This window comes from Pontibacter ummariensis (genome assembly GCF_900188175.1).
Lineage (GTDB): Bacteria > Bacteroidota > Bacteroidia > Cytophagales > Hymenobacteraceae > Pontibacter > Pontibacter ummariensis.
The window spans coordinates 1-202,045 of record NZ_FZOQ01000011.1 but is presented as its reverse complement, the minus strand read 5'-3'; the positions used below and the strand labels follow the sequence as shown (position 1 = coordinate 202,045).

Annotated in this window: 170 protein-coding genes, 1 tRNA gene and 1 pseudogene; 105 read left to right on the top strand and 67 right to left on the bottom strand. The window is 50.1% G+C overall.

The genetic code is table 11. From position 1 onward, the window contains the following. Nucleotides 1–413 precede the first annotated feature (413 nt). From CHB92_RS13370 to pgl, 5 genes are all read left to right on the top strand, one after another. A complete protein-coding gene (locus tag CHB92_RS13370) occupies nt 414–2,237 on the top strand; it encodes a glycoside hydrolase family 15 protein (protein ID WP_089319723.1) in 1,824 nt (607 codons plus the stop codon). After that, nucleotides 2,234–3,355 carry a glucose 1-dehydrogenase gene (locus CHB92_RS13365; protein ID WP_089319722.1) on the top strand — a complete coding sequence of 374 codons (1,122 nt, stop codon included), beginning with the start codon at nt 2,234–2,236 and terminating at the stop codon, nt 3,353–3,355. Before CHB92_RS13370 ends, CHB92_RS13365 begins: the two co-directional genes overlap by 4 nt. A gap of 275 nt (nt 3,356–3,630) precedes the next feature. After that, complete coding sequence (gene gndA / locus CHB92_RS13360) at nt 3,631–5,049, top strand: NADP-dependent phosphogluconate dehydrogenase (protein ID WP_089319721.1); 1,419 nt, start codon at nt 3,631–3,633, stop codon at nt 5,047–5,049. Between the two features lie 70 nt (nt 5,050–5,119). Beyond that, nucleotides 5,120–6,628, top strand: a complete 1,509-nt coding sequence (gene zwf / locus CHB92_RS13355) for a glucose-6-phosphate dehydrogenase (RefSeq protein WP_089319720.1) — start codon at nt 5,120–5,122, stop codon at nt 6,626–6,628. Nucleotides 6,629–6,638: 10 nt separating this feature from the next. After that, nucleotides 6,639–7,370, top strand: coding sequence for a 6-phosphogluconolactonase (gene pgl / locus CHB92_RS13350; protein ID WP_089319719.1), 732 nt, complete (start codon nt 6,639–6,641; stop codon nt 7,368–7,370). Between the two features lie 397 nt (nt 7,371–7,767). Here the strand turns inward: pgl and CHB92_RS13345 are convergent, their stop codons facing one another. Continuing rightward, nucleotides 7,768–8,091, bottom strand: a complete 324-nt coding sequence (locus tag CHB92_RS13345) for a hypothetical protein (RefSeq protein WP_089319718.1) — start codon at nt 8,089–8,091, stop codon at nt 7,768–7,770. Between the two features lie 302 nt (nt 8,092–8,393). Here CHB92_RS13345 and CHB92_RS13340 point away from each other — a divergent pair, with 302 nt between their 5' ends. Beyond that, nucleotides 8,394–9,317 carry a LysR family transcriptional regulator gene (locus CHB92_RS13340; RefSeq protein ID WP_089319717.1) on the top strand — a complete coding sequence of 308 codons (924 nt, stop codon included), beginning with the start codon at nt 8,394–8,396 and terminating at the stop codon, nt 9,315–9,317. Between the two features lie 139 nt (nt 9,318–9,456). Here the strand turns inward: CHB92_RS13340 and CHB92_RS13335 are convergent, their stop codons facing one another. The 6 genes from CHB92_RS13335 to CHB92_RS13315 form a co-directional block, all read right to left on the bottom strand. Next, nucleotides 9,457–10,866: a SulP family inorganic anion transporter gene (locus CHB92_RS13335; RefSeq protein ID WP_308701861.1), complete on the bottom strand. Its 1,410-nt coding sequence runs from the start codon at nt 10,864–10,866 to the stop codon at nt 9,457–9,459. After that, nucleotides 10,808–11,110, bottom strand: coding sequence for a SulP family inorganic anion transporter (locus tag CHB92_RS26385; protein WP_308701860.1), 303 nt, complete (start codon nt 11,108–11,110; stop codon nt 10,808–10,810). The genes CHB92_RS13335 and CHB92_RS26385 overlap by 59 nt, the downstream gene beginning before the upstream one ends. Before the next feature lie 54 nt (nt 11,111–11,164). Continuing rightward, nucleotides 11,165–12,169 carry an L-threonylcarbamoyladenylate synthase gene (locus tag CHB92_RS13330; protein ID WP_089319716.1) on the bottom strand — a complete coding sequence of 335 codons (1,005 nt, stop codon included), beginning with the start codon at nt 12,167–12,169 and terminating at the stop codon, nt 11,165–11,167. A gap of 294 nt (nt 12,170–12,463) precedes the next feature. After that, on the bottom strand, nt 12,464–13,549 hold the full coding sequence (locus tag CHB92_RS13325; RefSeq protein WP_089319715.1) for a porin: 1,086 nt from the start codon (nt 13,547–13,549) through the stop codon (nt 12,464–12,466). 156 nt (nt 13,550–13,705) lie between these two features. Continuing rightward, nucleotides 13,706–15,829, bottom strand: a complete 2,124-nt coding sequence (locus tag CHB92_RS13320; protein WP_089319714.1) for a copper-translocating P-type ATPase — start codon at nt 15,827–15,829, stop codon at nt 13,706–13,708. Nucleotides 15,830–16,003: 174 nt separating this feature from the next. After that, complete coding sequence (locus CHB92_RS13315; protein WP_089319732.1) at nt 16,004–16,483, bottom strand: YybH family protein; 480 nt, start codon at nt 16,481–16,483, stop codon at nt 16,004–16,006. 172 nt (nt 16,484–16,655) lie between these two features. Here CHB92_RS13315 and CHB92_RS13310 point away from each other — a divergent pair, with 172 nt between their 5' ends. The 10 genes from CHB92_RS13310 to CHB92_RS13265 all read left to right on the top strand — a co-directional run bounded on the left by CHB92_RS13310 (nt 16,656) and on the right by CHB92_RS13265 (nt 24,373). Continuing rightward, nucleotides 16,656–17,111 carry a YbhB/YbcL family Raf kinase inhibitor-like protein gene (locus tag CHB92_RS13310; RefSeq protein ID WP_089319713.1) on the top strand — a complete coding sequence of 152 codons (456 nt, stop codon included), beginning with the start codon at nt 16,656–16,658 and terminating at the stop codon, nt 17,109–17,111. A 356-nt stretch (nt 17,112–17,467) separates the two neighbouring features. Then, nucleotides 17,468–17,941, top strand: coding sequence for a hypothetical protein (locus tag CHB92_RS13305; RefSeq protein WP_089319712.1), 474 nt, complete (start codon nt 17,468–17,470; stop codon nt 17,939–17,941). 270 nt (nt 17,942–18,211) lie between these two features. Then, on the top strand, nt 18,212–18,694 hold the full coding sequence (locus CHB92_RS13300; RefSeq protein WP_089319711.1) for a hypothetical protein: 483 nt from the start codon (nt 18,212–18,214) through the stop codon (nt 18,692–18,694). Nucleotides 18,695–18,772: 78 nt separating this feature from the next. Continuing rightward, nucleotides 18,773–19,300 carry a GNAT family N-acetyltransferase gene (locus CHB92_RS13295; protein ID WP_089319710.1) on the top strand — a complete coding sequence of 176 codons (528 nt, stop codon included), beginning with the start codon at nt 18,773–18,775 and terminating at the stop codon, nt 19,298–19,300. 292 nt (nt 19,301–19,592) lie between these two features. Then, nucleotides 19,593–20,051, top strand: a complete 459-nt coding sequence (locus CHB92_RS13290; protein WP_089319709.1) for a GNAT family N-acetyltransferase — start codon at nt 19,593–19,595, stop codon at nt 20,049–20,051. Nucleotides 20,052–20,396: 345 nt separating this feature from the next. After that, nucleotides 20,397–20,861 (top strand): hypothetical protein, encoded by a 465-nt coding sequence (locus CHB92_RS13285; protein ID WP_089319708.1) that lies wholly within the window; start codon nt 20,397–20,399, stop codon nt 20,859–20,861. A gap of 97 nt (nt 20,862–20,958) precedes the next feature. Beyond that, nucleotides 20,959–21,507 carry a hypothetical protein gene (locus CHB92_RS13280; protein ID WP_089319707.1) on the top strand — a complete coding sequence of 183 codons (549 nt, stop codon included), beginning with the start codon at nt 20,959–20,961 and terminating at the stop codon, nt 21,505–21,507. Nucleotides 21,508–21,527: 20 nt separating this feature from the next. Beyond that, complete coding sequence (locus CHB92_RS13275) at nt 21,528–21,809, top strand: hypothetical protein (RefSeq protein WP_089319706.1); 282 nt, start codon at nt 21,528–21,530, stop codon at nt 21,807–21,809. Between the two features lie 222 nt (nt 21,810–22,031). Continuing rightward, nucleotides 22,032–23,342 carry an MFS transporter gene (locus CHB92_RS13270; RefSeq protein WP_089319705.1) on the top strand — a complete coding sequence of 437 codons (1,311 nt, stop codon included), beginning with the start codon at nt 22,032–22,034 and terminating at the stop codon, nt 23,340–23,342. Between the two features lie 197 nt (nt 23,343–23,539). Then, nucleotides 23,540–24,373, top strand: coding sequence for an alpha/beta fold hydrolase (locus tag CHB92_RS13265; RefSeq protein ID WP_089319704.1), 834 nt, complete (start codon nt 23,540–23,542; stop codon nt 24,371–24,373). Between the two features lie 52 nt (nt 24,374–24,425). Here the strand turns inward: CHB92_RS13265 and CHB92_RS13260 are convergent, their stop codons facing one another. Together CHB92_RS13260 and CHB92_RS13255 are read right to left on the bottom strand one after the other, a co-directional pair. Beyond that, a complete protein-coding gene (locus tag CHB92_RS13260; RefSeq protein WP_089319703.1) occupies nt 24,426–24,917 on the bottom strand; it encodes a hypothetical protein in 492 nt (163 codons plus the stop codon). A gap of 14 nt (nt 24,918–24,931) precedes the next feature. Continuing rightward, complete coding sequence (locus tag CHB92_RS13255; protein WP_089319702.1) at nt 24,932–25,720, bottom strand: alpha/beta fold hydrolase; 789 nt, start codon at nt 25,718–25,720, stop codon at nt 24,932–24,934. Nucleotides 25,721–26,280: 560 nt separating this feature from the next. Between CHB92_RS13255 and CHB92_RS13250 the strand changes: the two genes are divergently transcribed. The 4 genes from CHB92_RS13250 to CHB92_RS13235 all read left to right on the top strand — a co-directional run bounded on the left by CHB92_RS13250 (nt 26,281) and on the right by CHB92_RS13235 (nt 30,474). Further along, the gene (locus tag CHB92_RS13250; protein ID WP_089319701.1) at nt 26,281–27,366 is read left to right on the top strand and encodes a hypothetical protein; all 1,086 of its coding nucleotides are present in this window, start codon (nt 26,281–26,283) and stop codon (nt 27,364–27,366) included. Nucleotides 27,367–27,438: 72 nt separating this feature from the next. Beyond that, nucleotides 27,439–28,407, top strand: coding sequence for a hypothetical protein (locus CHB92_RS13245; protein WP_106219122.1), 969 nt, complete (start codon nt 27,439–27,441; stop codon nt 28,405–28,407). A gap of 23 nt (nt 28,408–28,430) precedes the next feature. Further along, nucleotides 28,431–29,123 carry a response regulator transcription factor gene (locus CHB92_RS13240; protein WP_089319699.1) on the top strand — a complete coding sequence of 231 codons (693 nt, stop codon included), beginning with the start codon at nt 28,431–28,433 and terminating at the stop codon, nt 29,121–29,123. Beyond that, nucleotides 29,107–30,474, top strand: coding sequence for a sensor histidine kinase (locus tag CHB92_RS13235; protein WP_089319698.1), 1,368 nt, complete (start codon nt 29,107–29,109; stop codon nt 30,472–30,474). Before CHB92_RS13240 ends, CHB92_RS13235 begins: the two co-directional genes overlap by 17 nt. A gap of 91 nt (nt 30,475–30,565) precedes the next feature. Here CHB92_RS13235 and CHB92_RS13230 read toward each other — a convergent pair whose 3' ends face one another. Next, nucleotides 30,566–30,952 (bottom strand): winged helix-turn-helix transcriptional regulator, encoded by a 387-nt coding sequence (locus CHB92_RS13230; protein ID WP_089319697.1) that lies wholly within the window; start codon nt 30,950–30,952, stop codon nt 30,566–30,568. A 148-nt stretch (nt 30,953–31,100) separates the two neighbouring features. On the opposite strand from CHB92_RS13230, the gene CHB92_RS13225 reads away from it, so the two are divergent. Next, entirely contained in the window at nt 31,101–31,730 is a 630-nt protein-coding gene (locus CHB92_RS13225; RefSeq protein ID WP_089319696.1) for a nitroreductase family protein, read from the top strand. Between the two features lie 72 nt (nt 31,731–31,802). After that, nucleotides 31,803–32,504 (top strand): DsbA family oxidoreductase, encoded by a 702-nt coding sequence (locus tag CHB92_RS13220; protein ID WP_089319695.1) that lies wholly within the window; start codon nt 31,803–31,805, stop codon nt 32,502–32,504. Nucleotides 32,505–32,589: 85 nt separating this feature from the next. Here the strand turns inward: CHB92_RS13220 and CHB92_RS13215 are convergent, their stop codons facing one another. Beyond that, a complete protein-coding gene (locus CHB92_RS13215; RefSeq protein WP_218824259.1) occupies nt 32,590–32,748 on the bottom strand; it encodes a nuclear transport factor 2 family protein in 159 nt (52 codons plus the stop codon). A gap of 532 nt (nt 32,749–33,280) precedes the next feature. On the opposite strand from CHB92_RS13215, the gene CHB92_RS13210 reads away from it, so the two are divergent. Continuing rightward, a complete protein-coding gene (locus tag CHB92_RS13210; protein ID WP_089319694.1) occupies nt 33,281–33,883 on the top strand; it encodes a hypothetical protein in 603 nt (200 codons plus the stop codon). Nucleotides 33,884–34,184: 301 nt separating this feature from the next. On the opposite strand, the gene CHB92_RS13205 is transcribed toward CHB92_RS13210, so the two are convergent. Further along, nucleotides 34,185–35,489 carry an erythromycin esterase family protein gene (locus CHB92_RS13205; protein WP_089319693.1) on the bottom strand — a complete coding sequence of 435 codons (1,305 nt, stop codon included), beginning with the start codon at nt 35,487–35,489 and terminating at the stop codon, nt 34,185–34,187. A 62-nt stretch (nt 35,490–35,551) separates the two neighbouring features. Then, entirely contained in the window at nt 35,552–36,007 is a 456-nt protein-coding gene (locus CHB92_RS13200) for a DUF2267 domain-containing protein (protein WP_089319692.1), read from the bottom strand. A gap of 578 nt (nt 36,008–36,585) precedes the next feature. Between CHB92_RS13200 and CHB92_RS13190 the strand changes: the two genes are divergently transcribed. Together CHB92_RS13190 and CHB92_RS13185 are read left to right on the top strand one after the other, a co-directional pair. Next, nucleotides 36,586–36,873, top strand: coding sequence for a hypothetical protein (locus CHB92_RS13190; protein ID WP_089319690.1), 288 nt, complete (start codon nt 36,586–36,588; stop codon nt 36,871–36,873). Nucleotides 36,874–37,092: 219 nt separating this feature from the next. Continuing rightward, nucleotides 37,093–39,084: a sensor histidine kinase gene (locus CHB92_RS13185; RefSeq protein ID WP_089319689.1), complete on the top strand. Its 1,992-nt coding sequence runs from the start codon at nt 37,093–37,095 to the stop codon at nt 39,082–39,084. A gap of 477 nt (nt 39,085–39,561) precedes the next feature. Here CHB92_RS13185 and CHB92_RS13180 read toward each other — a convergent pair whose 3' ends face one another. From CHB92_RS13180 to CHB92_RS13165, 5 genes are all read right to left on the bottom strand, one after another. Then, complete coding sequence (locus tag CHB92_RS13180; RefSeq protein WP_089319688.1) at nt 39,562–40,197, bottom strand: alpha/beta hydrolase; 636 nt, start codon at nt 40,195–40,197, stop codon at nt 39,562–39,564. Nucleotides 40,198–40,256: 59 nt separating this feature from the next. Continuing rightward, nucleotides 40,257–41,192, bottom strand: a complete 936-nt coding sequence (locus CHB92_RS13175) for a ring-cleaving dioxygenase (protein WP_089319687.1) — start codon at nt 41,190–41,192, stop codon at nt 40,257–40,259. A gap of 12 nt (nt 41,193–41,204) precedes the next feature. Next, a complete protein-coding gene (locus CHB92_RS13170; RefSeq protein ID WP_089319686.1) occupies nt 41,205–41,915 on the bottom strand; it encodes a pirin family protein in 711 nt (236 codons plus the stop codon). A gap of 453 nt (nt 41,916–42,368) precedes the next feature. Further along, nucleotides 42,369–42,545: a hypothetical protein gene (locus tag CHB92_RS25855; protein ID WP_179223040.1), complete on the bottom strand. Its 177-nt coding sequence runs from the start codon at nt 42,543–42,545 to the stop codon at nt 42,369–42,371. 117 nt (nt 42,546–42,662) lie between these two features. Further along, nucleotides 42,663–43,001: an EthD family reductase gene (locus CHB92_RS13165; RefSeq protein ID WP_089319685.1), complete on the bottom strand. Its 339-nt coding sequence runs from the start codon at nt 42,999–43,001 to the stop codon at nt 42,663–42,665. Between the two features lie 544 nt (nt 43,002–43,545). Between CHB92_RS13165 and CHB92_RS13160 the strand changes: the two genes are divergently transcribed. From CHB92_RS13160 to CHB92_RS13090, 15 genes are all read left to right on the top strand, one after another. Next, nucleotides 43,546–43,974, top strand: coding sequence for a CBS domain-containing protein (locus CHB92_RS13160; protein ID WP_089319684.1), 429 nt, complete (start codon nt 43,546–43,548; stop codon nt 43,972–43,974). 85 nt (nt 43,975–44,059) lie between these two features. Then, the gene (locus CHB92_RS13155; protein ID WP_089319683.1) at nt 44,060–44,494 is read left to right on the top strand and encodes an NADH-quinone oxidoreductase subunit A; all 435 of its coding nucleotides are present in this window, start codon (nt 44,060–44,062) and stop codon (nt 44,492–44,494) included. Between the two features lie 136 nt (nt 44,495–44,630). After that, the gene (locus CHB92_RS13150) at nt 44,631–45,269 is read left to right on the top strand and encodes an NADH-quinone oxidoreductase subunit B (protein WP_089319682.1); all 639 of its coding nucleotides are present in this window, start codon (nt 44,631–44,633) and stop codon (nt 45,267–45,269) included. A gap of 247 nt (nt 45,270–45,516) precedes the next feature. Then, the gene (gene nuoC, locus CHB92_RS13145; RefSeq protein WP_089319681.1) at nt 45,517–47,265 is read left to right on the top strand and encodes an NADH-quinone oxidoreductase subunit C/D; all 1,749 of its coding nucleotides are present in this window, start codon (nt 45,517–45,519) and stop codon (nt 47,263–47,265) included. Between the two features lie 223 nt (nt 47,266–47,488). Continuing rightward, nucleotides 47,489–47,953 (top strand): NADH-quinone oxidoreductase subunit NuoE, encoded by a 465-nt coding sequence (gene nuoE / locus CHB92_RS13140; RefSeq protein ID WP_089319680.1) that lies wholly within the window; start codon nt 47,489–47,491, stop codon nt 47,951–47,953. Between the two features lie 18 nt (nt 47,954–47,971). Next, nucleotides 47,972–49,267 carry an NADH-quinone oxidoreductase subunit NuoF gene (gene nuoF, locus CHB92_RS13135; protein WP_089319679.1) on the top strand — a complete coding sequence of 432 codons (1,296 nt, stop codon included), beginning with the start codon at nt 47,972–47,974 and terminating at the stop codon, nt 49,265–49,267. Then, complete coding sequence (nuoG, locus tag CHB92_RS13130) at nt 49,249–51,978, top strand: NADH-quinone oxidoreductase subunit NuoG (RefSeq protein ID WP_089319678.1); 2,730 nt, start codon at nt 49,249–49,251, stop codon at nt 51,976–51,978. Before nuoF ends, nuoG begins: the two co-directional genes overlap by 19 nt. Beyond that, entirely contained in the window at nt 51,948–52,913 is a 966-nt protein-coding gene (gene nuoH / locus CHB92_RS13125) for an NADH-quinone oxidoreductase subunit NuoH (RefSeq protein WP_089319677.1), read from the top strand. The genes nuoG and nuoH overlap by 31 nt, the downstream gene beginning before the upstream one ends. Nucleotides 52,914–53,043: 130 nt before the next feature. Continuing rightward, complete coding sequence (gene nuoI / locus CHB92_RS13120) at nt 53,044–53,559, top strand: NADH-quinone oxidoreductase subunit NuoI (protein WP_089319676.1); 516 nt, start codon at nt 53,044–53,046, stop codon at nt 53,557–53,559. A 4-nt stretch (nt 53,560–53,563) separates the two neighbouring features. After that, entirely contained in the window at nt 53,564–54,100 is a 537-nt protein-coding gene (gene nuoJ / locus CHB92_RS13115; RefSeq protein ID WP_089319675.1) for an NADH-quinone oxidoreductase subunit J, read from the top strand. Further along, the gene (nuoK, locus tag CHB92_RS13110) at nt 54,097–54,408 is read left to right on the top strand and encodes an NADH-quinone oxidoreductase subunit NuoK (RefSeq protein ID WP_179223039.1); all 312 of its coding nucleotides are present in this window, start codon (nt 54,097–54,099) and stop codon (nt 54,406–54,408) included. Before nuoJ ends, nuoK begins: the two co-directional genes overlap by 4 nt. A 5-nt stretch (nt 54,409–54,413) precedes the next feature. Continuing rightward, complete coding sequence (nuoL, locus tag CHB92_RS13105) at nt 54,414–56,300, top strand: NADH-quinone oxidoreductase subunit L (protein ID WP_089319674.1); 1,887 nt, start codon at nt 54,414–54,416, stop codon at nt 56,298–56,300. Then, nucleotides 56,297–57,889 (top strand): NADH-quinone oxidoreductase subunit M, encoded by a 1,593-nt coding sequence (gene nuoM / locus CHB92_RS13100; RefSeq protein WP_089319673.1) that lies wholly within the window; start codon nt 56,297–56,299, stop codon nt 57,887–57,889. Before nuoL ends, nuoM begins: the two co-directional genes overlap by 4 nt. Next, nucleotides 57,876–59,336, top strand: coding sequence for an NADH-quinone oxidoreductase subunit N (locus CHB92_RS13095; protein WP_089319672.1), 1,461 nt, complete (start codon nt 57,876–57,878; stop codon nt 59,334–59,336). The genes nuoM and CHB92_RS13095 overlap by 14 nt, the downstream gene beginning before the upstream one ends. A gap of 100 nt (nt 59,337–59,436) precedes the next feature. After that, nucleotides 59,437–60,096 (top strand): hypothetical protein, encoded by a 660-nt coding sequence (locus tag CHB92_RS13090; protein WP_089319671.1) that lies wholly within the window; start codon nt 59,437–59,439, stop codon nt 60,094–60,096. A 928-nt stretch (nt 60,097–61,024) separates the two neighbouring features. Here CHB92_RS13090 and CHB92_RS13085 read toward each other — a convergent pair. After that, nucleotides 61,025–62,428, bottom strand: coding sequence for a M16 family metallopeptidase (locus CHB92_RS13085; protein ID WP_089319670.1), 1,404 nt, complete (start codon nt 62,426–62,428; stop codon nt 61,025–61,027). 10 nt (nt 62,429–62,438) lie between these two features. After that, nucleotides 62,439–63,902, bottom strand: coding sequence for a M16 family metallopeptidase (locus CHB92_RS13080; protein ID WP_245842555.1), 1,464 nt, complete (start codon nt 63,900–63,902; stop codon nt 62,439–62,441). A gap of 412 nt (nt 63,903–64,314) precedes the next feature. On the opposite strand from CHB92_RS13080, the gene CHB92_RS13075 reads away from it, so the two are divergent. The 5 genes from CHB92_RS13075 (at nt 64,315) to CHB92_RS13055 (ending at nt 68,632) form a co-directional block, all read left to right on the top strand. Then, on the top strand, nt 64,315–65,670 hold the full coding sequence (locus tag CHB92_RS13075) for an MBL fold metallo-hydrolase (RefSeq protein WP_089319669.1): 1,356 nt from the start codon (nt 64,315–64,317) through the stop codon (nt 65,668–65,670). 342 nt (nt 65,671–66,012) lie between these two features. Further along, nucleotides 66,013–66,660 (top strand): Crp/Fnr family transcriptional regulator, encoded by a 648-nt coding sequence (locus CHB92_RS13070; RefSeq protein WP_089319668.1) that lies wholly within the window; start codon nt 66,013–66,015, stop codon nt 66,658–66,660. An 85-nt stretch (nt 66,661–66,745) separates the two neighbouring features. Continuing rightward, a complete protein-coding gene (locus tag CHB92_RS13065; RefSeq protein ID WP_089319667.1) occupies nt 66,746–67,543 on the top strand; it encodes a sulfite exporter TauE/SafE family protein in 798 nt (265 codons plus the stop codon). Between the two features lie 91 nt (nt 67,544–67,634). Then, a complete protein-coding gene (locus CHB92_RS13060; protein WP_308701855.1) occupies nt 67,635–68,201 on the top strand; it encodes a YeeE/YedE family protein in 567 nt (188 codons plus the stop codon). A 17-nt stretch (nt 68,202–68,218) separates the two neighbouring features. Further along, entirely contained in the window at nt 68,219–68,632 is a 414-nt protein-coding gene (locus tag CHB92_RS13055; RefSeq protein WP_089319665.1) for a DUF6691 family protein, read from the top strand. A gap of 100 nt (nt 68,633–68,732) precedes the next feature. Here the strand turns inward: CHB92_RS13055 and CHB92_RS13050 are convergent, their stop codons facing one another. Beyond that, nucleotides 68,733–70,748, bottom strand: coding sequence for an ATP-binding protein (locus CHB92_RS13050; protein WP_089319664.1), 2,016 nt, complete (start codon nt 70,746–70,748; stop codon nt 68,733–68,735). 402 nt (nt 70,749–71,150) lie between these two features. On the opposite strand from CHB92_RS13050, the gene CHB92_RS13045 reads away from it, so the two are divergent. Next, nucleotides 71,151–72,962, top strand: coding sequence for an AMP-dependent synthetase/ligase (locus CHB92_RS13045; RefSeq protein WP_089319663.1), 1,812 nt, complete (start codon nt 71,151–71,153; stop codon nt 72,960–72,962). 292 nt (nt 72,963–73,254) lie between these two features. Here the strand turns inward: CHB92_RS13045 and CHB92_RS13040 are convergent, their stop codons facing one another. After that, complete coding sequence (locus tag CHB92_RS13040; protein ID WP_089319662.1) at nt 73,255–73,698, bottom strand: hypothetical protein; 444 nt, start codon at nt 73,696–73,698, stop codon at nt 73,255–73,257. A 433-nt stretch (nt 73,699–74,131) separates the two neighbouring features. Between CHB92_RS13040 and CHB92_RS13035 the strand changes: the two genes are divergently transcribed. The 3 genes from CHB92_RS13035 (at nt 74,132) to CHB92_RS13025 (ending at nt 76,012) form a co-directional block, all read left to right on the top strand. Further along, the gene (locus tag CHB92_RS13035) at nt 74,132–74,578 is read left to right on the top strand and encodes a hypothetical protein (protein WP_089319661.1); all 447 of its coding nucleotides are present in this window, start codon (nt 74,132–74,134) and stop codon (nt 74,576–74,578) included. Nucleotides 74,579–75,006: 428 nt separating this feature from the next. Then, on the top strand, nt 75,007–75,486 hold the full coding sequence (locus CHB92_RS13030) for a redoxin domain-containing protein (protein ID WP_089319660.1): 480 nt from the start codon (nt 75,007–75,009) through the stop codon (nt 75,484–75,486). A 1-nt stretch (nt 75,487) separates the two neighbouring features. Next, complete coding sequence (locus CHB92_RS13025; protein WP_089319659.1) at nt 75,488–76,012, top strand: DsbA family protein; 525 nt, start codon at nt 75,488–75,490, stop codon at nt 76,010–76,012. 162 nt (nt 76,013–76,174) lie between these two features. Here CHB92_RS13025 and CHB92_RS13020 read toward each other — a convergent pair whose 3' ends face one another. The 6 genes from CHB92_RS13020 to CHB92_RS13000 all read right to left on the bottom strand — a co-directional run bounded on the left by CHB92_RS13020 (nt 76,175) and on the right by CHB92_RS13000 (nt 80,726). Continuing rightward, nucleotides 76,175–76,384: a zinc ribbon domain-containing protein YjdM gene (locus tag CHB92_RS13020; protein ID WP_089319658.1), complete on the bottom strand. Its 210-nt coding sequence runs from the start codon at nt 76,382–76,384 to the stop codon at nt 76,175–76,177. 47 nt (nt 76,385–76,431) lie between these two features. After that, a complete protein-coding gene (locus tag CHB92_RS13015) occupies nt 76,432–78,075 on the bottom strand; it encodes an ABC-F family ATP-binding cassette domain-containing protein (RefSeq protein WP_089319657.1) in 1,644 nt (547 codons plus the stop codon). Nucleotides 78,076–78,198: 123 nt separating this feature from the next. Beyond that, nucleotides 78,199–79,023, bottom strand: a complete 825-nt coding sequence (locus CHB92_RS13010; protein WP_089319656.1) for a hypothetical protein — start codon at nt 79,021–79,023, stop codon at nt 78,199–78,201. Continuing rightward, nucleotides 79,020–79,196: a hypothetical protein gene (locus CHB92_RS25850; RefSeq protein WP_179223038.1), complete on the bottom strand. Its 177-nt coding sequence runs from the start codon at nt 79,194–79,196 to the stop codon at nt 79,020–79,022. Before CHB92_RS25850 ends, CHB92_RS13010 begins: the two co-directional genes overlap by 4 nt. Next, nucleotides 79,196–80,281, bottom strand: coding sequence for a toxic anion resistance protein (locus CHB92_RS13005; protein ID WP_089319655.1), 1,086 nt, complete (start codon nt 80,279–80,281; stop codon nt 79,196–79,198). The genes CHB92_RS25850 and CHB92_RS13005 overlap by 1 nt, the downstream gene beginning before the upstream one ends. Before the next feature lie 10 nt (nt 80,282–80,291). After that, nucleotides 80,292–80,726 carry a hypothetical protein gene (locus CHB92_RS13000; protein ID WP_089319654.1) on the bottom strand — a complete coding sequence of 145 codons (435 nt, stop codon included), beginning with the start codon at nt 80,724–80,726 and terminating at the stop codon, nt 80,292–80,294. 325 nt (nt 80,727–81,051) lie between these two features. Here CHB92_RS13000 and CHB92_RS12995 point away from each other — a divergent pair, with 325 nt between their 5' ends. The 3 genes from CHB92_RS12995 to CHB92_RS12985 all read left to right on the top strand — a co-directional run bounded on the left by CHB92_RS12995 (nt 81,052) and on the right by CHB92_RS12985 (nt 82,762). Beyond that, complete coding sequence (locus tag CHB92_RS12995) at nt 81,052–81,375, top strand: hypothetical protein (protein ID WP_089319653.1); 324 nt, start codon at nt 81,052–81,054, stop codon at nt 81,373–81,375. A 269-nt stretch (nt 81,376–81,644) separates the two neighbouring features. Next, complete coding sequence (locus CHB92_RS12990; RefSeq protein ID WP_089319652.1) at nt 81,645–81,908, top strand: DUF4286 family protein; 264 nt, start codon at nt 81,645–81,647, stop codon at nt 81,906–81,908. Nucleotides 81,909–81,970: 62 nt separating this feature from the next. After that, complete coding sequence (locus tag CHB92_RS12985) at nt 81,971–82,762, top strand: PhzF family phenazine biosynthesis protein (RefSeq protein ID WP_089319651.1); 792 nt, start codon at nt 81,971–81,973, stop codon at nt 82,760–82,762. 79 nt (nt 82,763–82,841) lie between these two features. Here CHB92_RS12985 and CHB92_RS12980 read toward each other — a convergent pair whose 3' ends face one another. The 3 genes from CHB92_RS12980 to CHB92_RS12970 all read right to left on the bottom strand — a co-directional run bounded on the left by CHB92_RS12980 (nt 82,842) and on the right by CHB92_RS12970 (nt 85,755). Further along, entirely contained in the window at nt 82,842–83,345 is a 504-nt protein-coding gene (locus CHB92_RS12980; protein ID WP_089319650.1) for a cupin domain-containing protein, read from the bottom strand. 159 nt (nt 83,346–83,504) lie between these two features. Beyond that, on the bottom strand, nt 83,505–84,722 hold the full coding sequence (locus CHB92_RS12975) for an OprO/OprP family phosphate-selective porin (RefSeq protein WP_089319649.1): 1,218 nt from the start codon (nt 84,720–84,722) through the stop codon (nt 83,505–83,507). Between the two features lie 133 nt (nt 84,723–84,855). Next, nucleotides 84,856–85,755, bottom strand: a complete 900-nt coding sequence (locus CHB92_RS12970) for an ROK family protein (protein ID WP_089319648.1) — start codon at nt 85,753–85,755, stop codon at nt 84,856–84,858. Between the two features lie 212 nt (nt 85,756–85,967). Here CHB92_RS12970 and CHB92_RS12965 point away from each other — a divergent pair, with 212 nt between their 5' ends. Continuing rightward, the gene (locus tag CHB92_RS12965; protein WP_089319647.1) at nt 85,968–87,431 is read left to right on the top strand and encodes an aminoacyl-histidine dipeptidase; all 1,464 of its coding nucleotides are present in this window, start codon (nt 85,968–85,970) and stop codon (nt 87,429–87,431) included. Between the two features lie 73 nt (nt 87,432–87,504). Here CHB92_RS12965 and glgP read toward each other — a convergent pair whose 3' ends face one another. Continuing rightward, the gene (gene glgP / locus CHB92_RS12960; RefSeq protein WP_089319646.1) at nt 87,505–89,160 is read right to left on the bottom strand and encodes an alpha-glucan family phosphorylase; all 1,656 of its coding nucleotides are present in this window, start codon (nt 89,158–89,160) and stop codon (nt 87,505–87,507) included. Between the two features lie 289 nt (nt 89,161–89,449). On the opposite strand from glgP, the gene CHB92_RS12955 reads away from it, so the two are divergent. The 5 genes from CHB92_RS12955 (at nt 89,450) to CHB92_RS12935 (ending at nt 96,043) form a co-directional block, all read left to right on the top strand. Continuing rightward, nucleotides 89,450–89,920 (top strand): GbsR/MarR family transcriptional regulator, encoded by a 471-nt coding sequence (locus tag CHB92_RS12955; RefSeq protein ID WP_245842553.1) that lies wholly within the window; start codon nt 89,450–89,452, stop codon nt 89,918–89,920. Nucleotides 89,921–89,991: 71 nt separating this feature from the next. After that, the gene (locus CHB92_RS12950; protein WP_245842552.1) at nt 89,992–91,341 is read left to right on the top strand and encodes a TolC family protein; all 1,350 of its coding nucleotides are present in this window, start codon (nt 89,992–89,994) and stop codon (nt 91,339–91,341) included. Between the two features lie 21 nt (nt 91,342–91,362). After that, a complete protein-coding gene (locus CHB92_RS12945; protein ID WP_089319645.1) occupies nt 91,363–92,415 on the top strand; it encodes an efflux RND transporter periplasmic adaptor subunit in 1,053 nt (350 codons plus the stop codon). 42 nt (nt 92,416–92,457) lie between these two features. Further along, nucleotides 92,458–95,628 (top strand): efflux RND transporter permease subunit, encoded by a 3,171-nt coding sequence (locus CHB92_RS12940; RefSeq protein ID WP_089319644.1) that lies wholly within the window; start codon nt 92,458–92,460, stop codon nt 95,626–95,628. A gap of 145 nt (nt 95,629–95,773) precedes the next feature. Beyond that, nucleotides 95,774–96,043 (top strand): acyl carrier protein, encoded by a 270-nt coding sequence (locus CHB92_RS12935; RefSeq protein ID WP_089319643.1) that lies wholly within the window; start codon nt 95,774–95,776, stop codon nt 96,041–96,043. Between the two features lie 111 nt (nt 96,044–96,154). Here the strand turns inward: CHB92_RS12935 and CHB92_RS12930 are convergent, their stop codons facing one another. Both CHB92_RS12930 and CHB92_RS12925 read right to left on the bottom strand, forming a co-directional pair. Further along, the gene (locus tag CHB92_RS12930; RefSeq protein ID WP_089319642.1) at nt 96,155–96,898 is read right to left on the bottom strand and encodes a metallophosphoesterase family protein; all 744 of its coding nucleotides are present in this window, start codon (nt 96,896–96,898) and stop codon (nt 96,155–96,157) included. A 2-nt stretch (nt 96,899–96,900) separates the two neighbouring features. Continuing rightward, nucleotides 96,901–97,656 carry a nucleotidyltransferase gene (locus tag CHB92_RS12925; RefSeq protein ID WP_089319641.1) on the bottom strand — a complete coding sequence of 252 codons (756 nt, stop codon included), beginning with the start codon at nt 97,654–97,656 and terminating at the stop codon, nt 96,901–96,903. Between the two features lie 808 nt (nt 97,657–98,464). Between CHB92_RS12925 and CHB92_RS12920 the strand changes: the two genes are divergently transcribed. Beyond that, entirely contained in the window at nt 98,465–99,526 is a 1,062-nt protein-coding gene (locus CHB92_RS12920) for an NAD-dependent epimerase/dehydratase family protein (RefSeq protein WP_089319640.1), read from the top strand. 72 nt (nt 99,527–99,598) lie between these two features. Here CHB92_RS12920 and CHB92_RS12915 read toward each other — a convergent pair whose 3' ends face one another. Continuing rightward, nucleotides 99,599–101,278, bottom strand: coding sequence for a hypothetical protein (locus CHB92_RS12915; RefSeq protein WP_089319639.1), 1,680 nt, complete (start codon nt 101,276–101,278; stop codon nt 99,599–99,601). Nucleotides 101,279–101,337: 59 nt separating this feature from the next. Beyond that, nucleotides 101,338–102,864, bottom strand: coding sequence for a glycosyltransferase (locus CHB92_RS12910; RefSeq protein ID WP_089319638.1), 1,527 nt, complete (start codon nt 102,862–102,864; stop codon nt 101,338–101,340). A 368-nt stretch (nt 102,865–103,232) separates the two neighbouring features. On the opposite strand from CHB92_RS12910, the gene CHB92_RS12905 reads away from it, so the two are divergent. After that, complete coding sequence (locus CHB92_RS12905) at nt 103,233–104,162, top strand: hypothetical protein (RefSeq protein ID WP_089319637.1); 930 nt, start codon at nt 103,233–103,235, stop codon at nt 104,160–104,162. A 73-nt stretch (nt 104,163–104,235) separates the two neighbouring features. Here the strand turns inward: CHB92_RS12905 and CHB92_RS12900 are convergent, their stop codons facing one another. Further along, complete coding sequence (locus CHB92_RS12900; protein WP_106219118.1) at nt 104,236–105,006, bottom strand: glycoside hydrolase family 25 protein; 771 nt, start codon at nt 105,004–105,006, stop codon at nt 104,236–104,238. 50 nt (nt 105,007–105,056) lie between these two features. Beyond that, nucleotides 105,057–106,178: an alanine racemase gene (locus CHB92_RS12895; RefSeq protein ID WP_089319635.1), complete on the bottom strand. Its 1,122-nt coding sequence runs from the start codon at nt 106,176–106,178 to the stop codon at nt 105,057–105,059. A gap of 154 nt (nt 106,179–106,332) precedes the next feature. Here CHB92_RS12895 and hemN point away from each other — a divergent pair, with 154 nt between their 5' ends. The 3 genes from hemN (at nt 106,333) to CHB92_RS12880 (ending at nt 109,019) form a co-directional block, all read left to right on the top strand. Then, a complete protein-coding gene (gene hemN / locus CHB92_RS12890) occupies nt 106,333–107,715 on the top strand; it encodes an oxygen-independent coproporphyrinogen III oxidase (RefSeq protein WP_245842550.1) in 1,383 nt (460 codons plus the stop codon). A gap of 108 nt (nt 107,716–107,823) precedes the next feature. Then, a complete protein-coding gene (locus tag CHB92_RS12885) occupies nt 107,824–108,354 on the top strand; it encodes a CopD family protein (RefSeq protein ID WP_089319634.1) in 531 nt (176 codons plus the stop codon). A 20-nt stretch (nt 108,355–108,374) separates the two neighbouring features. Further along, nucleotides 108,375–109,019 carry a hypothetical protein gene (locus CHB92_RS12880; RefSeq protein ID WP_245842548.1) on the top strand — a complete coding sequence of 215 codons (645 nt, stop codon included), beginning with the start codon at nt 108,375–108,377 and terminating at the stop codon, nt 109,017–109,019. A 79-nt stretch (nt 109,020–109,098) separates the two neighbouring features. Here CHB92_RS12880 and CHB92_RS12875 read toward each other — a convergent pair whose 3' ends face one another. From CHB92_RS12875 to CHB92_RS12855, 5 genes are all read right to left on the bottom strand, one after another. Further along, a complete protein-coding gene (locus CHB92_RS12875; protein ID WP_089319632.1) occupies nt 109,099–110,010 on the bottom strand; it encodes an AEC family transporter in 912 nt (303 codons plus the stop codon). Between the two features lie 178 nt (nt 110,011–110,188). Continuing rightward, nucleotides 110,189–111,775 carry a T9SS type A sorting domain-containing protein gene (locus tag CHB92_RS12870; protein WP_089319631.1) on the bottom strand — a complete coding sequence of 529 codons (1,587 nt, stop codon included), beginning with the start codon at nt 111,773–111,775 and terminating at the stop codon, nt 110,189–110,191. 119 nt (nt 111,776–111,894) lie between these two features. Continuing rightward, nucleotides 111,895–112,578 carry a 2'-5' RNA ligase family protein gene (locus CHB92_RS12865; protein ID WP_089319630.1) on the bottom strand — a complete coding sequence of 228 codons (684 nt, stop codon included), beginning with the start codon at nt 112,576–112,578 and terminating at the stop codon, nt 111,895–111,897. Nucleotides 112,579–112,580: 2 nt separating this feature from the next. Beyond that, nucleotides 112,581–114,488, bottom strand: a complete 1,908-nt coding sequence (locus CHB92_RS12860; RefSeq protein ID WP_089319629.1) for a DUF294 nucleotidyltransferase-like domain-containing protein — start codon at nt 114,486–114,488, stop codon at nt 112,581–112,583. Further along, the gene (locus CHB92_RS12855; protein WP_218824258.1) at nt 114,485–115,183 is read right to left on the bottom strand and encodes a 3'-5' exonuclease; all 699 of its coding nucleotides are present in this window, start codon (nt 115,181–115,183) and stop codon (nt 114,485–114,487) included. The genes CHB92_RS12860 and CHB92_RS12855 overlap by 4 nt, the downstream gene beginning before the upstream one ends. Before the next feature lie 266 nt (nt 115,184–115,449). Between CHB92_RS12855 and CHB92_RS12850 the strand changes: the two genes are divergently transcribed. Further along, nucleotides 115,450–116,730 carry a DUF6600 domain-containing protein gene (locus tag CHB92_RS12850; RefSeq protein WP_089319627.1) on the top strand — a complete coding sequence of 427 codons (1,281 nt, stop codon included), beginning with the start codon at nt 115,450–115,452 and terminating at the stop codon, nt 116,728–116,730. Nucleotides 116,731–116,823: 93 nt separating this feature from the next. On the opposite strand, the gene CHB92_RS12845 is transcribed toward CHB92_RS12850, so the two are convergent. After that, on the bottom strand, nt 116,824–118,599 hold the full coding sequence (locus CHB92_RS12845) for an aminopeptidase P family protein (protein WP_089319626.1): 1,776 nt from the start codon (nt 118,597–118,599) through the stop codon (nt 116,824–116,826). A 308-nt stretch (nt 118,600–118,907) separates the two neighbouring features. Here CHB92_RS12845 and CHB92_RS12840 point away from each other — a divergent pair, with 308 nt between their 5' ends. From CHB92_RS12840 to CHB92_RS12810, 7 genes are all read left to right on the top strand, one after another. Then, entirely contained in the window at nt 118,908–119,303 is a 396-nt protein-coding gene (locus CHB92_RS12840; RefSeq protein WP_089319625.1) for an Hpt domain-containing protein, read from the top strand. A 41-nt stretch (nt 119,304–119,344) separates the two neighbouring features. Then, the gene (locus CHB92_RS12835; protein WP_089319624.1) at nt 119,345–119,716 is read left to right on the top strand and encodes a response regulator transcription factor; all 372 of its coding nucleotides are present in this window, start codon (nt 119,345–119,347) and stop codon (nt 119,714–119,716) included. Next, nucleotides 119,713–120,957: a YaiO family outer membrane beta-barrel protein gene (locus CHB92_RS12830; protein ID WP_089319623.1), complete on the top strand. Its 1,245-nt coding sequence runs from the start codon at nt 119,713–119,715 to the stop codon at nt 120,955–120,957. Before CHB92_RS12835 ends, CHB92_RS12830 begins: the two co-directional genes overlap by 4 nt. Further along, entirely contained in the window at nt 120,957–121,979 is a 1,023-nt protein-coding gene (locus CHB92_RS12825; protein WP_089319622.1) for a HEAT repeat domain-containing protein, read from the top strand. Before CHB92_RS12830 ends, CHB92_RS12825 begins: the two co-directional genes overlap by 1 nt. Nucleotides 121,980–122,043: 64 nt before the next feature. Further along, on the top strand, nt 122,044–123,483 hold the full coding sequence (locus tag CHB92_RS12820) for a glycosyltransferase family 2 protein (RefSeq protein ID WP_089319621.1): 1,440 nt from the start codon (nt 122,044–122,046) through the stop codon (nt 123,481–123,483). Between the two features lie 205 nt (nt 123,484–123,688). Continuing rightward, nucleotides 123,689–124,099, top strand: coding sequence for a hypothetical protein (locus CHB92_RS12815; protein ID WP_089319620.1), 411 nt, complete (start codon nt 123,689–123,691; stop codon nt 124,097–124,099). A 27-nt stretch (nt 124,100–124,126) separates the two neighbouring features. Further along, on the top strand, nt 124,127–125,365 hold the full coding sequence (locus tag CHB92_RS12810; protein ID WP_179223037.1) for a glycoside hydrolase family 88 protein: 1,239 nt from the start codon (nt 124,127–124,129) through the stop codon (nt 125,363–125,365). A gap of 72 nt (nt 125,366–125,437) precedes the next feature. Here the strand turns inward: CHB92_RS12810 and CHB92_RS12805 are convergent, their stop codons facing one another. The 3 genes from CHB92_RS12805 to CHB92_RS12795 form a co-directional block, all read right to left on the bottom strand. Then, nucleotides 125,438–126,040, bottom strand: coding sequence for a short chain dehydrogenase (locus tag CHB92_RS12805; RefSeq protein ID WP_089319619.1), 603 nt, complete (start codon nt 126,038–126,040; stop codon nt 125,438–125,440). 180 nt (nt 126,041–126,220) lie between these two features. Then, nucleotides 126,221–128,059: a glycoside hydrolase family 2 TIM barrel-domain containing protein gene (locus CHB92_RS12800; RefSeq protein ID WP_089319618.1), complete on the bottom strand. Its 1,839-nt coding sequence runs from the start codon at nt 128,057–128,059 to the stop codon at nt 126,221–126,223. Between the two features lie 161 nt (nt 128,060–128,220). Continuing rightward, nucleotides 128,221–129,549 (bottom strand): sugar porter family MFS transporter, encoded by a 1,329-nt coding sequence (locus CHB92_RS12795; protein WP_089319617.1) that lies wholly within the window; start codon nt 129,547–129,549, stop codon nt 128,221–128,223. Nucleotides 129,550–129,899: 350 nt separating this feature from the next. Here CHB92_RS12795 and CHB92_RS12790 point away from each other — a divergent pair, with 350 nt between their 5' ends. The 11 genes from CHB92_RS12790 (at nt 129,900) to CHB92_RS12740 (ending at nt 142,046) form a co-directional block, all read left to right on the top strand. Beyond that, on the top strand, nt 129,900–131,144 hold the full coding sequence (locus CHB92_RS12790) for an efflux RND transporter periplasmic adaptor subunit (protein ID WP_089319616.1): 1,245 nt from the start codon (nt 129,900–129,902) through the stop codon (nt 131,142–131,144). A gap of 63 nt (nt 131,145–131,207) precedes the next feature. Further along, entirely contained in the window at nt 131,208–132,680 is a 1,473-nt protein-coding gene (locus CHB92_RS12785; protein WP_089319615.1) for a TolC family protein, read from the top strand. A gap of 32 nt (nt 132,681–132,712) precedes the next feature. Next, on the top strand, nt 132,713–133,102 hold the full coding sequence (locus CHB92_RS12780) for a DUF3471 domain-containing protein (RefSeq protein ID WP_089319614.1): 390 nt from the start codon (nt 132,713–132,715) through the stop codon (nt 133,100–133,102). A 49-nt stretch (nt 133,103–133,151) separates the two neighbouring features. After that, nucleotides 133,152–133,853: an ABC transporter ATP-binding protein gene (locus CHB92_RS12775; protein WP_089319613.1), complete on the top strand. Its 702-nt coding sequence runs from the start codon at nt 133,152–133,154 to the stop codon at nt 133,851–133,853. Nucleotides 133,854–133,856: 3 nt separating this feature from the next. Then, a complete protein-coding gene (locus CHB92_RS12770) occupies nt 133,857–135,098 on the top strand; it encodes an ABC transporter permease (RefSeq protein WP_089319612.1) in 1,242 nt (413 codons plus the stop codon). Beyond that, nucleotides 135,095–136,276: an ABC transporter permease gene (locus CHB92_RS12765; protein ID WP_089319611.1), complete on the top strand. Its 1,182-nt coding sequence runs from the start codon at nt 135,095–135,097 to the stop codon at nt 136,274–136,276. Before CHB92_RS12770 ends, CHB92_RS12765 begins: the two co-directional genes overlap by 4 nt. A 90-nt stretch (nt 136,277–136,366) precedes the next feature. Then, nucleotides 136,367–137,746, top strand: a complete 1,380-nt coding sequence (locus CHB92_RS12760) for a sigma-54-dependent transcriptional regulator (protein WP_089319610.1) — start codon at nt 136,367–136,369, stop codon at nt 137,744–137,746. Next, nucleotides 137,730–139,037: a sensor histidine kinase gene (locus tag CHB92_RS12755; RefSeq protein WP_089319609.1), complete on the top strand. Its 1,308-nt coding sequence runs from the start codon at nt 137,730–137,732 to the stop codon at nt 139,035–139,037. The genes CHB92_RS12760 and CHB92_RS12755 overlap by 17 nt, the downstream gene beginning before the upstream one ends. A 268-nt stretch (nt 139,038–139,305) precedes the next feature. Beyond that, nucleotides 139,306–139,524, top strand: a complete 219-nt coding sequence (locus CHB92_RS12750; RefSeq protein ID WP_089319608.1) for a hypothetical protein — start codon at nt 139,306–139,308, stop codon at nt 139,522–139,524. Nucleotides 139,525–140,131: 607 nt separating this feature from the next. After that, the gene (locus CHB92_RS12745) at nt 140,132–141,196 is read left to right on the top strand and encodes an acyltransferase family protein (protein ID WP_089319607.1); all 1,065 of its coding nucleotides are present in this window, start codon (nt 140,132–140,134) and stop codon (nt 141,194–141,196) included. A 232-nt stretch (nt 141,197–141,428) separates the two neighbouring features. Then, complete coding sequence (locus CHB92_RS12740) at nt 141,429–142,046, top strand: class I SAM-dependent methyltransferase (protein ID WP_089319606.1); 618 nt, start codon at nt 141,429–141,431, stop codon at nt 142,044–142,046. Between the two features lie 5 nt (nt 142,047–142,051). Here CHB92_RS12740 and CHB92_RS12735 read toward each other — a convergent pair whose 3' ends face one another. Beyond that, nucleotides 142,052–143,071: a polysaccharide deacetylase family protein gene (locus tag CHB92_RS12735; protein ID WP_089319605.1), complete on the bottom strand. Its 1,020-nt coding sequence runs from the start codon at nt 143,069–143,071 to the stop codon at nt 142,052–142,054. Between the two features lie 300 nt (nt 143,072–143,371). Here CHB92_RS12735 and CHB92_RS12730 point away from each other — a divergent pair, with 300 nt between their 5' ends. The 11 genes from CHB92_RS12730 (at nt 143,372) to CHB92_RS12680 (ending at nt 160,305) form a co-directional block, all read left to right on the top strand. Next, nucleotides 143,372–144,550, top strand: coding sequence for a glycosyltransferase family 4 protein (locus tag CHB92_RS12730; protein ID WP_179223036.1), 1,179 nt, complete (start codon nt 143,372–143,374; stop codon nt 144,548–144,550). A 353-nt stretch (nt 144,551–144,903) separates the two neighbouring features. Next, complete coding sequence (locus tag CHB92_RS12725; RefSeq protein WP_089319603.1) at nt 144,904–145,668, top strand: polysaccharide biosynthesis/export family protein; 765 nt, start codon at nt 144,904–144,906, stop codon at nt 145,666–145,668. A gap of 3 nt (nt 145,669–145,671) precedes the next feature. Further along, nucleotides 145,672–148,044, top strand: coding sequence for a GumC family protein (locus CHB92_RS12720; RefSeq protein ID WP_089319602.1), 2,373 nt, complete (start codon nt 145,672–145,674; stop codon nt 148,042–148,044). Nucleotides 148,045–148,557: 513 nt separating this feature from the next. After that, nucleotides 148,558–149,748: a glycosyltransferase family 4 protein gene (locus tag CHB92_RS12715; protein WP_089319601.1), complete on the top strand. Its 1,191-nt coding sequence runs from the start codon at nt 148,558–148,560 to the stop codon at nt 149,746–149,748. Between the two features lie 217 nt (nt 149,749–149,965). After that, nucleotides 149,966–151,090, top strand: a complete 1,125-nt coding sequence (locus CHB92_RS12710; protein WP_245842545.1) for an O-antigen ligase family protein — start codon at nt 149,966–149,968, stop codon at nt 151,088–151,090. 174 nt (nt 151,091–151,264) lie between these two features. Then, entirely contained in the window at nt 151,265–152,077 is an 813-nt protein-coding gene (locus CHB92_RS12705; RefSeq protein ID WP_245842543.1) for a nucleotide-diphospho-sugar transferase, read from the top strand. 9 nt (nt 152,078–152,086) lie between these two features. Beyond that, nucleotides 152,087–153,334, top strand: a complete 1,248-nt coding sequence (locus CHB92_RS12700) for a glycosyltransferase family 4 protein (RefSeq protein ID WP_089319598.1) — start codon at nt 152,087–152,089, stop codon at nt 153,332–153,334. 16 nt (nt 153,335–153,350) lie between these two features. Continuing rightward, nucleotides 153,351–154,190, top strand: coding sequence for a glycosyltransferase family 2 protein (locus tag CHB92_RS12695; RefSeq protein WP_089319597.1), 840 nt, complete (start codon nt 153,351–153,353; stop codon nt 154,188–154,190). 471 nt (nt 154,191–154,661) lie between these two features. Further along, the gene (locus tag CHB92_RS12690; RefSeq protein WP_245842539.1) at nt 154,662–155,453 is read left to right on the top strand and encodes a hypothetical protein; all 792 of its coding nucleotides are present in this window, start codon (nt 154,662–154,664) and stop codon (nt 155,451–155,453) included. A 161-nt stretch (nt 155,454–155,614) separates the two neighbouring features. Continuing rightward, on the top strand, nt 155,615–156,499 hold the full coding sequence (locus CHB92_RS12685; protein WP_089319596.1) for an O-fucosyltransferase family protein: 885 nt from the start codon (nt 155,615–155,617) through the stop codon (nt 156,497–156,499). A 944-nt stretch (nt 156,500–157,443) separates the two neighbouring features. After that, nucleotides 157,444–160,305: a PA14 domain-containing protein gene (locus CHB92_RS12680; protein WP_089319595.1), complete on the top strand. Its 2,862-nt coding sequence runs from the start codon at nt 157,444–157,446 to the stop codon at nt 160,303–160,305. Between the two features lie 69 nt (nt 160,306–160,374). Here the strand turns inward: CHB92_RS12680 and CHB92_RS12675 are convergent, their stop codons facing one another. Next, on the bottom strand, nt 160,375–163,827 hold the full coding sequence (locus tag CHB92_RS12675) for a PQQ-dependent sugar dehydrogenase (protein WP_179223035.1): 3,453 nt from the start codon (nt 163,825–163,827) through the stop codon (nt 160,375–160,377). A 957-nt stretch (nt 163,828–164,784) separates the two neighbouring features. On the opposite strand from CHB92_RS12675, the gene CHB92_RS12670 reads away from it, so the two are divergent. Next, nucleotides 164,785–166,338: an MATE family efflux transporter gene (locus CHB92_RS12670; RefSeq protein WP_179223034.1), complete on the top strand. Its 1,554-nt coding sequence runs from the start codon at nt 164,785–164,787 to the stop codon at nt 166,336–166,338. Continuing rightward, nucleotides 166,319–167,164 (top strand): hypothetical protein, encoded by an 846-nt coding sequence (locus CHB92_RS12665; protein WP_089319593.1) that lies wholly within the window; start codon nt 166,319–166,321, stop codon nt 167,162–167,164. Before CHB92_RS12670 ends, CHB92_RS12665 begins: the two co-directional genes overlap by 20 nt. A 239-nt stretch (nt 167,165–167,403) precedes the next feature. Here the strand turns inward: CHB92_RS12665 and CHB92_RS12660 are convergent, their stop codons facing one another. The 3 genes from CHB92_RS12660 to CHB92_RS26145 form a co-directional block, all read right to left on the bottom strand. Further along, nucleotides 167,404–169,710: a LamG-like jellyroll fold domain-containing protein gene (locus CHB92_RS12660; RefSeq protein WP_144266308.1), complete on the bottom strand. Its 2,307-nt coding sequence runs from the start codon at nt 169,708–169,710 to the stop codon at nt 167,404–167,406. A gap of 395 nt (nt 169,711–170,105) precedes the next feature. Next, nucleotides 170,106–171,086, bottom strand: coding sequence for a PorP/SprF family type IX secretion system membrane protein (locus CHB92_RS12655; RefSeq protein ID WP_089319591.1), 981 nt, complete (start codon nt 171,084–171,086; stop codon nt 170,106–170,108). 6 nt (nt 171,087–171,092) lie between these two features. Continuing rightward, nucleotides 171,093–172,949, bottom strand: coding sequence for an Ig-like domain-containing protein (locus CHB92_RS26145; RefSeq protein ID WP_245842537.1), 1,857 nt, complete (start codon nt 172,947–172,949; stop codon nt 171,093–171,095). On the opposite strand from CHB92_RS26145, the gene CHB92_RS25840 reads away from it, so the two are divergent. Continuing rightward, nucleotides 172,923–173,014, top strand: a tRNA-OTHER gene (locus CHB92_RS25840). The genes CHB92_RS26145 and CHB92_RS25840 overlap by 27 nt on opposite strands. 100 nt (nt 173,015–173,114) lie before the next feature. On the opposite strand, the pseudogene CHB92_RS26460 reads toward CHB92_RS25840, so the two are convergent. Further along, nucleotides 173,115–176,462 (bottom strand): annotated as a pseudogene (locus CHB92_RS26460) (Ig-like domain-containing protein); the annotation flags it as partial. Nucleotides 176,463–176,867: 405 nt separating this feature from the next. Between CHB92_RS26460 and CHB92_RS12645 the strand changes: the two are divergent. From CHB92_RS12645 to CHB92_RS12635, 3 genes are all read left to right on the top strand, one after another. Continuing rightward, nucleotides 176,868–178,343: an MBOAT family O-acyltransferase gene (locus CHB92_RS12645; protein ID WP_089319589.1), complete on the top strand. Its 1,476-nt coding sequence runs from the start codon at nt 176,868–176,870 to the stop codon at nt 178,341–178,343. Between the two features lie 51 nt (nt 178,344–178,394). Next, on the top strand, nt 178,395–179,492 hold the full coding sequence (locus CHB92_RS12640; RefSeq protein WP_144266307.1) for an alginate O-acetyltransferase AlgX-related protein: 1,098 nt from the start codon (nt 178,395–178,397) through the stop codon (nt 179,490–179,492). Between the two features lie 67 nt (nt 179,493–179,559). Next, nucleotides 179,560–180,813, top strand: a complete 1,254-nt coding sequence (locus CHB92_RS12635; RefSeq protein WP_089319587.1) for a glycosyltransferase family 61 protein — start codon at nt 179,560–179,562, stop codon at nt 180,811–180,813. 17 nt (nt 180,814–180,830) lie between these two features. Here CHB92_RS12635 and CHB92_RS12630 read toward each other — a convergent pair whose 3' ends face one another. The 8 genes from CHB92_RS12630 to CHB92_RS12595 all read right to left on the bottom strand — a co-directional run bounded on the left by CHB92_RS12630 (nt 180,831) and on the right by CHB92_RS12595 (nt 189,255). Continuing rightward, on the bottom strand, nt 180,831–182,045 hold the full coding sequence (locus CHB92_RS12630; RefSeq protein ID WP_089319586.1) for a glycosyltransferase family 4 protein: 1,215 nt from the start codon (nt 182,043–182,045) through the stop codon (nt 180,831–180,833). A 13-nt stretch (nt 182,046–182,058) separates the two neighbouring features. After that, complete coding sequence (locus CHB92_RS12625) at nt 182,059–182,832, bottom strand: nucleotidyltransferase family protein (RefSeq protein WP_089319585.1); 774 nt, start codon at nt 182,830–182,832, stop codon at nt 182,059–182,061. Nucleotides 182,833–182,919: 87 nt separating this feature from the next. After that, nucleotides 182,920–184,281: an NAD(P)H-dependent oxidoreductase gene (locus tag CHB92_RS12620; RefSeq protein WP_089319584.1), complete on the bottom strand. Its 1,362-nt coding sequence runs from the start codon at nt 184,279–184,281 to the stop codon at nt 182,920–182,922. Between the two features lie 43 nt (nt 184,282–184,324). Beyond that, nucleotides 184,325–184,888 (bottom strand): dTDP-4-dehydrorhamnose 3,5-epimerase, encoded by a 564-nt coding sequence (gene rfbC / locus CHB92_RS12615; RefSeq protein WP_089319583.1) that lies wholly within the window; start codon nt 184,886–184,888, stop codon nt 184,325–184,327. Between the two features lie 9 nt (nt 184,889–184,897). Beyond that, nucleotides 184,898–185,983, bottom strand: a complete 1,086-nt coding sequence (locus CHB92_RS12610; protein ID WP_089319582.1) for an NAD-dependent epimerase/dehydratase family protein — start codon at nt 185,981–185,983, stop codon at nt 184,898–184,900. A 46-nt stretch (nt 185,984–186,029) separates the two neighbouring features. Further along, nucleotides 186,030–186,833, bottom strand: a complete 804-nt coding sequence (rfbF, locus tag CHB92_RS12605; RefSeq protein ID WP_089319581.1) for a glucose-1-phosphate cytidylyltransferase — start codon at nt 186,831–186,833, stop codon at nt 186,030–186,032. A gap of 213 nt (nt 186,834–187,046) precedes the next feature. Further along, nucleotides 187,047–187,871 carry a WecB/TagA/CpsF family glycosyltransferase gene (locus CHB92_RS12600; RefSeq protein ID WP_089319580.1) on the bottom strand — a complete coding sequence of 275 codons (825 nt, stop codon included), beginning with the start codon at nt 187,869–187,871 and terminating at the stop codon, nt 187,047–187,049. Beyond that, nucleotides 187,861–189,255: an undecaprenyl-phosphate glucose phosphotransferase gene (locus tag CHB92_RS12595; protein ID WP_089319579.1), complete on the bottom strand. Its 1,395-nt coding sequence runs from the start codon at nt 189,253–189,255 to the stop codon at nt 187,861–187,863. Before CHB92_RS12595 ends, CHB92_RS12600 begins: the two co-directional genes overlap by 11 nt. A 559-nt stretch (nt 189,256–189,814) precedes the next feature. Here CHB92_RS12595 and CHB92_RS12590 point away from each other — a divergent pair. Continuing rightward, nucleotides 189,815–190,207: a transmembrane 220 family protein gene (locus CHB92_RS12590; RefSeq protein WP_089319578.1), complete on the top strand. Its 393-nt coding sequence runs from the start codon at nt 189,815–189,817 to the stop codon at nt 190,205–190,207. 34 nt (nt 190,208–190,241) lie between these two features. Here CHB92_RS12590 and CHB92_RS12585 read toward each other — a convergent pair whose 3' ends face one another. Continuing rightward, nucleotides 190,242–190,451, bottom strand: coding sequence for a heavy-metal-associated domain-containing protein (locus tag CHB92_RS12585; protein WP_089319577.1), 210 nt, complete (start codon nt 190,449–190,451; stop codon nt 190,242–190,244). Between the two features lie 41 nt (nt 190,452–190,492). After that, a complete protein-coding gene (locus tag CHB92_RS12580; RefSeq protein ID WP_089319576.1) occupies nt 190,493–192,727 on the bottom strand; it encodes a heavy metal translocating P-type ATPase in 2,235 nt (744 codons plus the stop codon). Nucleotides 192,728–193,181: 454 nt separating this feature from the next. On the opposite strand from CHB92_RS12580, the gene CHB92_RS12575 reads away from it, so the two are divergent. Next, nucleotides 193,182–193,586 carry a response regulator gene (locus CHB92_RS12575; RefSeq protein WP_089319575.1) on the top strand — a complete coding sequence of 135 codons (405 nt, stop codon included), beginning with the start codon at nt 193,182–193,184 and terminating at the stop codon, nt 193,584–193,586. A gap of 623 nt (nt 193,587–194,209) precedes the next feature. Here CHB92_RS12575 and CHB92_RS12570 read toward each other — a convergent pair. Both CHB92_RS12570 and CHB92_RS12565 read right to left on the bottom strand, forming a co-directional pair. After that, a complete protein-coding gene (locus tag CHB92_RS12570) occupies nt 194,210–194,632 on the bottom strand; it encodes a hypothetical protein (protein ID WP_245842535.1) in 423 nt (140 codons plus the stop codon). Nucleotides 194,633–194,726: 94 nt separating this feature from the next. Further along, nucleotides 194,727–195,485: a DUF547 domain-containing protein gene (locus CHB92_RS12565; RefSeq protein ID WP_089319574.1), complete on the bottom strand. Its 759-nt coding sequence runs from the start codon at nt 195,483–195,485 to the stop codon at nt 194,727–194,729. Nucleotides 195,486–195,639: 154 nt separating this feature from the next. On the opposite strand from CHB92_RS12565, the gene CHB92_RS12560 reads away from it, so the two are divergent. Then, entirely contained in the window at nt 195,640–195,867 is a 228-nt protein-coding gene (locus tag CHB92_RS12560; RefSeq protein ID WP_089319573.1) for a hypothetical protein, read from the top strand. A 9-nt stretch (nt 195,868–195,876) separates the two neighbouring features. Here CHB92_RS12560 and CHB92_RS12555 read toward each other — a convergent pair whose 3' ends face one another. Together CHB92_RS12555 and CHB92_RS12550 are read right to left on the bottom strand one after the other, a co-directional pair. Further along, the gene (locus CHB92_RS12555) at nt 195,877–196,887 is read right to left on the bottom strand and encodes an alpha/beta fold hydrolase (protein ID WP_089319572.1); all 1,011 of its coding nucleotides are present in this window, start codon (nt 196,885–196,887) and stop codon (nt 195,877–195,879) included. Nucleotides 196,888–197,002: 115 nt separating this feature from the next. Then, a complete protein-coding gene (locus tag CHB92_RS12550) occupies nt 197,003–198,007 on the bottom strand; it encodes a T9SS type A sorting domain-containing protein (protein WP_089319571.1) in 1,005 nt (334 codons plus the stop codon). A gap of 133 nt (nt 198,008–198,140) precedes the next feature. On the opposite strand from CHB92_RS12550, the gene CHB92_RS12545 reads away from it, so the two are divergent. The 3 genes from CHB92_RS12545 to CHB92_RS12535 all read left to right on the top strand — a co-directional run bounded on the left by CHB92_RS12545 (nt 198,141) and on the right by CHB92_RS12535 (nt 201,879). After that, nucleotides 198,141–200,177 (top strand): sensor histidine kinase, encoded by a 2,037-nt coding sequence (locus tag CHB92_RS12545; RefSeq protein WP_089319570.1) that lies wholly within the window; start codon nt 198,141–198,143, stop codon nt 200,175–200,177. Between the two features lie 48 nt (nt 200,178–200,225). Beyond that, a complete protein-coding gene (locus tag CHB92_RS12540) occupies nt 200,226–200,933 on the top strand; it encodes a response regulator transcription factor (RefSeq protein WP_089319569.1) in 708 nt (235 codons plus the stop codon). A 307-nt stretch (nt 200,934–201,240) separates the two neighbouring features. Further along, on the top strand, nt 201,241–201,879 hold the full coding sequence (locus tag CHB92_RS12535) for a hypothetical protein (protein ID WP_089319568.1): 639 nt from the start codon (nt 201,241–201,243) through the stop codon (nt 201,877–201,879). Nucleotides 201,880–202,045 lie beyond the last annotated feature (166 nt).

The window sequence follows — 202,045 nt, the reverse complement described above, 5'->3', positions numbered from 1 at the left end:
CCCGCGCTGTCCTTCACTATCAGGAAACAAATCCGATATCTTCCCCCACTGTTCATCATTTAACTCGTATCGTCTCATGATTTACTAACAAGCCAAGATGAACTATCGTTTGATTCATCAGACAAAGCCTAGCCTTTATCCTCTTAATTTTTCATAGAAGGCCTATAAGAAGAGCAACAAGATGTGCCAGCTAGTATTCTCCGTTTGCAGGCCCCACAAGTGCATAAACATCCCCTATCTCAGGAGCCAGGAGTATAGGAAAACACTTCTATAGCATTATGAGTATTTAGTAGAGTGGAAAGTTAAAAAAGCAGCCGCAGGGGAAAGAACCAGCCTTCTTTAGCCGCTACACTAACACCACATTTAGGCAAACTTCAAACTCTCCCTGCTTAACGAGAGTACACGCAACGACTATGAAAGAATACCAACCAATTGAGGATTACGGAATTATAGGCGACCTGAATTCCGTGGCCCTGGTAAGCAAGCGAGGCTCTATCGACTTCATGTGCTTTCCTGATTTTGACTCCCCTACCGTGTTTGCCGCCATGCTGGACAAAGAAAAAGGGGGTTACTTTAACATACACCCCTTACTCGAAGACATCAACCACAAGCAACTCTACCTGCCAGAAACCAATGTGCTGCTGACCCGCTTCCTGTCAGAAGAAGGCGTAGCCGAAATCACGGACTTTATGCCGGAGGAAGAGATGTACGGTGGCAAAGAGATCATCCGCAGGGTGGCCTGCATTAAAGGGCAAATGCGTTTTAAGGTGGAGTGCTGTCCGCGCTTCAACTATGCCCGTTCTGCCCACTCCGTCGAACAGGTCAACGACCACCAGCTTATCTTCAGAAGCGAAGGCGACGATCAGTTAGTGCTTCGGCTAAAAAGCAGTGTTCCGCTACAGCACCGGAACGGCGACGGTTACGCAGAGTTTACCTTAGCAGCAGGCGGAATGGCTGATTTCCTGTTGGAGGAGGTAGACGTAAGTTCTCCCGGCATAGCAGACTTAAGGGCCTTTGTAGAAAAGAGCCTGTTTGACACCATCAATTACTGGAAGAACTGGTCAGCCAAGTGTAATTACCGGGGCCGCTGGATGGAGGTGGTGCACCGCTCTGCCTTAGTCCTTAAACTGATGACCTCTTACCGCTATGGCTCCATCGTGGCGGCCCCTACCTTCGGCCTGCCCGAAGAGTTGGGCGGGGTTCGGAACTGGGACTACCGCTATACCTGGATTCGGGATGCTTCCTTTACCATTTATGCCCTTATCAACCTCGGCTATAAGAAAGAGGCCACGGCCTTTATGAAGTGGGTGGAAAAGCAATGCGACGACATTGGGGAAGCAGGCTATTTGCGCCTGATGTATAACCTGGACGGCAGCTTAGACTTGCACGAAACAGAACTAAACTACCTGGAGGGCTACAAGCAATCCCGGCCCGTGCGGATCGGAAACGGCGCTTATGACCAGATACAGCTCGATATTTACGGGGAGCTGCTGGACTCTGTCTACCTCTACGACAAATATGTGCAACCCATCTCCTTTCGCTTCTGGCAAAACCTATCGAATCAGGTAGACTGGGTGTGCCAAAACTGGCAGAGGCCGGACGAAGGGATATGGGAGGTGCGTGGTGGCAAGCAGCAGTTTCTCTACTCCAAGCTTATGTGCTGGGTAGCCATCGACAGAGGCTTGCGCATTGCCCGGAACCACTCCTACCCCACGCCTCCACACTGGCAGGAAGTACGGGACAATATCTTTTATGCCATACACAACGACTACTGGGATGAGGAGCTACAAGCTTTTGTGCAGTACAAAGGCGCTAAGACGGTGGACGCTGCCACCCTGCTCATGCCCCTGATCCGCTTTATCAGCCCGACCGACCCGCAGTGGCTCTCTACGCTAGAGCGTATTGAAGAAGAGCTCGTCTCCGACTCCATGGTGTACCGCTACCGCCCGAACGAGGAGGTAGAAGGCCTGACAGGCGGCGAGGGGACGTTCTCGATGTGCACCTTCTGGTACGTGGAGTGCCTGGCGCGGGCCGGGCAGCTCGACAAGGCGACTCTCTTCTTTGAAAAAATGCTGGGCTATGCCAACCATGTGGGCTTGTATGCCGAACAACTGGGAGCAAAGGGCGAGCACCTGGGCAACTTCCCGCAGGCCTTTACACACCTGGGGCTCATCAGCGCTGCCCTCAGCTTAGACAAAGAGTTGAACAAACACAGCGATAAAGGAACAATGGTATGAAAGCAATATCCCTATTAGACGAAACGCGGCAAGTAGAACTAACCGACATGCCGGAACCAGCGATCAGCCAGCCAAACCAGCTCAAGATCAGGATTATTGAGATCGGCATCTGCGGAACCGACCGGGAACAGGTAGTGGCTGGCTACGGCGAGGTACCCCAAGGCACCAACAAGCTGGTGATCGGGCACGAAATGTTCGGCGAAGTAGTGGAGGTAGGCGCTGATGTGAAAGCTTTTGCCGTGGGGGATTATGCTGTGCTGACGGTACGCAGAGGCTGCGGACAATGCACACCCTGCCTGAGCAACCGCAGTGACCTTTGTTATACCGGTCTTTTCACCGAAAGAGGCATCAAAGGGAAACACGGCTTTGAGACGGAGTATGTGGTAGACGAGGAGCAGTATGCCGTAAAGGTACCCCAGGAGCTACGTTCTGTCGGAGTGCTTACCGAGCCCCTCTCAGTGGTAGAAAAGGCAGTCGAAGAAGCAGTGGCCATACAGACGGCACGCCTGCCACAAGAAAAAGAAGGCACCTGGCTTATCGGCAAAAGAGCCCTGGTAGCTGGCTTAGGTCCTATCGGTATACTGGCAGCCATTGCCCTGCGTTTACGTGGCGCCGAAGTAATAGGCCTCGACATTGTAGACGAAACGAACAAGCGTCCTGAAATACTCCGCAGAATTGGTGCCGGCTACATTGACGGCCGCAAGGTAGACACACACAAACTTGATGAGCAACTGGGGCAGATCGACTTTATATTGGAGGCCACCGGTGTGGCTCAACTGAGCTTTGAATTGATCGATGCCCTCGGCGTAAACGGTATTTACGTGATGACCGGTATTGCCCATGGCGACCGCCCTGTTTGTATTACCGGTGCTACCATGATGCAGCAAATGGTATTGATGAATCAGATCGTAATGGGCAGTGTAAACGCCAGCACCGTCCATTATGCTCAGGCCGTGAGTGACCTGGAGAAAGCAAAAGCAAAGTGGGGTAGCCTCGTTGACGAAATCATCACTGCCCGCATGCCTTACCAGCAGTACCGGGAAGCCCTGGACTTACGCTCCGAAGACCACATTAAAACAGTGCTGCAATGGGTGCAGCAGGACAACCCACTAGGTTAAGCGCTCCACAGCACGTTGATGTTTCTACCTCCTCTCTTGGCCTGGCTGCCTGCCAACCGGTAAGATATCTACAGGAAACATAAAAGCCTTTCGGTGTTCCGAAAGGCTTTTATGCTTTTTTACAGACCGGGCTGTGGATTTACAACAGAGGTAGTCATAAACCAGTAGAAGATTTGTAAATGCTCCCAAAATTAGAGTATCTTGAAACTTCTATATAGCTTACTTTGCTAAGCTTCTTACTAGTATAAGGACGTAAACGCTACATATATTTTAATATGAACGACATACAATATGAATTTGGAATGGTTGGCCTGGGCGTAATGGGCAGAAACCTGATGCTCAACATTGCTGACCATGACTTTTCAGTCATAGGCCTGGACCTGGACCCGGAGAAGGCAGCGGCAGTAGAAGCCGAAGCAGGCGCTGGAAGACCGGTGCGCGGTACGACCTCTACTGAAGAGTTTGTACAATCGCTCCGCACACCTCGGGCTATCATGCTGCTGGTACCGGCGGGCAAAGCCGTAGACGCTGTTATCGCCACTTTAGTACCCCTGCTCGAGCCCGGGGACATCGTGATAGACGGGGGTAACTCTTACTTTCCCGACACAGACCGCCGCGTCGTAGAGCTGGCCGAGCAGGGCATCCACTTTTTCGGGATGGGCATTTCCGGCGGAGAAAAAGGAGCCCGCTTTGGTCCCAGCATGATGCCGGGTGGTAACCGGGAAGCCTACGAAAGACTTCGCCCCGTGTTTGAGGCAGTGGCCGCCAAAGTAAACGGCGAGCCTTGTGTGACTTACCTGGGCAGCGGCTCTGCTGGCAACTATGTGAAGATGGTACACAATGGCATCGAGTACGGCATCATGCAGCTGATAGCCGAAACCTACGACCTGCTGCGCCGTGGTGCGGGGCTGAGCGATGACGAACTGCAGGACATCTTCCAGGGCTGGAACGAAACGGAGTTGCAGTCTTTCCTGATCGAAATCACCGGGGACATCCTGCAGAAAAAAGATGAGCTTACCGGCAAGCGCCTGGTCAGTGTTATCTCCGACAGGGCCCGCTCCAAGGGCACCGGCAAGTGGACTTCACAGAATGCTATGGACCTGCAGGTACCTGTGCCGACCATCGACACAGCCGTGCTGATGCGGGACATGTCGAAGTACAAAGAGGAACGCGTGGAGGCCGCGAAGCTATTACCGAACGAAGCGCTCCAGAGCAGCATCAACGCTGACCGCGAGAAGCTGGTAAGCCAGATGCGCAACACCTTTTACTTTGCCATGATCGCTACCTACGCACAGGGCCTTGCGCAACTGAAGGTGGCTTCCGAAGAATATAACTATGGGCTACAGCTGCAGGAAGTGGCCAAGATCTGGCGGGGCGGCTGTATCATACGTGCAGCTTGCCTGTCCGACATACGCACAGCCTATGAGCAGAACCCGTCACTCCCTAATCTGCTGCTGGATAAAAAAGTTGGGGGCGACATGATGGCGCGGCAGGAAGACGTGCGGGCCATCCTTAAAATAGCCATTGACAAGGGCATCCCGATGCCTGCGTTTATGTCGGCGCTGTCTTACTTTGATGCTTACCGCACCGAGACCTTGCCAACGAACCTTATTCAGGCTCAGCGCGATTATTTCGGGGCGCACACCTACGAGCGCATCGACCAGGAGGGTATCTTCCATACACAGTGGACTTAACACTATCTCACAGAAAGAAACGTCCTGCACAGGGAATGGCTTCCTTTCGTTTTATCTTATCCTTTTTATTATGAAACCAGCCAGCAAAGCGGCACCCACTATAGCTGTCATCTTCGGGGGCACCGGAGACTTAGCCAAGCGAAAACTAGTACCTGCTTTTTACAATTTATTTCTGGACGGATGGCTTCCCGAACCTTTTGCCCTCATCGGGATGGGACGCTCCGAGACGGATGACGTGATGTACCGGGAGCACCTGCGGGAGGGAGTAGGCGAATTCTCACGTACCGGAGCGCCAGAGGAGAAGTCCTGGGCTACCTTCCGCGACTCGATCACCTATCTGCAGTCCAACATCAACGACCCATCCTCTTACCAGGACCTGGCCGACCTGATTCACGCCCTGGAGGAAGCCTGGGGAACGCGGGCGAACCACTTATTCTACCTTTCGGTGGCTCCGCGCTTTATTGAGCCTGTTACGGTAAACTTGGGTAAGGTGGGCATTGCCAGTGACGTGGAGCGGGACCGGATTGTGGTGGAGAAGCCCTTTGGCCATGACCTGAAGTCGGCCAAAGAACTAAACCAACTGCTCACCCGCACTTTTCAGGAGTCGCAGATTTACCGCATCGACCATTACCTGGGCAAGGAGACCGTCCAGAACATCCTGGCCTTCCGCTTTGCCAACGCCCTCTTCGAGCCGCTCTGGAACCGCAACTACATCGAGTACGTGCAGATCACAGTGGCCGAGGAAGTAGGCGTAGAGGACCGGGGCGGGTACTACGAAAGCTCGGGCGCCCTGCGCGACATGATCCAGAACCACCTCCTGCAGCTGCTCTGCATGGTGGCCATGGAACCCCCGGTTACCTTTGAGGCCGAGGAGATCCGTAACCGCAAAGTAGACGTACTGCATGCCATCAAGAAATACAGCCGCGAGGACGTAGGCAAGTACGCCGTGCGCGGACAGTACGGTCCGGGTTGGCTGAAAGGCAAGCAGGTGCCCGGCTACCGCCAGGAGGCCGGGGTAGACCCAAAGTCGGGGACAGAGACCTATGCGGCCATCAAGTTCTACCTGGACAACTGGCGCTGGCAAGGCGTGCCTTTCTACCTGCGCACTGGTAAGCGCATGCAGGAGAAAAGCTCTTCTATCACCATTCAATTCCGGCCGGTACCACACCTGACTTTCCCTTCGGCCATGTCGGAGAACATCATGCCTAACCGCCTGATCATCAACATTCAGCCGGAAATGGACATCCGCCTGCGCTTTATGGCGAAAAAAACAGGCCTGGACATGGCCCTGACACCGGCAGAAATGGTTTTTGACTTTAACCGTTGCGCGGAGGGAACACAGTCGCCGGAGGCCTATGAAACCTTGCTGCTGGATGCCATGCAGGGCGATGCCACCCTGTTTATGCGCTCAGACCAGGTGGAGACAGCCTGGGACGTCATCACCCCTATCCTGGAAACCTGGGAGTCACGCCCATCCCTGGAGTTCCCGAACTATGCAGCGGGCATGTGGGGGCCGGAAAACGCCGAGGCCCTGATAGCCCGCGAAGGACATACCTGGACAGTTACATACCCTCATTAACAGTAGGCTTATGATCAAGATATTCGAAGATAAAGCGCAACTCAGCAAAGAAGCTGCTGCGCTTTTTGTAAAAACAGCACAGGAGGCCGTGGAAAAGAACGGCCGCTTTACAGTGGCCCTGACAGGAGGCTCCTCCCCTGTGCAGCTGTACTCCCTGCTGGCACAGCAGCCTTTTGTAGAACAGGTGCCCTGGAAGCAGACCTTCATTTTCTGGGGCGACGAACGCTGGGTGCCGCTGACGGACAATTTAAGCAATGCCAGAATGGCGACGGAAACGTTCCTGAGCAAGGTGCCTGTGCCCCCCGAGCAGGTGTACCCGATGTGGTCGGAAAATGTAGAACCAGAGGCTTTTGCCCAACAGTATGAGAAGTTGTTGCAGCAGCACTTTGACCAGGAAAACCCTCAGTTTGACCTCATCCTGTTAGGCATGGGCGATGACGGGCACACGGCCTCTCTGTTCCCTGGAACAGAAGTGTTGCACGAGGCATCGCGCTGGGTGCAGGCTTATTTCCTGGCCCCCCAGTCCATGTACCGTGTTACCCTCACAGCTCCCCTCATTAACCAGGCAAAAAAGATCGTCTTCCTGACTTTTGGCCAGAATAAAGCCGACGCCTTATACGAAGTGCTGGAAGGGGAAAGAAACCCGGAGAAGTACCCCTCCCAACTCATTCAACCAAAAAATGGCGAGGTACTCTGGTTTGTGGATGAAAGTGCAGCGTCCCGCTTAAAAAAAAGTAAATAACCTACCCCTCATAAAAGGCCTCTCACAAATACTGAGAGGCCTTTTGCTTTATCGCATGTCCTTTGCTCTCTACTCAAGAGATTACAGGCAGGAGCGAAATTAGGGTCGAGAGACGCTGCCTTGTGGTAGTATTAGATAGCTAAGTCTCGCTTATCGCTGTCATGGGAGAAATGCTCTCCAAGAAGCAGGTCAGCATGTTTGTCATTGGTATATAGTTGCACCAGCCTGTCAAGGGAACAGAACAAGCCTTGCTTCAGGCAAGCGCCTGTACCCGTTTGCCTAATTGTTGGAGCGGACGAGCAGCGATCTACCCTGATCAAAGAAATCAGCTTACTGAGACAGGAAGCTTCCTGTGAGGGACTGACTCACGGAAAAGGAGAGCTGTAGATACTTTTGCTTATGCAACGGCACAAGTGGCAATCCCTAACTTTTGAATGTGTTCTTCCGGTTGATCCTTCACATCAATGCTGAACCGGAAAGCAGCTTCTATTCGAAGGCTGCTGTTATCTTTCGCTTTCTGGATTAGTGCAAGGAGTTGCTCCCTGGATGCTTTAAGTTCTTGGACCCTCAACTCTGATTCCAGGTCTGGTTTACCGAACTGCACATAGGATCTTAAGCTTTCAAGACTGTGAAAGTTAATCTGGCTGTCCACCATGCTCATAACTAGCTCCCCGGCCTCCTGTGGGCTGTACTCGCCTTTGATTAAATCGATTGATGTCATAGAAATTGTGTTTAGAAATATGATTAAATGCTTTAAACCAGATTCAGACAAGGTAGCTTTTCACAGTAAGCCATAATCTTTTCATTTGCAGGTACGGGCGGCAGGTATACTCAGAGCATCCCTAGGGAGTAGGCGCTTCCTGTAGCAGTACAGGGCATCAAAAACGTACTTTCAGCAGCTGCACCTTTTTTCCCTTCCCTTCACCCCGTTTGGCGCTTCCTGTTCTTTTAGTATTACAAAAATCCGCAATTGCTTATATAAATAAAAATATATACTTTTAATGATTCCCATAAACAAAGCTTATAAACTACACCTTACATCAGTTGCAGGTGTTTCTCAAAATAACCCAGACGCAGAGCATCACAAAAGCGGCTGAGGAACTGCATTTAACACAGCCTGCCGTGTCTATTCAGCTCAAAAACCTTCAGGACCAGTTTGAGGTGCCCCTGACAGAAGTGGTTGGAAGGAGAATTTTTATAACGGACTTTGGCAAAGAGATCGCTGCCGGTGCCGAGAAGATCGTGAACGAGGTGCACGCCATCAACAACAGGACCCTGGCCTATAAAGGACAACTAACAGGTCGCCTAAAGATCACTGCTGTTTCCACGGGCAAGTATGTGATGCCTTATTTTCTGTCGGAGTTCTTAAAGCAGCACCGCGGGGTAGAGTTAGTGCTGGACGTAACAAACAAAGCACGGGTGATCGAAAGCCTGGAGAAGAACGAGGTTGACTTTTCCCTCGTTTCGGTCCTGCCCGAAAACCTGCAGGTGGAGAATATCGAGTTGATGGAAAACAAGCTTTACCTGGTGGGCAATAAAGCGCAGGAGTTTAACCGGAAACTCCACGACAACAGCATTCTGGAGGACCTCCCTTTAATTTACCGTGAGCCAGGCTCGGGCACACGCCATGTAATGGAGAAGTTTATCAAGCAGAACAACCTGCCCGTAGTAAAGAAGATGGAGCTGACTTCTAACGAAGCCGTAAAGCAGGCCGTGATTGCAGGGCTTGGCTACTCCATTATGCCCCTGATTGGGGTGAAAAATGAGTTGAACAATGGCGACCTGCAAATTATACCCGTCCAGGGGTTTCCGATAAAGTCGACCTGGAACCTGATCTGGCTAAAAGGCAAAAGCTTCTCGCCTGTTGCAAAGGCCTATTTAAATTACCTGCAAAAAGATAAAGACAAAACAATACAGGAGTGGTTTAGCTGGCTTAGCCAATTCTAAAAGAAGCCAAGTGCAGCCGGAACCATACCAGCTGCACTTGGCCTCTTTTCAGCTACCCCCTTACCCGGCTGTACTTATCCTGAAGAGGAGGTATTATAACAGTAGTAGAGGAACAGTTTTAATGGGGAGCAAACAAGCTTTAAGCGGCTACTTTCACATGCTTCGCAGGTCGGGCCCTTACCCTGGCAGCAAGGGGATGCCTAGAAACAGGCCTGTGCGCGTGTAGTCCGGTAATCTCCAGCCATCCACCCTGCGCCCTATAGTCGTCCTGGTACTGGTGCAGGTGCTTCATAACAGTATGGTCCACAACTACGGTCTCAGAGAAGTCGAGCACGAGGTGCTTCTGACGGGGCAGGCTATCGAGGTACTTTTTCAGGTTGATATAATTACTGAACACCGCTCCGTCCGATAAGGCTACATGGAGGTACTCATTGTCTTCGTGCTGTTGGAGTTTAATACCCTGCTTAAAAATACTCTTCGCCGGGAGCCCTTTCACCATCAGGATGAGCAACTCAAGGGTTATGCCCGCCGCTATGCCTACCAGCAGATCGATTGAAAGTGTGAAGACGATGGTTGTCAGGAAGATCACCAGTTGTTCCCAGCCCTTGTGAAAGGTCTGAATAAAGGTACCAGGTGATGCCAGCCGGACACCCGTAAAAATCAGCATGGCAGCCAGTGCAGCTAACGGAATCTGGTGAATCAGGCCGGGGGCAAAGGCAACGAACACCAGCAGGCAGAGCCCGTGCGAGAAGTTAGCCCAGCGGGTCTTTCCCCCATTGTTTATGTTGGCCGAAGAGCGCACGATCTCGGAGATCATCGGCAAACCACCTATCAGCCCTGCCAACACGTTACCCACCCCTACTCCCACCATGTCCCGGTTCAGGTCTGCTTTACGCTTGTAAGGGTCTAACATGTCCACCGCCTTCGTGCTCAGGATCGTTTCGAGTGAACCAACCACCGCAAACATGATGATGTATTTTAGGGAGGCAGGCGTAAACAGCTGCGAGAAGTCCGGGAACGTGATCGCGCTTAGCAGGCTCTTGGGGAGTGACACCAGAAACTCCGGCCCTATGCTGTAATGGTGCTTGTCCAGGAAGAGGTACGTATGGCTGTGGGCCAGGTCAAAGTAATACCCCAGCGGGATAGACACCAATATGACCAGGAGGGCTGCCGGCAGTCGCTTCAGGTACTTGTTCTTTAAGAGCGGAAAGGTGAACAGCAAAAGTAGGCTGATGAAGCCAATGAGGGCTATTTGCGGATTGAGGCGAGCGATACCCTGCGGTAGTTCTGCCAACAGCTCCAGCGGCTCTTTGCCTACTGGCTTTACGCCGATCAGGGTAAACACTTGTTTGGAAATGATGATGATGCCAATCGAGGTCATCATGCCGCTTACGGCAGCCGCCGGGAAGAAGTCGCCCAACACGCCGCTCCGCAGCAACCCGAACAGGACCTGAATTACCCCCGCCACTACAATGGTGGCCAGCGCCAGTTTATAGCCTAGCAGCGCGTCTCCCTGCCCCAGTTCCTCCACAGCGCCGAGCGCAATCACGATCAAACCAGCGGCCGGCCCTTTGATCGTCAGCTCCGCCCCCCCCCAGAAAGCTGACCACCATGCCCCCAATAATAGCAGTCAGTATACCGGCTACAGGGGGGAAGCCGGAGGCCATTGATATGCCAAGGCATAGTGGCAGGGCAATCAGAAACACCAGGAAACCGGAGAGGGCGTCGCTTTTGAAGTTGGCGCGCAGGCCAGCCAGGCCTCTGCCAGGAGAGGCTGATTTTAGTTCATTCATAATGTTATGCTGTGTTAGGTTTTGCGAATAGAGGGGAAAAACCAAGGAAGCCCTTTACCTGAGAACTGCCCTGGCACCGTAAAGGGATTGGCTTTCTGCTGTTTTACCGGCTGCTTTTCTCAGGCGCTCGTTAATCGTCTTTCCAAGGCCAACATCCGGTAACTTCTCAGCAATGATCCGTTTCAGGTTCAGGGCATCCAGCCGGTGCAGTGCGTGGTACAGGTTGCTGGCTGCTTCGCTTAAGTTGGCAGTAGGCGATAAAATTGCCTGGTGCTGCTCGGGCACACCATCCACCACCTTATAAAAGGAGATCATACCTGTTTCAGCAGGATCCGGGGCAGGCCCGAAGTCCTCTACCTTATCCACCAGGTATAGCGGTGTGCTGGGGGAGTAATGAAAAGGAAGCATCCCCGGGCTAACAGGCCGTGCATTTGCGTGCCGGTGTAACTTCACTTTGCCAACCACTTCTTCTATCTCCTCCTGGGCAATGGCCCCCAGGCGGTAAATTGTGGGCGTATTCTGCTCAAAGCCTACAATGGTAGACTCCAGGCCCTGCTGGCAGTTACCGCCATCCAATATGTATGGTATTTTGTCTCCTATCTGTTGCTGTACATGCGCCGTGCGGGTTGGGCTTATGTAGCAGTAAGGGTTTGCACTGGGCGCGGCTAACGGAAAGTCCAGCGAGCGTAGCAAGTCCAGTGTCAGGGGGTGGTCCGGCACCCGAACAGCCACATGCGGAAGTGAGGCTGTGATGATATCCGGTATGCTGTCCTTCTTGGGAAGCAGCAAGGTTAAAGGGCCTGGCCAGAACTTTTGGATCAGCTTTTCTGCAACCGAGGGCACTTCGGCAACATATTTTTCCAGTTCGCTCCCGCTGGCAAGATGCACAATAAGCGGGTTGTACAAAGGCCTGTTTTTTACCCTGAATATTTCGGCAACCGCAAACTCGTCCAATGCATTTGCGGCCAACCCATACACCGTTTCGGTAGGAATTGCCACTACCTTTCCGCCGTACAAAAGCCGACCTGCCCTTCCAATGTTTTTTCCGATCGCTGCCATCAATCTTAAGGATTTGTGTCTTTTTCCTGTTTTACTTTTGACAGCAGCAAATATAAACTACGGTTGATATAAGTTTTTATTTATAGTTTTAATGAAGTGCATAAGCAAAGTTTATACTTATCAAGAGCTCACCTGCTCCATCAGGCTGCTTAGGCTTCTGGTTTAACCTTCCTACCCTCTGCTAAGGCGCTTTTCCCTTACTTAACTTACGGGCATACAAGCCCTAGAACCATCACAACTCTCCTGGTGCACCTCCTACAGCCTGCCTTTACGCTGCCTTGGCATACAGCAGCACTAAAACTTCAGGGCAAAGGATGTTACCAACAGCAGGTTCTTATCGTCACGCCCCTCTTCTCCTGTAAATACCCTGTCCTGTGCGTCATAGCCGCGTGCCTCCATGCGCCACAGGAAATTAGGGGCCGGAATGTAATCGAGGTTCAGGGAGGCACTGGAGGTCTGGAAGCCAAGGGCCGTGCCGGTAGAAACGATCAGCTGGTCCTCGTCGTTGTAGTGCTCTACGCGCCCCGCCAGGGCAAAGCGCTCGCTCAGCCGGTAGCGCGCCAGCAACATAGCCGCATACCAAGTTCCCTGCTCCTCGCTGTCCCATAGCTCCTGCCGGCCATAGTCTACGCTACCGGCAAGGTTAAACCGTTCGGAGGCCGCATAGGAAGCATAAAAGTCGTGGAAGAAACGGCGCTTCGCCTCGGTGCCCTCCGGTGCTTCGTTGCCGTAGTAGTTGTTGTAGCTCAATGTAAGTGCCTCTGTCGGAGTATAGCTGATGCCAAAGCCCAGCGACTTCGCTTCGTTCGTCTCCTGTATAATTTGCCAACCGTTCAGCACCAGGAACTGTACTGTGACCACGTCTGATAACTCCGCTGTGAGTTGAGCGCCTGTCTCATAATAAGGGGAGTTCTCCGCCATCAGGGCCCGTGTGTATATCTCGTTGTTGAGGGAGAAAGTGTTTTCGTAGCCGATGTGCGAGGGCAGGATACCCATGTCCAGCCACACCCCCTCAGCCAAACGGACACCGGCATTGGCCTGCCCGATGAGCCGCGTCAGCTCATTTGGCTCGGCGGCATAGTTGGCCTGCACATAAGTTCCCGTCTGCAGCGCGAAGGTGGCCCGCACCTTGTCTGTGGCATAGGTAGCCTGCAGGAAGCCCCAGTTCAGGTTGAACCCGTTGTGGCGAAAGGCCTGCGTGGTAAATAAGCGTTCCTGCCCGATAGGCTCCGAAAAGTCATAGGCATAATAAACGTCTACACCTCCGCTCAGTTCAAACGGTTTCTCGTCTTCCTCTATACCAAGTGAGTCCAGGAACTGGGCCCTTCCTGTGTGTGGATATACAAATAGGGTTAGAAGTAGGGCGTACAGGTGCTTCATAAGTTGGTGCTTTCTGCTAATACGGCAGCTTTACAGCCGCAAGTCTTACTTATCGGTTAGCTTACGGCAGGAAGCCTGCTAGCGCTACACAACACATGCCCTACGCTCCCCAAAGCCCTGTTTTATCCGCCCAGCCTGCACCGGAAAGTCTTGCGCCTAGCGTAACTGCCTGCGCAGCAACTGCGCGTTGATAGCCACGATCACAGTACTCAAACTCATCAAAGCAGCCCCAATGGCCGGGGAAATCATGATCCCCTGCTGGTACAGTACGCCGGCCGCCAGCGGCAGGGCAATAATGTTATAGGCTGTGGCCCAAACCAGGTTCTGTATCATTTTACGGTAAGTGGCTTTGCCGAAAAGAATAAGCGAGGCAATGTCCTGGGGGTTGCTGTTAACCAGAATAATGTCGGCGGTCTCGGCGGCCACGTCTGTACCAGAGCCAACGGCAATGCCCACATGCGCCTGTGCCAGTGCCGGAGCGTCATTTACACCATCACCGGTCATGGCCACAAATTCACCCTGCGCCTGCAGCTCCTTTATCTTTTCCTGCTTCTGGTGCGGTAACACGTTGGCCAGGTAGCCGTCCATGCGCAGCTTATCGCTCACGCTCCTGGCTACGCGCTCGTTGTCGCCTGTCAGCAGCAGGTTCTTAATACCGTTCTCCTTCAGCACCTGGATGGCCCCTTCGGACTCGGACCGGATTTGGTCGCGCAGCGAAATGTAACCGGCCACCTCTCCGTTTACCAGCACATACACCACCGTCTCCACACCCTCCTCAGCTTTGCTCTCCGGCACCTGCACACGGTACTCTTGTATGTAGTTCGGGCCTACCACCTTTACGTCCTGCCCCTCTACTCTGCCCTCCAGGCCCTTGCCGGGCAGGTAATTGAAGTTGTCTGCTGCCGGTACGGTAAGCCCCTCCTCTTTTGCCCTGCGCAGGATTCCCTGTGAGATATAATGCTCCGAGTTCTGCTCCACGCCAGCGGCCAAACGGAGCAGCTCCCGCTGCCCGAGCGCCTGGTTAAAACTTGTTACCTGTGCCACCTCGTGGGAGCCTTGCGTTAAGGTGCCTGTCTTGTCAAAAATGATGGTGGTGATCTTTCGGGAGTTCTCGAAGGCGGTGCGGTTGCGGATCAGCAGGCCTTTTTTCGCTGACACGGCCGTGGAGATAGCCACAACCAGCGGGATGGCCAGGCCCAGGGCATGCGGGCAGGAAATTACCATTACCGTGACCATACGTTCCAGGGCGAAGTCTAGGGCAGCGCCTGCCAAAAGCCAGGCCAGCAGGGTCCCGAAGCCGGCCGTCAGGGCTACGTAGGTCAGCCATTTAGCCGCTCGATCGGCCAGCCGTTGTGTCTCTGATTTGGTTTTCTGTGCCTCCTGCACCAGGTTGATCACCTTGTTCAGGTAGCTGTCCTTCCCCGTGCTGACCACCTGTACCTGTAGGGCTCCGTTTCCGTTGATGGAACCTCCGATCACCCGGTCTCCCTGCTGCTTCTGTACCGGTTTGCTCTCCCCGGTCAGCATGCTCTCGTTCAGGTAGCTCTCGCCCTGCTTTACCACCCCGTCGGCAGGCACTTTCTCTCCTGGCTTTACCAGGATAAGGTCTTCCGGCTGCAGTTCCTCCACTTTCACCGTGACCGTCTGCCCGTTCCGGATTACCTGTGCCTCGGCTGGCATCATGCTCACCAGCAGTTCCAGAGCCTTGGAAGCACCTAAAACCGAGCGCATCTCTATCCAGTGCCCCAGCAGCATCACCACGATCAGGGTGGCCAACTCCCAGAAAAAGTCCATGCCCTCCAGGCCAAAAGCAACAGCAGTGCTATAGACATAAGCCACCGTAATGGCTACGCCAATGAGTGTCATCATACCCGGCGCGCCTTTCCTTACCTCATCGACTAATCCTTTCAGAAAAGGCCAGCCGCCGTAGAAGTAGATGATACTCGATAAAGCGAAGGCAATGTACATGCTGTAGGGAACCTGTAAGCTATAGCCCAGGATGTGCTGGATCATTGGGCTTAGTAGGATAACAGGTACCGATAGCACCAGCGACACCCAGAAGCGCTTCTTAAAGTCTTCAATCATCATCCGGTGGTGGTCGTGCCCATGGCCTCCGTGCCCACCGTGGCCTTGCCCCTGCTGGGGGGGATGCGGCTTGTGCTGCGGCATGGCCTGATTGTGCCCGTGCAGCGTTTTCTCCTCTAGGCTGTCCTCTACCCGGTCGGCCTTGTGTCCGGCCTTCTCCTGGGTGGAATGGTGATGATGGTGTTCGTGGTTCATGCTCAATGCCTTAAATCTGTATCCGAAGAAATTTGAAAGGGCAACTTAAAAAACAACGCACAACTTAAAAATGATGTTAGTCAGTGGCGTTTTGAACAGCAAGTCCGCAGCATCGCCAGCCAGGAAAATTCCTGCTGGAGTGGCTAAAAGAGAGCATCGGGCAAAGTATGAGACTTAGGCTGTGTCCTCCGGTTTCCTGTAGTCCGCTGGCCGCAGCTGGCCCTTCTCGTCGCGCACGTGGGTCTCCATATTCGGTACGATATCGGTGTTCTGGGCGGAGGCACAGCTCCACGTCTCCCCTGCTTTATGTACGACGAAGGTGAAGATATTCCTCCGCTGCCCCGGACTGCTAACATCTCCTACTGGTGTTTGCCCTGTCAGTTTCATCCGGGCCTGCACCACAGCTACTGTTTCTGAGAGGTACTTCACTTTGGTGCGTAACAAGCGCAGGGTGGAGTTACTGAAGATGGTGCGCAGGCCATAGGCATGCGCTTTCTGTATGGCATCGCGGTTATGCCACCAGAGGCCAGTGACATTAATAAACTCGGCATCCTCGTCAAAGAGCGAAGCCAGCTTCTCAGGGTCCCGGTTGTTCCAGGCTTCGATGAACACTTGCGGGATACGCTCCGGGCTGTCTGTACTGCTGTAACTCATAGCTAAGTTAGCATACGCAAGCCCGTTACCGCTAACCATAGCCCAAGGGGGAGCTGCGTTACAGGTGCCGCCTTTCGCACCGCCGCTTAAGGGGCACACCCTGCTCAAACCATTAGGTATCAACATTTTACTTCTTATGCCGTTTCAAAAATAAAAAGTAAAAAGACAAGCTATGGCACAAACAACAACACTAGAGGTATTAAGTTTTGCTTTCGTAAAAAACGCCCCCATTCCCAAACCCTATACCTGCGACGGCGACAACATTAATCCGCCACTGCGCATTGATAACATCCCGGAGCAGGGGGAAAGCATGGTGATCATTTTAGAGGACCCGGATGCTCCGAACGGTACCTTTACCCACTGGATGGTGTGGGACCTGGCCCCACACCCTAATATCGAAGAGAACACAAAGCCGGACGGGGTAACGGGACCAAACGACTTTGGCAAGAACAACTACATGGGCCCCTGCCCTCCTGCTGGCGAAAAGCACCGGTACTTTTTTAAAGTGTATGTACTGGACTCTAAGGTAAACCTGGCCCCCAACAGCACAAAAGAAGCCCTGGAGGTACTGCTGCAGGAAAAAACGATCGGCTACGGGGAACTGATGGGCACCTATCAAAAAGACTAAGATCAGCCGGCCCTACGTAAACAAGTAGTCTCTATTAAAAAGAGCCCGGAGGGCGCTACCAGAAATCAGCGCCCTCCGGGCTCTTGCTTTTCCACTGCGTCAGGCACTCAGCCTGCAGGCTTCTATCCTCTCCCAAATTATGGTCTGACGTGCCTGAAATAAAGTAAAAGAAGCTGGTATTTACAGAACATTTCTTATATTGAATAAGCAAGATATAATGAGGGGGGAATAAGCAAAGACAGCCGTTTAAGCCTCAAAACGGAGCAAGAGCAGAAGAGACCACTACCGTACATAGTGCAGATAGTAGGAGTAGGTACTCCTATTAGCCAGTAGTTATGCAGTATTAAAATTATAGAATGGTAAAAACAGGTATACCAGCTAATACATATTCTCTGATTCTCAAAGTAGTAGTTCTGTTTCTGCTGCTTGGGTATGTTATAGAAAATACTCTTTTGGCGGTTGGCTTAGGAATCCTGTCAGGGCTTATACTGCATGTTTGGGTTAGCTACTATGATTGCGTGGTACATTTGGAAAACGGTGTAGCTAAGTTCTACTTCCTAAGACCATTCTTCTTCAAAGAAGTGCATGACTTAAAGCGTTTGGACAAGGTGGAAATCATCAGAGAAGATAAGTATAAAACCCAAAGAGAAATCTGGTGGCAGGCTGATATGCTCTACCAGGTCAGCTATGACAGGATGATTCTCTACAAAGGCAAAACAGTTCACGAAATCAAGTTCAGAACAAACGAGAACGACTTGCCAAAACTGGAAGTAGCGGTAAAAGAAATGTTTGAAGGAAGAGCAGGTATAACTTTAGGTCACCATGCGTAACTTCTCATGAAGAAAGAAAAGTATAGTACTTGATTAAAAAAAGGAGCTTATGCCTTTGATGCCTTGGGATAAGATTAGTTGGAAACTAATGCTTAAAGTCTTTATTGCCGTTTTTCTTATTTTATGGTTAGCACATTTCATAATGAGCCAATAAGTAGCCGATTAAAGCCATTAAAATACAACATTGCATAACCACACCTATAGGTTAGCTACGCCAACCTATAGCCCAGTACCGTTGTGGTGCATTAAAAGAGATGAAGTAAAAGGATAATGAACAACAAAAAAGTAGATAGCTATATCTTTTATACTTCATTCGCACTGTTTATAATTTCTCTGACTCAGGAGTCATATTGTACCAATCAATGTGGTGACTCTTTAGCAGTTTTCCTTGTGGGCGGGCTTGGAGTGCTATTTGAAATTGGAGCCTTAACGGACAAGTATCTTAACATCAATACGATTGGTGAAGTTGACTATACAATTGGCGCAACCTTCAGTTGGTTGGCAAATCCAGCTTTGCTCATCGCCTGGCTGACTTATAAGGAAAGTAAAACTACTTCACTTGTATTCACTATGCTTTCTCTTGCATTGATGTTATCATTTTTAATGTTTGATAAAGTTATTGACAATGAAGCAGGTCATTACAATAAGATCGTAAACTATAAAGCAGGTTACTGGCTTTGGTTAAGTTCATCTGCGGTATTAGCAGCAGGCGCTTTAGTTAAAAGAAGAATAACACACCACAACAAAGTATAGCAGTACGGCTTGCTGACACTTCGCCATTCTGCTACACGAGTAACGTTGACTGCAAGCTAAAAACGACACGAACAATAAATGGAAATTAGAAAAGTAAATATTCAAGACATTGAAGAACTAAAAGAAATCGGAAAACTGACTTTTGCCGAAACATTCTCTTCTGAAAACAGCGAAGAAGATATGCGTGAATATTTGGAAGAAGGATTTTCGACCGAAAAACTAAAAACAGAACTTACGGACAAAAACTCTGAATTCTATTTCGCTGAACATGACGACAAAGTGATTGGATATTTAAAAGTGAATTTCGGGCAATCACAAACTGAAATAAAGGATGAAAACGCATGCGAAATCGAACGGATTTACGTGCTGAAAGAATTTCACGGAAAAAAAGTCGGACAAATTCTTTATGACAAAGCGATTGAATTGGCGAAAGAAAAAAACGTAGAATATGTTTGGTTGGGCGTTTGGGAGCAAAATCCAAGAGCAATCCGATTTTATGAAAAAAATGGATTTGTAGCATTCGACAAGCATATTTTCAAGTTGGGAAAAGACGAACAGACTGATATTATGATGAAATTAAAAATGAATAAAAAAGCCAGCAGGTAACATTGTATAAGAGCAATAGCGGGTAAAGTGGTATATAAAGTCTGTGCATTTAATAAACTTTTGTGGTGGCGGACAGGTAATCGCTTTGAAATCCGCTACTGCTCTTATACTTGACCGTTAGGCACAAGATAAAACTATAAATAAGAGCAGGATTTTCTTAGTAGTTGAAAAGCATGCGTGACCGACGGTAAAGACAACTTTACTGTAGTAGCGCCACCGCAAAGCGAATGGTTAGCAGCTGTTCCATGGCATTCCTATTCCCAAGTTAGATTTAGCAGACAGGCTTCATGAAATGAAAACACTAAAAGAAGAAAGTAACCTTGGGCGGGCTTCTGCCACCGATTTTGATGAAATAACAGCAGTTTGGGAAGCCTCTGTCCGGGCAACGCACCATATCCTAAAGGAAGAAGATATTCTGTTCTACAGGCCCTTGATCAGAAATGAGTACTTATATGCGGTGGAGTTATTCTGCTTTAGGGATGAACATAACAGAATAATAGGGTTTTTAGGCACCTCTGAAAACAAGATAGAAATGCTTTTCATACATCCTGATTGCAGGGGGAAAGGGGTTGGAAGAGCACTGTTACAATATGCAATAGACACCTTAGGAAGCTGCAAGGTAGATGTAAACGAGCAAAATGAACAAGCCATAGGCTTTTACAAGTATTTTGGCTTTAAGGTGGTTGGACGTACAGAACTAGACGGCTTGAGAAAACCATATCCTATTCTGAATCTTGAGTTGCACGTTTAAAACACGCTCACGCCGTCTGGCAAGAACTGTTACAAAGACGCGACAAGCTTTCTTGTGCACAAGAATACAGACAACTGCTCTTTTTGTCCGCTTGTTATAGCAGGTTCAGGGCCGCATCCTTCCTTGGAAGCAACCATCACCGAAAAGGAGTGTATCGGGCCCAGGGGCAATCTAGAGGCTAAGCATTTTCTGTTGTTGAGAAGTACCCAAAAAGCAACAGAAGTTTAAAGAAAGCGCTGAAACAGCGCTGGTATTTCCTATCTTACTCTTAGAACCTTTACCCAGGCAGCGCTTCCTCTAAGCCCAGCCCATTCGTACTTAACTAAGCAGTCACAGAAAAAAATCATGAAAAAGCATTCCCTACTTTCCTGCCTTATTTTGTTGTTCATCACTGCCTGCGAAAAGGAGACGGCAACCCCAGATACAGCAGATGAAGTTATCAAAGGCGAATGGACCAGCCTGAGCATCACTACAAACTACTATGATGCGAATGGAAAGGTAGTTCATCAGGAAGTGGAGGGTGAGGGTTGGGTTTTCAAGTTTGATGGACAAACCGCAAAGATGTTGGTCCCTAGTAGCTCAGGGCAGCTTTCAGAAATATTATCAGGCGACTACCAGGTGTTTGAGGAAAAAGAGAAAGGCTACATCCAATTCAGGTTTAATGGCAATACAAGCAATCCGCATGAGATCATGGCTATCTCTGCTTCTAAAATGACCTGGGTGCAAAACACGGTGCCTGTGTACCAGGATGAGTCTGGCGAGGTAGTGGCGAGTAAAGCTATCCAGACGAACGAGTTCATAAAGAAGTAGCTAAGCACTGGTGCTGCTCCTAGGGCAAGACCTTTTTGCTTGACTGCGTGAGCCTCTACTAACATGCGACTGAATCATACACACTAAATTATAAACTATGAAAACCAAGCTCTTTTTCTCTTTCCTGACCGCCTTGTTTGCTGTTGCTACAGGCTATTCTCAAACGATAAACGGAAGGCTTTTAGAAGTACCTACTTTAGACAGTAAAGGGCGGCCAGGTGAAGTGCTGAAAGTGGATATGTACGACAAGGACTGCATTCATGTGGTGGACGGCGTTATCTCATCCTATAAAGAGGTTGTGTCGAGCCAACAGCTGGCACATTTCGAGCGGGCAGCGAGCAAGGAGAAGTTAGCGGAGCTGGGGTTCAGCGATGGGCAGTGCGTGATGGTCAAGTCCACCACCGACCTTGAGGTAGAGAATTACATTTACAGGCAGGTACATGCGCAGGTACAGCAAATCGGGACTCAGTATAAACTACCCATTGCAGTAAATGAACAGCTCCTTCCCTCCTACTCGGCCAGGCAGCGCCAGCTAAGCAGCATCAAGGCTGCGCAAATAAAGAAAGTTAAGTTTTTGAACAAAGCAGAGGCCCAGGCCAAATATGGGGATCAGGTTGTATTCGGCCTGATCGAAATTACGGTGTAAGAATTCGCTCTTTTCTGCTGATGCTGTTTTACCGCTTAAACCTGAAGAAAGAAGTAAGCAGGGTTAGCGCTGCAGACCTTGGCCGCTACGTGTTTCAAGTCATTTGTATCGGCACTATGCAGTTTACGACCAACTATACCTTTGCGCATATGCCAGTTGGGTATGCCCGCTCGCTTTTTCAGCTTTCTACCATTGTAAGCGTCCTGCTTGGCCGGCGCTTCTTTGCAGAACAAGCTATCCGTAAAAAGCTGGTGGGTTCGGTTATTATGATTGCCGGTTGGGTACTTATTATCCTTTTCTAAAACAGGTAAAAGCAGGTAAAGCCCCTCTCGCTGAATGCACAGGAAGTAAAGGCAGATTGCTAACTTTAAAGCGCATTTTTTTGCCTCCTTGAGCACGAAGGTGAAGTTGGAGTGTCCGCTGGTCTTTGCACCGGGTCTCCCGCTAAGCGAAACAATGATACAAGATAGCTCTCTGTCAGGAATCTTTAAGGCCGCAAAAGCAGTTGTAGCTACAGAAGCACTATGAAAAAAACGAACAAGAACGCTGCCCGCCAAGCGGCAGAACCAAATCATACTCTATCCGCAGGGCAAGCGCCTTTTACAAAGTACCAAGTATTTATTGTGGCCATATTGGCTATTCTGCAATTCACCATCATCCTCGACTTCATGGTGCTGTCACCACTAGGGGCACAACTGATCCAGGAATTAGAGATCAGCACCCAACAGTTTGGGTGGGTGGTGTCGGCCTACGCCTTTAGTGCAGGCGCATCCGGTTTACTTGCCGCAGGATTTGCCGATAAGTTTGACCGTAAAAAGCTCCTGCTCTTTTTTTACGCGGGCTTCATTTTAGGCACCCTGTTCTGTGGCCTCGCCCCAGACTACCATTTCCTGCTAGCAGCCAGGGTGATCACCGGCTTGTTTGGCGGGGTGATCGGCTCCATCTCCTTCGCCATCATCACCGACCTCTTCCCCCTGCAAATGAGAGGGCGTGTGATGGGTTTTGTGCAAATGGCCTTCGCTACCAGCCAGGTATTGGGAATACCGATTAGCCTGTACCTGGCCAATACCTGGGGCTGGCACTCCCCTTTCCTGCTGATAGTTGGGGTAAGTGTTATCGTCGGGTTGGCCATCGCACGCTACATGAAGCCTATAAAAGCGCACTTACAGCTGCAGTCCGATAGAAATGCGTTCAGGCACCTAGCGGGCATTGTATCTAACCCCCATTACCTGAAAGGCTTCGCGGCTATTACCCTGCTGGCCACGGGTGGCTTTATGCTGATGCCCTTTGCGAGCGCCTTTACAGTGTACAACCTGGGCATAGACCTGGAAACCTTGCCCATGCTGTACATGGCCACGGGTATCAGTGCCATGGTCTTTGGCCCCTTGATAGGCAAGCTGAGTGACCGTTTAGGAAAGTATAAGGTTTTCTTTTGGGGCTCTATCCTAACGATGGTGGTGGTTGTGATCCACTGCAACATGGGCATCTCCCCCCTCTGGCTCGTGCTACTGGTAAACGTGATCATGTTTGTGGGCATCACCGCCCGGATGATCTCCGCTTCTGCCCTTATGACAGCCATTCCGGAGTCTTCCGATCGTGGTGCTTACATGAGTATACAATCGTCGGTGCAGCAGATATCCGGCGGGCTGGCCTCTGCTTTTGCAGGTCTTATTGTGGTGCAGACAAGCGAAGGCACCTTAGAGCACTATGACCTGTTAGGTTATCTCGTCGTGCTGTCTTCCATCGTAACCATCGTCATGATGCTTCTGATCGACCGCTCCGTAAAGCAAAAGGCAGACGACAAGGCCCTCGCAACGGAGAAGGTAGTCGCCTAGCACCAGACAACAGGGGCTTCGTCCCGGGTCCTGTCAACTATCAAGAGCGGTGCCCCTGCAAAACAGGTGGCTCCGCTCTTTTTTATCCCCGTCGTCAGGAAGTGCTTGCGCAGGTATTATAAGTGAGTCTAAAGGGGCCTACAGTTATAAAGCATTATACCCAACCCCAGCGAGGCCAGACTCCCGTAAAAGCTACCATGGCGATTTTAGTTAAAAACGAAGACACCCGTTTGTACACGACGGTATGTCCGAACAGCGGAAAAGAAAGCGTGATCCTGCTCCACGGCGGCCCCGGGGTACCGGAAAAGCTGGAACCGGTGGCCGAGTTCCTCTCACAAGAATTCCAGGTGGTCTATTTTCACCAGCGCGGCACTTTAAATTCTCCCTGCCCCTCCGGCAGTTTCTCCATGGAGCGTTATGTATCTGATGTAAACGCTGTTGCCACGCACTTCAACTTGCCTCGGTTTCATTTATTCGGACACTCCTGGGGTGGTCTCTACGCCCAGCTGTACGCCGCCTACCACCCGGAAAAACTGCTGAGCATGTTCCTCTCCAGCCCGGCCTCTGGTACAGGCTGGCAGTGGGCAGAGACGGTACTGGAAGTTGTCAAGTTCAACAAAAGAAAAAGCAGCCTGCAGGAGTGGCTGGCATTGGTCAAGAACGCTTCCTTAGGGCTGCTGGGGAGCTATGAGGGATACCAGGGGTTTTACAGGCAGTTCGCTTTAAACTGCAACAAGGGTTATGCCGTCACAGACCAGGTGCCCCTGCTGTTAGAGCACTTATATGCCAAACCGATTAACCGCACCAACCTGGCCCTGCTCCTACACCCTGTCCTCCAACAGCAAGCAGTCCCGAACTTTAAGATCACGGCTGTTTACGGCGACGATGATATTTATGGCGATAGCATGCAATACGTCCGGGAGAGGTATCCGACAGGTGCCTTTCATGTTATAGACAAAAGCAGCCACTTTTCCTGGCTACACAACGAACAGGCTTTCTTCCATCTCCTGGCTGCTCACTACAGCTTATAGTGTACAGCATCGTACAGTATGCAGAAGGATCGGACTCCTCTTGTAAGAAATACTAAACAAGTTTCATCTGAAGCCACTCTTCTGCCCTTTTCTCGTCGTTGAACGGCCTCATGCTAAAATGGCTTTTTAAGCTTTCCTGGAACATCGCGAAGGACCGTTGCCCATAAATACCCGGCGAGAGCACATGCGCATAGTAGCGAAGGCCCAGTTCTTTGGCCTGTGGTACCCATTTATAGCTTAACCAGCTAACGGCAGCATCCCAAGGCCCTATCAGTTCCCTGTTGCTGTTAAGAAGCCCCTGGCAAGGCTTCTCCCGCAGCATGGCAAGAATATGGTTGCCTCCCATCACAACTGTCTCCAATGATTGCGTGCCTATCCAGTTAACAGCTATGAACGAGTTATCGGGCCTTCTGCTCGCTTCAAAGAAGGGGTATCCGTCTGCCTTTTTAAGTTCTTTGTAATCAATCAAGTCTTCTCGTTCCTCTTTTTCATACATGATGGCTCCTTCCTTTTGGGAGCTATCAGGAGCACGTCCTCCACCCAATACCTACAGCGGCTTTATAAAAAGCTTTTCATGGCCGCAACGGTCTCTTCAGGGGCGCTCAGATTGGGGCAATGGCCTGTTGCCTCTAAAACCACTAGTCTGCTCCCGGCTATGTTCTGATGCGTAAATTCTCCTACGGATAAAGGCGCAATTGCATCATCCATACACTGCAAAATCAAGGTCTCGGTTTTCACCTGCGATAAATCCTTGCGGTTATCGGAAAGAAAGGTGACATGGGCAAAGTCCTTTGCGATTGCTTCATTGCTCCTGCAAAAGCTGCCAGCGAGTTCCTGGCTTAACTCAGGCCTCGCCGGGTTGCCCATGATCACCGGAGCTATGGTGTTGGACCAGCCCAGGTAATCACTGTCTAAGGAACCAAGCAAACCTTCTATGTCCTCTCTGGAAAAACCACCTATATAGTCACCATCGTTAATAAAGCTTGGGGAAGGACTGATCAGGATCAATTTTGAAAACCACTCCGGCTCCATGTTCGCTGCCAGTACGCCTATCATAGCACTTACCGAGTGCCCCACAAAAACAAGGTCCTGTAGCTCTAGTTCCCGGCATATGTCTAACACGTCTGCCGCATATGCTTGCAATGAGGTATAGTGCGCTTTGGTATAGGTCGTAGTGTCAGAGCCGCCAAATCCTATGTGATCAAAAAGAATGATCTTGTAGTCCGCTTCAAAGGCTGGGGTAATATAACGCCACATGTTCTGGTCGCAACCATAACCATGGGCGAATAGCATCGGCTTTTGTCCTTTTCCGACAACCTTTACGTTGTTCTTCTTGGCTGCATTCATACAGGTTTGCGTTATGTTTCAGCGTTGCGCTTTGCAACTGCCAGGGATCTGATGTGACAGTATTCTTCCGGACACTCCCTGCTGCTTTTAAGCACACCGGCGCTTTATATAAGAGGAAGCCTGCCTATACCAGGAACTTACGCAAGCAGGCAAAACTTAGCAGAAGTTCCCCTTCTCGTTTAGAAAAATATGCTTCGTGCCAAAGCTATGTATAAATACTTAGAATGAAAGACACAAGCTGCGTTTCATGAAGGGAGAGCGCAGCTCCCGCATTCCTGTACCAAGTTGCACCGGTGCAACAAGCGCAGGGCAACCAACTGTGCTACATCGGTAAAAGAAAAAGTAGTGCCTGTAAATGCCGGATACCTATCTTTACAGAACAGAGCAAGCAGAAGAAGAAGCGTATGACCGGAGCTTTGTTTGGCGTAGAGCCAATCCCCAGGGCAAAACAACACCGGGCATGTGCTGTAATTTTTTTTCAAGAAAAGCCTTTCTTCATTTTCTCTTCATCTTGACTATATAGTTTTGGGACATAAACTAATTCATAAGCCCAAAGAGACATGAAAAAACTAACCTTCTTAGCCGCCGCATTTTTAACAGTCACTACTGCGTTTGCGCAGTCAAACTCAGGTGCTGTAAATGGCAAAGCAAAGACATCTACGGAAGCTTCTGCAGAACACAACGATAAATCCTCTGTGAAAGCTTCTTCTTCAGCATCCACTGCTGCATCCTACAGGTCAGAAACAAACCCGACAGACCATACGACCGAAGCGCAAGGCCGTGCAAACGGAAAAGCGACAGTAAAGGCGGAGAAGTCAAAGGCCAAGGCACCGAAGCAGGAAGAGCGGGAAGAAACTGCCCCTGTGCAGGACAAAGAAGAAAGCACTGCACCTAAAGAAACACATGGCCAAACAGCGGCTGAAGTGGCACAGCAACTAAAGGCAACAGCCACAGTGGAAGGCAAAAAAGCTGAAAACCATGGCCAGGCAGTGGCCGCAGTAGCACAAACAACAGCAGTTGACCTGGCCACAAAAAGCGAACAGGCACTTGACAAGGGCAGCCAGGCAACGGTCGGGCTAGCACAAAAAGCAGAGGCCACTGTACAGGCAGCAGGCAAAAGCGCTGCAGAAAACGGACAGGCCGCTAGCCAGCGAGCAGCGGCATCGGTAGCGGCCAGCGCTAACACCACCGTAGAGCACGGCAACGAGCTTGCCCTACAGGCAAAACAGCGGACCGAGGCTGAGCTTAGCGGGCAGGCCCGCAGCGCGGAAACACAGGGGACTGCTGTAGCACAAGTGGCACAAGACACGCAAACGCAGGGCCAGGAGCAAGGAAAGAAAGTGAAAGAAGTGGCCACTACCAAGGGCCAGGAAAAACCGGCCTCAGTAGAAACAGGCGGAAGCGTGGAGGCTGCGACAAAAGTGAAGTCCATCGTGCGCAGAGGAGGTGCTTCGCGAGCAGCCGGCGCCGCCCGTGCCGCTGGCGCTGTGAACGCTGCGGGAGCCGGTGCTGCCACTTCTGTAAAGGGCGCTGTAAACAGTGCTGCCGGCAAGCCTGCCAAGATCATTCCCAATGGCGGCTCTAACCGCCCGGTGCAGGTTGGTGGTGCCGTAAAAATAAACACCAAGGTAAAAATCGGCAATTAATATCCTTTCTCACCTTAAACACCCTTGTGCAGCAGCCAGTGCTTTCGGGCCAGGCTGCTGCACCATTCCCATATGAAACACCTGACACGCTTTATACCCATGCTATTGCTGGGCTTCGCGCTGCTTAACTCCCACATCCCGGCTACGGCTACGGCACTGGCAGATACGGTAGCCCAGGAAGCACCCGCTAAAAAGGACTGGTGGACCATAGGGGCTGAGGTAGCCAATAACTCTTCATTTTTTGGCCGGAACACGGCCAGGCGCTACCCCTACGCCGCAGCCACGCTAACCTACCTGCACCGCTCTGGTTTGTGGGCATCCGCCACCTCCTACAAGCTGTTTGATACAGCAGGATATGTGGATGAGACAGACCTGTCCGTAGGATACAGCTTTAAGATCAGGGACTTGGTGGAGGCTAATATCAGTTACGCCCACTTTATCTTTGGGGAGAACACGCCGCTGGTAAAAGCCGTTACCTCTAACGCCCTGTCAGCCCGGGGAGCCCTGGACTGGGGTATCCTTTACACCGGCTTAACCACCAGTTATATTTTCGGTGAAAACCACGACGTGTTTGCCGTGCTGGAGAACTCCCGGTTTATTCCGCTTAACCCCCTCTGGGACGGAAAGCATGTGATCGGCATAGATCCGAAGGTATCTATAACAGCGGGTACACAGCACTTTTACGAAACCCACACCACTACCACCCAAAACAAAGACAGCGTGCTACCGGGCAGTGGGACCCCGGGCAGCGGCGGCCCTCTTAGCGGCACGCCGATCGGTGGCATTTTCGACCCCTCAGGATCGGGTAAGGACAACAGCAAGCCTGGATCCGGCAACGGGGGCACCACCACAACCACTACCACGGAGGAAGTTAGCAGGTTTAACATCCTGAATTATGAACTGAAGCTCCCGGTTGTGATTTATTTGGGTAATTTTGAGTTGGAGCCGGCATACCGGTATGCTATTCCGGTGAACCAAACAGAGGGCGATGCCTCCGAAGCACAGTCCTTCTATTCCTTTAACATAAGCTACACGTTTTAAATCTTTTACTAAAGCAAGCACCCATGCATGTACTGATCGTAGAGGATGAAAAAAGCCTGGCCTCAGAACTGGAGCTCTTTTTAACGAAAGAACACTTCCGTTGCGACATCGCCTACACAGGCGCCGAGGCATCCGAAAAAATAGCCGTTAACCTGTATGACTTTATTCTCCTGGACCTGGGCTTACCGGACTATCATGGCCTGGACCTGTTAAAAGAGGCCAAGGAACTGGAGCACCAGCCGGCCATTATCATTCTAACAGCCCGTGGAGCCGTGGAAGACCGCATCGAAGGCCTGAGCCTTGGGGCGGATGATTACCTTCCCAAACCCTTTTCTCTCCTGGAGCTGCAGGTGCGCATGCAGGCTATCATGCGGCGTAAGTTCAACGTCAAGTCCACTGTCTTGACGCTTTACGGCCTGGAGCTGGACAGCAGCACCCGGCGGGTATCTTTCAACGATACAGAAATAGCCCTGACAAAAAAGGAGTTCGACCTGCTCCACTATCTGCTGCTGCACAAGAACAGAATTCTGACCCGGCTACAGCTCACAGAGCACATCTGGGGCAATATACTGGAAGATGACTACGACTCTAACTACATCGACGTGCACGTGAAGAACCTGCGCAAAAAGTTAGGGGCCTATATTCCGAAAGACTGGCTGGAAACGATACGGGGGGTGGGTTACAGATTAACGGTAGCACATGAAGCTTCAGTCTAAGCTTACGCTTTTCAGCGCTGCCTCCAAGATCATTATCCTGTTGCTGCTGATTTTCTTGCTGCCGTTGCTCGTGCACCGCGTGGCCCTGCACAACACAGACACGCGCTTGCTGGAGAAAAAGGAGCAGGTCTTCGACATCATCGAGCAGCAGGGGATTGAGTCTTTTGTGAGTAACAGTACTGGCGCGATGTATGGCAGTTATAACCTGCTGAAAGAGGAGTTTATCTCCATAGAACCCATTGATACGTCTCAGATCGATAACCGCATCGAAAACAGCTACCGCAAGGTGGAAGGCGAAATTTTGGAGTACCGCGTGCTGAGCCTGGCCTTTGCCGTAGACGGCGGCACTTACCTGCTGGAGATCGGGCGCAGCCTGGATACCATCCGCGAGACCAGCGGCACGATGCAACAGTACGCCTCCTACTTTTTGGTGGCCGTTGTGCTCATCACCGTCTTTATCGACCTGGCCTTCGTGAAAGTGCTTCTACGCCCGCTCACCCTCATTATCCGGAGGCTGGAGCGGATCGGTCACCCGGAAACGTTTAAGCCCAACACGCTTGGCACCTCTACCAGTGATTTCGTGTACCTGAACGACACGATCAACAGCATGATGGTGCAGACGCAACAAGCCTTCCTAAAAGAGAAGGAATTTATCGGGAATGTATCGCACGAGCTCCTGACGCCTGTGTCTATTCTGCAGACCCGCCTGGAAAACCTGCTCTCGGACCCGCAAACGCCGGAGGACATGCTGGTAAAGCTGGTGGAGAGCCAGAGAACCCTACACCGCCTCAAGAGCATTATACAGGCACTGCTGCTGATCTCACGCATTGAGAACGAGCAGTACCTGCGCAACGAGGAGGTCAGCCTGGAAACCCTGGCACAGGAAATAGCGGAAGAGGTAGAAGAGCGCCTGGAGGTGAAGCGCCTTACGCTGGAGCTGCACCTAGCGCAGGACGCGGTTTTAAAGGGGAACCACTCCCTCCTCTTTACCATGCTGTTTAACGTGGTAAACAATGCCATTAAGTACAACAGGCCGGGAGGGGCCATCACCATAGAGGGCCGCCAGCTAGAGAAGGGCTACCAGTTAAGCGTTCAGGACACCGGGGTAGGCATAGCGAAAGAGCAGATCAGCCATATTTTTAACCGGTTTAAGCGCCTGCAAGCTCCCGATGGAGAAAGTCATGGCCTGGGCCTTTCCATTGTACAGACGGTGGCTAAGTTTCATGGCGTTAAACTCTCGATTGACTCGCAGCCGGGGAAAGGCACCTGCTTCTCCTTCCTGTTCCCAGTAAGCAGTACTGCAACCAGGCGCAGAGACCATAGGGCACCCGTTGCTGCACTAGCCGAATAAGCGACTGGGTCTGCGCCCGGAGACGGGCGTAACAACGTAACAAAAGCATAAAGCCAAAGCTTCCTCGCACAATGCGGGGCTTGCTCTGGCTTTATGCTTTTTTAGCGTAGCGCTGACGTGCTTCCAGCACCTGCTCAAGGTTCTGGCTGGCCCAATCGGATAGCTGTAGCAGCTGCTGCAACAGGCTTCTGCCTAAGGCGGTGAGCTCATACTCTACGCGTGGGGGTACCTCTGGGAACACAGCCCGGCTTACTAACCCGTCCTCCTCCAACGACCGGAGGGTAACGGTAAGCATGCGCTGCGAGATACCGCTGATCATGCTTTTTAGCTCATTAAAGCGGAGCTTCCCGTGCTGGCCCAGGTACAAGATCGTGTACACAGACCACTTATCCCCGAAGCGCGCCATGATGTCCCGCACCGGGCATAGCTCTTCGGGGGCGCAATCCGCTAATTTTTTATTTTCTTTTTCTGTACCCATAAGCTTCTGACGCTCAACAATAGTTACTACAAGGTTACTTAGGTACGGTGGAGCACCTACTTGTGTACCCTAAAGATACGCATTACCTTTAAGTTACTAAAAGTAACTTAGTATTGAATCTATACCAAGCAAAATTCGTTGTACGTACATGAATATACTAGAATCACTGGAATGGCGCTATGCGTCTAAGAGAATGAATGGCCTGAAAGTGTCAGCCGAAAAAATAGACAATATTCTGGAGGCGATACGCCTTGCGCCGTCTTCTATGGGTTTGCAGCCTTACACCGTGCTGGTGATCGAGGATGAAGAACTAAGAAAGCAGATCTTGCCGGTTGCCAGCAACCAACCGCAGATCGTGGAAAGCTCGCACCTGTTGGTGTTTGCCGCCTGGGACGATATCACACCAGCCCATATCGAGGAGTATATAAAGCACACGGCAGCGGTGCGCAACATGCCGGAAGAAAAGCTGGCTGACTTTAAGAACACCCTGCTGCAAATAGCTCAAAACAACACACAGGAGCAGAACTTTAACTGGGCTGCCCGCCAGGCTTACATCGCCTTTGGTACAGCCCTGGTAGCCGCAGCTTCTGAGCAAGTGGATGCGACGCCGATGGAAGGCTTTAACAGCGCAGCTTTAGACGAACTGCTTAACCTGAAAGAGAAAGGCCTGCGAAGCGTTACGCTACTGCCCCTGGGCTACCGGGATGCAGACAACGATTGGCTGGCTAAATTACCGAAAGTAAGAAGACAAAAAGAGAAGCTGTTCCTGTACCAGTAGACAAGGCTAAACCATCGGGCTTAACGCCCTGTTAAAGAAACAGGAACCGTATTTAAACGAATAGAACAGCATATGAACAAACAAAAGATAAAAATAGACATCGTTTCGGACGTTAACTGCCCTTGGTGCTATGTGGGCGAGCAGCGCCTGAAAAAGGCCATCGCGGCCACCCAGGACAAGTATGAAGTTGAAATAAACTTTAAGCCTTACGAGCTGAACGCGGGTATCCCGCAGGAGGGTGTTAACAGGGTGGAGTACTTTAAGAATGCGTACGGCCCGTCCATCGTTTCGCAACTGGATGCCATGAACCAGCGCATGACAGATGCCGGCAGCGAGGAAGGCATTACGTTTAATTTCGACAAGCAGAACTCCGTAAACAATACCTTTAATGCACATCGCCTGATCTGGCTGGCGGCGCAGCATGGAGTACAGCAACAGGTAGTAAACGCTCTATTCTACAGCAACTTTACCGAGGGTAACAACATGAACGACACGGCTGTGCTAAAGGCTGTCGGCCTTGCCAATGGGATTCCTGCCCAAGAGTTGGATGGCTTTTTTGAGAGCGAAGCTGGCAAAGCCGAGGTACGTGAACTGGAACAATGGGCGCATGCCTCAGGTATTACCGGCGTACCCGCTTTCATTATTAACGACCAGTACCTGGTAAGCGGTGCTCAGCCTGCTGAGACTTTCCAGAACGTTTTTGCACAGGTGGCTCCCAAGCTACAGGAGATAAAAACAGAAGGAGACAGCTGCAGCATTGATGGCAACTGCTAAGCTGCGTTAAATCTTCCTTTCAAATATTCATAAATGCCGGGTAGCACCCGGCATTTTGCTTTTAAGGCACCACTACCTCTCCGGGTTATGGCAGCGGCAAACCCACCTGCCGCGCCTGTGAAGCAAAGTCGTGGGCGCCCCAGCGTTTCTGCATCTTACCGTCGCGAACCACAATCCGCTCCATCGCCACCAACTCGTATGATTTGCCGGTTGGCCCGATTCCCCTAAGAGGACCTTTAAACACGCCACATTGCTGCTAGGCGGGGCATCTGTAATTTGTTGGTATTTGGCGGGTGTAAATACGGGTATTCGTAGCTAAAGCTTGTCTGTTGCTCCTATGCCCCGTACATGTAAACAAGCAATGCAGCAGCAGACAGGAGACGCCTGTCACCTGCTACAAAAATGCAAGGCAGAGGAGTGACTATACTAATTTGGGTGCTGAGTATAGTCCTCCTCTTATCTTTTGCAACCAGGGCACATTCGCTTCTACTATTAATTTATTCCTCCCATCCCGGGACCCATTTGGCTGCAATCAGCCTGTATAACTACCTGCCAGCCTCGCTATACGCCAAGGCTTTTCCCTCTGCAGCGTCTTGTGCGCGAAAACAGCTTAAACGGTATCTAACCTAACATCCTCCCGTACAAACTAGTAGAAACACATACAAGCTACCCTGCAGTCATCAGGATAGCCAGGTACGGTATTGTCCTTTACTATCTTGTATTGTGGGGGTATAAGAACAATAAGATTTACATTAAATTTAAAACTAAACCAAGCTATGAGAGACAGAAGTGATAATTTCAATTACAGAGACAACCGCTCAGAGGAGCAGTACCGTGATTTAGGCAACTACATCAATTACGGTGATGAGAACAGAAACAGGGGAAGTAACAACCAGTACCTGGGAGCCGGGCGCTTCGGAAGCGAGGGAAGCAGCTACAGAGACAGTAGCTACGAAATAGGGGGTTCTTACCGCGGCAGGTCTGCTTATGGGTCTAACCGCAGCTCCTGGTCTAACCCAAACCCTTACCGTAACGGGGACTTTAACCGTGACCACGGAAGAGACAGAGACGACTATAATTACGGTAACTTTGGCACGAACTATCGCGAAGAAAACATAGCGCGTGGTGACTACGGCAGAAGTAACCAGCCTTACGGCAATAGCTCTATGAACCGTGGCTCTGACCGCGACAGGTACAGCGGTGGAAGCGACTTCGGCGGCAGTCAGAACAGAACCGGTAACTTCGGCAACCGTTACAGGTACAGTGATAACGACAACGAGTACATGGGCTACAACCGTGATTTCGACAGAACCGATGACTATAACCGCAACCAAAGGGTAAGCCGATCCTTCTGGTTAAAAAGAGACCGGTTCCGGTAAGGTATTAGTCGCATTGGTACGGATAAGAACAGAAAAGGCAGCGTAAAGCTGCCTTTCTTTTTATGCCCTGCCGGTTTCTTCTAACTCAACAGAATGTCGAAGATTTTGCCTGTACCTGCTTCGCACCACAAGGAGACAATTGAGTGGCTAGATGTTTAAGCTCCTGCACCAACAAACGGAACCAGCGGCATATAATCACTTTTAAACAGAGCATAGAAAAGGCCTCTTCATCAAACTGTCTGATGAAGAGGCCTTTTCTTTACATGCTTGCCCTTACAACCGTGTAAGCTTCTGTTCCTGTTTAGATTCCAAACGGAAAGGTTTCCGGCGCTAAGTGGCCGTTTGGCTTTAAATGCAGCGGATGCAAGGCACGGGATTGATCAAAGTACAGGAAGGCATCGTAACGGGCGGAAAGTTTGGTAGGCACATAGTTGCCTCTTTCCCAGCCTGGGTCATACACTACCCCGATGGCTCTGTGCCCCATCCAGCGGTTGAAGAACTCCTTCAGGGCAGGGCTGTTATCGAAGACAAGCATTTTGTTTTCCGCTGAGGCAGCATGCAGTATTTCTTCCACGCTGTTTTCGACAGCCTGCGGCACTTTCATTTCCTGCATGCGAGCGCCCCAGGCACTGCCGGCAATCACGGAGCCTTCATAGGAGCCAAAGCCTACTACCACCACTTCCTCCGGCTTGTGCTGTTCGCGTACCAGCTGGCCCACGTTCAGCATGCCCCTGTCTGCCATACTCGTGGCCCTGGCATCCCCCACATGGGTGTTGTGCTCCCAAACGATAACCTTCGCCTCCGGTCCGTGGAAATTCATCAAGGAGTTTAGCGTCTCCACCATGTGCAGGTCCCGCACGTTCCAAGAGTTACCGCCAAAAGAGGCCATGGTTCTGTAGTACTTCTCGCCGTTTGCCGCCACCAGGGCGTTCATTTCCGCGTTTAGCCTCGCTTCCGGGTCGTGGTCGTAAAAAGGGGCCTTCTGCCGTACTTCGTGCAGCAGTTTTACCACTGCGTCCTTGCAGTCCTGCTTCATCATACTAAGTGCAGAGGCATAGGCCTCTTCCTCCCCGTAAGGCTCAAAACAGTCGATGGCCTTTCGGGCATACACGGCCGCTTTCGGGTCCTCCTTCTCCAGGTAATCTACGATGAGCTCCATCGACTCCCACAGGCTGTACACGTCCAGCCCGTAGAAACCCACTTTTCTGTTGCGGGCAAGGTTCTGGTTGTGCTCCCGCATCCACTCCGCCAGCGCCGCAACCTCCCAATTCGCCCACATCCAGGTAGGCCAGCGGTCAAACTGGTTGAGGACGTCGGTGATGGAACCCCTGGCCTCCGGGTATCCTTTTACCCAGCGGTTTATCTCAAAACAATCGGGCCAGTCGCCCTCTACTGCCACAAAGGAAAAGCCTTTCTCCTTTATTAGCCTTTTGGTGATATCGGTACGCCAGGTATAGTACTCGTGCGTGCCGTGGGAGGCCTCCCCGAGCAGCACGTACTTCGCATCGCCGATCCTGTCCATGAGCGGGTCCAGGTCTGTTGTGCTCTGCAGGGGGTAAGAATCTTTCTTTATGTCTGTTAATAAATCGGTCGCTGCTGTTGCCATCGTTTTGTGTCTCTTAGGTTGATGAAAAACTTGTACCTGCCATGCCTTTGGCTACAAAACGCTTAACGATTCTGTGCCTGCACCGGGAACAGGGGCTGCAAGTCCTTCGGCATTTGGGTGGCAATGTGCTGCAACTGCCCTTCGGTCAGGTAACGGGTACCCAGCGAGGTGAGGACCATGGAGATCAGGTCTTCGGTATGCTGGCCCCAGTCGAACTCCGTTTCGCCATACTTTGCCTGCTCCTGCTTTACGACTTCCTTGAAGGCCTCTAGGTTCTCTATTTTCAGGGGCTCCTCCCGGTACTGCCACTGGTCCACGTATATGCCTCGCAGAATCATCGGGAGCTGCGAAAGCACATGAAACGACTCGCTGATGGTGATGCGATCGCGCAGGGCATGCAGGACGGCACGGACCACAATCAGGGTCTTCTCCTCCTCCCCGGGGTGTCCCATATTTTCGGCCAGGTGCTTGATGTACTCGTTTGCTTCCTGTGAGAATTTGTCGAAATAAGTTGCCATAGCTTTAGGTTGTTTTTTTGGTTTACAATAGGTTTTACGCTGACCTAGTTGCTTGTATTAAAAGCAACGATGGTATAGCATGCAGGTTTAGCAGAGACCTTGAACAGGTCTAAGTAATCAGTACATACTGGTAACATATAAGGGAAACAGGCCTGGGAAATACCAGACGCCAGTTGGGCAGTGAACACGATAAGGGCTGCAAAGGCCTGCCCTACCCGGAACAGCTACTTTCTTTGATCTGCCAGCAGTATACTGCCCTCCCCTCTCAGCACATTACGGAGCAGCTCAAAAGCGCTGATTGGCAAACACTTTTACAGCATATACTAATGCGCGATAAGCAGGATAACGCCAAATAGGTAGTAATCGGAAAAGTTAAGGCTTGATACGGAGTGCGGGTTAATTCCTGCTTCAGGCGCTTTGGGACCTCTTACATCCAGGTCTCTTGGTGGTATTTGCTTTACTTAAACCCCTATAAATACGGACCTGTAATTCCGTATTTATAGGTGAATCCTTGGCGGATTGAAACGGTTAAAATAATAGCACCCGGATAGAAACAGAGCATTCGGAAATAGACTTAAATGAAAGATAACATTACACACACATTGGGGGAGTTTGAGGCGTTAGTAAAGGATGGGGCAATCGGTTCTTTCTGTATTTCTGTTCACAACCAGCAACTTAAGATAAAGGAAGACCAAGGTCCTCTGGAGCAAACTGTGCCTTTAGCAGGAGATTTGTTTGATTCTCTTTATACGTTCTTCTATGGGGTGGACAAAATAGCATACAAGTCCCACGACTACAGCAACCTGAAAAGCATTATTAATGCCCGTATGATGCTCGACAGGATGCTAAAGCAGGAAAACCTTTAAGCAAAAGAGCATTTTCTGCTTGCGTTTTGCCCCTTCAGCCCATTCTCCGTAGTTGCGCTTCGGCTAGCGCTTTACTTATCCCGTATAGGAACAAAAAGAGTCTTCTCTTACACGACAGGATGCCTCGCCCAATGGCTACCTGATTTTCTGTATAATTTCTTGGAAAATGAAGCTCTTATCAGTAGACTGCCCAGAGAGCAGCTAGAAGAGTAGACCGCTATGAAAGAAAATGCCCCTGACATGGCTACGGGTTCAGGTTTAGAGGAAGCCACGGCTAAAAGTCAATCGAACGCAAAGCTTGATAAAAAATCCCTGCGGCAGATCGCAACGGCTTTTCCAGGCGCTTACCTGGTCCTGTCGCCGGACCTGGAGATACAGCTGGTGTCTGATGCCTATTTAGCGGCCACTTTGAGCAAACGGGAAGACATACTAGGCAAGTACCTCTTTGACGCTTTTCCGGATAATCCCGCAACCCCAGAGGCAAACGCTGTAAAAAACCTCCATGCCTCTTTGATGTGCGTACTGGAGACAGGGAAACCGCATCAGTTACCTTTGCAGCACTACGATGTACCCCGGCAGGAGGGTGGCTTTGCAGTTAAGTACTGGAATGCCCTGAATACTCCCGTGCTAAACGAGACAGGGGAAGTTATTCATATCATCCACAAAGTGACCGATGTAACGGCACTCGCCCAAAGCAGGGCAAAAGTAAAGGACCTGGAAGCCGAACACCACGTACTGCAAACAACGCTGGAGCAGCTACGCAAAACGCAGCAGCAGTTGCACGACAGCGAGGCCTTGCTGCGGGAGGCAGAGCAGGCCGGACATATAGGCAGCTATGAGGCGGACATCCCGGACTTGAACTTCCGCTTCTCGGATGGCATGTATAAGCTGTTAGGCTACGAGCCGGGCGCTTTTGTTCCCACCCTGGATCTGATTGACGCCTCCTCCCACCCGGAAGATATACCGGTGGTCAGGCAGATATTGGAAGAGGCCGCCCTGTACCAGCAACCCTACGAGTACACACGCCGCGTGTACCGGCCAGACGGTCAGATGCGCTACATACACAGCATCGGGAAGGTAGCCCAAAACAGCCAGGGCAGGCCTACGTTCATCGCCATTGCCCAGGACGTTACGGAACGTAGACAAACAGAAGAAAAACTCAGACAGAGCGAGACACAGTTTCGGACGCTGATCAGCAACACGCCTGATATCATTACCCGGTGGGACAAAGACCTGAACCTGGTCTTCAACAACCAGGTATTCAAGCCTAAAGGCGGCCTGCCCGTTTATTTGCTATACCAGCAGGAAAATTCCGGGGCCGAACAACCGGCAAACCAGGGCCTAACCTGGCCAGAGAAAGTAAAGCGGGTACTGGCAACCGGGGAGACACTGGAGCACTATAGTTCCTATCCCATGCCAGATGGCACTGCCCGGTACCACTCCCGGCTGGTGCCGGAGTTTGCTGAAGATGGCACTGTGAAGAGGGTGCTGGCTATTGCACGCGACATTACTTCTTTAAAGCGGCTGGAGCAGGAGAACCTGGACCTCAGGCTTTCCCAGCAAAAGGAGCTCGTGATCGCTATCCTGGAGGCCCAGGAAACAGAGAGAAGACGCATTGCCGAAGGCTTGCACAACGGGATCGGCCAACTGCTCTACGCTGCCAAATTAAACCTGGACCAGCTTTGCCACCCGGAGCAGGGGCAGCCGGAACAAGGCGTAGACACTACCTTCACCAAGGTCGACCAGATACTGGAGCAGGCTATCCGCCAGACACGCGGCCTTTCGCACCAGCTCACCCCAGCCGTACTGGAGGATTTCGGGCTGCAGGTAGCCCTCGAGGAGATAGGCACTATGTTTAACGGCCCGAAACTGCAGTTCCACACCTATGTTCTGAAGCTACGCCCCCACCTGGACAAGCACGTGCAGGTGGCGGTTTACCGCATGGCACAGGAACTGGCCAACAACATCGTAAAGCACGCCAAGGCCACCGAGGCAAGCCTGTTGCTACGGGAGCAAAAAGGCTCGCTCATATTGTTGGCAGAGGACAACGGCATAGGCTTCCGTCCCGAACAGGTCCGCTCCCAAGGCATGGGGCTCAAGTTTATCAGGGATTGGGTGCAACTGCTGAGTGGCTCCCTAAGCATTGATGCCGCCCCGGGAAAGGGGGCACTCGTGCAGATCCACCTTCCCCTCCCTGACTCGCAAACGTAAAAAAAACAGTCCGCTTTGAAGGATACCTTTCAGACAGAACTAGCACAAATAGCCTGGGTACCTGGTCACACAACAGTAGCTGTTTATACGTAGCAGGTCCAATATAAAGCGGTAATTTGCCTGAACAAATACGCAAACGCACTGTTCCCGAGCACCCGAGCGCAGCCAGGTGCGTAAATTAGACTAAACGGACAAGGGGATGTACCAGGTAAGCATTAAGGGGTTAAGCAAGCCTGCACTCACCACTTGTTAGAGGAGAGAAGCCAGAAACGCCTCTGAGATAGCTGTGGTTATGACTAGGAGTAGATTGATTTTGGGTGCCTCAGGTAACGATCCTCAAGTTGTGATTCCTGCTAGAAAGGCCGACTGCTCTTCAACTTGGTTGGGGATTAGCCGGCCTTTCTTTTATAGCGAAGGAAACAAGAGTGCGACAGGAAAGCACCAGGAGCGCCCGGCTGTCCACCCTGCCGTACCTTTTCAGGCCCCTGTTGGTCGGGACAGTATCTGATTCGCAAGCGTTAGCTCCTCCTGCAGGATCGTGTGCGGCCTGCCCTTGTAGATCTTCTTTGTTACCACCGCGCCTTTCCCTTCCATAATCTTTACCGTTTCCTCTACCCGACTTACCGGCACGTGCGGATCGGGATCTCCTGTGGAAATGAACACGGGCGTACCCTCAAAGTTGCCCTGGTACTTGCTTGTATCCACCTCCTGCCCGACCAGGCCACCCGTAAAGAGCAGCAAGCCACCAAAGTGCTGGGCATTTCGGGTGGCATACTCAGAGGCAAGACAGGCTCCCTGCGAAAAGCCCAACAGGTAAATGTTTTGGCTCGCTACCCCCTGTCCTTGTATGTGTTTTATTGTCTCGTCAATCACTTCCAGGGCAGTGTCCAGAGCCGGCTGGTTTTTTTCTGCCGGTGCCATAAAACTGTAGGGGTACCAGCTGTTGTTGGTGGCCTGCGGGGCAAACAGGGTAAAATCCGCTGTCTGCAAGTGCTCTCCTAAAGACAGGATACTCTCGGCTGTGGCTCCTCTCCCGTGTAGCATCACAAGGGCCTTTTTAGTTTGCTCCAGCGGCTTTCCCCGTGTTATAATGTTCTTTTTATGTGTGTACATGAGCTCTTTTTCTTTAGCTAAGTGGTAATCTCCTCCTCTGCGAAGAACACGAAGTTTCCCTAGTCCAGCTTCGGCAGCACGGCCTCTATCTGGCCTCTATGCGATTCGTACTGGGGCGGCAACAACAGCTTCTGGCCTAGCTGATCAAACGGCTCATCAATGCCAAAGCCGGGATTATCGGTGGCAATTTCGAACAGCACCCCGCCCGGTTCACGGAAGTAGAGGGAATAAAAGTAATTACGGTCAATTTTCTCCGTAATCTGCAGCCCTCTGCGCGCTATCTTCTCCCGGTAAGCCATCAGCACCTGATCGTCCTTTACCCGGAAAGCGATGTGATGGTTGGTACCGGCACCACCATCCCCACGGCTGGCATTCGGGTCTTCGACCAGGTCTATAATGGCCGCATGCTCAACAGCATCTGTCACATAGCGGTAGTGGCTTTCCTTCTGCTCCAGAAGCCTGTAGTCAAAGAACTCTGTCAGAATCGCTGCCGTCGGCTTCGCCTGGCGCAAGGTTAAGGTTACACTGTGGAAGCCCCGCGTGGCCACGTTCGCAGCTACCTCGTTTGTTTCCCAGGGCTTGCGGGCATCGCCGTTTTTGGGGACCACCAGCTCCAACAGCAAGCCATCCGGGTCCTGGAACGGCAGGTACTGCTCACCAAACTTCTCGGCTGGCTGGCCAAAAGACACCTTATGCTCCTCAAAGCGCTTTATCCAGAAGTCGAAACTACCCTCCGGCACCGCGTACCCGATATGGGTGGCCATCCCGGCCCCGGCCCTGCCACGGCGCGCCCCCTCGTATGGGAAGAAGGTCAGAATCGTGCCCGGGCTGCCTTTTTCGTCCCCATAGTAAAAGTGGTAAGTACCGGGATCATCAAAGTTAACTGTCTTTTTAAGCAGGCGCAGGCCCAGTACCTTCGTATAAAAATCCAGATTCCGCTTCGCCTTGTCGGCAATGGCCGTAATATGATGCAGGCCTAATATGCTGTCTTCCATGTTTCTTTCTTCTTAATGATTAATTGGCACCTCAACGAGGACAAACTGGCTGTCGGTTAAACAATTGACATGCACGTGGTCTGTACCCCAAACGCCAATGCCATCCCGGTGCTCCAGGGGTTCCTCGTTTACCAGCAGGCTTCCCGTAATGTTAAAGACAAAGACACCTTTGTTTACAGGGCTAAGCTTGTACTTTACCTCCTGCCCTCTTTCGAAGTACCCCAGCGATAGCTTTGCGTTCTGGTTAATCCAGCAGTGCCCCTGCCCCTCTTCGTTGCTGACAATGGTAGCCAACTTGTTCAGGCGCTGCTCCTGTGGGAAATACCGGCGCTGGTAGCGGGGTGTGATGTTCTGCAACTTCGGCTCGATCCAGATCTGCAGGAAGTTCACCTCCTCGTCCCCCACGTTATGCTCCTCGTGCCGAAGGCCACCACCGGCGCTCATGATCTGCACCCAGTCCTTGTGCACCACTTCTTTATAGCCTAGCGAATCGATGTGGTTCATCGAGCCTGCCAGCATGATTGAGATAATCTCCATATTAGCATGGGCATGCAGGCCAAAACCGTTTTCTGGTGCCACATAGTCATCGTTAAACGCCTTTAGTAAGCCGAAGCTACTGCGGGTAGGGTCATAGTAGCTGGAAAAGCTAAAGGTCAGGTTACTTTTCAACCAGTTGGTTTCCTTCAGCCCCCGCTCACTGGATTTGTAGGTCTTATATTTCATGGCTTCTGTATCAAGTTTAAGTGGCCTAAGATGCACCGGGTCGTCACAAGTGTTATTTACCTGTTACGGGTTTTCGCCAGCCCAGTAAAGGCTAAATCCAAAAAGTCTATATGCATTTGTATCCTTTCCCCTTCTAAACATTCATCTGTCGCTCTCACCATACAAATGTATTTACATTTAATGTATATACATGTAATTTTGCATAAAAATTCCCTTTCCCCTTTCCTGCTTTTGTGCTTTCTGGTTTTGAGTTGTTTATTTAAAAGGGTCGGTATAAGTTGAGAGTACCTCCTAACACAATTCTGTAGGGCTGGTACTGGGGAGGTAGTTACAGGTTGGCACTAAGTTATTCCAGCGGCTCATCGGCTGTAAAGCCGGGGTGAAGGCTTCAAAACAAAAAGGCCTCCTGCTTAAAAAACAGGAGGCCTCATAGCAAACAGCTTTGGCGGCTGCTTACTTCTTTGCCTTCTGGATGGCTCCGTACAGAACCGGGCTAAAAAAACGCAGGTTTTCCAGGACACAGGTCATGCTAAAGAACTTGCCGGGCTCTATCTCCGGATTCTCAGCCATGGCTACTAATAGCGAGTCAAGAGCCTCCACCAGTTTATCATCAAACTCTTTTTCTGTCATTTCTATCTACTCCTAAACTAAAGTACGGTCGTCAATACTTAACTCTAAAGCTAAGGAGATAATTTCAAATCTTCCTCCAAAAGATAGCTGACAGCAGGAAACAGAACTCGGAGGACCCTATGCCGACGCTGCAGGCTCCTTTACTTCCAGCACTTTGCTGATCTGCATTTGGGGCTTGGAGTCCGTGTAGTTAGGGATGTCGGCCGCAATTTCCTCTCCGTGGGCCGCTAAGGCCTTCTGCAACTCCTCCAAAGAGTTAAAACTAAGGCTACCGATCAGGTGGTAAGCAGGCGCTGTGCCCGGTGCCGGGCCGGCAAGCCCCTCTTCCAAATCGCCCCGGACTAGTCCGAAAGGAGTTAACTTTTCCTTTACCAAAGGGATATGCTTTTGCAGATAATAGTCCATGTCGAAACGGGTATCTCCGCTTTTGGGATACAGTACAGTAAGTCTTACCATCTTTTTTTTAATTTTTAGTTGCACATTTTTACGAAACACTATAAGTAACTGGCAAGCACAGTACCAGAGGCACCTGTCTATGGCTTTCACACAAGTTAAGAGGGTTCCGCCTGACCTGTTTTAAAGGCTCGGGGAATCCTGCACCTGCTATACCCGAAACAGCAGGAGAAATAAAAGGCCGTCTTTGCTGTGAGGCGAAACGTTTCTTCCAGAACATGATTATACTACACCTTAGTAAAGTTATGTTTTATAAATGTTCGGTAAGTTGGAGAAAAGTACGTCAAAGTCTAATAAAAGGAGGTAAAAGGCAGAAAGTAAACACCTGGGGCAAGGCAGGGTATAAAACAGGTAAACAGGTGTTTAACCTTTTATGGATCACAGTTATAACAACCGACACAACTTTCCCACCGCCTTTATTGCCATGGATTTCTCCATTCAAATATTTCACAAATAATCTAAATATTTTACCCAGCGACACACCTTTTATTTTTTTACAATCGTATAGGCTTTTATAATTTATCCTCTAACCTTTAAGGAGTTAGCTATGGGGACAGTAAAGTATATTTTACAGCAGAAAGGCCATGCAGTTACTTCTGTAGACCCAGACACCACCGTTTACAATGCCCTGGAGCTTATGGTGGAGAAAAACATAGGCGCCCTTACCGTAGTGGATAAAGACAGATTCATTGGAACCTTCACAGAGCGAGATTACGCCCGAAAAGTCATCTTAAAGGGGAAAGCCTCCAAAGAAACGCTCGTGAGAGAGATCATGAGCGAGCATCCTGCCACGGTAACACCAGACGATACGCTGGAAGATTGCATGAAACTGATGACGCACAAGTACATCAGACACTTGCCTGTTCTGGAAGGCGGCCAGCTTGTAGGCCTCGTTTCCATTGGAGACATCGTGAAATACATCATCGAAGAACAAAAGTTCATCATCGATAACCTCGAACACTACATTAGCAGCTAACAACTGCCGCACATAAGTCACCCTTGGTGTAGGTTAGCCTACTTCTTTTTTTGGTATAACTCTTTCGCAAGGAGGCGAAACAGCTTTGAACACTACAAGCGACAATGCTACGCTTTTGTGGCCATTGGTCGTATACGGCGCTATTGTATTGAGCCTGGTCGGGATCATCCTAGGCCTCTCTTACATACTAGGGCAGCGCCACCACGACCGTGCCACAGGGGAGCCCTACGAAGGCGGCATCCTGAGTGCAGGTACTGCCCGCATGCGCTTTTCGTCCCAGTTCTACCTGGTCGCCATGCTCTTCGTTATTTTCGACGTGGAAACGATTTTTATCCTGTCCTGGGCTATTGCCTTCCGAGAGCTAGGCTGGTACGGCTACTTAGGCGTGTTGGTATTTATGGTGATGCTGGTCGTGGTACTGGTCTATGAGTGGCGCAATGGCGCGCTGGACTTCGGCCCGGATGGCAAAAAGATCCTGGCTGCTTACAAGCGCATGCTCCATAAGCCAGACACAGCCTGATTCGCTGGTATAAAGCAGGGGATCAGTAAGAGTAGAAGCAGTTTCAGACACCATTATAACACAGGACACCAACGGCGACAGCATGTAACACCCTGACGGCACGCAACACGATACCCGAAACCAAACACGATACCATATGAAGTGGTGGCTAAGTAAACCCGATGACCCTGCCAGCGCAGTAAAAGGCACCAGCTCTTACGAGGAAACAGTGCAGCAGAGCGTGATGCTGACCACGCTGCAGGACCTGATCGCCTGGGGCCGGAAGAATTCCATGTGGCCCTTTCACTTCGGCCTCTCCTGCTGCTTTGTGGAGATGGCCACTAGCATGACGCCTAAATACGACGTCGCCCGCTTCGGTGCGGAAGTTATTCGAGGTACTCCCCGCGAGGCGGACGTCATGATCATCGCCGGTACGGTTTTTATCAAAATGGCCCCCATCATCAAGCGCCTGCACGAGCAGATGATGGAACCACGCTGGGTGATTTCTATGGGCTCCTGCGCCAACTCCGGCGGCATGTTCGACATCTACAGCGTGGTACAGGGGGTAGATAAATTCTTGCCGGTGGATGTGTATGTGCCTGGCTGCCCGCCCCGACCCGATGCTTTTATGGAAGGGCTGACGCTATTGGCAGAATCAGTAGGCAAAGAAAGAAGACCCCTGAGTTGGACCATTGGTGAGCAAGGGGTGATCCGGCCCGAAAAGATAGACGTGAAAGAGAGACGTCAGGAAGTTCGGGCGAAAATGACCGAATTCCGCTCACCAGATGAGGTGTAGGGAATTTGAGAAGATATGATATAAACACAACGTCACTCTGAAAGAAACTTGGTTGAAGTAGAGGGCCCCTACCCCCAAAAGGTTAAGCTTCTGAAAAGGCAAACAAGGTCCTTTCAGGATAACAGAGAAACTATATGGATAACTTTTATCAACTATTACATACAAACGTCATATACTTATCATAAAACATCAACTACAGAAGAAGTAGCATGAGGTAGCGTTTTACGGGCATTTACAAATTCCTACTATGGAAAACGGAAGCGGCACATTGGAGCAGTTACAGGCGCGGTTTGGGGCGGACACCTTCACTCCACAAACGACAAAGGATGAGGTTCTCACCCTATGGATGCCGCATGACAAGATCAAAGAGGTACTGACTTACCTGAAGAAAGAGATCCCGCAGCCCTTCCGCATGCTCTATGACCTCACGGCTGTGGACGAGCGGACGCGCCGAAGAGACAATGGCCACATCCCCCATGCCTTCACCATCATCTACCACCTCCTCTCCTTCGAGCGCAACAGTTTTATCCGCTTAAAAGTAGGCTACCGGGATGAGTTTCCGGTAGTGCCGAGCATCAGCAACCTGTGGGCCAATGCCAACTGGTACGAGCGCGAAGTGTACGACATGTTCGGTATCCGCTTCGAAGGACATCCCCACCTGTATCGCATCCTGATGCCTCGTACCTGGGTAGGTCACCCGCTGCGGAAGGAGCATCCGGCCCGCGCTACCGAAATGGGACCTTTTGCGCTGTACGATGACAAGGTAGACCTGGAGCAGGCAGCCCTGCAGTTTAAACCCGAAGAATGGGGCCTGGAACGGCAAAGTGAAGACAGCGACTTTATGTTCCTGAACATCGGTCCACAGCACCCCGGCACACATGGCGTCCTACGCATTGTGCTGCAGCTGGACGGTGAGGATATTGTGGATGCCATCCCGGACATTGGTTTCCACCATCGTGGTCAGGAGAAAATGGCCGAGCGGCAGTCCTGGCACACCTACCTCCCTTACACCGACCGGGTGGACTACCTGGGCGGCACCATGAACAACCTGGCATATTTAATGGCCGTGGAAAAACTGGCGGGTATCGAAGTACCGGATCGTGTAAAGGTGATTCGGGTGATGTTATGCGAACTCTTCCGCATCGCCAGCCACCTGGTATGGTACGGCACCTTCGCCCAGGACGTGGGCCAGTTATCTCCGGTGTTCTACATGTTTACGGACCGGGAAAAGATCTTCGACATAGTGGAGGCTGTGACGGGCGGGCGTATGCACCCCAACTGGTTCCGCATCGGGGGCGTAGCACAGGACCTGCCCAAAGGCTGGGAGACACTGGTGCAAAATTTCCTCAACTACTTCCCAAAACGACTGAAAGAGTATGATGCCATGGTGATGAAGAACAGCCTGTTCAAGGCGCGCACCAAAGGCATCGGCATCTTTACTTTAGAGGAGGCGATCGAATGGGGTGTAACCGGCCCGAACCTTCGCGCCTGTGGTTTAGCTTGGGACTTCCGCAAAAAGCAGCCTTATTCTGGCTACGAAATGTTCGATTTCGAAGTACCTACCGCCGCCAACGGCGACTGCTACGACCGTGCCGTGGTACGCGTGGCGGAGATGCGCCAGAGCCTGCACATCATAGAGCAGTGCATGAAAAACATGCCGGAAGGGCCTTACAAAGCGGACCATCCGCTCACCACACCGCCAATCAAGAAGCACACCATGCACGACATAGAAACTTTGATCACCCACTTTTTGGGGGTGAGTTGGGGACCCGTGATGCCCGCCGGCGAGGCTATGAGTTGCATCGAAGCGACTAAAGGGGCCAACGGCTACTACGTTACCAGCGACGGCAACACCTCACCCTACCGTCTGCGCATCCGCACCCCCTCTTTCCCGCACATGCAGATGCTGCCCTACATCACCCGGGGCTATACCGTAGCAGATTTGCTGTCTATACTCGGGGCCATGGATTATGTGCTGGCGGATATAGACCGGTGATTAAAGTTATAGAGTGTAGAGTTAAAAGTTACGAGTTAATACAGATTAAACGCTGGTGCGAGCTTGTAGCTCGCACCAGCTCAGGAACCCGGGCAATTGGGAGCCTTGAAAAGGCGTAGATAAAAAAAGCATGAAGATGCTTGAGAGGTAATGTGCTACTGCATTTTATCACCGGTACAGAAACATAAAAAACTTATCGATCAGCTACAAAACAATTAAGCCCATGCTGACTGCACAGGAAAAACATCAGATTGACCACGAAATAAGCTTGGTGCCTACACCCCAGAATGCCTGCATCGAGGCCCTGAAAATCGTGCAGCAGCGCCAGGGTTGGATCTCGGACGAAAGCCTGAAAGACGTGGCCGAGTACGTGGGCATGTCACCGGCAGAACTGGACAGCGTAGCAACCTTTTACAACCTGATCTTCCGGAAACCAGTGGGCCGGCATGTGATCTTAGTCTGCGACAGCATTACCTGCTGGGTGATGGGCTACGAAGACATCCGCGACCATTTATACAACAAACTGAACATAACATATGGCCAGACGACGGAGGATGGCCGTTTTACCCTGCTGCCAAACTGCTGCCTTGGCACCTGCGATTGTGCCCCCACCCTTATGATTGACAACGACCTGTACCGTAACCTGACGGTGGAACAACTGGATGAGATCCTGATCAAGTATACCTAAAACCCAAAGTGGGCGCCTATGGAGAAGCCCCTTACCCAACACATTGTGCCTGGCCGCAAACCACTCGACTTGAAAGCGTACGAGAAAGTGGGCGGCTACCAGTCTGTGCGCAAGGTACTAAAGGAAATGACACCGACCGAGGTGCAGACGCTGGTAAAAAACTCGAACCTGCGCGGACGCGGCGGGGCCGGTTTCAGCACAGGGCTGAAGTGGAGCTTTGTGCCCATGGGGCCAGATGCAGCCACTCCGAAGTATCTGGTGGCCAATGCCGACGAGATGGAGCCTGGCACCTTCAAAGACCGCGTGCTGCTGGAAGGAAACCCACACCAGCTGATCGAAGGCATGATCGTGGCGGCCTATGCCATACAGGCCAGCATTTCCTACGTCTTTCTCCGCTGGGCTTACAAGCTGGCAGCGAAGGAGATAACACAGGCGATACAGGAGGCTTATGAGGCGGGCTATTTAGGCAAGAATATCTTAGGCTCCGGCTTCGACCTGGACATGCACCTGCACACGGGTGTCGGGCGCTACATGTGTGGGGAAGAAACGGCCCTGCTCAACGCCCTGGAAGGAAAACGAGCCAACCCAAGGGCTAAACCGCCTTTCCCACAGGTAAGCGGTCTTTTTGGCAAGCCCACTATTGTAAACAACGTGGAGACGCTCTGTAACCTGCCGCACATCATCAACAACGGTGCGGAGTGGTTCAAGAAACTGAGCCTGACAGAAGATGCCGGCACGAAGCTCTACGGGGTGAGCGGCCGCGTGAAAAAGCCTGGTTGCTGGGAACTGCCCATGGGTACCACCATACGTGAGATACTGGAGGACTATGCCGGCGGCATGCAGGATGGTTACCTGTTCAAGGGGTTATTACCTGGCGGTGCCTCTACAGACTTTCTGGTGGAAGAGCACCTGGACCTGCCCATGGACTATGGCTCCATACAGGCAGCAGGCAGCCGCATGGGTACCGGCACCATGATCATCCTGGACGACCAGACCTGCCCGGTCGGCTTTGTACACAACCTGCAGCACTTTTTTGCGCAGGAGTCCTGCGGTTTCTGTACCCCTTGCCGTGAAGGGCTGCCCTGGGTTGAGAAAATACTACTGGCCATTGACCGAGGCGAAGGCAAACCGGAACACCTGCTGACCCTTGATTTCCATACCAAATTTTTAGGCCCCGGTAATACCTTCTGTGCACTCGCACCCGGTGCCATGGAACCCCTGCAGAGCGCTCTGAAATACTTCAGAGAGGATTTTGAACGGCACATTCACGAACACCACTGTCCCTGGAGCATCGCATGGCAACCATCTATATAGATAACAAACCCTATGAAGTAAAAGCAGGCAAGAACCTGCTCGAAGCCTGCCTCTCCCTGGGCCTCGACCTCCCTTACTTTTGCTATCACCCCGCTATGGGTTCCATCGGTGCCTGCCGCCAGTGTGCTGTAAAAGTGTACAGAGATGAAAATGACACCAAGGGCAAGCTCTTTATGTCGTGCATGGAGCAGGTGCGCGACAACATGCGGGTATCCATTGCAGACATGGAGGCCAGGGAGTTCCGGGCACACGTCATCGGGTGGCTCATGACCAACCACCCCCACGACTGCGCGGTCTGCGACGAAGGCGGCTCCTGCCATCTGCAGGACATGACGGTGATGACGGGGCATAACTACCGTGCCTACCGCTTCGACAAGCGTACCTACATCAACCAATACCTCGGTCCCTTTCTAAATCATGAGATGAACCGCTGCATACAGTGCTACCGCTGCGTGCGCTACTATAAAGACTATGCCGGTGGCAAAGACCTGGACGTGTTTGCTGCCCATAACCATTTGTATTTCGGTCGTGCTGAAGACGGAGTGCTGGAAAGTGAGTTTAGCGGCAACCTGGCAGAAGTATGCCCGACGGGTGTTTTTACAGACAAAACACTAAAGCAGCACTATACCCGCAAGTGGGATCTGACCATGGCGCCATCCGTGTGCCATCACTGCAGCGTGGGCTGCAATACCATTGCAGGGGAACGCTATGGTACCTTGCGCAATATTACCAACCGGTATAATGGCGAGGTAAACGGTTACTTCCTATGTGACCGGGGCCGCTTTGGCTATGAGTTTGTAAACAGCGCCGCCCGTGTACGAAAACCACTGGTGCGCAGCCAGCTACCGGAGGCAAGCGACAAATACACAGCCTTGAAAGCTGCTTCCTCCGCCATAAAAGCGGGCCGTGTGATCGGCATTGGTTCGCCCCGTGCCTCCCTGGAGTCTAACTATGTACTGAAAAAGCTGGTGGGCGAGGATAACTTTCACCATGGAGTGTCTGACGTAGACCATGACCTGGTGGAGATGGCATTACATATTCTTAAAGAAGGCTCCGCCCGTACCCCTTCACTCCAAGAGGTAGAAAAAGCAGATTCGGTGTTTATCCTGGGTGAAGACCTGACCAACACAGCGCCTATGCTTGCGTTGGCCGTACGCCAGTCTGTTCGGCAGCAACCTTTGCTGGAGCAGGTTTCCAAAGCGAATATACCTGTTTGGCAGGATGCAGCCGTGCGGGAGCTCGTGCAGACAGAAAAAGGACCGCTCTTTATAGCACATTACACCACCTCTAAACTAGACGAGTTAGCCACCCAAACCTACTTCGACACACCGGATGCCATTGCCCGCCTGGGCTTTGCGGTAGCTAACTTCATCCATCCCGACTCGCCGGAGGTGCATGGGCTAACAGAAGAAGAACTGGGCCTGGCACAGCAGATCGCAAACGCACTGCTGGCTGCCCACAACCCACTGGTTATCTCCGGAACCTCTTCTGGTAACGAGCGGATCTTAAAGGCTGCAGCCAACATTGCCAACGCTTTAGCAGCGAGGGAAAAATCTGCAGTTATCAGCCTGGTTGTACCGGAGTGCAACAGCATGGGACTGGCCATGTTGGGCGGGCATAAACTGGAATCAGCTTTCGAGGCTGTGCTCAATGGCTACGCCGATACCGTTATTATACTCGAGAATGACCTGTACCGCCGGGCTAGTGCTGCTACGGTAACTGAATTTTTAGACAGTTGTAAGCAAATCCTCGTGCTGGACCACTTACACCATGCTACTACCGAAAAAGCAAACATTTTACTACCAGCAGCCCCTTTTTCTGAAGCGGACGGTACTCTTGTTAACAACGAAGGACGGGCACAGCGTTTCTTCCAGGTATACCCTACCCCGGAGGAGATACAGGAAAGCTGGCACTGGCTGGCGGAGCTCGGCACGATCATGGCCGACGAGCAGATCAGCAACTGGCAGGGCTATGATGATCTCGTGAAATCCATGGCGGAGGAAATTCCAGCGCTGCGGGGTGTCAAAAAGAACGCCCCCTCCTCTGATTTCCGTGTTGCCGGACAACGCATCCCACGGGCGCCCCACCGGTTCAGCGGGCGCACCGCTATGCATGCGGGCTTTAACGTCAGCGAACCGAAACCCCCAACCGACCCTGATTCGCCCCTTTCCTATACCATGGAGGGCTACCGCGGCCAACCCCCTTCATCCATGATCCCGTTCTTCTGGGCACCTGGCTGGAACTCGGTGCAGGCTACCAACAAATACCAGCAGGAAGTAGGCGGGCACCTGAAGGGCGGTGACCCGGGCGTACGCCTGATAGAACCTGCCGGCACAGCTGCTTACTCTTTGGCCGTGCCACAGAAGTTTGTTCCTTTAGGAGGGCACCTGTACATGCTACCGCTGCACCACATCTTTGGCTCCGAAGAGCTTAGCAACCAATCCCCTCCCATTATGGGGCGTATTCCGGCTCCCTATGTTGCCATCAACACAGCCGATGCCATCCGCATGAAGCTGGACGAGGGCGATCTATTAAGCTTCTCCATAGAAGGACAAGCCTACCAGTTACCAGTGAAAACAAGCCATACCATCCCGAGCGGCACTGCCGGTTTGCCAAATGGCTTACCTGGGGTACCTTTTGCCGAACTGCCTGCCTGGGCCATACTTAACAGAGACATAAAATGGAAGCAGCAACCCCAAACTACTTTCTGATCATCGGTGGCGTACTGTTCGTCATGCTTAACGTGGCAGCAGCACTCATCTGGGTAGAGCGGCGCCTGTTGGCCTTGTTCCAGGACCGCTATGGCCCGAACCGGGCAGGTCCCTTGGGGCTGCTCATCGTGGCAGCCGACTCGATAAAGCTGTTTTTTAAGCAGGACTGGATCCCTCCCTTTGCGGATAAGCCTGTGTTTGTGCTGGCGCCCGCCATTGTGGTCGTCACCGTGCTCATGAGTTTTGTGGTCATTCCGTTTGCGCCGGGCATCATCGTGGCCGACCTGAACATCGGTTTGCTGTTCTTCCTGGCGATGTCATCGATGGGCGCTTACAGCATCATTTTGGGTGGATGGGCCTCCAATAACAAGTACAGTTTATTGGGTGCCATGCGCGGGGCGGCCCAAATGATCTCTTACGAAGTGTTTATGGGGTTGGCGCTCATGGGCGTGGTGTTGCTTACAGGCTCTTTTAGCTTGGTAGATATCGTGGAGGCGCAGCGGGGACTGTGGTTCATTATACCGCAGATCGTGGGCTTTGTGATCTTCTTTATCGCGGGTATCGCCGAAACGCACCGCCTGCCTTTTGATATTCCGGAGGCAGAAAGTGAGCTGATCGCGGGTTTCCACTCCGAATACTCCGGCATGAAGTTCGGCATGTTCTTCATCGGCGAGTACATGGGCATCACCCTTATCTCCTGCATGATCGCGACGCTCTACTTCGGTGGCTGGTTGGGACCTGAGTTCCTGCCTCCTATCGTGTGGTTCATCCTGAAAACAGCCTTCTTCCTGATGATCTTCATTCTATTACGCGCCTCCATGCCCCGGCCCCGCTATGATCAACTGATGGAGTTCGGATGGAAAGTGCTACTGCCCCTGACGCTGCTGAATCTGGTAGTAACAGCTGGCGTGGTACTTTGGCTGAATGAGAATTGAGAAAGTTTAGAGTTGAGGGGTTAGGGGTGGTTGGACCCGGCACAGCGAAAGATGACAAAAGATTTAAGTAATAGCGGTAGCTGTCCCCTCAAGGGGACAGTCTTAAAACCATAAAACGAAAGGAGCAGCTATGTTTAGTTTGTTGCGCAGTATGTGGCTCACGTTTCTGCACGCATTTCATAAGCGGGAGACGATTCTGTACCCGGAAGAAAAACCCATTCTTCCCATACGGTGGCGGGGCCGCATTGTGCTGACGCGAGACCCCGATGGCGGCGAGCGCTGCGTGGCCTGCAACCTCTGTGCTGCTGCCTGCCCCGTGGACTGTATTGCCCTGCAAGCCACCGAAGATGAAACGGGCCGCCGCTACCCTGACTTCTTCCGCATCAATTTCTCGCGCTGCATCTTCTGCGGCTATTGCGAGGATGCCTGCCCTACCTACGCCATCCAGCTCATCCCTGATTTTGAGATGGGTGAGTACAACCGCCAGCACCTGGTGTATGAGAAAAAGGACCTGCTCATCAACAGCGAGGGCAAGTACCCCGGCTACAACTACTACAAAGTGGCGGGCATGGCCATTGGGGGCAAAGGCAAGGGTGAGGCCGAGAACGAAGCCCCCCCGGTAGACATTAAAAGCTTAATCCCCTAAGGCCATGGAACTAACATTTTATATCGCCGCGGCAGTCGCCATTTTATCCACGGTTATGGTGATCACGCGCTACAACATGATTCACGCCCTGCTCTACCTGGTGGTATCTTTTCTGGCTGTGGCCGTTGTTTTCTTCACGCTGGGCGCTCCTTTTATGGCAGCGCTGGAAGTGATCATTTATGCCGGGGCCATCGTGGTGCTCATCATCTTCGTGATCATGATGCTGAACATGACACAGGAAGACGTGCAGCGGGAAAAGGAGTGGTTACAGCCCGCTACCTGGGTCGGTCCCGCCATACTTTCGGCGGTGTTGCTGGCAGAACTGGTCTACATTGTAGTGGCCGCTGATACTCCTGCCGCAGGTGCCGTGGTAGCCGTAGACGCGAAGTTCGTTGGCCTGGCGCTCTTCGGGCCCTACATACTGGGCGTGCAACTAAGTGGTATCCTCTTAACGGCAGGTATTGTGGGGGCCTATCACCTGGGCCGGCAGAAGAAGAAAGTCATCCATCGCTTTTTACAGGAAAGGAGTGCCGCCGCATGAGTACTACTGTATCCATGGAAGCCGCCCTGTTGCTGGCAGGCATCCTTTTTATGCTGGGCCTGATCAGCGTGCTCATTCGCCGCAACATCATTTTCATGCTCATCTCGGTGGAGATCATGCTTAATGCCACTGGGCTGGCCTTTATAGTGGCTGGCACGCGCTGGGTACAGCCAGACGGGCAGATCATGTTCATCTTTATACTCACCATGGCGGCTGCCGAAGTGTCTGTAGGTCTGGCGCTCATACTGCAGATTTATCACCAGCTCAAGACACTCGACAGTGACGCGGCTAACTTTATGAAAGGATAAACGCTATGGAAAACCTACTTTGGCTGATACCCGCCCTGCCCTTTTTAGGCGCAACCCTGCTGGTCCTCTTCGGAACCCGTCTTTCTAAAACACTAGCCGCTGTGATAGGTGTGGGCAGTGTCGGTGTTTCAGCGCTTATCACGCTGCTGCTGGGCATCGGGTTCCTGTCTGCAAGGCCTGCCTTTTACCACCAGGAAGTGTGGCAGTGGTTTAGTGTGGCGGACTTTAACCCCTCCATTGCCTTCCACCTGGATGCGCTCTCGATGGTCTTTATTTTTGTGATCACTTTCGTGGGCTTTCTGATTCACCTGTACGCTACTGCCTATATGGCCGACGAGCCGGATTTCTCCCGCTTTTTTGCCTGCATGAACCTGTTTGTGGGCTCTATGCTGGTGCTGGTGATGGCAGATAACCTGCTGCTTTTGTACTTAGGCTGGGAAGGCGTGGGCCTGTGCAGCTACCTGCTCATCGGCTTTTGGTATAAAGAACCGGCAAACGGTTACGCTGCCCGTAAAGCCTTCATCATTACGCGGGTAGGCGACACGGCCATGGCGATCGGTCTCTTCATGCTCTTCCAGCTGTTCGGCACCCTGAACATCCAAACGATACTGGCGGAGGCTCCTGAAGCCTGGGCTGTTGGCTCACAGATGGCCGTAATCGTAGCACTGCTGCTACTCGGCGGGGCGGTGGGCAAATCTGGCCAACTACCACTGCAGACCTGGCTACCGGATGCCATGGCGGGTCCCACACCTGTTTCGGCACTCATACATGCTGCGACCATGGTCACAGCCGGTGTCTACCTGATTGCCCGCATGTACGTCGTTTTCGAGTTGGCACCAGTGGCCCAGCTGACCGTGGCAATTGTCGGAGCCGTTACGCTGCTCCTGGCCGGCTTCTCTGCTCTCACACAGTATGACCTGAAGCGTGTCCTGGCCTACTCTACCATCAGCCAGATCGGCTATATGTTCCTGGCCCTGGGTGTCGGCGCCTGGTCGGCAGGTATTTTCCACTTCATGATCCACGCTTTCTTTAAGGCACTGCTCTTCCTTTGTGCCGGGGCCATCATTCTGACCTTGCACCACGAGCAGGACATGCGCCAAATGGGCGGACTCCGCAAAAGTATGCCGGTGGTATTCTGGACCTTCCTGATCGGGGCAGCTTCGCTGGCGGCCTTGCCCCTTATTACGGCTGGCTTCTACAGCAAAGACCAGATCCTGTGGTACACGCTGGCCGGTCCCGGAGGAAATGTCTGGCTTTACGCGGCCGGACTGGCAGGGGCTTTTATCACGTCCATTTATACCTTCCGGATGGTGTTCATGACTTTCTACGGCGAGAGCAAAACGCATGTGTCGCACCCGCCAGGCAAGCGCATCACCGTTCCCCTGATCATCCTGGCTATCCTTTCCGTAGTAGGCGGTTTCATTGAACTGCCACACAACTTCGGGCATGTGGTGCTTTTTTCGGATCTGTTGGCGCCCGTGTTGCCGGGTATTACCGCTGGAAAGATCCTGGCAGCAAACGAGTGGTTGTTCCAGCTCCTTGCGGCGCTGTTTTCACTAGGTGGCGTCTTTGTTGCCTACCTCTTCTACCTCAAAAGCCCCTCTTTGTTGCGCAGCGTCAAGCGCTCCGGCACCGCCATGGCCCTGCATCGCTTCTGGCACACTGGCTGGGGCTTCGATGCACTATACAACACGCTGTTTGTGCAGCCTTACGTGTACCTTTCCAACATCAACAAACGTGATGTGATCGACAGCTTTTATACCGGGCTGGCCCGTGTGGCAGAGGGTTTCCACGTGATGTTCTCCCAAACACAAAACGGCATCCTGCGCAACTATGTCATGGGTATCGTGGTCGGTGCCATCATGATTCTAACCATAAGTTTACTCCTATGATCTTAGTCTGGCTGATCGTGATACTGATGGTCGGCGGTCTGCTGGCCTGGCTCTCCAAAAAGTGGCACCCGGTTCTGCCCCGTTGGATCGCCCTCTTCGCCGTACTGGCTGATCTGGGGCTTGCCCTTTACCTGTGGCTTCGTACGCCTGCCGCCACTCTTGGGGCTTCGCCCTGGCTTGTCCGGCTGGAGGTGCCCTGGATTCCGCAGTGGGGCGTCAACTTTATACTGGCGCTGGATGGGCTGAGCCTGCTGATGCTCCTGCTCTCTTTTTTTCTGGGGACTCTGGCTGTACTTATTTCGTGGCGGGAGATCAGGACTAAATCCGGCTTCTTCCACTTTAACCTGTTGTGGGTATTGGCGGGTATCACGGGTGTTTTCCTAACCATGGACCTGTTCCTGTTTTACTTCTTCTGGGAAGTGATGCTTATCCCGATGTACTTCTTGATCGGGGTATGGGGACATGCCAATCGCAACTATGCGGCCTATAAGTTCTTCATCTTCACCCAGGCCAGCGGACTGCTCATGCTCCTGGCCATCCTGGGTTTATACTTTATCCATGGCAGCCAAACAGGTATTTATACCTTCAATTATTTTGAATTACTGGATACCGCCCTGGCACCTGTCGCCGCTCGCTTGCTGATGTTCGGCTTTCTGGCTGCCTTTTTAGTCAAGCTGCCGGTGGTGCCCTTCCATTCCTGGCTCCCCGATGCCCACTCGGAGGCCCCCACGGCGGGCAGTGTGATTCTGGCCGGGCTGCTCCTCAAAACCGGAGCCTACGGGCTGCTCCGCTTCGTGCTGCCACTGTTCCCGACGGCTGCCGTTGAGTTTGCTCCCTGGGCCATGCTCTTGGGTGTGATCGGAATTATTTACGGGGCCATCCTGGCCTTCTCGCAAACCGATCTGAAGCGGCTGGTGGCTTACACCAGTGTGAGTCATATGGGCTTTATTATCCTGGGAGTGTTTGCCTTCAACGAATGGGCCTTGCAGGGTATAGTGATGCAGATGATCGCTCATGGTCTTAGCACAGGAGCCCTTTTCATTATCGCAGGCTTCCTATACGAGCGCCTGCACACCCGCGATATTCAACTGATGGGTGGCTTTTGGTCCAAGGCGCCAAAGATGGGCGTCATCGCGCTGATCTTCGTGATGGCTTCGCTGGGCTTGCCGGGACTGGGTAACTTTATAGCGGAGTTTTTAACACTGGTCGGATCCTGGCAGGCCAACAACTGGCTTACGGTTTTTGCCACCATCGGGCTGGTGATGGCGACTGTTTACTCGCTGCGCATCATGCAAAAAGTCTTCTTCGAGCCAGCGCCTATGGAACAAGCGCTGCCAGACCTGACTTCCCGGGAAATGCTGATTGCCACCCCTATGGTGCTGATGATTCTCTGGCTTGGCCTGTACCCGCAGCCTGTACTGGATACGGCCAGGCCCTCCATCAAGCAACAGCTACAGGCATACCAGCCGGCTAGCTTAGAAGAAAAAAGCCTAGTCGCTGTTCCTATTGCCCCCCCGGCCGTGCAGGTACAGTTAGGGGATACCGTTCATTTCTACAAAACAAGAGGAGGTACTCATGAGCCAAAATGATTTTCTTCACCTGATGCCGCTGCTGATCCTGACCTTCGCAGCCCTCCTGATCATGCTGGTGATCGCCGCGTGGCGTAACCATAAGCTTATTTATGTCATCACGGCTGTTTCTTTTGTAGCTGCTTTTCTGTCGCTGTTTGAGCTGCGGGGGGTGGTGTCTTATGCCATAGAGCCCTTGCTCGTGATTGATGGCTTTGCCCTATTTTACATAGGATTGATCCTGGCTACAGCGCTGCTCATCAGCATGCTATCCTATGCCTACTTCGAGCAGCAGAAAGAGCAGAAAGAAGAGTATTATATTCTGCTGACCCTGGCTACGCTGGGTGCCTGTGTACTGGTGGTCAGCACCCACTTTGCCTCCTTGTTCCTGGGCCTGGAAGTGTTAAGCGTGTCCTTGTATGCGCTGGTGTCCTATCTCAGAGTGCGAGAGCGCTCCGACGAGGCCGGCATCAAATACCTGATATTAGCCGCCTTCTCCTCCGCTTTTCTCCTGTTCGGGATGGCCTTGGTTTACTTCAGTACGGGTACCATGACTTTTGCAGGAATTGCCACCGCCATGGCCACCCTTCCTGAGTTACCGCTCCTGCTACTCACGGGCTTCGGCATGATGATCATTGGCATCGGCTTTAAACTGAGCGTGGTACCTTTCCATATGTGGACGCCAGACGTCTACGAAGGGGCACCGGCCCCTGTCACGGCTTTTGTGGCAACCGTATCTAAAGGGGGCGTGCTAGGTTTGTTGATCCGCTTTTTTATGGAGGTGGAGGGCTTTCGCTATCCTACGCTCATGCTTATCTTCACGATCGTGGCCATCGCCTCGATGTTTGCCGGTAACCTGCTCGCGCTGATGCAGCAAAATGTAAAACGCATCCTCGCCTACTCCTCCATTTCCCACCTGGGCTACCTGCTGGTGGCTTTCCTGGCTGGCAACCGGATCGGGATGGAGGCCGTGACGTTCTACCTGGTGGCTTACTTTATTACCACAGTGGGTGCTTTTGGTACCGTGGCCTTGCTTTCTGGGGAGGCGCGTGACGCAGAGCAATTAGAAGATTACCGGGGGCTGCTCTGGCGCCGCCCCTGGACAGCTACTGTCTTTACCGCTATGCTCCTTTCGCTGGCAGGTATTCCCCTCACAGCTGGCTTTGTGGGAAAATTCTATGTGCTGGCGGCAGGCGTAAACACCCAGCAATGGCTACTGGTGGTGATGCTTGTGCTAAACAGTGTGATTGGCCTATATTATTACATTAAAATTATTGCCGTAATGTATCAGCAGCCGGATACAGAAAGAGAGCCACAGCAGAGGCAGCGTCCTTCTGTTTATGTGGCTAGTGTGGGCACCTTAGCTGTATTGGCCATACTACTGGTATTGGTAGGGGTTTACCCGACTGCACTCGTGCAGCTTATCCAGGACATGCTCTATAACATGCCTGCTGTCGTGGCGCGTTAAGGCTACCACCTTTACAACCTCCTCTCCTTGATCTAAGTATCTGCACTATACAAGCTGTTCATCCTATGTTGTCTTAGGTAGCAGTTAGCAGGAGGTGTGTATGATAAGAGGGGACATTCTTTTGAAGGTGCTGTTACTGTTGCTTTTACCTTTTGCGGGATTAGGGCAGGGCAGAACGTGGGAAATAGCTGTAGCAGGCGGGACCGTGCATAACTTCCGGACACCTCTGCTCATCGAGCAGCACTATGCTGATAATATTGAACTAGATGCAAAGTACCGTACAGAGCCGTTCAGTCCGCCGGTTTACTATGACGTGCGGGTAAGCACCTGGCAGGATGAAAAAGGCTGGGAACTGAAGTTTACCCACCATAAGCTTATCCTCGACAACCTGCCGCCGGAGGTACAACGCTTTTCCATTACAGAAGGCTTTAACCTGCTTACGCTGATCTGTGCCTGGTCCTTCAAAGGCTTTGCCTGGTCCGTAGGGGGTGGCATCGTGATCACGCATCCCGAATCTACCATACGCCAGCAACTTTACCCCGAAAACAAAGGCATCTTTAACGCCGGCTACTACATCTCCGGCCCCACTCTAGAAGCTGCTATGGCAAAGCGGTATTATTTTGCTGACAGGTGGTTTATACTGGGAGAAGGCCGGGTGACAGCTTCTTATGTTGGGGTTCCGGTCGCAAACGGGGAGGCCAAAGTGAGCAACATAGCCTTGCATGGTTTGCTCGGCGTGGGGATAAAGATCGTTAATTAAATAAGCCTGGCTTTCTTTAACGCGCCATCGTCACAGGCTCCTGCGCATACGGAATTCCTCTCCTTTGCAGCTTAAGATACTTTTGCGGAATGGCTTCCCAACTTAACCGTATGCGCAAGCGAAAAAAGCTTATCCTTCTTGCCCTTACCTAACGATTGGCGGAATGGTATTAGGTTAAACGTTAAAGCGCCTCCTTACTTTTAAATTGAGCCCTAAACAGCTATCTCCAGGTGGTTGTAAGCCTCTACCACGTACAGGTTAAAGATTTCCTATAGCCTTCGGTCATCTGGTTTGTTTATCAACAGCAGTAGTTTCTGGCTGTTTATCTGGCTGATGCTATCCTTTATGATGTTATCCAGCCGTACCGCAGCGTCCTGGTACAAATAAGAACTCGTCAGGGAACAACTTAAAGTCATAGAAGGAATCAGGAACTATATCCTTCAAAGCATTCGTATCCACTCAAAAAAGAGTACAGTGGTTAGCAGCACCATTTAGGTATTGCCCGTAGCAGCGTATTCTATTATAGCCTTTTTTGATCCTGAAGGTAAGACAAGGCTAGTACTAAAAGCGTTGTATCAGGCGTAATACTTTTTTGGTGTTGACTGCTACACTTTTATTGATCAGGTCAGCTCCTCTTGTAAAAAGCAAGACGTGCACAGGCCATCTGTCAGACAGACAGCTTGTGCACGTCTTGCTCACAAAGCTCGGGTTCATAAAAGGCAAGGTGCGCCATGTTTCGCGAAACATGGCAGCCAACGCTTACCAATAATGATCATGAAACTTCCTGGGCGGCTTTTTCCGGCGGTATAACCTGTACACCAGGTAAGATACCCCTGAAAACGCCATCACCAGTCCTACAATCAGTGCTTCTTGCATAGCATACCTGTTTTTAACCCTACTTCAGTACCATTTGCCCAGATGCCATCTCTTACTGCGTTGCAGTAGTTTTCTTCAGGTCTTCCTGAAACTTCTTCAGTTGGGCGTCTATCTGCTGCTTGTCTCCTACCACCACCAGGGTCATGTCCTCGGGGCGTATGTATTTTTCAGTAATGGAGCGTACCTGCTCAGGGGTGACCGCATAAATGTTCTGTACCTGATTCGTTAGATAGCTATCGGGCAGGTCGTGCAAGTCCAGAAAATTTAACTGGCTGATGATGCCGCCCGGGGTGGAGTTACGAAGCACAAACAGGCCTGCCTCATAGTTCTGTATGCCTTCCAGCTCTTCGGCTGCGGGAGCCTCCTTGCTCAGCCGGTTGATCTCATACACGATTTCGTTCAGGGAGTTACCCGTATGCTCGGTGGTCACATCGGCCTGTTCCGCCCATTCCGCTACTTTGTAACGGGGGTTAATATAACTGCGGGGGGAATAGGTGTAGCCCTTGTCTTCGCGTATGTTACGAGTAATGCGGGACCCAAAGGAACCACCCAACAGGGAGTTGGCCACCTGGAGCTTCATATAGTCCGGATCAGAGACAGGCACCACGGGCAAGCCAAACACGATGGTGGATTGCGGGGCTCCGGGCCGGTCCAGCACGAGCATCTCCCCCTTCGTAACAGGCTGGGCAACCGGTATCCTAGGGGCCGGCCCTCTTTCCCAGTCGCTGAGCGACGAAGTAATGGCCTCCTTCATTTTGGATTCATCAAACTTACCGGCTACGTACACATGGGTCCGCTGGGCCCCGAACTGGTTTTGGTAGAAATCCTTTACCTCTTCTAAAGAGTAAGAATCGACCTGCTCATCGGTCGGCAACTCACGGCCATAAGGATGGTTCGGATACAGGGTAGCTCTGAACTTCTCACTTGCCTGCGTACCGGGCTGGGCACGTGCCAAGTTCATCTGCCGCTTAAAGTCGTTCTTAACGCGCTCCAGCTCCGATGCCGGGAAAGCCGGATTCTCCAGCACGTCGGCCATCAGGGCAATCAGTTCCGGTCCGTACTCTGTCAGGGCCTCGCCTGATATCACCGTCTGGTTCGGGCCTACCCCCACATTCAGGTAGCCTCCCATCCGGGCTACCTCCTGGGCAATTTGCTTGGCACTACGGGTAGCGGTTCCCTCCTCCATCAGCCTGCCGACAATGTCTGCCAGACCATTCTGATCCGGCCCCTCGTGCACGTTGGCGGCCTCTACCACCATGCTCACCGTTACCTTGGGCACTTCTCCATAGGGTACCAGGGTTGCCTCCAGGCCGTTCGGCAGGGTAAACTCTTGTTTCGCTGGTAAAGTAAAGTCTTTCGGCTCACCTCCCGGCGGCGGTGTCTGTTTTTGTGCTACGGCTGTTGACGCACCAAAGGCTAGCAGCGCACTCATTGAAATAGAAAATAGCTTATTCATCGTCATGTTTTTAGATCTGTGCCTGTGGATTTACAACTAAAACGGTACGGTTGGTAGGCCGCAGGTACTCCCGTATGGTCTTCTGCAGCAGCTCAGGCGTTACTTTCTTAAACTCTTCTTCCAGCGCGTTAATGCGGGCCGGATCATCGTCAAACAAGGCGAAGCTTGCCAGCAGGTCGGCCTTACCGAAACCGTACATCTGACTTACCTGGTCGTAGAGCGAGGAGCGCATTTTGACCAGGGCCAGGTCTAGGAGTTCCTGGTCGATCCCCTCTTCCTGCAATCGCTGGACCTCCTCGTCCAATACCGCCACAATAGAGTCGGCCGACACGTTTTTGTCGTGCACGAGGCTGCCCATCCAGAGCATGGGGCCGTTGTAGTTGAACATGTTACCCAGATCCGAGTTAATGCCGCCACCCACTGAACCGGTATAACCACGGTCCTGCACCAGCGCCTGGTACAGGCGGCTATCGTTGCCCTGTAGCAGGATCTGATCCAGCAGTCCCATGGCATAATACTCGGGGGTGTTCCGCTCCGGCATGTGGTAGGCAAAAGCCAACGCCGGGCGGGTAGCCAGCTTGTCGTCTTTCGTAAAGCGCTGTTCCTTTTCCTGCCGTGGCTCCGACAGGTCTGGCTTGGGCGGCACCGGGGAAGAAGGAATATCCTCGAAATACTCCTGTATCCACTCCTTCGCCTCCTCCGGCTCAAAGTCGCCCACTACCACCAGGGCGGCATTGTTCGGTGAGTAATAGGTCTCGAAAAAGGACTTCACATCCTCCAGCGTAGCGGCATCCAGGTCCTCTAGGTCGCCATAAAAGTTATGGGCGTTGTACCAGTTCTTATTCGCGTACTGCGGCATGTCGAGCCAGGGGAAACCGCCATAAGGCTGGTTGAGGACGTTCACCTTCACTTCGTTTTTCACCACCCCCTGCTGGTTAGTTAGGTTGTCTTGCGTGATCTTGAGTCCTTTCATTCGGTCTGCCTCGGCCCAGAGCACGGTTTCGAGCTTATTCGCTGGCACAATTTCGAAGTAGTTGGTAAAGTCGAAGCGGGTGCTGCCGTTCAACACGCCGCCGTTTTTCTGCACCAGTTCTATAAACTCCATCTTGCCCAGGTTCTCCGAGCCCTGGAACATCATGTGCTCGAACAGGTGCGCAAAACCTGTACGGTCTTTCGGTTCATTCCGGAAGCCAATGTTGTAGTACACGGCAACGGTGGCGATGGGGGCTGTCTCATCCGGCGACAACACCACCTTCAGGCCGTTATCCAATGTATAATACTCCACCGGCACCTCATATTCCGCCTCTTCTTCAGTCGTTACCGGTGCACTCACCGGAGCTGCTTCAGCGGTTGCCTTGCCTGTATCCGGAATGGTGGCTCTGGGGCTACAGGAGGTGAAGGCCAGTACCATCCCCAGCACCACAGACCAGGAACTGTGCCTAAGCAGATACAAATGTGCTCGTTTTATCGTCATGCTTAACTGATGTTTAATGTTTTAACATATTAAACTAGAATATATAGCCTTATACGACGCCACTCCCAAATCATATAACAATGCTACTTATATATTTAACTTTACCCATTGCCTGCCTGCTTTTAGAGCCCGTAGTCCCGTAAAACAGCCCTTTTTTCACTATGCCAAGCGGAAAGATTTCCTGCTGTTGACCTAACCCTGTTCCCAAAGTACGGGTCTTTTTAAAGAGCGAGCGGCCGGGCAACTGTCAACTTTCCTGGGGGACACTGCTAGTTGCTACAGGAGGAGGCATAACTGAGGCAGGCTTATGTGACTAACGTCACTGAACGCAGCGTGCTGAAGCCGTACTTTTGTATAAAGACTTGTAAGTCCTGCAGGACTTGCCGTATAAAAAAGAGATAAACCTAGAAAAATGAAATTACAGCAGTTTGAAGACAAAGGCTTAGCGCAGTACGGGTACGCTATCTTAAGTGAAGGTACGGGTGAGGTGGTCCTGATCGACCCGGCACGAGACCCGCAGCCCTACTATGAGTTTGCCGAAGCCCACCAGGCTAGGATCATAGCTGTCATTGAAACGCACCCGCATGCTGATTTTGTAAGTTCTCACCTGGAGATACACGAAAAGACGGGTGCCACGATTTATGCCCATAGCTTGGTGGGAGCCGACTACCCCCATCACAGCTTTGACGAAGGGGCCGAACTGCCAATGGGTGATATAAAGCTGAAGTCGCTGCACACGCCCGGCCACTCCCCGGATGGCATCAGCATTGTGCTGGAACACGAAGGCCAGGACAAAGCGGTATTTACGGGCGACACTCTGTTTATAGGCGATGTCGGGCGCCCGGACCTGCGCGAGAAGGCAGGTAGCATTACCGCAAAGCGGGAGGAGCTGGCGCGACAGCTGTACCACAGTACCCGCGAAAAGCTGATGCAGCTCGCGGATGACGTAATTGTATACCCGGCGCATGGAGCAGGCACCTTATGTGGGAAATCGCTCAGCGAGGCCAACAGCAGCACGATGGGGGCAGAAAAAGCCGGGAACTACGCTTTGCAGCAGATGAGCGAAGCGGATTTTGTGCAGCTAATCACCGAAGACCAGCCTTTTATACCGAAGTACTTCGGCTATGATGTGGCTTTGAATAAAAAGGGCGCCCCGGCTTACCGGACAAGCATACAGGAGGTGCCGTGGCTGGAGAAAAACTTTAGGCCGGAGGCGGGCAGCCTCATCGTAGATGCACGCAAGGAGAAAACCTTCAAGCAAGGGCACTACGAAGGTGCGATCAACATCCAAAACGGCGGTAAGTTCGAAACCTGGCTGGGAAGCATCATAGCACCGGAGGAACGTTTCTACCTGATAGCGGAAAGCGAAGAAGCGCTTCAGGAAGTCGTTGCGAAAGCAGCCAAGATCGGCTATGAGCAGTTGATCAAAGGTGCTTTCGTGTTCGATGGTCGGGAGGCACCTACCTCTTCTCCTGTGTTTGGCGTAGAGGAGTTAGGCAAAAACGCGGAAGCCTATACCATTGTGGACGTCCGCAATTCATCTGAAACCAAAGCGCAGAAAATATTTGAACATGCCCTGAACATCCCACTCCCGGAACTGCGGGAACGGGCAAAGGAAGTTCCTGCCGATAAACCTGTAATAGTGCACTGCGCAGGAGGCTACCGCTCCGCCGCCGGAAGCAGTATCCTGGAAGCAGCCTTGCCCCAAACCCAGGTACTCGACTTAAGCGAAGCAATCACCGAGTTTAGAAACGGTGCTCATAGCTAAGAATAGCTTCCTGCATCACAGCGAAAAAGCCTTTGCCAGGTGCACGAATGTTCCATTTATTTGTTGCTGGTGCCTTCAGCAAGTAAGGGGCCTTTGCTTAGGAGGGTCTTGGTTCTTTTCTTCTTTCCTCCTTTTACAAGGAGGGTGCCGAAGGCGGGATGGCAAACTTCTTTCCGTAGGTCCTACCCCACCAAGGAAGATTGTGGCCCTGCCGGCGAGGCGAAAAGAGCCTGAACAGGCCATTTAATTGCACAGCTTAACCAAATGTAAGGTAACTTTAATGATCAATACCTTCAGTACCATCACACGAACGAAACAGCCGAATGACCTTTAAGGAGCCTCATGGATAATTTATCGAAAGAAGATATTAAAAAGCAGTTCCCCCAGCTCGAAGGGCCCCTCCTGGATGACCTGCTACAGGAGAGTACCGTTCGCAGCTTTTCGGAAGGGGAACAGGTCATCCGTACAGGGCAGTACCTGCGCTCCTCCCTCCTGCTGCTCAGCGGCCTGCTGAAAATTTACCGGGAAGATGAGGAAGGCAATGAGTTTTTGATGTACTACCTGGAGCCCGGGAACGCCTGTGCCCTTTCCATGATGTGCTCTGTCCGAAATGAGAAGAGCCAGATCATGGCGAAGGCTGTGCAGGACTCTGAGGTGATGCTAGTGCCGCAGCACCTGACAGAGCAGTGGCTCGCAAAATATAAAAGCTGGCACAGCTTCGTGATCGGCTCTTACCGGCAGCGCTTTGAGGAACTGCTACTGACGCTGGATAGCATCGCGTTTAAGGCCATGGACGAGCGGCTGGTATTCTACCTGCGCCGCCACCAGGAAAGGCTGGGCCAGGAAGTGCGCCTTTCCCATCAGCAGATTGCTGATGACCTGAACAGCTCCCGTGAAGTGATCTCCCGCCTGCTCAAAAAACTGGAGCAACAAGGAGCCCTGGTGCTTCACCGCAGTTTTCTGGAGATCAAAAACCTGGACATACTGTGAGCAAATCAACTCATGTGATACTTGTCACTGACAGCGCTACATATGCGCCCTACCTTTGCACCAGTTTAAGTTTAAAGGAACTCGTATGGAAGTTTTAGGATACCTGGCCGCTGTGCTCATCGGGCTCTCACTGGGGCTAACAGGGAGTGGCGGCTCTATACTGACGGTGCCCATCCTGGTGTATCTCATGCGGCTTAGCCCGGTGATCTCGACAGCCTACTCCCTCTTTGTGGTGGGGCTAACCAGCATGGTGGGCAGCGTCAGCTTTTACCGCAGGGGCCTCGTCAACTTTAAAACGGCGGTTCTCTTTGGGGCTCCTTCGCTGCTGACCGTGTTCCTGACCCGGCTTTACATCGTGCCGGCCATACCGGAGCACGTCGTAACGCTGCTTGGCCTGCAGGTAACCAAAGACATGCTGTTGATGGTAGTGTTCGCCATCCTGATGGTGGCCGCTTCTTTTAGCATGATCCGCAAGAGCAACTACCATTCAGCTACCACAACGGGTGAGGCTACAGAAAACAATTACCTGCTGGTGTTGTTACAAGGGGCTGGTGTGGGTTTTGTTTCCGGGCTGGTAGGCGCCGGAGGAGGCTTCCTGATCATTCCGGCACTGGTGCTCTTCACGGGTCTGGATATGAAGATGGCCGTAGGCACTTCGCTCTTTATCATTGCAGCCAACTCGCTGTTAGGTTTTGTGGGGGATATCTTCAACTACGACATCAACTGGGTGTTTCTGCTAACCTTCTCAACCATCTCAGTGCTCGGTATCTTTATAGGCTCTGCGCTGTCCACACGCATTAGAGGGGAGAAACTGAAACGGGGCTTTGGCTGGTTTGTGCTGGCGATGGGCGTTTATATTTTAATTCAGGAAACAATACTTTAAGAGTACAGGCCCTTTACTTATATTAATTAACAGGTAGCTAACAGGAGGCCCGGGCCTTGCCTCTCCTGCTCCTCCAAACAGAAAATTAAGCGTGGAAAATATAATAGAAGTTTTAAGAGATCCTTGGCCATGGTATGTATCAGGTCCCCTGATCGCCTTTATCATGGTGTTGTTACTGTTCTTCGGTAAGTCGTTTGGCTTTTCCACTAACCTCCGGGTTATCTGCGCGGCCTGCGGGGCGGGTAAGCACAGCAGGTTCTTTGACTTTAACTGGCGCGCCCAGACCTGGAACCTGCTCTTTTTAGTAGGGGCCGTGTTGGGAGGCTGGATAGCGTCGGAGTTTATGTCCGGAGACGATCCGGTACAGATTTCACAGGCAACCATAGAAGACCTCCGCGAGTTAGGTTTTTCGGCACCCGATGACCTGCAGCCGGAGAAAATTTTCAGCTTTGAAGCACTTTTGAGTGTGCGGGGCTTCCTGCTCTTGCTGATTGGCGGCTTTATGATTGGCTTCGGCTCGCGTTATGCCGGGGGCTGCACCTCGGGCCATGCCATCAGCGGCCTCTCTAACCTGCAGTTGCCTTCGCTTATTGCCGTGATCGGCTTCTTCATCGGCGGGCTGATCAGCACGTTTATCCTGCTACCGCTGCTGTTTTAAATTCGTTAATTACTGAAATGAAAGGAATTAAATTTATACTGGCCGGTATTCTCTTCGGCATCGTGATGAGTAAGTCGGAAGCCATCTCCTGGTACCGCATACAGGAAATGTTCCGTTTTCAGGCATTCCATATGTACGGCATCATCGGTTCGGCTGTCATACTGGGGGTAATTGCAGTACACCTCATCAAGAAGTACAAGCTGCGCGATTACCAGGGCAACCCCATTGTGTTCCAGCCCAAAGAAATGTCTGTGCCGCGCTACCTGGTGGGTGGCACTGTTTTCGGCCTGGGCTGGGCGCTGACAGGAGCCTGTCCCGGTCCCTTGTTCGTAAACCTGGGCTACGGCTATTGGGCCATACTCCTGGCCATAGCCGGTGCCGTGGCCGGCACTTATGTCTATGGCCTTGTGCGGGAGAAGCTGCCGCATTAGATCCCATTTATACATTGGATTAGGTCTAAAACAAAACCACCCGGTTCTCCTTAGGAATAGGCGAGCCGGGTGGTTTACTTCTTCCTGAGAAGATCAAGAACTAGGCGTAGGCAACAAGACCGGTATCCTGTTCTTCTGTTTTGCTTAGGTGAGCAGGCACAAGAGGCAGCTTAAACTGAAAGCTGCTCCCCTTGCCTGGCTGGCTATCTACCCAGATAAGGCCGCCGTTTCGCTCTACAAAGTCCTTGCACAGCTGCAGTCCCAAGCCGCTTCCTTTTTCATTAGCAGTACCCTTGCTGGTAAAATTGCTGCCATCAAACAGCCTGCCCCTCACGTTCTCGGGGATACCTATGCCTGTATCTGTTACCGACGTTACGATAAAGCCTTCCGCTCTTGCAGCGCTTACCACAACGCTATCGCCTTGCTTACAAAACTTAATGGCGTTAGAGATCAGGTTCCGTAGCACGAGCTTTGTCATCTCCAGGTCCGCATAAACAACAGCGTCTTCTCCGATGGTGCTTTCCAGGCGGATAGCCTTCCCTGCAGCCTGTGCTTGCAGCAGCTTGATGTTTTCCCCGGCAAGCTGTGAGAGGTTCACTGCCACCGGGCTGGCTCCCTCCCCGTCCATCTGCGCCCTTGCCCACTGGAAAAGGTTGTCCATTAGCCACAGCGTGCTCTGCTGGTTCTCCTCGATCATGTCCAGAAACATGTCTTTCCTTTCCTCCGGCACCGCACCCTTCCGCAACAGGGGCAGCAGCCCCTTTAGGTTTACCATAGGGCTCCTGAGGTCATGCGCTATAATCGAGAAGAGCTTGTCCTTAATACTGTTGCTTTTCTCTAGCTGCTCTTTCTGCTCCTGTAACTGCACTGCCTGTTGCCTGAGCACTTCGGCGGACGTGCTGATCTCTTCATTTTTCCGGACAAGTGATGCACTTAGCCGACGAAGCTGCCTTTTGCCTCTGAACAGAACAAAGGTCAGTATCGCAAACGTGAGCAGTAGTGCCCCAATAAGGTATGTAATTCTTGTTTGGCTATTTAGCCTGGTTAACTGCAGATCCCGGTCAGCGGCGAGTTTCAGGTTCTCTTTCTCTTTCTTCTCAGACTCATACCGCACCTGTAGGTCCTCTATCTGTTGTCTGGCATTTTCGTTATGGATGCTGTCCTTATAGGCGGAAGACAGCGTCAGGTATTCGTGTGCTTTGCTCAGGTTTCCCGCCTGCAGGTAAATCCCGTTTAGCACGTCAAGGGACTGTTTTATCTCAAAATACGATTGCTGCTTTTCGGAAATCTCGAGGCTGAGGAGAGCATAATCAGCAGCTTTTGCCAAGTTCTCCGATTGCTGAAAAGCCTCGGCCAGCCCCCGGTAGGCGTATCCCATGTTTAGCTGATGGTCCGTCTCCTGTGCTGTCGCAAGCCCCTTCTGCAGGTAGTCGGTTGCTTTCTTCAGCTCGCCGGCTTTCATGTACAGGTCACCCAGGTTAATCAGGCTTACCGTGTAGCCTACCTTATCTCCGATTTCTTCTTTTATCGGGAGCGCCTGTTCATAGTAGTCGATAGCCTTTTCTACTTTTTCCTGTACCTGATAGGCATAGCCAATGTTATTGAGGGCCCGGCTGATTGCTTCCTTGTTACGGATCTTCTTCGCGATGTTCAGTGATTTCAGGTAAAAGGTAAGGGCCTTGTCGTAAGAAGCCAGATAGTTGTTAATGTTGCCGATGTTATTGTAGGAAGTACAAAGGCCCAGACTATCACCAATGGTTTCCCTGATTTGAACCGCCCTGTAATTATGATCTGCTGCAGCTTTATAATCTCCTGAAAGTTGGTAGGCAGCGCCAAGGTTGTGGTAAGCGTCTGCCAAAAGCTTTTGATCCTTGCCGCTCTCTGCCAGTTCAAGGGCCTGCTTGCCGTACCCGATGGCTGCCTGCGGATCCTTGGAGGCAACTACTTTAACCAGATCATTTAACACTTCTACCCTTTCATTAGGATCGGTTGTCTGCTGTAGTTTCTTCGTGAGCGCGGTCACATCAGGAGCCTGTGGGAAAACATCAGGAGCCTGTGGGAAACAATAAAGGGAGGTAAGCAGAAAAAAGAGGAGGGCAGTGGCCTTTTTAATCATCAGAACGCGGAAAGAAATAATGGGTGCATGGTATGAGTCGGTAATTTAATAAAGACTCTCCATAATATAGCGTTCCCAATGAATTACCAAGGCCCGTTTTTTGATTTAGCTTGGCTTGATCTCTGAGAAGCTGCCTATCCTGCGAGCGCTTCGCATCCTTTTGCTGCAGTTACTTACCTGTAAGCAGCACCATCTCTGCCATATTACTGACATTACTTAGGCTCACCTCCTGCTGTGTCTCATAGTACTTTTCCACTAGCCATAATTGCCGTACACCCGGTTAAAAGCAGTAATTTTACATCGTGAGATACCTCCACACAGCCTGAGAGTAAGATTAACACCTGAACTGAAGGTTTAGAGTATGTACAGGAGGTATTGGTACTAGAAGAGAGAAGAAAGAACATGGTTTCTAAGAACGAACCAAAGCGGTTGTTTGACTGCTTAACGTATCAGCTACAGAACTTCCCGCTGGAAGACATGCTGGCGGCCAAAGAGAACGGAGTCTGGAAGAAGTACAGCACCCAGGAAGTAAGCGACAGGGTAAACCGTATCAGCGCCGCTTTGCTGGAGTTAGGGATCACGAGCGGAGACGGCACCATAGCGGCGAAAGACAAAGTGGCCATCCTGAGCCACAACTGTCCGGAATGGATGATGGTAGACCTGGCCTTGCAGCAGATAGGTGCTGTGTCGGTGCCGGTGTACCCGACCATCAACAACAACGAACTACGGTTTATCCTGCAAGATGCCGCTGTGAAACTCGTTTTTGTAGGAGACGAAGGGCTTTACCAGAAAGTAGCCAGTATCTGGGAGGAGCTACCGGACCTGCAGGCTGTCTATACTTTTCAGCCAGTAGCCGGGGCACACCACTATGCCGAATTACTGAAAGAGGCGCCCCCAAAAACATTATTACAGGTAGAGCAGCACAAAACGGCTGTGCAGGAAGAAGACCTGGCGACCATTCTTTACACTTCCGGCACCACAGGTACGCCCAAGGGAGTGATGCTTTCGCACCGTAATGTTCTTAGCAATGTGTTCAGTAGCGCATTGGTGATTCAGGAAGTAGGCGTATTCAAAAAAAGGACGATCAGCTTTCTGCCGCTTAACCACGCTTTTGAGCGCATGGCGACCTACTGCTTTTTTTACTGCGGCGTCTCCGTTTACTATGTGGAGCACATGGATAAAATTGGAGAGGCCCTGCGGGAGGTAAAGCCGACGCTGTTCACCACCGTACCCCGCCTCCTGGAGAAAGTGTACGAAGGCATTGTGGCCAAAGGGGAAGAGCTAAGCGGCACAAAGCGCAAATTGTTTTTCTGGGCGCTACGCCTGGGTGAACAATACGAGATCAACAAACCGCTACCCCTCAGCTACCGCTTGCAACTGGCGCTGGCAAACCGGCTGATCTTCAGCAAGTGGCGCGAAGCCCTGGGTGGCGAAGTGAAGGCGATCATTACCGGTGCTGCTGCCTGCCAGGTGCGCCTGCTGAAAGTCTTTACCGCTGCCCGAATTGTGATACAGGAGGGCTATGGCCTGACCGAGGCCTCGCCCATCATCAGCGGCAACCGGTACAGCGAAAGAAACCGGATGTTTGGCACCGTAGGTCCTCTGTTAAAAGATGTGCAGGTACGCATTGCCGCCGATGGGGAGATTCTTTGCAAAGGGCCAAACATCATGCTCGGTTACTACAAACGACCTGACCTAACAGCCGAGGTAATCAGCGAAGACGGTTGGCTGCACACAGGCGACATAGGTACTATGGTGGAGGACAAGTTTCTCAAGATCACAGACCGCAAGAAAGAGCTTTTCAAGACCAGCGGCGGCAAGTACGTAGCACCCCAGCCCATCGAGAACCGCATGGTGGAAAGCAACTGGATAGAGCAGATTATGGTGGTGGGTGAATTACAGAAGTACGTGGGAGCACTGATCGTACCGGCTTTCCGGGCACTGAAAGAATGGTATGCCTCTCAAGGCCAGCCTTACCCCGGCGACCAGGAAGTGGTGAAGGACAAGCAAGCCTGGAACCTGATCAATGAGGCCGTGCACCAGTATAACCAGCATTTCAACCACGTAGAGCAGATAAAGAAGTTCGTCCTGATGCCAGGGCAGTGGACAGTAGAGAGCGGGGAGTTAACCCCTACCCTCAAGCTGAAGCGGAAGGTGATCCTGGAGAAGTATCAGGATTTGGTTAACTCCCTCTATGCGCCACAACGCTTTTAACCGAGGTCTGTGCGAAAGCTCCACAGCAGCAACTGTTTTACTTAACCCTCAATTGTACTCCGTCTAGCAATAGGTTCTGTCTAAAACAAAAGTAGTTATTACGCAAACACCCCCTCCAGCCTTCTGGAAGGGGAGGAACTTTAGTACCCAAGGGGGATCGCTGTTCCAGCTAAGCTCATCAAGCTGCTCTTCAGGCGTCCCTGCTAAACGTTACTATCCTTACACAGAGGAGGCCACACATGCTGAGTAGCCTCCTCTGTGCAATTTATAAACTGCTATTATGGCTTGCAGGTTATCTTACTCTTTGGAACTCAACGCTGACAGTCTGACGATGCGCAGGCTTCAACGCATCACTCGGGTAGTGATAATAAGAAGAGGGGCGATTCTCCCAGGACCATATCATTTTATCACCTGATATTTTTAGACCATAGCGCTTAACCGGACCGTTCTCTACGATTAAATAGTGCTTACCGCCCTCTTCTATGATGCTATAATTTTGTGGCACTTTCGCACCAGAATCCATGTAAAAGGTTTCGGCTCCGAAACGGTATTCTGTTGAAATAGCATGTGATTCTTTGTGGAGCTGCTTTTCTTGTTCGTCATAGAAGCGGCTCTCTGTCATGGTTTCCCTCCATGTTCCTATTATCTGCTCATTGAGCGGCACTGTTTCATCATCTTCTCTACAAGAAGATAAAATAAGAAAAAAAAGGATAGGCAAAAGGAAGAGCTTTTTCATGAGAGAGGCAGGTTAAAAGTATAGATTAAATATAAGACTTTCATTTACATAAGCACGCACACATATTAAAATAGTTAAAACATAAGTGCCTTTATTTATTTATCCTACTTATACCCCCGCTTGTCCTTGTACGACCATTTTCCTACTGCCTTTCATGAACCGGACACCTTTAGGTCGTGGCTTATAGATGTCCTCCTATTGCCTGGAATCGTAGTTGCCGCTTTTGGTACGCTGGCGGGAGAGCCCTCTGTGCCTTCCCTACGTTTTGGTTTCCACAGGCGGATTGTAATGAAAAAGGCTACATTCATACCTATTGATAAAGTGAGTTTATAATATAACTTTACACTAATTTTATATGACTATTAAAACAATAACATATATGTCGCGTTCCTATCTAATGTATTACGTAATTTAAAAATCTAATTATACTCCCATGAAACTCATAAAACTTATATGCCTTTTAGTGTTATTCACATCGTGCTCGGATGATGTGCAAGAGAGCCTAACAGATGTAAAGGAGAACTTAGCTACTGAAAGTCTTCACCTCGAGGCAGCTGACTCTGTTGCTATTATTGAAAAGTTGGAAAGAACTTTATCTGCTGCAACCCCAGGTCAAAAGATAACTTTCCAAACATCTGAGGTGAAGGAGATTGAAGGTGCTTATTACTTGATCGCTAGAAATGATGAATACGTGTCTACCACCTTGCTCAAGGAAGGTGATGACAACACTTTAGTGACAGCCGGAATTTCTTGTACGTCAAAGGCGTGCTCTGGTAGTAGTACTTCTTGCGTGCCTAAGTCAGATGGAAAGAGTTGTACGCCCTGCCTTACAGGCGATTGCACTAAAACGGTGACAGAAGGGCATGAAGAACCCGAATAAAATGTTACACCGCAAGCCGCCCACTTTCCTTGGCCCCCTTTGGCGCTTTAGTTGTTGTCTATAGTTGCTTCTGTTTTACTTAATTGGGCTTATATGCCAGAGCTGCATCTGCAGAAAAGGGTTAAAGCTTATAGCCTTTTTCTGAACAAGGTAACGTCCTAACGAGACCGGCAAAGCCCCCATTGGCGGTTAGGTTGTCTGAATTTCATTCGCTGTTTGTGAAATGCAGCTCCCTCAAAGAGGGAGTCCTTCTGACACAGGTGCCCGAAGCCTTTCTGCATAAGAGGAAAGGCTTTTCTGTTTCAACTTGTTCCCTAGCAAGCGCTGTAACTACCTGGCAAGATCCACGGCTGTCTGCAAAGGGGAAACCAAATCATAGTTCTTGCGGTACAACCGGAGATACTTTCCGTTTTAAATCACATTCACCTATGCTATTAGAGAAAGGTACAGCTGCCCCCGCCTTTGAGCTACATTCCGCTCCTGACCAAACACTTAAACTCAGCGACCTGAAAGGCAAGCGGGTTGTCCTGGTGTTTTACCCGAACGACTGGAGCCCTGTGTGCGGCGACCAGATCGCCCTCTACAATGAAATGCTTAGTTTCTTTCAAAAGTACGATGCGGAGATTATTGGTATATCCGTGGACAGTAAGTGGAGCCATAAGGCCTACCGGGAGAATGGCAACATACAATTTCCGCTGCTGGCTGACTTCGAGCCAAAGGGAAAAGTCTCTAAACTATATGGGGCCTATAACGAAGAGCAGGGCCGGAGCCAGCGGGCCCTGTTTGTGTTGGATGAAAAGGGCACGATCCAGTGGAGCTACCTCTCCCCTATAGGGGAAAACCCTGGGGCTGACGGCATCCTGAAGGCGCTGGAGGATTTAGACAAGCAAGCAAACGAGCAAGAATAACATGGCAAACTTAACACCACCCGTAAACGAGCACGATCAACAGACAGGGAGCAGCAACGCGCCGGTAACCCTGGTGGAGTACGGAGACTACCAATGCCCCCACTGCGCACAGGCACACCCACTGGTAAAACAGCTGTTGGAAGAAAAGGGAGACCAGGTCCGGTTCGTGTACCGGAACTTCCCCTTAAGCCAGTCGCATGCTATGGCCAAACCGGCAGCACAGGCTGCCGAAGCAGCCGGGCAACAGGGTAAGTTCTGGGAAATGCACGACATGATCTTCGAAAACCAGAAGCAACTCGACCAGGACAGCCTGAACAAGTTTGCCGAGTCACTGGACCTGGATGTGGGCAAGTTTTCTAAGGACAAGGAAAGCGAGGAGGTAGCCTCAAAGGTCGAAGAAGACTTTGAAAGTGGTATTCGGAGTGGGGTGAACGGTACGCCTTCCTTCTTTATTAATGGGGAAAGACTGGAAACCTATGATGGCAGCTATGAATCCCTTAGCACGGCTGTAGAAGCACAAAAGTGACACAGACAGCTGCTTTACTCTTTCAGGCAACTTCCTATCGGCTCCTCCTGACGTAAGTCCGCTTTTGCCAGGGATTTCAAAAAATTGCAACAGCTTCCTAAAAAGCAAAAGCCCCTGCCAAGCAATCTGGCAGGGGCTTTTGCTTTTTTATATAAAAGGACTTTAGGCCTTTTTCAAAAAACTTGTTTTCAGCACAATGTTGCTGCCATCCACCCGGCAGTCGATTTCTTCCGGACTGTTCGTGAGGCGGATGTTCTTGATCATCTTTCCTCTTTTTAGCGTCATAGAGGAACCCTTTACTTTGAGGTCTTTTGTCAAAGTCACTGAATCGCCATCGTTCAAGATATTGCCGTTACTGTCTTTTACGTCCATGAGGGTGTTGTTAAGCACTAATTTGAGGTGACCCTTGCCCTGGTAGCTTACTTAGCTACGTTTCTTTCGATTTCCCGCAGGTTCTCCATTTTCTTGTTGCGGAGGAAACCGTTGATGTCTTCGAAATGCTCTTTGATGCGCTTGTTGCCAAACTCAAAGACCTTTGTCGCCAGTCCATCCAGGAAGTCCCGGTCGTGCGACACCAGGATAAGGGTACCGTCGAAGGCCTTAAGAGCATCTTTCAGGATATCCTTGGTTTTGATGTCCAGGTGGTTGGTTGGTTCGTCCAGGATCAGAAGGTTAACTGGCTGTAGCAGCAGTTTGATCATGGCCAGGCGGGTTTTCTCGCCCCCCGACAGCACTTTTACCTTTTTCTCTACGGTATCGCCGCTGAACATAAAGGCCCCAAGCAAGTCTTTCACCCGCGTGCGCACATCCCCCACCGCAATTTCGTCGATGGTCTGGAAAACCGTCAGGTCCTCATCCAGCAAGGAAGCTTGGTTCTGGGCAAAGTAACCGATCATACAGTTATGCCCCAGCTGCAGCTTGCCTTCGTACTCCAGTTCCCCCATAATGGCTTTCACCAATGTGGACTTACCCTCCCCGTTCTTGCCCACAAAGGCTATCTTCTCGCCCCGGTTAATGGTAAGCGAAGCGTCCTGAAACACAGTATGGTCGCCGTACCGCTTGGTCAGTTCCTCCACAATCACAGGGTAGTTGCCGGAACGAGGCGCAGGCGGAAACTTCAGGTTCAGGGCAGAGGTGTCCACTTCGTCCACCTCAATGATCTCCATTTTCTCCAGCATCTTTACACGCGACTGCACCTGCAGGGTCTTGGAATACGTGCCTTTAAAACGATCGATAAAAGCCTGTATCTCGGCGATCTCCTTCTGCTGGTCCTCAAACTGCTTTTGCTGCTGCTCGCGTCTTTCCTTACGCAGCTGCAAGTATTGGGTATAGTTTACTTTGTAATCGTAGATGCGGCCCATCGTCACCTCAATGGTGCGGTTGGTGATGTTGTCTACAAAGGTCTTGTCGTGCGAGATCACGATCACCGCCTTGGCGTTGTTCACGAGGAAGTCCTCCAGCCATTGGATAGACTCGATGTCCAGGTGGTTGGTAGGCTCGTCGAGCAGGATCAGGTCAGGCTTCTGCAACAGGATCTTGGCCAGCTCAATGCGCATGCGCCAGCCCCCGCTAAACTCGCTGGTGGACCTTGTAAAGTCGGCCCTCGAGAAGCCCAGCCCTTTCAGTGTCTTCTCTACTTCTGCGTCAAAGTTGATCTCTTCGATGGAATAGTACTTCTCCCCCAGCTCCGACACCTGCTCGATCAGTTTATAATAGTCGTCGGAGTCGTAATCGGTGCGGGTCTCGAGTTGCTTGTTCAGGTCATCCATCTGCGCCTTCATCTCTAGGATGCTGGCAAAGGCTTTGGACGCCTCTTCAAATACTGTACAATTGTCTTCGGTGAGCAAGTGCTGCGGCAGGTAGGCTACCACGGCGTCTTTCGGAGCCGATATTTTACCACGGGTAGGCTTGTTTACCCCTGCAATAATTTTGAGCAGGGTAGATTTTCCTGCCCCGTTTTTACCCATCAGGGCTATCCGGTCATTCTCATTGATATTAAAGGAAACGTTGCTGAAAAGAGCAGCTCCGTTAAACTCAACTGTAACCGCGTCTACTGAAATCATAGGTACAAATTTAAGGCTGCAAAGGTAGCATTTATTTATGCATCTGCCTTAAGAATTCGCAACTGTTTCGTGAATGAGGCATGGGACTAGGAGGCACCTGAGACCAGGATAACTGATTGTCTTTCAAAGGCCTCTTCTATAGATCCTGACCGGGAACAGGCGGTGTTCCTCCAGGTCGAGGGCATAGCTAACACCCCTCCAGTAAATGACCGGGAGGCACTGCGTCAGGTTAGCTCCGTCAGGGGTTGGAACAGCAAGAGGCGTATTCCCGACATAGGCCAGGCTTTCCCTTTCGATGCCAAAGAGCGCTGCTACCACCAGCAGAAAGTCGTCCTTCTCCTCTGCGGTGGAGGTAAAGCCTATCTCTCCTGAGAAGGCCTCCTGCGAGGCATGTTCTCCCGCATAAGTGATCCGGGAAAAGGTATCGATGGACACCTCCGGGACGGCTACGGCGGTGCCAGATGCCACCAGGGTAGCGGCCTCCCCGCCTTTGTAGGCAAAGTGTCTGTCGGGGGCGTGCCCGCTGCCATTCGTCCTTCCTACTTTTACCCTCTTCGGAAAGCTGTCGACCCTTAGTTCCCGCTTCATGCCCATACCGGCAGCCCGGCCAGCCGGGGCTGTCTGGCTTTCGTGCACGTCCATAATAACCGAGTAAGTATTGATGAAGTGCTCGGTATGCTGCAAATGGAAGAGTTCTAACTCATGTACCCTCTTAAGCCCGACCAGATAAGAATGGATATGCTTTGTCTTCTCGTAAACAGCCTTAAATTTCTCTTCCTGCGGAGTTCCCTTAAAACGGGCATGCAGTTCCTGCAAGGCCTTTAACCTTTTATGCGAATGCTTGATGTAAGGCACATCCTTTGGATCGACATGGGCCAGGTCCCCCACCACGGTTCTGGTATCAGTAGATTCCTTTAGGCCAAAAAGCGAGCGAAAGAAGCTTATCATTTTGTCAGTATCTTCTTCAGGTGCAGGGTTTCCACTTCTACCTGTACTTTCTCGGACGCTTTCAGCCCCTCAAAGTAATCATCCAGCTTTTGAATGTACAGGTCCAGCAATGCTTCCTGCTCCTGCGACAGAATATGCTGCTTGCTTTGGCTCTTGCTGTCCTTGCCCTCCATTATTCTACCTCAATTTGTTTTGATTTGCCAAAGGTGCCAAGCACTTTGCTGTTGAGCTCCTCCTGTACGGCTGCCAGTTCTTTCACCGCCTCGGCACGTTTGCGGTTTCCCTCTTCCGATATCTTGATCACCGCATCCAGCGTCTCCACCATGTCACGGTTTACCTTCTTCAGCGTCTCCACGTCTACGATGCCGCGTTCATTTTCCTGTGCTGCCGCTACCACGTTGGTCTTCAGGAGCTGAGAGTTCTTCAGCAGCATTTCATTGGTCGTATCGGTTACTTTCTTCTGTATCTCCAGGGCCTTGCGCTGCTTCTCCAAACCCAGGGCTATGGCCACCTGCTGGCGCCACACAGGGATAACGGTCACAATGGAGTTCTGTATTTTCTGAGCCAGCACATCGTTGGTTGTCTGCAGCATGCGTATCTGCGGCATGGATTGTGTGGCAATGGTGTGGGACAGGGTAAAGTCGTGCACCTTTTTTTCAAGCCGCTCTTTAAAGGCGATCATATCGCTGAGGCGCTGCACAGCCAGTTCATCCTGCTCGCTTGCCTCTACTTCGGCCTGCAGCTTCGGGATCGTCTCTGTTTCCAGCTCCTCGATCTTCATCTTACCCGCAGCAATCACTGTCCGGATCTCCTGGATATACTCCACCGCCTGGTTAAACATCACTTCCAGGCTGGTCGTGTCCTTCATCACACTCTGCCGGGTTTTCTCCAGCTTCACGACCACGTCGTCCACGTTTTCAGAAATGCTGTTGTACTGGGTGGCGATCCGCTTCGAGCGATCCTTTATTTTATTCACGAAAGGCAGGCGGGAGAACATTCCCCGTTTCTCCTCACCGTCGATCTTCACCATGTTGATCTGGTTCAGCAGTTCATTAATCGCAGCCCCGACATCCCCGGAGTCCTTGGCCTTTACCTTGGTCAGCAATTCGTTGGAGTAATAGCCCAGCTTGCGCTGCGTCTCCACACCAAAGTTACTCAGGCTGTCCGGCTTCGTCGGGTCAATGGTTTTGGAGATGGCCTGTGCACGCTGTTGGATCAACTCTTTGTTCTCGGCTGCTGAAATGTCTGTTTTTTCCATCTTTTTAGGGTTAAAGTAGGTTGTGGTATGTGAGGGGTAAAGAACTCAGGTACTTCTTTATTTTCTCGTGTCGTTCATTGGTCTCGTACCATTCTATCTCATTCAGAGGCAGGTACTCGCCCAACAGCCCATGCACTTCTTTCAGCAGGGCATCTCCCTTCTTGGTTCGGAACTCCGGGTTCTTGTAAAAAGCGCTGAGGTACTCCACCTTCACCTGCCCGCTCTGGGTCACGGCTAATTCCCGTACCTCTACCACTAGCTCCGAAGATTTGTTGTGGTCTGTAACCAGGGTCTTGTACACCCCTTTGTTTCCCTCCTCCAGGGCAGCCACGCACCGCTCCCGCACCTCTTTCAGGGCCTTACGCAAGCGTTGCTTTGGCCTGATATGATAGCCATACAGGTACCCCAGTACTGCCCCCAACACGAACGTCCAAAAAATTAACATAGGTATTTTATTCTTTTAACGAAATTGCTTTATTGTTTAGCATCTATACGCGGAACAAAGCTGCGTGGCCAAAGGATCAAGGCGTACACCAGAATGCAGGGCAGGTATCTTCTTCACCCATCAGAAACAGAGCTGTTCCCTCTCTTTCCTGCCCTTTTTCTTAATTTACTTCTTTTTACATTTATTTACCAAGCTATTTTACTGATTCCCATGAACATAATCATAACAGGCCTGTGAGCTATTGTTTCCTACTTGGTGGCAACCACTTACAAAAAATTGTCATGACTGGTAAACCTGTTAGTTCTAAGAACTAAGGAAAACACGTATGGTCTTTGTATCAGCAACCAGGCTTCGGGTGAGCTCTGTTTTTCACCTGCCTGCTTTCTTTCTTGCCAACGAGGCGACAGTAAAGCAGTTAAGCCAGAGCCCGGGCTTTTTAGGAGGAAAAGAGTTAATTGACAAGCACCTCACGTTCTGGACACTCACGCGATGGCAAGACGCCGCTGCCATGAAAGCCTTGCGGAACGCTGCACCGCACCGCGAAGCCATGCAGAAATTACCACTGTGGTGCAATGAGGCTTCCTATGTACATTGGACCAACGACAGTAGGATACTCATTAGCTGGGCCACCGTGCACGTTAAATGGTAACAGAAGGGAAAGCCACAAAAGTGCAGCACCCCTCTCCCCAGCAGCTTACCATGCACTATTCACCTCCTGTCTGGACGAAACTGGAACGGGCTTTAAAACCCAGGGCAACAAAGGACTTGATCCCTTTCAAGTAAATGTTGGTTGCTAACAGGACCCAGACCAATCTCCGCTTTGCTGCGCTCCCCGCGCCTATTCCAGTCATATTTTGTAAATTGCCCGCATTAGTAGCGCCTCGAACCAGGATGGCAGGCGCTCAAAAGCAACAGAACATGATCGCAAGATATTGGACAGGCCAGGTAAAGCCTGAGGAAGCAAATAACTACACGAAGTACCTGCAGGAAGAACTTTTCCCGAAAATGGCCCTGCTGGAAGGCTTTCAGGGGGCTTCTATCATGCGGCGGGAGCTCAGCCATGCGGTAGACTTCCTGATTATCTCGAACTGGTCCTCTATGGAGGCCATTCAGAAATTTGCCGGCGAGCATCTCACCGTAGCCGTGGTGTCAGACAAGGCACAACAAATGATGGTCAGCTAAGACAAGGAAGTACGCCACTACGAAGTCACCTACACGGCTTAGCTAAGCTTAACTTAAACGATATGACGCTTTCCATTTACCAGGTAGACGCCTTTACGGATAGAATATTTGGCGGCAACCCTGCCTGTGTAGTTCCCTTAAAGAAATGGTTGCCGGATGAGACTTTGCTGGCCATCGCGAAGGAGAACGCCGTAGCCGAAACGGCCTTTTTCATACAGCATGATAAGCATGTGGACCTGCGCTGGTTTACCCCGGAAATCGAAATGGACCTCTGCGGGCACGCCACCCTTGCCTCGGCCCATGTTCTGTTTCAGCACCTACAGTACCCGGCTACCAACATTGCCTTTCACACGCAGTCGGGCGTGCTTACCGTTACAAAAGAGGGAGATTACCTCAGCCTGGACTTCCCGAGCAGGGCACCGCAGGTAAGTACGCTGCCCTCAGAAATCGCGGAAGGACTGAACATACAACCGCAGGAAGTACACAAGGCCCGGGACTACGTGCTCGTGTACAAGTCTGAAGAAGAAATCCGCAACTTGCAGCCAGACCGGTCAAAGATCGACAGAGTAAACCTGGACCCAGGCGGCATTATCGTGACTGCGCAGGGAGACACGGTAGACTTTGTATCGCGCTTCTTTACCCCTCAGGCCTCCGTTTTTGAAGACCCTGTTACCGGGTCGGCCCACTGTAGCCTAATCCCTTTCTGGGCAAAGCGCTTAGGAAAAACAGCGCTTGAAGCCCTACAGTTATCAGACAGGATAGGCAAGCTGACCTGTACAGATGCCGGCGACAGAGTGTACATTAAGGGCCAGGCGAGGACCTACCTGGTAGGGCAGATACAAGTTGAGGCTTAGTCCTTTGGTAGAATAAAACAGGAAAGGGAGCTATGACGGCTCCCTTTCCTGCTCTGCTGCAATGTTTGCTTAGCGCCTGTTAGCGGCCAAAGTCGTCCTGCACGCGCACGATGTCCTCTTCGTCTGAAGGGTTATTGGCATCTGTGTGCTGCCAGATCTCTGCCAACACGCCCCAGTCTTTTAGGCCTACCAGGCGGTGACGCTCGCCTTGCTTCAGGGTAATCGTCTGGCCTGGCTCGTACTCTTTCAACTCACCTTCTTCGTCTGTATCGCTGGTTACCACTCCTACTTTTCCCTGCACTACTTTCCAGATCTCGGCACGGCGGTGGTGGTACTGCCACGACAGGCGCTTTTCCGGGGCCACGATCAAGATCTTGGGACTCAGTTTACCGGATATCTTTAGCTGGTCCACATCCATGCCATCGAAATATGTGTCGGCAAACTGCTGTGCCTGGTCTTCGTTTATCACAAAAAAGCCTCCCCAGGGGCGGGTCTGGTCCTGCTTCTCCACGGTGAAGCCCTGTGCTGTTAATTTCTGCTCCGTCTCTTTAAAAAGCTGCTGTTTTTCGTTTTCAGTACTCATGTATAAATTTTTGCTAATTATTCAGAAAGCTTAAAAATAGGCTTTTTAGAGCTCTTAACCCCTCTTTTAAGGTGAGTATTTTCTGCCTTCGTCAGTTATTCGCCTTGCGTGGCAGGCAGGGCAAGGCACTCCTAAGCCAAACGGAATCGGGGCTTACACCTAGAAGACAACCTGTATCCGAAACTGAAGCGACTGTGCGTTATACTCCTGCTGTAGTTTAGTGAAGACATAGTTCATCATCAGGCGAGCAGAAGAACTAAGGTACCAGTTTACCCCCAAGGTGAGATCCTGCATCTGCCGGAACGGCTGTACACTGTCTATCAAATTGATATAAGAATAACGTACACCTACCTCCCACGCTCCGTTTACCCTAAAAGGCTGTCTCTTTTGGGTAAGAACGATATCCGAGAGCTCGTTGCTGTCAGTATCGTATTTTCTAAGGCCGCCGCTCAAAAAATAGGACGCCATGATGTAATAACTTTCATACCTCCCGTGTCTTTTCGCCAACCCTGCCTCCTCCTCAAATTTAACGAAGGCACTCACATATTCGGCCTGAAGGGTTAAGGCCTCCTGCGTATACCCCACTTCTCCCCCTATCAGCTTTACCCGGTCTACCTCCTCCAGCTTACCGGTTCTGATGTAGCGAATGCTTGTGTTCGTTTCGTTTTCAATTTCCACTTCGTACAGGCCTCCCTTTGGCTGCCGTGTACTGCCTGCCAACCCGAGGTGCAGTACGCGATTTGCGGTCGTATCCAGCACATAGCCGAAAGCTACCCTCGAAGTAAAGGCATGGTTCCCCTCTCCTTCCAGATCCGCCCCCAGGTCATCCACTAGTCTGAACACCCCGGTGTAGACGCCCACCCTGTTTTGCCAAAAGTGCTTTTGTAGCATGATGCCCAGGTTGCGCGATGGGCCAAAGGCGCTGGTGAGGGAGCGCTCCATAAAAGGGATCTCATTGCTGCTGGTGTTTTCCTCCAGCCCGAACGGCTCCCGGAGGTGCCCCAGCATCAGGAGGTCCAGGTAAGGCACGCGCAGGAAGGCGATGTACATGTCGGCATATTCGAGGGTTTCCTGCAGGTCTACCTCAAACTCGTAGGCAAACACGCCGTTATATACCCCTTCAAAGCTAATGCGTGCCCTTCGTACTTCCGCTTTGTCTGTTATCTCTTCAAACAGGCTGTCCAATACTTCCTCCTGATTCAGGAAAGCGATATCATAGTGCAGCCGCCCCCCCACGCCAAGCACGTGGAGGCCGTCCTCGCTCCTGAACTTAAGCCCTTCATCCCAGTAGGCTTCTAAAGGCACTCCCTGAGCATAGCCTGAAGAGAAGGCGCCGGTAAGTAAGAGCAACAATAAGGTTTGTAGTAATCTTCCCATCTGATCAGCCTGACTCAGCGCCAGGTACTACACCTGCGGCTGTAGCACCTGGCGTTGGAAAGTAATTACTGAAACAGCAAGAATTAGTTTTGCACGATATAAGAAGGGGCTGTAAGAAAAAGAGAGAGTACCTTTACGCTTTCCAAAGGCTGGCAGCACCTATCAAGGCAGCATACTCTCCAAGCTGTGCCTGCTTTATGGGTATGATTATCCCGTTTTCCGCCAACGCCTGCTCCATAGCAGGCCTGAACAGGTCCAAAGAGTTGGCGATGTTTCCTCCTATCACCACCACCTCCGATTCGGCTTCCCCGATAAAAGAGAGCAGGAACTCCCCCAGATGCTGCCCGAACTCCTGGAACGCCTGCAGTACCTTGCTTTCGGCCGACACTTTCCCGACCATCTCTTTTACGTTTCGTACTTTCTGGCCTGTCAGCTCCTGATAGCGCCTGATCAACCAGCGGGCACTGATATACTCCTCGGCTACACCATCTTTAAAAGGAGCACACCACAACGCGGCATCCGCTGCCAGTCCGTCCTGATACTTGGCCGAACCAAGGCCTGTGCCCAGCGTTAAGCCTATTGCCCTGGCCGCTCCTTTGGCCGCGCCGCCAAAGACCTCTCCCTGCAAAAAGCAGGCAGCGTCGTTCAGGAACCGAATGTGGGCTGGTTCCAGCTGCAATTCGAGCGCCAGGAGGTCTTTCACATCCAGCATGTAAAGGGCATCGTACTTGTCCTGGTTTTGCATCAGGGAGATTCCCTGTGCATAGTCAAAAGGGCCGGGCATGGCAATGCCTAGTCTCATGCCTGCCACTACTTTGCCGCCTGCTGCCTCCCGTATCGCCTGTGCCCAGGTGCTGATAATCTCTTCTTTCGCGCCATTTGCCAAGACAGCCTTGCGCGTACTGCTCCGTTCATGCACTGTGCCGGGCAGGAGATTTACCGCTGCTGCCGTAATGTGTGTCCCGCCTATGTCGGCACCGATCACCCTCACTTCTGACATCCTTGTTGTTCTTCCCTCTTCTTTGTCGCTCATCTTACTAAAACGGTTTAGCAAAAGCGTGCAAATATAGAAACGGGGCCATCCAGAAAAAAATAAATTTTAAAAATATCATTCTTAAATATCATTCAATGGCGAGGCAACAGGTACGGTCCTCTTAGGAAGGTCCCTTCTTACGCCTGAAATGTGTACCTTTAAGGCAGCAGCTGCGGCTGCTTAACTAAAACAACACTAAAACCACCTAAACTATGAGCTCAGAAGTGCGCAACCTGGAGCCCAAAGCGCTTTGGGACAACTTCGCTGACCTGAATGCTGTACCCCGTCCTTCCAAGCAAGAGGCACGCGTGATACAGTTTATAAAAGACTTTGGCCAGCGCCTCGGCCTGGAGACTTATGAAGACGAAACAGGCAACGTCATTATCAAAAAGCCTGCTACCCCGGGCATGGAAGGCCGGCAGACCATCGCCATGCAAAGCCACCTGGACATGGTGCACCAGAAAAATAACGACACGGACTTTGACTTCGACACGCAAGGCATCGACATGTACGTGGACGGAGACTGGGTGAAAGCGAAAGGCACTACGCTCGGTGCGGACAATGGCATTGGCGTAGCGACCATCATGGCGGTTCTGGCCTCTAAAGACATCCCCCATCCAGCGATTGAGGCCCTTTTTACAGTGGACGAAGAAACAGGCATGACCGGTGCCCTTGGCTTGAAAGGGGGCTTACTGGATGCCAGCATCCTGCTGAACCTGGATACAGAAGATGACCGGGAACTGACAATTGGCTGTGCTGGTGGCGTGGATGTAACCGCGACCGGCCAGTATGAGCAGGAAAAAACACCTGCCGGTACGGTTGGGTATAAACTGACTGTAAAAGGACTGACGGGCGGGCACTCCGGCATGGACATCCACCGGGGCAGAGGCAATGCCAACAAGCTGATGAACCGCTTGCTGTACCTGGCCATCAAGCGGTTTGACGTGCGCCTGAGCACCGTGGACGGGGGCGGGCTGCGTAACGCGATCCCACGGGAGTCTTATGCCCTCTTAGCCGTTGCCGAGGAGAACAAGGAAGCCCTCGAAGCCCTTGTACAGGAGCAGGCAGAAATACTTAATCAGGAGTACGCCACGACAGACCCAAACCTGCAAGTGCTGATCGAAAGTGTAGCGGCACCTGCACAGGTTACCCCCAAGGAGTTCACAGGTAAGTTAATCCGGGCAATTTATGCCACCCCGAATGGCATCTACCGCATGAGCCCGGATATCGAGAATCTGGTACAGACTTCTAATAACGTCGCCCGCGTAGTGGTAAAAGAAGGAAGCTATTCTGTCCTGTGCCTTACCCGCAGCTCCGTTGACAGCGAGAAAGAAGACCTGGCAGCCGCTATCCAGAGTGCCCTGGAATTAGCAGGAGCATCTGTAGAACTGAGCGGCTCCTACCCTGGCTGGGCCCCTAAACCGGAGGCAGCCATCATCAAATTAATGGGTGACCTGTACCGTTCTAAATTTAAGGCGGAGCCAGAGGTGAATGCCTGCCACGCCGGACTAGAGTGCGGTATCCTTGGTGCCAATTACCCGGGCATGGAAATGATCTCTTTCGGGCCAAACATCCGCGGTGCCCACTCTCCTGATGAGCGGGTGCAGATCAGCTCTGTGCAAAAGTACTGGGACTTCCTGCTGGCTACGCTGCAGGGCATTCCCGAGAAAGCATAGCAGCCCAAAGTAGCGAAGTAAAAGCAAAAGGCCTCAGGAAATCTGAGGCCTTTTGCTTTTTTAGGTTGTCGCTTTAATAGTTGTACACCATCTCGTAATACTGGTGCGCCATGCGGTCGGCGTCAAAATGCGGCACCACGTCCCGCATGCTGTTTTTCACAATGCGCAGCCAGCGCTCCTGGTCATGGTAGTACATCGGGATCACCTGTTGCTCCAGTATGCGCATCAGGTTGTTGTAGTCCTCCTCGTCCTGCATGTCATCCGGCATGGAGGTATCCACAATAGGCAATACAAAGCTGTTCTCCCCGTGGCGGGTAAACTCCGGCAGCCACCCGTCCTGTACCGACAAGTTAACGGCACCGTTCATGGCAGCGGTCATGCCACTGGTACCAGAGGCCTCGCGGGGCCGGCGTGGTGTGTTTAGCCATACATCTGCTCCGTCTTTCAGTTTCTTTGACAAGCCAAGCTCATAGCCGGTCAGCACCGAAACATTGTCCTGTTTCTGCGACATCTTCACGAGTTTGTTAAAGACGTGAATCGCCCCATAGTCGAACGGATAAGGCTTACCTGCCCAGACCAGCTGCACGGGCGTCTCCTTGTTGTTTAACAACTTCATAAAGCGATCCATGTCCCGCATCAGCAGGTCAGCTCGTTTGTAGGCTGCAAAACGGCGGGCCCAGACAATGGTTAGCACATCCGGTCTGAAAAGCTTGCCTGTCTGGTCGGCGACGACGTCGAACAACTGGTGCTTCATTTCGCCCTTCCGTTTCTGCATCGCTTTGTTGTCGTCCCGCTCCTGTGCCTGCCACAGTTCCGTATCCATCCAGAAAGGCACGTTTTGGGCGTTTGTGATCGCCTTAATCTCGCACACGCCGTCGTTCCCGTACCACATGTCGCGGGCTACCTCTCCGTGCAGCTGCGACACGCCATTGGCTACCTTCGAGAGGCGCAGGGCCGCCAGGGTATGGTTAAACATATGCCCGTGCATCCCGGTAATTTCGCGCGCCTCATCCAGGGTAACCCCGTTAAAGAAGCTCATTTTCTGAAGTAGGTTGATGTCATGCTCCTCATTTCCGGCTTTCTCCGGAGTATGGGTCGTAAACACCAGGCGCTTACGCACCTCCTCCACCTTACCGTACTCCTCGTACAGGCGGAAAGCCAGCGGTAGCGCGTGCCCTTCGTTCATATGGAAGGTCTCGGTACCCCCTAAAGCCTCCACCACTTTGGCACCCCCAACACCCAGCACAATACCTTGGGCTATACGGGCCATTGGTTCCGGGTCGTACAGGCGATGCGTAATGGTGCGGGCCAGGTGATCGTTCTCCGGGATGTCGGTTGTCAGGAAATAGATGGGGGCTGTCCCGAACGTCTCTGGTTTTAAGACCATGGCCTTTACCAGCACCGGGTGCTCATTTACCACCACGCGCACGGTAATGCCGCTGTCCTCCAGGAAGCTGTAGAACTTTTGCTCGAAGTGCGGGCGCATGGTCTGGTCCTCGTTTCGCTCCTGGTCATAATAGCCATACTTCCAGAGCATGCCGATCCCGATCACGTTTTGCCGCAGGTCGTGCGCGCTGCGCATGTGCGAGCCGGCCAGAAAGCCAAGCCCCCCGGAATAAATCTTAAGCGCCTGGTGAATGGCATACTCCATGCAGAAGTACGCGACACGCTTGTTATACTTTTCGTTGATCTCGTAGGGATGATACCATCTACTATATTGTGAAGCCATATGCTTTGATTCTTGGTTTGTTCTTAATTCAAAAGGGAAAATAAAGTCTACAGGATGCCTCCTCCAAAAAGCATTCCCAAAATTACCCTTACAAAGTATAAGCCTACGGATGAACAGGCCTTATAGGTTTAGCTTCCTCTTGTTCTGTACTTTAGCCAGTAAAATAAATCTTTAGCGCGCTCATGAACTATTTATTACGGAAGATACGGGAAACAAAAATTTGGTTCTTAAAATTTTGAACTAACAGAACTTTGCCTACCTTTGTGCTGTTCCTATAAAGAACAAGACAATGAACATGACGCTAGACGAACAAAAGAAAGCCCTCATCGAGCGGATCGGCATCTTCCACGAGAAGATGGGCCTGCAGCCGGTGGCCGGACGCATCCTTGGCTTGATGTACGTGGCGGACAGGCCAGCGCTTACTTTCGATGAGATACGGGAGGAGCTCAGCATCAGCAAGAGTGCTACGAGTACGGCATTAAACTTGCTAATTGAGACGGGGCCAGTAGAGTACATCACCTTTCCGGGGGACAGAAAGCGCTATTTCAGGCTTAAAACCTCGAACTGGCGCGATGCGCTCACCAAACGCATTGATAACATCATCAACTTCAAAGTCCTACTGAAGGAAGTGCTGGAGTGCCGCACCGATAAGACATCGGAGTTTAACACTTGCCTGGGCGAGTTTGTGGATTTCCTGGACTTTTTACAGGAAGAGCTTCCTAATTTGCTCGACAAGTGGGAGAAGAGCAGAGTGAAATAATTTTTTTCACTCATTAGTTCTTGTTTTTCAGAACTAACTGAATAGTAACAAACAATAAAACCAATACTACTGTGATCAAAAAATATTTTTTAGTAGGCCTGATGCTGTTCTGCCTGAAGCCGGCCTTTGCACAGGGGCCGGTCAGCGGCGAGGTAAAAGCGCTGACGCTGCAGGAGAGCATTCAGTATGCCCTGAACAACAACCAGGACGTGCAGAAAGCATACTACGACGAGCAGATCGGGAAGCAGCAGATCAGGGAAGCGAAAAGCAACGGCTTGCCCCAGCTGTCGGCGAACAGCGGCCTGGATTATTTTCCGGCATTGCCTACGCAGATTCTGCCTGGTGCCCTGGCAGGGCAGCCTGGCACGGACATCCCGGTACAATTCGGCAAGGACTACAATGCAAACGCTAACGTGCAATTAACGCAGCTCCTTTTTAACAAGTCTTATTTTGTGGGACTTGAGGCAGCCAGAACCACGCAGGACCTGTACCGCCTGAGAAGAGAAATGGTGCAGGAGGACCTGATCTATAATATCGGCTCTGCCTACCTGCAGGCGCTGCAGACCCGGGAGCAGTTCAATACCATTGAGGCCAACCTAGAGCGACTAACGCAGCTGGAGAGGATCATGCAGCTGCAGTACGAGAATGACCTGGTAAAGAAAGTGGATGTGAACCGCATTAAGGTCAGCAAGACAAACCTGGAGAACCAAAGACTGAGCCTGAACACGGCCTTTGAGCAGCAGAAAAACATGCTAAAATTCTTCATGGGCATGCCACTGGAGCAGGACGTGGCTTTGGAAGACGCGACGATCTCTCTGGAGAAGCTGACAGCGACAGTAGATGCCGCCACTGCGGCCGCTAACAAGACACAATTCCAGTTGCTGAATACGCAGAAGCAGCTGTTAAACCTGCAGGAGAAAAATATCAGGGCTGGCTACTACCCTACCCTGTCGGCCTATGGGCAATACGGCTATCAGACACAGCGCAATGAGTTGTTCGACAGCAGCATTCCATTCTTCAAATCATCCGTGGTAGGCTTAAAGCTAAGCGTACCGATCTTTGACGGGTTCAGGAAAGACGCCCAGATAAAGCAGGCACAGCTGGAGCAGAAGAAGGTAGAGGAGGATATTGAGAAGTTCACCACGAACACAGCCGTGATGCTGACCAATGCCGTGAAGCAGCTGGAAAACAGCGAAAACGCGATTCGTACACAGGAGCAGAACGTAGACCTGGCACAGGAGGTGTATGAGACCACCAACCAGCTGTACAAGGAAGGCCTTTCCCCGCTAACAGACCTGCTGGACGCAGAGGTGTCGCTAAGGGAGGCTAAAACAAACCTGAACAACGAAGTTTTGAAGTTTAAAATTGCTCAGCTTAGCTATCTGCAGGCAGCGGGCGAAATAGAATCACTAGTTAAGTAGCAAATACAATAAACATAAAAAATGAAGAAGGTAATTTATATAGTAATTGTCATCGTGGTTTTAGCTGCTGTTGGGTTCAAGCTGATGAGCAACAAAGAACAAATGGCAGCAAAAGCAGCAGTAGCAGAGATCAAGAGTGAGGCTATTCCAGTTACAGTTACAGAAGTTAAGTCCGACAAGCTGGATAAGTCATTCACAGCGCAGGGCAACTTCGCCCCTATCCAAAGCCTGACACTTTTATCTGAAACACAAGGTCAGGTCAAGCGCGTCCTGAAGCGCAAAGGCGACAAAGTTAGAGCAGGTGAACTGCTGGCACAGGTAGAGAACAGCACCATGGCTGCCGACCTAGCTACCGCACAGACAAATGCCGAAAAGGCCAAAAGAGACCTGGAGCGCTTCGAAAACCTGGCTGCCGGCGAGGCCATCACGCAAAGGCAACTGGAAGAAGCCCGCTTAGCAGTGAAGTCTACCCAGGCCCAATTAGTTGCTGCCCGCCAGCGCTTGAACAAAGCCAGCATTACGGCTCCAATCAGTGGTGAGATCAACGAGATCTACATAGAGGTTGGCTCTTTCCTTGGCCCTGGCACCAAGCTGTATGACATCGTGAACGTGGACAAGCTAAAGTTGAAAGTAAAAGCCTCTGAAAGCGAAGTGCTGCTGATCGAGAAAGGCGATAAAGTAACCGTGAAGGCAGATGCAGGCGCTGGCCAGGAGTACGAGGGTACCGTGACAGCCATCGCCGCGCAGGCCGACCCTACCCTGAAGTTTGATGTGGAAGTGGAAGTGAAAAACGCCGCAAACAACAACCTGAGAGCCGGTATGTATGGCACAGCCCTCTTTGAGGTAGCCGACACGCGCGATGCGCTTCTGTTACCGCGTGAGGCCATTGTAGGCAGCATCCAGAACCCAACGGTGTACGTGGTGAAAGACGGAAAAGCTTACCTGAGAAATGTAAAGGTTGGCACTGTAACACAGAACAAAGTAGAGATACTGGCAGGTGTAGAGCCGGGCGAGCAGATCGTGCAGAGTGGTCAGATCAACCTGCGCGAAGGCATGAAAGTATCCGTGCTTTAATCTAAAAAGACAAACCAACTTCTTTTAAAGAGAATTTAGAAAATGAACATAACCAAATTATCGATACAGCGGTCAACCCTGGTGGTGGTGGTCTTTACCGTCCTCACCCTGCTCGGGGTTGTCAGCTACCAATCCCTAAACTACGAGTTGCTGCCTAAGTTCAGCCCGCCGGTACTAACGGTCAGCACCATTTACCCGGGTGCATCGCCAAACGAGGTGGAGAACTCCGTAACAAAGGAAATTGAAGACGCACTATCGTCGCTGGAGAACGTGAAAGAAATGAAAAGCACCTCCCTGGAGAGCTTTTCCATCATCACGATCCAGCTGAACCAGGGCACTGATGTGGACCTGAGCTTACAGGATGCGCAGCGTAAGATCAACACCATACTGGCGAAATTGCCGGAAGATGCCGATGCGCCTACCCTGAACAAATTTGACTTCGACGACCTGCCGATCATCAAGATGGGGGCCACGGCCAACCTGTCGGCAACAGAGTTCTATGACCTGATCGACAAGAAGATCAAGCCTGAGCTTTCCAGAGTACCAGGGATGGCAGCCATCAAAATCTTGGGTGGCCAGGAGCGTGAGATCAAGGTGAACATCGACGCAAACAAGCTCGAAGCCTACAATCTTTCAATTCTGCAGGTGCAGCAGAAGATCCGCAACTCTAACCTCGACTTCCCTACGGGTAAGATCAAGCAGGAAAGCGGCCAGACACAAATTCGCCTGGCTGGTAAATTCCAGTCTTTAGACCAGCTGCGCAACCTGATCATCCGCGAAGACCAGAACGGTATTGTACGTCTGGGTGACGTAGCGGAAGTGCAGGATACCCAGAAGGATGTAGAAGTACTGACACGTGTAAACGCTACGCCTTCGGTTGGTATCACCATCCAGAAGCAGTCGGATGCCAACGCGGTGGAAGTAAGCCGCCTTACAAAAGAGGCGCTTGCCAAGCTGGAGCAAACCTATGCCGCAGAGGGCCTGAAATTTAACATTGCCAACGACTCCTCTGATTTTACCCTGGATGCTGCCGATTCAGTTATACACGACTTAGTGATCGCCGTGTTCCTGGTGGCTGCCGTGATGCTGCTTTTCCTGCACTCGCTGCGCAATGCCGTGATCGTGATGATCTCCATCCCGGCTTCGTTGGTGGCGACGTTTATTGCCATGTACCTGTTCGGCTTCTCGCTTAACCTGATGTCCCTACTGGCCCTTTCGCTGGTGGTAGGTATCCTGGTGGACGACGCCATTGTGGTGATCGAAAACATTCACCGCCACATGGAAATGGGCAAGAAGCCAGCACAAGCGGCTTATGACGGTATCCGTGAGATCATGGCGACGGTCACATCCATCACGCTCGTAATCGTGGTAGTGTTTATTCCGATTGCTTTGTCCTCTGGTCTGGTGTCAGACATCCTGCGTCAGTTTGCGGTGGTGGTAGCGGTAGCAACCATGATCTCTTTGTTCGTAGCCTTTACCCTGATTCCGTTGCTGGCCAGCCGTTTCTCCCGCCTGGAGCACATCTCCGATAAAAACGTCTTCGGGAGATTCATCCTGGCATTTGAGCGCTTCCTGGACCGCATCATCGATGGTTTCACAGCCGCCCTCAAGTGGGCCTTCAACCATAAATTCATTACGCTGGGAGTTACCTTGCTGATGTTGGTTGCTTCGTTCATGCTGGTGCCCTTCGGCTTTATCGGTTCAGAGTTTATTCCTTCCGGCGACCGTGGTGAAGTGAGTTTGCAACTGGAGTTGCCTAAGAACGCTACGGTAGAGCAGACCAACTTTGCCACCAAGCAAGTGGAAGAGTACCTGCAGGCTATTCCTGAAGTAGAGAAAGTGTTTACCACAGTAGGTACCACCTCTTCGGCACAGGCCGGCCAGAATACCGCTTACAAAGCTGATGTATCGGTTACACTGGTAGACGTGAAGGAGCGCAGCTTCAGCACCGACCAGTTCAGCCGCCAGGCCAAAGCGGATATTGAAAGCAAGCTGCCCGATGTGGAAGTAACACCGGTTCCGGTTGGTCTGGTAGGTACCGCGCAGGCTCCGATCCAGATCATCATCTCAGGTTCCAACCTTGACTCAGTCATGACCTTCGCAGAGAAAGTGATGGAAATTACAGAAAATGTAAACGGTACGGTAGACGTTGAAACTTCGGTGGAGGGCGGTAACCCTGAGATCGAGGTGGTTGTGGACCGCGATAAAATGGCCAGTGTTGGCCTGTCGCTGGAGAACGTAGGTGCCAGCATGCAGCTGGCCTTCAGCGGAAACTCCGACGTGACCTTCCGTTCCGGCACAGAAGACTACGACATCAACATCCGCCTGGATGAGTTTGACCGACGAAGCGTAACTGACATCGGGAACCTGACTTTTGTGAATAACAAAGGACAGCTGGTGCGCCTGGCGCAGTTCGCTGATATCAGACAGGCTACTGGCCCTTCGCAGCTGGAGCGCTACAACCGGGTAACTTCTGTGAACGTGAACGCATTCGTGATTGGTCGCCCTTCCGGTTCAATCGGTGCTGACATCCAGGCGCAGCTGGCAGAGGTAGACATGCCAAAAGGCGTGAGCGTAGAGTTTGGTGGTGACCTAAAAAACCAGAGCGAAGGTTTTGGTACACTGGGTATCGCCTTGCTGGCCTCTATCATTTTCGTGTACCTGATCATGGTGGCGCTGTACGACTCTTACGTGTATCCGCTGGTGGTACTGTTCTCTATACCTTTGGCGATCATCGGTGCCTTGCTGGCCCTGGCGCTGGCTGCCCAGTCCCTGAGTATCTTCTCTATCCTGGGTATCATTATGATGATCGGTCTGGTAGCTAAGAACGCGATCATGGTGGTGGACTTCACCAACAACATGAAAGCAGAAGGAGCCCCTGTAAAAGAGGCCCTGATAGAGGCGGTAAGAATCCGCTTCCGCCCTATCCTGATGACGACGCTGGCGATGGTGATTGGTATGTTGCCGATTGCCCTGGCAGGTGGCTCAGTTGCCGCGACCAAAAACGGTCTGGCCTTGGCACTGATCGGTGGTCTGACCTCTTCTATGTTCCTGACACTGATCGTGGTGCCGGTGATTTACTACGGTTTCGACCGCATCCTGGCGAAGTTCGGTTTAGATAAGAAAACTGTGATCGAGCTGGAAGACAAGACCATGGAAGAGCTGGAGCACGAAACAGCAGAGCTGGAAGGAAAAAAGATGGCGCATGCCTAAGCACATAAGGCTGTTATCAGAGCCCTAACTTATAGTAGGATTGCGGAGGCCTTTGATTTTCGCAATCCGATTATAAAAAAGAATTTTAAAGACCCGGTGCCAAATTAAAGCCCCGGAAAACAGATCCTCACAAAATAGTTCGCTTATGAATACTGTAAGCAATACTACCGGGTTAATAGAAACAGAGGTAGTAAACATCATCAGTAGCGTTACCCATCTGTCTGCAAACCAGCTAGTGCAGGTCCGCGACTTGGCTAAGCTTGGCTTAGACGTGTTGGACGTGCTGGATGTAATTCTGGAAGTAGAGCAGGCCTATGATATTACGATACCGGATGAAGTACCAGTCTACACAGTGGATGACCTGGTGGACTACGTGCACCGCCAGCTTGGCAATGTGGCGGGCACCGCAGCATAAACCCGCCCTAAATCACGCCAAAGGGCAGAAGAATAGGTAGATAGCGTAAGCTCCACACAACAGAAAAGCCGCGGGCATGCCTGCGGCTTTTCTGTTGTGTGGAGGTCTCGTTTAAACCTCTAATATATATACCTGTGGATCATAGCCTTCCTGCTGGAGCAGGGGCTTTGATACGTTAAACACTTTCACGCCCTTCGCTGTCTCCCCCTCCAGCGTGCCGACATGTGCATGCCCGTGGAAGGCAGCGAGCACACCTCTGCGATTCAACGGTTCGGCTAGTCTGGAACATCCCAGAAAGGGGAATACCTGCTCCGGCTCTCCTACCACAGTGGTCTTGATAGGGGCATAGTGCAGCACAGCTATTTTTTTCAGGTTTGTATGTTCGCTGTCTAAGCGTGCCAAGGCATTGTCCAGCTTCAGCGACTCGTCTACAGCCTCCTGCACAAAGCTTTTGACCATCTGCTCTCCAAACATACCCAACATGGCTTTATCAAAGCCGCCGCCAAAGCCTTTTACGCCCGCAAACCCTACATCCCCGATTATGACATAATCGCCATCTAACAAGTGGAAGTTCTCGCTTACCAGTGCCTTCCGGATACCTTTAGGGTGCTCCCGCTCATAATCGTGGTTTCCCAGGACCGCTATTACAGGTATAGTGCAGTTCTTGAGCTCCTCTGCCAGCACCTCTGCCTCAGATACCCGCCCTGTATCGGTCAGGTCCCCACAGAGCAGCAACACATCCGCCTTCTCCGAGACCAGTTTAAAATACTCCTTCCACTTCCCGCGGTCTGTTTCCCGGACGTGGATATCCCCTACTGCAGCTATTTTAGTTTTATGCTCCTTTGCTTTAGCCATGCTTATACTGATCGAATGGTCACGACCTTGTAGTCCCATTCGGTTACATCGGTTTGATACTGCGTCTGGTCTATAAGCGGGCCGCGGCAAATCTTCTCTACGGGTGGGGGCATCTCAAACTGCTCTCTGGCCCGCGTCAGCAGCTCCTCGAAAAGCCATTTTGGAATAATGTCCCGCTCTGAGGGGTACACGAACTGAAAGGAAAGCAGCTGTGCCAGCAGTAGTTGCCAATGCACCTCTATGTTTTTCCATAACCATTTCCAGTCCAGGTTTTTTCCGTACCGGAGCAGGATATGGTTAATGTCGCCTCCGTCATAACGCTCCCGGTTCTGCACGTAAAGCTTCGACCAGATGAGGGCCTCTGCCGGAATCACCCGTACCTTTATCCCCAGCATCTCGCTCTCCACAGCCCGCTGAAACCAGCTGTCGTCCACAGCGCAATGATTTCCCGGATTGTTGAAGATGATATCCATAAAGTGCTCCCCTTTGATGGCCTTAGCCAGCCACCGGGCATCGGTGAGCTCCGTTTCATAGCCGTTCTCCTTGAACTGCTTCAGGATGCGCGGCGTATCCCCGGACTTGCAGAAAATATCCAGGTCCTTGGTATCGCGCATGATGTCGGTGTACAGGCGGAGTGCAAAGCCCCCTCCCACCAGAAAACTAGCATCGCTCTGCGAGAGTAACTGGAGGGCTTCCTTATAAAAATCATGGACTGCCTGCCGGCTTAATCCGTCCTTTACTTCTATTGGTTTTGACATTCTGCTTCTACTATAACTTTTGAACAAAGCCACCTGAAAGTGGCATCGGCACCGGAGCCAGGCAAAACTGCAGGGTGGTGTGTTTTGCATTACTCTTACCAGTGCGGGGTAAGATTCTTGTACTAATTTACCCGACGTTTGTTGCCTCCTTTAGACTTACAGCCTTATAATGCAAGGACAAGCTTTGCCGGTTAAAGAGATTCTTTTAGCAATATTCAAATGGAAGCCCCTATTTCTGCACTGATCCTGCACCTTCGAATATGCAAAGCATCTGGCGCATTCTGCTTTTGCTCTGCAGTTTATATCGTTTGCTTTGAGGATCGCACCACAGCCTAAGCTTTTCAACCTACAGTTGCTCACTTAGAAGCCCTTGGGCAATAGTGTGAACCTATCCATACTATCCTTCTGTGTTTATGCAATTCAACCTCTCAAGAAAACGCTGCCATGGCACCCGCTACAGTACCACCGAAGATTTTGCCTGGCGCTTAGCGATGGCTTTCCACTGACCGCCCCTTCTTCTTTGGTTAGCAAAACAGCACAACATTGCTGTGACAGCAAGTACTAGAAGTAGACATATCCCAAGCACCAAACAGCTTTGCTTGAAACTATTAAAGTTAATTATAGTACAAAGGTTAGCTACAAACTATACGTACCTAACCTTTGCCCGAGCCCTGATTTAGCAATGAAAGCCTTTATCCCGCTGGGGCAGATAATAGTCTTACCCATAAGGAAGGTGCGATGCTTGAGTTGTGTAACGTGTCCTGATACCTTCTCTTAGCTTAATAATGAAAAAAAACATACAAGAATCATGAACAGAATATTAGTGACCGGCTCCTCTGGCCTTATTGGATCAGAGGTATGTACTTTTTTTGGTAACCTGGGATGGGAGGTGCATGGGGTGGACAACAACATGCGGGCACGCTTTTTTGGTCCCTCCGGAGATACCCGCTGGAGCCAGAAGAGGCTTGAAAAAAGTTTAGCGCAGTTTACGCACCACGAACTGGACATACGCAACAGGCAGGATGTTCTGAGCAAAATTGCCGAGGTAAAGCCGGATGCTATTGTACACACAGCAGCCCAGCCCAGCCATGACAAGGCTTTGTCTATTCCCTTCGATGACTTTGACATCAACGCGGTGGGTACACTTAATTTGCTGGAAGGGCTCAGGCGCTACAGTGTGAACGTGCCTTTTGTACATCTTTCCACCAACAAAGTTTATGGCGACCGGCCTAACACCATTGCGCTGAGAGAAGAAGACACCCGATGGGCATATGATGACCCTAAATACCACAACGGTATACCTGAGACGTTGCCAATAGACCAAAGCAAGCACTCCTTGTTTGGTGCCTCTAAAACGGCGGCCGACGTTATGGTGCAGGAATATGGCCGATACTTCGGTATGCCTACCTGTTGCCTCAGAGGCGGTTGCCTCACAGGTCCCAATCACTCTGGCGTGGAATTACATGGCTTTTTAAGCTACCTCATCAAATGTAATCTGGAGAGAAAGGAGTACACAGTGTATGGGTACAAAGGCAAGCAGGTGCGCGACAACATACACTCCTACGATGTAGCTCGCTTTTGCTACGAGTTCATTCAAAATCCGAGAAAAGGAGAAGTGTACAACATCGGTGGCGGTGCGCAAAACGCTATCTCTATCTTAGAGGCTTTCCAGCTGATTGAGAACTTCTCAGGTCAGGAAATGAAGTATACGTACGTAGACGAAAGCCGCATAGGCGACCACATCTGCTACTATAGCGACCTGACTAAAATCAAAACGCACTACCCAAACTGGGAGATAACTAAATCCCTGCATGATATTTTTCAGGAGATTTATACGAGTTGGGAGAACAGGTTGGCTGTAAAGGCTTAGAAAACAATACCGCCTATACTTGACATGCTCCATGTAATGCAAACTTTGTTGCATTACATGGAGCATGTTTCGTTAGTTTTTCCTCCTTTCAACCAACAACACAGCAAACCAATGGTCGTCGTTCAGGAAAGTTACTTTATAGTCGTCATTGTTCAACAACCTCATCTCGACCCATCGCGGACAATGCACATCCGTCCATTCGCGTGCCTCTTCAAGCCCCTTTGGAGCAGGGGGGCATTTTCTTTTATAATCCGGGTGGTCTAGAACCAAGAACCTGTCATAACGCTGCAGGAACTCCTCAGTCGTTAGAATATTGTCCTTAAATATTTCAGGGTAGTTGCGTTTAATGGCAACCAAGTGCTTGTACTCCTGTGGACTAAACAAGCCACTGTGTTTATCAACCGCCACTTCCCAATCGGTAATAAAATAATATCGTTCAGGATTAGGTGCGTAGTGAATGCGCTCCAGAAATGGCCTGGAAAATTGCACAACAATTGGCAAGTTTTTGTACCTGACGGGTGTTTCATTTCGTCCTGGCTTGAACTGCTTCCCAAAAGACCTCGCATAAAGTAGCGGCCGGGACAGAAAATAGGAGGAAAGCACCAATACTGAAAACAGAAACGTTAAGGTTGGGAGATACTTATATCTTCCGGCACCAAAATATAGCTGCTTCCTGAAAGGAGGGATAGATAAAAGTTTGGAAGAAAAATACGCAAGCATAATCACCCATCCTAACGCACTCGGAATCATGTACCTGTCCCACAGAATGGGTTTTATCGTCTTTGATATGATCCATATAAAAATAGGAAGTAACACAAAAGAAAGCGCAAAGACCATGATCGGGACCTTGGAACGACTCTCGGTTACTGGTTCTGGTACGACAATACCTGCGCTGCGCACCGCTTCCTTAGCGAAAAAAAGGCATACGGACAGAATCAGAAGAATCACCAACAGCGTTTGGTGTAAAAACGGGGAAGCACCGAAATTCAACATATCCAACAGGTCCCGTAGCAAGGGTTCCGGAAGCCAGGTGCGTGGTTTACCAGCATCTGCCTGGATCAAAAAGGAAGGGATGTACAGTAAGATGGTGAACCAGCTGAGGACAATAGACAAGTAAATCTTTAACCTGAAGGTGTTAAAGAACCAATCGGACACCAGCAAAGCGACCAATATTGTTCCGCTGTAGAACCCCCCGAACAGATGCGTGTGTATGATGGCCATATGTACACACGCATTCAGGACGAGCAACTTTGTTGTTGGCCTGCTCTGCCTGTAGAACTGGTCATACAGCAAAAGCCCCGCTGCACAAAGCGCTATAAACAACCCATACATTCTTGCCTCTGCATTCTGGATCAAAATCACTTCAGAAGTACAGAAAATGCCTAATACACCCGTAGCAGTAGCCCAGAAACGAAAGTGCCTCCTGACCACTACCCAGGTTGCCACTAAGGCGGCACACATCCCTAAGGAGGAAAACAGGCGCAGGGACAGTTCCGAGGACCCAAAGGCTTTGTCCCATGTCCATCCAAGCAGGAAGTACAAAAAGGGCGTGTTGTTTATCTTATCATGGAAGGCCGCCAGCATCCCTGTAAAGGAAGGATCGGAAGTAAAGTAATAGGAGTACAGTTCGTCGTTCCAGAAGATCTTTTTGGACGATACAAAAGCGCATGAGATAAGCAGTGAAACTATTGCCAGGGCAGGCAGCACATACTCCCAGTAAGAGCGCACTGGAAGTCCATTCTCTTTTGACATATTCTTCAGACTAATGCTGGATTTCTTTGTTCTGGAGATGTTGAGAATCTCCTGTAAGACTAAGGCAGTTGTACTTTTTTCACGCCTTTAAGCCTGATAGCAGGATAATAGCTATTGTTATTAAACATCTTCTTCACCCAAAGCTGGTAAAGCACCCGCCAATACCCGCCGCCTACCTTAAAAAGCTTAAAGGAAGACACCCCCATGTCAGGTGTCCTGTTAACCCATGAGATGGGCACTTCCCTCACCCTATACCCCATCAGCAAAGGCATAAGGCCGGTTTCCGCATTAATGGCAAAGTCAGTTTGGGTAAGCTGAAGGTTATCTACGACCTCTTTCCGGATCAGTTTCAGGTTGTTTGTCAGGTCTCTGAACTTCTTACCCAATATGAGACGGGCCAGAAAATGAAAGCCCCTGTTAGCTATAATCTTCTGAAAAGGATAATTGAGTAAGACGCTTCTACGCGAAAAGCGGCTCCCGATTGCCACATCCACACCTCTTACGGCAGCATTAAAAATGTCCCGCAGTTCTGGCAAGAGGTGCTGGAAATCGCAGTCCATCGACAGGATGTATTTTCCTGTTGCCACCCTGTACCCGTCCCTGATGGCGCGCCCCACTCCGTTGGGGGGCTTTCTGAAAACCGGTTTGATCAGCGGGTACTTCTCTGCCAACTGCTCAATTACGCACCTGGTGTTATCCTTGCTGTTGTCATCCACCAGAATGATCTCATGGAGATAGTCTCCATAAAAAGTTAAAAGTCCGGTAACAAGTGAGGTTATGTTCATTTCCTCGTTATGACAGGGCACCACAACAGAGACAGCGCCTGCCAGTTCTTTATGCTGGCAAAGACTTTGGTTTGGCTCTATTGTCTCTTGCGGGGCCTTCTGGGCATGAAGCAGGATGGCACCCGCAAATGAATCGATCGGGGAGAGATTCTCCAACAAGGTGGACAGGTTACGGAGCCACCAAACCCCTTTTGGAGTGAGAGGGGCGTACACAAAGTCATTATAGACGGCTACTACGTTTACAAAGCCCGCTTCCCGAACAGACCTGCTCAGTTCCGACCGACTTAGAAGCTTTCTACGGTCTGTTTTATTAGAAAACCTGTTTAGAAAATTCCTTCCTTTCAGAAAAGGGTTTTTGGGATTACTCTCATAGAACGTTACCTGTCCTCCCGGTTTCAGCAAGGCATAGACGTTCTCTAGGAACCAAGAGCTGTTCGTCTCATCCACCAGGTCCATGATAATGATATGATCAAAGGTCTTGTTCTGAAGCGGACCAGGGAAAGAGGAAAGGCTAAGAAACTCAATCAGTGATTTTTCAGGCTCTTCAGGCACCTGCTCCTGGAAAGTCACTGCTGTTATTGGGTTCTCGCTTTTTGATACTCTGTGTAGTTCCCTTGTAAAAACGCCGCTACCGCACCCCAGCTCTAAAATTGACTGGCCTGGTAGCAGGTGAATCAGTTGCCTGAACGTCTGCGCTCTCCATAGGAGCCTTTCCTGAAGAATAGGGTCCTTCTTATGCCAATAGTGCTCCCTAAACTGCTCACGTTGTTGAAGGGTATCTAGTAACTCGTTATCTCCCATTGCACGATAGTTTCAGTACTTCCCGAACTCCTTTGGAGCTCAAGCAATTCTGTTCGGCATATGCCATAACAGGGTATAGGTCAACTTAAGCCAGTAGCGTTGCCTTACACTCCATTACACATAAAAAGCTTTACCTGCAGAGCTTGCTCCCAAATAGAGGGTTTACTGTTGTTCACATACTACGGCTAGAGCAACAGTTGGTTAAAAAATGTTGCACCAACAAGGCATGAGCTGGCACAGCCTGAGCATTGATAACCACAGTCAGATTTAAGCGCAGCTTATCTGGTGGGATAGCCTGAAAAGGCTAAACCCCTCCCACTTCTATCCGTTAGAAATGGTAAACATTCTATAAATAAAACCTACTAGCTATGAACAGAAACCAGTCTGACCGCTACGGTAACAACAGCGGCTTCCAAACGCACCGCTCAGAGCGCTACCGCCATCCAGAGAATGACAACATGAACCGTTTCGATGATTATGGTGCCTCCAGGCAAGGAACCTACAGAAACGAGGGAAACTCTGGAAACTGGGGAAGCCGGGGCAATGACATGGGAGGCTCCAGAAACACCAGCAACCAGGACATTTACGGTACCTACAGCACCTCCCGTAACTACGGCAGTATGGGTAGCTATGGCGGTGCACAGGGCTTTGGGTCATCCAGAGGGGGCTACGCTTCACAGCGGCGCTACGATTCGGACACCAACTTTAACGCCGACAGTGGCAGAGGTTCTTACAACCAGCGAAACCAAAGCAATTACAGCCCAGCCGGCCACAGAGCCTACGGGTATCAAAGCGACTACGACAGCCACGGTTCTAACATGGGCAGCAACAGTGGCAATGACTTGTACGGCTCCAGCACATCCAGAAGGTTCCAGGGCTCAGACCAGGGCCGCTATAATTTCGACCGCGACAACCGTAATTCGGGCAGCGGTTACCGCGATATGTATGGCACAGACCGAAACAGCCGCGATAGCTATAACTCGCCGAACTACGGCGGCTCAGAGGGCAACTACATGGGCAGCGGCTACAACCGCACCACTGGCGGCAATTATGGGTCTGATGAGGGGAACTCCCGCTCCTCTGATTTTTACAACAGGATGAACATGAACAGAGGTACCGGCGAATACGGCAGAAGCGACTATTACCGCGGACCCTATGGCGACCGGGACATCAACACAGGCAATAACCTTTTCCGCCACCCGGAGAGCGACTACGACTACAACCCCAACAGAAGCTTTACCAGAGACAACGATCGGGCAAGGAACAGAAGCTACGACCGTAACTCCGACAGGTACTAAGCCTGGTTCTACAGGACTAAACAAAAGGGGCGCTGCAGATCTGCAGCGCCCCTTTTGTTCTTGGCTCAGTGTATCAGGGCACACAGATGCTTTTCAGGTCGCGCATGCTGCCGTAAAAGACATTACAATCCACGGCCCCTTTTATTCCTTCCACCGTGCCTTCATCGGTGTGCTGCCAAAAAGTAAGGTTTAACTTGTTGCTCTTCTCCAGCTTTAGCTTCGGTACCCTGTAATGCGCTATCCAGAGCGGGTAGGTATCAAAGTAACCCGCCAGGTAATCCTGGTAAAACTTATAGTTGGTGTAGATGATTGGCCTGGCTCCATAGGCTACCTCTACCAACTGTAGCCATACGCTTAGGTCCTCCCTTAACTGCTTTACAGACTTTCGCCCCCTGACTTCTATGTCCAGCACTGGCGGCAGGTCGCCTGTGCTTAAACTGACGGTATTGATAAAGTGCTTGGCCTGCTTCTCCGGGCTCAGGTAGGGCAGGTAAAAATGATAAGCCCCACGCATAAGGGCAGCCTCGCCTGCCTGCTCCCAGTTCTGCTGAAACAACTTGTCTTTCAGCGTCTCCCCTTCTGTGGCCTTAATAAACGTAAAGACCATCTCGCTTTCCCGTACTTTATGCCAATCAATTTCCTGCTGGTAATGCGATACGTCCACTCCGTAAATCGTGTGCCCTTCCGGCCATACGGGCTTTGGCTTCTCTACAAACATTTCCACATAAAGCACCAACACGAGAAGCACTCCTATTACGCCCAGGCCCACCCAGAACCGCACCGGAACCGGCTGCTTTTTCTTTTTGGGACGGGCTTTACGTTTTACAGGTATCGGGTTAGGCATGTTCCGCTGTAGCAATGAATGGCTGGACTATACTTATTACCTCCCCGGTTTTAAGAAACCAGTTCGCACTGTTGTGGTAAGCCAGACAAATGATCCAGGTACTCCCCCTCTACCGTCACATACCCCTTCATTAAATCAGCCGTAAGGCAGGAGTGCACCGGTAAAATCCCCATCATGTCGCCGATCTTGTACTTGTCGAACTGCTGGGGACTGGCTTTCACGATACTGTGCTCTTGGGACAGCGACACAAGCTCGATGCCCTCCAATGGGGCGGTCCAGCCGTTTTCTGTAAACTCCACGATGCGGCCATAGCTCACAGAGCCGTCTTCCTGCAGTAAAGAGTCTTTTGAAAAATGAACGCTGCCCCCGTAGAGGATGATTTCACCCCGCTCCGGGTGTTTGGCCACCACAGGGCAGGCCATGCAAACGGCGATATCATCAAAGCTGCAGGAGCCGATGCGCTGCTGTGTGAGGTCGTAAAACACGAAATTACCCGGACGTATCTCGTCCACACCGCTCAGGTTCTCCAAAATGCTGCAGGATGGCGTGTCGCCTATGGATAGCTGCAGTCCAGGGAACTGCTTCATGTAGCGTTTCCGCAGCATGTGCAGGAGGTACACCGAGGTGTTGTGAATTGTTTGAATCGCTTCGGTGTCGGTTTGCTTGTAGGTGTGGCCATCGTGCACTACAAAGCCCTCAAAGCGCAGTTTCTCGCTTTGCTTTACTTCGTTCAGTATCTTATCGAGCTCGCTGTGGTTATGAGGCAAAAGCCCTGTACGGCGGTAGCCGGTGTCAATCTTCAGCCAAAGCTGTACGGGATGGCGCAGGTGATGGGCCAGCGCCTCCACTGTATCTATGTTCACCGCCACCACGTGCAGTTTCACGCGTGAGGCCAGCTCATTTATCCTATCAATTTCCAGCACATTGGCCGGGAAAGCCACCATGATGTCTTGCCACCCCTGGTTTGCAAAGTAGTTGGCCATGCGAAACGAGGAAACGGTGATGGCATCCACGCCAAAGTCGCGGAACCAGGCGCCTACCTGCGCTGACTGATGGGTTTTAAAGTGAGGGCGTAGCCGAACTCCATTCCTCCGGGCCTTCTCCACCATCCTCCTGATGTTCTCCAGGCTCTTCTTCTTGTCCAGTAATAGAGTAGGTACATTCAATCTCATAGTTCAAAAACGCAATTGTTGTAGCAAATTTTGTGAAGTTACACATATTAGGGCAAAGAGTCACGCCAGCTTTTCTGTGAAGGTGACAAATGTCATTTCCCAAGCCCCTCTTTAGCCCGACCTTTGTGAAAGTAAAACACTTTATTTGAGGAGAATGACCATGACTGCACCTGTGACAAGCACCCCAACGGAACTGCTGGCAAAGTACGATGTTCCATCGCCCCGCTATACCAGTTACCCGACGGTACCTTTTTGGAACGAGCAACCCCTGACACAGGAGCGGTGGTTCCTGCACGTGCAACGGGCCTTTAACAAAACAAATAAAACTGAGGGAATAAGCCTGTACCTGCACCTGCCTTTTTGCGAGCAGCTATGTACCTACTGCGGCTGCAACAAGCGCATCACCAAGAACCATGGCGTAGAGGAGCCTTACATGCAGGCCCTCTTAGAGGAATGGGAGCAGTACCTGGCCGTGTTTGAGGAAAAACCACGCATTGCCGAGTTGCACCTGGGTGGCGGCACCCCTACCTTTTTCAGCGCCCAGAACCTGAAGAAGCTGCTGGAGGCCTTGTTAGAGAATGCCGAAGTAACGCCCGATGCCGAATTTAGCGTAGAGGTACACCCTAACGCGACAAACGCTGCGCAACTGCAGGTATTGTATAACCTGGGCTTCAGGAGACTAAGCGTAGGCATACAGGACTTCGACCCACGGGTGCAATTTGTGATTAACCGCATTCAAACCTTTGAGCAAACCAAGGAGACCTTCGACACTGCCCGGGCTATCGGCTATACCTCTATCAACGGCGACATTATCTATGGCCTACCGCACCAAACTGCTGAAAGCGTGCGCCTGACAATAGAAAAGGTAAAAGAGCTACGGCCGGAGCGCATTGCTTTTTACAGCTATGCCCACGTGCCCTGGAAAAGTAAGGCACAGCGCCGCTATTCGGAAGCCGACCTACCGGCACTGGCAGAAAAAAGAAGTCTTTATGAGTTGGGACGTACGCTGTTGGAAGCGGCAGGCTATGTGGAGATTGGGCTTGACCACTTTGCCCTACCCACGGATGAACTCTACCTGGCGGCCCGGCAAGGCCTTTTGCACCGTAATTTTATGGGCTACACGCCGCGCCACACCGAGCTGTTGGTAGGCCTGGGGGCCTCCAGTATCTCCGACACCGGTACCGCTTTCATGCAGAACGTGAAAGAGGTAGAAGCTTATGAGGAGGTGGTAAGCACGGGCAAGCTCCCGATCCTGAAAGGGCACGAGCTGACCACCGAGGACTTGCTCATACGACAGCACATCCTTAACCTGATGTGCCGCCTGGCGACCTCCTGGTCCGAAGAAGACCTCCCCTACTTTGTGGATGCGCTCATCCGCCTGCAGCCGCTTGCTGATGACGGACTGCTTCACTATAGCACGCATCACATCGAAGTTCTTCCGGCTGGCCGGCCTTTCCTCCGTAACATTGCCATGTGCCTGGATGCCCGGCTCTGGTCTGCGCAGCCTACGACACCTGTTTTTAGCCGCTCCGTATAGCCTTTCGCCCCCTTCTAGCTGTTAATTCCCGTAAGCTCCCATGGCCCTGCTTTAGGCCGCGGGAGTTTGCTATTTCATAGTACCTTTGCAAAAACACATGACGCTCTCATGAACTTCTTTTATGTAAAGGCGCTGCATATCATTTTTGTCGTCACCTGGTTTGCCGGCCTATTCTACATTGTGCGCCTCTTTATCTATTATGCTGAGGCCGCCGAAAAACCTCAGCCAGAGCGGGGTATCCTGCAGCGGCAGTTTGCTTTGATGCAAAAACGCCTGTGGTACGGTATTACGTGGCCTTCCGCCGTGCTTACCCTACTCTTTGGTTTAACAATGCTGTATCTCTACGGCAGCATCCCGGGCTGGCTGGTCTGGAAGCTGTGTTTTGTGCTGGGCCTTTACATCTACCATTTCCTGTGTCACCGCATCTTTAAGCAGCAGCAACAGGGTATCCTTAAATACAGCCCCACGCAGTTGCGTATCTGGAACGAAGTAGCCACCCTTTTCCTGGTGAGCATTGTGTTCTTGGTCGTCCTCAAAAGCTCTCTCAGTATGCTATGGGGAATTGTTGGCCTCGTGCTCTTTAGCGTGGTACTGATGCTTGCCATTCGTATTTACAAGCGGATCAGGGAAAGTAATTAGCCCCGAAATGCTTATATTTGATGATGACGCATAATATAGAACTGAAGGCAAACGAGAAAGAGCTGATCCGGCTGATTCGCTTCTTTAGTAAAAGAGCGGCCACATTGATGAATACAGGCGAACTGAGCCAGGAGCACGAGCAACTCACAAAAGCCTGCCAAAACCTGGAATCGCAACTGCTACAGCATGCCAGGAACAGAGCAGCGATCCTGGACAAGCGCGAGCGTCTGAACAACATCATAGAAGACAAGACCCAGTGCCCTAAGTGCAACAAGGCAGACCTGCTGAAAAAAAACGGCACCAGCACCAATGAGCATGGCTGGCGTAGCAACACGTACCGCTGCCGCCGCTGTAACACAGACTTTACCTTTAACAAGCCCAACAACCCCTGGCATATGGCCGAGTTTCTGGAGATGTACATTCAGGAACTGGAACAAGGACTCTTGCTTGCGCAGGAGGAAGATTTAAGACAGCACATGGAAGCCGCCATTCCGCAGTTGCAGGATAGCTTGTACCGCCTGCGTCCGGTCCTACAAACCTCTGACGAGGAAGTAAGCGCCCTCAAGCTAAAAGAAAGGGAAATGGACAAGTTAATTCATCAGTTTAAAAACTACCTGCTCATCGAAAAGATCAAGCTGGATACTTACCAGGAACCGGAAGCGTAAGAAGCCAGCTTCCTTCTTAGGCAACCGCATGCTTCTTTTTTAGGTGAGGCCTGTATCCACTGTTCCAGCTTTCTATTTGTTATAGTCCCTGCACTACCCAATACCAGATGGCTAGTGTTAGAAAAGAAATTGGAATGCCAAAGCCGACCATCATGTTAGCCAAGCGGGGCTTCAGCCCATAGGATGCTGCCACAATAGAGGCTGTGATCATAGGCGCCATGGCAGCCTCTATCACGGAAACCTGCACTACCTCTCCCCGCACTCCTAGTACCCATACAAAAAGCACATAAATCAGTAAGGGAGCCAGCAGGAGTTGATAGCCAAGCCCTATGGCCAAAAAGCCCCAGTGCTTGCTACGTTTCTCGAGGCGCAGCTGCATCCCCACGGATACCAAGGCGATAGGCGACACCGTGTTTCCAAGGCGCTGGAAAACCTCCTTCAGGTCATCCGGGAAGTGCAGGTCCAGCAGGTTCATTGCCAGGGCCAACAGGAACATAAGAAAGGGAGGGAACTTCAGGATCTTTTTAGTGATGATACCCGTGCTCGCCTCCCCTTTCGAGAAGGTAGCGGCCAGCGCAATGCCAAGTGTGGACAGCACCATAAAAGTGCCTGGCTGGTCAATCAGGATAGCTGTTTTTAAACCCTCCTTCCCATACAGGGCCTCTATTACCGGGAAGCCAATAAAGGCGGTGTTGCCCAGGCCAGCGGTAAGGATCAGGCAGCCAATTAACTTTTTAGACCAGCCCAGCAATTTTCCCAAGCTCCAGAAAAGCAGCGCCGCACCGGCGAAGCAGATCCAGGCCACACTTACAGGCAACAACGCGGTACTGTCCAACACCAGCTCGGGGATGAAGTACAGGGCCAGCGCTGGCAGCGAAATATAAATGATAAACTGGTTAAGCACCTGTGGCGTGTTAACCGGGAAATCGCGCACATGTTGGAGAACAATACCAATGATCAGGCACCCAAACAAAAGGATAAAGCTACTCATGTAGAAAGGATTATGGCGCCAGCCGTCAACGCTGGAACAGGGCCATTTACGTGTATCCCGCTAAAACCCAGTTATCGACTTAATGTTTAAACTTTATTGCAAAGAGTAAATGCCCTAATGCCTTCTCTCTTCCAGAGATGAAGCAATCAACATTCTCCTCTATTTGTTGGCAGCCGTACTATTTGTTTCGAATTATAATACGCTTCACAACCTGTGCACCGCCGGACAGGATTCGGAGGAAGTAAACACCATTGGCAAACCTGCTGGTATCAAGTTTATAACTGTTTGTCCCTTCTCTCACGGGCTTCGTCACCATAAGGACATTCGCGGACTGCGGGTTAGTCAACACAAATTCTACTTCCCGGCTCTTTAGGTCCTTTAGTTGTATCATGAAGTAACCATTTGCCGGCACAGGAAACACATCCACGGCCCTTGCCAGCGCTTCGTCTTTGGCACCTGCTACGGGACCGGTATAGCTCAGTTTGTAAATGGCGTGGGCATGATCATCGGAGATAAAGAGGCTGCCCTCCGGACCAATCGCTATATCTACGGGACGGGCGTAAGCTTCTGTGGAGTCACTGTTCAGAAAGCCTCCTACCAGGTCGAGCTGCTCGCCGGGTTTGCCGTTCTCCCACGGAAAGAAAATAACTTTATAGCCGGTGGCCTTAGAGCGGTTCCAGGAGCCATGCAGCGCAATTAACGCTCCGTTCCGGTAAGCCTGTGGCATTGCTGTGGCTTGGGTAAACAACAACCCCAGGGGAGCCGAGTGTGCGGGAATGCCTTTCATAATTCGGTCCATGCCACCGCAGTCCACTGCTCCGTTTCTGTTTAGCTGGTAGTCATTTAGGAAAGGCATGTTATCCATCCCCTCCCTGTGATCGGGGTTGCAGAATGGCCATCCATAGTTTCCGCCGTCGCGCACCAAGGTAAACTCTTCTGGCGGGTTATTGTCCACGTAAGACTGCACGACCTGACCGTACAAGCCAGTCTCGTCCTTAAAAGGGTAAGCGATCTGGTCTCTGTTGTTTACAGTAACCCAGAGGTCGTTCGTGCCAGGTACAAAAGCAAGCCCTTCGGCATTCCGCAAGCCTTCAGCAAAGAGCCTGCCGTTGCTACCATCTGCATCATATACGTAAATGGCGCCTCTTTTCGGGTCGCTTTGCGTGTCCTCTATGCAGGCGTTGCAGGTAGAGGCAATGGATACATACAACTTATGGTTCCGATCGAGGGCTAAGTTCTTCAGTACGTGCCCATAATTGCCTTTCAGTTCCGGCAAGCTTTCATCCGGCAGGTTAGCCACTACAATCTCCCGGTCATGTGCCTCCAGGTCGCCGTTGCTGTACTTAAACCGGTTTATCTGATTCTTTTCGGAAATGTAGACATACTGCGTCTCCCCTATTTTATGAAAAACAATATCGTGCGGGCGCGCCAGCCCGGTTACATAGTCATAGTCCTGCACTTGCCCATTTTCGCTTGTCCGCAGCACCTTCACTTTCCCGTCATACGGCATCGACACAAACAGGTCGCCGTTAGGGGATGTAGCCAGAAAGCGTGCGCCGCTAACCCGGGCATATACCTCCAGCTTAAAGTTAGGGGGGATAGTCGCAAAGCGATCGACATGAAAAGGAGCTGCCTGCATGCTCTCCGGCACCTCTATCTTTACTGTAACAGAAGCCGCCGGAGGGGCTTGCCCAGCAGCCGTAGACACACTGATGAAAAGGCTTAAAGTACTTAAGGCTAACAGGGAGAGGTGTTTGATAAGCATATAAACAGGTTTAAGCTCCTCCTTTTATCGGATGCAGCCGGAAAAGTTGCGTCCGACAGGGTAAAAAAGGGAAGCCGGCACTTCTGCTTACCGGCTTCAACCGTGCTGTGCTTTAGCTGTTACCGCAACTTCCATTTACCAAGCAACCTTACCTCCTTGCTGCGTTGGTACCAGTCGTTAAACACCAACTCCAACTCCGTGACTTCTGAGCTTCCAAAATCGAACTGGCGGTACAGCTCGAGCTTTTTCAAAAACTTCTGGGGCTGCAGCAGTGGCTTCCGGAACCTGCTCACAGTGCTGTGCGCTGTCTGGATGGTATACCGCTGATCAAGGGTTTGCTGTAGTGGTGAACCTGCAAAAGCTTTTCTTAACCTTTCCCTGATTTCCTGTAGGCTCTCATCCGCTGGGAAACCCTGTATTATCACACAAGACGGGGAGGCCGTCAGTCCTTTGAACTGTATCCGAAAAGGCCCTATCCCCTGCAGTGCCTCTTTTAGCAAAGAGAGGTAATCTTCTACCTGAATCATTTCCAGTTGAAAGCCTGCATAACAGGAGATGATGGACATAACGGTCACATGCAGGTCATCGGACGGGTAATAATGTTGCTCCGGCTCTACCGCTTTTAACTCCTCCAGAAAGGCAAGAAACTCGTTGCGGACCTCCTGCACGGGGCGAAACAACAAAGTAATGCCCCGTCTCTCATCATTGGTCGCATCCAACAGTGGGTCAAGTTCAAAAGCACCTGCCTCAAACTGCTGCCGGGAGTTACTCCACAGGTTGTCGTAATGCTGCTGCAAGCTCATCTTTAGCCAAGCAAGGAGTTGGTAAACTTGAACTTAATGCTCGTCTGGAAGTTGGCAATGGTCTTGAAAATCTCCTTCAGGGTTACCTGCTCAATTTTGGTCAGGCTCCGGATATCGATGTAATTCTCCGGCTCCGACTTATCATGGATGATCTGAGCCGCTTGCTTTTTCAGGCGCATACTCATCAGGTAATAGTACGACTGCATCAGTTCGTGGTACTCACCCTCCGTGAACACGCCTTTGTCCCGCAGGGCCTCCAGGCGCTCGCCCGTGTTCAGTTTAAAGATCCTGTTCTTAAGTGCGTATACCCGCACTAAGTCCACGATCGGTGTCATCGCTTTCTTAATGTTAAACACCTCGTGCTTCCCTTTGGTGAAGGTGCGGATGTTCTTAAAAAAGGTAAGCGGGGGCTCATACTGCAGGGCATTGTTAGCCATGTGGTACAGGAAGCGGCCCAGCATTTTTTGAAGCTCCTGGTCCAGGAAATCCCGCAGGTCATCCATGATAGCCGCTTCACCGTAAATATGGCGGCAATCAAAGAACGCGGAGAACTTCATGACCGTGTCCGGGTCCGGCTCCTGCATCCAGCTGGTGTAGTTGCGCTTCCAGTGCGAGAGGGAGTGTGTCCATTTCGAGTTCTTGGCCATGTAGCCCCCTGTGCAGTAGCTGAAACCGACATGGTCTAAGCGCTCCGACACCTGCTCTGCGAACCGCAGAAAGTACTCCCGTACCAGCTCGCGCTGCTCGTTTGCCTTGTCTTCGTAGATAATGGCATTGTCCTGGTCGGTAGCCAGGGTCTGTTCTTTCCTCCCCTCGCTGCCCAGCACCATGAACACGAATTTGGCAGGCGGCGGCCCCATCTCATCAATCACCCCTTCGATCACCTTCAGGGCAATGGTGTCTGACACCGTGGTGATCACCTGGTTTACAATCTCCGGCTTTACACCCCTGTCGAGCAACTGGTACACGATCTCCGGCACCTTCTCCCACTTTCGTTTGAGCTCGTCTACGGACTGGGCCAGTTTTACCGACTGAATGAACACGAAGGGCGACTGTGCCTGTTCGCTCAGCAGCTTGTTTCGGCTGATAAAGCCGAGGTACTGTCCCTTGTCCTCTATCAGCAGGTACCTGGTTTTTGTGCGGAACATGAGCAGAATGGCCTCATACACGAAAGCCTGCGTACTGATGGACATAATCGGGTTATCCATGATGCGGCTTACCGCCCCCTGGGGATCTACCTGCTTGGCCACCACGTTATCCCGCAGCGTAATGTCTGTTATATAGCCCAGGATCTCTCCTTTGTCATCTCTTACAAAAAGGCAGCTAATCCTTTGTTCTGCCATCAGGCGGGCTGCCTCAAAAATAGGTGTACCGGCGCTACAGGTAACCAGGTCACGGTACTCCAGGCTTTCGATCTTACGGGAGTACAGCTGGTCGGAGGCGATATAGTTCGCCTCAAAAGCAGTGGGCTTTTTCACAAAGTGGGCATACTCATCATTTAGCATGCGCTTGCCGAACTCATTCGTAAAGAACTGGAAAAACTCCTCGTACGCCTGGCACAGGGCCTTAAAGTCTTTCCGGTGCAGGAAGTACACAACGGTTCCCTTTTTGGCGATCACAGAGCGCAACGACCGCTTTCTGTTGAGCAGCACAGATACCCCGCCGTAGCAATAGCCGGCGTGGTGCAGCTCTACTACCCGCTTATTTTGCTCGCTGTCGTAAAAGAAAGCCTCGTACTCTCCCTTCACGATCAGGTCCACCCCACGCATCTTGGTTACCTCCTGGTGGTAAAGGGCGGTGTCTTTGGTATATTTTACTTCCTGCAACAGGTCCACTACACCCAACAGCACGTCATCGGGTAACACATCGAATGGCTTTACTGTTTTAAGAAACGCTAGTTGCTCGTTCATAAAAGGTAAATTAACAGGACGGCAATGATAAAAATAACTAAAAGTAAGATGTGTTTATAGGATACCCGGAAGTGGCTCAACTCTCTTGGCGGGGGCATGCGCTGTTGCGCTATCACCTCGTCGTTGATATCGCCCCGCTTCACTAACTCAAAAAAACAGGCAGCGGTTGCCTGGGCATCTGCCAGGGCATCATGCTGGTCGTCCATGCGCGTACCAAACAGCCGCTCGTACAGCTCGTTTAAGCGCAGGTACCGCTGCCGGGGCATCAATAAAAAGTTGGCGGAGGCATTCATGGTACAGAAGGTGGGCAGCTCCGGCAAGGGATTACCCATGCCAGCCCTGTAAAACCCGACTCCCAGCATGTGGTAGTCCAGCTGCATAAAGTGGCCGATCACCAGGGGCTGGTATTTACGAAGGTCGTCTGCCAAAAGGCTGAGCACCACCTTCCGGCTTTCGCCGTGCTCTAGCAGAAACTCGCGGGTGATGCCGTGAATTTGCTGGGATTCCGGGGAGATTTCAAAGTCATCGTCCCCGATATAGTGGTTCTCTGTCCGGATCTCCTCTCCGTCCTTGGTGTAGATAGACCAAGCAATCTGCACAGAACATGGCCAGCTAGTAGCATCGGAATAAGGAGCGTTCCAGTCTTTTGGGATACCTGTGGTTTCGGTGTCTATAAACAGCAAATAATCTCTCACGACTTCAAAGTACCGAAATAATAATGCAATTATATGATGCAGTGGCTATAATTTTGAACAGGTGCGGCCTTCAGCGCATCGCACCATCCGGCACAAAGGCCTCACTGAAGTAGGAACAGACAGGCCTAAAGCATGTTCAGCAAGCACCGCGGATCCTCTGTTACACAAGGCTTATACAAAATTTCCACCCCGCCCCCTTTTCCAGGATTTCTGGCAAGGTATTTATTAGGTATAGCTTATAAAGCATACTATTATAAGCATACAAGATGAGAGAGTTAAAGAAAGTATGGATCTTTGGTGCTATTGCCTTGCTGATCTTCAGCTTCGCAATGCCAGAAAAGGCAGCTGCGCAATCACGTTACCGTGTATCGATGCAGACTTTTTACGATGAACTGGCCCCTTACGGAAGCTGGGTGTACAACCGGGACTACGGCTACGTGTGGTTGCCGGATACAGGGCCTAACTTCCAGCCTTACGCTACCCGGGGGCATTGGGTGATGACGGAGTACGGGAATACCTGGGTGTCGGACTACGACTGGGGCTGGGCCCCCTTCCACTACGGCCGCTGGTTTTATGACGATTTCTACGGCTGGGCCTGGGTACCGGGCACCGAATGGGGGCCAGCCTGGGTTAACTGGCGTTCCGGCGGAGGCTATTATGGCTGGGCACCGCTCGGACCGGGGGTTAACATCAATGTGTCCGTTAACATTCCAATGCGGCACTGGGTGTTTGTGCCCCAGCGTTACATTACCAGCCCCAGAATTTATTCCTACTACATTCCCCGGGCACGCGTGATCAACATCTACAACCGGTGCGATGTGATCGACAACGTGTACCGCGCCCATGACCGCACGTATGTGTACGGGCCGCGCCACCAGGAGCTGGAGCGGGTAACACGGCAAAGAGTACCGGTGTACCGCGTAGAGAACAGTACCCGACCGGGGCGCTATGAGGTAGGCCGCAATGCGATCGGCGTATACCGTCCGGAAGTTGATAACAGCAGACAGGAGCCTACTCGCCCACCACGTGTTACCGACAACCGCCGGGAAGAATTGAGGCAGGAGCGTATGCTGGAGAACAGGAGAGCGACTAGCCCGGAAAGCGAAAGGTATGAGAACTACCGCCGAAGCCGCACGTACCCGCAGCAAGGCATGGAGCAGGAGCGAACCTCCCAAATGGAAAGAACTACTCCAGGCCGGGAAACGGATCGTACGACTATTCGGGAAGAGTACAGCCGTCCGAGCAGAAGTAACAGTAGTGATTACCGACAGCCAAGCCCGGAAGTGAGACCGGCACGCCAGAGAAGCGCCGATGTACCGCAACGCATGCAGGAGCGCCAGGAAATGCAACAGCGTACTCCCGCAGCCCCTCTACAGCGAAACGCCCCTCGTAGCCGCGACATGTACCAGCAAGGGCAGCAACAACAGCAGACACAACCCAGCTTGCAGCGCCCTTCCCCGCAGGAGAGGCCACAAAGGCAGCGGGTTCCCCAGCAGGAGCATGCAACACCAGCTACGGAAGGCCGCGGAAGCCGAAACCAGCGCTAACAGCAAATAAAGAAGAAGCCACTCTGTTTAGAGCGGCTTCTTCTTTAATTTATACTCCAGGCTCCTGAGCTGTTTGCTGTGGCTTCGCCGCCCTTAAATAGGCTTCGCTTTCTCCTTCAGCCAACTCAGTTCGTCCTCCGATAGGTGAGGCCCTAGTTGCGCTACCACCTGCTGGTGATACTCATTGAGCCATTTGATCTGATGTGCCGCCAGTAAGTCCTTCTTCACCGGGGTCGTATCAATCAGCGCCATGGTCAGGTGCTCGAAAGTGTAAAACTCCCCGAACTCGTTCGACTCATCCTGTACGGTGAGCACCAGGTTCTCAATCCGAATACCGTGCTTGCCGGTGCGGTAAATGCCCGGCTCTACCGAAGAGATCATGCCTAAGGCTAAAGGCACAGCAGTTGGCGAGGGATTGAGTACATGCGGTCCTTCGTGCACGTTCAGAAAGAAGCCTACGCCATGGCCCGTGCCGTGCCCATAATTACGGGCATAGTCCCAAAGTGGCTTGCGTGAGATAGCATCGATTTGATAACCACAGGTACCTTTCGGGTAGCGGGCGGTAGCACCATCTATCATGCCTTTCAGCACCAGCGTATAATCAATACTTTCCTCCTCCGTCAGGTTACCCAGGGATACCACACGGGTAATGTCGGTGGTTCCCGTGTTATACTGCCCGCCAGAGTCCACCAGAAACAGGCCCTCGGCCTGCAACTCGATGTCACTCGCTGGGGTTACTCTGTAGTGGGGCAAGGCACCGTGTGCTTTGTAACCGGAAATGGTGTCGAAGCTCTCCCCTACAAAGCCCTCCTGGGCAGCCCTGAACTCCCGTACTTTATCTACCACCGTCAGCTCGGTGATCCTGGTCTTGCCAATGTTTTCTTCCAGCCACTTAAAGAAACGGGTCAGGGCCACGCCATCCTTAATCATGGTTTTGCGGGTGTTCGCTATCTCTACCTCATTCTTTACCGCTTTGAAGAAAGTCGTAGGGTTTGTTTCCTGAATGACCCGCACCTCTTGCGGCAGTTGCTTGTACAGGGCATAACAGTTGCGACGCGAGTCGATTAAGATGCTATCAGCAGGAATGGCAGAAACCGCTCTTTCGATCATATCGTAGGTCTCCAGTTCTACCCCGGCCTTTTTAAGCTTTGCCTGGTCCTCTTCCGAGAGCTTTAAGGTATCAACGAAGAGCATGGCTTTGTCCTGGCTGATGAGCGCAAAGCTGAGCACGACCGGGTTGCATTTAACGTCTGCCCCACGCATGTTAAAGAGCCAGGCCATGTCGTCGAGCGAGGAGATCAGGTGATAGTCTGCCCGATGTTTTTTGAGTGAAGTCCGAAGGCGCTCCAGCTTGCTCTCTGTGCTCTCCCCTACTGTGTCCTCGCTTAACAGGAAAGCCGGGGCAGCAGGCAAGTCGGGCCTGTCGTGCCAGATAGGCTCCAGGTAGTCGCGGTTGCTGTTTAATCTTAGCCCCAGCGGCACTAGCTGCGCCTCCAATTGCAGCGCTAGCCCTACAGAGATCAGTTTCGCATCAAAAGCCACCGTCGCCCCCTCAGGCAAGCGCTCTGCCAGCCAATCGATATACTCCGGAGCATGCTGCACCTGTAGCTTTACCAGTTCAAAGCCTGTGCCGGCCAGTTGCTCGTTGGCCTGCACAAAGTAGCGGGCGTCTGTCCAGAGACCGGCAAAGTCATCGGTAATAACCAGCGTACCTGCCGAACCGGTAAAGCCAGAGGCAAACTCAATGCACTTATAGCGGTCCGGTACATATTCACTGATGTGAGGGTCAGCCGAAGGAATGATATAGGCACTAATCCCCTCTCCTTTCATCTGGCTTCGTATGGCTTCTAATCTTTCTTTGTAGGTCATTTGCTCCTTGTTTGGTTTGAGGCAAATTAACGAAATAAGCGCAGAAATGCCCGTAGGAACGAGCTTTTGTGTGGCAGGTACATTTTCCTGTTATAACACTTCTTTTTATTCCAGGGGTAATATTTCATTAATAAAGCTGAATATTTAAATCAATCCTTTATACTTGCATGAGGATAAGAATGTACAAAAAAACAGCCGTGGAAAAGCACCTGTTGCCAGCAGAAGTGAAGTAGCAAGGGCTGTTCTCCAGTGTTAGACCGTGCATTCTCACCTTTACACGCTAGAAAGAAAGTACCACATAATAAAATATGCTGGAAGGCACAGAGCAAACCCACGGGATAACCACGAAAGTTAACACAGCACCTCTGTTTAAGCTGGACTATCTGATTAAAATGTCCAGCGGAAATAAAGACTTTGTGAAGGAGTTGATCAACTTGTTCCTGCAGCATGTGCCACTTGAAATGCATAGACTAGAACGAGCGATAACAACAGGCGATCTCCCGGAAGCAAAGCTTATCGCACATAAACTAAAGTCATCTACGGCCATGCTTGGCGCTGATAGCATGACGGCACTCCTGAAACAGGTAGAGCAGCTGTCAGTATCAACAGAGAGCAGCAGCGAGCTAGCTCCCTTGCACGATCAACTACGTCACATTTTCGAACAGACGAAGAAGGAGCTAACAGTACTTGTAGCTACTTACTAAGCTGTTTAATTCACCTACCCACCATTAAAAATTACTCTTAGATGAAGATCCTTGTTGTTGAAGATGATGAGATGATTCTGCGCGCACTTGAGTTCAGATTGAAAAAGGACAGTTACGCTGTCGTAGCCGCCAGGACCGGAAAGGAAGCCCTGGAGAAACTTAAAAGCGAGTCTTTTAACCTCGTCATTACAGACCTCATGTTACCTTTTGTGACGGGCATGGAAGTACTGTCCTACATCAAGAGCAACTTAACTAGCCTGCCAGTTATTGTTTTATCCGGGGCTGATGAGGAAGGCACGGTGATGGACGCCTTTAAGCTTGGTGCAGATGATTTTATTGCGAAGCCCTTCAGCCCAGGAGAGCTAACCCTCCGGGTGAAGCGCTTGCTGGTGCCCTTTACTGCCCGAGGATGATACGTTTGTTCCGGTATATGACAGGTATTTACCTGTTCTCTTTATTGCTGCTGTCGCCTATTGCTTCAGTGGCACAAGCTCCTGTTAGTACCGACAGCCTGTTTCGGCAGGCCCAACAGCTGGCTTTTGATGGTAAATACGCCGAAAGCAGAGCCATAGCGAAAGCAATATTACAAGCAACACCAGCTCACACAGATGCCAAATTGCTGCTCGGCCGTACTTACGCCTGGCAACACGAATATGATTCGGCCAGGGCAGTACTCCAGCCCCTTACCAGACAAGAAATACCATCCCCAGAGCCATACCTTGTACTTGCCAACCTAGAGCTGTGGGATAAAGAACCAGTTCGATCGTTAAGGTACGCTGAGCAGGGCCTGGTACTGGAACCGGCAAACCAGCAACTAAACCTGGCCAAGGCAAAGGCCTTGCGGCACCTAAACAGAAACCAGGAAGTCGTAGGAGTGCTGCAGGCTATCTTAAAAAGGGAACCTGCTAATCAGGAGGCAAAAGATCTGTTAGCCTTCATTTTGGAGCTCACCCGCACAAACCGCATCAGATTAGAACATCAGGTAAGTTCCTTTGATGAGCGTACTTCAGTCTGGCAACTGTCCTCCCTGGAGTACAGAAGGGCAACCCCTAATGGGAGTAAATACCTGGCCAGAATAAATTATGCACAGCGCTATAGCGAACAGAGCATGCAGGCTGAACTGGAAGCCTACCCTCAGCTCGCCGAAAAAACATATGCCTATTTTACTGTTGGCCTGTCCGACAAAAAGCTCTTCCCCACCTTTCGTACAGGTATAGAGTTGCACAGGCTCCTACCCTATGAGTTAGAAGCTTCTCTGGGTGTGCGGACGCTGCTTTTTCCTTCTGAAACCGTTATGTTATATACAGGACATATAGGAAAGTACTTAAAAAAGCAGTGGGTCTCTTTCCGCCCTTATCTCCAGAAGCAGGGAGTAAACTGGGAAACAACAGGAGTATTGCATTTGCGCCAGTACCTCAGAGATGAGGATGAGTTCATCACGCTGGTTCTTTCCAAAGGGAGCACACCGGCTATGCTGGTTGCCTATCAGGAAATAATGCGGTTAGATGCGAGCCGTGTAGCCCTAGAAAATCAATTTAGGCTAGGAAAGGGATTTCTACTGGGCAGTGCCCTCGCTTATGAGCACGAAGAGTACCAGGAAGGCAACTTCCGGAGCAGGTATACAGGCAGCCTTTCAGTTTTAGTTAAGTTCTAATGCAAACGCTACAAGCAGACCTGGCCTTTTGGGTGGATACAGCAACTATGCCCCGGTTAGTGAAAGTGAACTTCATGATTGCGGCCCTGTTCCTCGGCATCGCCCTACTCCTGTTCCTCTTTATTGTGCTGAGCAGATACAGGGATGGGGTGAGGCTGCGCAAGTATAAATGGATGGAGGAGAAGGCGCAAGCGTACATTACGTCTTATCTGTTTGATGAAGAAGAGAACGTGGAATCGCCAGAAGACTTTCGCAGGAAATACCTCACCAACTCCTTTAGGCGACAGGTTTTTATGCAAAACCTTATTTTGCTTCATAAGAACCTGCTTGGCGAAACGTCGGATAAGCTAAGTCAGCTCTATCAGCGTTTAGGACTACTGCAGCACTCAAAGCAGAAGCTTTACGCGAGCAAATGGAATACCATAGCTGAGGGCATTGGGGAACTGACTGAAATGGGCGTACAGCAGGAAAAAGGCCTGATCCGCTCCTTCATTAACCATCCGCACCCGATTCTTCGCTCAGAAGCGCAGGCAGCACTCGTTCGACTGGACATAGACGCCCCATTCTCTTTTTTGAACGACCTGGCAGAGCCTCTTACAGATTGGGAACAACTGCAGCTGGCACGGGCGGCTCAAAAGGCGCACCTCATCAAGCTCCCTGATTTCTCGCGCTGGCTAACAAAGCAAGAAGAAAGCATCGTCATCTTCAGCATCCGGATGATTGTACAGTATGCACAACACCAGGCGGAGCCTGCCTTGCTTCGCTTATTGCATCACCCCTCCCCGAATCTTCGCAAGGAGGTGTTTTTAGCGCTTCGGCAGTTGGAGACCTTTGCGGCGGCCGAGCAACTGATGGCGCTGTATCCAAATGAAACGCCCGAGAACAAAGCCGAAATTCTGAAAACACTCCCAGTGATTACGTTTGAAGAAACTTTCACAGCCTTTCAAAGAGGGATACAGCAAGCAGAAAACGAGGGCTTAGCCGCTACGCGGGTAGCGCTGCAAGCGGCTGAGCCCGCTTAAATGAATTAACAAGCTTCGCCCCAACAGTACTTCCTTCTACCTTAGAACAGCAACCTTACCCTATATGCACGAACTTATAACAGAATACGTCCGGGACACAGCCGTATTTTTCAATTCCCTGATTCTCTACTACGCCATTGGCATAAGCTCCAGCTACTTGATACTGGCACTTATATCGGCTCTCGCCATGAGAAGCTATAAGAAGAAAAACAGTTTTATTGATTACCGAAGTATTCTCTCCTCTCCCCTGGCCCCTTCTGTTTCGCTTATTGCACCCGCTTATAATGAGTCATTGACGATAGTAGACAACGTCCGTTCCTTGCTTACCCTGCACTACAATAACTGCGAAGTAATTATTGTGAACGACGGCAGTAAGGACAACAGCATGCAACTGCTGATCGAGGCGTATGAGCTTGAGAAAATAGAGGACTTCCCTCTGCAGTCACGAATTGCCACCAAGCCAATACGAGGTGTTTACAAGGCGAAGAACCCCGCCTTCCACAAGCTAGTAGTGGTTGACAAGGAAAACGGTGGTAAGGCAGACGCCCTTAACGTAGGCATCAACGTTTCCCAGAACAAGCTGATTGCCTGCATTGATGTAGACTGCGTACTGGAGCCTGACTCCCTCTTAAAGCTGGTGAAGCCTTTTATGGAAGAAGAGCGCAAGGTGATCGCCACAGGAGGGGTTATCCGCATCGCCAACTCCTGTGAGGTGGAAGACGGACGCTTGATAAAAGTGCACGTACCGAAGAGCTTTATTGCGCGGGTGCAGGTGTTAGAGTACTTCCGGGCTTTCCTGATGGGCCGAATGGCCTGGGCGCACATGGACGGCTTACTCCTGATCTCCGGTGCTTTTGGCATGTTTGACAAGGAGACGGTGATTCGTGCGGGTGGATACAACCACGACACTGTTGGCGAAGACATGGAGTTGCTGGTGCGCATGCGCCGCCACATGTATGAGGAGAGAATACCTTGTAAGGTTGCCTTTATACCGGATCCCCTGTGCTGGACAGAGGCCCCCCAGACCTGGAAAGTACTTAAGAGGCAGCGTAACCGCTGGACCCGTGGCACCGCTGAGACCCTGCTGCTGCATCGTAAAATGATCCTGAACGCAAAGTACGGATTTCTGGGCCTGGTAAGCCTGCCCGCATGGGTGTTGTTCGAGTGGCTGGCCCCCCTTATCGAGTTTTTCGGCGTGTTGTTTTTCCTGTGCCTGGTGGCTCTTGGTTACGCTAACTGGCCGTACTTCTTCTCTTTCCTGGCACTGGTGTATACGTTTGCCATCATGAACTCCGTTTTTGCCATTCTGTTCGAGGAACGATCATACCAACAGTACAAGCGGCCCCGGCACATGCTCCACCTGGTTGTTACCGCACTGTTGGAGCCGCTTCTTTACCATCCTGTTACGACGTGGGCAGCCGTAAAAGGGAACTATGACTTGCTAACGGGTAAAAAAAGCTGGGGTGAGATGACCAGGGCCGGCTTCGCCCAAAAGAAAGTGTAAACTGCGCTTAAGTTCCGCTGCGGGAGCCAAGCCGGCAAAGCGTTTCCGTTTTTATAGCTAGCAGCATAGGGTTATAAAACGATAAGTTCGGGAAAGATATGTTAAAATAATTTCCTATCTTTTGAAAGAGCTGAAAGCGTTATTGCAGCTTTTCAGCTTAAACGAATCTTAAAGTGACCTAAGAAACAGCTCAGGCCCTTAAAGTATGACAGGCAAGCGTTTACACTTACCCGCTCTCCTTTTTGCGGTCATTTTATTTGCCTGCCTGTCAGCTGCCTTTGCCCAAGAAAGCACGAAAAAGAAGGTTAAGGTTATACCGGTTGTTGCAGGTTGGGCTAATAACTCTGTGAATGCCGTTATCTTCCGGCGAAACGCTTTAGTAACGCACCACAATACCCAGTACATGGCCTTTTACGACCCCGGAACAGTACCTGGTGCTCGCCAAGCGAAAGCTAGGCTCGGGGAAATGGGAAGCAAAACGCAGCCCTTAGAGAGAACAGCCTCGGATGCACACAATGCCATCAGCATGATGATAGATGGGGAAGGGCTGGCCGACAGTAAACCGGAAATGGTACGCATGCTGGAATGGAAACCCACCTGGCAAACACCACAATAGGAAAAGCAACTAAACGTATCGCACCATATGCAAACAAAAGTCCTTTATGCCAAGGCCCTTTTACTGGCCGCCCTGTCCTTTGGATCTGCTGCCTGCAGCAGTAGCGAACAAACGCAGGTCACTGCACTTAGCCCTACACAGAAAGTAACAGCATTTGTGGATTCTAACCTGGTGGACGCAGCCGCTCAGTACAAGGTATTGATGGCACGTCTCACGCAGGATCGTTTCCCGAAAACCTATCATGCAGATAAGGATGAGCTGGAAACAAGTGGCTCAGAGTGGTGGACCAGCGGTTTTTATCCGGGTAGTCTGCTTTATCTGTATGAGGAAACCGGGGACCAGGCGCTATACGATGAGGCGATGCGTATATTGGGCTTGCTCGAGAAGGAGCAGTTTAATACTTCCACACACGACCTAGGCTTCATGATGTACGACAGCTTCGGCAATGCCCACCGCATCAAGCCCTCGCCGGAGTACAGACAGGTGCTGCTCAACAGTGCCAAGTCACTCGCATCGCGCTTTGACCCAAAGGTAGGCGCTATCCGTTCCTGGGACTCTGCCCCGGAAGACTACATCGTGATCATTGATAACATGATGAACCTGGACCTGCTATTCTGGGCCACGAAAGAAACGGGGGACTCCTCCTACTACGACGTTGCCGTAACGCACGCGAACACGACCCTGCAAAATCACTTCCGGCCTGACAACAGCACCTACCATGTGATCAACTACAACCCCGTTACCGGCGAAGTACAGGAAAAGAAAACGGCGCAGGGAGCAGCGGACGAGTCGGCCTGGGCAAGGGGGCAGGCGTGGGGGCTGTATGGCTTTACCGATGTTTACCGCGAGACGCGTGATGAGAAATACCTGCAGCAGGCAGAGAAGCTTGCCGACTTTATCCTGAACCACCCGAACCTGCCCAAGGACATGATACCTTACTGGGACTATAATGCTCCGGGTATCCCGAATGCGCTACGCGATGCTTCCGCTGCGGCCATTACCGCCTCTGCCCTACTAGAGCTAAGCCAGTATGTTGATGCACCAAAAGGCAAGGCATACTTCACCGCAGCCGAGTCCATTCTGAAAACCCTGGCATCAGAAGAATACAAAGCCGCTCCGGGCACAAATGGGGGCTTTATCCTAAAGCATGGCGTAGGCCACAAGCCTGCTGGCACCGAAGTAGACGTTCCCCTCACCTATGGCGACTACTATTTTATTGAAGGACTGATGCGGTACAAAGCACTGGCCGGACAGGAAAAGATTTAAAACAACAGCGGAGCCGGCAAATGCCGGCTCCGCTGTTGTTAAATAGGCCTTGTAAAGCCTTGGGGAGGTGTCTTAATACACTTTAATGACCTGTCCCGTTTGTATCCCCTCAATGCTTTTAATGTACCCATTCACCACTCTGTCCATGGGAACAGGGTTATGTCCCGGAAAATAGCTTCCAATGGCCTCGGCCGAGTCTTCCACCAAGCCGGGGCTTACCACATTAATGCGAATTCCGCGTTGTAGCAACTCTCCTGCTGCCCCTACCACAAAGCCGTTCACGGCATTATTGATTGCGCTTAGTACAGTTCCATTGGCAATCGGGTCTTCAGATAAAATGCCTGAGGTCAGGGTAATGCTGCCGCCATTGTTGAGGTAATGCTGCCCTACCAGCACGAGGTTTATCTGGCCCATCATTTTACTGCGAATGCCCTGGTAAAAGTGCTCTTCGGTCAGCTGCGCCAATGGTCCCATGTAAGCACCGCCTGCCGCCACAACCAGCGCATCCACCTTTCCGATTTTTTGGAACATGCCCTCAATGGAACGGTAGTCCGTCATATCAAACTGCACGTCTCCACTCCTTGACCCGGCTAAAACTAGCTCATGTTTTTCCTGCAGCTTGGCAGTTACCTTTTTCCCGATGGTGCCGGTCCCACCTACAAATAAGATTTTCATAATTTTTTATTTTTAGTGTTGTTGTAACCAGAACCCGCTATAAAAGTTTAGAAAGCTTTTATAGCTAAAAAGGTATGCCTTCTTTCTATTTTATTTTTGCCTTATAAACTAAAAAAGGAACAGCCTGTTATGGCTGCTCCTTTAATATTAAGCAGAGTGAAGCAATGTTATTACTCCCTCTTACTTCTTATCCTTCAGCTTAAAGTTCTTATAGAAATCCTGTAACACGTAGAATGCCTTTTTCTTATCACCTGTCTGGGAAATGAGGCCTTTGCGGTTCCAGCCATCCTGCACGTTCGGGAGGGGGCGCCGTGGGGAGCGGAAGTCCACTAAGATCCAGGGGGTAATGCCGCGGAGCTGTGGTATTTTCTGCAGCATGGCCAGTGTCTCCTCATACAGGTACTCCTGGTACTCCTCCGTCCAGCGCTCCATTTTATCGCCATGCAAGCCCTGAAGTGCCCCCGCCCCGAACTCCGATACGATTACAGGTTTGTTCTGCTTGATCTCCCAGCTTGTCTTGCTCAGGGCATCCGGCAGCCTGTCGTACCAGCCAATGTACTGGTTAAAGCTCAGCACGTCCACATCCTCAATCAGTGGGTCATCCACGGTACTGGTTGTGGCGTTGATGTTGTGCTTTTCGAGGGCCGCGCTGATCAGGCGGGTAGGATCCATGCTGCGGGTCTTCGCAATAAGGTTACGGATAAACGCTGTGCGCTCGGGAGTTACCGGCGTCTCGTTGGCCATGGACCAGATGATCACAGAGGCGCGGTTCTTATCGCGTGTGATCACCTCTGCCTGCTGCCTTTCCGCTGTTTTGTAGGTATCCTCGTTTTGCCACTGTATGGTCCAGTACACGGGGTTCTCCTCCCATACCATCAGCCCCATTTTATCGGCCATGCGGGCCATGTGCTCGTTGTGCGGGTAGTGCGCGAGCCGTACAAAGTTACAACCCAGCTCCTTTGCCCAGTTCAATAAGATGCGGGCGTCTTCCTCTGAGTAGGCCCGGCCGCCCCGCTGCGGGTTTTCCTCGTGTATGCTGATGCCTTTCAGAAAGACTGGCTTATTATTCAGCAGGATGTCTGCGCCCTCTGTTCTGATGCTGCGGAAACCAATCTGGTCTTCCAGCACATCGTCGTTCACGCGCAGGTTTACGTCGTACAGGTACGGATTTTCGGGCGACCACAGGTTTACTTTGCGCACTTTCACCTCTAAGGGGGCATAACCGCGGGCATCGGTTACCACCTCCTGCTTCACTTTCAGTGCAGGAATGTTAACCTGTACTTTTTGCCCGGCCTGTTGCTCGCCGCCTACCTGCACATAACCGATCAGTTCGTTGGTATTGTTCGGGTCCAGTTGCAGGAAGTAGTCCTGCACGAAAGAAGCCGGCACCTCTACTAACCGCACCTCGCGGGTAATGCCGCCATAGTTCCACCAATCCGTGTTCACGGTAGGCACCTCTTCCCGCTTCCGCTTGTTATCCACCTTCACGACCACGAAGTTGTCGCGCGGCTTCAGCTTACCTGTCACGTCAAAGTTGAATGGGGTAAAGCCGCCTTTGTGCGTTCCCAGCTTCTCGCCGTTCAGGTACACGTCAGCTTGGTAGTTTACCGCGTCGAAGTAGAGGTATACCCTGTTGTTGGGTTTGGCTTTCTCGTAGTCAAACGACTTCTTATACCAGACAGTACCCTCATAATAGAATAGCTTCTCCTCCTGGGAGTTCCAGTCTCCGGGCACCAGCAGGGTGGGTGATTTATCAAAGTCATACTCGACCAGTTCGGTCTTGTCCTTTGGTTTGTAGTTGCGGAAGTAAGCGTTGTTCGAAGGATTCTGCTGTTTATCGAAAGGCTCCTGCCGGTAGTCGTAGTAGCCATTCTCGTAAGGGTCCACGATGTAGTGCCACTTACCGTTCAACGTTTTCGTGTCACGGTTATACACGTTCACTAAAAGTGGATCCTGTGCCGCCAGTTGGCGGCATATACTAAAGCAAAGGATAACCAGAAGGGTAAGCTTTCTTTTCATGTTAAGCGGGTTAAAATTGAGTATTGTGCTTAGCTGCTAAATGCTGAAGATTCATAACATTAGACGTAGAGCTTTATACTGTAAAAGGCCAAGGCAAGTCTAAGGTGGTCAGCGTAAAGTCTGCCGTGTTGCATTAACAAAAGCTTTGGTTTATGCTGGTCTTAGGTATGCACCACCTCTTGCCCGATCTCCTCCAGCGAGGTCTCCTTTGTTTCGGGCATCATACGCCATACAAAGAGCAACTGCAGGATCATCATCACACAGAAGATAAGGAAAGTAAGCCCTCCGCCGAGCGTCTCGGCGATGTAAGGGAAAACAAAGGCCACAAGAGCTGCCAAAATCCAGTGCGTAAAGCTACCCGTTGCCTGCCCGTACGCCCGTACCTTGTTCGGGAAGATCTCCGAGATAAAAACCCAGATAACAGCCCCCTGAGAAAAAGCAAAAAAAGCAATGTACACAAACAGGTAGATAGGCACACTATAGCCGGTAAAGTTCTGGGAGAAGAAAGCGTAGGAAACCAGGCCTAAGGTAACAATTAACCCAACGGACCCGATGAACATAAGCGTACGGCGCCCAAAGCGGTCAATAAAGTTAAGGGCCAGCAGCGTGAACAGGAAGTTAACCACCCCCACCCCTACCGATGACAAAAGCGCAGAGCTGGTGCCAAGACCCGTCATTTCAAAAATGCGGGGTGCATAATAAATGATGGCGTTGATTCCGGACAGTTGGTTAAAGAAGGCGAAAAGTACCGCCAGGGTAATAGGCCGGCTGTACCGCTTCGAAAAGAAGGCTTCTGCTGGTTGGCGTTCATCTACGTGCGCCGAAGCAATGATTTCCCTGACCGTCTGCTCCACATCTGCCTCAGGATTCGCCGCCTGTAAGGTTTCCTTGGCCTCCTGTACCCTATCCTTCTTCAGGATGAGCCAGCGCGGACTCTCAGGCACAAACAGCACCCCAATTAAAAAGCCAATGGCAGGCAAGGCCTCAGTCCCCAGCATCCAGCGCCAGTCATTCTCCCCGGTCCCGCCGATCAGGTAGTTTGACAGAAAGGCGATGAGAATTCCGAACACAATGTTAAACTGAAACAAGGCCACCAGCCTGCCCCGCGATTTGGCAGGTGAGATTTCGGTGATGTAGAGCGGTGCGGTTACAGAAGAGGCCCCTACTCCCAGTCCACCCAAGAAGCGGAAAAACAGAAAGGCATACCAGCCGGTAGCCAGGGCCGACCCTACAGCGGAAACAAAATAGAAGACGGCGATCCAGAAAAGAGTCTTCTTCCTGCCCAGTTTATCAGAGGGAATGCCGCCGAGCAGGGCACCAATCACCGTGCCGAACAGGGCAATCGAAACAGTTAAGCCGTGTTCGAACACATTCAGGCCCCAGACCTCCTGTATAGCCCGCTCCGCACCAGAGATTACGGCCGTGTCAAAACCAAACAGGAAGCCACCTAAGGCTACCACAATGGACCACAAAAAGACTTTTTTATTCATGCTTGGGAGTTATAACAGGATATCAGGTCACCGGAAAGCAAACATCTCTGCTTTACAGGCAAGCGCCCCTCTAAGTGACAAGTTTGAATATATTAAAATTAATCAATATAGACTAATCCCAACCTAATGCGGGAGCACCCCCTAGGAGAGAGGTAGCTAAAAGCCCTCATCTAAAACAACTCCGCGCAAAACTTTTGAAAGTTCCTTTCAAAACCGCACAAACTGTTCAGTTCTGAACACCTTTATAAGGATAAAAAGAGGCTTTCATACACATAATAAACTGTGTATCAACAATATACATAGCTGGCATTCAAATTGGCTAAGTAGCAGAGTAAGAGCAAAATAAAACTATGGATCGTGAACTTTCAGTCGCAACAAAGCAAGCTAACAGGCAGAAGCGCCTTTGGCAGTTAGGAATAGTCATCGCCGGGGCGCTGGCTGCTTTTTTCGGATTTCGGAGCCTGATCACCCCGGGCATCGAGAGAAGCAGCATTCGCCTGGCAACTGTGGAGCAAGGTCCAGTGAAGGCAACGCTAAGCGCCTCTGGTGTTGTGGTGCCCGAGCATGAGCTAGTCCTTACCAGCCCCATTCAGGCGCGCATCGAGCAGGTAATACGCAGCTCTGGCGAGCAAGTACAACAGGGCGAACAGATTCTCCTGCTAGACCGCTCCTTTACACAGCTTGCCTACGAAAAGCTGAAGGACGAGCAAGAGCTAAACCAGCACAAGAGCGTACAACTGCGGCTGGAGTTGGAGAAAAAGCTGAACAACCTGGAATCGCAACTGGCCATTAAGCGCATGAACGTGAAAAGCCTGCAAGCGCGGTTGGAGGACGAGCAGTACCTGCTCAAAATAGGCGGAGGCACAAAAGAGCAGGTAAAGCAGGCAGAGCTGAATCTCAAAATAGCAGAGCAGGAGTTAGCCCATCTGGAGCGGGGCATAAAGAGTGAACGTGCGCTGCTGAAAGCGGATGAGCAGGAACTGGGGTATACCTTGGCCATGAACGGGCGATCGCTGGAAGAACTGGAGCGCAAGATGCGGCAGGCGGAAGTAAGGGCCTCACAGGACGGCGTGGTTACTTGGGTGAAAAATGAGGTCGGGAGTAACGTAAGCGCAGGAGAGGTAATAGCCCGCCTGGCCGATCTAAGTAGCTTTAAAGTACAGGCCACTATCTCTGACACCTATGCAGAGCAACTGCAGACTGGTGCCGAGGCCATTGTGCGGGTAAACGAGACAGACTTGAAGGGGATAGTTTCTACCATCGAGCCCACTGTTACAAACGGCACCGTCACTTTTTTTATAGCGCTAGCGGAAAAGGCGCATAAGGCACTGCGGCCTAACCTGCGCGTGGATGTTTACCTCACCACCGCCACTAAGCCGAACACCCTTCGCGTGAAAAACGGCCCCTACTTCAACAGCACCTCCTCCAACCAAGTGTTTGTGCTGCGCGAGGACGAACTGGTGCGCACTCCGGCCCGCATCGGAATAAGCAGTGCCGACTTTGTGGAACTGGAGGATGGTGTACAGGCAGGCGATGTGGTCGTGATCTCATCCCTGCAGGACTACGAGCACCAGAAGAAACTAAAACTCAAGTGATGAAAGGCGAGCTCCTGCTGAATAAACTATTCCTGCGTTTCGATTTGACCTCAAAATACAACTATGAAAAAGTATAGGACCTATTGTTTGCTGTTTGTGCTCTTTGTGCTGCCCTGTAGCCAAAGTGCTGCACAACCTACTGCCCGGCAACTTAGCCTGCAGGAGGTGATCGCTTTGGCGCAGGAGCAGTCTACAGAAGCGCGCCAGGTGGAGACCAGCCGGGAGAACAGCTATTGGCAATGGCGCAGCGTTAAGTCGGGCTACATGCCGCAGCTTAGCCTGGAAGGCACCTTACCGGACTTTAGCCGCACCATCAACCCGGTGACGCAGCCTGACGGCACCACGGACTTCAAGCCCGTTGCCATTAACAGCTCTAACCTGGGGCTTACCCTTAGCCAGGTCATCAGCCCTACCGGGGGTAAGCTCTTCGTCACCTCGCTCATGCAGCGCTTCGACGATTTTGACCGGGGCATGACCCGCTACAACAGCAACCCTGCTATTATCGGGATAGAGCAACCGCTGTTCGCCTACAACGCTTTAAAGTGGACAAAGAAAATTGCCCCGCTGCGTTACGAGGAGTCACAGAAGCAATACCTGGAGGACAGGGAGCAGATCGCGGTGCAGGCCACCCAACTGTACTTCGACCTGTTACTAGCTCAGGTAAACCACCAGATTGCCGCCAAGAACCTGGCCAACAACGATACCCTCTACCAAGTAGCGCAGGAAAAGTACCGGCTCGGCCGGCTTTCTAAAAATGACCTGCTGCAGCTGCGCCTCGCTGTGCTGAACGCTGACCTGGCACTGGCCCAAGCTTCGCTGGATGAGCAAACAGCCGCCCTGGCTCTCCGCAATTATGTCGGACTGAAGGACAGCACCCCCTTTGGCTTACAAGTACCTGAAAACATACCAGAGGTGACTGTAGCACCTGAACTGGCCCTGGCAGAGGCCAGGCAAAACCGAAAAGAAAGCATCAACTTCAGAAGAAGACTACTCGAAGCAGAGAGCCTGGTGGCGAAAGCACGCGGAGATAACGGGTTCAACGCCAGCGTATTCGCCACCTTTGGCCTTACCGCACAGGGTGCTAACCTTACGGATATTTACACCCAGCCCGATAACCAGCAGCGTGCCCGCCTTGGCTTCAGCATGCCTTTACTAGATTGGGGGCGGCAGCGGGCAGTTGCCAAGGCGGCCGCGCTAAACCAGCAGTTGGTAGAGCATACCATTAATCAGGAAGAGACAAACTTCGAGCAGGCCGTGATCACGCAGGTGAACCAGTACAACACCCTTAAGAGCCGCATTAAAACCACAGCCGAAGCCGATGCCATTGCCACAGAGCGTTACGATATAGCGAAGAACACTTTTCTGATTGGCCGCATCAGCATCACAGACCTGAACATTGCCCTGGCCGAGAAAGACAGGGCAAGGCGTGCCTACATTGCCGCGCTCAGCGAGTTCTGGGACGCCTACTACAGTTTAAGGCAACTAACCCTCTACGACTTTGAAAAGCAGGAAGCACTCCTGCTGCAAGATGACTGAAAATTAAAGGAACCACTCAAAAATTAAAAACTATGAAGAAGCTCATTTTCGTGTGCCTGTTAGTACCAGAACTGATCATGGCAGAAGCAGCACCTGTACTCCCAGCCCCTGTCTCCGGCGCAGCAAGCGTGCCTGCTCTACAATTCAGTAAGAGCGACACGCTTGCAACCGACAGCCTGCAGCGATACGCCGGTGTTTACCAGCTAAACGAGCAGTTTGCCATCACCGTCTCCGTGGAGGATGGCAAACTGTACGGGTTGGCACCTGGTGACGCCGAAAAGACAGCGTTCAGCCCTGTGGCTAAAAATAAGTTCATTATCGAAGGCCCTCAGACGGAGGTAGAGTTCCTGGAAGAGAACGGACAGGTGCACTATATGTTCGTGAACATGCAAGAGGGAACAAAGCTGAAGAAAGTCCGATAGAAGCGTATGGACCGCAATTAAATGTTATATTAGAACTAAGAAAAAAACGATGATTACGCTATCAAATATCGAAAAGGTCTACCAAACCAAGTCTATCGAGACGGTAGCCCTGCAAAACGTGAACCTGAAGGTTCCGGCAGGTGAGTTTCTGTCTATTATGGGCCCCTCCGGCTGCGGAAAATCCACCCTGCTCAACATCATGGGACTGCTGGATGTTCCGAGCAAGGGAGTAGTGGAAATTAACGGGCAGCCCATTCAAAGCTACAAAGACAAGGAACTGGCGCATATCCGTAACGAGAAAATCGGCTTCGTTTTCCAGAGCTACCACCTGGTAAATGACTTAAGCGTGCTCGACAACGTGGAGTTGCCCCTGCTTTACAGGAACGGGGTATCGGGCACTGAGCGAACCAGTCGTGCGAAAGCTGCTTTGGAGAAAGTAGGCCTGAGCGCCCGCACCAAGCACTACCCCAGCCAACTCTCTGGTGGCCAGCGGCAGCGGGTAGCGATTGCCCGGGCACTGATCGGGCAACCTGAGATCATCCTGGCCGATGAACCCACAGGTAACCTGGACTCTGTGATGGGAGAAGAGATCATGCACCTTCTCCTGAACCTTAACAGCCAGGACGGCACCACCATTGTGATGGTGACGCACGACGAGAACATGGCAATGAAAACAGAGCGCCTGGTGCGCTTCTTCGACGGGCAGCAAGTATCGGACACGGTCCTCTACGGCAACTTTCAAAAAGTGTAAGCCATGCTGAAGAATTACCTTAAAATCGCGTGGAAGGTACTCTTGCGGCGCAAGTTCTTTACCTTCATCAGCCTCTTTGGCATCAGCTTCACGCTTATGATCCTGATGGTAGTGACGGCCCTCTTCGACCATGCTTTTGGCCCACAGATGCCGGAGCGTGACACAGACAAACTGCTTTTTGTGAACATGATGCGGGAGCAGCGGAACGGCGGCTTTATGAACAGTGGCCCTGTCAGCTACTACTTCCTCAACCGCAACGTCCGTACTCTGCAAACACCTGATAAAGTGTCTATCAACTCTGTGTTCTCCACGGTTAACAGTTATGTGAACAACCGCAAGCTGGCGCTCGACATAAAATTTACGGACAGAGAGTTCTGGGATATCCTGGACTTTAACTTTCTGGAAGGGAGCGCTTTTAGCCAGCAGGATGTGCAGAGTGCTAGCCGGGTAGCCGTGATAAATGAGAACACCCGTAAGCAGTACTTCGGTACCGGCGAGGCCCTGGGGCAGCACATTGAGGTGAACCAGGTAAGGTATAAAGTTGTGGGTGTGGTGGAGGATGTGCCGGTGCTGCGCCTGCACTCTTATGCCGACGTATGGGTGCCGATCACGCTCAGGAGCCAGGACTTTAACAGGCAACAAATGCACGGCACCTATTTTGCCACCATCAAGGCCAAAGAGCCCGCCGATGTACCGAAGATAAAGGAAGAATATGCCGCCATGTTGCAGCAAGTGGAGCGCCAGCAAACAGAAAAGGGCACCAAGCTCTTCTCCTTTCCGGATACGGTGCTGGAGAGCTTCACACGTACCTTTTTGGGCAACGGAAGGGAATCGGGCGTTGGTAAGCTGTACGGCATTTTGGCTGGTCTGGCCTTTCTGTTCATGCTGCTGCCTACCATAAACCTGGTTAACATTAATGTTAGCCGCATCATGGAGCGTTCCTCTGAGATCGGAGTACGTAAGGCCTTCGGTGCCACCTCCTCCGCCATTATCGGGCAGTTTATCATTGAGAACATTTTCCTGACGCTGTTGGGAGGACTGCTGGGCTTTCTGCTTTCGGCCCTGGTGTTATGGCAGATAAATGACAGCGGACTGATTGCTTACGCCGACCTGGGGCTTAACCTACGGGTGTTTGCCATCGGGCTGCTGCTCTGCCTTGTGTTTGGATTGATTTCCGGGGTTTACCCGGCCTTTAAGATGTCACGCTTACATGCCGTAGAGGCGCTGAAAGGAGGTACAAAATGATACGCCATCTGTTTAAACTGATCTGGAACCGGAAAAAGAGCAATTTCCTGCTGATCACGGAAATCTTCTTTTGCTTTCTGGTGCTCTTTGGCGTACTGAGCCTGGTGGTGTACAATGTGCGTAACTATACCAAGCCGCTGGGCTTTGAGCATGAGAACGTATGGATGCTGAGCATGCGCCCCAACAACGATTCTTCCGCCCTTAACCATCAAAACCTGGTACAGGTGCTGCAGCGGGTACGTGCCTACCCGGAAGTAGAGCACGCGTCTCTTAGCACCAGCAATGCTCCTTTTGCCTTCAGCCAGATGATGGATAACCTGACGTATGGCAACGTAAAAGACTTGCAGGCAGATGTTTACGAGGTAGAGGATGGTTTCCAGGATGTTATGCGGCTGCAACTAAGCGAAGGCCGCTGGTTTGGTGCTGCTGATGATGCCTCTCACCACAAGCCAATCGTTATTAACAAGGTCCTGCAGCAACAGTTGTTTGGCGCAGAAGATCCATTGGGCAAACTCATTAGGTACACCGATACGGTAAGCTACCAAGTAGTAGGCGTAGTGGATCATTACCGTGCGTACAGCGAATTCGCGGTTGAGAAGCCAGCCTTCTTTTCGCGCATAAACCTGCAGGAAGACGATAAGTCCTTTTGGGGGGAGCTCCTGATACAGGTAAAGCCAGGGACGGGGGTTGCGTTTGAGGAGAAAATGGTGCGCGACATTTCCGGTACTACCAAAGATTGGACACTGGAAGTAACAAGCCTGGAGAAGATGCGACAAAACAAGGCTAAACTGACCCTTGCCCCGATGATCGCACTGGGCCTGGTCTGCGGCTTTCTGATTTTTAATGTGGCACTGGGTCTCTTCGGGGTGTTGTGGTACAACATCAACCGCAGGAACGGGGAAATTGGGCTGCGGAGGGCTTTAGGCGCCGCCGCAAGCCAGGTCTACTGGCAGTTTATCGGCGAAGTACTGGTACTGGCTACTTTCGGGCTGTTACTGGGCGTGTTCTTTGCCGTGCAGTTTCCGCTGCTGCAGGTTTTTCAGGTCGATTCGGAGGTGTACCTCATCGCCTTAGCCTTTGCTGTTGTCATCATTTACCTGCTCACTGCCATTTGCGCTTTCTACCCAAGCCGGCAAGCGGCTGCCGTACTCCCGGCAGTTGCGCTGCACGAGGAATAATTCATTATCTGAAGCCGGGCAGTCTGTAGCCATTGCCCGGCTTTAACTTCTTTGATTTCACTATCTTTATTCCGTATAGATTAACGCCACATGATCCTGATCATAGACGACGATATTGCCATCCGTGCCTCCTTAAGCTTACTGCTAAAGCAGCAGGGATATAAAACAAAAGAGGCGGCCTCACCAAAGGAGGCACTTGAACAGGCAAAGCTGCACCCGTTGCAGTTGGTGATCATGGACATGAATTTCTCTATTGAGACCACCGGCGAAGACGGGCTGCACTTACTCGGGCAGTTTAAGCAACTGATGCCGCAGGTTCCGGTTATCCTCATCACTGGCTGGGGCTCCATCCACCTGGCTGTGGAGGGCATGCGGGCCGGCGCCGCCGACTTCATCACCAAGCCCTGGAGCAACGAGTACCTGCTGCAATCGGTGCGTACGGCACTGAGTCTCTCGCAGGAGCCGGCAGAGTCAGGCGATGCGCTGACACGCAAGAAGCTGGACAAGCAGTATGACCTGGGCTTTATCGTGGGCCAGGACCAGGCCTTATTGCAGATATTGAAAAAGGTAGGCCAGATAGCCCCTACAGATGCCTCGGTGCTGATTGAGGGGGAAAGCGGCACAGGTAAGGAGCTGATCGCAGAAGCGGTGCACCGGAATAGCCTTCGGAAAAACCACCCCTTCGTAAAGGTGAACCTCGGCGGTATCTCCTCCAGCCTTTTCGAAAGTGAGATGTTCGGGCACAAGCGTGGAGCCTTTACCGACGCCAAGTTAGACCGTACCGGCCGCTTCGAGATAGCCAATAAAGGAACCATCTTCCTGGACGAAATTGGGGAACTGGACCTTAGCAGCCAGATAAAGCTATTGCGCGTATTGCAGGACCGTACCTACGAAGTGCTGGGCGACAGCCGCTCCCGCAAGCTGGATATACGGGTGGTGTGCGCCACGAACAAAGACCTGGCCCAACTGGTAGAGGAAGGCAAGTTCAGAGAAGACCTCTACTACCGGATTAACCTGATCAAGGTAAAGCTGCCCCCCCTGCGCGAGCGCGAAGAAGACATCCCGTTACTGGTCAGGTTTTTTGTGGAAAACCTCAAGAAGACTTATCACCGGCCAGCCCTACAGGTTAGCGCCAGGGCACTGCAGTGGCTCAAAGAGCTGCCACTCCCCGGTAACATCCGGGAGCTCAAGAACCTGGTGGAGCGTACCGTGCTGGTGGCTGAGGATGAAGTGCTGGAGGCGGAGGACTTTCAGGCCCAGGCACAGCAAGCCCCTGCCAAGCCTGGGGATAAGACCCTTCCGGCTGTGGGCACGATGACACTGGATGAAATGGAGGCATCGATGATCCGGAAGTCGATGACTTTTTACCATAACAACATAAGCAAAGTAGCCAAAGCACTGGGACTTAGCCGTGCTGCCCTGTACCGCCGCCTCGACAAGTTCAACATCCCCTATGAGGCTGCAGACTAAGTTTATCCTCTTTGCCGTGTTCATACATGGCCTGCTGGGCATCTTTGCCTGGCTGCTGCTGGAGAAGAACAAGTTTCTGTTTCTCGGGATGGAAGGGCTTATTCTTTGCTCTGTCTTCATCACCTCGCAACTCTACCGATCATTCTTTAAGCCGCTGACGCTCATCCGCGCCGGTATAGAGTCTATCAAGGACAAAGACTTCTCGACCAAGTTCATGGCGGTGGGGCAGCAAGACCTGGACGAGCTGGTGAACGTGTACAACCGCATGATAGACCAGCTACGGCACGAGCGCGTTGCCCAGGCCGAAAAGCACTATCTCTTAGAAAAGCTCATTCAAGCCTCCCCTGCCGGGATTATCCTGTTGGGGTTCGATAACCAGGTGGAGGCCGCCAACCCGGCAGCAGAGAAGTTTCTGGGGCTAAGCCTGGGGGAGCTGCAGGGGAAGCACGTCAGTCAGTTGCCGAGCGAATGGGCAAAGCAGCTTTTGGAACTGCCTACCGGTAAGTCCACCACCTTCCGACTACAGGGTACCTGGACCTACCGCTGCCATCGCGCCCACTTTATGGACCGGGGCTTTCAGCACTACTTCGTCTTGATCGAGGAACTGACTGAAGCTATCCTCCAGAACGAACGCCAGGCCTATGAAAAGGTGATCCGGGTGATGTCGCATGAGGTGAACAATACGACCGGGGCCATCAACTCCATACTAGGTTCTCTGGCGTTTTATACACCGCAGCTACAGGAGGAAGATCAGCCTGACTATAAGCATGCACTGCAGGTAGCTGTAGACCGCAACACCAACCTGAGCCGCTTTATGGCTAACTTTGCCGAGGTAGTACGCCTGCCTCAGCCGCAAAAGTCTCCAACCGACCTGCATGAACTCCTACAGAACCTGTACTGTTTGCTGCAGCCAGAAATGCAGCGCAGGAACATAAAGCTCACCTGGCAGCTAGGGGAACGCCCCCTGGTCGTGTGCCTGGACGTGCAGCAAATGGAACAGGTACTGCTGAATGTTCTGAAAAACGCAATGGAGGCAATTGACACAAATGGCGAGATAACAATAGCTACATGCCTGCACCCTGCCCAGCTTAGCATTTCCGATACCGGCGGCGGTATATCAGAACAGGTGCAGGCTAAGCTTTTCACCCCTTTTTACACCACCAAAGCAAACGGACAGGGAATAGGGCTAACAATGGTACGCGATATACTTGTAAATCACGGCTTTAGCTTCTCACTGCGCTCTGAGCATAAGAACTGTACGACTTTTACTGTTCGTTTTAAGGAAAATTAAACAGCTATAGTACAATTTCTTTTATCTACCCATCCTTCCCTGCCGCTTGTTCTTTCTGCTTAACAAACCAGCAACACATTGCCTTTACACACACCATATTAATAGTAGATAGGCAAACCTTCTTCTAGTTATCTAGCAAAAGTGTAAGTATCTAATCTAGTTTATAAAATTTAAGCAAATTTAAAACTAAAAAATATTTTTCCCGTACGGTGCACATACAACCTATGTTCTTATTTTATATATTGTCTCATCAGTTAGGAAAAACACTATGGAGTACAATATTATTATCGCCCCAAGCCTGGAAGCGTTAGCCTCTGAAGTCGCTAGCTTTTTACCGATGGGCTGGAAGCTAAAGGACGGCATTGTGGAACATGTGGATGGCTTTGCACAGCAGTTAATACGCTACCCGAAGGATAGCATGCGGATGAAGCAGCAGAAGCCTAAACAACAGGAGAAGCCGCAACGCCGCATGAAGTGGATCGAGTAAGTTCAGGTTTATAGTCAACCTTTAGCCAGTGAAGCCCCCTCCCTGGTCTGCGAAATGCAGGCCCGAGAGGGGGCTTCTGTTTGCGTGTCCTCCTAAACCCAAGGCTATGACCCCTGATCGGGCACTCTCAGGGCAGACGGTACCTGTACATCAACCTTTCTTTGCCTCCATTGCTTAAGCTTTTGAGCCGAGCATCTCTACGCCATCTCCCTATAGCTATAAAAGATTTCTTTACAAGGCCTCTCCGCTTATGTACCCTTTAAGTTGAAAGACTAACTACCGGCAGCTAAAGAATCCTGGCACCAGTTCCTCCGATTGATGCATAATTTCCTGCTGCTACCGCAGGCAATCGAGGCACAGCAGTAGCGCCATAAAATGTTCTCCCCCTGTCAAGTTTCTATGGCAACGCAACCTAAAGGCACTGGTCATTTTTTTTGGACCCTTACTAGAGCAGTCAGAAAAGGCATTCTTGAATCTTAATTAAAATTTTATATATGTTTATTACAACATATGTTCTTATTTATAAGTATGAGGATTCATCATTAAAAAACGAGGCTTAGATTCAATCACAAGTGGTTAGCCTTTTTACTGACGGACTTCATGAACTATGAGTAATTCAACCAACAAGATAGATTCCCTACAAGCCCTGAGGGCTTTTTCCGCCACCTCTGTAATGCTCTTCCATGGCACAGGAATTATTAGCAGCCACCTTAATTATGTATTCCTGGAAAACTTCTTTTCGGCAGGTTTTTCTGGTGTCGACATCTTCTTCGTGCTAAGTGGTTTTATTATTTATTACACCTCCACCTCCAAAAAAAGCACCGTGATGGCTTTTCTCACAAAAAGGCTTTTAAGAATTTACCCTGTTTACTGGGTTGTTACACTTCTGCTGGTTTTCTTTTATTTCCTCTCCCCCTCACTGGAGCAAGCTCACAGAGGACAACTGGACGTAATTTGGGGATCCCTTCTTTTATTACCACAGGAATTCATGGTATCGGGAATAGCATGGACGCTCTCTTATGAAATTATCTTTTACTTAATGTTTGCCCTTACTTTTTTCAGAAGTCCATCCCTGTTTGTTGTTACCTTTTCTCTTTGGGTTGTTGCTATACTAACCGCAGCCCTCTTGGGCTTTAAAATAGGGGTTTATGAGTTAGACGCTTTGCTAAACCCCGTCATCATAAATTTTGCTTTCGGCTGTTTCGCTGCTTTTCTTTATAAAAGGTACCCAACTATCAAACACTGGCATTGGCCCATCTGGAGCGGCGCTGCTCTCTTTGCGACCTCTTGGCTATTAACACACCAAGATTTCATAGAGACTGGAGGGCCTATTAGGGTCTTATGCTTTGGTCTGCCCTCGGCTTTGTTTATTTATGGGGTACTATACGCTCCTGTTCGTGTTCCGAGACTATTAACACATTTAGGAGATGCTTCTTACTCATTGTATCTTCTACACGGAAGTGTGCTGTCTGTATTGTTAAAACTTGTGCTTAAAGTAAAGGCAGATAGTTACCTTGATAACTTCACCGGAAGCTTACTCCTATTTGTCTTCACGCTACTGGCTTCTTCTATATTTTATCTTTTACTAGAAAAGCCCCTCACGAAAACACTGTACAACCGATTTGCAAAAAGAGAAAGTAACCCTCCCCTTAAGAAGGTAGTTCCTGCCTAAACTCGCTCAATTATAAAAGGTGCTTTTGCCCACTGCGTTCTCTACACGGTACATCTTTGCAGGTACGGGCAGTTAAGTTCTTCCATTCTCATGGTAGTCTGTTTGGCGCCAAGATGAAAAAAACCAGGTATAAGCAAAATATAACAACTAATTAATTGCAAATAATAACCTAATTATTACAACTTTAACGCCTGTTTACAGTAACTAGATTGTTTAACTAGCAGAACACAGGATGGTAACAGTTGTACCCAAGACATTAGCCCAAGACCGCTATTGGGATCCGAAACGCCTACTTCTACCACTTAAGCGCTGGCTTCTCCTTACCTTTTATCTGGATACAAACTCCTTCAGGGATCTTCCGGATAGGCGCTGGCTGGAGCAACAACTACGTCCAGAGTTGGAGAAGCTCAGGGGCTGTAGCGTGCTTTTTGTTGGGTGTGCTTATTATACTTGGGAGTACCTGCGAGCTTTTCATAAAAGCGTGGACCTAAAGTCTGCAGACATTGATCCTGTTAATAAACTATGGGGAAGTCAAAAGCACCTGATAGCTGATGTGCTCGAGATAGACAATGTCTTGGAACCTAAAAGCATAGACTTGGTGCTCCTAAACGGAGTATTTGGACATGGCGTAGATTCCGTCGAAGCGCAAGAGAAAGCCCTCCGTTCACTACACAGGGTGCTTAAGCCGGGTGGCTATCTTTTAGTTGGTTGGAACTGTGACCGAACCTCTGATCCATTGGCACTGGCAGCTTGTCAAAATCTTTTTTCTAAGTCCGGATATAAGGGCCTGCCTTCTAGAAACTCATTTAAAGAATCTACCCACGTGATTGACTTTTTAAAGGCAAAATAGACCAGTTAAACAATACGTTGGCTATTTTTTTGATATTGATGCTGGGGACGAATACGGTGGTACAGATTGCGCATCTTTTCTAGAATATGATAATCAGAACGATAGAAGTCGCACTGGCTTTTCAATTCCTCTGTGCCCCAGATAGTAAAGCGATTTAGTGTGAGCAGGCTGTTCCTGTCATGTAAACTACTGTAGAAATTTTTTGCGTGGTGTACCGTGATGCCTAGTGCTATTCCTTCTCTCCTACAAACTTCAAGCGTGTGATTGGTATAGTCACCACAAGGATAAGCGATACTCAGGGGCCTGTAGCCAATGATTCGCTCTAATTTAACCTGCGCCTCAACAATTTGACGTTCCACCCCTTCTTCACTGTAGTTAGGGAGCACAGCATGGTCGCAGGTGTGGTTACCAATGTGCACGAGTGGATGTTGGGAAAACTTCCGTAACTCATCTGCAGTCATAGGTCTATCGGTGTCACTGACAGGCTGGAAGGCTCTTTCGCCATACTCAGCCTCCAGGTAGCGCTCAACTTCATCATCTGTCTTGCTTAGAAGCATGTTCTTCTCAGCCAGAATCTCCCCGTCAGTCTTACCTGCCTTCTTCCCTTCCCGGTAAGCCACGTCCCACCAAAAGGCTTTCTCTTGTAACACATGATTTACAGAGACAAAAAAAGTAGCGGGTACCTGAAACTCCTCCAGTATAGGCAAGGCCCTGTGATTATTGTAATACCCATCGTCAAAAGTTATCATCAGGTACTTTTTATCCGGCTCCAGCCCTTTAAGCACGTCCGGCACGGAAACGAAAGTATATCCTTTCTCCAGGTGATAGATTACAAAATCCCGGAACATACCCACCGTTACCTGTTGCTGTGGGTCGCACAAGTGAAGCTTGAGCTCCTCCCTGTCTTTGAACAGTGCATGGAAAAGGTAGGTGTTGAAAGCATTTTGTTCCCGTAATGTAGCCAATACCAAGGGAGCCAGTAACACATCAAGTTGGTGAATGGCTTTACGAAAAGCTGTCTTCATGCAGAAAAGGGTTAGTAGGGTAACCAAAGTAGTATTCGGCGGGGAAAGCTTAAGGCCTTATACTTCTAAAAAGCGAATTGGTTGCGGTGATAAAACTACTTTCTAACCTCGAAAGCTTCTTTCGTCTTTACGGAGAGATGATTTCACGAGGCTGTGTCGCTTAAAAAGACCAGCACAAGTAGAACCTATTTAATGTTTAAAAGTATAAAAGCATTATTGGTTCAACTACAGGAACTTGCACGCCTTGTTCCGAACCAACTGCCCCTGGCGTGCATAAAAGTTTACCCTAAACCCTTTCATATGATGACTGTTGGAGTATGTGGCCCTATAGACCTAAACCTATTACACTGGAACGTACCGAAGGGAACTCTCCCTCCAACGAACGCCTTTCCGCTTACCTCTTATTTTATAAATGCCCTTTTAAGGTCCGGTTATAAAGTTATTGGCTACACAAACTCCAGAGATGTAAGTGAACCAACTGTTGTTGAGAGTGGGAATCTGACTATCTGCATCAGCAGGGAGAAGCCCCAAATGGGCCGACGCTTTTTTAAGTTTGAAATAGAGGACCTAAAAAGAATCATACAGGCCCATCCTGCTGATGTAATCAGCGCTTTCTGGACCTATGAATATGCACTTGCAGCTTTAGGGAGCGGCATCCCCACCATTGCAAACATACATGATGTTGCCAGTAAAATCCTTCTTAAACAACCTGATATGTTTAGGCTGGTACGGTGGTTTATGAATAATAAGGTGATGCAACAGTCTTGTACCCTTGTTGCCAACTCAGACTATACCTACAGCCAACTGTCTGCTTCTACAAAAGAAAAGACAACGGTGATCCCCAACTTCTATCCTGCCGGACTAGAGGGTATTCGACAGGCAGTAAAGCATAAGGGGAATTATATCATTTCCTCTTCCAATGGTTTTACCAAGCGCAAAAACATTCATCTTGCCCTGGAAGCGTTTCAGATTCTACGAAAAGTCTTTCCGGACCTGCAGTACCATCTGATTGGGGTAGACATGGAAGAAAACGGCCCGGCACATCAATATGCAAGCGCCCGGGGCTTGGCAGATGCTGTTCATTTTGTGGGCCCGCTGCCTTACGACAGAACGTTAAAAGAGGTAGCAAACGCGAAAGTACTGCTCTGCTCTTCGATGGAAGAGTCGTTCGGTATGGCCATCCTAGAAGCTATGGTCGTGGGAACTGCCGTAGTTGGCGGAGAAAAAAGCGGTTACGTACCTTCGCTTGTTGACAAGGGTAAAGCAGGAGTTTTATGCAACATATACTCTCCCGATAGCATGGCTGACGCCGTTGCCTTATTGCTCGGCAATAAGGCCCTAAGAGAAAGGTATGAGAGAGCAGCTGCTAATTTTGCCCAGGAGCACTTCTCAGAAGACGTCGTAATTCCACAACACCTCGCACTGTTAAGTAAGCACGTGGCTGTGCCTGTTAACCATACCCAGACGTTTACCGTTTAAAGTGATTACACCCTAACCTAACCCTAGTTATATCCTAGCCCCTCCCTGTTGCTCGTTCTGAGTAATCAGGAAAAGTATGCCCCTAAAGAACCCATATCCACACACTATGATGTGTGGCGTGTTAAATTATTGTTAGGAAAAGAAGCTGTTTACCTCTTAAAGTGATAAACAGAACTAACTAATAAATAAATATTAAAATATTCCTCTTCTACAAAAAACCTTTTACTAATGAAAAAGTATATATGCCTGATTTCGTCCATCAAGCCAATGGAAACGAGGCGTGGCATGCGCTAGTAACACCAGGCATTCAAACTTTACAAGTTCTATTGTAACATCACCCTTACGTATAAAACATGAGAAACAATATTTTCTTTCTCTTGCTACTCCTTTTCACCGCTTCATGCATGACCAAAAAGGAAATAGTCTACCTACAGAACCCGCAGTATAAAGAGAAAGTACCTATAAGCCACACAACTCGGTTCACAGCCTACACCCTACAGCCGAATGATGTACTGTCGGTAAAAGTGCTCAGTGTTGATCCAGACATGGCTAACATGTTTAACATAGTTAACCCGACAAACGCTTTTGGCATGTCTGATCCTGGCTCAATGTACCTGAGCGGTTACACAGTTGACAATGAAGGACTTATTCATCTTCCTACTGTTGGAAAGCTAAAAGTGGAAGGGCTTACAACAAGCCAAACGCAGGAGTTGATCCAGCGCAACCTTAACCGGTATATCAGAGACGCAACAGTAGTCGCAAAGCTAATCAGTTTTAAGATAAGTGTCCTAGGCGATGTCCGTAACCCTGGCTATTACTATATCTATAATGACCGGGCCAACCTTTTCGAAGGCTTAGGCATGGCGGGCGATCTCAACCAGGGAGCCAACCGGAAGAACGTAAAACTGATCCGGCAAAAAGGTGATCAATCGGAAGTCGTTCTACTAGACCTCACAGACCCGAACCTCGTACAATCACAGTATTATTACCTCATGCCTAACGATGTCCTTTATGTGGAACCTCGTGCATCGCAGTTAAAGCGGGATAACCTGGTAGTGGTTAGCGTGATTTTAAGCGTGGTTTCTACAGGGGTCTTGTTGTTAAATTTTCTAAAATAGACAATGAAGAAGAATAAGAAAGATCATGAAATAGACTTAAAAAACTGGCTTTTCAAGTTTAAGTCTAAATGGTATTTGTTTGTTGCCTTTGCCCTGGTATCGCTAGCCTTTGCCTATGTTTATGTTAAAACGTCGCCACGCGTCTATGAGTTTAAGTCTACGCTCCTATTGGGCGACCAGCAAACAGGCTCTAAAAAGGCCCAGGAACTGCTAGAGGTATTGCAGGTACAAAGCAAAGGCATCAAAGTGGAGGATGAGATAGGCCTGCTGCAATCGGCAGAGGTCATTAAACAAGCCTTAAAGCAACTAGACTTCTCTGTAGCATACTACAAAGTCACCGACCATTGGCTCAACAACTTCGGAGACTTGATAGTCGAAGAACAGTATGAGTCTGCCCCTTACCTGGTGAACCTGGACACGACCTCCTACCAATTAGTGGACGTGCCGCTGGTAGTGCGTGTGCTTGATGACAAGACCTATGAGATAAGCATCGAAGGAAAGGACGTTTCGCGTTACGACTTCAGGCAGCACAGTGTTGTGGAGGCATTACCCGAGGTAAACTTTAAAAAGCAGCTGAAGTTTGGTGAACCATACAAGAGCAAGTTCTTAAGCTTTACAATCGAGCGCAACGATATGGAGGACATGGCGCCAGGCAAAGAGTACTTCTTTGTAATTAATAGTCTGGAGAGCCTTGTAAAACAACAGCAGGCTGCCCTTCAGGTTGCCCCCATTGAGCGGGAGGCCCGGGTACTGGTACTCAAAACCAGAGGCAGTATTCCAGAAAAGCAGCTAACCTTTCTTAACAAGCTGATGGAAACGTACGTAGCAAGGGACCTGGAAGAGAAAAATCAGAACGGCCTTAAAACACTAGAGTTCATCGATAGCCAACTGGCCACGTTAACAGACTCTCTGCGTCGGAGCAAGCAGGCGCTCTCTTCATTCCGCTCCAGCAACCGAATCGCGAACATCAACGTGCAATCAAACATTAGTTATGAAAAGCTGTCTCAGCTGGAAGCTGAACGTGCCAGATTAAATACGGATAAGGCATACTACGAGACTATTCTGGATCAGGTCCAGAACGGGAACGGGATTGCTCAATCTGTTTCTCCAACAGTGGCGGGAATACAAAGTCCCATACTGAATAACCTCTTTCTGCAGTTAGCCGACCTTAATCAGAAAAAAGCGGGCTACAGGGTGACAGCAACGGCAGACAATCCGATGTTGCGAAAGATTGAAGGAGAGATAGAAAGTACGCGTGGGGCTATAGTCGCTAACCTGAAAAACCTGATCCGTTCTGCTAACATCTCCATAAATGACGTAAACCGCCGCATATCAGGCATAGAGTCCAACCTTGCGTCCCTACCTGAAAATGAGCGAAAACTGATGGACCTGCAAAGCGAATCTGAGTTCATCGACAAAAAGTATGACTTTCTGTTAGCGAAACGGAGCGAGGCTGCCATAGCGCTGGCGACCAACACCACCGACAAGAAAATTGTGGATCAGGCATCTATGATGGGCAACACACCTGTTAACGTAAAGCCTAAAATGATCTACTTGCTGGCCCTCCTTATAGGCTTGGCAATACCCGCTGGCTTCATTGTGCTGATGGACAATGTAGACAACACCATTCAAGGCAAGGACGATTTAAGCAATACCACAAACATACCTTTCCTGGGTGTAGTTGCCCATGGCTCAAAAGCAGATAAGCTGGCAGTACAGAACACACCTCGCTCAGCTATAGCGGAGTCCTTCAGGTCTATTCGGATTAATCTGCAGTACCTGATGTCTAACAGTAACTTTAAGGTAATAGGTATTACCTCTTCCGTTTCTGGGGAAGGGAAAACTTTCTGTTCTGTTAACCTTAGTTCAGAGCTTGCCTTATCTGGTAAACGCGTAGTCCTGATCGAGTCGGACATGCGCAAGCCTACCTTTACCAATTACTTTAATGCCTCAAAGGCAACAGGACTGTCCTCTTTTTTAACACAGGGCTTACCGTTGCAGGAGGTAGTACAAAAGACTCAGTTGGATAACCTGGATGTAATACCCTGTGGGCCCATTCCTAACAATGCCATTCAGCTGCTGGAGTTACCCAAGATGCAGGAACTGATTGACTTACTTAAGGATGAGTATGACTACGTTGTCATTGATACTCCTCCAATTGGTTTTGTATCTGAGTATTTTGTGCTGATGAGACACATGGACGTAAACCTTTACGTGGTAAAACACAAGTACACAGACAAAGACCTCCTGACCCAAGTAAATGAGCTGTATGCGGCCAAGAAGATCAAAAACATTTATATGATCATCAATGATCTAAACTACAGCAACACGTACGAGTATGGCTATAAGCGCAAGGCTAAGTACTATTATGTGTAGAACCACTTTTTTCTATAGCACGTAAAACATGCTTCTTTTATCCCCATAAATTCAAAGAGTAGGTTTAGTGGGGATAAAGTAACATAACAGTAGCAAATACAGTAGAGATGTGTGGAGAGTAGTTTCAACGGTTGTTGATAAGCAGAGCACAGAAGAGATTAGTAAAACATGCATAATAATTCTGCATAAAGTAGTTCCCTAACTATGCGGCATTATATGAACACCAAAATGGTAGGGTGCTCCTCTGAGGATGATAAATACTTCTGGTACTCCAGAGGTTTCTCCTAAGGTCGCGCTATTATTTTGAGAGCCTTTCTAAACAGTTGAGCTTTCTGTTTCTCAACAAGCTCAACATGCTGTCAGCAAATTATAGACAGTTAACCATACAATTTAAAAGATACAACAAGAACAAAGGAAGCATCCTCAACAGGGTTTATCCTCATTAAAGACTATAATGTATATGTACAATGCTGGCCCTCTTGTTCTTACTACACTTATAATAAACGATAAAACATGACTTTAGGAGTTTGCGGACCTGTTGACTTGAAGTTGCTGGAGTGGGAATTGCAGGGCGTCGATTTTCCTGAAACCAATGCTTTTCCACTTACTTCACATTTTATAAATGGTCTTTTACGCCGGGGGTATAAGGTGATAGCTTATACAAACTCTCCAGTAATTGATGAACCGGTTGTTTATGAGACTACTCAATTGAAAGTATGTGTAGCCAGAAACAAACCACAACCAGGCCGCCGCTTTTTTCTTTTTGAAGTAGAGGACCTTCAACAGCTGATATTAAGACACCCCGCAGATTTTATAAGTGCTTTTTGGTCTTACGAATATGCCTGGGCTGCCTTAAAAACAGGTATTCCTACTGTTGTCAACCTACATGATGTTGCTTCCCAGATCCTTCTCAATCATCGAGATATGTATCGGCTAGTGAGGTGGACTATAAACGCTATCGTAGTACATAAGGCGAAGTACTTGATTGCTAACTCTGAGTATACGTATAATCAATTAGGGAAAAAATTGCGCTCTAAAACAATTACTATTAATAACTTTTACCCTAATAATTTAGAGAGAAGCCTTGCCGCACCTGTGCAGAAAGAAAACTATATAGTATCTGTAGTACAAGGCTTTAGCAGAAGAAAAAACATAGATACTGCTTTAAAGGCTTTCGCAACAATACGAGAAAGGCAGCCAGAAGTTGAATACCATCTTGTAGGTATTGATATGGAAGAGGGCGGGCTTGCTCATCAATACGCAACTACTCACAACTTGGCGGAAGGGGTAAAATTTTTAGGTCCCCTCCCCTTTAATAAAGTGACAGAACACATTGCCAAAGCGAAACTTCTGCTACACTCTTCCCGGGAAGAATCTTTCGGCATGGTGGTTCTGGAAGCAATGGTAGTGGGGACACCTGTTGTTGGAGGAACTGAGAGTGGATTCATCCCTTACTTGCTTAATTATGGGCAAGCAGGCCTATTAACAGACATCAATTCATCTGACGCAATTGCCAGTTCTGTTATTTCTCTTCTTAAAAACGAAACTCTACAGGCAAAGCTCAAACAAGATGGGTACGACTTCGCAGTAAAAAACTTTTCAGAGCAAGTAGTCATTGACAAACACTTAGCCTACTATTCTAAAATATTAGGAAAACAGCTGCAAACTAGAAGTTTAACATCAGTACACACTAGCCAAGAATAGCTACATGTAAGCTGAGCTTCTTATTTAACTGGGTTAAATGAAACTAAACTATACTTTCCTGTTCATACTGCCTCTTGTCATGACTATGCTCCTGGACAACCTTTTCACGGAGCTACTCTCACCTAACAGTGTGGAAACACAGGGCTTTTTGTATAACCTGATCCTAAAAGCAAGTGCAGGCATTGCCTTCTTGTACAGCGCCGTGAAGTTTAAGCGCATGTCTCCCAACATGCGGTTGCTATTCGTTTTAACAACACTATATGTACTGATACTGGCTTATGAATCGCAGTATGGGTATGGGACTCCCTTTGTTTACCCTCATGTATTCATGAAGCTCCTGATGGTGTACTATGCTTTCTTTATATATACCTTTTACAAAGGCGCCTATTATTTAAAGTTCGATCACGTAGTATACTTCATTTTGATTTGCTTTTGTCTGAACGTTCTTATAGTACACCCCGAAACACTTAGCTTGGCTGCCTTCTCTAACCATGAACGCGGTGTCTACTCAACGTCTGTTTACATGCTTGTTGTCCCTTTCTTTTACTTCCTCAGCAAGTATTTTTATGAGGGCAAATTAGGAAACCTGGCTGCCTCGCTTTCTGTGTTAGTAGCAATAGTTTTCTTTCAGCACCGGACCGTTTGGGTAGTGACCGCTGCTGCTCTGGTTATTTATTACTTCCTCATACAGTTTCGGACTTACAAACCGATCAACATTGTTGGAAAAGCACTGCCGATTGCATCTATCATTGGCATTGGGCTTACCCTATGTAGTACCCTTGTATTTTCTATGCACCCCGAGGTAGTGGAGAAACTGCAGGACAATTTTTCCGATATAGAAAACTTCGAATCACAAGGAACAGGAGCATGGCGTTACGCACAGTGGCTCTCCTATTGGCCTTTTATACAGGATAACTTCCTGTTCGGCATGCGTTTCGACGGATTTGAATTACCTATTCAGTTTTATAGGGAAGACCTTGACAAGCCTATGTTTGAAGACGGCAATGGGCACTTCTTTCACAGTTTTTACATAGACGTCCTTTTTTACGTTGGAGCAGCGGGCTTAGTCCTGTATGTGAGTTTGTTTGCACTACCTCTAATCAAAGCCTTGCGAGCAAAGTACCTTACCATAAACCAGATAATATTGGTAACCTTCGTCTCTACTGGATTTGTTTTTGGCTTTTCTTATATACTTCCCCCATTTTACTATGGGATTCTAGGATGGTGCATCGTTGCGCTAGAGAAAGAAAAAGTTCAAAAGCCTAGTTACCTAACGGAATTTGCAAAACGTATACGAGATAAAAAGCGCGCTTCTCCTGTCTCCCTCATAGGGAGAATTTAAGCACAACCTCTGTCTTTAAATAGAAGTAGAAGAATACACAAAACCCTTATTTCATATACGAGTATGTCTTTGCCGAAAGAACCTTTGCGCACACCTGTATTGCTGATCCTATTTAACCGACCCCACACTACACAACAAGTATTTGAACGTATTCGCCAAGTAAGACCCGAAAAGTTGTACATAGCAGCTGATGGCCCTCGCGCGCACGTGCCTACAGATGCAACAAAGTGTGCAGAAACCCGTCTCATTGTAGAGCAAATCGACTGGGACTGCGAGGTAAAGACACTTTTCCAGAAGGAGAACTTAGGTTGTGGCCTATCGCCCTCTCGCTCTATCTCCTGGCTGTTCGAAAATGAGGAAACCGGAATCATCTTAGAGGATGACTGTGTTCCTGCAAAAAGCTTTTTCTGGTATTGTCAAGAAGTACTTGAAAAGTACCGTTATGATACCAGGGTTATGCATATAAGCGGCAATAATTACTTAGATGGCTGGCACCGAGACAGTGATTACTCTTATTACTTCTCAAACAAGGTAAATGCCTGGGGATGGGCTACTTGGCGCAGAGCCTGGGAGTTATTCGACTTTAACATTCCAAACTATCCTGAACTTAAACAGAAAGGTTACTTAAATGGTATCTTCTTAAATAAGTTCGAAAAAGCGTATCGGTTAGGTCAGTTAAACAAGACTTTCTCCAATATAAAAAAAGGAGATGTCTGGGACTACCAATGGGAGTTTACTGTATACAGTAATTCTGGCTTATGTGTTATTCCTGAAGTGAACTTGGTTCGAAACATAGGCTTTGGAAAAGACGCTACCCACACCTTTAACCTCTATGATAAAAACGCTTTTGTACAGGAACAGGAAATAGCACTTCCACTGCGACACCCAAAGTTCGTTATCCGGGACATCGAGTCTGACAGGCGTAACTTTAACTATTTCTTGCGAAACAAAGTAAATGCCAAGCTTAAAAGCATCTTCAGTTTATAAAAGCCAGCCATGAAACTACTCATATCAGCATATGCTTGTGAACCTAACCGGGGAACAGAGCTTGGAAATGGCTGGAATTGGGCATTGAACAGCGCCAAACTGGGTCATGAAGTTTGGTGCCTCACTACAGTGGAGGGTAAAGAGAACATTGAAGCTGAAGTGAAAAAACTTGCCTTGCCTAACCTACATATAGTGTTTGTTGAGGTCCCGAAGCTGATTGATCTAGCTTTTAAGTATCATCTTGGTTTTTACCTGCACTATGTAGTTTGGCAACAGTATGCCTTCCGAAAAGCCAAAGCGTTAGACAAAAATGTCGACTTTGACCTAGTTCACCACGTTACAATTGGAAGCCTTCAACTAGGAACGTCTCTTTGGAGACTTAACAAGCCGCTTTTTTTTGGGCCTGCCGGGGGAGGGCAGAGCGCCCCTAAGGCCTTCCGAAAGTATTTCTATAAGTGGTGGAAGGAAGAAGTAGCCCGTTCCTTGATAAGCAAGCTTTTACTAGCCATAAATCCCGACGTTAAGAAAACAATGCGTTATGCTTCACTGGTGCTCACAACAAACGAAGATACCTATTATATGGCAAGCAAGGCGGGGGCTCTAAACCCACAGATGTTTTTGGACACCAGTTTGCCTGAAGACTTCTTCCCTACTACCTGCCCAGTCCGCACCCCTACTGAGACTTTGAAGATTTTGTGGGTGGGCCGTTTATTTGCCCGTAAAGGTTTGCCTGTTGTTTTGGAGGCCCTAAGCAGGGTAAGGCCTGAGCTTAAGTTTGAGTTAACTATTTTAGGAGACGGATTAATGCATGACTTCGTACCACAGTGGATTCAGGAGTACAAGCTAACAGGAAAAGTAACTTGGAAAGGATTGGTCCCTTGGGAAGAGGTACAAGAAGCTTACACCAAGCATGATTTATTCATGTTCTGCAGCCTGCGTGACTCATCCCCGGCCCAGTTTCTGGAGGCCATGGCGTACGGACTTCCTATAATCACCCTGGACCTGCACGGGGGCAAAGCTCTGGTGCCCGATGCTGCCAGCATAAAAGTACCAGTCAGCTCTCCGGAGCAAACTTCGTACGAACTTGCCAGGGCAGTGGAGAGGCTCTATGACAATCCCAATCTGAGAAACCAAATGGGGAAGGTCGGCTACAACTTTGCTAAGACCCAAACCTGGCCTATCAAAACAAAACATATTAATAACTTATACGGTAAGTACAGCAGCGTAGAACCCCAAGGATTTACCGTGTTACCCTAGCCCTTATTCGATAGAGATGATATATATTGTCATACCTGTTTTTAATAGAAAGCATTATACAAGGGAATGTTTGCTGTCCTTAAGAAAGGGAACAAACAAAGACTACAAAGTGATCGTCGTGGACGACGGATCCACAGACGGTACTGCAGATATGCTACGGCGTGAGTTCCCGGAAGTAGAGGTACTTTTTGGGAACGGCAGCCTCTTTTGGACAGCGAGCGTAAACTTGGGCATCCGACATGCCCTACAAGCTGGGGCTCAATATATAATGACGCTGAACAACGATTTAGAGGTAGCCCCAGACTTCTTGGAAAACACCTACAAGTTTATCCCAGTAAAGCCTTCGGCAGTTATTGGAGCTTTAGAGCTGGATGCGTTGACCAGGGAGCCAGCTTTTGGAGGCGAAATAATAGACTTTAAGCGAAACAAGGTACGGTATCTTTTACAGGAGCTGCCAAAGGATAAACAAAAAGGCCTTCATCGTGTATCCCAATTGCCTGGCAGGGGTCTTCTAATCCCTAGAACAGTATTTGAAACTGTTGGTCTCTTTGACCAGGATAACTTCCCACATTATGTTGCAGACTATGACTTTACGCACACTGCCCTTCGGCATGGCTTTGAGCTTTATTGTAACTACGATGCTAAGCTGTATACCTACCCGGAAGAAAGCGGCGAACGCCAGAACAGGAAGAGCAAGTCAGTCAGAAACTTTTATAAGCACCTGTTTGACATAAAGGGAGGGGGCAACTTGCGTGACTTTACCCGTTTTACCCTTAAGAACTGTCCCAGGCCTTATATCCCCTACTATTTGGTGAATGGCTATGCTCGTCGCATCCTGGGCTACGTGCTAAAGTAGCAGATGAAGGTTCGCAGAGAACAAAGCAGCCATCTACAGCCCGCACCGCCGATCAAAAACAAACGGTATTGGTATATAGGGGCCGTAACACTCGTCCTCCTGTTGCTGAATTTCAAGCAACAATGGCTCTTTCATAAACTTGCTTCCAAGCTGATACAACAAACGAGTATCGCCCAGAGCTACAGTGGCCCTATAGTGATCACGAAGGGGGGCACCTACCGGGGCAACTGGGAGTCGAAGGACTCGAACGTGCCGGCCGTGGACATCCGCACGTCCGAGCCTGTGATAATCGAGTACTCCAACATCCGGGGGGCCGGCTACCTGATCAAGAGCTGGTACTATGCAGCCAACATCACCGTCCGCCACACCAACGGCTACGGCATCACCCCCACCCCCTACAGCGACTACGAGAAGCCCCGCCGCTTCCTCACCGTCGACGGCTTCAAGAACGTCGTTGTCGAGCACTGCTACTTGGAGCACACTGCCGGCATCAACCTGGCCCTCCGCTACGAGGGAGACGGGACCGAGCGCGAGACGGTGAAAATCCGCTACAACAAAGTGAAGAACATCGACGGGCGCATCTACGGAAAGGACGCCGGCGTCAACTTCGTGGGCTTTAACTTCAGGGGCTCCCTGCGCCACGCCGAGATCGCCTGGAACCAGGTCATCAACGACCCCAACAACTCCAGGGTGGAGGACAACATCAACATGTACAACTCCCGCGGAACGGCAGACTCCCGCATCCGTATCCACAACAACTACATCCAGGGGGCCTTCCCCCTCAACGCCAAGCACAACGACTACTCCGGGGGCGGCATCATCACCGACGGCGACGGGGACATCAACACCTGCCCGGCCTACATCGAGGCCTACAACAACCAGCTCGTGGGCTTGGGCAACTACTCGATGGGCATTGCCGGGGGCAACAACATCCGCTACCACCACAACCGGGCCGTGAACGCGGCCACCTTCCCCGACGGCTCCAGGTACAACATGTACACCTCCGGCATGTGGGGCAGCGACTACTACAAGAAGAACACCACCTTCTCCAACTCCATCGACAACAACGTGATAGGCGTGGTGGCCTGGGGGTGGCCCAACGACAGGAACGACATCTCCGTGGCTGAGTACACCGACTTCTCCGACAACACCTTCCTGCCCAACCCCATCACACGTCAGACTGAGGCCGGCGAGTACGACCTGTGGGTGCAGAAACTGCAGAAAAATGGAATAACTCTAGGACCTGACGGATCTATAAATTAAACATAAAATGGAATAGCTGCTCTATGGAGCGCCACAACTGAGGATGCTCTTTCACCCCTCTTATATATGAAAGCCGATACTTCAGAACCAGGCTTATTCAGGAACATTTGGATTGTTAGATCAGTATATATAGCACTATTAATAAACAAAACATAGTCTTTATGGTAGTAATGAATTATAAGGCAGGACAATTGGCAAATAGGCTTTTTTACTTTGCCCATTTCGTCTCGAACAGCGTAGAATACGACTATGAGTTAATAAACCCTTCCTTCGATGATTATAAGGACTATTTTATAGCCACTGCTAAGAATGATTTTGAAGGCCTGAAAGTAAGCATTGGTATATCCCAAAACAGCTCATTGGACAGTTTTCTCAGAAAGTCTATCAATGTCCTGCATAAAGTGCTGCTCCCTCCTTTAAGGGAAACCTCCTTTTACTACTTTCATTCCATCAAAGAGAATGACAGAAACGATGTGGACTTCGATATGAACCAACCTAACTTTATAGAAGCTGCCAAACAAAAAACAGTTTTTGTAGATGGCTGGCTCTACCGAGACCCAAAAAACTTTAAGAAACATGCTTCTACCCTAAGAAAAGTTTTTACCCCGCAGCCCAAGTATACAGATGAGGTATGCCAAATAATTGATCGCTGCAGATTGCAAGGAGATCTTGTCGTTGGCATTCATATAAGACGAGGTGACTACAAAGCGTATAATAATGGCTACTGGTACTATGAGGATGAGGTTTACCGTGAGAAAATGAAGGCACTTGAAAAATCTATCTCCGTCGACGGGAGGAAGTGTGTGTTTCTGGTTTGCTCGAACGAGCCCATTAATAAAGCTAATTACGAAGGCTTAGAGATAGTAGCAGATAACAGGCATTTTATGGTAGACTTGTATGCTCTTGCCAAATGTGACTATATAATGGGCCCTCCAAGTACCTTTACCATGTGGGCATCCTTCTATGGGCAAGTGCCACTGTTAACCTTAGACAGCCGCTACAAACAGGTTGACCTGGCTGATTTCTATATAGTAACAAAGGGCTAACATACTTTTGTTGCCACCTTAACTTGGAGGGCAACAAAAGATTTTAAGCTTTACATCTCCTTCCTCTAAGGCTACTTTGTAGCCGGCTGTACTATAAAGGTTCTGCACACCCCATTCTACCTAACTAAACTGTAGGCAACATAAAAGTTAAGCCCCCAGAAAGAGCTTTAAGGAAATGTAGTCATGTTCTCTTGAGCTATCTGCTTTCTCCCATCGTCCCTTCTAATAAGAGCTTCAGACTCATAGTAAACCTCTGCTACAGTCTTGAGCTTTAATTTGCCAGGCTGCTAACACAGTTCCCTGTATACTCTCGAGTAAACACGAAATTCATATAACACAGGGTAGACTCCACAAAGTGTGGCGAAAAATCCACAGTTTAATACGCACAACAAGCTATACAGTCTCTTTTCCTGTGAAAGTGTGGAACTATTCCACACCAAAAAGTACAAAATACCATTCGCTAAATATTAACATTATACTATATTTAACAAAGCGTATATATTGAATTATTCTTTTTTGAAGTAAAATGAAACAAATAAAAAGGTTCCCATTCACCCCAAGTTTTAGAAATAAATTATAGCTCTAAGGCTGAAAGCACTTATATAACTATTTATAGCAACCATAAGTAAAACGAACCCTCACACAAACTAAAAACAAGCCCACACAAGCCAATTAAAGCATTTTTTAGCAGCAGAACTACTTGCACTTTAAACACACCCCTTGTTTTTTTAAAGGAAGTTAAAAGAAATACTAGCATTTATAAAATTTTCCTATCTATATTTGCAACAACTTATATAATAACAATTTAATCCGCAGGTGCCACAAATTAGTGGAGTTGAACTGAAGAGAATCCTGAGCATACATCCTCCGCCAAAGGTTAATTCAGGGTTTTACAAAAAGTATAATCACAAAATATTCTAATTTTCAACTTTTAGCCAAAGAAGATGTACACAACAACCTCTTTCTTAAACAAGAGGGCTGGACAAGTATTACTAGCCCACATTGTCGCTTACGTCTTGATCTTGTTCCTCTCCTCTAATGCAATCGCCCAGAGCTACAGTGGCCCTATAGTGATCACGAAGGGGGGCACCTACCGGGGCAACTGGGAGTCGAAGGACTCGAACGTGCCGGCCGTGGACATCCGCACGTCCGAGCCTGTGATAATCGAGTACTCCAACATCCGGGGGGCCGGCTACCTGATCAAGAGCTGGTACTATGCAGCCAACATCACCGTCCGCCACACCAACGGCTACGGCATCACCCCCACCCCCTACAGCGACTACGAGAAGCCCCGCCGCTTCCTCACCGTCGACGGCTTCAAGAACGTCGTTGTCGAGCACTGCTACTTGGAGCACACTGCCGGCATCAACCTGGCCCTCCGCTACGAGGGAGACGGGACCGAGCGCGAGACGGTGAAAATCCGCTACAACAAAGTGAAGAACATCGACGGGCGCATCTACGGAAAGGACGCCGGCGTCAACTTCGTGGGCTTTAACTTCAGGGGCTCCCTGCGCCACGCCGAGATCGCCTGGAACCAGGTCATCAACGACCCCAACAACTCCAGGGTGGAGGACAACATCAACATGTACAACTCCCGCGGAACGGCAGACTCCCGCATCCGTATCCACAACAACTACATCCAGGGGGCCTTCCCCCTCAACGCCAAGCACAACGACTACTCCGGGGGCGGCATCATCACCGACGGCGACGGGGACATCAACACCTGCCCGGCCTACATCGAGGCCTACAACAACCAGCTCGTGGGCTTGGGCAACTACTCGATGGGCATTGCCGGGGGCAACAACATCCGCTACCACCACAACCGGGCCGTGAACGCGGCCACCTTCCCCGACGGCTCCAGGTACAACATGTACACCTCCGGCATGTGGGGCAGCGACTACTACAAGAAGAACACCACCTTCTCCAACTCCATCGACAACAACGTGATAGGCGTGGTGGCCTGGGGGTGGCCCAACGACAGGAACGACATCTCCGTGGCTGAGTACACCGACTTCTCCGACAACACCTTCCTGCCCAACCCCATCACACGTCAGACTGAGGCCGGCGAGTACGACCTGTGGGTGCAGAAACTGCAGAAAAATGGAATAACTCTAGGACCTGACGGATCAGCTGCCTCTGCTCCTGCTAACCAAGCACCAACTGTAGCTATCGCTTCTCCCGTTGCCAATGCAGAGCTCACACAAGGCACCTCTATCGTGATCCAGGCAAATGCCAATGACAGTGATGGCTCTGTAACGAAAGTGGAGTTCTACCAAGGGTCTGTAAAATTAGGCGAAGATACCAGCGCACCTTACAGCTATACATGGAACAACGCAAATGCCGGAAGCTACAGCCTTACAGCGAAGGCCTTTGATAATGCAGGAGCATCCAAGGTGTCTTCATCCGTAAATATCACTATAAACGCTGCCCTTTCTACCACTACTGAACCGACTAGCCCTACGACGACAAGCCCAAGCGGCACCACAACTGGTAAGATTATTTTGGAGCACTGGACGAACCTGACAGGCAGCGGCACGAGCTCCATTCCAGTAACGCAGAAACCAAGCAGCACCAAGGAGCTGTCCCTGTTCGAGGCGCCAAGCAACATCGGCGACAACTACGGTAACCGTGTGAGAGGCTATGTAACCGCTCCGCAGTCCGGCCAGTACACTTTCTGGATCGCCGGCGACAACAACGCAGAGCTTTACATAAGCACCTCTGAGGACCCGGCGCAAAAGAAGAAGATCGCCTACGTGAACGGGTGGACTAACCCAAGAGAGTGGAACAAGTACTCTTCCCAGCAGTCAGTGAAGATCACGCTGGAGGCAGGCAAGCGCTACTACATCGAGGCCCTGCATAAGGAAGAGGGAGGCGGGGACAACCTGGCCGTGGGCTGGGAGCTGCCAAACGGCGCCAAGGAAACGCCGATCGCCGGAAACAGGCTGTCTGTGTTCGGAAGCACAGCTGTTGCCACTGAAACGCCAGCGCCTGCTCCTACAGAAGAAGTGGTAAACGCCACCGGTAAGATTATTTTGGAGCACTGGACGAACCTGACAGGCAGCGGCACGAGCTCCATTCCAGTAACGCAGAAACCAAGCAGCACCAAGGAGCTGTCCCTGTTCGAGGCGCCAAGCAACATCGGCGACAACTACGGTAACCGTGTGAGAGGCTATGTAACCGCTCCGCAGTCCGGCCAGTACACTTTCTGGATCGCCGGCGACAACAACGCAGAGCTTTACATAAGCACCTCTGAGGACCCGGCGCAAAAGAAGAAGATCGCCTACGTGAACGGGTGGACTAACCCAAGAGAGTGGAACAAGTACTCTTCCCAGCAGTCAGTGAAGATCACGCTGGAGGCAGGCAAGCGCTACTACATCGAGGCCCTGCATAAGGAAGAGGGAGGCGGGGACAACCTGGCCGTGGGCTGGGAGCTGCCAAACGGCGCCAAGGAAATGCCAATCGCCGGAAACAGGCTGTCGCCTTACACAATCCAGATGGAATCTGTATCTGCGATGCATGTAAGCAAAGTAGCAGAGTCTGTACCATTCTTTGAGAATGCTACTGCTTACCCTAACCCTTTCCATGACATGATTACACTAAACATGGGAGAGCAGGAAGTGAAGCTACAGGAAGTCGTGCTACTAAACCAGACAGGGAAAGTAGTTTACCGAGCAGAAAGCCTGGAACTGACAAACAACAGCCTGGTATTAAACCTGGCCGGTGTAAACTTGACAACGGGCTTGTATATCCTGAAGTATACTGACACAGCAGGTAACAGCAAGAGTATAAAAGTGGTGAAGCAGTAATAACTAACACCTGAAAACAAAAAGGGCCCGTAATGCTACGGGCCCTTTTTGTTTTACCTCTGCGCTGACTTACTTTATCACCACCTTCCGATTGAGCTTGCGCTCAGTTGAGAAAAGCAGAAGGTTGTACAAACCTGGAGAGAGCTCCCTTGCCGGATGAACAGTTAACTTTACAGATCCGTCAGGGCGGGCTCTCGTTTGTCGTTCCAGTATCTTCCTTCCGGTAATGTCTGTTAGGGTGAGCTTGATGCTCTCAGACGGAGAAAGCCTTGATACGAACAGGTGTAGTTGCTTCCCCGTTGTGGGGTTTGGAAAGACTTCAAAAGTTCCATCAAAAGCCTTGTTATCCGTTATGCCAAGAGGTGTCAAGCCACAATAAGTACCGCTTCCTCCGTTAAACAGCTCTGCCACTTCAGCCTGCGTCACAGCTCTTCGGTACACCTTAAACTCATCCAGGTCACCGGCAAAGTGATAGCCGTTCGCACGGTCCAGGTAGCCTAGGTTCACAGCGGCCTGCCCTTCAAAGCCATTGACGTAGTCATACTCTCCCTCCGCAAGCAGCACACCATCCACAAAGAACCTGTTCATATTGCTCTCTCCGTCTCGTACCGCCAGTACGTGATGCCACTTTCCATCATTTAACACAGGCCCCTCATCCCCTCCGAGCTGTAGGCCACTGTGGGTAATATCCTTCAGCATGAAAACAGCCTTGCCCTGTGGGGTTACCCCTATCCACCAATGCAAGCCTAATCCCTGGGCAGAAGCGTCACGCCCCACGATAACAACATTCTCGGCTGAGGTTGCATCGGTCTTAAACCAGAACCCCATACTAAAGCTGTCGTCCGCTCCCCAGTTAAAGCTAGTGGCATTGGTAATGTTTATCCCTGTTTCTGTGTTACGGAATCGCTGCCCACCCAAAAACTTCCCGTTAACGGCTTCCGGGCAGTTTTCGCAAGAGGCATTAACCGCTGTAGCATAGTCATCAAATATCTCCCCTTCTGCCTCATCTAAACTGAAGTAGTGCTCCAGGCCTGGCAAGCAACTAGGCATCTCTACAAGGCCGCCATCTCCTACTGTAATGCGGACAGGTTCTGAAGTTGCATGATGCCCCTCCAGGTCAGTAGCTTTAGCCGTGATAGTGTAAATACCGGCAGGCGTGTTCTCCCAGGTGTAGCTAAACGGAGCCGCGGTGGATTGGCCTATCAAGGACGTTCCGTTAAAATACTCAACTTTTTCCCAGGCTCTGGCTTCGTCAGCAAAGCGCACTGAAAGCGCCACTGCCCCCCCTTCTGCAAAGGTTGCATTGTTCGCAGGGCTAGCCATAGATACAGCAGCAACTACTCCATTACTACAATCTGGATAAACGTCCACGTAGTCAGAAGCCGACAGGCCGCCAGAGTCTGTTACCTTCAGGTTTACCCTGTAAAAATAGATTTCACCATCACAGCCAATAGGCGTTAGAGTAGCGCTCGTTATATGCTCATTATCCACAGGATCAGGATGCGTATGGGTATTATGGTGTAATGCCACCTGCCACTCATACGTTAGCTGCTCGTCTGCGTCCTCCCCGTCCGTTACATCAGCCCGTAGCTCATAAGTGGTCATCGCATTAAGGGGGTACTTCGAATCTGCCGACGGGCTAACAATACTTACAGTTGGCGGCGTATTGTTTACCGTAATACTCAGTTTATCTGTATCACTCAGTCCTTCAGAGTCTGTTACTGTTAAGACAACGTCAAAAGATTTGACGCCAGTGGCTGTAAAAGTATGCTGCGCTGTTACCTCATTTACAGGGTTAGATCCATCTCCGAAGTTCCATTCATACGCTAGGTTTTCGTCTTCTGCATCTGTTGATTTGACTGCAGAGAAGTTAAGTGTTAAAGGGCTTTCTCCATACAGCTTGTCAACTTCCGCAACAGCTTTTGGAGGAGTATTGTCCCCATAGTAAGCTACTTTCTTAATTTGCGTAGCATAATTGACATAATACAACTCTCCTGTTGCAGGGTTAGTTGCAAAGGCAGTAACCCGGGCATCTTTATCAACAAAACTGTTAATCTCCTTTGGCGCATGCGCCTCATCAATCACAAGGTTCTTGATCCAACCAGCTCCGTAATCACCAAAGAAGTACGTGTTTCTGTACTGCTCTGGAAAATTATCTCCGAAGTACCAGATACCGCCCGTAGAAGAACTGCCATAAAAGGGCTCTCCCGAAACTGGTGACCCTGGGTCCCCTACCTTCACGACAGCAGCTTCTTCGCCCTCAAAAGTGCCCGTTCTTGTAATAGGGGTAGGTTCTACACCATCTTTAGGTATTGCATTCACCCACTCCAAAATAGGCCGGGTATGTACAAAAGTGGGCACCCCCTCTGGAACGGTATAATTCCAGTTACAGAAGTTCCCAAAGTAAGGATCTTCTGTACGTCTAGGCTGCATGATCAGGTCATTATAAGCGATGTACTCCTCGTCGCAGTTCCCCTCCCCATACAAGGGGTTAGGAATGTCCACATTAGGCACACGGCGGTGAAAGTAGTAGGGCATCTGCTCCAGTCCTTCATAAAAGGGCCATCCAAAATTCACCCCCCCATTGGTTGCTACGTTTATCTCTTCCCAAGCCAGCCAACCCACATCGCCGACATAAAGAGTACCTGGAGAGTTAGCGCTACCTGTTCCTGGCTTTACTGTAAAGCGGAATGGGTTCCGGAGACCTAAAACCCACACTCTAGAGGAGGCAGCACGGGGCTTAGAAGCATCATAAAAAGGGTTCGAGGGCAATCCGTCACCTGTGGCAGGGTCGATACGTAAAATCTTTCCGTTTAATGAGTTAATCTGCTGAGCTCTATATGCCCCTATGTTTTGCTTTTCTGTGATGATACCGTCTGCTAATGCTTGGGGAATATAAGTATCTATCGGAATCTGGTCCTTCGGATCATCCTCATGGTAACCTGCATCCGACCAACCGGCTGATGCACCATCACCCACAGAAATCAGCAATGACCCGTCTTCACCAAATACAAGAGAACCCACACCATGAGATTCGTAAAGGATGGGAATACCTGTAGAAGGACTCTCACCAAGCAATATCTTGCGGCTATTTAAGTCTGCGGTTAAGTTCCCGTTCTGATCAATGACTTTATACCGTGTGACGCGCCCAATAGTAGCTTCTCTTTGACTTGTTTTGGAGGGATCGTAGCTACCGGAGCCAGCATTCATCAGGTAATTCCTGTCTACTACATAGAGTAGATAAACATAGCCGTTGCGCCCAAAGGCTGGATCCAGGGCAAAACCGAGCAGACCATGGTCTCCCCAATCGCCCACCTCTGCCGTTAGATCTATCAATGGCTGCTTCGCTTTCTCGCCGTTATCAACCACCCATACCTTACCGGCTTTCTCCCACACAAACATGTTCTGGCCATCATCTGAGAAGGTAATCCCAACGGCAGCGTTCCACTTGCCTTCAACTTCCTCTTCTGCAAAGCCGGCGGGCAACTGAGCCTGCGCTTTGTATTGTATTAATAAAAGCAACAGCAGAAAAATTATCCTACACAGACTCCTCTGAGGGCTAGGGTAAAATTTCCTCATTAACGAAACAAGGGAAAGAGGCAGAGTGCAACACTCAAAATGCTTGTACATTTGATTCATGTCCAGATGATTGTCAATCAAACATTATCCCCTAATACCAGGAGACCAGTGAATAATTAAAAAGGAGAATTCTAAAAACGGAATATTGAGATATTAACTAGAGGAAGTACGCAGCTTATGCTAGGGGGTTGTGGTACTAGAAGCAGTTTGTGGATGATTTTTCAACAGCTAAGCCAATTAAGTCTGTTTAACAGAACCGCTAAACGCCGATGATACAGAATGACTTGGACAGAGATAACCAAACCATAAGCAACATGGACCACGAGTGAGTTCAAAACACGCCCTTCACCCCGCCACAAGGAGCCTACCTATATTTTAAAAGTACAGTGGTGAAGAAATTACCGGTTGCAGAGAATTTTGGCGTGGTTACTTAAATGGGCATTCGGAAAAAGAGTAAAGAAACATCAGAAGCCAAGACCCTTCGGCTACACTTTTGTTTCCATTCGTTGTGTTTCGTAACATAGGGCAGCCATTATGTTACCATAGCTGGCGGACGACTCGCACAGACGCTCTAAACAAAGCTTTAAAGACCTGACCCAAAATTAAAGGGGAGACCTGGACAACGTTATCACTAGTTTTACAGTAAATGCTACACGATAAAAGAGAAAGGTAATGAAAGGGACAAGCATCTTGCGGGGAGGCAACCTTTGGCAGATAACAAAAACAATCAGGTAACGTATAGATCACTTTCTATATAAAGATATTTAAAGCCTAATAATCCTCAGTTTATCAATACCAGTAATATCTAAAACTACAGCATGTGCTTATTCTTTTAAGAAGCATTTAAGTACTGAGAGTCCGTTACCTCCTAAAACCCTTATTAATAATAGCGTTAGTAGCATGCAGGCAGCAAAACGAGTAGCGATTAACACAGGTATTCTTTATGCCAGGATGGGGATAACCGTTTTGATTTCGCTCTACACTACCCGTTTAATACTGGAGGCACTGGGAGCAAAAGACTTTGGCATTTTCAATCTGGTTGGTGGCGCTATCGCGATGCTTGGCTTTCTTAATGCTGCGATGTCCGGGGCTACTCAACGGTTTATGTCTTATGCTGAGGGAGCCGGAGACACGAGCCAGTCAAAGAAAATCTTTAATGTAAGCCTTGTCCTCCATTGCCTCATCGCAGGACTACTGGTCATCCTGTTAGAAGTAGCCGGGTATTTCTTTTTCAACGGTATTTTAACAATTCCCGAGGGGAGATTAGCTGCTGCCAAACTTATCTATCATTTCATGGTTGTGAGCACCATCTTTACTGTCTTTTCAGTACCATATGATGCCGTTATCAATGCACACGAGAACATGTTACTCTTTGCCATCTTGGGTATTATTGAGGCGGTGTTGAAACTGTCTATTGCTCTCTACATCGTACAAACGGATGCTGACAAACTTGTAGTTTACGGAATGTTGATGGCAGCATTGTCTATTTTCCTTTTACTACTGCGCATCTTCTATTGCCAAAAGAGGTACGCAGAATGCAAGATCAGCCCTCGGGCTAACTACGACAAAAAGCTGATGAAGGAAATGACAAGCTTCGCAGGCTGGTCTTTCATGGGCTCATCAACTAGTATGATCTCAGCCTATGGGCAGGGAGTTGTGCTGAATATGTTTTTTGGTACAGTGGTTAACGCAGCGCAGGGAATTGCAAGCCAGGTTAGTGGGCAACTGGGCGCTTTTGCTGCTACTATGCTAAGGGCTCTTAATCCTGTTATAGCCAAAAGTGAAGGTGGAGGAGACAGAAAACTCATGCTCAAAGCGTCGACTATGGGAAGCAAGATTTCCTTCTTCTTATGGATGTTTTTCTGTGTTCCCGCACTAATCGAAATGCCGTTTATTTTAGACCTGTGGCTCAAGGACGTTCCTGCTTTTGCCGTAATTTTTTGTCGGCTGTACTTAGTACGCATTCTGATAGACCAGTTATACGTCACCTTAAGCACTACGATAGCGGCAGTAGGTAACATACGGAAATACGAAGTATATAATTCTTTACTCACGCTCTTGCCTTTGCCTGTTGCTTATATATTGTTCTTAAATGAACTTCCTCCATCTTCTATTTACGTTGTTTTTATTGTTTACTCACTATGTTCTTTTGCGCTTAACCTCTATTTTGCCAATAAGAACTGCGAGTTGTCCATTCACCACTACATCCGTACCGTAGGTTTAAGATGCAGCATATCTTTTGCACTTGTGTTCATTTGTAGCCTGGTGCCGGTGTTTATGATGCCCCCGGGGTACATCCGTCTGTTTGAAACCATTCTTATTAGTTCAATCGCCTTCCTGTTAATCACCTACTTAGTAGGCTTCAGAAAAGAAGAAAGAAAACCTTTTAACCATCTCTTTCTGCTCTTATCACAAAAGGTTGGTTTAGTTAAAGTTGATAAAGTCATTAAATAAGTTTATGCACACAAAGCGGTTCTTTATAACGTACGGGGACAAGATTTATGAACAGAGCAAAAGAAGAATTGCAAGACAAGCAGCAGAGACCGGGCTCTTTGATAGAATTATAACCTTTGGAAGGGAGGATGTATCTGAGGATGTAGCAGTTTCTCCACTTTTCAAACAAAAAAAAGGAGGAGGCTATTGGTTATGGAAGCCAAACATTGTGCTTAAAACATTAGCTGAGATGGACAACGGAGATATTTTAGTTTATGCTGATTCTGGTTGCACCGTTCATAAGGATAAAGAGTGGAGCAGATACTTCGATCTTTTGAAGGAATATAACGCACTTGTCTTTTTAATAAACGGCACGAATGAAGAATATACCAGAAGAAGCATTTTCGAACATTTCTCGGGAGTTGGCAAGCACTGGCATAAAAGGTACCAAATAGCGGCCACCTTTTTCTTACTTAAGAAAACTCCAGAAACGGTAGCGTTTGTGCAGGAATGGCAGGATGTAATGGTGAGTAACCCGCAATTAGTAATGGATGTTGCAGATGAAGAGCGAGGTAAAGAAAGCTTGCGATTTGTAGAAAACAGGCACGATCAGAGTATCTTTACAGCGCTCGCTTACAAATACCAGAAGGTCTACCGGCTAAAAGTTCTGTTCAATCACTTCGAAGGTGGAATAGACCGCTTCAGGGGCCAGGCCTTGATTGCTTCACGCATTTCTGATGAGGGGTCAAGGGGAGAAAACCGCTCTTTGTTAAGAAACATCTTACTATATCTTCTTGCAAAACCTTATCGGTTACTGTATCAAACCTATTGGGTTACTCGTCGCTAAGCTTAAAGCAAACAACCTGTCTCTTAACTGCCGCTCTTAACAGTATAAACGTAATGTTTCCTAAAATAAGCATTTAGGATGCCCCCTATACTATAAGGGGAAAGACTCACAACCGAAATAACATACAGGTACTCCCTTCACCTAACCGTCAGCTCAGCTTTCTTGCTTTTATCACCTTTCACTTATTTCCTCTCCTATTTCTGGCCTGATTTAGTTTTTCGTTATAGCTTAGATTACGCCTATCTTACCACTACTAGCTTCCGACTAAGAGTCTTAGTATTCGTAACCACAGAAAGCAGGTAGAGGCCAGACTTCAACTTCTCGGGGACTGGTAGCACCAGTTGAATTGCCCCGACTGCATCAGCAACCACTATATTCTGCAGTAACTTACGTCCGGATAAGTCTGTTAAAATGAACTGCACGCTTCCATCCTTAGTCAAATTTGTGACCTTTATGTTTACTTCTCCCCCCGATGTGGGATTCGGGTAAACGTAAAATGCGGAAGCAGTAGGTCCGGTTTTCTCGATGACCACCGTGGGGGAATACGTGAACAACCCATCTTTCTTCACTATCTTCAGCCTATAGTAATTCAGGCCGTTCAAAGGTTGCTCGTCTACGAACTTATAGTCTGTCTTGAAACTTGTTGTGCCAGCTGCCTTTACGTTGCCGATCTCTGTATAATCCTTCCCGTTTGCCCCACGCTCTACTGTAAAATAATCATTGTTATATTCCGCAGCAGTTTCCCAATCCAGGTTGACTGTGTTGATGGCGTAGTGTCCCTCAAACTTTATGAGTTCTGTGATGGCACCGTACACTTTTGAATAACGCTCCTGAATTTCGGAAGCGGACAGCGCACGGCCGAAAAGTTTTACCTCATCTAGCGTGCCCTCATAATGATAGCCATCAGTTATTTTCATGTACCCAAAGGTTACGGCCGCCAGCGTAGAGAAACCTTTCCTATAAACGTGGCTTTTCTCTGCTACTAGCGCACCGTCCACATACAAGCTATTCAGTTGTTGCTTACTGTTTCTAACCGCCACTACCTGGTGCCATTTGCCATCATTAAGTTTTGGTCCGCTGTTACCGACATACGTTCCATCAAAATCAGTATTGAGAAGTTGAAAGCCTGCTTGTCCCTTTTCGTCTGCCCCGACCCACCAATGCATGTAAGAATCCTCTGCGTCTCTGCCTATGAACACCCTGTTGCCTGCGGTGCTAGCTGTTGTTTTTACCCACAGCTCTATGCTGAAGTTTGCATTGGCCTCCCAGTCGAAGTTTACGCTCTTGCTCACTTCAACCGCGTCATCCTTCCCATCAAAATACTGGCCTGTTCCTACCACGCCGAAGACAGGGGCAGGTTTGGTGTTTTCCGCGCTCAAGGCCTCATAAGGCGTATAAAAGTCTTTGTACTTTACACCAGAGGTTTCGTTTAGCATCCAATGGTGTTGTATGCCATTTGGCTCATCCAGCCCCTTTTTCACCTCTACCTCAAACTGCTGCTCGTCCTTCCCTATGCTGTTCTCAGCACTTAGCACGACCTTGTACTTTCCTGCCGAAGCAGGTACCCATTCCACGGTGCCGTCTGTGGCACTTACCGACATACCCGCTGGTCCGGAAACCAATTTAAAGCCTGGCGCGGGGTTTCCTGTGGCTTTTATAGCATAGGTATACCCCTGGCCTTGGACGCCAAAAGTCTTCGCTTCAGAGACAATTCGGGGCGCTATCTGCTTTGGACCGCAGTAATTACCAGCTCCGTTATTATACTGTTCCAGTACTTCTGTATACTCTAGTGCCCGGCTGTGCACCATTAGCTCATCCAGCAGACCTGTATAATAGTACCCTTTATCCCGGCTTAAGTAACCAATATTTAGAAGCGCATTGCTTTCAAAACCCGTTTTGTAGAAGTACTCAAACCCCTCCACTTCATAGCCATCAACATAAAGTTTGTTGAACTTCATGTTGTCGTCGCGCGCTACGGCTATGTGGTGCCACTTCCCGTCATTAAGCTTCTTCCCCTCATGTCTCATCAAAAAACCGTTCCGTTCTTTATCGTATAGTTCAAAGACGGCATAGCCTTCTGTGTCCACCCCGGCCCACCACATCATTTGGGACTCCTCTGCGCTCCGCCCGACAATCACCATGTTCTGAGAGGGTTTGGCCGTAGTCTTCATCCAGAAAGAAATAGTAAAGCTCCCGTTTACCCCCCAGTTAAAGTTGCTGATGTCGTGGAAGTTCACCTTATTTTCCTTGAACTGTTGCCCCCCCGCAAAGAGGCTGGCCGCTGTAGAAGGGCAGCTTGTACAGGTAGCTTTGTTACCACTTACCAGATCTACATACCCCCCGTCCTGGGGCTCATCAAAGCCAAAATAGTGCTGTAGCCCTGGAGGGCACTCACTAACCCCAAAAGCAACAGCTGGCTTCATGAACAGCAAACCGACAAAAAGAAAGGCGAGCACCTGTAGTTTGTAGAACTGCAGTAAACCGAAGAGACTGATCAGATTCTGCGTGAATGGGGCGCCAAAACAGGGAGGGTATTCTTTTCTCATGCGCTGCTTCTGTAAGGTTATAAGGGTGACAGACAGCTGATAGAGCACACATAAGCTGACTGGCTTATTGGGTTACCGGTGTGTTGACTAAACTATCCGGCAGCAAAGCACCCACTTAGGGCGTTGGAACAGATTTATAGTGATTACGATAATCGACCCTGCTGGTTTTGCATAGTTTGTAGTTACTGTACAATACCGCATCCTTACACTTTAGAACGGATAGAAAAGGTAAAACATGGATATTTTTAGGATGCCAGCTCCTAAAGGGCAAACAGCTTTTCTTGCCTTTAGGAAAACTCTGGATATAACCAAAAGCAAACCCGAGCACAAAAAGAGCTATAGGCAACCATCAAAAGTTAATGGCAGAACGGCAGAGCAGGTAAGACTTTTTTGTACTACCAAATGAGTAACTGGTAGCCCCGCTGCTTTAAAGAAGTTAAGCTGTAGCTAATGGCAATTTCGTTGGTGGACCTGCCAATATACTGCGCTTGCTGTACCGGGGACTCGTAGGCATAGGCGATCCTCAATTCGTTTAGGCGCACCCCCGCGGTAAGGTTATAGGCCTGGTTACTTCTGTAACCGCCCCCGGCCCAGACGGTGTTCTGATAAACCGCCTTTACCTGGCCTCCCACCGTTGATTTCTGCATCACATCGTACTGGTACAGCCCATTTGTTACCAGCCCCCATTGCTCCGATAGATTTGTACGATACCCGGCCTGCACCATGTGCTTACGGGCATAGAGGTCACTTAAAAACTCATCGCCGGCTGATATCAGTTTTCCTTCTGTAACGTCCTGCATCGCATAGCCCAGGTAATAATTCGCATTAGTCAAGGAAACACCCAGGTTAATGTCTCCTCTGCTGCTGCGGTTGTTTTGCCCAAGGATGCCCTGAAACCGCGGATCGTTTTCCTGGTCAAGGGTCAGCTTGTTTCCATCAAAACTATTAAAAGTGTAGGCTAGGGCTGCTCCCCAGCGCAGCGTTAACTGCTCGGACAACCTGATACCGGAGCCGTAGCTCAACGCAAACTGTGTTTCCTTTGAAGGGCCAAACTTATCGTGGAAAGCCGTGATTCCCAAAGCGTGTCTTGAACTAAGGTCTACGCCTCCCCTGTTCCTTCCGCGACCATTAAAGCGCGTTGCAATGCGCTCGCTGTCTAGCCCAAGCTCAGCGGACGCCACAATGGTAGTAGGGGCATCCTCAAAGCCTGTCCATTGGCTCCGATACAAGGTCCTGATAACGGATCCCTCAAAACCGGTTAGAGAAGGGTTGTAATAGTGCTTGTACTGCGATAGGTCTGCCACCTGCTTTCTGTTTTGGGCCTGTGCGTCCCAAACAAGCAAAATAGTGCAGGCCAATAGTAATACTCTTTTCATCTGTTATTATTTTAATACTGTTAGGACCCCTTTCTGCACCACATCGATATCCTTGATCTGGATAATGTAGAAATGGGCTCCCTTCACAACCTCTCCGTCTTTACCTCTTCCGTCCCACCCCGCCTCGGGGTCCGAAGAGTGGTACAGGCGAACACCTGACCTGTCGAAGACCTCTATTTCCACGTCATTGTAAAAGCGGAGTTCAGGTACTGTCCAGGTGTCGTTCACGCCATCCCCGTCAGGTGAGAAAGCATTTACCAGCTTTATCTTACCTGCTTTTGGCTGATAAGCAGACTTGGTAAGGGTGAAAGTTTCCTCAATGCTGTTCTGATAGGGGTCGGTGCTCCGAACTCGTATGGTAAAAGAAGTAGCACCAGACAGGGCTTTGTTAGACTTTAAATGAAGTTTGTTGCTGTTTCTGATATCGAATAAGGCATTATCACTGTCTCCCTGCCCCGGCACTAACGCATAAGTAAACACGGTATCATCCGGGTCTGTCGTGGAAAAAGCACCGATGACATCGTTTGGTTTTGTGTCCGGGCTAAAGGTGGTCTGGCTCAACTGCAGGGCTGCCGGTGGCTGATTTTTCGCTACAGTTACCCTTACACCAGCTCTCAGATCGTCTGTGTTCGAAGCGTTCTCCGGCAGTTGTAAGGTACCGGCAAGGGTGTAAGTCGCAGGCGCGGTGGCGTCGTAGTTTCCTGCAGACCAAATAACTGGTACGAACTCTTCCACGCCATCGGCATAGGCTACCTCTACCTCTGCGGGGAGTGGAACTTCACTGAAGACTGTCCCAAACGGTACCGTTATATCAGCAAGCGCAGCGATCGCCACCACCTTCTTTGTCAGCTTCTCTACCTGGTGCGTTACTTCCTGCCCCCTGTTTCCTGCCTCATCCACCAAATACAGGCGCACTGTTAAAACACCGTCACCCAATGCCGATAGGTCAAGGTCAGGAACCGTGAAGGTTGCCGCTTCGGCAGTACCTGCCCCGCTCACCTCTTCTCCCCCGCCAGTACTGCTGATGCTATAGTTATAGGACGCTCCAAGCTCCGCTCCGCTTACCTCCAGGCGCACTTGCTCTTGGTTTTCCGCGTCCACCAATTCGGGAATAAACTTAACAGCGTAGCCAGTTGGTGCTGTGGCATCATAGCTAACTTCTACTAGGTCTGAGGCCGTATTCCCATTGGTGGCCGCATCCTCCACTTTGTTTGCAGGCACTTGCACCCGTACCCTACCGTCCTGCGCCGGCCTGATGGTAGCAGTGTATTCCACGTCAGAGACTGCAGACAAGTCTTCCGCTACCCCGTTGCTGACTACCAAATCGCGCAGTTCAAAACCATTTACAACCTCGCTAAACTTTATAGTGACCGTGAAAGCCTGATTTATGAGGTCGGGAGCATTTGTACTTAACGCCACTGCTGGCTGGTCAGCATCATACTGCAGTCTTAGCTCGTTAGAGGCCTGGTTGCCATTTGTTGCCTGGTCGTGTGCTACACCCGCTGGCAACGCTACGGTGACTACTCCGCTTGTTTCAGGGGTAATCAAAGCAGTATAAGAAAGCTCATCCTCCTGCTGTAACTGAGATGCTTCTCCGTTGCTAATTATTAGATCCCCAGCCTCAAGCCCAACTACCGGTTCGCTAAACTGGACTAAAACAGAAAAAGGTGCTTTCGTTGGGTCTGTTGCTGATGTGCTTAATGTAACGGCTGGCCCTATGCCATCAAATACCCGTTTGAAAAAATCAGTAGGACGGTTGCCGTTTCCTGACATGTCAAAGGCCTTGTCAGCCGTTATTTGCACCGTTACCTCTCCGTCCCCATCCGGTGTAAACAGGGCCGTGTAGCTGTCTGGACCAAGCACGTTAAAGTCTCCTGCGGCACCGTTTGTGATCGCTACATCAGCAAGTTCAAATCCTGCCACGGCCTCACTGAAGGTAAATGTCACCATAAAGGGAGCGTTTACAATAGCCGGGGCATCAGAGCTAAGAACAACCCTCGGACGCAAGTTGTCATAGTTGATCTCCAATCGTCTTGAAGCTCCGTTAGGATTACCAGCCAAGTCTGTTGCTACGGCTGCCGGCAAAGTCACACTTACTAACCCACTTGCTGTCGGCGTAACAATAGCCTTAAAAGTTACACCATCGGCGGAAGCCATTTCGCTCACAGTGCCGTTTAAGACTTCCAGATCAGCGGAAACAAGACCATACACCTTCTCACTGAAGGTAAGGGAGATGTCGAAAGCACCATTTACAGGAGAGGCATTAGAAGATGAGATAGCAACTGCTGGCGCTGTCTGGTCTATTATGACAGAAAGATTTTTGCCTGGAGCGCTTGTGTTTCCGGCAGCATCTGTAGCTGTAGCAGAGAAGCTGTACGCCCCCTCGTCAAGGGCGCTGCCCTCATAACTAAACTCCCAGTTTCCGTCTGTGGCAGCTGTCACCTCACCGATACTGCCCCCACTTTTGGCAATAGCGATCGTAGTACCAGACTCTGCTTTGCCGGAGAGTTTTAGTGTATTGTCAGATGTTACACCGTCATCAGCAGCAGGGCCTCTGTCTTCTGATACCCCGGTAATGACAGGAGCCTCAGGTGCTGTAGCGTCTACTTCCCAATTAAAGGAGGCAGGGGTAGAATCGGTATTACCCGCTGCATCTACCGCACGTACGGCGAAGGTATAGGAACCGTCCGCAAGGCCTGTAACAGCATAAGGACTGGTCGCAGCCTCAAAAGATGCTCCATCCTGGCTTACCTCAAAAGATACCCCGCCCTCTGTGCTTTCAAAGCTAAACTGTGCACTCTTGTTGTTTGTGATCTTTGGCGGACTAGCGGTAATTTTGGTATCAGGAGCCTGCGTGTCTACTGTAAAAGTTCTGACATCACTGGCAGCACTACTGTTTCCGGCCTTGTCCGTAGCTTTTGCTGTAACTTGGTGTAGCCCCTCTGCCAGAGCTGCATCTAAAGTAATACGCCAGCTTTCGTCCTGTGCTACCGTCGTTAGTCCTAGTTGGCTAGCCCCCTCAAGCACTGCTACCTGACTGCCTGCTTCTGCTGTGCCTGTGATCGAAGGTTTGCCAACATTTAAAGTTGCTCCTTCAGCAGGAAGAGCGACTGTTGGCGCCCCTGGTGCCTGTGTATCTACTGTCCAGGTGTGTGTCGCAGGGCTTGCGTCTATGTTTCCTGCCTGGTCCTTTGCATACACTTCTAACACATGAAGGCCCTCGGACAGGTCACTTAAGCTAAAAGGGTTCGCTACCGGAGCAAAACTGGCCTCATCCACGCTAACATAGTAAGTAACCCCGGTCTTGTTACTTGTAAACTCAAACGTGGCGGCATTACGATTAGTCAAAGCGTCAGGTCCTGACTCAATGCTTGTATCAACTACTTTGGTGTCTACTGTAAAAGACACGGCACTACTAACCGAACTGTTGTTTCCGGCCTCGTCTCTAGCTACTGCCGTAACCTGATACGTTCCATCCTCTAAGGCGGTAACTAAGGACAGCGTCCAGGTTCCCTCAGCAGATGCCGTAACTTTACCAACCATTGTAGCGCCTATAGAAACGCTTACTTCGCTTCCGGCCTCCGCCGTTCCCGATATCGTTGGTACGTTGTCCCCAATCACTTCTCCGTCCTCCGGTACTAGGACAACAGGGGCAGCAGGTCCCGTAACATCAACGGTAAAGTTCCTGGCCTCACTGGCCCCGCTCCTGTTGCCGGCCTCATCAGTCGCCATTGCAGTTATCTGGTGCGCCCCTTCCGGGAGTGAGGCACCCAACGTAAAGATCCAGGTTCCGTCTGCAGCTGTAGTAGCCGTTCCCAGCTTTGCTGTACCCTCATATACCTCTACTGTACTTCCTGGCTCTGCCGTGCCACTGATGGTGGGTGTATTATCGTTTAAGAGCGCTCCTTCCTTTGGCGCTGCAACCATTGGCTTACCGGGAGCCTGTGTATCTACTGTCCAGGTATAAATGGCAGGACTTAGATCGATATTGCCGATTTGATCCACCGCCCTTACCTCTAGGGTATATTCGCCATCTATAAGATTTTGGAGTATGTACGGATTTGGCACTTCCTCATAAAGACCGCCGTTCAAGCTTACCTGGAAAATAGCCCCTTGCTCACTGGAAAATTCAAAAGTGACAGATTTACTATTTGTCAGTTCGTCGGGTTTCTGAACAATTCTGGTCTCAGGCCCTTCCCCATCAGCAGGCTCTGCAGGATTTGACAAGAGTTCGGTAAGCGGATTGAACCATACCGGCGCCATTTTGTCATAGCCTTGCTGATTCGGATGTAGCCAGTCCGCCATGTCTCCGCCATCATCTCCATACCTGTAGTCGATACCAGCACCGTCCTGCATGTCCACTAGTTCCAGCCTGTCTCCTGCTTCGATGCGTGCATTAACATACTGCTCCAGCAGCTCATTATACTTCAGGGTGTTTTCAGCCTGAGCCGGTGAGTTACATTTATACACGCCACTTGCATCGGTATAACAAACAGGCTTGATGATTTTAGCTACAATTACAGTTACCTCTTTCCCTGCACGGGCCTCATAAGCATCCACCTGGTCCAGTATTTTTTTTATGTCACCCATGGCGGTCTCGCTGCCATCAAGCTCATTCGTGCCGATGTGCAGTAAGATTGCATCAGGAGAAAACTCATCTAAATAAGGCGTTTCAGTTGCCAGCCCCATCCGTTGCGCATCCCAATGGCGCAGATAGTATCCGTGCTCGAGCAAGTGTGCGATGTCCTCATCCCTGGCTCCCCCAAAGCCGGCATGATCTATGTCCAACTCAAAGTTGTTTTCCTGTAAGAAATCTGCGGAATGCGCACCGCCCATACGCCGGTTCCCCACGAAGTCAACCAGATAGCCACTCTCTCTACCATCCAATACTAAATCCCGGTACAGGTTCTTTCTGTAGCCTACCCGCTGCTCCTCAGCTACTGATCCGCCCCCGCCTTCGGTGTTAGAGTCTCCCAGGGGCATGATAAAATACTTTTTGTTGGCCGGGTTAGTGGTTACCGTAACGGGGCTACTATATTCCGTCTCCCCCTCCCCTGTTGTGGCTTTCACTCTATAATATAATGTTTGTCCGCTTCCTAACCCAGTGTGTCGGAAGAAGGCTTTTACAGCCCCCTGGGGGTCGGTGTCTGTCACGGTATAGCGCTGCCTGTAGGTACCAGCCTCGCCGCTGGCCGACCATTCTATCACGTAGCCTGTCGCGTTGTTTACAGGCTGCCACTCTACTGTAACAGCCCCTGCCAGTGAGGGCCTGGCCTGCAGGCCAATGGGTGCATCCAAAAGGAAAGCAGCTTTTAAAGGAGCCTTCTCTGCAGAGAGATCAGAAACCGCGCCTGCAAAGGAGCTACTTATAAGCATCAAGAACAGCCCTATAAAACAGGTGCACTTCCTAAAAGGGTTTTGCTGGATAAGTGTAAAGGACATATAAAAAAAACTATATAGACAACGGCTTTACTAACGTTGGAACACCTGTTGGGTTGCTATTCCTATAATGTTTTTAATAGAAAGTAGACTAAACACAGGAATAAGCACCGCATAACCCGGTTCTTTTATCGTCTTTTTAAAAGAGATAACTGTTTTATGCATAAAGGCCTGCCGGAAAAATATGTGGGGAATTGGACAACCTTTTAGCCTAACTTCTATATAATATAGAAAAATATGATTCTTTCTACAGACTGTTCTGAAACAGGCAGTGTGTAGCTCATACCAGGTTCCCTGGTCTCTTTACGCTACTCCGAGTGGTCACCCTTTACTAGCAAGTATATGCTTTTTAACTCTACTGAATTCTTCATATTCTTCCCGGTAGTAGTAACCCTTTACTTCCTTACCCCTTTTAACAGACGCTGGATTATCCTGCTGCTAGCCAGCTACTACTTCTACATGTCCTGGAATCCGGCGTATACGCTAATTCTACTCGCCTCAACCTGTGTGGATTACGTCAGTGGCCGGGCCATGGGGAAGTACACAGATGAGGAGAAGGACAAGCGGAAGCCCTGGCTTTATTTAAGTTTGGGCGCTAACCTGGGCACACTGCTTCTTTTTAAATACTACAATTTCTTTAACGAAAGTGCCCGAGACCTGGCCATGGGGCTGGACGTACCCTATGCGATGCCTGCCTTTGAGCTGTTGCTGCCCATGGGGATTTCTTTCTATACCTTTCAGACCATGAGTTACAGCATTGACGTATACCATGGCCAGATAAAGCCGGAAAGGAACCTGGGGGTGTTTGCGCTCTTTGTCTCTTTCTTCCCGCAGTTGGTGGCAGGACCTATCGAACGGGCTGGTAACCTGTTGGGGCAGTTGCATCAGAACCATCGTTTTGACTACTATCGGGTAGTGGCGGGCCTCCGTCGTATGGCCTGGGGCTTCTTTAAGAAAGTAGTGATCGCCGATAACCTGGCCCTGATGGTGAACGCGGTCTATAACAACCCTTCTGAGTTCGAGGGTGTTTCCTTTATCATTGCAACCATCTTCTTCGCTTTCCAGATCTACTGCGACTTCTCCGGCTATACGGACATTGCGATAGGAGCGGCGCAGGTAATGGGCTTTCACCTGATGGAGAACTTCAGGAGGCCCTACTTTTCTAAAACTATATCGGAGTTCTGGGGGCGCTGGCACATCTCCCTGTCCACCTGGTTCCGCGACTACTTGTACATTCCGTTGGGGGGTAACCGTGTGGTAAAGTGGCGTTGGTACTATAACCTCTTCCTTACTTTTCTGGTAAGCGGTCTTTGGCACGGTGCTAACTGGACTTTTATCATATGGGGGGCATTGCATGGTTTTTATCTGGTATTTGCAATCATAACAGCCAAACAACGGAACAACTTCGTCCGTAAGATAGGCTTATCAGAGCACCCCCAGCTTTACAAATGGATTCAAGTCCTGACAGTGTTTACTCTCGTATGTTTTTCATGGATCTTCTTTCGGGCAAATACCATAACAGATGCCTTTTATATCGTGCGTGAGTCTTTTGCCAGCATAGGGAATGTAAGCCAGGTGTTTGCGATGGATGTAAGCCATGCCCTTTTTATGGACCAGGGAGCCCGTGTATTTACTATTTCAGTGCTGTCTATCATCCTCATGGAAACCGTGCACCTCGTTCAGCGAAACGGCAGCGTATCTCAGCTAATTATGCAGCGCCCGGCCTGGGTTCGCTGGAGTGTGTATTACCTGGCCATTATTGTGGTGCTACTTTTCGGACAGTACGGCCAGCAGGAGTTCATTTATTTTCAATTCTAGTAAAGGTTCTGTCTAGTGAGAAAAATTGTGAAAGATAAAGGTGTAAAAAGGTTGCTGAGAAAGTTAGCCTTGCTTGCGCTGCCTTTTATAGTGTGGCCACTGGTAGAAGTGTTTCTGTTACCCATGAACTTCTTTACCTTCAGGATATGGGAGACAATCTCTGTTAATACCATGCGCGTGATGCCCGGCCCCTTTTACCCGAACGTGCACATGAAAATGGTAGAGGAAGGAGAACTGGCACCCCGCACACCCTATGCCCAAAAGCGCTTAGTGGAGTGGTACACAGACCCGTATGGTTACCGTAACCGGGATACCAAAAGTGAGGTGCTCCTGATTGGGGACTCTAACATAACAGGAGCCAAGCTATCGCAGGAAGAAACGCTGGCAGAAGTGCTCGAGGAGCACCTGAACATGGACGTCTATTCGTTTGCACCAGCCACCATGAACCGCTTCCTGGCTACAGGCCGCTTCCAAAAAACACCGCCCAGAATGGTGATTGTTTCGAGCATAGAACGTCGCATTCCAGGTCTTCCTGCCATTGGAGCAAATGGTTTTAATTCTGAGCTTCGCGATTTTACCGGCAGCCTGATTGCAAACTCTCCTGTGCTCACGTCCATGACGGTTACTTTGGACAGAATTACCAAATTAGGCTTGTACCATCGCACCATGGCGAACCTGCAGCGCTACTTCGGTGAGAAAAGCTATATCTCCTATAATAATGAGTTCTTTATAGAAGGAGAAATAGCCAACCAGGATCTCAGTGAAGCAGAAATAGAGCGAATTGCGGATGTTCTGGAGGGGTACAAAGAGGCTTTGGCCGAAAGAGGGATACATTTTATGTTTTTACCTATCCCGAATAAAGAGAACATATATTACCAGTTGCTGCCATCACAAAAAAAGCCCAATTTCTTACCAAGATTAATGGCTAAACTTCGAGAAAGAAACGTAGACTACGTAAACACGCAGACTACCTTCGAAGAGCTATACCAGAAAAAGCAAGTACCCCTGTACCCTGCCGATGATGCTCATTGGAACGAGGTAGCAGTAAAGGTCGCAGCGAACTTGGTAGCCAGGCACGTAACCGTTGCTTTAGGCGGGGAGGTCCAGAACCAAAATGATAAGCACCTGGTCAAACATAACATCAACTAAGATAATAGCGGTTTTAGTAACACCCAACTAATCTAACCTAAAAAGACGTCTCTTAATAAACATACCTATGAAAATGAAGGTTTTTTACGAGAAAGGCACTAAAAGACTGAGAAGGATCTTTGGAAGAATAGTTCCCTTTAACACACAGTACAGACCAGGAGACGTGTGCCGGATTCATTTGGATAACATTGAGGCCAATAATCCACGAGAGTTGACTTGTCACCCTATATATCCCAACCTTACTACTAAGCTTGATATTTCTGAAAGCCTGTTTGAAGCATGCTCTGCGTATTGGAAGCCCAGAAAGCAGATCACCACCGATTATATGGTTGTGGAGGTGCCGAACGGGCGGATATATACCGACAATGAAAGCAGTGTGGCTGTCGTGTCGCAATACAACCGGTTGATAGAGAACATATCTTTAAGCCTTGTAAAAGGCAAGGTTACAGAGCCTGACCTAAACAACATTTTTGAACAACGCTACTTCCTGCCTCCTTTAAAACTAAAAGGGAAAGTATTCTCTTTGCTGTCCGGAGGCGCCGGCATCAACAACATCGGGCACTGGTTTATAGATGTGCTGCCTCGCCTTCACCTGCTGCGTAAAAGCGGTTTGTATGAAAGCATCGATTGGTTTTATGTACCAAGCTTACAGTACAGCTACCAGACAGAAACGCTCGACCTGTTAGGTATTCCCCTGAACAAAATAATTGCAGGAGATGAGCATCCGCACCTGGCGGCAGATTGCGTTGTTGCCTCCACTGCACCGCGGGGCAATCATACGTTAGTACCAAAGTGGCTGTGTGACTTTATCCAGGACTCTTTTATGCCTTATGCCGAGGAAGAAGAGGACCAGAAAACTCCGGAAGCATCTTACCTTTATATTAGCCGCTCTGATTCAAAGATCCGAAACGTGCTAAATGAAAAAGAACTGCTTAAGGAGCTGGCACCTTTCGGTTTTAAAACGGTAGTGTCCAGTCAGCTCAGCATAAAAGAGAAAATAAGGCTTTTTTCAAGAGCAAAGGTTGTAGTAGGCGCCACTGGTGCAGGTCTTATTAACATGTTTTTCTGTAAACCTGGTACTAAGATGATCGAGATCTTCAACGAAGGCTTCGTGGTTGAGCCTTTCTATGACATAGCTACCAAAATAGAACTAGATTACGAGTACATTATCTGCAAAGGCAGAAAGAAAGTACGAAATGCCAGCCAGGGACAACGGGAACACCTGCTCGTAGAAACGGAAAAAGTACTGGACATTCTTAACAAGACGACAAAAGAGGAACATACGGCAGACCACCAGAGAAAGCAAGCCGAAGTTGCCTGACTCTTCTCTAAGAGCACTTAAAGCTCTGTTACAGTAGCTGAATGCACTGTGGCAGAGCTTTCTTTTTTCTGCCCTAAGGCCCTTTGGTATATATTCAATAACAACTGATAGTTTACTTCGGGCGTATAGTGGTGCAGGTAATCCTGGCGGGCACTCTTTCCCAAACCTAAGGCATAGCTTTTGTTCTGTTCCAGCTCTTTTACCTTGTTGGCTAAGTCCCTCGCGTCACCAGGCTGATAGTGCAGGCCGTTACACCCATCCTGCACCAGATACTCTCCGCCCCCAATTCTAGCGGCAATCACGGGGGTAGCGGTCGAAAAAGCTTCTATGATGGACATGCCAAACATCTCGGGCCATTCCGACGGAAAAATTAAGCCCCTCGCACGTTTCAACTCCTCTACTACCCTATCCCGCTTCTGGTACCCTAAGTACTCCAATGCAGGATACTTTGCGGCGTGCGCTTCCACTGCTTCCCGAAGAGGGCCGTCCCCTATCACCTTCAGTTTAAAAGAACGCAGTGCCTGCGCTTCCAGCAATGTCTCCAAGCCTTTTTCGGGGGACAGCCTGCCAACGTATAAAAAGTATTCTTCCCTTTCTTCGGCACCTAAGCCCAGGTCTGCTGTAAAGTTAGGCTTCACCACCAACTGCTCCGGCTTAAGCTGGAGAGACGAGTTCTGGAAAAGTGCTGCAGCCCCTGGTGTAAGGGCAATAAAAAGGTTTACTTTGTTTCGCCAGGTACCCAGGAGTTTATGCAGGCCCGTAGTCAGTACAACGGAGGCGGTTTGAAAGCTGGAATCGCGGTATGCACCATCCTTTATCGGCTTCAAAGGAAAGACTTTTTGCACGTTCTCCAGATGTACCTTGCCATGATAATGCAAATATGTACTGGGGCAAATAAGTCTGTAATTATGCAGGGTCATCACGACAGGCACCTGATGCTTTTGACATACATAAAACACGGCAGGCGACAGCAAGGGGAAGAAATTATGCACGTGCACGACATCCGGTTTAAACAGCTTTATTCTCTCATCTACTGCACGGGCACCTTTGTAGTTATAAACGACTCCTAAAGCAGCCTGCAGCTTTTCTGCGGCGCTGTTTACGTCGTTGTTCGAGAAGGTAAGCGTCTCCACCGTGTGGCCGTGCTCCTCCAGTAAGGCTATCTCTGCGAAGAAAACAGTGTCTTCGCCGCCAGTCTGTTTGTAGTGGTTGTGAATGATGAGTATGCGCATGAGCAAGGGTGTATCAGGATAGGGTTTTAATGGCTTGCCGCAGATCCTCTGGTGTACCGATATCAAGGCAGGAACTGTCGTCGAAACATACGCTTTGTACGCTTAAACCGTTGTGAATGCCTTCCTGTATTACCTCCCCTACACTTACCTCCTGCCCTCTTTCCTGTACCTGTTCCTGTATCTGCTCCAGGTGGGCGTGCATGAATTGTGTAAAGCGAGCCCCCCAGCAGGCGATAGCCCACCCATAGGTCAGGTCTGTGCACAGTGGCTTACGTACTATGTGCTCCACTCTTCCTCCGTCATCTGTCTTTACCATGTCCCATTTATGGGGGGAAGGTACTTTATACAGGCCCAACACCACGTCAGCCTCAGTTTCCTGTTGCCGCTTAAGTAACTGCTCAAAGGCATTTTTTGGCTCGAACAGGATGTCTGGAAAACCGAATACCACTTGCTTGCCTTGTATAAAGGGATAGGCCTGATCTAAGGAGAAAGGGGTACCGTAAGGGCGCCCCATAATCAGGTATGCAAGGTGCATCCCTAATTGAGTACCGTCACCAAAGTAGTTGGGAATGTCCCACTTGCCTTTTCGCAGCACGAAATAAGCTTTGCCGGCCCCCGCACGCTGCATATGCTCTAGCAAGTACTGTGAAACCACCTTTGGATGGGGCTTACCGTAAACAGGATGTGTAGCAAAGCCTACCGGAAAAAGTTCTTTGCTGCATGGGATGGGCTCTAAGCGGGACCCGAGCCCGGCGGCAGGTACCAGCCCTACTATTTCTGTTGGCATTGGTATGAAGCAGGCCGCGCACCGCTACCCAGGGTTGCGATGCGCGGCAATTTAAATTCTTTGTCTAAGGGAATCTTTTCCCAGCTCCTAAGTAATAGGTAGAGCTACGTTTGAGGAACCTCTGAGCACTTCTTCCCGTGCTGCGGCATCAGGGGCAGAAAAATAGGCTGCCTGCTGCTCTAACAACTTGTCCACGAGGCGTCCTTCAGGGAGCACCACGTCATCATACGTGATCACCTGGTCTTTTGGGATATCCCGCTTCAGGACACAGCCTTCTGCCACGCCAATCGGCAATAGTCTTTCTCTAGCCGTGGTATCAGCATTTTCGCAGAGGCCGTAGGTCATGTAGTGGCCAATGCCATCCAACACCTCACCTGCTTTCAGGTCCTTCTTGGCAGCCGAAACGACAGACACCTGTGGTGCACCCATTGGCGTAAGGGCTGCATCCTGAAACAAAACGGCTCGTGCTACGGTAGCCGGCACTTCAAAATGGCACAGGTGATACGGGGTGTAGAAAAGGTAAAGCGGTCCTTCGCCCAATTTGTACAGGTTCAGGTAATGCTGCTGTATCGGGTTGTCGTGCGTACCCAGCACAAACACACCCGGCCCTGGCTCAGCGCCCACCACATAGTCAACAATACCGGGTCCCTCTAACAGGTCTTCTATCGGATACAGGCTGTGCACACAGTCTTTCAGAGACGAGCCGCTTGCTACAGTGGGGCCGTGCATCCCCCGCTTGGCTACGCGCATCCCCGTTCCATTGGCGATGATGGCTTGCTCAAAAGAGATCTTACTGCCATCGGCGAAAGAGGTCACCATGGAGGGCTGCTGCCCCCATTTCTTGGCAAAGCCCTCCTGCGTGGTAGGGTTACGGTAAGGGTCATGCAGGCCTTTGATGTTGCCGCACAACACTGGCTTCACACCCAGGCCTTTTACAAAGCGGTACAGGTTCATGGTAACGCCGGGTTGGTCGCCGTCGGCATTGGTAAAAACTACGCCTGCCTTGTCGGCATACACTTTCAGGATTGGGCCTACCGTGCCATCCACCTCCGCGTTCATCATGATGATGTGTTTGCCGTTTTGTATGGCGCGCATGGCTATATTTGTGCCGAATTCAACTGCCCCGGTCACCTCAATGACGGCATCCACTCCCTCGGCTTCACATAGCAGCATGGCATCTTCTGTTATGCTGTACCTGCCCTGGCGGATGTTTTCTTCTAGTTGGGCAAGAGTGCTTACCTCGTCCACTTCCGGAATCTGCGCCTCTGTATACGCTTGCCTTGCTTTGTTCAATGTACGGTTAGCTATAGCTACCAATTCCATTCCCAGAGTGTACTGGCTAATCTGAAGGGCAATTCCACGCCCCATAAAGCCAGCTCCTACCATGGCCACACGTATAGGGTTCCCTTCAGCCTGGCGTTTAGCTAAAGCGCTATCAACTATAATCATATTATTGTATCTGTTTGAGTTTTAAAAGAGGAAAGCTGCTGGCCTACACCAGCAGCTTTCCTTTTGACGGTACCTGCTCATCCTCGAAATCAGGGTGCGCCTGGTCTTTTTCAGAAATTACGACTGGCTCCATGGGCCATTCAATGTTGAAGGCGGGATCATTCCAGCGGATGCAGCGTTCGGCACCGGGTGTATAGAACTCCGTCACCTGATAAGTCACATCAGTGTTGTCTTCCAAGGTGATAAAGCCATGAGCAAAACCCTCCGGCACAAACAGCATACGGTAGTTATCGGCGGTTAGCTCCACGCCTACCCACTGCTTGTAAGTCTCTGAGTCCGGGCGCATGTCGATGATCACATCGTAAATCGCACCACGGGTACAGCGCACCAGTTTCGACTCCTCGTTCGGGGCCAGTTGCATGTGCATGCCGCGTAAGGTACCTTTCTTTTTGTTATAGGACACATTCGTCTGCCTCACTTCGTTACTCAGCCCGTATGCCTCAAACTCTTTCTGGCAGAAGGAGCGGCCAAAAAAACCACGCTCATCCTCCAGGCGTTTCACATCGATGACGTAAGCTCCTTTAAGTTTTGTTTCGGTAAAATTCATGCTTCTGGTTTAAACTGTTTCTAACTCCGCCGCTGCTATCGCTGCCCTGTTATGCTTCCACTGCAGCTGCGCGTTTATCATTCCTGTATCCTGCAGGTGGTTCAGTATCATTAAGCGCATGAGTTGTGAGTTACGGAAATCTCCATCCTTAAACTCCATCGCCTGCAGGCCAGCGTGTAACTCCTGTATAGTCTGGCTTAAAGAATAAGCTGGCTGGTGGTTTGGAGCCAGCTGCTGAAAGAGATCAAAATTAACTTTATAAGACCGCTTGTCAGGGGCAGCGTCTCTGTTTACGGCCACATCCACGCCGGGCATTGCCTCCGCCACAGCGTTTGCTAGCTCGTACACCTGGTAGTTCCACTCGTTAGAGCCTGTGTTAACAGCCAGGAACTCTCCTCCGTTTGATGGTTCTCTGGCCACGGCCCATTCAATAGCCCGTGCCATGTCCCGCACGTGGATGAGCGGACGCCACGGAGTACCATCACTTAGAATGTTGATTTTTCCTGTTGTTACTGCACTCGCCACAAAGTCATTTAAGACCAGGTCGAGGCGCAGGCGGTTACTCATGCCACAAGCCGTTGCAAAACGCAGGCTGGTCACGGTAAAGCCTTGTCCGGCTAGTGGCTGTAATTCTTTTTCTGTGGCTACTTTGGAGCGGGCATAGGCCGTAAGCGGGTTTAGTGTGGAGTCTTCGGTTTTAGCCATTTCCTCTGCGGCACCATACATGCTACAACTGGAGGCAAACACAAAATTCTTTACGCCGGCTGCTTTTGCCATTTCGGCAATGCGCACGCTGGACTTATAGTTTACCTCCATCGTCACATCCTCGAACTTCTTACCCATGGGATCGTTGGAAATAGCAGCCAGGTGAACGACGGCATCCACACCCGCTAGCACCTCGGCCGGCATTCTGCGCACGTCCCCGTAAAGCTGCATGTCCAGTCTGCTTTCTGGCAGGATAGGGGCATCTGTAAGGCATGAAGCGAAATAGGCCATATCGTATCCTACCAGCGTCGCCCCAGGATGCGCTGCACGCAAACGTTCTACCACACCAGGCCCCACGTAGCCCATGTTACCAGTTATAAGAATTTTCATAGAAGAAGTATATATAAGTGAAGGGTTGCGGATATAATCAGAGAGCCTAGTTCACTGCTTTAGACAGCATTTTATGCCATACGTTCCAGGGGGCGTTGCCACTCTTCCACAGATCCTCAAGTACATGCTTGTCGCGCAGGGTATCCATGGGTTGCCAGAAGCCACGGTGGCGGAAGGCGGAAAGCTCCCCCTCTTCGGCCAGCGACTCCAGTGGTCCGCGCTCCCAAATGGTGCTATCGTCCTCTATGTAGTTAAAGACCTCCGGTTCCAGCACAAAGAACCCGCCATTAATCCAGGGCATGTCGCCACCAGCAGGCTTTTCCTTGAACTGTGGCACTTTTGTCGCCCCAGACGAGAGGGTAAAGGCCCCGAAACGGCCTGGCTGCTGTACAGCAGTAAGGGTAGCCAAAGTGCCCTGTGCCTTGTGGTATGCTATGGAAGCCGTAACATCTATGTCACCGACGCCGTCCCCGTAGGTAAGGCAGAAGGTCTCATCGCCTACGTACTCTTTTACGCGCTTCAGGCGGCCTCCTGTCATGGTCCCCTCCCCGGTGTCCACCAAGGTCACTTTCCATGACTCTGTGTGGTTTTTGTGCACTTCCATGCTGTTCTTCCGCATGTCAAAGGTCACATCGGAGTTATAAAGGCAGTAGTTGGCAAAGTACTCCTTGATGATGTTCCCTTTATAGCCACAACAAATAATAAATTCGTTAATGTTGTGGTATGAATATATTTTCATGATGTGCCAGAGAATCGGCTTTCCACCTATTTCGACCATAGGTTTTGGCCTTACGCCGCTTTCTTCGCTTATGCGTGTTCCATAGCCACCAGCAAGTATAACTGCTTTCATCTTTGTAAAGGGTTAAAGGATTTGCGGTTAAACATTAATCACCATTAGCAGTACTCCAAACAGCTTTATCTTGTTCTGTGATTTGCTAAGAAATACGGGGATTTATATATAAAGATTTTACAGAGCTGTTTTTTTAGAAGATTTTGCGTAGGAAGGTGGCTTTTCTCGCTGTCAGGCAAGGCCAGTCACTAGCAGGAGTACCCCTCGCTCCTTTTATTTTCCCCAGTGCATGCGCTTCTCGCTTTGCTGCTGAAACAGTAGCTTTACCAGCAGTAGCAAAAACTTGCTGTTTGTGATGAGGTAGCGCTTCCAGAGGCGCCCTGGCTCCTGCCATAAACGGTAGGTCCACTCTAAAGAGAGGTCCCTAGCCCATTTAGGGAGCCTCTTCTCCAGGCCCGCATAAGTTAGGTAAGCCTGCCCTACCCCCAACATGCAGGCATTGATACGGCCTTTGTGCTCCGCCATCCAGCGCTCCTGCTTGGGGCACCCTAGGGCCACGAAAACCAGGTCTGGATTAGCCTTGTTGATCATATTGGTGATCCCCGTATCTTCAATGTGGGTAAGCTTCCGGAAAGGCGGCGAAAAGTACCCGGAGACCTTCAGGTGCGGGAGCTCTTGTTTAGCCCGACGTAGAACGGCCTCCAGCACATGGTCTGTAGATCCATAAAAAAACACCGACTTCCCTCGTTCTGCCGCCTCTCTTAAAAGGCAGGGCAACAGGTCCATGCCTGCTACGCGTTCCTGCCGCTTCCCATAAAACAGCTTGAAAAGCTTAGACAGGGGACCACCATCCGGTGTAGCGACATCAGCGTTGTTCAGAATCCTGTTAAACTCTTTATCCTGGTAGGCTTCCATCAGCATGTGCACATTGGCAAAGCATACGTAGGATGATTTCTTATGCTCTGTGAGCCAAAAAATATGTTCTACGAACTCATTAAATGAGCCAACAGAAATCAGGGAATTAAACAACGCCCGTTTTTCTTTTAAAGGTGACTCGATAAGTTGTACTTCTTCTTGTTGTGCTCTGTTAGTACGCATTCTTCTCTCCTTTAATCATATTCCACACAGTCAGGAAGATAATCTTCATGTCCATCATTAGGCTCCAGTTCTCCATGTACCTTACATCGTACTCTACCCGCTTCTCCATCAGGTGCAGTTCCTTGGTCTCCCCCCGAAAGCCGCTCACCTGTGCATAACCTGTTATACCCGGGGTAACAAAGTGGCGCATCTTATATTTAGAGATCAACTTGGAGTAATGGTCCAGTTGAGAGATTAGGTTCGGACGTGGCCCGACAACAGACATATCCCCGAGTAACACGTTGAAGAACTGCGGAAGCTCGTCCATGCTCGTCTTACGCAGGAATGCACCTACTTTCGTAATCCTAGGGTCATTTTTAGTGGCTTGTAGCTCTGTCTGGGTATTTACCCGCATGGTACGGAACTTATAGCACACAAACAGCTTGTTTTTCTTTCCCGGGCGCAATTGCTTGAAGAAAATGGGCCCTTTAGACTCCAACCGTATAGCCAAAGCGATTATCGGCAACAGCACCGGGAAAATAAAGAGAATAACAGCCAGTGAAAAGGCCACATCAAACAGCCGTTTGGCAATCCTATTAGAGGCTATCTCCAGTGGCTCCTTTCGCACGCTGATCATGGGGATGTTATGGTAAAAGTACATATTGACATCCTTCTGCACGATAGCGCTAAAATCAGGCACCAAGCGAAAATAAACGAAGTTCTCATCCGCAAAAGCTGTCAGATCATCCACCTGCTCTTTATTCGTCAGCGGGAGTGTGTAATACACTTCATCTATGCTGTGCTGCAGGCAGTATTCCTTCAAGTCGTCCACGCAGCCTTTTATCTGGCTGCTCAACGGGTTCCCAGGGTCAACGCTGTCATCGAAAACCCCCATAAACTTGGTACCTATATCATCATTACTGCTTAGCGTCTGAAACAAAGCCGCTGCTGCGGGACCTGCTCCCACAATAACATAGCGCGTGTGCGCCATGTCTGAATTTGTGTAGTAGCGAAACACCTGCGATAAAAGCAAACGGCTCACACTGATTAATAGAGCCGTAGAGAGATAGGTATAAAGTAATAGCAGGCGCGACAACTCCTCCAGATTAAAAATCACGATGCAGCTTGCCAGAATGAAGGCATGGAGCACAAAGGCGCTCAGCAGGTCAGAAACCCGCTTGTCACAGGGCAGCAGTCTGTCTACCCGGAATACATAGTCATCAAATCCTGAGACAATCCACCACACCAACGCGAACAGTACAAAGAACACGTTGTATTCATAGCCCATTTCTAGGCTGCCATACCGAATCAGGTTAGACAGCTTAAAAGCAAACGCTATAAGGGTTACATCTAATATCAGCAGGAAGACCCTGTTGAAACTATAATAGTGCCGAAACTTACTCATGGTAGTAGGGTAATCTTCTTGTCATATTTAAAACTGTTTTGTTTTCTGCTTTCCCTTTTATAAAAGCATAAGAGACAAAAGCCGCAATCAGCTACCCCGTACAACTTAATCTCCATCACCATTCTCTGCTTAAAGAACTTTAAAGAAATTAAATGGAAGTAGTTGTCTTTATTATTGCTTAGGAAACCGCTAAGCCGGAAGTATAGCTGAATAACAAGTAGAAGTACGGCACACCCTTGCGAAGGTTTGTAATTTTACAACAAATATTAATAAAAGCAGATTAATTTATATACACCTATTACTATACATTAATACTTACGAATTCAGCAAATAGCTTTACATTTATTATACTTATTACTTATATAGTACCAATATACTAGAATATTGTCGTTATATTTACTTTGTACTATATTTACATATTCCCATAAACGGTTATATCCTCTTTTATCACCTTTGCAAGGATATCCGTTCAAGCGGATTAGCATCGTACGCAAACCTTAACAACCTTATACGCAACTCATTAGTATACCAAACGGCACTAAACTTCCTCCTTCTTCTAATGGCACTAAAAAAGATTCTTGCTGTCTGTTTTGGGATTGCTTTCCTCACCTTTGTAGTGGTGCAGTATAATGATCCTGACCCTGTTATCTGGATGGCTGTTTATGGGATGGCTGCCCTTCTTAGCTTTGCGGCCGCCTTTAATAAGGCTAATGATACGCTCCTGGGGATCGCCGCAGCGCTTTATGCGGCAGGGGGAGTGTATATGTGGCCCAACATGTACGAGGGCATTACCATAGGGGATGGGGACATCCGCAATATTGAGGAAGCCCGGGAGTCCTTCGGCCTGTTTCTCTGCACCATTGCCTTTAGCAGTTACATACTACTGAACTTGTATGACAGGCGCCTAAAAAGAAAAGCACAGTTAAAGCAAAAAGCGAGATGGACAAGTTAGCCCACCTCGCTTCCTAAAAGAACCAGAGGTTCTACTACAGCTGCTCGGCCTTGAAGCCTGCTTTCTCTACCGTTTGCTTTATATCCTGCGCATCGAGAGAATCCGTCTTGACCTCCAATACCTTATTCGGGTTGTCTGTGTCTACGTTCCACTCCGCTACCCCTTGCATGTTGTTCAGGTGCGGGGTTACTGCCTTTACACATCCACCGCAGTTTATAGTTGTTTTGAATTTATAAGTCTTCATTTTCTGCTTTCTTTATGGTTGATAAAATATTTACTTTCTCTTTACAGTTGCTTCGCTCTCAAGCGCAGGCTATTACCCACCACCGAAACCGAGCTTAATGCCATGGCCGCTCCAGCAATCATAGGGCTTAGCAAAAAGCCCGTGAAAGGGAACAACAGGCCTGCTGCCACTGGTATACAGATAACATTATAAAAGAAGGCCCAGAATAGGTTCTGATGGATCGTCTGCACGGTAGCTCTGGACAGCTTCACGGCATTCGCAACTTGCATGAGATCAGAGCGCATGAGGGTAATACCCGCTACATCCATGGCGACATCTGTGCCTTGCCCCATGGCGATGCTGACATCAGCATTCGCCAAAGCTTGCGCATCATTAATTCCGTCTCCAACCATGGCTACTACTTTGCCCTCCGCCTGCAGTTGCTTCACAAAACCGGCCTTATCCCCTGGCAGCAACTCCGCCTGGTACTGCTTAATACCAACCTGGCGGGCGACAGCTTCGGCCGTCTGTATGTTATCTCCCGTGAGCATATGAACTTCCAGGCCCGCCTCCTGCATGGCCTTTATGCCTGCTGCTGCGGTCGGCTTTACCGGATCGCTAACGGCAAACACAGCCAATGCATGCTGCTCGTCGGCAAAGAAAATCACGGTTTTGGCATCCTCCTGTAACTGCCTTGCTGCCTGCAAGAGATGCTCTGGCAGTTGGATATGCTGCTCGCGCAATAGTTTCTCATTTCCCGAGAAATAACGTTTCCCGCCAAAGTCAGCTTCTACTCCCAGGCCTGTTAAGCTGCTGAAATAGTCGGGTTGCCGCACTTTCTGCCCCTGCTCCTTATAGAACGTGTAAACAGCCTGTGCGATCGGGTGCTCGGACTGTGCTTCCATGGAAAAGAAAAGCATTTCCAATCTCTCCTGGTCTACGGTCTCATCCGCCCAGACTACATCTGTTACAGAAGGCTTTCCTTGTGTGATCGTTCCAGTCTTATCCAGTATAACGGCATTTACCTTGTGGGCGTGCTCCAGGCTCTCGGCATCCTTAATCAGGATACCCTGCTCTGCACCCCGACCCACTCCCACCATAATGGCCGTGGGCGTAGCAAGCCCGAGGGCACAGGGGCAGGCGATCACCAGTACAGAGATCATAGAAAGCAGGGCCTCCGTCAGGTAAGCTTCCCCGCCAAAGAACATCCAGGCGGCAAAAGTAAGCAAGGCAATCGCCAACACCACGGGCACAAAAACACCTGCAATTTTGTCCACGAGCTTCTGTACGGGCGCCTTGCTGCCTTGCGCCTCCTGCACCATTTTGATGATGTGAGCCAGCATGGTCTCTCCCCCAGTTTTCAGGGCTTTCAGCTGTAGGCTTCCCTTCTGGTTAATAGTGCCGGCATAGAGCATATCCCCTGCCTTTTTTTGTACGGGCAAGGGCTCCCCGCTCAGCATGCTTTCATCCACGTAGGTGGTACCTGCCACTACTTCCCCGTCTACCGGTACTCGTTCCCCGGGTAACAACACAACGCTGTCCCCTAGCTGCACCTCTTCAATCCTGATTTCCAGTTCCGTTTCTCCGCGAAGCACGCGTACTGTTTTCGGCTGCAAGCCCATCAGCTTCTTAATGGCAGCCGAGCTTCTGTTTTTAGCGTTCTCTTCCAGGTACTTACCTAAAAGGATGAAGGCAATGATCACGGCAACCGCCTCATAATAGACGTGGGGCATAAGGCCGCGACTGAGGAAGAACTGAGGGTAAATGGTGTTAAAGACACTAAAGGCAAAGGCAATACCTGTACTTAGCGCTACCAGCGTATCCATGTTAGCCCGAAAGTACTTAGCCTGTGCCCAGGCACCTCTAAAGAAGCGTTGCCCGGCCCAGAGCAGTATAGGGGCCGTCAGCAGCAGCATCGCCCAATTGCCCCAGGTAAAGGTGTCGTGAAAGAACATGCCCAGCACAAACACCGGCAAGGCCAATACACCAGCCACGAGAGTTCTTCGCTTCAAACTCGCCAAGGCAGCAACCTCCCGCTCCTCCAGCTCTTCCTGTGTTTTCTCTTCTATTAATATATCAAAGCCTATCTCCTGCACCGTTTGGCGCAGTTGCACAGGGCTTACAGCATTGGGGGCATACGTTACCTGTACTGTTTTACCGGCAAAGTTTACACTCGCCTCCTGCACTCCCTCACGGGTACGCAGCATGCTCTCGATGCTGCTGGCGCAGGAGGCACAGCTCATCCCTTCTACGGGGTAAGTCGCTTTTGTTAGTTTTTTTTCCGCTACAGTTAGCATTTTTTCATCGTCTTATTACATTACAAATGTACGGTGACAATGGCGCTGGCGTGTTACACAATTCTCAAATAGAGTTACAAAGTTATAGGCTAAGGAAGGGGAATCCGTTCAATGGTGGGTGTTAAAAAGCCGGAAATAATTCCTTTACAGGCTTTGCTGGTTCTTTAATCACAACTCTCAATATTGTCGTTTAGACATTACTGTATGAGAAGGCAGAAGAAAGGATCGCTTTATATACTAAAACCAATGCTTTGTTACTACCTTTGCCCCTATAAGGAGCAAGGCCTTTGGAGGCCACAGGCCAAACGAATCATACCTAAAGCCGCTCCTTTTCTATTTGGAGTATGGTTCCTTCACTTTTGTAAGCACGAGAATTACTCTCATAAAATTGTGGCAACGGCCGTAAGGAGCTTTACCTGTGTTCACAATTTACTTTAAAAGCTAGCGATAAAAGATGTATTCTTTCAGAAGAGTTGTTTTGATTGATGATGACAGCGTAAACAATTTTGTTTGCGAAAGCATGATTAAAAGCGAAAACTTTGCTGCTGAAGTAGTTAGTTTTGAATGGGCAGAGGATGCCTTAAATTATCTCAAGACCTCGGCTACCTTGCCTGATCAATTCCCTGATTTGATCTTTTTAGACATCAACATGCCCAGCATGGATGGATGGCGTTTTATAGAGGAGTTCTCGGCAATGCCTGAGAAAATCACAAAAGACTGCAACCTGTTTATGCTGTCCTCTGCTGTGGATAGAAGAGACGTTATTATGGCAAAAGGCCACCACAAAGTAAAAGACTTTTTCTCCAAGCCTCTCTCCACTGAAATATTAAACATCATAAAGGAGGAGTATGCCTTCTAACAAAGTTTTTCTCTTAAGTAAGAAAAACAGGCAGAGGCCAAGCTAGACCTAAGCAGGTTACCTCAACCTTAACCCTTATCCTGCACTTCTCTTCCAGGCACTCGTAGCGCTACTGCTTTCCGTGAACTAAAGGCTTGCATGCTACTTAGAGCGATAAGCACCTCAATGTTTATCGGCAGTCCTCTGCTCTTGGTGTTATAACACAATAAAGGTCCGGTTAAATTTCTACCTAAAGTATGAAAACTTATAGGATTCATGCCCGTAACAGGTGCAGTTACATATTATAAGCTCGAGCTAGATCTTTAGCAGCCTTTTGCGTGCAAAAGGCTTGTACAACAAAAAGAGCATGCTCAGAAATAGGAGTTGCAGAAAAACCGAAGATGCGTACGAAGCAGGTGTCCCCTACTGACCTAAGCCAAGTACAGGTCTATGCTACCGATAAAAACCTTGCTTCCAAGCCGTAACCTGTTGCTGAGAAGAAACAGAAACAACAGTTCCCTATAACATCAAGCCAAGATGATTAAGGCCAACTAAAGGTAGGCCTTAATCGAAAGGCGACACAAAACAGCAGGGGGAGCAATATGCTCCCCCTGCTGTTTTGTGTATGCATTACTTAAGCGCTCTTACCTGCGGCCATAATCAGCATCATCTTCCTTCTTTTTGTCTTCTCCCAAAGGTTGGTCTCCCCGTCTTACCCCAGCAACATCGTCGTCCATGGCGGTATCGCTTCCTTCGTACTCAAAACCGGGTCCTTGGGCAAAGGACTCGACGCTCCGGTGGTTATTGTCTCCATACCCACTAACCTCATTACCACCGATATGCAGATTCTCTAGCTTGTCTTTCTGTCCACGGCGCTCTGTCTGGCCATCAGATCCCATGTTGCGTTTTGCAGTGGGGTCTGGGTGGTTCCCCAGCGTCATGCGTTCATTATACTCATCGTTGACCTTGTCTGGCCGGTTGCCTACGTTTTCTTCGGATAAATTAGCTGGATTATTATGGTTGCGTCTTATAGGTTGTTTTTTTTTATCTTCTCCTTGATTGCTCATAGTTCAGTGTATTTAGGTTCTCTTCTTTATACGCTCCCCTTTGGCACATGTTGGCAATCAGTATTACTTAACATAATAAACACACTAACTTAAACTACCTGACATCATTCAAACTCCAATCATAGGTATAGTACCCCAGGGTGTAGCCTTTCGGTAGTTTGTTCTGACGATAGCGGTTAATGTAACTGGCAATAGAAGGAGCTTCCTGCTGAAACTCCGGTTTGTACCACTTGAAGATCTCGGAAATCAGCACCCTCTTTCGGCTGGGTTGTACTCTAATAAAAGAAGGATCCTGCAACGCTTGCCTTGTCTGTGCCTCCAGTTGCGCTTCAACGCTGGCAGGGGTATAAGCCGTGTTTAAAAGAGGCGGGCAGGACTTAGCGGCACATACCAAGGCAAAATGGACACGGGCATCAGAAAAAGGAGCCTGTAGCTTTGTCTTCTCCAACTCGTTAAGTGTAAGGTTCTCCCCTGCCACCCGAAATTGCTGCTCGTCAAAGAACCCGGCGACATCCATAACTGATTTCAGCGGATAGTGCTCTATTACCTGATCCAGTACGAGCAAATTATACGCATTCAGGTAAAAGGCCTTTTTCTCCGCTGCCGTGGCATTCTTTAAATCGTAGCGGGCCACCTGCTGTACCAGGCGCTGCAAGGCTGCCCTGTCTTTTTGCAAGCGCTGGTAATTCACCTGCCCATCCTGCACATGCTGCTGCAGAAGCTGCGACAGGGACTGATAAAAGTCCAGCTGTGGCTGTACTGCCACGACACCCGCAGGCTTGGCTAAAACAGCTTCTAAAGTCACCAATAACAAGGCGCACAGCAGCACAAGTAATCTCCTTAAATGCTTCATAGTTTATATATTAGATGCTTCCTGTATAAGCCCTTCCGAAGCTTTATAACAACAAGTGTGCACTTCTGCTAACTTTACACCAAATTTGTGCCGAGTTATGGCACCTCCATTGCCTGAATATCGTTAGCAATCAGAACAAGAAATACAGCGGCACGTGAAACTTTCAAAAATATACGACCCCCGGGAGATGAATTCCTACCAGTTTGTAGCCGCAACCGGCTTAGTCATGACGCTGGTAGCACATCTTATCATGTTAGTTATAAACAAAACGGTGCATAATTTCGAGGCGCTTTATATATGCTGGGCTGTATTCTTCAGCCTGGGAGCGGTAGCAAATTTTAACAGTAACCCCGGGGACCATGATCATCACCATCACCACTAGCAGGTACTGCTACTTCAGGAAATTCAGCAAGGCCTCCTGAAACCTTTCTGTAGCTGCCAAGTGTGGGATGTGCCCCACGCCCTCCAGCTCTACTAATTTAGCTTTTGGTATCGCATTAGCTGTACGCTTGCCTAAAGTAGGGTACTGGCCATGCTCCTGTAATTTCTGCTTATCCTTAATATACCCTTTCCCTACGATTGTCCGGTCCTCCTGCCCTATAACAAGCAGTGTTGGGACCTTCAGCTGATCGAACTCATACACCACCGGTTGTTGGTAGATCATGGCATAGGTTAATGCCGAGGCTTTCGCCACTTTGGGGTAATCCGGGTGGTTGATCTGAGCCGCTGGCACCTGCACCCACTCGTTATAGGCTGGTTTCCACGACGTGTAGTACGTCTGGTGATAGTCGCGAATTGATGATGCCGTCCGCTTCAATTCTGCCTGGTACAGCTCCTCCACTGTTTTGTAGGGTACAAACAAGCGGTAGTCTTCCAGTCCGATTGGGTTTTCCAGAACCAGCTTCGTCGTCATCTCCGGGTAGAGTAGCGCAAAGCGGGTAGCCAGCATCCCGCCCATCGAGTGTCCTACCACAGCCGTTTGCTCCACACCCAAGTGCTGCAAAAGCTCCTTTGTGTTTTCTGCCAGCTGATGAAAGGAGTAGTAAATTTCCGGCTTCTCAGACTTTCCAAAACCGATCTGGTCCGGCACAATTACCCGGAAGCCTTTGTTTGTCAAAAAACGGATGGTCTCCTCCCAATAGGCCCCCAGGAAATTCTTGCCATGCAGCAAGACCACAGTCTGCGGGTTTTGCACTTGCCCAGTCGGCTGCACGTCCATGTAGGCCATCCGGTACTTCTCACCCTCCACGCTTACCGGGAAAAACTTCACCTCATAGGGATAGGCATACCCTTCGAGGGTAGCATTCAGCGTTTTGGGTACCTGGGCCTGTACACCTAAGCAAAGGCACAGCAGTACCCACGCCAGGGCAGCAACTCGTCCGGCAGTATGTCTCCTTTTCATAAGTAACGCATCGTTTAAGCTTCGCTATTCTTTACTGCTTGGGTACAAGCATGGTTCAAAAAAGAAGCCCGCAGCAAGGGCTACGGGCCTATAAACAAACATCACTTAAACTAAATTACTTCACCAGTATCTTTTTGGTGTGGTAGCGTTTCCCCTGCATGATCTGCAGGTAGTAAATGCCAGGCCCGAAAGGAGTCAGGTCTATCTGCCGGTTATACTCGCCGCTCAGTTGTTCCACCGTATCTACAAACACCTCTTCTCCCCTGCTGTCCATCACGCTCACCCTGGTTGTCCCCTTGTTGTCCGGTGCAAAGCGCAGGTTAAAACGGCCATCGTTAGGGTTCGGGTAAAAACTGATGTGCTCTAGTTCCAGCGTTTCATTTTTCTTCGTCTCTATAGCAGCGCCTGCTTCTTTCAGCAGCTTTTTATCCTCCGGACTGATCTCTTTCACTTCAACCTTTCTATTGATGATGATCAGGGAGTTCCTCTCTCCTGGCTTGGCGGGCAGCAAATGGTTCTGTATTTCCTCCTCTCTCCCATTTTCATCTATCCGGATGATTTTACTTTCCCCGGTTTTCTCATCCCGGGTTATCTTAACTTTTACAGCTGTAGGGTGAGCGGCTATTATAGAATCCAGGTTGACTGTTGTTGCAGTCTTTAGAACGACAATACTTTCAATGTCCCCAATCTTTACGGTCTTCAGCCCATCAGCGCCAGGCTTTGTGCTGAAAGCCCTTGCATCATCCCCTTTTATCGTGATCGCCACAGGAGAAAGGACCTTAGTTGTGTCGCCAAAGCGCTGGAAGCTGAGCGTTCTTATGTCTGAGCTCCTCAGCGAATCTGCCTGTAGCCGGTAACTGAAATTTTTAAACCGGGCTGCCACCTCAGAATTCCCCATCATGCTTTCCACCGCCTCATGCACCGTGACCCCATTGGGGATCGTAAGTGTGGTGTCGAGCAGCTGTACCTGCCCGTTCTTATCCTGCTTTACCTTGATAGTAATGATCTTTTCCGCTCTTGCCTCTCCCGGCTGAGCCATCAGTTTAAAAAGGGGCATAAGCGCCAGTAACAGGGCCAGCGCCAGCTGTAAAAACAGGTTTAAAGGAATGGTTGTGCTCATAGTTTTCGTGCGTTAGATTCTTCACTTCAAAGGTAGGCACATCCGCAAGGCAATAGCGTTAACGCTGTGTTAAAGTATGTTAAAGAAAAGTTAAAGTAGCGCACAAGCTATTTCAAAAACGTACATTTGTTCTGTGAGCAAGCACACCATCATAGGGATTATTATACTGATGAGTATCTCATTACTGGGGGTAGTGGGCTTGCAACTGTATTGGATAAATGATGCCATCAAGGTAAAGCAGGAGCAGTTTGACCGCAGCGTAAACGAGGCCTTGGCATCTGTCGTGCAGAAGCTGGAAACGCGAGAGGCTGTTTCGCTGGTAAAAGATCAGATTGGAGCCGTAAGTACCGACACTATGATCCGAGCGGAGGGTAAAGCGCTTCCTCCCGTTTTAGCAGTCAAAAAGAAGCACGCTCCTACTCCACGCCCTGCCAAAGGAGCGACAGCGGAACAGCCGCAGCACCTTCCTGTAAGTAAGCAGCAGACAGAAGAGCAGGCCATGGCCTTACATAAAGCCGATTCCCTTCACCTTTACAAACGCGAAGCCGGCAAAACAGACAGGCCCATCAGCGTCATGGCCCGGCCGGTGCTAAGAGCCAGGGCTACCACCTTCCGGACAGACTCAGCGAAAAATGCTTTTGTGTACTGGTACGGCAACACGCACATTGTGCGGGCCCGACCCGATTCTGCCCTTTCTTTTAGCACAACAGCAAAACCTCCTACAAACTACCTGTTTCAAGTCTCCGCAGACACCATCCGGCTATCTGCTAAAAGTATCGATAGTTTGAAGGCTATGGCTAACGGCTTTGCCGCCATTAGCCCGGAAGACATTGCCTCCATCCTGGTGCGGCGTGACAGTATTTTTATCGTGAAGCAACCTAGGGTTGTTGAGTTTCGGCAGGTCCACAAACCTGCAGCGGCTATGGCCATCTCAGGAGAGGCAACAGGAAAGAGCGCTGTAACAGTGATAGCAGCTAAGCCGGTAGCACCCCGAGTAAAGGACCAGAAAAAAGATGTTCGCCTGCCTGCCTCTGTTGACCTCCAAAAGATAGCGCACCGGAAAAATAAGCTAAACGAGGTAGTGGAGAAAATGGTGGTAGAGTATGTAGCCAAGGATGCTCCCCTTCAGGAGCGTCTAAACCTGGGGGCTCTAAAAAGGCTCCTGCAAACGGAACTGCTGAGCAAAGGAATTAACGTGGATTTTGGCTATTATGTCATTACGGGTAACAGAGACACTTTAGCTGCTTACGATGCCGTACATGCTGGTATGGTTCCTTTCTCCAGGTATAAAACCAGTTTGTTCCCCAATGATATTTTCGAGAAGCCCGATTACCTCTCGGTCTACTTCCCCAACCGCGACGCTTACGTACTACAGTCGCTGTGGGGCATGCTGTCGCTATCGGCCCTGTTTACACTGGTGATTGTAACTACCTTCGGCACGACGATACACGTCATTTACAAGCAGAAGAAGCTCTCGGAGATGAAGAACGACTTCATTAACAACATGACGCATGAGTTCAAAACGCCCATCGCCACCATTTCCCTGGCTACCGATGCTGTGGCCAACCCCAAAGTGTACCAACAGCCGGATAAAATAAAGTACTATGCCGATATTATCCGACAGGAGAACAAACGCATGAACAAGCAGGTCGAAAACGTGCTGCAGATAGCCCTGCTGGAGAAGAACCAGTTCCGAATGCACCTGCAGCAAGTAGACGTGCACCTGCTCATCCAAAGGGCATTTGAAAGCTTTAGGTTACAGGTTGAGGAGCGTGCCGGACAGATCCGCCTGCAACTAAATGCCATGCAGCATGAGTTACAGTCGGATGAGGTCCACCTGTACAACGTTATCTGTAACCTGCTCGACAACGCGAACAAGTACTCCCCTGCATCCCCGGAAATTAACCTGACGACGCAGAACCTGGCTGGGGGGCTTGTGATAGCAGTAGAGGACAAAGGCGTCGGCATGACTAAAGAGACGCAGAAGCGGGTGTTTGACAAGTTTTACCGGGTGCCCACCGGAAACCTGCACAATGTAAAGGGCTTCGGCCTGGGCCTGAGTTACGTAAAAGCGATCGTGCAGGCCCATCACGGGCAGGTGCGCCTCAAAAGCGACCCCGGTAAAGGCAGCCGCTTCGAAGTGTTCCTGCCCCTGCGCAACATGAGTTAGCCAAAAGAATTCCTCTTGTGAATAGTCTCTTCCTTTAAACTATTAGCCATGGAAACACCCCACCTTCTGTTAGCCGAGGACGACCCTAATTTTGGTATCGTATTGCGCGACTACCTGGAGCTGCACGACTATAGAGTGACCCTTTGCAATGATGGCTGCAAAGGCATATCCGCCTTTCGTAAAGGGCAGTACGACCTGTGCATCCTGGATGTGATGATGCCCGAAAAAGACGGCTTTACCCTGGCCCGCGAAATCAAGCGGTTAAACCAGGAGGTGCCACTTATCTTCTTAACAGCAAAGGCCATGAAAGAGGATATGCTGGAGGGGTTTAAAATCGGAGCCGATGACTATATCACTAAGCCCTTCGACTCTGAAGTACTGCTGTACAAGATTAAAGCTGTACTAAACAGAAAAAACGGAAGCAAGGCAGCGGTACCTGCGCCGACGGACTTTAACATCGGGCAATACCACTTCCAGCCTAAACTGCGCTTGTTAAGCAGGCAAGGGCAGGAACAACGGCTATCTCCTAAAGAGGCGGATTTGTTACGTTTACTTTGTCAGCACCTGAATGATGTGATGCCACGTGAAGAAGCGCTGCAGCTGATATGGCAGGAAGACACTTACTTCACGGCGCGCAGTATGGACGTCTATATCGCTAAACTGCGCAAATACCTGAAACAAGATCCAAGCGTGGAGATCATCAACATTCACGGGCAGGGCTACCGCTTGTGCGTGCATAACGGCATCATGCTGTAGAACACCTGACTGACCTGCTTTTTTTAAGGATGCCTTAGAGGCATTTTCCTTGCCCAACTCGCTTTAAAGCCCTTGGAAGTGAGCCTGTCTTTTTGCCCCTCTGCCCCCTCTACTCCTGTCTAAAATAATTATTCAGCAATCATTTGCTATAAGCATTCCTCCTTCTATATTTAACTGTTGTTAAACTGGATTATATAAAGGCCACTTCCTGGTACCTGATCGGACAGCACTTGGGTTGAATTCCGTTTATTTTGCGCCTTGACAAGCTTTAAAACACATTTAAATAAACCCTTAATTCTTTTGAAAGATGCAAAAACTATTACTCTTCGTGGTGCTGTGCGTTGCATTCGCTAGCTGCGGCCCGCAAATTTACAAAGCAGCCTCTTTTCAGGAGGTAAGCTCTGCCCATAAGGTAGTCGCTATCATGCCCTTCGATGTGCTGATCGAGTCCCGAAAGCTACCGAAAGGGGTAACGGCCGATATGATCCTGGACCAGCAACGCGACTACGGTTATGGCATCCAGAACGACGTGTACGGTTACTTCTTAAGGCAAATGAGCAAGAACCGCTACACCGTCACCTTTCAGGATGTACATAAAACAAACTCCCTGCTAGAGGAAGCCGGCATCACGTACGAAGACCTGCGTAGAGCCTCCAAAGAACAGATTTGCCAGCTTTTAGGGGTGGATGCCGTTGTATCAGGCTCCGCGACTATGTCGAAGCCGATGTCGGACGGGGCGGCTGTGGCAGTAGGCCTGCTGGTAGGTGCCTGGGGACCAACCAACTCGGTTAATACGACTATTACCATTCACGAAGGCGCGAAAGGCGAGTTGATGTGGAAATACGACTATGCTGCTTCCGGTAGCATTGGCAGCAGCAGACAGTCGCTCACCAACGCGCTGATGCGTAATTCATCCAAGAAATTCCCCTACCAGCGTAAGTCCTAAGCGCTTAGGTGGTTAGGAAAAGCAAATAAAAGCCGGGCCTACGTTTGCAGGCCCGGCTTTTTACTAACACATGTCCCGTCCTAGAATAGGTTGACACTCAAATCAACCTTATATGGAAAAAGCGAGAGAGAAAAAAGGCAAGCGCACCCAGCGGGACTACACGCTG

Excerpts from the sequence above, each read along its gene's own strand:
- CHB92_RS13370 (WP_089319723.1), top strand. The coding sequence starts at position 414 with ATGAAAGAATACCAACCAATTGAGGATTACGGAATTATAGGCGACCTG.
- CHB92_RS13365 (WP_089319722.1), top strand. The coding sequence starts at position 2,234 with ATGAAAGCAATATCCCTATTAGACGAAACGCGGCAAGTAGAACTAACC.
- gndA (WP_089319721.1), top strand. The coding sequence starts at position 3,631 with ATGAACGACATACAATATGAATTTGGAATGGTTGGCCTGGGCGTAATG.
- zwf (WP_089319720.1), top strand. The coding sequence starts at position 5,120 with ATGAAACCAGCCAGCAAAGCGGCACCCACTATAGCTGTCATCTTCGGG.
- pgl (WP_089319719.1), top strand. The coding sequence starts at position 6,639 with ATGATCAAGATATTCGAAGATAAAGCGCAACTCAGCAAAGAAGCTGCT.
- CHB92_RS13345 (WP_089319718.1), bottom strand. The coding sequence starts at position 8,091 with ATGACATCAATCGATTTAATCAAAGGCGAGTACAGCCCACAGGAGGCC.
- CHB92_RS26385 (WP_308701860.1), bottom strand. The coding sequence starts at position 11,110 with ATGAATGAACTAAAATCAGCCTCTCCTGGCAGAGGCCTGGCTGGCCTG.
- CHB92_RS13330 (WP_089319716.1), bottom strand. The coding sequence starts at position 12,169 with ATGGCAGCGATCGGAAAAAACATTGGAAGGGCAGGTCGGCTTTTGTAC.
- CHB92_RS13325 (WP_089319715.1), bottom strand. The coding sequence starts at position 13,549 with ATGAAGCACCTGTACGCCCTACTTCTAACCCTATTTGTATATCCACAC.
- CHB92_RS13320 (WP_089319714.1), bottom strand. The coding sequence starts at position 15,829 with ATGAACCACGAACACCATCATCACCATTCCACCCAGGAGAAGGCCGGA.
- CHB92_RS13315 (WP_089319732.1), bottom strand. The coding sequence starts at position 16,483 with ATGAGTTACAGCAGTACAGACAGCCCGGAGCGTATCCCGCAAGTGTTC.
- CHB92_RS13310 (WP_089319713.1), top strand. The coding sequence starts at position 16,656 with ATGGCACAAACAACAACACTAGAGGTATTAAGTTTTGCTTTCGTAAAA.
- CHB92_RS13305 (WP_089319712.1), top strand. The coding sequence starts at position 17,468 with ATGGTAAAAACAGGTATACCAGCTAATACATATTCTCTGATTCTCAAA.
- CHB92_RS13300 (WP_089319711.1), top strand. The coding sequence starts at position 18,212 with ATGAACAACAAAAAAGTAGATAGCTATATCTTTTATACTTCATTCGCA.
- CHB92_RS13295 (WP_089319710.1), top strand. The coding sequence starts at position 18,773 with ATGGAAATTAGAAAAGTAAATATTCAAGACATTGAAGAACTAAAAGAA.
- CHB92_RS13290 (WP_089319709.1), top strand. The coding sequence starts at position 19,593 with ATGAAAACACTAAAAGAAGAAAGTAACCTTGGGCGGGCTTCTGCCACC.
- CHB92_RS13285 (WP_089319708.1), top strand. The coding sequence starts at position 20,397 with ATGAAAAAGCATTCCCTACTTTCCTGCCTTATTTTGTTGTTCATCACT.
- CHB92_RS13280 (WP_089319707.1), top strand. The coding sequence starts at position 20,959 with ATGAAAACCAAGCTCTTTTTCTCTTTCCTGACCGCCTTGTTTGCTGTT.
- CHB92_RS13275 (WP_089319706.1), top strand. The coding sequence starts at position 21,528 with ATGCTGTTTTACCGCTTAAACCTGAAGAAAGAAGTAAGCAGGGTTAGC.
- CHB92_RS13270 (WP_089319705.1), top strand. The coding sequence starts at position 22,032 with ATGAAAAAAACGAACAAGAACGCTGCCCGCCAAGCGGCAGAACCAAAT.
- CHB92_RS13265 (WP_089319704.1), top strand. The coding sequence starts at position 23,540 with ATGGCGATTTTAGTTAAAAACGAAGACACCCGTTTGTACACGACGGTA.
- CHB92_RS13255 (WP_089319702.1), bottom strand. The coding sequence starts at position 25,720 with ATGAATGCAGCCAAGAAGAACAACGTAAAGGTTGTCGGAAAAGGACAA.
- CHB92_RS13250 (WP_089319701.1), top strand. The coding sequence starts at position 26,281 with ATGAAAAAACTAACCTTCTTAGCCGCCGCATTTTTAACAGTCACTACT.
- CHB92_RS13245 (WP_106219122.1), top strand. The coding sequence starts at position 27,439 with ATGAAACACCTGACACGCTTTATACCCATGCTATTGCTGGGCTTCGCG.
- CHB92_RS13240 (WP_089319699.1), top strand. The coding sequence starts at position 28,431 with ATGCATGTACTGATCGTAGAGGATGAAAAAAGCCTGGCCTCAGAACTG.
- CHB92_RS13235 (WP_089319698.1), top strand. The coding sequence starts at position 29,107 with ATGAAGCTTCAGTCTAAGCTTACGCTTTTCAGCGCTGCCTCCAAGATC.
- CHB92_RS13230 (WP_089319697.1), bottom strand. The coding sequence starts at position 30,952 with ATGGGTACAGAAAAAGAAAATAAAAAATTAGCGGATTGCGCCCCCGAA.
- CHB92_RS13225 (WP_089319696.1), top strand. The coding sequence starts at position 31,101 with ATGAATATACTAGAATCACTGGAATGGCGCTATGCGTCTAAGAGAATG.
- CHB92_RS13220 (WP_089319695.1), top strand. The coding sequence starts at position 31,803 with ATGAACAAACAAAAGATAAAAATAGACATCGTTTCGGACGTTAACTGC.
- CHB92_RS13210 (WP_089319694.1), top strand. The coding sequence starts at position 33,281 with ATGAGAGACAGAAGTGATAATTTCAATTACAGAGACAACCGCTCAGAG.
- CHB92_RS13205 (WP_089319693.1), bottom strand. The coding sequence starts at position 35,489 with ATGGCAACAGCAGCGACCGATTTATTAACAGACATAAAGAAAGATTCT.
- CHB92_RS13200 (WP_089319692.1), bottom strand. The coding sequence starts at position 36,007 with ATGGCAACTTATTTCGACAAATTCTCACAGGAAGCAAACGAGTACATC.
- CHB92_RS13190 (WP_089319690.1), top strand. The coding sequence starts at position 36,586 with ATGAAAGATAACATTACACACACATTGGGGGAGTTTGAGGCGTTAGTA.
- CHB92_RS13185 (WP_089319689.1), top strand. The coding sequence starts at position 37,093 with ATGAAAGAAAATGCCCCTGACATGGCTACGGGTTCAGGTTTAGAGGAA.
- CHB92_RS13180 (WP_089319688.1), bottom strand. The coding sequence starts at position 40,197 with ATGTACACACATAAAAAGAACATTATAACACGGGGAAAGCCGCTGGAG.
- CHB92_RS13175 (WP_089319687.1), bottom strand. The coding sequence starts at position 41,192 with ATGGAAGACAGCATATTAGGCCTGCATCATATTACGGCCATTGCCGAC.
- CHB92_RS13170 (WP_089319686.1), bottom strand. The coding sequence starts at position 41,915 with ATGAAATATAAGACCTACAAATCCAGTGAGCGGGGGCTGAAGGAAACC.
- CHB92_RS25855 (WP_179223040.1), bottom strand. The coding sequence starts at position 42,545 with ATGACAGAAAAAGAGTTTGATGATAAACTGGTGGAGGCTCTTGACTCG.
- CHB92_RS13165 (WP_089319685.1), bottom strand. The coding sequence starts at position 43,001 with ATGGTAAGACTTACTGTACTGTATCCCAAAAGCGGAGATACCCGTTTC.
- CHB92_RS13160 (WP_089319684.1), top strand. The coding sequence starts at position 43,546 with ATGGGGACAGTAAAGTATATTTTACAGCAGAAAGGCCATGCAGTTACT.
- CHB92_RS13150 (WP_089319682.1), top strand. The coding sequence starts at position 44,631 with ATGAAGTGGTGGCTAAGTAAACCCGATGACCCTGCCAGCGCAGTAAAA.
- nuoC (WP_089319681.1), top strand. The coding sequence starts at position 45,517 with ATGGAAAACGGAAGCGGCACATTGGAGCAGTTACAGGCGCGGTTTGGG.
- nuoE (WP_089319680.1), top strand. The coding sequence starts at position 47,489 with ATGCTGACTGCACAGGAAAAACATCAGATTGACCACGAAATAAGCTTG.
- nuoF (WP_089319679.1), top strand. The coding sequence starts at position 47,972 with ATGGAGAAGCCCCTTACCCAACACATTGTGCCTGGCCGCAAACCACTC.
- nuoG (WP_089319678.1), top strand. The coding sequence starts at position 49,249 with ATGGCAACCATCTATATAGATAACAAACCCTATGAAGTAAAAGCAGGC.
- nuoH (WP_089319677.1), top strand. The coding sequence starts at position 51,948 with ATGGAAGCAGCAACCCCAAACTACTTTCTGATCATCGGTGGCGTACTG.
- nuoI (WP_089319676.1), top strand. The coding sequence starts at position 53,044 with ATGTTTAGTTTGTTGCGCAGTATGTGGCTCACGTTTCTGCACGCATTT.
- nuoJ (WP_089319675.1), top strand. The coding sequence starts at position 53,564 with ATGGAACTAACATTTTATATCGCCGCGGCAGTCGCCATTTTATCCACG.
- nuoK (WP_179223039.1), top strand. The coding sequence starts at position 54,097 with ATGAGTACTACTGTATCCATGGAAGCCGCCCTGTTGCTGGCAGGCATC.
- nuoL (WP_089319674.1), top strand. The coding sequence starts at position 54,414 with ATGGAAAACCTACTTTGGCTGATACCCGCCCTGCCCTTTTTAGGCGCA.
- nuoM (WP_089319673.1), top strand. The coding sequence starts at position 56,297 with ATGATCTTAGTCTGGCTGATCGTGATACTGATGGTCGGCGGTCTGCTG.
- CHB92_RS13095 (WP_089319672.1), top strand. The coding sequence starts at position 57,876 with ATGAGCCAAAATGATTTTCTTCACCTGATGCCGCTGCTGATCCTGACC.
- CHB92_RS13090 (WP_089319671.1), top strand. The coding sequence starts at position 59,437 with ATGATAAGAGGGGACATTCTTTTGAAGGTGCTGTTACTGTTGCTTTTA.
- CHB92_RS13085 (WP_089319670.1), bottom strand. The coding sequence starts at position 62,428 with ATGAATAAGCTATTTTCTATTTCAATGAGTGCGCTGCTAGCCTTTGGT.
- CHB92_RS13080 (WP_245842555.1), bottom strand. The coding sequence starts at position 63,902 with ATGACGATAAAACGAGCACATTTGTATCTGCTTAGGCACAGTTCCTGG.
- CHB92_RS13075 (WP_089319669.1), top strand. The coding sequence starts at position 64,315 with ATGAAATTACAGCAGTTTGAAGACAAAGGCTTAGCGCAGTACGGGTAC.
- CHB92_RS13070 (WP_089319668.1), top strand. The coding sequence starts at position 66,013 with ATGGATAATTTATCGAAAGAAGATATTAAAAAGCAGTTCCCCCAGCTC.
- CHB92_RS13065 (WP_089319667.1), top strand. The coding sequence starts at position 66,746 with ATGGAAGTTTTAGGATACCTGGCCGCTGTGCTCATCGGGCTCTCACTG.
- CHB92_RS13055 (WP_089319665.1), top strand. The coding sequence starts at position 68,219 with ATGAAAGGAATTAAATTTATACTGGCCGGTATTCTCTTCGGCATCGTG.
- CHB92_RS13050 (WP_089319664.1), bottom strand. The coding sequence starts at position 70,748 with ATGATTAAAAAGGCCACTGCCCTCCTCTTTTTTCTGCTTACCTCCCTT.
- CHB92_RS13045 (WP_089319663.1), top strand. The coding sequence starts at position 71,151 with ATGGTTTCTAAGAACGAACCAAAGCGGTTGTTTGACTGCTTAACGTAT.
- CHB92_RS13040 (WP_089319662.1), bottom strand. The coding sequence starts at position 73,698 with ATGAAAAAGCTCTTCCTTTTGCCTATCCTTTTTTTTCTTATTTTATCT.
- CHB92_RS13035 (WP_089319661.1), top strand. The coding sequence starts at position 74,132 with ATGAAACTCATAAAACTTATATGCCTTTTAGTGTTATTCACATCGTGC.
- CHB92_RS13030 (WP_089319660.1), top strand. The coding sequence starts at position 75,007 with ATGCTATTAGAGAAAGGTACAGCTGCCCCCGCCTTTGAGCTACATTCC.
- CHB92_RS13025 (WP_089319659.1), top strand. The coding sequence starts at position 75,488 with ATGGCAAACTTAACACCACCCGTAAACGAGCACGATCAACAGACAGGG.
- CHB92_RS13020 (WP_089319658.1), bottom strand. The coding sequence starts at position 76,384 with ATGGACGTAAAAGACAGTAACGGCAATATCTTGAACGATGGCGATTCA.
- CHB92_RS13015 (WP_089319657.1), bottom strand. The coding sequence starts at position 78,075 with ATGATTTCAGTAGACGCGGTTACAGTTGAGTTTAACGGAGCTGCTCTT.
- CHB92_RS13010 (WP_089319656.1), bottom strand. The coding sequence starts at position 79,023 with ATGATAAGCTTCTTTCGCTCGCTTTTTGGCCTAAAGGAATCTACTGAT.
- CHB92_RS25850 (WP_179223038.1), bottom strand. The coding sequence starts at position 79,196 with ATGGAGGGCAAGGACAGCAAGAGCCAAAGCAAGCAGCATATTCTGTCG.
- CHB92_RS13005 (WP_089319655.1), bottom strand. The coding sequence starts at position 80,281 with ATGGAAAAAACAGACATTTCAGCAGCCGAGAACAAAGAGTTGATCCAA.
- CHB92_RS13000 (WP_089319654.1), bottom strand. The coding sequence starts at position 80,726 with ATGTTAATTTTTTGGACGTTCGTGTTGGGGGCAGTACTGGGGTACCTG.
- CHB92_RS12995 (WP_089319653.1), top strand. The coding sequence starts at position 81,052 with ATGGTCTTTGTATCAGCAACCAGGCTTCGGGTGAGCTCTGTTTTTCAC.
- CHB92_RS12990 (WP_089319652.1), top strand. The coding sequence starts at position 81,645 with ATGATCGCAAGATATTGGACAGGCCAGGTAAAGCCTGAGGAAGCAAAT.
- CHB92_RS12985 (WP_089319651.1), top strand. The coding sequence starts at position 81,971 with ATGACGCTTTCCATTTACCAGGTAGACGCCTTTACGGATAGAATATTT.
- CHB92_RS12980 (WP_089319650.1), bottom strand. The coding sequence starts at position 83,345 with ATGAGTACTGAAAACGAAAAACAGCAGCTTTTTAAAGAGACGGAGCAG.
- CHB92_RS12975 (WP_089319649.1), bottom strand. The coding sequence starts at position 84,722 with ATGGGAAGATTACTACAAACCTTATTGTTGCTCTTACTTACCGGCGCC.
- CHB92_RS12970 (WP_089319648.1), bottom strand. The coding sequence starts at position 85,755 with ATGAGCGACAAAGAAGAGGGAAGAACAACAAGGATGTCAGAAGTGAGG.
- CHB92_RS12965 (WP_089319647.1), top strand. The coding sequence starts at position 85,968 with ATGAGCTCAGAAGTGCGCAACCTGGAGCCCAAAGCGCTTTGGGACAAC.
- glgP (WP_089319646.1), bottom strand. The coding sequence starts at position 89,160 with ATGGCTTCACAATATAGTAGATGGTATCATCCCTACGAGATCAACGAA.
- CHB92_RS12955 (WP_245842553.1), top strand. The coding sequence starts at position 89,450 with ATGAACATGACGCTAGACGAACAAAAGAAAGCCCTCATCGAGCGGATC.
- CHB92_RS12945 (WP_089319645.1), top strand. The coding sequence starts at position 91,363 with ATGAAGAAGGTAATTTATATAGTAATTGTCATCGTGGTTTTAGCTGCT.
- CHB92_RS12940 (WP_089319644.1), top strand. The coding sequence starts at position 92,458 with ATGAACATAACCAAATTATCGATACAGCGGTCAACCCTGGTGGTGGTG.
- CHB92_RS12935 (WP_089319643.1), top strand. The coding sequence starts at position 95,774 with ATGAATACTGTAAGCAATACTACCGGGTTAATAGAAACAGAGGTAGTA.
- CHB92_RS12930 (WP_089319642.1), bottom strand. The coding sequence starts at position 96,898 with ATGGCTAAAGCAAAGGAGCATAAAACTAAAATAGCTGCAGTAGGGGAT.
- CHB92_RS12925 (WP_089319641.1), bottom strand. The coding sequence starts at position 97,656 with ATGTCAAAACCAATAGAAGTAAAGGACGGATTAAGCCGGCAGGCAGTC.
- CHB92_RS12920 (WP_089319640.1), top strand. The coding sequence starts at position 98,465 with ATGAACAGAATATTAGTGACCGGCTCCTCTGGCCTTATTGGATCAGAG.
- CHB92_RS12915 (WP_089319639.1), bottom strand. The coding sequence starts at position 101,278 with ATGTCAAAAGAGAATGGACTTCCAGTGCGCTCTTACTGGGAGTATGTG.
- CHB92_RS12910 (WP_089319638.1), bottom strand. The coding sequence starts at position 102,864 with ATGGGAGATAACGAGTTACTAGATACCCTTCAACAACGTGAGCAGTTT.
- CHB92_RS12905 (WP_089319637.1), top strand. The coding sequence starts at position 103,233 with ATGAACAGAAACCAGTCTGACCGCTACGGTAACAACAGCGGCTTCCAA.
- CHB92_RS12900 (WP_106219118.1), bottom strand. The coding sequence starts at position 105,006 with ATGCCTAACCCGATACCTGTAAAACGTAAAGCCCGTCCCAAAAAGAAA.
- CHB92_RS12895 (WP_089319635.1), bottom strand. The coding sequence starts at position 106,178 with ATGAGATTGAATGTACCTACTCTATTACTGGACAAGAAGAAGAGCCTG.
- hemN (WP_245842550.1), top strand. The coding sequence starts at position 106,333 with ATGACCATGACTGCACCTGTGACAAGCACCCCAACGGAACTGCTGGCA.
- CHB92_RS12885 (WP_089319634.1), top strand. The coding sequence starts at position 107,824 with ATGAACTTCTTTTATGTAAAGGCGCTGCATATCATTTTTGTCGTCACC.
- CHB92_RS12880 (WP_245842548.1), top strand. The coding sequence starts at position 108,375 with ATGATGACGCATAATATAGAACTGAAGGCAAACGAGAAAGAGCTGATC.
- CHB92_RS12875 (WP_089319632.1), bottom strand. The coding sequence starts at position 110,010 with ATGAGTAGCTTTATCCTTTTGTTTGGGTGCCTGATCATTGGTATTGTT.
- CHB92_RS12870 (WP_089319631.1), bottom strand. The coding sequence starts at position 111,775 with ATGCTTATCAAACACCTCTCCCTGTTAGCCTTAAGTACTTTAAGCCTT.
- CHB92_RS12865 (WP_089319630.1), bottom strand. The coding sequence starts at position 112,578 with ATGAGCTTGCAGCAGCATTACGACAACCTGTGGAGTAACTCCCGGCAG.
- CHB92_RS12860 (WP_089319629.1), bottom strand. The coding sequence starts at position 114,488 with ATGAACGAGCAACTAGCGTTTCTTAAAACAGTAAAGCCATTCGATGTG.
- CHB92_RS12850 (WP_089319627.1), top strand. The coding sequence starts at position 115,450 with ATGAGAGAGTTAAAGAAAGTATGGATCTTTGGTGCTATTGCCTTGCTG.
- CHB92_RS12845 (WP_089319626.1), bottom strand. The coding sequence starts at position 118,599 with ATGACCTACAAAGAAAGATTAGAAGCCATACGAAGCCAGATGAAAGGA.
- CHB92_RS12840 (WP_089319625.1), top strand. The coding sequence starts at position 118,908 with ATGCTGGAAGGCACAGAGCAAACCCACGGGATAACCACGAAAGTTAAC.
- CHB92_RS12835 (WP_089319624.1), top strand. The coding sequence starts at position 119,345 with ATGAAGATCCTTGTTGTTGAAGATGATGAGATGATTCTGCGCGCACTT.
- CHB92_RS12830 (WP_089319623.1), top strand. The coding sequence starts at position 119,713 with ATGATACGTTTGTTCCGGTATATGACAGGTATTTACCTGTTCTCTTTA.
- CHB92_RS12825 (WP_089319622.1), top strand. The coding sequence starts at position 120,957 with ATGCAAACGCTACAAGCAGACCTGGCCTTTTGGGTGGATACAGCAACT.
- CHB92_RS12820 (WP_089319621.1), top strand. The coding sequence starts at position 122,044 with ATGCACGAACTTATAACAGAATACGTCCGGGACACAGCCGTATTTTTC.
- CHB92_RS12815 (WP_089319620.1), top strand. The coding sequence starts at position 123,689 with ATGACAGGCAAGCGTTTACACTTACCCGCTCTCCTTTTTGCGGTCATT.
- CHB92_RS12810 (WP_179223037.1), top strand. The coding sequence starts at position 124,127 with ATGCAAACAAAAGTCCTTTATGCCAAGGCCCTTTTACTGGCCGCCCTG.
- CHB92_RS12805 (WP_089319619.1), bottom strand. The coding sequence starts at position 126,040 with ATGAAAATCTTATTTGTAGGTGGGACCGGCACCATCGGGAAAAAGGTA.
- CHB92_RS12800 (WP_089319618.1), bottom strand. The coding sequence starts at position 128,059 with ATGAAAAGAAAGCTTACCCTTCTGGTTATCCTTTGCTTTAGTATATGC.
- CHB92_RS12795 (WP_089319617.1), bottom strand. The coding sequence starts at position 129,549 with ATGAATAAAAAAGTCTTTTTGTGGTCCATTGTGGTAGCCTTAGGTGGC.
- CHB92_RS12790 (WP_089319616.1), top strand. The coding sequence starts at position 129,900 with ATGGATCGTGAACTTTCAGTCGCAACAAAGCAAGCTAACAGGCAGAAG.
- CHB92_RS12785 (WP_089319615.1), top strand. The coding sequence starts at position 131,208 with ATGAAAAAGTATAGGACCTATTGTTTGCTGTTTGTGCTCTTTGTGCTG.
- CHB92_RS12780 (WP_089319614.1), top strand. The coding sequence starts at position 132,713 with ATGAAGAAGCTCATTTTCGTGTGCCTGTTAGTACCAGAACTGATCATG.
- CHB92_RS12775 (WP_089319613.1), top strand. The coding sequence starts at position 133,152 with ATGATTACGCTATCAAATATCGAAAAGGTCTACCAAACCAAGTCTATC.
- CHB92_RS12770 (WP_089319612.1), top strand. The coding sequence starts at position 133,857 with ATGCTGAAGAATTACCTTAAAATCGCGTGGAAGGTACTCTTGCGGCGC.
- CHB92_RS12765 (WP_089319611.1), top strand. The coding sequence starts at position 135,095 with ATGATACGCCATCTGTTTAAACTGATCTGGAACCGGAAAAAGAGCAAT.
- CHB92_RS12760 (WP_089319610.1), top strand. The coding sequence starts at position 136,367 with ATGATCCTGATCATAGACGACGATATTGCCATCCGTGCCTCCTTAAGC.
- CHB92_RS12755 (WP_089319609.1), top strand. The coding sequence starts at position 137,730 with ATGAGGCTGCAGACTAAGTTTATCCTCTTTGCCGTGTTCATACATGGC.
- CHB92_RS12750 (WP_089319608.1), top strand. The coding sequence starts at position 139,306 with ATGGAGTACAATATTATTATCGCCCCAAGCCTGGAAGCGTTAGCCTCT.
- CHB92_RS12745 (WP_089319607.1), top strand. The coding sequence starts at position 140,132 with ATGAGTAATTCAACCAACAAGATAGATTCCCTACAAGCCCTGAGGGCT.
- CHB92_RS12740 (WP_089319606.1), top strand. The coding sequence starts at position 141,429 with ATGGTAACAGTTGTACCCAAGACATTAGCCCAAGACCGCTATTGGGAT.
- CHB92_RS12735 (WP_089319605.1), bottom strand. The coding sequence starts at position 143,071 with ATGAAGACAGCTTTTCGTAAAGCCATTCACCAACTTGATGTGTTACTG.
- CHB92_RS12730 (WP_179223036.1), top strand. The coding sequence starts at position 143,372 with ATGATGACTGTTGGAGTATGTGGCCCTATAGACCTAAACCTATTACAC.
- CHB92_RS12725 (WP_089319603.1), top strand. The coding sequence starts at position 144,904 with ATGAGAAACAATATTTTCTTTCTCTTGCTACTCCTTTTCACCGCTTCA.
- CHB92_RS12720 (WP_089319602.1), top strand. The coding sequence starts at position 145,672 with ATGAAGAAGAATAAGAAAGATCATGAAATAGACTTAAAAAACTGGCTT.
- CHB92_RS12715 (WP_089319601.1), top strand. The coding sequence starts at position 148,558 with ATGACTTTAGGAGTTTGCGGACCTGTTGACTTGAAGTTGCTGGAGTGG.
- CHB92_RS12710 (WP_245842545.1), top strand. The coding sequence starts at position 149,966 with ATGTCTCCCAACATGCGGTTGCTATTCGTTTTAACAACACTATATGTA.
- CHB92_RS12700 (WP_089319598.1), top strand. The coding sequence starts at position 152,087 with ATGAAACTACTCATATCAGCATATGCTTGTGAACCTAACCGGGGAACA.
- CHB92_RS12695 (WP_089319597.1), top strand. The coding sequence starts at position 153,351 with ATGATATATATTGTCATACCTGTTTTTAATAGAAAGCATTATACAAGG.
- CHB92_RS12685 (WP_089319596.1), top strand. The coding sequence starts at position 155,615 with ATGGTAGTAATGAATTATAAGGCAGGACAATTGGCAAATAGGCTTTTT.
- CHB92_RS12680 (WP_089319595.1), top strand. The coding sequence starts at position 157,444 with ATGTACACAACAACCTCTTTCTTAAACAAGAGGGCTGGACAAGTATTA.
- CHB92_RS12670 (WP_179223034.1), top strand. The coding sequence starts at position 164,785 with ATGCAGGCAGCAAAACGAGTAGCGATTAACACAGGTATTCTTTATGCC.
- CHB92_RS12660 (WP_144266308.1), bottom strand. The coding sequence starts at position 169,710 with ATGAGAAAAGAATACCCTCCCTGTTTTGGCGCCCCATTCACGCAGAAT.
- CHB92_RS12655 (WP_089319591.1), bottom strand. The coding sequence starts at position 171,086 with ATGAAAAGAGTATTACTATTGGCCTGCACTATTTTGCTTGTTTGGGAC.
- CHB92_RS12645 (WP_089319589.1), top strand. The coding sequence starts at position 176,868 with ATGCTTTTTAACTCTACTGAATTCTTCATATTCTTCCCGGTAGTAGTA.
- CHB92_RS12635 (WP_089319587.1), top strand. The coding sequence starts at position 179,560 with ATGAAAATGAAGGTTTTTTACGAGAAAGGCACTAAAAGACTGAGAAGG.
- CHB92_RS12630 (WP_089319586.1), bottom strand. The coding sequence starts at position 182,045 with ATGCGCATACTCATCATTCACAACCACTACAAACAGACTGGCGGCGAA.
- CHB92_RS12625 (WP_089319585.1), bottom strand. The coding sequence starts at position 182,832 with ATGCCAACAGAAATAGTAGGGCTGGTACCTGCCGCCGGGCTCGGGTCC.
- CHB92_RS12620 (WP_089319584.1), bottom strand. The coding sequence starts at position 184,281 with ATGATTATAGTTGATAGCGCTTTAGCTAAACGCCAGGCTGAAGGGAAC.
- rfbC (WP_089319583.1), bottom strand. The coding sequence starts at position 184,888 with ATGAATTTTACCGAAACAAAACTTAAAGGAGCTTACGTCATCGATGTG.
- CHB92_RS12610 (WP_089319582.1), bottom strand. The coding sequence starts at position 185,983 with ATGAAAATTCTTATAACTGGTAACATGGGCTACGTGGGGCCTGGTGTG.
- rfbF (WP_089319581.1), bottom strand. The coding sequence starts at position 186,833 with ATGAAAGCAGTTATACTTGCTGGTGGCTATGGAACACGCATAAGCGAA.
- CHB92_RS12600 (WP_089319580.1), bottom strand. The coding sequence starts at position 187,871 with ATGCGTACTAACAGAGCACAACAAGAAGAAGTACAACTTATCGAGTCA.
- CHB92_RS12595 (WP_089319579.1), bottom strand. The coding sequence starts at position 189,255 with ATGAGTAAGTTTCGGCACTATTATAGTTTCAACAGGGTCTTCCTGCTG.
- CHB92_RS12590 (WP_089319578.1), top strand. The coding sequence starts at position 189,815 with ATGGCACTAAAAAAGATTCTTGCTGTCTGTTTTGGGATTGCTTTCCTC.
- CHB92_RS12585 (WP_089319577.1), bottom strand. The coding sequence starts at position 190,451 with ATGAAGACTTATAAATTCAAAACAACTATAAACTGCGGTGGATGTGTA.
- CHB92_RS12580 (WP_089319576.1), bottom strand. The coding sequence starts at position 192,727 with ATGCTAACTGTAGCGGAAAAAAAACTAACAAAAGCGACTTACCCCGTA.
- CHB92_RS12575 (WP_089319575.1), top strand. The coding sequence starts at position 193,182 with ATGTATTCTTTCAGAAGAGTTGTTTTGATTGATGATGACAGCGTAAAC.
- CHB92_RS12570 (WP_245842535.1), bottom strand. The coding sequence starts at position 194,632 with ATGAGCAATCAAGGAGAAGATAAAAAAAAACAACCTATAAGACGCAAC.
- CHB92_RS12565 (WP_089319574.1), bottom strand. The coding sequence starts at position 195,485 with ATGAAGCATTTAAGGAGATTACTTGTGCTGCTGTGCGCCTTGTTATTG.
- CHB92_RS12555 (WP_089319572.1), bottom strand. The coding sequence starts at position 196,887 with ATGAAAAGGAGACATACTGCCGGACGAGTTGCTGCCCTGGCGTGGGTA.
- CHB92_RS12550 (WP_089319571.1), bottom strand. The coding sequence starts at position 198,007 with ATGAGCACAACCATTCCTTTAAACCTGTTTTTACAGCTGGCGCTGGCC.
- CHB92_RS12540 (WP_089319569.1), top strand. The coding sequence starts at position 200,226 with ATGGAAACACCCCACCTTCTGTTAGCCGAGGACGACCCTAATTTTGGT.
- CHB92_RS12535 (WP_089319568.1), top strand. The coding sequence starts at position 201,241 with ATGCAAAAACTATTACTCTTCGTGGTGCTGTGCGTTGCATTCGCTAGC.